This is a genomic window from Bradyrhizobium sp. AZCC 1719 (assembly GCF_036924525.1).
Taxonomy (GTDB): Bacteria; Pseudomonadota; Alphaproteobacteria; order Rhizobiales; family Xanthobacteraceae; genus Bradyrhizobium.
The window spans coordinates 57672-286218 of sequence record NZ_JAZHRU010000001.1; the positions used below are offsets into that span (position 1 = coordinate 57672).

The 228547-nt window shown below is 62.8% G+C and carries 210 protein-coding genes, 2 tRNA genes, 2 other RNA genes, 4 pseudogenes and 1 riboswitch (2 of these 219 only partly in view); of the genes and pseudogenes, 82 read left to right on the forward strand and 136 right to left on the reverse strand.

What is annotated here, in order from left to right:
* The 7 genes from V1292_RS00325 to V1292_RS00355 all read right to left on the reverse strand — a co-directional run.
* A protein-coding gene (locus V1292_RS00325; RefSeq protein WP_334369784.1) for a sugar-binding protein crosses the window boundary here: on the reverse strand, window positions 1-341 show its 5' end (the start). 592 nt of this gene lie to the left of the window's left edge; 341 of the gene's 933 nt are visible here — the first part of the coding sequence; it begins with the start codon at window positions 339-341; its stop codon lies off the left edge, out of view.
* A gap of 91 nt (window positions 342-432) precedes the next feature.
* Entirely contained in the window at window positions 433-1515 is a 1083-nt protein-coding gene (locus V1292_RS00330; RefSeq protein WP_334369785.1) for an ABC transporter permease, read from the reverse strand.
* Complete coding sequence (locus V1292_RS00335) at window positions 1515-2279, reverse strand: ATP-binding cassette domain-containing protein (protein ID WP_334369786.1); 765 nt, start codon at window positions 2277-2279, stop codon at window positions 1515-1517. Before V1292_RS00335 ends, V1292_RS00330 begins: the two co-directional genes overlap by 1 nt.
* 13 nt (window positions 2280-2292) lie before the next feature.
* Window positions 2293-3615: a xylose isomerase gene (xylA, locus tag V1292_RS00340; protein ID WP_334369787.1), complete on the reverse strand. Its 1323-nt coding sequence runs from the start codon at window positions 3613-3615 to the stop codon at window positions 2293-2295.
* Window positions 3612-5069 carry a xylulokinase gene (gene xylB / locus V1292_RS00345; RefSeq protein WP_334369788.1) on the reverse strand — a complete coding sequence of 486 codons (1458 nt, stop codon included), beginning with the start codon at window positions 5067-5069 and terminating at the stop codon, window positions 3612-3614. Before xylB ends, xylA begins: the two co-directional genes overlap by 4 nt.
* 82 nt (window positions 5070-5151) lie before the next feature.
* Window positions 5152-6189: a LacI family DNA-binding transcriptional regulator gene (locus V1292_RS00350; protein WP_334369789.1), complete on the reverse strand. Its 1038-nt coding sequence runs from the start codon at window positions 6187-6189 to the stop codon at window positions 5152-5154.
* 129 nt (window positions 6190-6318) lie between these two features.
* Entirely contained in the window at window positions 6319-6921 is a 603-nt protein-coding gene (locus tag V1292_RS00355; RefSeq protein WP_334369790.1) for a TetR/AcrR family transcriptional regulator, read from the reverse strand.
* Between the two features lie 202 nt (window positions 6922-7123).
* On the opposite strand from V1292_RS00355, the gene V1292_RS00360 reads away from it, so the two are divergent.
* Together V1292_RS00360 and V1292_RS00365 are read left to right on the forward strand one after the other, a co-directional pair.
* Complete coding sequence (locus V1292_RS00360) at window positions 7124-8365, forward strand: efflux RND transporter periplasmic adaptor subunit (RefSeq protein ID WP_334369791.1); 1242 nt, start codon at window positions 7124-7126, stop codon at window positions 8363-8365.
* Window positions 8366-8391: 26 nt separating this feature from the next.
* Window positions 8392-11580 (forward strand): efflux RND transporter permease subunit, encoded by a 3189-nt coding sequence (locus tag V1292_RS00365; RefSeq protein WP_334369792.1) that lies wholly within the window; start codon window positions 8392-8394, stop codon window positions 11578-11580.
* Between the two features lie 321 nt (window positions 11581-11901).
* Here V1292_RS00365 and V1292_RS33805 read toward each other — a convergent pair.
* A pseudogene (locus V1292_RS33805) lies at window positions 11902-12095 on the reverse strand (hypothetical protein); the annotation flags it as partial.
* Here V1292_RS33805 and V1292_RS00370 point away from each other — a divergent pair.
* Window positions 12082-12840: a LysR substrate-binding domain-containing protein gene (locus V1292_RS00370; RefSeq protein ID WP_334369793.1), complete on the forward strand. Its 759-nt coding sequence runs from the start codon at window positions 12082-12084 to the stop codon at window positions 12838-12840. The pseudogene V1292_RS33805 and the gene V1292_RS00370 overlap by 14 nt on opposite strands.
* Before the next feature lie 122 nt (window positions 12841-12962).
* Here V1292_RS00370 and V1292_RS00375 read toward each other — a convergent pair.
* The 11 genes from V1292_RS00375 to V1292_RS00425 all read right to left on the reverse strand — a co-directional run bounded on the left by V1292_RS00375 (window position 12963) and on the right by V1292_RS00425 (window position 23750).
* A tRNA-OTHER gene (locus V1292_RS00375) sits at window positions 12963-13051 on the reverse strand.
* Window positions 13052-13239: 188 nt separating this feature from the next.
* Window positions 13240-13315: transfer RNA gene (locus V1292_RS00380), tRNA-Lys, on the reverse strand.
* A gap of 179 nt (window positions 13316-13494) precedes the next feature.
* Window positions 13495-14061, reverse strand: coding sequence for a Spy/CpxP family protein refolding chaperone (locus V1292_RS00385; protein ID WP_334369794.1), 567 nt, complete (start codon window positions 14059-14061; stop codon window positions 13495-13497).
* Between the two features lie 218 nt (window positions 14062-14279).
* Entirely contained in the window at window positions 14280-15605 is a 1326-nt protein-coding gene (locus V1292_RS00390) for a TRAP transporter large permease (protein ID WP_334369795.1), read from the reverse strand.
* Window positions 15602-16177: a TRAP transporter small permease gene (locus V1292_RS00395; protein WP_334376900.1), complete on the reverse strand. Its 576-nt coding sequence runs from the start codon at window positions 16175-16177 to the stop codon at window positions 15602-15604. The genes V1292_RS00390 and V1292_RS00395 overlap by 4 nt, the downstream gene beginning before the upstream one ends.
* A 122-nt stretch (window positions 16178-16299) precedes the next feature.
* Window positions 16300-17301 (reverse strand): TRAP transporter substrate-binding protein, encoded by a 1002-nt coding sequence (locus V1292_RS00400; RefSeq protein ID WP_334369796.1) that lies wholly within the window; start codon window positions 17299-17301, stop codon window positions 16300-16302.
* Window positions 17302-17807: 506 nt separating this feature from the next.
* Window positions 17808-18761, reverse strand: coding sequence for an IS110 family transposase (locus V1292_RS00405; RefSeq protein ID WP_334369797.1), 954 nt, complete (start codon window positions 18759-18761; stop codon window positions 17808-17810).
* 1079 nt (window positions 18762-19840) lie between these two features.
* Window positions 19841-20302 (reverse strand): DUF302 domain-containing protein, encoded by a 462-nt coding sequence (locus V1292_RS00410; protein ID WP_334369798.1) that lies wholly within the window; start codon window positions 20300-20302, stop codon window positions 19841-19843.
* Window positions 20303-20381: 79 nt separating this feature from the next.
* Window positions 20382-21104 carry a cytochrome c biogenesis CcdA family protein gene (locus V1292_RS00415; protein ID WP_334369799.1) on the reverse strand — a complete coding sequence of 241 codons (723 nt, stop codon included), beginning with the start codon at window positions 21102-21104 and terminating at the stop codon, window positions 20382-20384.
* Between the two features lie 180 nt (window positions 21105-21284).
* Window positions 21285-21677 carry a thioredoxin family protein gene (locus V1292_RS00420; protein WP_334369800.1) on the reverse strand — a complete coding sequence of 131 codons (393 nt, stop codon included), beginning with the start codon at window positions 21675-21677 and terminating at the stop codon, window positions 21285-21287.
* Between the two features lie 510 nt (window positions 21678-22187).
* Window positions 22188-23750 (reverse strand): 2-isopropylmalate synthase, encoded by a 1563-nt coding sequence (locus tag V1292_RS00425; RefSeq protein ID WP_334369801.1) that lies wholly within the window; start codon window positions 23748-23750, stop codon window positions 22188-22190.
* A 427-nt stretch (window positions 23751-24177) separates the two neighbouring features.
* On the opposite strand from V1292_RS00425, the gene V1292_RS00430 reads away from it, so the two are divergent.
* Window positions 24178-25692, forward strand: a complete 1515-nt coding sequence (locus V1292_RS00430; protein WP_334369802.1) for a CYTH and CHAD domain-containing protein — start codon at window positions 24178-24180, stop codon at window positions 25690-25692.
* Window positions 25693-25931: 239 nt separating this feature from the next.
* Here V1292_RS00430 and V1292_RS00435 read toward each other — a convergent pair whose 3' ends face one another.
* Window positions 25932-26504 carry a bifunctional transcriptional activator/DNA repair enzyme AdaA gene (locus V1292_RS00435; RefSeq protein ID WP_334369803.1) on the reverse strand — a complete coding sequence of 191 codons (573 nt, stop codon included), beginning with the start codon at window positions 26502-26504 and terminating at the stop codon, window positions 25932-25934.
* A gap of 131 nt (window positions 26505-26635) precedes the next feature.
* Here V1292_RS00435 and V1292_RS00440 point away from each other — a divergent pair, with 131 nt between their 5' ends.
* The gene (locus tag V1292_RS00440) at window positions 26636-27073 is read left to right on the forward strand and encodes a nuclear transport factor 2 family protein (RefSeq protein WP_334369804.1); all 438 of its coding nucleotides are present in this window, start codon (window positions 26636-26638) and stop codon (window positions 27071-27073) included.
* A gap of 328 nt (window positions 27074-27401) precedes the next feature.
* Here V1292_RS00440 and V1292_RS00445 read toward each other — a convergent pair whose 3' ends face one another.
* From V1292_RS00445 to V1292_RS00490, 10 genes are all read right to left on the reverse strand, one after another.
* Window positions 27402-28316, reverse strand: coding sequence for a polyphosphate kinase 2 family protein (locus V1292_RS00445; protein ID WP_334369805.1), 915 nt, complete (start codon window positions 28314-28316; stop codon window positions 27402-27404).
* Entirely contained in the window at window positions 28313-29293 is a 981-nt protein-coding gene (locus V1292_RS00450; RefSeq protein ID WP_442895480.1) for a branched-chain amino acid ABC transporter permease, read from the reverse strand. Before V1292_RS00450 ends, V1292_RS00445 begins: the two co-directional genes overlap by 4 nt.
* Window positions 29290-30171, reverse strand: coding sequence for a branched-chain amino acid ABC transporter permease (locus V1292_RS00455; RefSeq protein ID WP_334369806.1), 882 nt, complete (start codon window positions 30169-30171; stop codon window positions 29290-29292). Before V1292_RS00455 ends, V1292_RS00450 begins: the two co-directional genes overlap by 4 nt.
* A 3-nt stretch (window positions 30172-30174) precedes the next feature.
* Window positions 30175-30879 (reverse strand): ABC transporter ATP-binding protein, encoded by a 705-nt coding sequence (locus tag V1292_RS00460; protein ID WP_334369807.1) that lies wholly within the window; start codon window positions 30877-30879, stop codon window positions 30175-30177.
* A 3-nt stretch (window positions 30880-30882) separates the two neighbouring features.
* Window positions 30883-31650: an ABC transporter ATP-binding protein gene (locus V1292_RS00465; protein WP_334369808.1), complete on the reverse strand. Its 768-nt coding sequence runs from the start codon at window positions 31648-31650 to the stop codon at window positions 30883-30885.
* A gap of 33 nt (window positions 31651-31683) precedes the next feature.
* Window positions 31684-32994, reverse strand: coding sequence for an ABC transporter substrate-binding protein (locus tag V1292_RS00470; RefSeq protein ID WP_334369809.1), 1311 nt, complete (start codon window positions 32992-32994; stop codon window positions 31684-31686).
* Between the two features lie 98 nt (window positions 32995-33092).
* The gene (locus V1292_RS00475; protein WP_334369810.1) at window positions 33093-33809 is read right to left on the reverse strand and encodes an NUDIX hydrolase; all 717 of its coding nucleotides are present in this window, start codon (window positions 33807-33809) and stop codon (window positions 33093-33095) included.
* Window positions 33810-33850: 41 nt separating this feature from the next.
* Window positions 33851-34879 (reverse strand): ABC transporter substrate-binding protein, encoded by a 1029-nt coding sequence (locus V1292_RS00480; RefSeq protein ID WP_334369811.1) that lies wholly within the window; start codon window positions 34877-34879, stop codon window positions 33851-33853.
* Window positions 34880-35053: 174 nt separating this feature from the next.
* A complete protein-coding gene (locus V1292_RS00485) occupies window positions 35054-35842 on the reverse strand; it encodes an ABC transporter permease (RefSeq protein WP_334369812.1) in 789 nt (262 codons plus the stop codon).
* Complete coding sequence (locus V1292_RS00490; RefSeq protein ID WP_334369813.1) at window positions 35842-36669, reverse strand: ABC transporter ATP-binding protein; 828 nt, start codon at window positions 36667-36669, stop codon at window positions 35842-35844. Before V1292_RS00490 ends, V1292_RS00485 begins: the two co-directional genes overlap by 1 nt.
* Before the next feature lie 228 nt (window positions 36670-36897).
* On the opposite strand from V1292_RS00490, the gene V1292_RS00495 reads away from it, so the two are divergent.
* From V1292_RS00495 to V1292_RS00510, 4 genes are all read left to right on the forward strand, one after another.
* The gene (locus V1292_RS00495; RefSeq protein ID WP_334369814.1) at window positions 36898-37935 is read left to right on the forward strand and encodes a hypothetical protein; all 1038 of its coding nucleotides are present in this window, start codon (window positions 36898-36900) and stop codon (window positions 37933-37935) included.
* Window positions 37936-38168: 233 nt separating this feature from the next.
* Window positions 38169-39893 (forward strand): P-loop NTPase fold protein, encoded by a 1725-nt coding sequence (locus tag V1292_RS00500; RefSeq protein ID WP_334369815.1) that lies wholly within the window; start codon window positions 38169-38171, stop codon window positions 39891-39893.
* 30 nt (window positions 39894-39923) lie between these two features.
* Window positions 39924-40712, forward strand: coding sequence for an ATP-binding cassette domain-containing protein (locus V1292_RS00505; RefSeq protein ID WP_334369816.1), 789 nt, complete (start codon window positions 39924-39926; stop codon window positions 40710-40712).
* Window positions 40709-42268, forward strand: a complete 1560-nt coding sequence (locus V1292_RS00510; protein WP_334369817.1) for a glycine betaine ABC transporter substrate-binding protein — start codon at window positions 40709-40711, stop codon at window positions 42266-42268. The genes V1292_RS00505 and V1292_RS00510 overlap by 4 nt, the downstream gene beginning before the upstream one ends.
* Before the next feature lie 167 nt (window positions 42269-42435).
* Here V1292_RS00510 and V1292_RS00515 read toward each other — a convergent pair whose 3' ends face one another.
* The 3 genes from V1292_RS00515 to V1292_RS00525 form a co-directional block, all read right to left on the reverse strand.
* The gene (locus V1292_RS00515) at window positions 42436-44166 is read right to left on the reverse strand and encodes a sulfatase-like hydrolase/transferase (RefSeq protein WP_334369818.1); all 1731 of its coding nucleotides are present in this window, start codon (window positions 44164-44166) and stop codon (window positions 42436-42438) included.
* Between the two features lie 33 nt (window positions 44167-44199).
* Window positions 44200-45909 (reverse strand): sulfatase-like hydrolase/transferase, encoded by a 1710-nt coding sequence (locus V1292_RS00520; RefSeq protein WP_334369819.1) that lies wholly within the window; start codon window positions 45907-45909, stop codon window positions 44200-44202.
* Window positions 45910-46189: 280 nt separating this feature from the next.
* Window positions 46190-46879: a TetR/AcrR family transcriptional regulator gene (locus V1292_RS00525; protein WP_334369820.1), complete on the reverse strand. Its 690-nt coding sequence runs from the start codon at window positions 46877-46879 to the stop codon at window positions 46190-46192.
* A 111-nt stretch (window positions 46880-46990) separates the two neighbouring features.
* Between V1292_RS00525 and V1292_RS00530 the strand changes: the two genes are divergently transcribed.
* A complete protein-coding gene (locus V1292_RS00530; protein WP_334369822.1) occupies window positions 46991-47611 on the forward strand; it encodes a hypothetical protein in 621 nt (206 codons plus the stop codon).
* Here V1292_RS00530 and V1292_RS00535 read toward each other — a convergent pair.
* Both V1292_RS00535 and V1292_RS00540 read right to left on the reverse strand, forming a co-directional pair.
* Complete coding sequence (locus V1292_RS00535) at window positions 47608-47847, reverse strand: hypothetical protein (RefSeq protein ID WP_334369823.1); 240 nt, start codon at window positions 47845-47847, stop codon at window positions 47608-47610. The genes V1292_RS00530 and V1292_RS00535 overlap by 4 nt on opposite strands.
* 19 nt (window positions 47848-47866) lie before the next feature.
* Window positions 47867-48718: an SDR family oxidoreductase gene (locus tag V1292_RS00540; RefSeq protein WP_334369824.1), complete on the reverse strand. Its 852-nt coding sequence runs from the start codon at window positions 48716-48718 to the stop codon at window positions 47867-47869.
* 458 nt (window positions 48719-49176) lie between these two features.
* Between V1292_RS00540 and V1292_RS00545 the strand changes: the two genes are divergently transcribed.
* On the forward strand, window positions 49177-50283 hold the full coding sequence (locus tag V1292_RS00545; RefSeq protein ID WP_334369825.1) for a DUF2336 domain-containing protein: 1107 nt from the start codon (window positions 49177-49179) through the stop codon (window positions 50281-50283).
* A 48-nt stretch (window positions 50284-50331) separates the two neighbouring features.
* Here the strand turns inward: V1292_RS00545 and V1292_RS00550 are convergent, their stop codons facing one another.
* The gene (locus V1292_RS00550) at window positions 50332-51168 is read right to left on the reverse strand and encodes a LysR family transcriptional regulator (protein WP_334369826.1); all 837 of its coding nucleotides are present in this window, start codon (window positions 51166-51168) and stop codon (window positions 50332-50334) included.
* A 101-nt stretch (window positions 51169-51269) separates the two neighbouring features.
* On the opposite strand from V1292_RS00550, the gene V1292_RS00555 reads away from it, so the two are divergent.
* Window positions 51270-51725, forward strand: coding sequence for a PaaI family thioesterase (locus V1292_RS00555; RefSeq protein ID WP_334369827.1), 456 nt, complete (start codon window positions 51270-51272; stop codon window positions 51723-51725).
* A gap of 538 nt (window positions 51726-52263) precedes the next feature.
* On the opposite strand, the gene ilvC is transcribed toward V1292_RS00555, so the two are convergent.
* The 9 genes from ilvC to miaA form a co-directional block, all read right to left on the reverse strand.
* Window positions 52264-53283: a ketol-acid reductoisomerase gene (ilvC, locus tag V1292_RS00560; protein WP_334369828.1), complete on the reverse strand. Its 1020-nt coding sequence runs from the start codon at window positions 53281-53283 to the stop codon at window positions 52264-52266.
* A gap of 146 nt (window positions 53284-53429) precedes the next feature.
* Window positions 53430-54032, reverse strand: a complete 603-nt coding sequence (locus V1292_RS00565) for a LysE family translocator (RefSeq protein WP_334369829.1) — start codon at window positions 54030-54032, stop codon at window positions 53430-53432.
* Window positions 54033-54039: 7 nt separating this feature from the next.
* The gene (locus V1292_RS00570; RefSeq protein WP_334369830.1) at window positions 54040-54930 is read right to left on the reverse strand and encodes an EamA family transporter; all 891 of its coding nucleotides are present in this window, start codon (window positions 54928-54930) and stop codon (window positions 54040-54042) included.
* Window positions 54931-54936: 6 nt separating this feature from the next.
* Window positions 54937-55632 (reverse strand): class I SAM-dependent methyltransferase, encoded by a 696-nt coding sequence (locus tag V1292_RS00575; protein ID WP_334369832.1) that lies wholly within the window; start codon window positions 55630-55632, stop codon window positions 54937-54939.
* 2 nt (window positions 55633-55634) lie between these two features.
* A complete protein-coding gene (gene ilvN, locus V1292_RS00580; protein WP_057846946.1) occupies window positions 55635-56177 on the reverse strand; it encodes an acetolactate synthase small subunit in 543 nt (180 codons plus the stop codon).
* A 25-nt stretch (window positions 56178-56202) separates the two neighbouring features.
* Window positions 56203-57189: a threonine dehydratase gene (locus tag V1292_RS00585; RefSeq protein WP_334369833.1), complete on the reverse strand. Its 987-nt coding sequence runs from the start codon at window positions 57187-57189 to the stop codon at window positions 56203-56205.
* Window positions 57190-57392: 203 nt separating this feature from the next.
* Entirely contained in the window at window positions 57393-59168 is a 1776-nt protein-coding gene (locus V1292_RS00590; protein WP_334369835.1) for an acetolactate synthase 3 large subunit, read from the reverse strand.
* A gap of 408 nt (window positions 59169-59576) precedes the next feature.
* Entirely contained in the window at window positions 59577-60206 is a 630-nt protein-coding gene (locus V1292_RS00595; RefSeq protein WP_334369836.1) for a hypothetical protein, read from the reverse strand.
* Window positions 60207-60412: 206 nt separating this feature from the next.
* Window positions 60413-61369, reverse strand: a complete 957-nt coding sequence (miaA, locus tag V1292_RS00600; RefSeq protein WP_334369837.1) for a tRNA (adenosine(37)-N6)-dimethylallyltransferase MiaA — start codon at window positions 61367-61369, stop codon at window positions 60413-60415.
* Between miaA and serB the strand changes: the two genes are divergently transcribed.
* Both serB and V1292_RS00610 read left to right on the forward strand, forming a co-directional pair.
* Window positions 61347-62252 (forward strand): phosphoserine phosphatase SerB, encoded by a 906-nt coding sequence (gene serB, locus V1292_RS00605; RefSeq protein WP_334369838.1) that lies wholly within the window; start codon window positions 61347-61349, stop codon window positions 62250-62252. The genes miaA and serB overlap by 23 nt on opposite strands.
* Window positions 62253-62257: 5 nt before the next feature.
* Window positions 62258-62494, forward strand: coding sequence for a DUF2442 domain-containing protein (locus tag V1292_RS00610; protein WP_334369839.1), 237 nt, complete (start codon window positions 62258-62260; stop codon window positions 62492-62494).
* Window positions 62495-62497: 3 nt separating this feature from the next.
* Here V1292_RS00610 and V1292_RS00615 read toward each other — a convergent pair whose 3' ends face one another.
* The 10 genes from V1292_RS00615 to V1292_RS00660 all read right to left on the reverse strand — a co-directional run bounded on the left by V1292_RS00615 (window position 62498) and on the right by V1292_RS00660 (window position 71959).
* The gene (locus V1292_RS00615; protein ID WP_334369840.1) at window positions 62498-64003 is read right to left on the reverse strand and encodes a Do family serine endopeptidase; all 1506 of its coding nucleotides are present in this window, start codon (window positions 64001-64003) and stop codon (window positions 62498-62500) included.
* Between the two features lie 281 nt (window positions 64004-64284).
* Window positions 64285-64485: a DUF2065 domain-containing protein gene (locus V1292_RS00620; RefSeq protein ID WP_028350308.1), complete on the reverse strand. Its 201-nt coding sequence runs from the start codon at window positions 64483-64485 to the stop codon at window positions 64285-64287.
* A 98-nt stretch (window positions 64486-64583) separates the two neighbouring features.
* Complete coding sequence (gene hflC, locus V1292_RS00625) at window positions 64584-65495, reverse strand: protease modulator HflC (RefSeq protein ID WP_334369841.1); 912 nt, start codon at window positions 65493-65495, stop codon at window positions 64584-64586.
* Window positions 65492-66634 carry an FtsH protease activity modulator HflK gene (gene hflK / locus V1292_RS00630; RefSeq protein ID WP_334369842.1) on the reverse strand — a complete coding sequence of 381 codons (1143 nt, stop codon included), beginning with the start codon at window positions 66632-66634 and terminating at the stop codon, window positions 65492-65494. Before hflK ends, hflC begins: the two co-directional genes overlap by 4 nt.
* A 171-nt stretch (window positions 66635-66805) precedes the next feature.
* Window positions 66806-67318: a dihydrofolate reductase gene (locus tag V1292_RS00635; RefSeq protein WP_334369843.1), complete on the reverse strand. Its 513-nt coding sequence runs from the start codon at window positions 67316-67318 to the stop codon at window positions 66806-66808.
* Entirely contained in the window at window positions 67318-67803 is a 486-nt protein-coding gene (locus V1292_RS00640; RefSeq protein ID WP_334369844.1) for a GNAT family N-acetyltransferase, read from the reverse strand. The genes V1292_RS00635 and V1292_RS00640 overlap by 1 nt, the downstream gene beginning before the upstream one ends.
* 19 nt (window positions 67804-67822) lie before the next feature.
* Window positions 67823-68617 carry a thymidylate synthase gene (locus tag V1292_RS00645; protein ID WP_334369845.1) on the reverse strand — a complete coding sequence of 265 codons (795 nt, stop codon included), beginning with the start codon at window positions 68615-68617 and terminating at the stop codon, window positions 67823-67825.
* 173 nt (window positions 68618-68790) lie between these two features.
* Entirely contained in the window at window positions 68791-69774 is a 984-nt protein-coding gene (locus V1292_RS00650) for a tripartite tricarboxylate transporter substrate binding protein BugD (protein ID WP_334369846.1), read from the reverse strand.
* 111 nt (window positions 69775-69885) lie between these two features.
* Window positions 69886-71451 carry a tripartite tricarboxylate transporter permease gene (locus V1292_RS00655; protein ID WP_334369847.1) on the reverse strand — a complete coding sequence of 522 codons (1566 nt, stop codon included), beginning with the start codon at window positions 71449-71451 and terminating at the stop codon, window positions 69886-69888.
* A 7-nt stretch (window positions 71452-71458) separates the two neighbouring features.
* On the reverse strand, window positions 71459-71959 hold the full coding sequence (locus V1292_RS00660; RefSeq protein WP_334369848.1) for a tripartite tricarboxylate transporter TctB family protein: 501 nt from the start codon (window positions 71957-71959) through the stop codon (window positions 71459-71461).
* 394 nt (window positions 71960-72353) lie between these two features.
* On the opposite strand from V1292_RS00660, the gene ssrA reads away from it, so the two are divergent.
* The 5 genes from ssrA to V1292_RS00685 all read left to right on the forward strand — a co-directional run bounded on the left by ssrA (window position 72354) and on the right by V1292_RS00685 (window position 75572).
* Window positions 72354-72711: a transfer-messenger RNA gene (ssrA, locus tag V1292_RS00665) on the forward strand.
* A 144-nt stretch (window positions 72712-72855) separates the two neighbouring features.
* On the forward strand, window positions 72856-73371 hold the full coding sequence (locus V1292_RS00670) for an SspB family protein (RefSeq protein WP_334369849.1): 516 nt from the start codon (window positions 72856-72858) through the stop codon (window positions 73369-73371).
* A 71-nt stretch (window positions 73372-73442) separates the two neighbouring features.
* Window positions 73443-74858: a class II fumarate hydratase gene (fumC, locus tag V1292_RS00675; RefSeq protein WP_334369850.1), complete on the forward strand. Its 1416-nt coding sequence runs from the start codon at window positions 73443-73445 to the stop codon at window positions 74856-74858.
* A 271-nt stretch (window positions 74859-75129) separates the two neighbouring features.
* The gene (locus V1292_RS00680; RefSeq protein WP_334369851.1) at window positions 75130-75318 is read left to right on the forward strand and encodes a DUF4169 family protein; all 189 of its coding nucleotides are present in this window, start codon (window positions 75130-75132) and stop codon (window positions 75316-75318) included.
* The gene (locus V1292_RS00685) at window positions 75315-75572 is read left to right on the forward strand and encodes a ribbon-helix-helix domain-containing protein (RefSeq protein ID WP_028350320.1); all 258 of its coding nucleotides are present in this window, start codon (window positions 75315-75317) and stop codon (window positions 75570-75572) included. The genes V1292_RS00680 and V1292_RS00685 overlap by 4 nt, the downstream gene beginning before the upstream one ends.
* Before the next feature lie 52 nt (window positions 75573-75624).
* Here V1292_RS00685 and V1292_RS00690 read toward each other — a convergent pair whose 3' ends face one another.
* Complete coding sequence (locus tag V1292_RS00690; protein ID WP_334369852.1) at window positions 75625-76203, reverse strand: tetratricopeptide repeat protein; 579 nt, start codon at window positions 76201-76203, stop codon at window positions 75625-75627.
* 291 nt (window positions 76204-76494) lie between these two features.
* On the opposite strand from V1292_RS00690, the gene V1292_RS00695 reads away from it, so the two are divergent.
* From V1292_RS00695 to acdA, 5 genes are all read left to right on the forward strand, one after another.
* Window positions 76495-78072 (forward strand): ABC-F family ATP-binding cassette domain-containing protein, encoded by a 1578-nt coding sequence (locus V1292_RS00695; protein ID WP_334369853.1) that lies wholly within the window; start codon window positions 76495-76497, stop codon window positions 78070-78072.
* A 55-nt stretch (window positions 78073-78127) separates the two neighbouring features.
* Window positions 78128-78775, forward strand: a complete 648-nt coding sequence (gene acuR, locus V1292_RS00700) for an acrylate utilization transcriptional regulator AcuR (protein WP_334369854.1) — start codon at window positions 78128-78130, stop codon at window positions 78773-78775.
* 102 nt (window positions 78776-78877) lie between these two features.
* A complete protein-coding gene (locus tag V1292_RS00705; RefSeq protein WP_334369855.1) occupies window positions 78878-79453 on the forward strand; it encodes a peroxidase-related enzyme in 576 nt (191 codons plus the stop codon).
* A gap of 69 nt (window positions 79454-79522) precedes the next feature.
* On the forward strand, window positions 79523-79816 hold the full coding sequence (locus V1292_RS00710) for a carboxymuconolactone decarboxylase family protein (RefSeq protein ID WP_442895481.1): 294 nt from the start codon (window positions 79523-79525) through the stop codon (window positions 79814-79816).
* A gap of 97 nt (window positions 79817-79913) precedes the next feature.
* Entirely contained in the window at window positions 79914-81122 is a 1209-nt protein-coding gene (acdA, locus tag V1292_RS00715; RefSeq protein WP_334369856.1) for a 3-sulfinopropanoyl-CoA desulfinase, read from the forward strand.
* 13 nt (window positions 81123-81135) lie between these two features.
* Here acdA and V1292_RS00720 read toward each other — a convergent pair whose 3' ends face one another.
* Window positions 81136-84783 carry an AsmA family protein gene (locus tag V1292_RS00720; protein WP_334369857.1) on the reverse strand — a complete coding sequence of 1216 codons (3648 nt, stop codon included), beginning with the start codon at window positions 84781-84783 and terminating at the stop codon, window positions 81136-81138.
* A 180-nt stretch (window positions 84784-84963) separates the two neighbouring features.
* Window positions 84964-86196: a cytochrome P450 gene (locus V1292_RS00725; RefSeq protein WP_334369858.1), complete on the reverse strand. Its 1233-nt coding sequence runs from the start codon at window positions 86194-86196 to the stop codon at window positions 84964-84966.
* A 108-nt stretch (window positions 86197-86304) separates the two neighbouring features.
* Between V1292_RS00725 and V1292_RS00730 the strand changes: the two genes are divergently transcribed.
* Window positions 86305-86916 carry a TetR/AcrR family transcriptional regulator gene (locus V1292_RS00730; RefSeq protein ID WP_334369859.1) on the forward strand — a complete coding sequence of 204 codons (612 nt, stop codon included), beginning with the start codon at window positions 86305-86307 and terminating at the stop codon, window positions 86914-86916.
* Between the two features lie 10 nt (window positions 86917-86926).
* Here V1292_RS00730 and V1292_RS00735 read toward each other — a convergent pair whose 3' ends face one another.
* From V1292_RS00735 to V1292_RS00760, 7 genes and pseudogenes are all read right to left on the reverse strand, one after another.
* On the reverse strand, window positions 86927-88228 hold the full coding sequence (locus tag V1292_RS00735) for an MFS transporter (RefSeq protein WP_334369860.1): 1302 nt from the start codon (window positions 88226-88228) through the stop codon (window positions 86927-86929).
* A 40-nt stretch (window positions 88229-88268) separates the two neighbouring features.
* Window positions 88269-89534, reverse strand: coding sequence for a hypothetical protein (locus V1292_RS00740; RefSeq protein WP_334369861.1), 1266 nt, complete (start codon window positions 89532-89534; stop codon window positions 88269-88271).
* Window positions 89518-89928: a hypothetical protein gene (locus V1292_RS00745; protein ID WP_334369862.1), complete on the reverse strand. Its 411-nt coding sequence runs from the start codon at window positions 89926-89928 to the stop codon at window positions 89518-89520. The genes V1292_RS00740 and V1292_RS00745 overlap by 17 nt, the downstream gene beginning before the upstream one ends.
* 73 nt (window positions 89929-90001) lie before the next feature.
* The gene (locus V1292_RS00750; protein WP_334369863.1) at window positions 90002-93109 is read right to left on the reverse strand and encodes an ATP-binding protein; all 3108 of its coding nucleotides are present in this window, start codon (window positions 93107-93109) and stop codon (window positions 90002-90004) included.
* Between the two features lie 105 nt (window positions 93110-93214).
* A pseudogene (locus tag V1292_RS33810) lies at window positions 93215-93337 on the reverse strand (double zinc ribbon domain-containing protein); the annotation flags it as partial.
* 148 nt (window positions 93338-93485) lie between these two features.
* Window positions 93486-94472: a hydroxyacid dehydrogenase gene (locus V1292_RS00755; protein WP_334369864.1), complete on the reverse strand. Its 987-nt coding sequence runs from the start codon at window positions 94470-94472 to the stop codon at window positions 93486-93488.
* Between the two features lie 103 nt (window positions 94473-94575).
* Window positions 94576-96618, reverse strand: coding sequence for an adenylate/guanylate cyclase domain-containing protein (locus tag V1292_RS00760; RefSeq protein WP_334369865.1), 2043 nt, complete (start codon window positions 96616-96618; stop codon window positions 94576-94578).
* A 196-nt stretch (window positions 96619-96814) separates the two neighbouring features.
* Here V1292_RS00760 and V1292_RS00765 point away from each other — a divergent pair, with 196 nt between their 5' ends.
* The 11 genes from V1292_RS00765 (at window position 96815) to V1292_RS00815 (ending at window position 105406) form a co-directional block, all read left to right on the forward strand.
* Window positions 96815-97546: a cytochrome c biogenesis CcdA family protein gene (locus V1292_RS00765; protein WP_334369866.1), complete on the forward strand. Its 732-nt coding sequence runs from the start codon at window positions 96815-96817 to the stop codon at window positions 97544-97546.
* A 114-nt stretch (window positions 97547-97660) separates the two neighbouring features.
* Window positions 97661-98125: a DoxX family protein gene (locus tag V1292_RS00770; RefSeq protein ID WP_334369867.1), complete on the forward strand. Its 465-nt coding sequence runs from the start codon at window positions 97661-97663 to the stop codon at window positions 98123-98125.
* Window positions 98126-98215: 90 nt separating this feature from the next.
* The gene (locus V1292_RS00775; protein ID WP_334369868.1) at window positions 98216-100000 is read left to right on the forward strand and encodes a thioredoxin domain-containing protein; all 1785 of its coding nucleotides are present in this window, start codon (window positions 98216-98218) and stop codon (window positions 99998-100000) included.
* Window positions 100001-100156: 156 nt separating this feature from the next.
* Window positions 100157-100345, forward strand: a complete 189-nt coding sequence (locus V1292_RS00780) for a type II toxin-antitoxin system HicA family toxin (protein WP_334369869.1) — start codon at window positions 100157-100159, stop codon at window positions 100343-100345.
* Window positions 100346-100350: 5 nt separating this feature from the next.
* Window positions 100351-100746: a type II toxin-antitoxin system HicB family antitoxin gene (locus tag V1292_RS00785; RefSeq protein WP_334369870.1), complete on the forward strand. Its 396-nt coding sequence runs from the start codon at window positions 100351-100353 to the stop codon at window positions 100744-100746.
* 351 nt (window positions 100747-101097) lie between these two features.
* Window positions 101098-101361 (forward strand): BufA2 family periplasmic bufferin-type metallophore, encoded by a 264-nt coding sequence (gene bufA2, locus V1292_RS00790; protein ID WP_334369871.1) that lies wholly within the window; start codon window positions 101098-101100, stop codon window positions 101359-101361.
* Window positions 101362-101558: 197 nt separating this feature from the next.
* Window positions 101559-101816 (forward strand): BufA2 family periplasmic bufferin-type metallophore, encoded by a 258-nt coding sequence (gene bufA2, locus V1292_RS00795; RefSeq protein WP_057846977.1) that lies wholly within the window; start codon window positions 101559-101561, stop codon window positions 101814-101816.
* Between the two features lie 112 nt (window positions 101817-101928).
* Window positions 101929-102834, forward strand: coding sequence for an MNIO family bufferin maturase (bufB, locus tag V1292_RS00800; RefSeq protein WP_334369872.1), 906 nt, complete (start codon window positions 101929-101931; stop codon window positions 102832-102834).
* A complete protein-coding gene (locus V1292_RS00805) occupies window positions 102831-103616 on the forward strand; it encodes a DNA-binding domain-containing protein (protein WP_334369873.1) in 786 nt (261 codons plus the stop codon). The genes bufB and V1292_RS00805 overlap by 4 nt, the downstream gene beginning before the upstream one ends.
* A 24-nt stretch (window positions 103617-103640) precedes the next feature.
* The gene (locus V1292_RS00810) at window positions 103641-104423 is read left to right on the forward strand and encodes a creatininase family protein (RefSeq protein ID WP_334369874.1); all 783 of its coding nucleotides are present in this window, start codon (window positions 103641-103643) and stop codon (window positions 104421-104423) included.
* Window positions 104420-105406 carry a hypothetical protein gene (locus tag V1292_RS00815; protein ID WP_334369875.1) on the forward strand — a complete coding sequence of 329 codons (987 nt, stop codon included), beginning with the start codon at window positions 104420-104422 and terminating at the stop codon, window positions 105404-105406. Before V1292_RS00810 ends, V1292_RS00815 begins: the two co-directional genes overlap by 4 nt.
* 66 nt (window positions 105407-105472) lie before the next feature.
* On the opposite strand, the gene V1292_RS00820 is transcribed toward V1292_RS00815, so the two are convergent.
* Together V1292_RS00820 and V1292_RS00825 are read right to left on the reverse strand one after the other, a co-directional pair.
* Window positions 105473-106171: an outer membrane protein gene (locus V1292_RS00820; protein WP_334369876.1), complete on the reverse strand. Its 699-nt coding sequence runs from the start codon at window positions 106169-106171 to the stop codon at window positions 105473-105475.
* Window positions 106172-106527: 356 nt separating this feature from the next.
* Window positions 106528-108003, reverse strand: coding sequence for an MFS transporter (locus tag V1292_RS00825; protein ID WP_334369877.1), 1476 nt, complete (start codon window positions 108001-108003; stop codon window positions 106528-106530).
* Here V1292_RS00825 and V1292_RS00830 point away from each other — a divergent pair.
* Window positions 107989-108348: a LysR family transcriptional regulator gene (locus tag V1292_RS00830; RefSeq protein ID WP_334369878.1), complete on the forward strand. Its 360-nt coding sequence runs from the start codon at window positions 107989-107991 to the stop codon at window positions 108346-108348. The two genes, V1292_RS00825 and V1292_RS00830, sit on opposite strands and share 15 nt — an antisense overlap.
* Before the next feature lie 47 nt (window positions 108349-108395).
* Window positions 108396-108935 carry a LysR substrate-binding domain-containing protein gene (locus V1292_RS00835; RefSeq protein WP_334376902.1) on the forward strand — a complete coding sequence of 180 codons (540 nt, stop codon included), beginning with the start codon at window positions 108396-108398 and terminating at the stop codon, window positions 108933-108935.
* A 46-nt stretch (window positions 108936-108981) separates the two neighbouring features.
* Here V1292_RS00835 and V1292_RS00840 read toward each other — a convergent pair whose 3' ends face one another.
* Complete coding sequence (locus V1292_RS00840; RefSeq protein ID WP_442895482.1) at window positions 108982-110376, reverse strand: FAD-binding oxidoreductase; 1395 nt, start codon at window positions 110374-110376, stop codon at window positions 108982-108984.
* Between the two features lie 106 nt (window positions 110377-110482).
* Between V1292_RS00840 and V1292_RS00845 the strand changes: the two genes are divergently transcribed.
* Window positions 110483-111007, forward strand: coding sequence for a thioesterase family protein (locus V1292_RS00845; protein ID WP_334369880.1), 525 nt, complete (start codon window positions 110483-110485; stop codon window positions 111005-111007).
* A 4-nt stretch (window positions 111008-111011) separates the two neighbouring features.
* Here the strand turns inward: V1292_RS00845 and V1292_RS00850 are convergent, their stop codons facing one another.
* Entirely contained in the window at window positions 111012-112547 is a 1536-nt protein-coding gene (locus V1292_RS00850; RefSeq protein WP_334369881.1) for a helix-turn-helix domain-containing protein, read from the reverse strand.
* Between the two features lie 158 nt (window positions 112548-112705).
* Here V1292_RS00850 and V1292_RS00855 point away from each other — a divergent pair, with 158 nt between their 5' ends.
* The gene (locus V1292_RS00855) at window positions 112706-113548 is read left to right on the forward strand and encodes a class I SAM-dependent methyltransferase (RefSeq protein WP_334369882.1); all 843 of its coding nucleotides are present in this window, start codon (window positions 112706-112708) and stop codon (window positions 113546-113548) included.
* Between the two features lie 76 nt (window positions 113549-113624).
* Here the strand turns inward: V1292_RS00855 and V1292_RS00860 are convergent, their stop codons facing one another.
* The gene (locus V1292_RS00860; RefSeq protein ID WP_028350352.1) at window positions 113625-113798 is read right to left on the reverse strand and encodes a DUF1328 domain-containing protein; all 174 of its coding nucleotides are present in this window, start codon (window positions 113796-113798) and stop codon (window positions 113625-113627) included.
* 290 nt (window positions 113799-114088) lie between these two features.
* On the opposite strand from V1292_RS00860, the gene V1292_RS00865 reads away from it, so the two are divergent.
* The 6 genes from V1292_RS00865 to V1292_RS00890 all read left to right on the forward strand — a co-directional run bounded on the left by V1292_RS00865 (window position 114089) and on the right by V1292_RS00890 (window position 120262).
* The gene (locus V1292_RS00865) at window positions 114089-116719 is read left to right on the forward strand and encodes an ATP-dependent helicase (protein WP_334369883.1); all 2631 of its coding nucleotides are present in this window, start codon (window positions 114089-114091) and stop codon (window positions 116717-116719) included.
* Between the two features lie 84 nt (window positions 116720-116803).
* Window positions 116804-116998, forward strand: coding sequence for a type II toxin-antitoxin system HicA family toxin (locus tag V1292_RS00870; protein ID WP_334369884.1), 195 nt, complete (start codon window positions 116804-116806; stop codon window positions 116996-116998).
* Window positions 116999-117006: 8 nt separating this feature from the next.
* Complete coding sequence (locus V1292_RS00875; RefSeq protein ID WP_334369885.1) at window positions 117007-117297, forward strand: type II toxin-antitoxin system HicB family antitoxin; 291 nt, start codon at window positions 117007-117009, stop codon at window positions 117295-117297.
* Window positions 117298-117423: 126 nt separating this feature from the next.
* Entirely contained in the window at window positions 117424-118356 is a 933-nt protein-coding gene (locus V1292_RS00880; protein ID WP_334369886.1) for an ABC transporter ATP-binding protein, read from the forward strand.
* On the forward strand, window positions 118353-119114 hold the full coding sequence (locus V1292_RS00885; RefSeq protein ID WP_334369887.1) for an ABC transporter permease: 762 nt from the start codon (window positions 118353-118355) through the stop codon (window positions 119112-119114). Before V1292_RS00880 ends, V1292_RS00885 begins: the two co-directional genes overlap by 4 nt.
* Window positions 119115-119467: 353 nt before the next feature.
* Window positions 119468-120262, forward strand: a complete 795-nt coding sequence (locus V1292_RS00890; protein WP_334369888.1) for a L,D-transpeptidase family protein — start codon at window positions 119468-119470, stop codon at window positions 120260-120262.
* Window positions 120263-120293: 31 nt separating this feature from the next.
* Here the strand turns inward: V1292_RS00890 and V1292_RS00895 are convergent, their stop codons facing one another.
* From V1292_RS00895 to V1292_RS00905, 3 genes are all read right to left on the reverse strand, one after another.
* Window positions 120294-120752: a DUF6691 family protein gene (locus V1292_RS00895; protein ID WP_334369889.1), complete on the reverse strand. Its 459-nt coding sequence runs from the start codon at window positions 120750-120752 to the stop codon at window positions 120294-120296.
* Window positions 120753-120755: 3 nt separating this feature from the next.
* The gene (locus tag V1292_RS00900) at window positions 120756-121181 is read right to left on the reverse strand and encodes a YeeE/YedE family protein (RefSeq protein ID WP_334369890.1); all 426 of its coding nucleotides are present in this window, start codon (window positions 121179-121181) and stop codon (window positions 120756-120758) included.
* A 63-nt stretch (window positions 121182-121244) separates the two neighbouring features.
* Complete coding sequence (locus V1292_RS00905; protein ID WP_334369891.1) at window positions 121245-123506, reverse strand: fused MFS/spermidine synthase; 2262 nt, start codon at window positions 123504-123506, stop codon at window positions 121245-121247.
* A gap of 259 nt (window positions 123507-123765) precedes the next feature.
* Here V1292_RS00905 and V1292_RS00910 point away from each other — a divergent pair, with 259 nt between their 5' ends.
* Both V1292_RS00910 and V1292_RS00915 read left to right on the forward strand, forming a co-directional pair.
* On the forward strand, window positions 123766-125367 hold the full coding sequence (locus V1292_RS00910; protein ID WP_334369892.1) for a phytoene desaturase family protein: 1602 nt from the start codon (window positions 123766-123768) through the stop codon (window positions 125365-125367).
* Between the two features lie 253 nt (window positions 125368-125620).
* Entirely contained in the window at window positions 125621-126511 is an 891-nt protein-coding gene (locus V1292_RS00915; protein WP_334369893.1) for a 50S ribosomal protein L11 methyltransferase, read from the forward strand.
* A gap of 4 nt (window positions 126512-126515) precedes the next feature.
* Here V1292_RS00915 and V1292_RS00920 read toward each other — a convergent pair whose 3' ends face one another.
* A complete protein-coding gene (locus V1292_RS00920) occupies window positions 126516-126704 on the reverse strand; it encodes a hypothetical protein (protein WP_334369894.1) in 189 nt (62 codons plus the stop codon).
* Window positions 126705-126895: 191 nt separating this feature from the next.
* Here V1292_RS00920 and V1292_RS00925 point away from each other — a divergent pair, with 191 nt between their 5' ends.
* From V1292_RS00925 to V1292_RS00935, 3 genes are all read left to right on the forward strand, one after another.
* The gene (locus tag V1292_RS00925; RefSeq protein WP_334369895.1) at window positions 126896-128731 is read left to right on the forward strand and encodes an aminopeptidase P family protein; all 1836 of its coding nucleotides are present in this window, start codon (window positions 126896-126898) and stop codon (window positions 128729-128731) included.
* A gap of 366 nt (window positions 128732-129097) precedes the next feature.
* Window positions 129098-130375 carry a multidrug effflux MFS transporter gene (locus V1292_RS00930; RefSeq protein WP_334369896.1) on the forward strand — a complete coding sequence of 426 codons (1278 nt, stop codon included), beginning with the start codon at window positions 129098-129100 and terminating at the stop codon, window positions 130373-130375.
* Window positions 130376-130614: 239 nt separating this feature from the next.
* Entirely contained in the window at window positions 130615-131214 is a 600-nt protein-coding gene (locus tag V1292_RS00935; protein WP_334369897.1) for a WG repeat-containing protein, read from the forward strand.
* 191 nt (window positions 131215-131405) lie between these two features.
* Here the strand turns inward: V1292_RS00935 and ligA are convergent, their stop codons facing one another.
* Window positions 131406-133556 carry an NAD-dependent DNA ligase LigA gene (gene ligA / locus V1292_RS00940; RefSeq protein WP_334369898.1) on the reverse strand — a complete coding sequence of 717 codons (2151 nt, stop codon included), beginning with the start codon at window positions 133554-133556 and terminating at the stop codon, window positions 131406-131408.
* Between the two features lie 125 nt (window positions 133557-133681).
* Here ligA and V1292_RS00945 point away from each other — a divergent pair, with 125 nt between their 5' ends.
* Window positions 133682-133969, forward strand: a complete 288-nt coding sequence (locus tag V1292_RS00945) for a GIY-YIG nuclease family protein (protein WP_334369899.1) — start codon at window positions 133682-133684, stop codon at window positions 133967-133969.
* Between the two features lie 87 nt (window positions 133970-134056).
* Here the strand turns inward: V1292_RS00945 and recN are convergent, their stop codons facing one another.
* The 21 genes from recN to rsmH all read right to left on the reverse strand — a co-directional run bounded on the left by recN (window position 134057) and on the right by rsmH (window position 160569).
* Complete coding sequence (gene recN, locus V1292_RS00950; RefSeq protein ID WP_334369900.1) at window positions 134057-135727, reverse strand: DNA repair protein RecN; 1671 nt, start codon at window positions 135725-135727, stop codon at window positions 134057-134059.
* 179 nt (window positions 135728-135906) lie between these two features.
* Window positions 135907-136812 (reverse strand): outer membrane protein assembly factor BamD, encoded by a 906-nt coding sequence (locus V1292_RS00955; protein ID WP_334369901.1) that lies wholly within the window; start codon window positions 136810-136812, stop codon window positions 135907-135909.
* A gap of 314 nt (window positions 136813-137126) precedes the next feature.
* Entirely contained in the window at window positions 137127-138086 is a 960-nt protein-coding gene (gene lpxC / locus V1292_RS00960) for a UDP-3-O-acyl-N-acetylglucosamine deacetylase (protein ID WP_334369902.1), read from the reverse strand.
* 352 nt (window positions 138087-138438) lie between these two features.
* Window positions 138439-140244, reverse strand: coding sequence for a cell division protein FtsZ (ftsZ, locus tag V1292_RS00965; protein ID WP_334369903.1), 1806 nt, complete (start codon window positions 140242-140244; stop codon window positions 138439-138441).
* Between the two features lie 88 nt (window positions 140245-140332).
* Entirely contained in the window at window positions 140333-141652 is a 1320-nt protein-coding gene (gene ftsA / locus V1292_RS00970) for a cell division protein FtsA (RefSeq protein ID WP_065749606.1), read from the reverse strand.
* Window positions 141649-142638 carry a cell division protein FtsQ/DivIB gene (locus V1292_RS00975; RefSeq protein WP_334369904.1) on the reverse strand — a complete coding sequence of 330 codons (990 nt, stop codon included), beginning with the start codon at window positions 142636-142638 and terminating at the stop codon, window positions 141649-141651. Before V1292_RS00975 ends, ftsA begins: the two co-directional genes overlap by 4 nt.
* A gap of 309 nt (window positions 142639-142947) precedes the next feature.
* The gene (locus V1292_RS00985) at window positions 142948-143940 is read right to left on the reverse strand and encodes a D-alanine--D-alanine ligase family protein (protein WP_334369905.1); all 993 of its coding nucleotides are present in this window, start codon (window positions 143938-143940) and stop codon (window positions 142948-142950) included.
* Between the two features lie 134 nt (window positions 143941-144074).
* On the reverse strand, window positions 144075-145001 hold the full coding sequence (gene murB / locus V1292_RS00990) for a UDP-N-acetylmuramate dehydrogenase (RefSeq protein WP_334369906.1): 927 nt from the start codon (window positions 144999-145001) through the stop codon (window positions 144075-144077).
* Window positions 145002-145323: 322 nt separating this feature from the next.
* Complete coding sequence (gene murC, locus V1292_RS00995; protein ID WP_334369907.1) at window positions 145324-146727, reverse strand: UDP-N-acetylmuramate--L-alanine ligase; 1404 nt, start codon at window positions 146725-146727, stop codon at window positions 145324-145326.
* Window positions 146728-146884: 157 nt separating this feature from the next.
* The gene (gene murG, locus V1292_RS01000) at window positions 146885-147985 is read right to left on the reverse strand and encodes an undecaprenyldiphospho-muramoylpentapeptide beta-N-acetylglucosaminyltransferase (RefSeq protein ID WP_334369908.1); all 1101 of its coding nucleotides are present in this window, start codon (window positions 147983-147985) and stop codon (window positions 146885-146887) included.
* A gap of 38 nt (window positions 147986-148023) precedes the next feature.
* Window positions 148024-149175 carry a putative lipid II flippase FtsW gene (ftsW, locus tag V1292_RS01005; RefSeq protein ID WP_334369909.1) on the reverse strand — a complete coding sequence of 384 codons (1152 nt, stop codon included), beginning with the start codon at window positions 149173-149175 and terminating at the stop codon, window positions 148024-148026.
* 229 nt (window positions 149176-149404) lie between these two features.
* Entirely contained in the window at window positions 149405-150853 is a 1449-nt protein-coding gene (locus V1292_RS01010) for a DUF5107 domain-containing protein (RefSeq protein ID WP_334369910.1), read from the reverse strand.
* A 74-nt stretch (window positions 150854-150927) separates the two neighbouring features.
* Window positions 150928-151248 (reverse strand): nucleotidyl transferase AbiEii/AbiGii toxin family protein, encoded by a 321-nt coding sequence (locus V1292_RS01015; RefSeq protein ID WP_334369911.1) that lies wholly within the window; start codon window positions 151246-151248, stop codon window positions 150928-150930.
* Window positions 151232-151558, reverse strand: a complete 327-nt coding sequence (locus V1292_RS01020; protein ID WP_334369912.1) for a hypothetical protein — start codon at window positions 151556-151558, stop codon at window positions 151232-151234. Before V1292_RS01020 ends, V1292_RS01015 begins: the two co-directional genes overlap by 17 nt.
* A 68-nt stretch (window positions 151559-151626) precedes the next feature.
* Window positions 151627-153027, reverse strand: coding sequence for a UDP-N-acetylmuramoyl-L-alanine--D-glutamate ligase (murD, locus tag V1292_RS01025; protein WP_334369913.1), 1401 nt, complete (start codon window positions 153025-153027; stop codon window positions 151627-151629).
* 109 nt (window positions 153028-153136) lie between these two features.
* On the reverse strand, window positions 153137-154243 hold the full coding sequence (gene mraY, locus V1292_RS01030; RefSeq protein ID WP_057847013.1) for a phospho-N-acetylmuramoyl-pentapeptide-transferase: 1107 nt from the start codon (window positions 154241-154243) through the stop codon (window positions 153137-153139).
* A 184-nt stretch (window positions 154244-154427) separates the two neighbouring features.
* Window positions 154428-155810, reverse strand: a complete 1383-nt coding sequence (locus V1292_RS01035) for a UDP-N-acetylmuramoyl-tripeptide--D-alanyl-D-alanine ligase (protein WP_334369914.1) — start codon at window positions 155808-155810, stop codon at window positions 154428-154430.
* Complete coding sequence (locus V1292_RS01040) at window positions 155807-157264, reverse strand: UDP-N-acetylmuramoyl-L-alanyl-D-glutamate--2,6-diaminopimelate ligase (RefSeq protein WP_334369915.1); 1458 nt, start codon at window positions 157262-157264, stop codon at window positions 155807-155809. Before V1292_RS01040 ends, V1292_RS01035 begins: the two co-directional genes overlap by 4 nt.
* Window positions 157265-157427: 163 nt before the next feature.
* A complete protein-coding gene (locus V1292_RS01045) occupies window positions 157428-159182 on the reverse strand; it encodes a peptidoglycan D,D-transpeptidase FtsI family protein (protein WP_334369916.1) in 1755 nt (584 codons plus the stop codon).
* A complete protein-coding gene (gene ftsL / locus V1292_RS01050; protein ID WP_057847016.1) occupies window positions 159179-159571 on the reverse strand; it encodes a cell division protein FtsL in 393 nt (130 codons plus the stop codon). Before ftsL ends, V1292_RS01045 begins: the two co-directional genes overlap by 4 nt.
* Before the next feature lie 2 nt (window positions 159572-159573).
* The gene (rsmH, locus tag V1292_RS01055) at window positions 159574-160569 is read right to left on the reverse strand and encodes a 16S rRNA (cytosine(1402)-N(4))-methyltransferase RsmH (protein WP_334369917.1); all 996 of its coding nucleotides are present in this window, start codon (window positions 160567-160569) and stop codon (window positions 159574-159576) included.
* A 566-nt stretch (window positions 160570-161135) separates the two neighbouring features.
* Between rsmH and V1292_RS01060 the strand changes: the two genes are divergently transcribed.
* Window positions 161136-162002 carry an N-acetylmuramoyl-L-alanine amidase gene (locus V1292_RS01060; RefSeq protein ID WP_334369918.1) on the forward strand — a complete coding sequence of 289 codons (867 nt, stop codon included), beginning with the start codon at window positions 161136-161138 and terminating at the stop codon, window positions 162000-162002.
* Between the two features lie 173 nt (window positions 162003-162175).
* Here the strand turns inward: V1292_RS01060 and V1292_RS01065 are convergent, their stop codons facing one another.
* The 3 genes from V1292_RS01065 to V1292_RS01075 form a co-directional block, all read right to left on the reverse strand.
* Window positions 162176-163429, reverse strand: a complete 1254-nt coding sequence (locus V1292_RS01065) for an RNA polymerase sigma factor (protein ID WP_334369919.1) — start codon at window positions 163427-163429, stop codon at window positions 162176-162178.
* A gap of 141 nt (window positions 163430-163570) precedes the next feature.
* Window positions 163571-163921 carry a YciI family protein gene (locus tag V1292_RS01070; RefSeq protein ID WP_334369920.1) on the reverse strand — a complete coding sequence of 117 codons (351 nt, stop codon included), beginning with the start codon at window positions 163919-163921 and terminating at the stop codon, window positions 163571-163573.
* A gap of 127 nt (window positions 163922-164048) precedes the next feature.
* Entirely contained in the window at window positions 164049-164480 is a 432-nt protein-coding gene (locus V1292_RS01075; RefSeq protein ID WP_334369921.1) for a PAS domain S-box protein, read from the reverse strand.
* Window positions 164481-164613: 133 nt separating this feature from the next.
* Between V1292_RS01075 and rnpB the strand changes: the two genes are divergently transcribed.
* Window positions 164614-165036: RNase P RNA component class A (rnpB, locus tag V1292_RS01080), an RNA gene on the forward strand.
* A gap of 182 nt (window positions 165037-165218) precedes the next feature.
* On the opposite strand, the gene V1292_RS01085 is transcribed toward rnpB, so the two are convergent.
* The 3 genes from V1292_RS01085 to V1292_RS01095 form a co-directional block, all read right to left on the reverse strand.
* A complete protein-coding gene (locus tag V1292_RS01085) occupies window positions 165219-165947 on the reverse strand; it encodes an alpha/beta fold hydrolase (protein WP_334369922.1) in 729 nt (242 codons plus the stop codon).
* A 100-nt stretch (window positions 165948-166047) separates the two neighbouring features.
* Complete coding sequence (locus V1292_RS01090) at window positions 166048-167013, reverse strand: helix-turn-helix transcriptional regulator (RefSeq protein WP_334369923.1); 966 nt, start codon at window positions 167011-167013, stop codon at window positions 166048-166050.
* A 103-nt stretch (window positions 167014-167116) separates the two neighbouring features.
* The gene (locus tag V1292_RS01095) at window positions 167117-167833 is read right to left on the reverse strand and encodes an alpha/beta fold hydrolase (protein WP_334369924.1); all 717 of its coding nucleotides are present in this window, start codon (window positions 167831-167833) and stop codon (window positions 167117-167119) included.
* Window positions 167834-168021: 188 nt separating this feature from the next.
* Between V1292_RS01095 and V1292_RS01100 the strand changes: the two genes are divergently transcribed.
* Together V1292_RS01100 and V1292_RS01105 are read left to right on the forward strand one after the other, a co-directional pair.
* Window positions 168022-168765 carry a sulfite exporter TauE/SafE family protein gene (locus V1292_RS01100; protein ID WP_334369925.1) on the forward strand — a complete coding sequence of 248 codons (744 nt, stop codon included), beginning with the start codon at window positions 168022-168024 and terminating at the stop codon, window positions 168763-168765.
* Window positions 168766-168837: 72 nt separating this feature from the next.
* Window positions 168838-169770, forward strand: coding sequence for a DMT family transporter (locus V1292_RS01105; protein ID WP_334369926.1), 933 nt, complete (start codon window positions 168838-168840; stop codon window positions 169768-169770).
* Here V1292_RS01105 and V1292_RS01110 read toward each other — a convergent pair.
* From V1292_RS01110 to V1292_RS01130, 5 genes are all read right to left on the reverse strand, one after another.
* Window positions 169752-170150, reverse strand: coding sequence for a hypothetical protein (locus V1292_RS01110; protein ID WP_334369927.1), 399 nt, complete (start codon window positions 170148-170150; stop codon window positions 169752-169754). The two genes, V1292_RS01105 and V1292_RS01110, sit on opposite strands and share 19 nt — an antisense overlap.
* A 71-nt stretch (window positions 170151-170221) precedes the next feature.
* A complete protein-coding gene (locus V1292_RS01115; protein ID WP_334369928.1) occupies window positions 170222-172024 on the reverse strand; it encodes an ABC transporter ATP-binding protein in 1803 nt (600 codons plus the stop codon).
* Window positions 172025-172569: 545 nt separating this feature from the next.
* Window positions 172570-173103 (reverse strand): REP-associated tyrosine transposase, encoded by a 534-nt coding sequence (locus V1292_RS01120; protein ID WP_334369929.1) that lies wholly within the window; start codon window positions 173101-173103, stop codon window positions 172570-172572.
* Between the two features lie 60 nt (window positions 173104-173163).
* On the reverse strand, window positions 173164-174747 hold the full coding sequence (locus V1292_RS01125; protein ID WP_334369930.1) for a DHA2 family efflux MFS transporter permease subunit: 1584 nt from the start codon (window positions 174745-174747) through the stop codon (window positions 173164-173166).
* 51 nt (window positions 174748-174798) lie between these two features.
* Window positions 174799-176100 carry an HlyD family secretion protein gene (locus tag V1292_RS01130; protein WP_334369931.1) on the reverse strand — a complete coding sequence of 434 codons (1302 nt, stop codon included), beginning with the start codon at window positions 176098-176100 and terminating at the stop codon, window positions 174799-174801.
* Between the two features lie 188 nt (window positions 176101-176288).
* Here V1292_RS01130 and V1292_RS01135 point away from each other — a divergent pair, with 188 nt between their 5' ends.
* The gene (locus tag V1292_RS01135) at window positions 176289-176930 is read left to right on the forward strand and encodes a TetR/AcrR family transcriptional regulator (protein WP_334369932.1); all 642 of its coding nucleotides are present in this window, start codon (window positions 176289-176291) and stop codon (window positions 176928-176930) included.
* A 32-nt stretch (window positions 176931-176962) separates the two neighbouring features.
* Here V1292_RS01135 and V1292_RS01140 read toward each other — a convergent pair whose 3' ends face one another.
* Window positions 176963-179206, reverse strand: a complete 2244-nt coding sequence (locus V1292_RS01140) for a TonB-dependent siderophore receptor (protein WP_334369933.1) — start codon at window positions 179204-179206, stop codon at window positions 176963-176965.
* Window positions 179207-179738: 532 nt separating this feature from the next.
* On the opposite strand from V1292_RS01140, the gene V1292_RS01145 reads away from it, so the two are divergent.
* The 5 genes from V1292_RS01145 to V1292_RS01165 all read left to right on the forward strand — a co-directional run bounded on the left by V1292_RS01145 (window position 179739) and on the right by V1292_RS01165 (window position 185007).
* Window positions 179739-180086, forward strand: a complete 348-nt coding sequence (locus V1292_RS01145; protein ID WP_334369934.1) for a YunG family protein — start codon at window positions 179739-179741, stop codon at window positions 180084-180086.
* 179 nt (window positions 180087-180265) lie between these two features.
* Window positions 180266-180616, forward strand: a complete 351-nt coding sequence (locus V1292_RS01150) for a KTSC domain-containing protein (protein ID WP_334369935.1) — start codon at window positions 180266-180268, stop codon at window positions 180614-180616.
* 82 nt (window positions 180617-180698) lie between these two features.
* The gene (locus V1292_RS01155; RefSeq protein ID WP_334369936.1) at window positions 180699-181382 is read left to right on the forward strand and encodes a TetR/AcrR family transcriptional regulator; all 684 of its coding nucleotides are present in this window, start codon (window positions 180699-180701) and stop codon (window positions 181380-181382) included.
* The gene (locus tag V1292_RS01160) at window positions 181379-184069 is read left to right on the forward strand and encodes a molybdopterin-dependent oxidoreductase (protein WP_334369937.1); all 2691 of its coding nucleotides are present in this window, start codon (window positions 181379-181381) and stop codon (window positions 184067-184069) included. Before V1292_RS01155 ends, V1292_RS01160 begins: the two co-directional genes overlap by 4 nt.
* Window positions 184066-185007, forward strand: a complete 942-nt coding sequence (locus tag V1292_RS01165; protein WP_334369938.1) for an FAD binding domain-containing protein — start codon at window positions 184066-184068, stop codon at window positions 185005-185007. The genes V1292_RS01160 and V1292_RS01165 overlap by 4 nt, the downstream gene beginning before the upstream one ends.
* A gap of 63 nt (window positions 185008-185070) precedes the next feature.
* Here V1292_RS01165 and V1292_RS01170 read toward each other — a convergent pair whose 3' ends face one another.
* Both V1292_RS01170 and V1292_RS01175 read right to left on the reverse strand, forming a co-directional pair.
* Window positions 185071-186354, reverse strand: a complete 1284-nt coding sequence (locus V1292_RS01170; protein ID WP_334369939.1) for an extensin-like domain-containing protein — start codon at window positions 186352-186354, stop codon at window positions 185071-185073.
* Between the two features lie 418 nt (window positions 186355-186772).
* Window positions 186773-187603 carry a DUF2147 domain-containing protein gene (locus tag V1292_RS01175; protein ID WP_334369940.1) on the reverse strand — a complete coding sequence of 277 codons (831 nt, stop codon included), beginning with the start codon at window positions 187601-187603 and terminating at the stop codon, window positions 186773-186775.
* A 289-nt stretch (window positions 187604-187892) separates the two neighbouring features.
* On the opposite strand from V1292_RS01175, the gene V1292_RS01180 reads away from it, so the two are divergent.
* Window positions 187893-188630, forward strand: a complete 738-nt coding sequence (locus tag V1292_RS01180) for a DUF2147 domain-containing protein (protein WP_334369941.1) — start codon at window positions 187893-187895, stop codon at window positions 188628-188630.
* 126 nt (window positions 188631-188756) lie between these two features.
* On the opposite strand, the gene V1292_RS01185 is transcribed toward V1292_RS01180, so the two are convergent.
* The 3 genes and pseudogenes from V1292_RS01185 to asd form a co-directional block, all read right to left on the reverse strand.
* On the reverse strand, window positions 188757-189470 hold the full coding sequence (locus tag V1292_RS01185; protein WP_334369942.1) for a DNA helicase: 714 nt from the start codon (window positions 189468-189470) through the stop codon (window positions 188757-188759).
* A 498-nt stretch (window positions 189471-189968) separates the two neighbouring features.
* Window positions 189969-190407: pseudogene (locus V1292_RS01190) on the reverse strand (NUDIX hydrolase); the annotation flags it as partial.
* 67 nt (window positions 190408-190474) lie between these two features.
* Window positions 190475-191344, reverse strand: a complete 870-nt coding sequence (gene asd / locus V1292_RS01195) for an archaetidylserine decarboxylase (RefSeq protein ID WP_334369943.1) — start codon at window positions 191342-191344, stop codon at window positions 190475-190477.
* 34 nt (window positions 191345-191378) lie between these two features.
* On the opposite strand from asd, the gene V1292_RS01200 reads away from it, so the two are divergent.
* A complete protein-coding gene (locus tag V1292_RS01200; RefSeq protein ID WP_334369944.1) occupies window positions 191379-193043 on the forward strand; it encodes an aminotransferase class III-fold pyridoxal phosphate-dependent enzyme in 1665 nt (554 codons plus the stop codon).
* A gap of 216 nt (window positions 193044-193259) precedes the next feature.
* Here V1292_RS01200 and V1292_RS01205 read toward each other — a convergent pair whose 3' ends face one another.
* From V1292_RS01205 to V1292_RS01215, 3 genes are all read right to left on the reverse strand, one after another.
* Window positions 193260-193877, reverse strand: coding sequence for a hypothetical protein (locus V1292_RS01205; protein WP_334369945.1), 618 nt, complete (start codon window positions 193875-193877; stop codon window positions 193260-193262).
* Window positions 193878-193998: 121 nt separating this feature from the next.
* The gene (locus V1292_RS01210) at window positions 193999-194688 is read right to left on the reverse strand and encodes a class I SAM-dependent methyltransferase (protein WP_334369946.1); all 690 of its coding nucleotides are present in this window, start codon (window positions 194686-194688) and stop codon (window positions 193999-194001) included.
* A gap of 58 nt (window positions 194689-194746) precedes the next feature.
* Window positions 194747-195802, reverse strand: a complete 1056-nt coding sequence (locus tag V1292_RS01215; RefSeq protein WP_334369947.1) for a glycosyltransferase family 4 protein — start codon at window positions 195800-195802, stop codon at window positions 194747-194749.
* A gap of 129 nt (window positions 195803-195931) precedes the next feature.
* Here V1292_RS01215 and V1292_RS01220 point away from each other — a divergent pair, with 129 nt between their 5' ends.
* The gene (locus V1292_RS01220; protein WP_334369948.1) at window positions 195932-197332 is read left to right on the forward strand and encodes a TAXI family TRAP transporter solute-binding subunit; all 1401 of its coding nucleotides are present in this window, start codon (window positions 195932-195934) and stop codon (window positions 197330-197332) included.
* Window positions 197333-197950: 618 nt separating this feature from the next.
* Here the strand turns inward: V1292_RS01220 and V1292_RS01225 are convergent.
* Complete coding sequence (locus V1292_RS01225; RefSeq protein ID WP_334369949.1) at window positions 197951-198160, reverse strand: hypothetical protein; 210 nt, start codon at window positions 198158-198160, stop codon at window positions 197951-197953.
* Between the two features lie 429 nt (window positions 198161-198589).
* Between V1292_RS01225 and V1292_RS01230 the strand changes: the two genes are divergently transcribed.
* The gene (locus V1292_RS01230; RefSeq protein WP_334369950.1) at window positions 198590-198778 is read left to right on the forward strand and encodes a hypothetical protein; all 189 of its coding nucleotides are present in this window, start codon (window positions 198590-198592) and stop codon (window positions 198776-198778) included.
* Between the two features lie 115 nt (window positions 198779-198893).
* On the opposite strand, the gene V1292_RS01235 is transcribed toward V1292_RS01230, so the two are convergent.
* Window positions 198894-199103, reverse strand: coding sequence for a hypothetical protein (locus V1292_RS01235; protein ID WP_334369951.1), 210 nt, complete (start codon window positions 199101-199103; stop codon window positions 198894-198896).
* An 81-nt stretch (window positions 199104-199184) separates the two neighbouring features.
* Complete coding sequence (locus V1292_RS01240) at window positions 199185-199466, reverse strand: hypothetical protein (RefSeq protein ID WP_334369952.1); 282 nt, start codon at window positions 199464-199466, stop codon at window positions 199185-199187.
* A gap of 416 nt (window positions 199467-199882) precedes the next feature.
* Between V1292_RS01240 and V1292_RS01245 the strand changes: the two genes are divergently transcribed.
* A complete protein-coding gene (locus tag V1292_RS01245; protein WP_334369953.1) occupies window positions 199883-200557 on the forward strand; it encodes a L,D-transpeptidase in 675 nt (224 codons plus the stop codon).
* A gap of 143 nt (window positions 200558-200700) precedes the next feature.
* Complete coding sequence (locus tag V1292_RS01250; RefSeq protein WP_334369954.1) at window positions 200701-202269, forward strand: DUF4403 family protein; 1569 nt, start codon at window positions 200701-200703, stop codon at window positions 202267-202269.
* Window positions 202270-202446: 177 nt separating this feature from the next.
* Here V1292_RS01250 and V1292_RS01255 read toward each other — a convergent pair whose 3' ends face one another.
* From V1292_RS01255 to V1292_RS01270, 4 genes are all read right to left on the reverse strand, one after another.
* The gene (locus tag V1292_RS01255) at window positions 202447-202662 is read right to left on the reverse strand and encodes a dodecin family protein (protein WP_057847045.1); all 216 of its coding nucleotides are present in this window, start codon (window positions 202660-202662) and stop codon (window positions 202447-202449) included.
* 196 nt (window positions 202663-202858) lie between these two features.
* Window positions 202859-203398, reverse strand: coding sequence for a PRC-barrel domain-containing protein (locus V1292_RS01260; protein WP_334369955.1), 540 nt, complete (start codon window positions 203396-203398; stop codon window positions 202859-202861).
* Window positions 203399-203495: 97 nt separating this feature from the next.
* On the reverse strand, window positions 203496-203873 hold the full coding sequence (locus tag V1292_RS01265; RefSeq protein ID WP_334369956.1) for a PRC-barrel domain-containing protein: 378 nt from the start codon (window positions 203871-203873) through the stop codon (window positions 203496-203498).
* A gap of 175 nt (window positions 203874-204048) precedes the next feature.
* Window positions 204049-204243 carry a hypothetical protein gene (locus V1292_RS01270; RefSeq protein ID WP_334369957.1) on the reverse strand — a complete coding sequence of 65 codons (195 nt, stop codon included), beginning with the start codon at window positions 204241-204243 and terminating at the stop codon, window positions 204049-204051.
* A 352-nt stretch (window positions 204244-204595) separates the two neighbouring features.
* Here V1292_RS01270 and V1292_RS01275 point away from each other — a divergent pair, with 352 nt between their 5' ends.
* The 9 genes from V1292_RS01275 to V1292_RS01315 all read left to right on the forward strand — a co-directional run bounded on the left by V1292_RS01275 (window position 204596) and on the right by V1292_RS01315 (window position 212035).
* Window positions 204596-205114 (forward strand): transglycosylase SLT domain-containing protein, encoded by a 519-nt coding sequence (locus V1292_RS01275; protein ID WP_442895483.1) that lies wholly within the window; start codon window positions 204596-204598, stop codon window positions 205112-205114.
* A gap of 226 nt (window positions 205115-205340) precedes the next feature.
* A riboswitch (TPP riboswitch) is annotated at window positions 205341-205470 on the forward strand.
* The gene (locus V1292_RS01280; protein WP_334369958.1) at window positions 205458-206471 is read left to right on the forward strand and encodes an FAD-dependent oxidoreductase; all 1014 of its coding nucleotides are present in this window, start codon (window positions 205458-205460) and stop codon (window positions 206469-206471) included. Its footprint overlaps the riboswitch before it by 13 nt.
* Window positions 206462-206659, forward strand: a complete 198-nt coding sequence (gene thiS, locus V1292_RS01285) for a sulfur carrier protein ThiS (RefSeq protein ID WP_028349567.1) — start codon at window positions 206462-206464, stop codon at window positions 206657-206659. Before V1292_RS01280 ends, thiS begins: the two co-directional genes overlap by 10 nt.
* 185 nt (window positions 206660-206844) lie before the next feature.
* The gene (locus tag V1292_RS01290; RefSeq protein WP_334376904.1) at window positions 206845-207627 is read left to right on the forward strand and encodes a thiazole synthase; all 783 of its coding nucleotides are present in this window, start codon (window positions 206845-206847) and stop codon (window positions 207625-207627) included.
* Window positions 207614-208240 carry a thiamine phosphate synthase gene (locus tag V1292_RS01295; protein ID WP_334369959.1) on the forward strand — a complete coding sequence of 209 codons (627 nt, stop codon included), beginning with the start codon at window positions 207614-207616 and terminating at the stop codon, window positions 208238-208240. The genes V1292_RS01290 and V1292_RS01295 overlap by 14 nt, the downstream gene beginning before the upstream one ends.
* A gap of 187 nt (window positions 208241-208427) precedes the next feature.
* Window positions 208428-210356: a phosphomethylpyrimidine synthase ThiC gene (gene thiC / locus V1292_RS01300; RefSeq protein WP_334369960.1), complete on the forward strand. Its 1929-nt coding sequence runs from the start codon at window positions 208428-208430 to the stop codon at window positions 210354-210356.
* A gap of 25 nt (window positions 210357-210381) precedes the next feature.
* Window positions 210382-210780: a hypothetical protein gene (locus tag V1292_RS01305; protein WP_334369961.1), complete on the forward strand. Its 399-nt coding sequence runs from the start codon at window positions 210382-210384 to the stop codon at window positions 210778-210780.
* Between the two features lie 105 nt (window positions 210781-210885).
* Window positions 210886-211470 (forward strand): hypothetical protein, encoded by a 585-nt coding sequence (locus tag V1292_RS01310; RefSeq protein WP_334369962.1) that lies wholly within the window; start codon window positions 210886-210888, stop codon window positions 211468-211470.
* 283 nt (window positions 211471-211753) lie between these two features.
* Entirely contained in the window at window positions 211754-212035 is a 282-nt protein-coding gene (locus V1292_RS01315; protein WP_442895484.1) for a helix-turn-helix domain-containing protein, read from the forward strand.
* A 188-nt stretch (window positions 212036-212223) separates the two neighbouring features.
* Here V1292_RS01315 and V1292_RS01320 read toward each other — a convergent pair whose 3' ends face one another.
* Window positions 212224-212448: a DUF6429 family protein gene (locus V1292_RS01320; protein ID WP_334369963.1), complete on the reverse strand. Its 225-nt coding sequence runs from the start codon at window positions 212446-212448 to the stop codon at window positions 212224-212226.
* A 1067-nt stretch (window positions 212449-213515) separates the two neighbouring features.
* Here V1292_RS01320 and V1292_RS01325 point away from each other — a divergent pair.
* Both V1292_RS01325 and V1292_RS01330 read left to right on the forward strand, forming a co-directional pair.
* On the forward strand, window positions 213516-214226 hold the full coding sequence (locus V1292_RS01325) for an SPFH domain-containing protein (protein ID WP_334369964.1): 711 nt from the start codon (window positions 213516-213518) through the stop codon (window positions 214224-214226).
* 217 nt (window positions 214227-214443) lie between these two features.
* Window positions 214444-215544 (forward strand): alkene reductase, encoded by a 1101-nt coding sequence (locus V1292_RS01330; protein ID WP_334376906.1) that lies wholly within the window; start codon window positions 214444-214446, stop codon window positions 215542-215544.
* A 99-nt stretch (window positions 215545-215643) separates the two neighbouring features.
* Here the strand turns inward: V1292_RS01330 and V1292_RS01335 are convergent, their stop codons facing one another.
* The 8 genes from V1292_RS01335 to V1292_RS01370 all read right to left on the reverse strand — a co-directional run bounded on the left by V1292_RS01335 (window position 215644) and on the right by V1292_RS01370 (window position 223896).
* Window positions 215644-217386, reverse strand: a complete 1743-nt coding sequence (locus V1292_RS01335) for an ABC transporter substrate-binding protein (protein ID WP_334376907.1) — start codon at window positions 217384-217386, stop codon at window positions 215644-215646.
* Window positions 217387-217514: 128 nt separating this feature from the next.
* Window positions 217515-217841: a DUF2160 domain-containing protein gene (locus V1292_RS01340; RefSeq protein ID WP_213287829.1), complete on the reverse strand. Its 327-nt coding sequence runs from the start codon at window positions 217839-217841 to the stop codon at window positions 217515-217517.
* Window positions 217842-217843: 2 nt separating this feature from the next.
* Complete coding sequence (locus tag V1292_RS01345; RefSeq protein WP_334369965.1) at window positions 217844-218650, reverse strand: carbohydrate ABC transporter permease; 807 nt, start codon at window positions 218648-218650, stop codon at window positions 217844-217846.
* Window positions 218650-219552: a carbohydrate ABC transporter permease gene (locus V1292_RS01350; protein ID WP_334369966.1), complete on the reverse strand. Its 903-nt coding sequence runs from the start codon at window positions 219550-219552 to the stop codon at window positions 218650-218652. Before V1292_RS01350 ends, V1292_RS01345 begins: the two co-directional genes overlap by 1 nt.
* Window positions 219552-220637, reverse strand: coding sequence for an ABC transporter ATP-binding protein (locus V1292_RS01355; protein ID WP_334369967.1), 1086 nt, complete (start codon window positions 220635-220637; stop codon window positions 219552-219554). Before V1292_RS01355 ends, V1292_RS01350 begins: the two co-directional genes overlap by 1 nt.
* A gap of 12 nt (window positions 220638-220649) precedes the next feature.
* Entirely contained in the window at window positions 220650-221786 is a 1137-nt protein-coding gene (locus V1292_RS01360) for an ABC transporter ATP-binding protein (RefSeq protein ID WP_334369968.1), read from the reverse strand.
* Complete coding sequence (gene glpD, locus V1292_RS01365) at window positions 221783-223327, reverse strand: glycerol-3-phosphate dehydrogenase (protein WP_334369969.1); 1545 nt, start codon at window positions 223325-223327, stop codon at window positions 221783-221785. Before glpD ends, V1292_RS01360 begins: the two co-directional genes overlap by 4 nt.
* Before the next feature lie 185 nt (window positions 223328-223512).
* A complete protein-coding gene (locus V1292_RS01370; RefSeq protein ID WP_334369970.1) occupies window positions 223513-223896 on the reverse strand; it encodes a RidA family protein in 384 nt (127 codons plus the stop codon).
* Between the two features lie 129 nt (window positions 223897-224025).
* Between V1292_RS01370 and V1292_RS01375 the strand changes: the two genes are divergently transcribed.
* Window positions 224026-224619 (forward strand): LysR family transcriptional regulator, encoded by a 594-nt coding sequence (locus V1292_RS01375; RefSeq protein ID WP_334369971.1) that lies wholly within the window; start codon window positions 224026-224028, stop codon window positions 224617-224619.
* Window positions 224620-224626: 7 nt separating this feature from the next.
* Here V1292_RS01375 and V1292_RS01380 read toward each other — a convergent pair whose 3' ends face one another.
* A complete protein-coding gene (locus V1292_RS01380) occupies window positions 224627-225457 on the reverse strand; it encodes a DeoR/GlpR family DNA-binding transcription regulator (RefSeq protein WP_334369972.1) in 831 nt (276 codons plus the stop codon).
* A gap of 234 nt (window positions 225458-225691) precedes the next feature.
* Between V1292_RS01380 and V1292_RS01385 the strand changes: the two genes are divergently transcribed.
* On the forward strand, window positions 225692-226135 hold the full coding sequence (locus V1292_RS01385; RefSeq protein WP_334369973.1) for a nuclear transport factor 2 family protein: 444 nt from the start codon (window positions 225692-225694) through the stop codon (window positions 226133-226135).
* Between the two features lie 24 nt (window positions 226136-226159).
* Here the strand turns inward: V1292_RS01385 and V1292_RS01390 are convergent, their stop codons facing one another.
* The gene (locus V1292_RS01390) at window positions 226160-226348 is read right to left on the reverse strand and encodes a hypothetical protein (protein ID WP_334369974.1); all 189 of its coding nucleotides are present in this window, start codon (window positions 226346-226348) and stop codon (window positions 226160-226162) included.
* Window positions 226349-226492: 144 nt separating this feature from the next.
* Between V1292_RS01390 and V1292_RS01395 the strand changes: the two are divergent.
* Window positions 226493-226792: pseudogene (locus tag V1292_RS01395) on the forward strand (glycine zipper domain-containing protein); the annotation flags it as partial.
* Between the two features lie 138 nt (window positions 226793-226930).
* On the opposite strand, the gene V1292_RS01400 reads toward V1292_RS01395, so the two are convergent.
* Both V1292_RS01400 and V1292_RS01405 read right to left on the reverse strand, forming a co-directional pair.
* Window positions 226931-227281 (reverse strand): acyl-CoA thioesterase, encoded by a 351-nt coding sequence (locus tag V1292_RS01400; RefSeq protein WP_141686447.1) that lies wholly within the window; start codon window positions 227279-227281, stop codon window positions 226931-226933.
* A 74-nt stretch (window positions 227282-227355) separates the two neighbouring features.
* Window positions 227356-228547 carry the 3' portion of a 3-hydroxyacyl-CoA dehydrogenase NAD-binding domain-containing protein gene (locus V1292_RS01405; RefSeq protein ID WP_334369975.1) on the reverse strand. It continues 905 nt past the right edge of the window, so 1192 of the gene's 2097 nt are visible here — the last part of the coding sequence; its start codon lies off the right edge, out of view; the stop codon is at window positions 227356-227358.

The following is a 228547-nucleotide window of genomic DNA, read 5'->3' on the forward strand; positions in this document are numbered from 1 at the left end:
TCCGCATCGAAGGTGATGACGGGAATGCCGGCCGCGGTCGCTGCCTCGATCGATTTCGTCATCGCTGCGACATCCGCGACCGAGATCGCAAGGCCGTCCACCTTCTGCGTGATGAAATCCTGGATGATCTGCGCCTGCGTCGCCGGTTCATGCTCGACCGGCCCCTTGTAGATGCATTGGACGTTGCCGAGCTCCTTGGCGCGCTTGAGGCAGCCGTCGCGCGCGACGTCGAAGAACGGATTGTTCATCGCCTTGGGCACGATCACGAACTTGTAGGTCTGCGCCAATGCCGGGGTGGCCATCATCGCGATGGCCATGCCGGCAAAAAGAAACTTCCTCATTGCTTCCCTCCACACATTTGTGCCTATCCATTTAAATTGATGCCCCGGAAAGCGGATAGACGATGCGTTCGTTGTCCTCCCGGAGTAACTGCTAAGTCATGCGTGAGCGGATGCGGTCGACCAGCACGGCCAGGATGATGATCACCCCGACCAGCGTCTGCTGCCAGTAAGAGCTGACCTGCGCGAGCACGAGGCCGTTGCGGATCACTTCCAGCAGCACGCAACCGACGATGGCTCCGAGCGGGCCGCCGATGCCGCCTGCAAGGTTGGCGCCGCCGATGACGGCCGCAGCGATGATGGTGAGCTCGTAGGACGTTGCCATGTTCGCAGGCGCTGACCCGAGCCAGCCGGAGACGACAATGCCTTGCAGGCCTGCGGCGAGCGCGCAGATCACATAGACTTCGATCTTCACCCGCACGACCGGAATGCCGGTCAGCTCGGCTGCCTTCTCGTTACCACCCAGCGCGAAGACGTGGCGGCCGAAGGTCGTATGGTGCAGCACGACCGCCATCACCACGGCGAGGATCACGAGATAGATGAAGGGCGCGGGTATGCCGAACAGATCGCCCGAGGTGAGCGCGTAGAAATAATCGGCGTCCGGGCCGCCTGGAAAACTGCCGCGGCCATTGGAGACGACATAGCCGAGGCCGCGCACGATCGAGAGCATGCCGAGCGTGGTGACGAAGGGTGACAGCCCGAGCACCGCGATGCAGAAGCCGTTGATAAGACCTGCGATCAGCGCGGTGCCCAGTCCGGCAAGAACGGAGACCAGCAGGATCAGCCCCGGCACGTTGGCGACCACGGTCTTGCCGTCCGCGGCAAGATGCACGAACAGCGCCGCGCCGGGCATGCCCGGCGTCGACAGGCTCGACATGACCATGGAGGTGATCATCGCAGAGAAGCACATCATCGATCCCACCGAGAGATCGATGCCGCCGGTGATGATCACGAAGGTGACGCCGAGCGTGGCGATGGCGATGAAGGAGAAGTTCTTCGCCACGTTCTGCATGTTGCCTTCGGTGAAGAAATATGGACTGGCAAAATGCATCACGACGAGCAGCACCAGCAGCGCGAGCAGAACGTAGCCGGTTTGCGAAGCGAAGATGCCACGCTGCCACCATCTGATACGACCGACATTGGTAAACGAGATCGGGGATTCCAGGGGCATAGCCATCACGCCGCCTCCTTTGCGCCCGTGATCAGGGCGGTGACTTCCTCAGGACTGGTGTCGCCGATCGGCTTGTCCGCCCGTTTCTCGCCGCGGCGCATGACCACGACGCGGTCACAGACTGCGAACACGTCGGGCATGCGGTGGGAGATCAGCATGACGGCGACACCTTGCTCTTTCAGGCGATGAATGAGGCTCAGGACCTGTTCGACCTGGCGCACCGAGATCGCGGCCGTCGGCTCGTCCATCATTACGAGCTTGGCGTTGGAAAGCCGCGTCCGCGCAATCGCAACCGCCTGGCGCTGACCACCCGACATCTGCTTGACGAGGTCATCCGGCCTCGTTTCGGAGCGCAGCTCGCCGAACAACTGCAGCGCGCGCACAGCCATCGCCTTGTGGTCGAGGAAGGCGAACGGACCGAATTTGCGCTTGAGCTCGCGGCCGAGGAAGACGTTGGCCGCCGCCGTCAGATTGTCGGCGAGCGCCAGGTCCTGATAGACGACCTCGATCCCGACCGCGCGGGCATCGATCGGGCGGTAGAAATGGACTGCATTGCCGTCGAAGCGGATCTCGCCATGGGTGGGGCGGAAGTTGCCGGCGATGATCTTCACGAGTGTCGACTTGCCGGCGCCATTGTCGCCCATCAGGCCGACGACCTCGCCGGGGAAGACCTGCATGTCGACATCGTGCAGCGCGCGGATCGCGCCGAATTCCTTGCCGATCCCTGTCAGCTCCAGGACCGGTTGCCCGTTTGCGCACGGGATTGTCATGCTCAGCCTCGCTTCAGACATACCGGTTGACCAATGATTCCAGATATTCTTGACGACCCGAGCGCGGCTGTGGATCGAAGCCGGCTACCAGCGCCCGATCGGCGAGATCGGCGAGCGAACGCTGGCCGGCGAGAATTGCGCGCCCCTCCGGCTCAGCCCATCCGGCGTAACGCTCCGCGACCGGCTTCGTCAGCGCCTCAGCATCGAGCATGTCGGCCGCGGCGAGGAACGCCCGCGCGCAGGCATCCATGGAGCCGACATGGGCGTGCATCAGGTCGTCCGGGTCTATGGATTGACGCCTGATCTTGGCGTCGAAATTGAGACCGCCGGTCGAGAAACCGCCACGGCGCAGGATTTCATGAAACACCAGCGCCAGCTCCGGCACGTTCATCGCGAACTGGTCGGTATCCCAGCCGAGCAGGTCGTCGCCGCGGTTGATGTCGAGCGAGCCGAACACGCCGAGCGCGCCGGCGAGTGCGACCTCGTGCTGGAACGAGTGACCGGCAAGGATGGCGTGGTTCTGCTCGATGTTGAGCTTGACGTCCTTCAGCAAATCGTAGCGCTGAAGGAAGCCGTAGCAGGTGGCGACGTCGAAATCATATTGATGCTTGGTCGGCTCCTTCGGCTTGGGCTCGATCAGGATCGGTCCCTTGAACCCTATTCTGTGCTTGTGCTCGACGACGAGCGAGACGAAGCGGCCGAGCTGATCGAGTTCGCGCTGAATGTCGGTGTTGAGCAGTGTCTCATAGCCTTCCCGTCCGCCCCAGAGCACATAGTTCTGACCGCCGAGCCGATGCGTTACCTCAAGCGCGGCGCGGACCTGGCCGGCGGCATAGGTGAAGATGTCCGGATCCGGATTGGTCGCCGCGCCCGCCATGTAGCGACGATGTGTGAACAGATTGGCCGTGCCCCAGAGCAGCCGCACTTTGCTCGATGCCATCTTTTGTTCGAAGAGATCGGCGATGGCGTTGAGGTTGGCAACGGACTCTGCCAGCGAGGCGCCTTCCGGCGCGGCGTCGACGTCGTGGAAGGTGAAGAAGGGCGCATCGAGCAGGCGGAACAGCTCGAACGCGACGTCGGCCTTGGCGCGCGCCATTGCCATCGCATCCGCACCATGATGCCAGGGCCTCATGAACGTCTCGCCCCCGAAAGGATCGCCGCCGGGCCAGCAGAACGAGTGCCAGTAGCAGACGGCGAAACGCAGGTGGTCCTCGAGCCGCTGCCCGTGAACGATGCGATTCTTGTTGTACCAGCGGAAGGCGAGCGGGCTTTTGGCGTCCTTGCCGCCATAGGCGATCGGCGCACTCGCCCCGAAGAATTTGGGTGACACGTTCATAGGGAGAACTCCTTCAACGCAGGATATAGTTTTCGCCACTGGTGATAGGCTTCATCATAGGCGGCTGCGGCGGACGCTCGCGGCAAGAAGCTCGCAAGTCGCCGCGGACGCGTGCAGACCTGGGCAGGGTTTTCGCCTGTGGCGGCAAGCCGGCCGAGCCGTGCCGCGCCAAGCGCTGCACCGACCTCGCCCTCCTCGACGCGGTGCACGGAAATGCCGAGCACGTCGGCGCAGATCTGCGCCCACAGCGCCGAGCGCGATCCACCACCGACGAGATCGACTTCGGTGATCGCCGAACTGGCATCGCCGAGCGCCGCAAGATTGTCGCGCGCAGCAAAGGCCACGCCTTCGAGCACAGCCTGAACGATTTGATCGCGCCCCGTCGCACCACGCAAGCCGACGAACGCGCCGCTGGCAGCAGCGTCGTTGTGCGGCGTGCGCTCGCCGTCGAGATAGGGAAGGAACTTGACCGGGCTCGGGCCGCGGACGGTCTCGCCGAGCGGCGCCAGCAACGCGGCGGCAGGCGTCGCCATGACGCCCGAAAGCCAGGCGAGCGAGGCGGCCGCCGCCAGCATCACGCCCATCTGGTGCCAGAGACCCGGAAGCGCATGGCAGAAGGCGTGCACAGCCGACGCGGGCGCCGGCGCAAAACTGTCGGTGACACGAAACACGACGCCTGAAGTTCCCAGCGACAGGAATGCATCGCCGGGTGTGATGGCGCCGAGCCCGATCGCGCTTGCGGCACAGTCTCCCGCACCGCCGGCAACCACAACATCTTTCGCCATGCCCCAGCGCTTCGAAAATTCGGGAGCGAGTACCGCGCTGATCTCGCTGCCTTCGACCAGGCGCGGCATGTGGTGAAGATCGAGCCCGGTGGCATGTAGCAGCAACGCAGACCAGCGGCGCTGACCGACATCGAGCCAGAGCGTCCCGGCGGCGTCCGACATGTCCTCGACCATCTCGCCGGTCAGGCGGTAGCGCACGTAGGCCTTCGGCAGCAGCACTTTTGCCACCCGCTCGAAAATCTCGGGCTCGTGGCGGGACACCCAGAGCAGCTTTGGCGCGGTGAAGCCTGGCATCGCGAGATTGCCGGCGACGGTGTGGAGCGAAGGACAGCGCCCCTCGAGCCTCTTGCATTCGGCAAGGGAGCGGCCGTCATTCCACAGGATGGCCGGACGCAGCGGACGCCCGTCCTCGCCGAGCAAGGTAGCGCCGTGCATCTGGCCGGAGAGACCGATGCCACGCACCAGCGCGACGTCGCGCGGATGAGCGGACGCGAGATCGTCGACGGCGCCGATCGCCGCATCAACCCAGGCGTCCGGATCCTGCTCGGACCACAGCGGTGCGGGATGCGAGAGCGCAAGCTCGCGCGCGGCTGTCGCGACGATTACGCCAGCCTCGTTCAAGAGCACCGCCTTCACACCGGACGTGCCGATGTCGATCCCGAGATACACGTCGTTGTCCTCCCTTCCGGCCCGATCGGCGATCTTTGTCGCCTTCCCAACACCGGGCCGTCTTGCAAATCAGTTCTGCAGGCTACGGGAGATTGTCCCGCATCACGATGTCGATCCGGATCTTCTCCTGCTCACTCAGGATCGGCTCGCCGCGGGCGAGCGCGAGCAGCACGCGCACGGCGGCGCGGGCCTCATGTCCCGGGTTTTGCGAAATCGCCGCATCCATCACGCCTTGCAACAAGAGCTTGCGCGTCAGCACGGTGACGTCGTGTCCGACGAACACTACTTGTTTCTCGCGGCCGGAATCGATCAGAGCCTTGGCAACGCCTTGCGTGCCGGCGCCGACATTGTAGAGGCCGACGATGTCAGGATGTCTGCCGAGCAGCCGCGACATGAGCTGTTCCGAGCGCTCGTCCTCGTCGCGCCCTTCGAGCACGGGCAGCACGTTGAGCCCAGGAAACTCCGACGCCATCACCTGATTGAAGCCGAAGATGCGCTCGGCATGGTCGCGCAGACCTTGCGAGCCGGCGACGATCGCGACCTTGCCGGATCGCGGACCAACGAGGCGGCCGACCAGCGCGCCCGCGGTGCGCCCGGCGGCGATATTGTCGATGCCAACATAATAATGACGGCGCGACGACGGCACATCGGAGACCAGTGTCACCACCTTGGCGCCGCCATCGACGAGATCGTTGATGGCGGCCCGCACGCTCGGATGATCCAGCGCGATTACCGCGACGCCGTCATACTCGCCGGCAAGAGCCTCCAGCGAGCTCGCGAGAACGGAGGCGTCGAACACGTCGGTTGCGACCAACTCGACCGCGAGGCGGCGGGCCGACAGCCAGCCCGACATCTCGCCGAGATAGGACTGGATCTGCTGCATGAACAGGTTCGGCCCCGACGGCATCACGAAGGCGAAGCGCCGGGCACGGCCACGGGCAAGCTCGGCGCCGGCCACATGCGGCTGGAAGGAGTTGCGCGCGATCGTCTCCTTGACGCGGCGGATCGTGTCGGGCCGCACGCCGGGGCGGTTGTGCAGGACGCGATCGACCGTCGCGAGGCTGACGCCAGCCTGGCGGGCGATGTCCCTGAGCGTGAGAGGGCCGTCCGGCTCCTTCATGGGGCTGAAGGCTAGCAGAGGTAATTTGAGGTACGCAACTCATTTTGAGGAATACGGCGCAGTAGAGCATGTTCAGGGCCACCGCCGTGGAGCGGGGGCTGCATCCCAGAAGGCTGAACTGCGGCACCGTCAACGTTTCGTCGACTGTTCCTCGAAAACCTTAACAGAAACGTTCGCCACTTGCCGCAGTGCTTCGCGATCGGCGCCCGATGATGCCATCACGCCCATGCCGGCGGATACCGCCGAGAGATAGCGCGCCAGCGCGGCAGCGTCGGCGGTCTGCTTCAGATCGCCCTCCTTCTTCGCCCTGACGAAGCGTTCGCGCAGCTGATCCTCGGTCAGTGCACGGCGCGCTGCGAGCTCGAAGGGAACGTTCTCCGAACCGGTGCCGCAGGCAAGGCCTCCCTGCACGAGCAGGCAACCAGGCGGATTGTCGGGATCGGTTTGGCTGTCTGCGGTGCCCATGAGCATCCGCTCCGCGACGTCGCGGGCGGTCGGCGCGCTCAAAACCCCCTCCATCCAGGCCGCACGTTTGGCCGTGTACCGGTCGAGGGCAGCCTTCAGGAGACCTTCCTTATTTCCAAATGCCGCATAGAGGCTCGGCGGGTTAATGCCCATCGCCTCGGTAAGCTGGGCAATGGTCGCGCCCTCATAGCCATGTCTCCAGAAGACTTCCATGGCCTGATCCAATGCGGCATCGGCGTCGAATTCTCTCGGGCGTCCCATGGCCATTCGCGTTACTCCCTTGAAGTCGACGCCGTTTTCCGCTCGGCTTCAACCCTCTAACCTTTTGATTTGTCGTGGTTCTTTTATTTGATTTCCAGTCTTGCGGCTTGCCGACATAAGATTTTCGTAGTGTGCAGTACATAAGTATCTTGCGGACCGTCGTCCAGCTCCATATCTGTAGCGAACACTACATTTATGGAGCGCGCAAATGCCCCCATCCACCACTACCTTCCGTTCCGGTCGATTCAGACGCGTTGTCGGCGGCGTTGCCATCATCGGCGTCCTCGCGGCGGCCGCTTCGATCGCGAGCGGCCGCTATTTTCATGCAGCCCAGGCGACCACCGGAACCGCACCCGAGCAGGCCGTCTCCGTCACGATCGCGGTGATCGAGCCGCGTCGGACCGCGCTGTGGGATGATTTCTCTGGACGCCTCGAAGCCGTCAACCGCGTCGAGCTCCGCCCACGTGTCGCTGGCGCAATCCTGTCGGCCAACTTTGCCGAGGGCGCGCTGGTGAAAGCCGGCGATATCCTGTTCAAGATTGATCCGGCGCCCTACGCCGCCGAAGTGGATAAGGCGAGCGCGCAGCTCGAGGCAGCAAAGGCGCGCGCGATCTTCACTGCGAGCGAAGTCGAGCGCGGCGCACAGCTCGTCGGCAACGCCGTCGTCACGCGGCGCGATTTCGATCAGCGCGACAACGCCAATCGCGAAGCGCTCGCCAATGTGAAGGCGGCCGAGGCGACGCTACAGACTGCAAAGCTCAATCTCGACTACACCGAAGTCCGCGCACCCGTCGATGGCCGCGTCGGCAAGATCGAGGTGACCGTCGGAAATCTCGTGGCCGCAGGGACCGCCTCCCCGGTCCTGACCTCTCTGGTCTCTGTCAACCCGATCTATGCGAGTTTCGATGCGGACGAAGAGATCGTGCTGCGGGCGCTGAATTCCATCGCAGATAGTTCGGGCAAGCGCGGCAATCTTGATCAAATACCCGTCGAGATGACCACCTCTGGCGGCACATCGGCCAAAGGCCATATCCAGTTGATCGACAACCAGGTCAATGGTCAGAGCGGCACCATACGCGTCCGCGCGGTATTCCAGAACGAGTATGGACGCCTCATTCCGGGTCAGTTCGCGCGAGTGCGGATGGGCCAGCCGCAGCAACAGACACTGGTGATGATCGACGAGCGAGCCATCGGTACCGATCAGGATAAGAAGTTCGTTATGGTGGTCAGCGATGATAACCGCGCGGTCTATCGCGGAATAACGCTCGGCGGCGCCGTCGACGGGCTCCGCATCGTGACGGGTGGCCTGAAATCCGGTGACCGCATCGTCGTGAACGGCCTACAGCGGGTACGCCCGGGCGCGCTCCTGAAGACCGAAATTGCGGAGATGGGCTCGCGCGGACCGCAGCAAGCATCGAACGCCGGCAGCCGGCAAATCGTGCAGCGCTAACGACCGTCAGCGCTTGGGGCATCGCAATGAATCTCTCAAAGTTCTTCATCGATCGGCCGATTTTTGCCGGTGTGCTTTCGATCGTGATCTTCCTGGCCGGCCTGATCTCGCTCTTTGCCATGCCGATCTCGGAGTATCCGGACGTCGTGCCGCCCTCCGTGGTGGTGCGCGCGACATACCCCGGCGCCAATCCGAAGGTGATCGCGGAAACAGTGGCAACGCCGATCGAGGAACAGATCAACGGCGTCGAGAACATGCTCTACATGAGCAGCCAGGCAACCACCGACGGGGCGATGACGCTGACAGTGACGTTCCGCCTCGGCACCGATCCTGACAAGGCGACACAGCTTGTGCAGAACCGCGTGCAGCAGGCCGAACCGCGCCTGCCGGCGGTAGTTCGCCAGCTCGGGATTATCACCAAGAAGAGCTCGCCCGACCTTACCATGGTCGTGCACCTGCTGTCGCCAAACAACCGCTACGACATGACGTATCTCCGCAACTACGCGGTGCTGAACGTCAAGGACCGCCTTGCGCGGATCGACGGCGTCGGTGATGTCCAGCTATACGGTTCCGGCGACTACTCGATGCGTGTCTGGGTCGACCCGCAGAAGGCCGCCGAGCACGGCCTGACCGCAAGCGACATCGTGAGGGCGATCCAGGCGCAGAACGTCGAGGCCGCCGCCGGCGTGGTCGGCTCCTCGCCGAGCGTCAAGGGCATCGACCTTCAGATGTCGGTCAACGCCGAAGGTCGGCTCGCGAGTGAAGAACAGTTCGGCGACATCGTGGTCAAGACCGGTTCGCGCGGCGAGGTGGTGCGGCTGCGTGACGTCGCGCGCATCGAATTAGGTGCGTCCGAATACGGCCTGCGCTCGCTGCTGGACAACAAGCAGGCCGTGGCGATCCCGATCTTCCAGGCGCCGGGCTCCAATGCGCTCCAGATCTCCGACCACGTCCGCGCCACCATGGCCGAGATCAAGAAGAACATGCCCGAGGGCGTATCCTACCAGATCGTCTACGACCCCACACAGTTCGTGCGCTCGTCGATCGAGGCGGTGATCCACACGCTGCTGGAAGCGATCGCGCTGGTGGTACTGGTGGTCATCCTGTTCCTCCAGACCTGGCGGGCTTCCATCATTCCGCTCCTGGCCGTGCCAGTGTCGATCGTCGGCACGTTTGCCGTGATGCATATGTTCGGCTTCTCCATCAATGCGCTCAGCCTGTTCGGCCTTGTGCTCGCGATCGGCATCGTCGTCGACGACGCTATCGTCGTGGTCGAGAACGTCGAGCGCAACATCGAGGCCGGGCTGTCGCCGCGAGACGCAACCTACCAGGCAATGCGGGAGGTCTCCGGCCCCATCATCGCAATCGCTCTGGTCTTGATTGCCGTATTCGTTCCCCTCGCCTTCATCTCCGGCCTCACCGGGCAATTCTACAAGCAGTTCGCGCTGACGATCGCAATTTCGACCGTGATCTCCGCGATCAACTCCCTGACGTTGTCGCCGGCATTGTCGGCGTTACTGCTCAAGGGCCACAATGAGCCCAAGGACAGGCTTACCCTCGTTCTGGAAAAAGGGCTCGGCTGGTTCTTCCGCGGCTTCAACCGCGCCTTCGCGCGCGCCTCGGAGAATTATAGCGGCAGCGTGTCCAAAGTGATCTCCCGCAAGGCGGCGGTGATGGGCGCCTATGTGCTCCTGATTGGCCTGACCGCCCTGCTCTTCCAGCAGGTGCCGAGCGGCTTCGTTCCGGGTCAGGACAAGCAGTACCTCGTCGGCTTCGCACGCCTGCCCGACGGCGCCACGCTCGACCGCACCGAAGAGGTCATCCGCAAGATGAGCGACATTGCGCTGACGCAGCCCGGCGTCGAGAGCTCGGTGGCGTTTCCCGGCCTGTCGATCTCCGGCTTCACCAACTCCTCCAACGCCGGAATCGTGTTCTCCACGTTGAAGCCGTTCGACGAGCGCAACGATCCCGCGTTGAGTGGCCCCGCGATCGCGGCCGAGCTGAACAAGAAATATGCCGGGATCCAGGAAGCCTTCATCGCCATGTTCCCGCCGCCGCCGGTCAACGGGCTCGGCACCATCGGCGGCTTCAAGCTCCAGATCGAGGACCGCGCGGGCCTCGGCTATGACGCGCTGAACGAGGCGACAAAGGCGTTCATGGCCGCGATGCAGAAGGCACCGGAAATCGCCGGCGTCTTCTCGAGCTTCCAGGTAAACGTGCCACAGTTGTTCGCCGACATTGACCGCACCAAGGCCTTGCAGCTCGGCGTGCCCGTGACAGAGGTCTTCAACACGCTGCAGATCTATCTGGGCTCGTACTACGTCAACGACTTCAACAAATTTGGCCGCACCTATTCGGTCCGTGTGCAGGCCGACGCGCCGTTCCGCGCGCGGGCCGACGACATCAGGCAATTGAAGGTGCGCTCGTCTTCCGGCGACATGATCCCGCTCTCGGCGCTCTTGAAGATTCGCCAGAGCGCCGGGCCTGAACGCGCGATCCGTTACAACGGTTTCTTGTCCTCCGACATCAACGCCGCAGCAGCGCCCGGCTATTCCTCCGGCCAGGCCCAGGAAGCGGCCACGCGCATCGCCGCCGAAGTGCTACCGCCTGGCTTCGCCTTTGAATGGACCGACCTGACCTATCAGGAGTTCATCGCCGGCAACTCCGGCATCTGGGTTTTTCCACTCGCGATCCTCCTCGTGTTCCTGGTGCTGGCTGCGCTCTATGAGAGCCTGACCCTACCCATGTCGATCATCATGATCGTGCCAATGGGGTTGCTTGCCGCGATGTTCGGCGTCTGGATGTCGAACGGCGACAATAACGTCTTCACCCAGATCGGGTTGATCGTGCTGGTGGGATTGTCTGCCAAGAACGCGATCCTTATCGTCGAGTTCGCGCGCGAACTGGAGTTCGCAGGTCGTTCGCCGATCCGGGCAGCGATCGAGGCAAGCCGCCTGCGGCTGCGTCCGATCCTGATGACCTCGATGGCATTTATCATGGGCGTCTTGCCTCTGGTGCTCTCGACCGGCGCCGGTTCGGAAATGCGCCGAGCTATGGGCGTGGCCGTCTTCTCTGGCATGATAGGCGTCACGGTGTTTGGCCTGTTCCTGACACCCGTGTTCTATGTTCTGTTGCGCACCGTCACGGGACTGAAGCCACTGACCAACCATTCCGCCAATGCAGCGCCCGGTAACGCGCCGGAGCCCGGGCGCTAACAGTGGTTGGCCGCGGCCAAACGTCGAGCGCCCGTAGGACGCGGAACGCTTGCGCGCCGCGGCCCTTCGGCGAGGGGCAGAACGAGCCGCGCAGATCGACGAATAGATCAATCTCGACGAGTACGACCCGCCTTGTGTGCTCGAGTAGGCTTGCGACTGCACCGGCGCCTTTTATTGGCGTTATGGACCAGTGAATTTCTTGCTGGTCTGAGCGCTGTTCTCAAATCGTTGAAATTTTTGGCTACCATCCATCTCATGGATAGCAGGCGTTGTTGGCAAGGCGGCCGTCGCCTGCACCTCAGTCAGCCGGCGGCAGCCTTCTCATATCGGTGCAAGTTGGGCGTGATCGGGCTCAGGAGCGGCGCCATAAGACAGCAAGTCGCCTTGCCAATGACTGCGTTTCAGGAATTGCTCCCACGTCAACACATGCGGATCGATTTTCCGGCTCCACGTCAGGTCGCGCTCGGGGCGAAGTAGCCATACTCGACGGCGTATTCGACCATGCCCACCAACTCGCTCATTCCCGCACAGCGAGGGATGACACCGACCGCCAAGGCAATCGAACTGCTCGACTCGTTGCGCCAGGCGCTCGACCAGGTTCGCGCCACCGTCGCCACGCACAGGAACTTCGATCCCGCCAAGGCCAAGCTAACCGTCGCCATCGCCTGCACAGACTATTTGCAGGCAGCGGTGATCAAGCCGCTCGTCGTGGAACTCAGAACACGGGCACCCGGGGTGCGTGTGGCGCTGCGCAATCTGGATCTGCCGCAGCTGGAGGCGCAGATGGCACGCGGTGAAGTCGACCTGGTGCTGATGACACCACAGGATGCGCCGCCCAGTCTTCGTACCAGGCATCTGTTCGACGAACGCTATGTGCTTATCGGCCGCCGCAAGCATCCGCGACTACGGAAAGGGATCACGGTCGAAGAATTTGCCAGGCTGGAGCACGTGGTCGTGTCCCTTGGTGGCGGCGGCTTCGCGACACCGGTGGATAGCGCTTTGGCTGCTCTCGGATACAAGCGCAATGCGGTGCTATCTGCCGCTTCATTCTTGTTCGTTCCCGAAATCGTGTCTAGCTCGGACTTCGTGGCTCTGGTGCCGGAAAGGCTGGTACGCGACCGTTCCGACACGCTCAAGGTGATGGACTGTCCGTTCCCCGTGGAAGGCTTCGCCGTCGGGATGGTGTGGCACGAGCGCAGTCAGGGACACAGCGGACAACGCTGGATCCGAGAGGCGATCGCCTCACTGATCAATGCTTAGGTCAGGCCAGCAGCCGAATATTTCGCGCTGTATTTCTACTCGCTCGCCATTGACGACGAACTAGGGGGCCCGATCCGGCCTGCATCGTACAATATCGTGGATCATCGCAGGATATCGCAGCTTGGCGCTCCCTAGGGGAATCGAACCCCTGTTTCAGCTTTGAGAGGGCCAAGTCTGATCCGTTTGGTGGTCATCGCAAAGCGAGTTCGGCGATGAAAGACACTTTCACCTTGTCGCCCTGCGGGCCCGGAATGATCGACCTCGCGGCGGCCTGTGTGCTCCTATCCCGATCACATTGTAAAGAACGGACTGCTCGACCGGTCGAAAAAAACACCGTTTGAAAAACCGCTTTAATTCGGCCTTCTCAAACGGTTTCTCTGGCGAAGTCCTTGCGAGGCTTGGTGGGCGCACCAGGGCTCGAACCTGGGACCCGCTGATTAAGAGTCAGCTGCTCTACCAACTGAGCTATGCGCCCGGATGTTTGAAGTCCGGCAAGCCCTCGCGAGAGGGCGTCGTTTAGCAAAGCGATCCCGGGATGTCCAGCAAGCTGGCCGGAGTTTTCCCGGGCTTTGGCCGAGAGCCGGAACGGCAAAAAGCCGCTGGATTTCAGCGGCTTTTCGCCCATGTTCGGATCGGGCGCCGATCAGGGGCGCCTCAGAGGCGCTCGGGGCCGCCCCGGTCCGGGCCGCCGTCCCGGTCATACCTGTTCCGGTCATAGTCGCGATGGCGATCGAAGTCGCGGTCCATCCGCCAGTGCTCGCGGTGCCGCCAGCCTTCCCTGCCCCGGTCCATACGGGTCAGGACGGCAAGCCGGCGTTTCTGGCTGTCATCCAGCGTCTTGTAGAGCGGGTCGGCCGCGTCCGCGATCTTCTTCATGGCGGTGGCCGTTGCCGACATGGTCTCGGCGCGCTCGCGCAGCCGCGTCACCGGATCGTCCGGCCCCTGCTGGCTGGAATCGTCCCGCATCCGCGCATTGGCGCGATCGATCCTGAGCTTGGCGAGTTCCCGGACCGCGGCCTCGATCGGCGGCCACAGCTTTTCCTGGTCGGCCGTCAATTTGAGACCGGCATGGACGGCCGCGATCCGCGCGTCGGCATACGCCGCCCGATCCTCCGGGCTCATCCGCATATGGCCGTAGCCCCAATGGCGGTGCTGGGCATAGACGGCGGTCGAGCCGGCGATGGCAAGAACCGCGACGGCGGCGATGGTGAATTTCCTCATGCGAACCTCCTTGAAAGGTTGCATGAAGATGAGCCCGCGTCAGTCGGCGTTCAACTTAAGGATTGGCAAGGGAGGCTTCCCTTACCAAGATGTAATGTGACACCGTTTGATCCACCGCAATGCGCGAAACGGATGCCTCTTCTTCGAAGCGTCATCCCTTCCGTCTTTTTGAGCATGATCTTGTCGGAAAACCGGTACCCACTTTTCCGGATCATGCTCTACAGCATCCCCAACGCACGCGGCAGCCACAACGAGAGCTCCGGTACGTAAGTGACAACGCCGAGGAAGATCAGCATGGTCAAAAGCCATGGCCACACCGCGATCGTCAGTTCGGTGATGCCCATCTTGGCGATGCCGGAGGCGACGTAGAGGTTGAGCCCGACCGGCGGATGGCACATGCCGACTTCCATGTTGACGACCATCAGGATGCCCAAATGCACCGGATGGATACCGAGCTTGACCGCCACCGGAAACAGGATCGGCGCCATGATCAGCACGATCGACGATGGCTCCATGAAGTTGCCTGCGAGCAGCAGCAGCACGTTGACGACAAGCAGGAAGATGATCCAGTTGACGCCGACCGAGGTGATCCAGTTTGCGATGTGCTGCGGAATGTTTTCGTTCGCCATCAGGAACGAGAACAGCACCGCATTGGTGATGATGTAGAGGATCATCGCGCTCATATTGGCGGAGCCGAGCAGCACCTTCGGCACGTCCTTGAGCGACATGTCGCGATAAACGAACACCGCAATCACGAAGGCATAGACCGCGCTGATCGCGGCTGCCTCCGTCGGCGTGAAAATGCCAGCATAGATGCCGCCGAGCACGATCACGATCAGCAGCAACCCCCACATGCATTTGCGGAACGCCGTGAAGCGTTCGCCCCAGCTCGCGCGCTCCAGCCGCGGATAATCGTTCCTCCAGGCGCGGTAGAAGGTGGTCATCCCAAGCAGCGTAGCCATCATCATGCCGGGAATGACGCCTGCGATGAACATCTGGCCGACAGAGGCCGACGAGACGCGCTGGCCCGCGGGATCGATCGCGATGCTGCCGCCGGTCGCCACACAATAAATCACCATCACGATGGACGGCGGGATCAGGATGCCGAGCGCGCCTGATGTCGTGATGACGCCGGCGCCAAAGCGCCTCGGGAATCCCTGCTTGACCATCGCCGGCAGCATGATCGCGCCGATCGCGATCACGGTCGCCGGCGACGAACCGGACACTGCGGCAAACAGCGCGCAAGCCATCACTCCGGCAAGCCCAAGGCCACCATACCAGTGTCCGACCATCGAGGTCGCAAAATCGATCATGCGTCTCGCGACACCGCCATGGGTCAGGAAATTTCCCGCGAGGATGAAGAACGGGATAGCCATGATCTCGAAATTGTCGATGCCGGTGAACAGCTTCAGCGCCACCGACTCGGTAGGCACGTTCGTCATCGTGTAGATGACGGTGAGCACCGTCAGACCCAGCGCGATCGAGATCGGCATGCCGGTCAGCATCAGCAGGATCAGCAGTCCGAAGATGATGAATGAGGTCATCGCGTCACCTCCGCGGCGCCCGCGCCGGGCGCCTCGACGTCGACGCCCTCGACATGGGCGTGGTCATGGTGCGGAAGATCGCCCGTGAAGAAGTAGTGATACGCGACCTGCAGGAAGCGGAAGCACATCAGGTAGGAGCCGAGTGGAATACAGAGGTAGACGAACCAGCTCGGGATCTCGAGGTCGGGCGACACCTGGTCGGTGTAGTAAAGCCCGTAGACGAAATGCGCGCCCATGGTGCCGATGACGGCCGTGAAGAAGGCCCCGCAAAGCAGTCCGAACAGCACGATCGCGTTCTTCCAGGGCGACCTGACCTGGTTGACCACGACGTCGACGCCGACATGGATGCCGGTGCGGACGCCATAGGCGGCGCCGAACTTGGCGACCCACACGAACATGTAGATGCAGAGTTCCTGCGCCCAGGACAGGTTGATCGGGAACAGGATCGGAAACAGGAAGGGAACGCCAAGCAGATAGCGATGGCAGACGGCGAGGAAGATGATGAAGGTCGCGAGCGCCATCAGCGTCGCGATCAATATCTCCTCAAGCCGATCGAGGATGCGAAGCAGTATCAATGTCCCCCCTTCAGGTCAGGCTTTTACGACGCCTCACCTTCCTTCGCGGCCGTGTGTTGCCGAGCCCCCGACATACAAGGGCTTCCGTGCCTTGGCACGGAAGCCCCGACAACATCGTCTCAGTTGGTTGCGCCCTTGGCTTCCTTCATGAACTCGTCGATCACCCCCTGGCCGACACGGCCGGCGACGTCTTTGTAGACTGACTCCATCGCCTTGCGCATGGCCGAGTCCTGCTCCGGCGTCAGCTTGATGATCTCGCTCTTGCCGGTCTTGACGATCTCGGCGAGCGCGTCGTCGTTTTCCTTCTGCGACTGGCCGTTGCCGTAGGCGGTGGCTTCCTTCATCGCCTTCTCGCACTGGGCGCGGATGTCAGCCGGCAGGCCATCCCAGAACTTCTTGTTCACGACCACGATGTAGCCGATATAGCCGTGATTGGTGTTGGTGATGTACTTCTGCACCTCGTGCATCTTCTGGGTATAGATGTTCGACCAGGTGTTCTCCTGCCCGTCGACGACGCCTGTCTGCAGCGCCTGGTAGACTTCCGAGAACGCCATCACCTGCGGGACCACGCCGAGACCACGGAACTGGGCTTCCAGAACCTTCGAGGACTGGATGCGGAATTTCAGGCCGCGATAGTCGGCCGGCGAAATGAGCTTCTTGTTGGCGCTCATCTGCTTGAAGCCGTTATCCCAGTAGGCGAGACCGGTCATGCCCTTCGGCTCGAGCAACTTGAGCAACCTGGTACCCAGCGGGCCGTCGGTGACCTTACGCACCGTGGCGAGGTCGGGCAGGATGTAGGGAAGATCGAACACCTCGAATTCCTTGACCCCGATCGGGCCAAACTTGGCGTTCGAGGGCGCCAGCATCTGCACCGCGCCGAGCTGCAGCGCCTCCAACTCTTCCTTGTCCTTGTAGAGTTGCGAGTTCGGATAGACTTCGACCTTGACCTTGCCGTTGGTGTATTTCTCCGCCAGTTCCTTGAATTTCTCCGCCGCGAGCCCCTTCGGCGTGTTGGTCGCCACCACGTGGCTGAATTTGATCACGATCGGCGACTGCGCCGCGGCCGGTCCGATCAGAGTCAACGCCGCGATCGATGCCGCAGCCAAAATCAATTTGCGCATGTATCCTCCCAGACTTTTTTGCAGAACGCGAATGAGACGTTCCGAGCTTGCATGCCAGTTGCATCAATACAGACAAGCCTGCCGAATTGCCATTGCCCGTTAGCAGGGGCCCATCGCCAGGATTTGCTGCGCTGCAAAATCGACCAGCGCCTGAGGTTAACGATCGTGCCGAACCTAAGCAGGCCGCGTCCAATAAACCTTCGCTATGCCTGGTTTCCTCGGAACGAAAGGCTTAAGGCAGCAATCCTGTAGCAACTATCAAGTTGGACGAGGATGAGCGCGCCCCGACCAACTGCAGTGTGACACCGCGCTTGACGTCGTCAAGGAGTGGCCTGGCAGCTACGGAGCGTGCTTTGAGCAATGCGCGACGGCCATCCTTGACGACGTCTGCGCGCGGCGTCACGGATTGAAGCAGGTCGGGACGAAGAAACGGCCTCTCCGGTCGAACCAAGAAACGAAGCTGGAAGGGACTGGAGAGTGGTTGCTCTGCCGAGCTCGCCGGCAACTCAATGGGCGATCGTGCGGACCTCCCATGGCGTGCCGCGGGCGACGACCGCGTTGGCGAAGATCAGCAGCTTGCGAGCGCAGGCGACGACCGCCACCTTGTGCTCCTTTCCAGCGTCGCGCAGCCGCTTGTAGAGCGCCGTCAGTTGCGGGTTCCAGCGCAGCGAGGCGATCCATGCCGCGGCGTAGAGATTATTGCGCAACCGCTCGCGGCCACCCGCGATGTGGCGATCGCCGGCGTGCTCGCCACTGTCGTCATCGTAGGGGACAAGCCCAGCCAACGCGCCGGCCTGGCCGCGGCTGAGCTGGCCGATCTCCGGCATGCGCACCACGATGGCGCTTGCGGTGCGCAACGCAATGCCATCGACGCTGAGGATCAGGTCGAGCCGCTCGGCGAGATCGGGATGCTGACGGATCGCCGCCACCAGCTGCTTGAGCCGTTGCCGGAAAAGCCCCTGGAATCGCCGGATCTCGTCGTCCCAGAGCTGCCGCAGAGCGGCATCGCGGCACGACTCGCGATGGTTCTTGAACCGGGCCATCGCGCGGACGATCTGGTCGATCTGGGTCTGTAACCCGGCCAGTTCTGCCAGACGCCGGTCGGGCGGGGCATGGATGGTCCTGACGTCGGACGTGCAGGCCGCAATCAAGGCCGCATCGATCTTGTCGTTCTTCGCCAGCCTCAGATGGAAGCGCCCATAGGCGCGCACCTGCGCGGGCTGGAACACGACGACCACGAAACGGCCCTGCCGCAGCCGCCGGACGACCGTTTGCTCGTAGCCGCCAGTGGCTTCGATACCGACCCGTTTGACCCGGTGCTGCCGCAACCAGACGAACAACTCCTCGTGCCCCTCGGCCGTATTGGCCACCTGCAGCCGTTCCGGCCTTCCATGCAGCGCCACATCGAGCTTGTGCTTGCCAGTATCGATGCCGGCGCAAACTATGCTACGCTTGCTCATCTTCTCGATCCTCCCTTGAATGCGAGCCTGATGCTCATTCAACAATGCGGGCCTCGACGAAGATGCCGACCGTGATCCGGCTACGAAGATCAGCTCACAATGCTTCGATGGGTTACGATCCAACGATCGGCGGCCCGGTCCGGGTGGCCACCCAGGCCGGGCCATTCCTTGCGGAACGCTCACACCTTAGCAGGTCATGCTGATACAAGGATGGGTGGAGCCAACGGGTCGCGCGAATGCGCGCCCGATGACAGGCTCCGCGATACCCATCAATGCCGGTTGCGAGACGATGGGTATCGCTGCGCTCCACCCATCCTACAATTCAGAATACGACTTCGCGATCTCGCGACATGAACTGCCCGAGGTTTGCATCTTCTTCTTCGCCCTTTCCAAACTGAGGGCGCAGGGAAGACCGGGTGCTTGCTGCACCCGCGGTCTCGTGTGCAATTGCGCATAGCAAAAGCGCACACGAGCATACAGGTACAGCGGGAGCATCCCGGCCTTCCCTGCGCAATGGCTTTACGGCTTACTTCGTGCTCTTCTCGGAGAACGGCTCTTTTGCCTCCGTCGCCGACGGGATAATTCCCGCCGACTTAACGCCAGCACCGCGGCGCCCGAACCACACGACTTCGCCGTACGCCTCCTGCGCGTACGTCTAGCGCGCATTCAGCGTCCATCGCATCTCACCGCACGTTCGTGACGATCGCGAGCGCCCCTCAATGGGTGAGACGGGCGGAATATGCGGCTGATTTGCCTCTCGCGTGAAGCGAAATATTTTTGATTCTTTTTGATTGCTGGGCTTGACACAATTTCTGAAAATCAGAAGTGACTTGCCTGATCGCCTCTGCCGACCTTGCAATCGCTGGATGTTCGATGCAGCAGTTCGTAGGGTGGGCGAAGCGCACGCGTGCCCACCATCACTTGCACCGAACGTTGGAATGGTGGGCACGGCGCAAGGGCGCCTTTGCCCACCCTACGGCGCTGAAAATCAAAAGTGATTTGCCCGTATTGGTCGCAGACGTGCAATTGACATTCCGCTTGCGTAGGACGCAAAGCGTTTTGCAGATCGCAGGAGCCTGCTATTTCGTCGCCTCGTCCGTGATGTCGTTCAAAACCTTCGTAAACGCCGCGTAGTTGGGCGGGGTCTCCAGTCCATGCCGCGGATAGATTGTCTTATACAGATAGTCGGCTGAATTATAAGACAGCCATACCTTGCCCTGGTCATCCTCCCAAACGAGAGCCTTCGGAGGATTGTCGATCGCCAGCAATGGCGTCTTCGCCATTACCGGCGTGCCCAGTTTTGGATTGCCGAAGATGAGCACCGTGCGCGGGCGCATATCGATCCCGAACTTCTTTCCCGCAGCGGCGTGGTCGATTTCGGTGAACACAATGAACCCTGCGCCCTCCCTTGATTTGACGGCCGCCGCAAAGCGAGAAATCGTATCGTTCACCGAGTAGTTGCTCGACTTCGTAATGATACCGTCGTTCGCGAACGCCGGCGTCACAAACAGGAGCACCAAGAGAGCGACAATGAATTTCATGTGACTTCTCCTCCTAACCGGATTTCCAACTTTCAGGTAACCGCCATGATCCTTCGAGTTCAACCTGCCGACACAACTTCTAGAACCGCGTGGTCAAATTGGTCAGCCATTCCGGAGAAAGTTCGACCAGGAAGGCTTCGAGCGCCTTGTCCGCCCCCGAGATGACGAGCATGCCGACGACGAGAAGCAAAAGGCCCAGCACAAACTTCATTCCGCTGCCCGCGGCTAACAATCGGCCACGCCAGCGCGCCATCGTTTCCCGGGAGAGCCATCCCAGCGCCAACAACGGCAGCGCCGCGCCGATGCCAAACGCAAGCATTGTCAGTGCGACCTGACCAAGATCCTTGCCCTGGGCGGCCAGCAAGGACGCTGCGCCAAGCGTCGGCCCTACGCAAGGGCTCCAGACGGCGCCCAGCAGGACCCCGATCCAAAACTGCCCGGCAACGCCGTTTGCGCGGCTCGTGACCAGCCTGCTGTCGGCCCAATTTCCGATTGGGCCCGCAGCAACCGCGATCTGCACCTGTAGTCGCGGAACGACAAGCACGATGCCGACAAGCATGATCAGCGTCGCCCCGACATAGCGCAGCCGGTCGGCATCCAATCCGATCGAATGGCCGGCCGTCGCCAGAAATAATCCGATGCCAACAAACGAGAGGCACAACCCGCCAGCAAGCGCCAAAGGTCCCTGACGGTGACTGGATGCCGCGGCCGCCAGGACGATTGGAAGTATCGGGAGTACGCAAGGTGAAAGGATCGACAGGATTCCTGCGAGAAACGCCAAAAACGTACTGCCGATCGTCATCGCCGGTATCCCATCGCTAAGCCGACTTTACCGGCACGCCCATACGTGTCCGCGCGCCCCCGGCGCGCACCAGGACACTCCCGCGACTGCGCCTCGTCGCGAGGCCAAACCCAACGGTGTGCGCGGGTCGCCAGTAGCCTTCATCCAGTGTCACTAGCCTACTCCAATAGGTCGACGAAGTTAGACGGCTTTCGCGACCGTGGCGAAGATCGAGTCCCGCTTGGTATCGCCGACCGACCGGGCCGCTTCCTTTTCGCCCTTGAAGGCAATCAGGGTCGATTGCGCGCGGACGCCAAACCGCTTGAGCAAATCCTTCTGGCTGTCGAAATCGATGACGAAATAGACGAGATCCTTGAACTTTGGATCAGCCCTTAAATCGCTCAGGATCGGCTCCTGTGCCTTGCAGGTCGGGCACCACGGCGCATGAACCGCAATCAGAATTGGCTTGCCGGCTTTCTGGGCCGCGGCGAACGCCTTGGCATCGAACGCATGCGCGTTATCGGCGAACGCCGGCGAAGCGGCGAGTGTTCCGGCGGCGAGCACGGCTCCAAGAATGAATCGGCGGGTCAGCATGGTATTCTCCTGGTTGATCGGGATGAGTTACGGTTTGGAGGCCGCAAATGTTACGCGCCTGCACGCGTAGCGGCATGTATTTCGCGGAGCTCAAGGCTGAGAGGTTCCAGGCAGCCCGGCAAGGGTTAGCGGCTTGGCGAAAGATTCTTACCTGTCGTGGCCGGACGGGCAGGTGTCAGGGCTTCGGGTCAAGAGAATGAGCCCTCGGATGCCCGGGTTCCGGTTAAGGAAAATCCGCCATATTGCCAGACTTCCAGCGCCGACGCTGGTTCGTATGCCCCGTCATTCACCGGGCAGGGTTCCCGCGGGCAATGGTCGGCTTGTGCGCCTTGCAGATCAGCGACGGTGGAAGCTCACGCAAAAAACGCGGCGCCAACGAGCCGCGTTTTGCTGGTAGGGTGGGCAAAGCGAAAGCGTGCCCACCATCAGGAAGCGTGCTCAATGATAAATGGTGGGCACGGCGCAAGCGCGCCTTTGCCCACCTACGACCGGCTACGACCCCGCGTGGCCTCAGCCTGCCACCGCCGCTGCCGGCATGTCGCGCTGGCGCTTCATGACGATCTTGTTGAGCGCGCCGAGATAGGCCTTTGCCGAGGCGACCAGCGTATCCGGATCCGCTGCACGGGCGCTCATCGAGCGCCCCTCATGGGAGAGACGCACCGTCACTTCGGCCTGCGCGTCGGTGCCTTCGGTCACGGCGTGAACCTGGTACAGCTCCAGTTTCGCTTCGTGCGGCACCAGCCGCTTGATGCAATTGAAGACGGCATCGACCGGCCCGTTGCCTTCGGCTTCCTCGATCCTGGTCTGGCCTTCGACGTCGAGCTTCATGGTGGCGCGCTGCGGGCCGTGGGTGCCGGCGATCACCGTCAGCGAGGTGAGCTTGATGCGATCGTGCGAGGCCGCCATTTCCTCGTCGACCAGCGCCTCGATGTCCTCGTCGTAGATGTCCTTCTTGCGGTCGGCCAGCGCCTTCATCCGCGCAAAGGCATCTTCGAGCTGGTTCGGGCCGAGCTTGTAACCCATCTCTTCCAGCTTGTGCACGAACGCATGACGCCCGGAATGCTTGCCCAGCACCAGCGACGACTGCTTCAGGCCGACCATCTCGGGCCGCATGATCTCGTAGGTGGAGGCGTCCTTCAGCACGCCGTCCTGGTGGATGCCGCTTTCGTGCGCGAACGCGTTACGGCCGACGATCGCCTTGTTGTACTGGACCGGGAACGAGGTCGCCGCCGAGACCAGTTTCGAGGCGCGCGTCAACTGCGTGGTGTCGATCTTGTTCCACCACGGAAACTTGTCGTTGCGCACGTTGATCGCCATCACGATCTCTTCGAGCGCAGCGTTGCCCGCCCGTTCGCCGATGCCGTTGACGGTGCATTCGACCTGCCGCGCGCCGCCGGCGATGCCGGCCAGGGAGTTCGCCACCGCCATGCCGAGGTCGTTGTGGCAGTGAACGGAGAAGATCGCCTTGTCGGAGTTCGGCACCCGCTCGATCAGCGTCTTCATGAAGTGGGTGTATTCCTCCGGCACGGTGTAGCCAACGGTGTCGGGAATGTTCACCGTGGTGGCGCCGGCCTTGATGACGGCTTCGACGATGCGGCAGAGGAAATCCATCTCGCTGCGGGTACCGTCCTCGGCCGACCATTCGACGTCGTCGATCTGGTTGCGGGCGCGGGTGACGTTGGCGATCGAGAGCTCGACCACCTGCTCCGGCGTCATATTCAGCTTGACGCGCATATGCAACGGCGAGGTCGCGATCACGGTGTGGACGCGGCCGCGCTTTGCGAACTTCACCGCTTCGGCGCAGCGGTCGATGTCCTTGGGATGCGCGCGCGACAGGCCGGCGATCACGGCGTTCTTGGAGCGGCGGGCAATCTCGCTGACCGCCTGAAAATCGCCTTCCGAGGTGATCGGGAAACCGGCCTCGATGACGTCGACACCCATGTCGTCGAGCATTTCGGCGACCTCGAGCTTTTCCTCGAACGTCATGGTCGCGCCCGGGCACTGCTCGCCATCGCGCAATGTGGTGTCGAAAATAACGACGCGGTCCTTCTCGGACTTATTCGCTGATGTCATATGCTGAATTCCTTTTGGGTCGTAGCGCCATCTCTCATGGACGCTGAAGGGTCTGGTGATCTCGCTCAAAACCCCTGAGTGCCGAGGCGCAAACGCCCAGACGGCCCTCAGGGGCCGATAAGAAGCAGAAGCCCGCCAAGAAGCAGGGTGGGCGCGGACGCAGCCGGAAGCGCAGGGGCAGCCTTGGCCGCTCCACCCCGAACCCCGTACCTTTCGCTGCGAATCAGCATTGCCAGACCCTTAAGGACGCTCAAATCTCGGCCAAAACCATTGACGGTTCGTTGCCGGGACGCCGTTCCGGGGCTGTTCTAGACGAGAATTGCCGCCCGCCGCAATGCCAAAAGAGGGTCAGAAAGGGTGACCTAACGGCCGGGCACCCGGAAGCGCTTTCCGGCGTTACCAATTTGTAGCGTCAGGTGAGCATCAAATGGGCATTGAGACTGAAATCAAATTCCAGATGCCGCAGCGCAATCTCGGGGCATCTTCCAGATTGACGGTGCGCGGCTGCAAAATCGGCAAGCGCTCGGAGAGCGATCTCGTGTCGACCTATTTCGATACGCCGAACCAGAAGCTGAAGCGGCGTGGACTTCTGCTACGGATAAGGCGAGCGAACGGCAAGCACGTTCAAACGATCAAGAAGACGTCCGACGTTCGGTTCAGCCGCGGCGAGTGGGAAACCGAAATAGGAGGTCGCAGCCCCGATCTCGGCAAGGCGGACGGCACTCCACTTCAGGAGCTTGCCTCGAAGAAGCTGCGGCGCAAGCTGAAGCCGATCTTTGAGACCTCGGTGCATCGCATCACCTTGCCGGTCCGCACCAAGCGGAGCGAATTGGAACTGGCCATTGATCGCGGCAGAATCATCGCGGCAGAGCATACAAGGCGCATCGAGGAGATCGAACTCGAATTGAAAAGCGGACCGACAACGGATCTGTTTCGCGTCGCGAAAGCTCTGGAGCGAAAGCTGGCTGCCGAGCTCTGTTTGAGAGCGAAGGCAGACCGGGGGTACGATCTCGTCAATGGCAACAGCACTCAAACTGTCTTTGCCGAGCCGATCGAGCTTGATAAGCGGATGAGCGCAATCGAGGGCTTCCGGGCCATCGCCCGCTCCGCGCTTCGTCATTTTTCCGGAAACGCCGACGCCATCCGTAACCTTGATCCGGAAGGCGTGCATCAGATGCGGGTCGGCCTGCGCCGGCTGCGTGCGGCCATCTCGCTGTTTTCGAAGGCATTGCCCGAGGCAAAGACCGAGGCGATCAAGACAGAACTCAGGTGGCTGACAAACGAACTTGCGCCCGCCCGCGAGCTCGACGTCTTCCTGGAGGAGAAGATTGGCCCTGTCGCTCGTGAAATAATATCGCAGCGGGGCGGTAAAGCCATCGCGAAGCAATTTGCCGACAAACGTGCTGAGGCGCTCGAGCAGGCCAGGAAGGCTGTCAATTCACCGCGATGCCGCGCGCTGCTCGTCGATGTGCTCGAGTGGATAGAGGCGCAGCACAGCCGCACAAACGGCGCCAACAGCGAACTTGGCGAATTTGCCGCAGAGCTCCTGGATCGGCGCATCCGGAACGCACGGAAGGACGCCGGGAAGCTGCAAGCGATGACAGCGCGTGAGCGGCACAAGTTCCGGATCAGGATGAAGAAGATCAGATACGCGGCCGAGTTCTTCGAAAGCCTTTTCCAGAGCAAACGCGAGCGAAAGATACTCGCGCGCCTATCAAAACATTCGAAGAAGATTCAGGATGCTTTGGGTTCGCTCAACGATTTCATGGCGGACCGAAAAATGGCGGCAGAGGCCGCGCTCCAGGCTCCGCCGCAAGACAGGCGCGCCCGCGCCTTTGCGTCAGGCATTATCGTTGGCCGCGAGGATGAGCAGGCAAGGCCTCTTATGAAAACGGCCGCGAAGGAAGTGCGTGCGCTTCGCCATCTTTCCGGACTTGGCTGATACTATCCTCACCGGCATTCGTAGGGTGGGCAAAGCGCAGCGTGCCCACCATTCCGCGGCGTACTCGGCACCAATGGTGGGCACGGCGCAAGTGCGCCTTTGCCCACCCTACTTCGCTGTGATGGACGCACCGGCAGGTTCCCTCCCCCTCGTGTCCGCCGAAGCCTTGGCGAAGGCGGATGCGGGGATGGAGCCCAACCAGCGTGCTCACATCACGTAGTGGCTCACGCGAAATGCTCTCACCTCGTCTTCCCACGCGACGTCGCGCGCACGCTCGATGGCGGGCGACCGTAGAGTTCGGCGAACGCGGCGTTGAAGCGGCGGACGCTGCCGAAGCCCGCGCGGAAGGCAATCTCGGTCATCGTGTCGTCGGTGGTATCGAGCAGCCGCTTGGCGCACTGGATGCGGCGGGTATTCGCGACCTGCTGCGGGCTCGCCCCGACATGGCGTTCGAACAGGCGACCGAGATGGCGCGAGGTGATCCCAAGCTTCTCCGCCAACCCAGTGACCGATCCGCGCTCCAGCGCGCCGCCATCGATCAGCTTCAGCGCGCGCGCCACGGTGGAGCGTGTCCCGTTCCACGCCGGGCAGAACGGTGCGGTCTCGGGGCGGCAGCGCAGGCATGGCCGGTATCCTGCCGCCTCGGCCGCTGCAGCCGTCGGGTAATAGGTGACGTTGTGCGTCAACGGGTGCTTCACCGGGCAGACCGGGCGGCAATAGATCCGCGTGGTCCGCACCGCCGTGAAGAAGCGGCCGTCGTAGCGCGCGTCGCGCCGCAGCCGCGCGGCGTTGCAGACCTCAAACCTCAGCATGCTCGAATTCTAGCGCGTCGCGCGGACGATGAAAGGGAGCGCGGATGATGAGGTCCGATTCCGGCCAGCGGCAACGGCCGGAGTGCCCTAGATCGGCGGCAATGGCATTCACTCTCCTCGAAAGGCAAAAAATGGATAATCCGACAGCCAAGGACGTCGTCCTCAACGCCTGGAAGACATTCTCGACGCGTGACGCCGGCCTGATCGCATCGCTCTTCACGGCGGACGCCGAATGGATCGCCCCTCGCCGCAACGCGACGGCGGTGGCGCTTGCGCATACCGATCACATGATTGGCCCCGACCAGATCGCCCGCTTCATCGCCTCCGAGATGCACCGCCTGTTCTCCGCGATCGACATCTCGTTCCGCGCTGTCCATGTCGACGGCGACACAGTGATCATTGAAGAGCGGATGCGCGCAACACTCCCTGAAGGACGGCCGTACGACAATGATTATTGCTTCGTCTTTGTCGTCGCAGGCGATCGCATCAGGCAGGTTCGCGAGTACATGGACACGCGAAAAGGCTGGCAGATGATTTTCGGGGAAACGGCGGAGCAATGTAGCGGCTAACGGCGGACCTGTAGCCCGAACTGTGAGGGACGCAGCGGCGGCAGGGTTCCCTCCCCCCTTGCGGGGGAGGGTTAGGGAGAGGGGTGCCACACGACGTGCCCTCTCAGTGTGAATTCCACAACGAGCGACCGAAGTTGAAAAGCCGATGTACTCATCGATCATCTCGCCCGGGGCTTACCCCTCTCCCCAACCCTCCCCCGCAAGGGGGAGGGAGCCTGACCAGTGTGCTCGCCTCACGCAGGCTAGGTAGAATGCAGCGAAACCTATCATCCAACCAGGCGGCGGAGGACCGTAAGGTGGGCACGGCGCAAGTGCGCCTTTGCCCACCCTACTTCGCGTTCCCCTCATTCAGCAGCGCCTCGCGCACTTTTGCGAATTCGCTGCGGTTGGCCTTGTCGACCTTTGGAAAATGCAGATCGAGTCTGTCGAGCGCGCTAACGATCGTCGAGCCGATCACCACGCGGGCGAACCATTTGTGGTCGGCGGGGACGACGATCCAGGGCGCCGCCTGCGAGGAAGTGTGGCGGATCATATCCTGGTAGGCGGCCTGGTATTTCGCCCACAGCGCGCGCTCGCCGATATCGGCCATCGAAAACTTCCAGTTCTTGGCGGGCTCTTCCAGCCGTTCGAGGAAGCGTTCGCGCTGCTCTTCCTTCGATACATTCAGGAAAAACTTCAGGATCACGGTGCCGTTGCGCGCCAGGTAGCGCTCCATCGCGGAGATGTCTTCGAAGCGCTCCTTCCAGATGTTTTTGGTTACGAGTTGCGGCGGCAACTTCTGCCTGTCGAGAATTTCCTGGTGCACCCGCACCACCAGGCATTCTTCATAATAAGAGCGGTTGAAGATGCCGATCCGGCCGCGCTCCGGCAACGCGATCATGCTGCGCCAGAGGAAATCGTGGTCGAGTTCCTTGGTCGACGGCTGCTTGAACGAAGTGACCTCGCAGCCTTGCGGGTTGACGCCCTCGAACACGCTCTTGATCGCCGAATCCTTGCCCGCTGCGTCCATGCCCTGGAAGATCAGCAGCAGCGACCAGCGGTCCTGCGCGTAGAGTTTTTCCTGGAAATCGTTCAGGCGCTTGCGGTTGGCTTCGATGATCCTGGTCGCCCTCTCCTTGTCGAGACTGCCCTTCTCGTTGGTGTTGTGCGACTTCAGGTGAAATTCGCCCGCGCCGTCGTATCGGAAGGGGGCGACATAGGGCTCCAGCTCATCGGCGAGCGGTTGTGAGGTTTTCTTGTTCATTTCGTCACGGAGGGCTTGGGTTGCGCCTTCAGTTTGTCGAGGACGCTACCAAGAATGCCCTTGGGCAGGAAGATGATGAAGATCACCAGCAAAACGCCGTAGACCAGATTGTCCCAGCCGACCGCCTTGGTGCCGAAGCCGATGCGTAGCCCTTCGGCGAGCAGGATGGTGATGATGGCGCCGATCGTCGGTCCGAGCGAGACATAGAGCCCGCCGACGATGACGGCGAACACCATCTGCAGCGACACGGCAATGCCGCTGACCGTGTCCGGCGAGATGAACATCTGGTACTGGCAGTACAGCGCGCCGGCGAGCGCGGTCATCAAGGCAGAGATCAGCGTGATCTTGAGCTTCTCGGCGGTTACGTTGACGCCGGCCGCAGCCGCCGCATCCTCGTCCTCCGAGATCGCCTCCATGGCGTAGCGGCTCATGCTGCGGTCGACCCAGCGCCAGATCAGAAGGCCCACCACCCAGACGCCGAGCGCGATCAGATACCACGTCGTCTTGTCGTCGAACTGCAGCGCCAGCAACCCCCGGCCGCTGGGCGCGCGGTCCGGCGTGTAGCCGAGCGAACCGCCGGTGTAATCACGCGTCGCGGTGATGACCTGCAGCACGATGCCGGACAGCGCCAGCGTCACCAGCACGAAATAGTGCCCGGTGATGCGGAAGCGGAAGCAGGGATAGGCGACCACCAGCGCCAGCAAGCCCGCCGCCACCATGCTGAGCGGAATGCCGATCCAGGGCGTGATGTCGAGGTGGTTCCACAACAGCGCCGTGACATAGGCGCCGACGCCCATGAAGCCGCCATGGCCAAGCGACACCAGCCCGAAGCGGCCCATGATCGACCACGAAGTGTAGGCGAACGACCAGATCAGGATCAGCACCAGGATGTGCAGATGATAGGGCTCACGATAGACGAAGGGCAGCGCGATCAGCGCAGCCAGTCCAACGGCCCAGGCGATGTAGCGGGAATTCACGAGCGCCTCGCCAAAAGGCCCGCGGGCCGGATGAACATCATGACGATGAAGAAGGCGAACGCCAGCACGTAGCCCCATTCGAGGTCGGAGTACAGGCCGCCCAGCGAAATGATCTGGGCGAACACGAACGCCGCGATGAAGCCACCGACGAAATTACCGAGCCCGCCGAGTACGCAGATCAGGAAGGTGATCGGCCCGAACGAGAGTCCGACGAAGGGGTGCACGTCGTATTGCAGCACCAGAAGACAGGCGGCGAGGCCGGCGAGTGCGCCGCCCAATGCCGAGGTGATGAGATAGATGCGCTTGGTATCGACCCCCATCAGCGACATGATCTGGCGGTCCTGCGCGACGGCGCGGATCGCCGTGCCAGTATAGGTGCGCTTCATGAAGAAGTAGATCGCCAGCATGCCGAGCAGGGCGGCGACGAAGGCGAGCAGCCGCGAATAGCTGAAATGCATGTCGCCGATCGCCAGCACCGGAAGGCGGATGCCGAGGTTGCGGAAGTCGATGCCGAAGGCGACGGTCGCAAAGCTCTGCAGGATGAACAGCACGCCCCCGGTGGCGAGCAACTGGTTGATGGGCGGCGCGGTGAGCAGCGGCGCGATGACGAGGTAATGCAGGAGCGCGCCGAGTGCTGCGACCAGCAGGATCGCGATTGGCGCTGCGACCCAATAAGGCAGGCCGAACACCTGGACCATGTAGTACATGCCGTACATGCCGATCATGACCAGCTCGGCGTAGCAGATCCAAGTGACGTCGATGACGCCGAAGATCAGATTGAGCCCGAGCGCCAACAGCGCGAGCACGCCGCCGAGCAGGATGCCGTTGACCACGGCTTCCAGCAGAAAGATGTCGAAGGTGTCGAGGAATGCCTGCATTTACTAGACCCCGAGATACGCTTGCTTGATGGTGTCGGTCGACAGCATCTCTTCCGACGTGCCGGACGCGCGGATGGTGCCGGCCTCCAGCAGGTACGCGCGATCGACCACCTTCAGCACCTGCTGCACGTTCTGCTCGACGATCAGAACCGTGAGCCCGCCCGAGCGAATTCGCTTCACCAGCTCGAACACCTGCTGCACCACGACCGGGGCGAGCCCCGCCGAGGGCTCGTCGAGCAGGAGCAATTTCGGATCCGACATCAGCGCGCGGCCGATCGCGCACATCTGCTGCTCGCCGCCCGACAGGGTGCCGGCCATCTGGCTGCGCCGCTCCTTCATGCGCGGAAACAGGTCGAACACGAATTCCAGCCGCTCGGCATATTTGGCGCGCGCGCCCGGCATGTAGGCGCCCATCTTCAGATTGTCGTCGACGGTGAGCCGCGGAAACAGCCGGCGGTTCTCCGGCACGTGCGCAATGCCAAGGTCGACGATGCGATGCGCCGGCGTCGCCACGACGTCGCGGCCTTCCATCGTGATCGAACCTTCGGTGGGGCGGATCAGGCCCGAGATCACGCGCATCAGGGTGGTCTTGCCGGCGCCGTTCGGGCCGATCACGCCGACCGCCTCGCCCGCCCTGACCTCGAGATTGATGCCGAACAATGCCTGGAAGCTGCCGTAACCCGCGTCGAGCGATCTGAGTTCGAGCATACTTTACACCCCTGCCCGCCGGCGCGCTTCCGCCGCCGCGGCCTGGCTCGAATCCGCATCCGTTCCGAGATAGACCTCGATCACGCGCGGATCGCTCGCCACCGCGCTCGGCAGGCCTTCGGAAATCTTCTCGCCGTGATCGAGCACCATCACGCGATCGACCACCCGCATCAACACGCCCATGATGTGCTCGACCCAGATGATGGTGATGCCGAGCTCGTCGCGGATCTTGCGCAGCATGTCGGCGGCCTGATCCATCTCGTGCTCGTCGAGCCCGCCGAGGCTTTCGTCGGCGAGCAGAAGTTTCGGCCCGGTGGCGAGCGCCTTGGCGAGTTCGAGTTTTTTCAGGCCGGCGGCACCTAAGCCATCGACGCCGGCGTGGCGGTTGGTCGGCAGGCCGACCATGGCCAGCGCGCGTTCGGCGGCCTCATCCGCCCTGGCGCGGCTGTGGCTGCCCTGGCCGTAATAGCCGGCGAGCGCCACATTCTCGAATATCGTGAGCCGGTGAAACGGCCGCGGGATCTGGAAGGTGCGGCCGATGCCGCCGTTGATGATGCGGTGCGGCGCCTTGCCCGCGATCTCCGTTCCGTTGAACACAATCGATCCTGCCGTCGGGATCAGCGTGCCCGACAGCATGTTGAAGATCGTGCTCTTTCCGGAGCCGTTCGGGCCGATCAGGCCGAGAATCTCGCCCTGCTCGACCCGGAACGACACGTTGTTAACAGCGGTGAAGCCGCCGAAGCGTTTCACCAATCCGTCTACCGTCAGCACTCCAGAACCTCCGTCTAGCCGTTTGCCCGGCTCTTACTGGTTGCTGAACGTGGTTCCCTTCGGCAGCGGCAGCACGGCCTCGCGCTGCGCCTGGCTCTTCGGCCACACCACGTACGACTTGTCGTCGACATACTGGATGACCACCGGGAACGAGCGCTCGTTCTGGCCGGCCATCTGGGTGCCCTCGCCGTGGAACTTGACGCCGAAGCCCAGCATGGTGCCGCCTTCGGGAATATCGGTCTCGAGGGCTGCCTTGCGCAACGCATCGGGATCGACGCCGCCATATTTCTTGATGGCGCGCGGCAGCACCTCGGTCAGGAACAGGTAGGTGTTGGACGCCGCCATGCCGACATGCGCGGAGCGAATCGCGACACCCGGCTTGGCCTTGTCGAACTCCTCGCCGACCATCTTGATGACCGGCGGCAGCTGCGGATCCATCGATTTCTGGTTGGCGAGCCAGATCGAGATCGGATCGGTGTTGAAGACGTAGTTGACGTCGCCACCGAGCCCTTCCTTCAGCTTCTCGTAGACGCCATAGCCTGCGCCGTGACCGACCAGCGCCGCGAACCTCAATCCCTGCTCGCGCGCCTGGCGGCCGAACAAGGTGATGTCGGGATTATACCCGGTGTGGAAGACTACGTCGGGCCGGGCGCGCTTCAGCTTGGTGATGAGCGCGGAAAGATCCGGCGCGGTGGCCGAATAGCCCTCCTTCAGCACGATGTTGAAGCCGGCCTTCTTGGCGCCGGTCTCGTTGCCCTTGGAGACGTCGACGCCGTAGGCGCCGTCCTCGTGGATGATCGCGACGCGCAGGTCCTTTGGCTCCTTGCCGAGCTTGGACTTTGCGTTCTGGGCGATGAAATCCATCGTCATCAGGCCGAACTGGTCGCCCGAGGCCTGCGGACGGAACACGTATTTGAAGTTCTTGTTGTCGAGCACGGCGGAAGAAATGCAGGTGGTGATCCACATGAACTTCTTGAGCTGTTCGACGCGCGCGGCCACCGGCACACATTGCGCCGACGAGTAAAAGCCGAGCAGCATATCGACCTTTTCCTGCTCGATCAGGCGGACCGCCTCGTTGATCGCCACGTCAGGCTTGCTCTGGGCGTCGGCGTAGACCGCCTCGATCTTGTAACCCTCGACGCCGGTCTTGCTGTACTGGTCGAGCATGATCTTGGCGCCGATATATTGCAGTTCGGAACCGCCGCCCGCGAGCGGGCCGGTCAGGTCGTAGATCACGCCGATCTTGATTTTCTTTTCCTGAGCCTCGGCGGAAACCGCCATCCCCAGCACCGCGATTGCGGCAGACAGCCCGACGAGAAGGCGTGCAGTCTTGCGCCCCGGCATGGAATCCTCCCTGGATTATTTTTTGTGCACTGCGTCTTTTTCTTGGTTGGCGCCTATCACATTGGTAGCGCGACCAGATGTCAAGCGCATTGCGCGCGTCACGGCCGGGAAGCGAGCTGCGCCTCGATGAATGCCGTGACAAAACGCGGCATTGCCGAATTCAAATCGCGCGCGCTGCGCACGAGGTGAATGGCCGACAGCTCCGGCTGATGCTGCGAGGCGAGGTTGCGCTCGATCCGCTCGCGCAGCGCGTCGCCCGGCATGTTGACGCGCAGGACGCGGATCATCGCGAGCGCAGGCCCGGTGTAGACGCAGTACCAATGCGGCTCGCTGTCGTATTCGCCGGGGGCAAGGCCGGTCTCTTCCTCCAGCTCGCGCGTGACGCTGCCGGATATATCGACCGCGCCGTCCCTGATATCGTCGAGGTCCGGCGTGCCTGACGGAAAATAGATCCGCCCGGCGTTGGAGGTGTGCTGGCCCATTTCGCCGAGCACGAAGGCGCCGTCGGCGCAGAGTAGCGCGGCCATGCCAAAACCGTTGAACACGGAAGCGTCGGGAAAGCCCCAGTCGCGCCAGGCCAGAAAACAGGCGAAGTCGGTTTCGAAATAGCTGGCGCTGAGACGGTCGCCGGAAAACACCGGGTTGCGCCCGAGCAGGACGCGGCCGTTCCATAGTGCAGGCTTTTCACGCTGCTTCTCGGAAAAATGCGCATCGATGGCCGCGCGCCGCGTGTCCGCGAACGGCCACGCGAATGGCTGTACGGGAACGTCAAGCGCGGTGACGCGATGAATGACCGGAGATGTTACGCCATTCATCGCTTCACATCGCTCGATTTCACGCCGATCCTATCCCTGCTTCACTTCGGATTGGCGCCTGTGGTCTTCTTGGCCTGCTCGACATATTTGTTGGTGTACGTCTTACTCACGTCGATATTGGCTTTGGCCACCTCGGGCGAGCCCTCGCTGAACACAGCGAGCACTGCGTCGGCGCCCTTCGGGTCCATCAACCCGGTTTGCGAGTACATCGGGATCGTGTTCTTCAGCGCGGCGAGATAAAGCGCCTTGTCCTTGCCGACCATTCCCTCGGGCATCTTCGCCATGATCTCTTCCGGCGAATGCGAATGGATCCAGTTGAGCGTATTGACGATCGCGTTGGTCAGCGCCTGCACTTCCTTCTCATGCGACTTGATCCAGGCCGTCGTGGTGTAGAGCGCGCCGCCCGGATACTCGCCGCCGAACACGGCCAGCGTGTCCTTTTGGGTGCGGGTGTCGGCCAGTATCTTCAAATCCGGATAGCTGCCCTGCAAAACGGTGACGGACGGATCGAGCATCACGGCGGCGTCGATCTGGCCCTGCTGCATCGCCGCCACCGCGGTGGCACCGAGGCCGACGCCGATCACCGCGGCGCTGGTCGGATCGAGGCCGTTCTTCTTCAACAGATATTTTAAGAAGAAATCGGTCGAGGAGCCCGGCGCGCTGACGCCGACCTTCTTGCCGGCCAGATCCTTGATCGATTTGATCTCATTGGTGTGCGCGGGCGACACCACAAGCACCAGGCCAGGATAGCGGTCGTAGATCACAAAGGACTGCAATTCCTGCTTCTTGGCGGCCAGGTTGACGCAATGATCGAAATAGCCCGACACCACGTCGGCGCTGCCGCCGAGCACGGCTTTCAGCGCGTCCGAACCGCCCTTGAGGTCGACCAGCTCGACGGCCACGCCCGCCTTTTCATATTCGCCGAGCTGTTTTGCCAGCACGGTCGGCAGATAGCACAGGCAGGCGCCGCCCCCGATCGCGATGGTGACCTTGCTTTGCGCTGCGGCAAATCCCGAGGTCAGTGTGAGCGCCAGCAGCGTAGCGGCCAGCCGGCCGAATAGTTTCTTCATGGGTTCCTCCATTCGTTGGGCGGCAAGATAGGGCAACGGGTGGAGCTTGAGAAGCTTGCACCGTCATTCCGGGGCGATGCGAAGCATCGAACTATGGGGCGCCCTTGCGCCCCTGAGAATTTCGAGATTCCGGGTTCGCCTCTTCGAGGCGCCCCGGAATGACATTACCGAAATCTACCCCCGCCCCTCCGCCGCCGTCGGACGCCACACCAGGAGCCGCCGTTCGGCCAGCGTCACGCCCATGTCGATCAATATGACGAAAGCCGACAGCACGAACATGCCGGCGAAGACACCGGCGACGTCGAACACGCCTTCGGCCTGCTGGATCAGGTAGCCGAGGCCGGCGGCCGAGCCCAGATATTCGCCGACGACGGCGCCGACCACCGCAAAACCCACCGACGTGTGCAGCGAGGAGAACATCCAGGACAGCGCCGAGGGCCAGTAGACGTGCCGCATCAACTGCCGCTCGTTCATGCCGAGCATGCGGCCATTGTCGAGCACGGTGTTCGAGACTTCCTTGACGCCCTGATAGACGTTGAAGAACACGATGAAGAACACCAGCGTCACGCCAAGCGCGACCTTGGACCAGATGCCGAGCCCCAGCCACAACGTGAAGATCGGCGCCAGCACCACGCGCGGCAGCGCGTTGATCATCTTCACATAGGGATCGAACACCGCGGCGACGCGCGGCTGGCGCGCGAACCAGAAGCCGACCAGCACGCCACTGATCGAGCCGATCACGAAGGCGAGAATCGATTCCCACAGCGTGATGATCAGGTGCTTCCAGATCACGCCTGACGAAAACCATTTGACGATCTGGCTGCCGACATCGATCGGGTTGGAGAAGAAGAACGGCGGCAGCAGGATTTTTCCGAACACCGGCACGGTGGTAAGGAACTGCCACACCGCCAGGGCTACGACGGCGACCAGCAATTGCAACAGGAGCAGCGTCGAGCGGGACATCAGCCTGCCTCCGCACTTTGCGTGGATTGTACGTAGCCCTTCATCACTTCGTCCTTCAACACGCTCCAAATCTCCCGGTGCAATTCGTGAAAGTCCTTTTCCATGCGGACTTCCGAAATGTCGCGCGGCCGCGGCAGCTTTACCCGCCAATCGCCGATGATGCGCGCGCTTGGCCCGGCCGACATGATCACGACGCGATCGGCAAGCGCGATCGCCTCTTCGAGATCATGGGTCACGAACAGCACCGCCTTGCGGTCGGCGTTCCATAATTCGAGCAGGAGATTGCCCATGATCTGCCTTGTCTGGGCGTCGAGCGGACCGAACGGCTCATCCATCAGCAATATTTTTGGATCACGTATCAGGACCTGCGCCAGGCCGACGCGCTTGCGCTGTCCGCCGGACAGCATGTGCGGATAGCGGTTGGCAAAGGCGCCGAGTCCGACCGACGTGAGCCAGCCCTGCGCGCGTTGCAGCGCCTGTTCGCGCGGCGCGCCCTTGATCTCGAGCCCGATCGCGACGTTGTCGAGCGCGGTCTTCCAGGGAAACAGCGCATCGGCCTGGAAGAGATAGCCGGCATCGCGGTTCAACCCGGTCAGCGGCTGGTCGAAGATTTTGACCGATCCCGCCGCCGGCTTCAAAAGTCCGGCTGCAACGTTGAGCAATGTCGATTTTCCGCAACCCGTCGGCCCGACGATGGCGACGAACTCGCCATCGGCGACGGACAGGCTGGCCTTTTCCACCGCCGTATAGACGCGGTCGCCGGCCACACGAAATGCCACCGTCGCATCGTCAAGCGCGACCGCTGCCGGCTGTGCGGTATCTGCCATGTTTCTCCCCAAGTCTTTTGGAGGGATGCCTTAGCGGTTGCGAGGGATAAGTTCAACGCGGCGTCCCCACATGGCAGTTAATCTTCGCCTTTCGCTTCAACGCAAGGTATAGTGCAACCTTTGACTGAGACCATCTGACCGATGCTTTCGGCCGCGGGGATTACTAATGGGAATGTCCGTTCTTATTTGGGAATGACATAGCGTCTATCTGCCGGACAATGAGATCAAATGGCTAAGGGTTACTCGCAGTTTTTATTTGCAACAACTGTGCTGCTTGTCACGAGTTCGATTGCTTGTGCCGCCAACGTTCAGAATTCGAACAATAAGCTTTGCGCCTTCAGCATAGAGGGGCCGATTACCAAGGGCGATTCCAATACGCTTGCTGCCGTGATCTCCAAAGCGCGCATTGATCAGTACGATGAGAGGACCAGCTCTATCTGCCTGAAATCCAACGGCGGATCTTATGTAGAGGGACTTAAAATATCCGAGATCATTTTTGATCGTGGCTTGTCGACGGTGATAGAAAGCGGCGCGGAGTGCTACTCCGCATGTGCGATCATTTTCATGTCTGGCGTTGCTCCCGGACGCGAAGTCCCAATGCGAAAGTTGAGTGTAGGAGGAGTGCTTGGATTTCATGCACCCTACGTCACCATGCCAGACGAAAAATACTCGAAAGACGACGTAGAACTGGTGGCTCAGGGCATGCGTACAGCAATCCATTCTCTCGTTCAGCTTGCATCGAAACAGACCCGCCTTCACGGCGGCGATTTCATTAAGAAGAGTTTGATTTCGCGAATACTAGAGAAGGGACCAAAGGAAGCGTTCTTTGTTAGGACCGTCTATGATGCAGCTCGATGGGACATCCTGCTTTACGACGCAATTCAATACTGGAAAAAACCCAGCAATGTCGATGCAATCAAAAACATCTGCTCTAATTTTCATTCTTCGAATATGGATGAAGAACAGGCTGCAAAAGCGACATACTCCCCCGTAGTAGAAAAGTATTCTTCCAAGTTTCACAAGGATGATGCTCGGATCTTAATCAAGGACGCCAGCACAAATGATACAGTCTGCGAACTTTACCCCAGAACTTTCAAGTCCGACGGCGCAGTAAACTTCTTCGCCTGTTCCTTTGACTATTGGTCATCCAAGAGTTTTGGAAATTGCCGGGAATACCTAACAGCACCAGCCATACTCGTTGGAAAGTTTGTCCCAGAGTTCTTAGCCTATGACCCTTCAACCTTGTTGTTGAGGCATAGAAATTAGGACTATTTAGTGTTGACGAGATGCCACTCGACGCAGTCCGCGGCCCGTAGAGATGTTTCTCCCCAAATCATTAGTGAGATGGCTTAGCGCTTGGCTATGATTAGTTCACCGCAGCAACGCATCATTTCATCTTTCGAATCTCCTCAGGGAAAGATTGAAAGTCAGGATCACGTGCCAACTCGCCCGATCACCCACGCCCATAACTGCCAGGCTTCAAACTTTAGAGGCTTCAAATGACCGAAGGAAAACCGTCTCCAACGCAGATGGTCATCAAAGAACTTGGCCGTTTCCTTGAAAGCAAAACATCCGAGGTTATTTGCATCAAAGGCCGCTGGGGCGTCGGCAAGACTTACGCATGGCGGCAGGCGCTAAAGCAAGCCGCCGCCAGCAACAAAATGGCTCTTGATACCTATTCATATGTTTCACTTTTCGGGACCACCAGCCTTGACCAACTGAAATATTCGATTTTCGAGAATCGCACTTCAGGTCACGCGATAGCGACTGGCGCCAATATGGAGACGTTTGGCCAGGGCATAGATACAGCGATAAAGGCCTTCGGCACCAAAGCTCTCGAAGCGCTTGCGGGAAAGACTGCAACCGACCTCGTGCAGTCCGGCGCATTCCTGATGGTAAGAAATCAGTTCGTCTGTATCGATGACATCGAACGCAAGGGAAAAGATCTCCGAGCAATGGATATCCTTGGCCTAGCGTCGACGCTTGTCGAACAGCGCAATTGCAAGGTCGTAATCATTCTCAATGACGAGCAACTCGATAACGAAAGCGAAAAGATTGACTTCCTCAAATATCAGGAAAAAGTCATCGACAGATCACTAGCATATTCACCCTCGCCAGAAGAGAGTATCCAGATAGCACTAGGCGACAATTCGAAATTCGGCGAAATGCTTGGCGAATTCTGCGCACGGCTCAATCTTTCTAATATCCGGGTTATCAAGAAGATCGAGAAACTCGTCTGGCAAATCTACCCCATTATCGAACACTACGACTCACAAATAGTAAAGGCGCACATCCACACGTTGGCGCTTCTCGGTTGGGCTCATTACTCTGAGCACGGGAAGCCCGGAGAGAAGGCATCAAACGAAAAGATCGTCGAGTTTATTTTCAACCGTTACGGCAAAGGACTTTACGGCCAAACACATAATCTAACTCCCGAGGAGGAGCGCGTAGAAGCACTCCTGCGAATGTACGGGTTCGGCAAGGTCGACGAGACCGACACTTTACTCAACAAAGGAATACTGAACGGCTATTTCGACGAAGATCAGATCAAGCACTTTGCCGATCTATCCACCGCGGCTCTCCAACAGAGCAAGATATACAGTCAATGGACCGCTGTATGGGATCGCTTTTACAACTCGTTTGATGACGACGAGAAGGAATTTGTGGAAGAACTGCTGGCGGCTTTTCAGGGAGCTGTCAAATACTTGTCTCTTGGCGACCTAAATCATTCGGTCAAAATCCTCAAGCGGCTCAAGTATGCTGCCGAGGCCTCCGCAATCCTTAAAATGTACATGGAGCAACGATCAGAAGAGCCGGTCTTTTTCGATCTCAAAGCAAGCGCATTTGGCGAGCAGATCGACGACCCAGATGTCAGGCAAGCTTGCAGCGAAAAATTACGAGCCAACGAGATCAAGCGCGAGTTGCACGAGATGTTGCTCGACATTTATAAGCGCAACGGTTGGAATTCCGGAGATCTGGAATACTTAGCGAATAGAAGCGTCGACGACTATTACGCAACTTTCAAAATTCCTCTTGGCAAGAACCACGGAAAAATTGTCGCTTCCGCCCTCCATTTCCGAGAGTTTGCCAATCAAGAAGAAGCGTATGTGACAATAGTTGAGAAAGCCGAAGAGGCGTTGAGGCGTATTGCGAAGGAGCATGAGTTAAACGCCATCAGGGTCGGGGGCCTACGCATCAGATGGCCGGATAATGCGAACTCCTGAACGTGGAGCTGCAACATTGGGCAAGATCGAATGTCAGCTTCGTCACTGATCACCTACAGCCATGTCGGCAAGACGTTCGACGCCGGCCGCGTGGTGGCCGTCGACGATGTCTCGCTCGACGTCGCCGAGGGCGAACTCCTCGCCATCGTCGGTGGCTCCGGCTCGGGCAAGACCACGCTGTTGCGGCTCGCCAACCGGCTGATCGAGGCTGACTCTGGGACCATCACGGTCGAAGGCGAGAATGTCCGCAACGTCGATCCGATCCTGTTGCGGCGGCGGATCGGCTATGTCTTTCAGAGCGGCGGGCTGTTTCCGCATCTGAGCGTCGCCGGCAATATCGGCATCACGCCAAAGCTGCTTGGCACGCGGCCCGCCGAGATTTCCGCGCGGGTGGATGAACTGCTCGACCTTGTCAGGCTCGACCGCACGCCATATCGCGACCGGCTGCCGCATGAACTCTCCGGCGGCCAGCGCCAGCGCGTCGGCGTGGCGCGGGCGCTCGCCGCCCGCCCGCGCATCATGCTGATGGACGAGCCGTTCGGCGCGCTCGACCCCCTAACCCGCGACGCGCTCGGCGACGATTTTCGCGAGCTGCACAGGAAACTCGGCCTGACCACGATCATGATCACCCATGACATGAGCGAAGCGATCCTGCTCGCCGACCGCATCGCGATCATGAGCGACGGGCGGCTGTTGGCGCAGGGCACGCCGGCCGAGCTTTCCAAATCCGACGACGCTTACGTCGGCGAACTCCTGCGCACACCACGGCGGCAGGCCGAGCGGCTGGGCGCATTGCTTCCTCGCGAGGGTGCGGCATGAGCATCTTCGCCGATCCACGCTGGGGCGAGGCATTGGGCCACCTGCCCGACTATCTCGGCAATCACGTCCGCGTCAGTGTCGCCGCGCTGGCGCTGGGTTTGCTCGTCAGCCTGCCGCTCGCGATTCTTTCACGCCATCGGCCGGTGATGCGCGGCGCGCTGCTCGGGCTCGCCAGCATCGTGCAGACCGTGCCGGGGCTGGCATTGCTGGCGCTGTTCTATCCGCTGCTCCTGGCGCTCGCGGCGTTGTCGCTGTCATGGTTCGGCGTCGGCTTTTCCGCGTTCGGATTTTTGCCCGCGGTGCTGGCGCTGGCGCTCTATTCGATGCTGCCGGTGCTGCGCAACACCATCACCGGCCTGCAGGGCGTCGACGCTGCAATCCTTGAAGCGGCGCAAGGCGTCGGCATGACGCCGCGGCAATCGCTGTTCACGGTGGAATTGCCGCTGGCGCTGCCGGTGATGATGGCAGGCATCCGAACTTCGGCCGTCTGGGTGATCGGCACCGCAACGCTGTCGACGCCGATCGGCCAGACCAGCCTCGGCAATTACATATTTGCAGGGCTGCAGACCCAGAACTGGGTGTTCGTGCTGTTCGGCTGCGTGGCCGCCGCGGTGCTGGCGCTCGCGGTCGATCAGTTGCTGGCGCTGATCGAAGGCGGCTTGCGCCACCGCAGCCGCCTGCGTGCGGCGCTTGGCGGCACCGGCATCGCAGCTTTGGTCGTTGCCACGCTGGTACCGACGATGATGCGCTCGCAGGCGAATTATGTCGTCGGCGCCAAGACCTTTGCCGAGCAATATGTGCTCTCCGCATTGATCGCGCAGCGCCTGAAGGCGGCTGCGCTTCCTGCAACGACCCGCGAAGGTCTCGGCTCCAACGTGATCTTCGAGGCGCTCGCGGCTGATGATATCGACGTCTACATCGACTATTCCGGCACGCTGTGGGCCAACCAGTTTCACCGCACCGACATCAAGCCGCGCCAGGAACTGGTGGCCGAACTGAAGACGATGCTGGCGCGGCAGAACATCACGCTGCTGGGCGAACTCGGTTTCGAGAATGCCTATGCGCTGGTGATGCCCCGCAAGCGCGCGGAGCAATTGGGCATCCGCACCATCGCCGACCTCGCCTCGCGCGCGGCGAACATGTCGATCGCCGGCGACTATGAATTCTTCTCGCGCCCCGAATGGGCCGCGCTACGCAGGGCCTACGGCCTGTCGTTTCGCGGCCAACGGCAGATGCAGCCGGACTTCATGTATGCGGCGGTCGCTTCCGGCGAAGTCGACGTCATCGCGGGTTACACCAGCGACGGGCTGATCGCGAAATACGACCTGGTGACGCTCGGCGATCCCAGGCACGCAATCCCGCCCTATGATGCGATCGTGCTGCTCGCGCCGAAGCGCGCCAATGACGAGGCCTTGCGCAAGGCGCTGACTCCGCTGCTCGGCAGGATCGACATCGCCACCATGCGCGAAGCAAACTTGCGCGCATCCGGCAACGATGCCGCGAGCTCGCCGGACGCGGTAGCGCAGTGGCTGTGGGAGAAGGTGGGGAAGAGGTGAGGAGTTGCGTGCCGCGGTCCATCCCCGTCATTGCGGCGAAATGGATTGCTTCGCTTCGCTCGCAATGACAGGGGTGGGCGGTCGGCACGCATCCAATGAGTTCGCGAACGGCGTCGCTGCGTAGGTGGGCACGCTGCGCTTTGCCCACCCTACCAGAATGACGGAAATCAAAGCCCCTTGATCATGCCGGCATCGATCAGAAGCCGGTTGAACCGGCGCGCCTCCGCGCCTTTCCTGCAGTCATAGAAGGCTCCCTTGCAGCGGAGCATGATGTTCTTCTGCTCTGCAAAGGTCGGATCGAGCGGGATGCCGGCGGCTTCCTGCAGCACGAGGGGGATGTACGCCGCGTCGAGCGTTTCGAGCGCCGATGACAGGTTGCGCGGCTCATAGTTGATGCCGTCGATGGCATAGTAGGTAGAGAAGTAGCGTGGATCGGCGGCCATCACCCGTTTCGCCAGCGTCGCCTGATCAATCCCGGGCTCCAGCATCTTTTGCGAGATCGCCGGCTGGTGATCGCCGAAACGCAGCACGAGGAAGGACTCGTCGGGATAGTCGCGCTTCAGCCGCTCGGTGAATTCGCGATAGTCGTTGGCCGTCATGGTCTGGCGCCGTATGTATTCATCGACCTCCGCCGTGTTGCCCGGCGGCGTCCAGCCCGGCGGGGTCAGATCGGGCCGGTAGACGTCGGTCCAGGGAAAATGGTTGGCCGTGAGGTAGACGAACATGAAGACCGGCGCCTTCTCAGGCTGCTCGCGCGCAAACACCTTTAGCGCCTGATCGAAATAGAACTTGTCGGGCTGCATGTCCTGGTTCACGCCCATATCCGCCATGTCGACGAAATGGCCGACGCCGGCTCCCTTCTGAAAGGTGCGCGCGCCAAGGAAGTTACCATAGGTCGGATAGAGCGAGAAGGTCTTGTACCCGCAGTTCCGCAGCGCCTGTGGCAGTCCACGGGTCACGCGACCCGCGGTTATCCTCGTCACGTAGAACTTGAGATCGCCGAACGACCGCGCCGACAGGCCTGTCAGCACATTGAACTCGGTGTACCAGGTCGGACCGCCGGTTGCCTCCGCCATCATGGTGCGCTGCTTGCCGTCGCTGGACTTGAAGTAGTCGGCGTATCCCGCCGGCACCTTGATGCCTGGCGCGGACGTGACGTCGAAGCTCGACTCGTCGAGCAGCATGATAATGTGCGGCCGCTTTGCGTCGGCATCGCAGGCAGCGTCAGGTGGCAGCGCCGAAAGGCCGGCGGCGTGCGCTTCCCGTGCGAGGAGAAGCGGCGCGTTTGCCGGCGGATCGGCGTCGATCCATCCCGTCGAAGCCAGTCGCGACACCGCCACCACGCCCGAGCGCGCGAGACTGGAAATGTGGTTGATGCCCTGGAACGGCTCCCACGGCTGCTCGGGCCAAGCGACCGACATCGCCGATATCGACGCAATGCTCGCGGCCAGACCGATCAACGCCAGGCGGCGCCGCACCCGGAACGGATCGAAACGCCAGACCAGCCACAACAGCGGCACGGCAACGATCCCCGCCATGATCAACTGCGTCTGCAATCGCGGAAACACCGAGAGCAGAAACGAAAACGTATCGCGATCGATGATCAGGAAGTCGAGGAACGTCAGGGTGAGTTGCAGGATGCCGAATTTGAAGCGTGACAGCTCGATCAGGATCACGATGAGGGTCACTGCAATCGCTGCGCAGACGCCAGGCCGCTGCAGCACGACCAGCAGGAAGCAGTTCACGAAAACCCACGCCAGCACCGCCAGCGTGATCGCAAACGGCCCGTATTCGCTGGTGAGCAGGACCACGAGCCCCGCCAGATGGACGGCGATAATCAGGCCAGCCGGGACAAAGAACCGGGCGCCGCGCGATTCCGCGCGGATGCTTTCGCTCATTCCCCGTTCAGCGGCGGCCGACATGTCTCGTCTCTACAGCCCTTTGATGAAACCTGCGTCGATCAATAACCGGTTGAACCTGCGCGCCTCGGCGCCATCCTTGCAGGCATAGAATACACCCTTGCAGCGGAGCATGATGTTCTTTTGCTCCTTGAACGAGGGATCGAGCGGAATGCCGGCGGCCTCCTGGATCACCAGCGGCAGATAGGGCGCGTCGATCGTGTCCATGATCGCGGAACTCTTCACCGGCTCGAAGTTGACGGCGTCGATCGCGTAGTAGGTGGTGAAGTAGCGCGGGTCGTGAGTAACGAACTTGCGGGCGACCCTGGCTTCATCCAGGCCGGGATCAAGCAGGTTCGAGGAAAACTCCGGCTGATGGTCGCCGTAGCGGACGATCAGAAATGGCTGCGCCGGGAACTTCTTTTTCAAATTGGCGACGAACGTCGCATAATCTCCGGCGCTCAGTGTCTGGCGGCGCAGATATTCGTCGACCACGGGCTCGTTGCCGGGCGCGCGCCAGGACGACAGCAGGTCCGGTCGGAATTTGGTTTCCCAGGGGAAATGGTTGGCGGCGAGATAGACGAAGGTGAACAGCGGCGTGTTGGCCGGCTGCTCGGAGATCAGATTCACGGCCTTATCGTAGAAGAAGCTGTCGGGCTCGATGCCCTTGGCGCCGAGCGCGCGTGCGTCATAAAAGTGCTGGATGCCGGTAGAGGTCTGGAAGCCACGCGCGCCCATGAAGGCGCCGTAGGCCGGATAGAGCGAGATGGTGTTGTAGCCGCAGCGGCGCAGCGCCAGCGGCAATCCGCGCTCGACCCGGCCCGAGGCGATGCGGGTGACAAAATAGGAGAAGCGGCCGAACGACCGCGACGACAGGCCGGCGAGCACGTTGTACTCGGCCATCCAGCTTGCGCCGCCGCTGCTCTCGGCCATGAACTTGCGCTCACGGCCGTCAAAGGACTTGAAATGGCTGCCATAGCCCGGCGGCACCTTGACGCCGGCAGCCTGGCGGATGTCGAAGCTCGACTCGTCATGGATCATGATGATGTGCGGGCGGCGGCCGGGCACATGGCAGGAATCGACCAGCGGCACCTTCAGCCGCTCGGCGGTCACGGCTTCCGATTCCATAAAACCGTAATTGACGAAGTCGGAAACCGCGGTCACGCCCGAGCGGGCGAATTTGGAGAGATAGCCGTCGTCGTAATAGCCGCGCCAGGCTTCATCGGGCCAGACGACGGAATAACCGGCCAGGCTTGCGAGACAGGCCAGCAGGCCGGCGGTGGCCGGCAGGCGGCGGATGCGGAACGGATCGAGCCACCACAGCGCGTACATCAGCGGCAGAATGACGAGGGATGCGCCGACCACGCTCCAGCGCAAGTTCGGAAAGATCGTGAACAGATACGCCGCAGTGTCGCGGTCGATCACCATCAGGTCGACGAAGTTCGCGGTCATCTGCACGACGTCGTGCTTGAGCCGCGACAGCAGCACCAGGAGCACGACCAGCGTCAGCGACAGCGCGGCCGACAGCGCCGGGCGCCGCAGCAGCGCGATGAAGAAGAAGTTCAGGGTGCCCCACGCCAGCGCGAAGCCCATCCGGCCGCCGAAATCGGTTTCGGTGTGCAGCAGGATCGCCAGCGCCGCCATGTGCGGTGCAGCAACGGCCGAAAGCCGCCAGAAGCCGATCGCCGCAAGGCCGGCGGCAAGGGTGGTGGCGGAGGGCCCTGGATTTGGCGCGGGCGCCATGGGAAAAACGCAACATGACCCGGCGCAATACAAAGCCTTGGCTGGCGACGACCAGGAGACGCACGACCCATCCGGAACCTGAGCCGTGTCACAAAAACGTAGTGGAATCGTCATGAACAGGCAATGAATTTGCCCTCGGGCGAACTACGTCGGGGCGAATACGGGGTTGCCGGGAGTGTTCACCGTCATTCCGGGATGGTCCGAAGGACCAGACCCGGAATCTCGAGATTCTCAGGGGCGCAAGGGCGCCCCATAGTTCGCTTCGCGCCCCGGAATGACTTCACCGACGTCGGACGATCCCCTCGATGAAAAGATCCAACACTGCCTCGGCGGTCCGTTCGGCTTCGGGGGTGGCCACGCCCCAGCGCGGAAAATGGCCGTCGATATTCATCCGGGCAAAACCATAGACCAGCGCCCGCCCGGCGATCTGTACCTGTTTGAGGTCGGCGCTGCGGAGCTGGCCCGCCGCAAAGGCTTCGGCGAGCGTTTGCTCGGTCAGCGCGATCAGTTCGGCATTGTCGCTGGAGATGGCGACCGCCCGGTCGTGATCGAACAAGCGACGGCTGGAAATGATTTCGAAATGGGTCGGGTTGCGCATCGCCCAGCGCAGGTACGCGAGCCCGAGGCAGCGAAAGCGGCCGAGCGGGTCGCCGGCCGGTGCCCCAGCAAGCGCCGCCTCGATCTCGGCACGGAATCGCCGCTGCGCCTCCTCCGCCACCGCCTGGATCAGGGCATCCCGGCTCGGAAAATGCCGGAACGGCGCCCCCGGCGAGACGCCTGCCCGGCGGGCGGCCTCCCGGACGTTGACCGCCTCCGCCCCGCCCTCGCCGACCAGTCGCAGCGCGGCGTCGATCAGGACGCGCCGGAGGTCGCCATGGTGATAGGGTTTTGGTGCGGCCGTCCGCGCAACGCGGCGGCGCGGCTTGGTGGTGGGGGATTTCGCGGCAGAAGGCTTGGCTGACGGACGCATGCCCTCTCCTACCATCACCAGGTCGTGAATGTAAGCACTGATTACACTGTTGACCTGATACGTACAGCAAATGTAACTGGTGATTACATCAGCAGCCCGGGGGAGCAAAACATGCCGACGCATCAAAAATGGTTCGAAGGCTGGCGGCTGTTCGCCCTGCTCGCGCTGACGCTGCTGGCCATGAGCATCTGGATCGCCGGCATGCGCGGCTTCGAGGTCGATGGCGTGCGCATGGTGATCCGTTTCACCGCGCGCACCTCGCTGTTACTGTTCTGCCTCGCTTTCGCAGCCGCCGCGCTGGCGCTGTTATGGCCGAACGCCTCGACGCGATGGCTGCGCCGCAACCGCCGCTATCTCGGCGTCACCTTTGCGGCCTCGCACGCCATCCACGCAGTCGCAATTGCCAGCTTCGCCGTGATGGACCCGATAGGCTATGCGGCGGCGACCTCGATTGCGTCGTATGTCTTCGGCGGCATCGGCTATGCCTTCATCGTCGCGATGGCCGCCACCTCGTTCGACCGCACGGCCGCTGCGATCGGCGCACGCGCCTGGCGCCGGCTGCATCTTGTGGGCGGCTACTACCTGCTGTTCCAGTTCATGGTGTCGTTCGGCAAGCGGATTCCCGACATGCCGCTCTACGCACTGTTCCTGATTCCACTCGTGGCGGTGTTCGCGCTGCGGATGATCGCGATGGCGCCGAAGCCGCAGAACCAGACGCTGCGGGCGGGCTAGTCGTCCTTCAGGTAAAACTTCCGTCCGAGACGGCGATGCACCGACATGACGGCGCGGTCGACGTCGCTGATCAGGCTGTCGCCGAGAACGACGTTGGGGATTTCCCAGTTCCGCCCCTCGCGGATATTGGGAAGCGGACGCACGGCGGGGACGGACGCCGTTTCGCATCCCGGTTGGCTGCGAAGCGCCGCGTCGGCGATCTGCGTCAGCTCGGCTCTGCTCTTTCCTGTCGTCACTGGTGGCCGGTGCCTTTGCTCATCCCTGCGGCGTCAGCCCGAGGCGCTTGGCGATGATCCGGTCGAGGGTGCGCTTGGGCAACACCGCCGCCATGAACTGGCGCATCGGATCCGGCGCGATGACGTAGCGCACCTTGGGATTGGGCCGCGTCAACGCCTCGAACACCTTTTCGGCGATCTGCTCGGCCGGCAATCCGTTCGCGCCGAGTTGCAGCATGAAGGCGCGGATTTTCTGCAGCGCCAGGAAATACGGCGAGTTTTTGTAGGTGGAGATATCGACCTCCTCGGCCTTGCTCCAGATCGGCGTCTTGACCGGGCCCGGCGCAATGATGATGACATCGATCCCGAACAACATCAGTTCGCGGCGCAGGCTCTCCGACAGCCCCTCGATAGCGTGCTTGGAGGCGGAATAGGCCGAAGTCAGCGGATTGCCGTTCTTGCCGGCGACCGAGGAGATCATCACGATCCGCCCCTTCGGCCCCTTCAGGGCCGGATCGGAGCCGAGCAGCGGCCCGAACGCCTGGGTCGCAATGATAGGCCCGATGAAATTGACCTCCATCTGGCGGCGGAATTCGTCCGCCGCGAGTTCGAGCACGGGACCTGCGACCGCAATGCCGGCATTGTTGACGAGGCCGGCGAGCGTTTCGCCGCCAAGGGCGGTGCGGACCTCGCGCGCCGCCGCCAGCACCGCGGCTTCATCGGTGACATCGAAGATCAGCGGCGTGAACTTCGTCCCGAACTCGCGCCTGAGGCGGTCGGCATCGGCCTGCTTGCGCACGCTGCCGAACACGCGGAAGCCGCGGTCGAGCAACAGCTTCGCACTGGCCCAGCCGATGCCGGTGGACGCGCCGGTGATGACAACAGATCTCATGACCTAAGCCCTTGTAAGAGGTTTAATGAAGTTCGTCGTGAAGGAATGCTTAAGCGCCGGCTCCGTGGGCTTCCTTCGCGGGGTGCAGCCAGCCTTGACGACGTCTTGTTCGGCAGATTGCTATTCGATTTTTCCCGGGAACGGTTTGGTGAGGATAGCAGCCGGACCGGAGTACCGGAAGCCGCGGCAGATGGCCGATCCGGTTCGACATCGGCGATTTATCGCGCGAAATCGCGGCATACGTCCCGATCGGATTGGTAAAGCAATTCAGAACGCAGAATTTGCAACGCGCGGACCCTGCTTCGACATGCGTCTGTCCGCAACAACCGCGGCCGATGCATTGCCCGATTCAGATGCAGTCGATCTGTATTCCACCGGGTCTCCGCCTTTAACGCAGGCGTAAGGCTCGACTCGTCATTGTGGGCACGAACCCTTCAACAACAGACAGGCTGCCCACAATGGTGCAACAGCCGGCGCACTCGATCATTGCCGAACTTGAAGATGCCGTCAGAGGCGGTTCATCCGCCAAGCGGGTGGAGACCCTGCGGCAGGTCACCGATCTCTTCCTCCATGACGGAGAACGCCTCAGCGACGACCAGGTCAAGGTCTTCGACGATGTGCTCTGCCTCCTGATCGCGCGCGTCGAGACGCGGGCGAAGGCCGAACTTTCCAAGCGGCTGGCACCGCTCGACTATGCCCCGTTCGAGGTCATCCAGCATCTCGCCTGGGACGACGAGATCGAGGTCGCCGGCAGCGTGCTGGCCCATTCCAGCCGGCTCGGCACTGACGTGCTGGTCGAGATCGCCAGCAGCAAGGGGCAGGATCACCTGCTCGCCATTTCCGGCCGCGCCGAACTGCCCGCCGCCGTCACCGATGTCATCGTCGACCGCGGCGAAGGCCAGGTGATCCGCAAACTCGCCAACAATGCCGGCGCCAGGTTTTCCGATCAGGGCTATTCCACCATCGTCGCCCGCGCCGGCGCCGACGACGAGTTGATCGAAATCCTCGGCCTTCGCGCCGATTTCCCGGTCAAGTTCATGGGCGACCTGTTGCGCCGCGCCAAGGAGACCGTTCGCGCGCGGCTTCTCGCCATCGCGCCGCCCGCGCTCCAGGAAGAGATCAAGCGGGTCCTGAACGAGGTCGCCCGCGAGGCGCCGCCACCGAGCCGGAGCTTCGGCGTCGCCGAGGAACTGGTGAAGCTGATGAAAGGGCTGAACGAGCTCGACGACGCGGCAGTGTACAAATTCGCGGAGTCGAACAAGTTCGACGAGGTGACGGTCGCGCTGGCGGTCCTCAACGACATGCCGATCGAGATGACCGCCAAACTGATGGAAGGGCCGCGGGCCGACCTGATCCTCATTCCCTGCCGCTCCGCACGCCTGAACTGGCCGACGGTCGAGTCCATCCTGCGTAACCGGCCGGTAAAGCCTCCGATCAGCGAGCAGACGCTGGAGATCGCGCAACGCGATTTCCGCAAGCTGTCGATGGAGACGGCCCAGCGCACCGTTCGCTTCTGGCAGTTGCACAACAAGATCGAGAAGGAACCGATCATCCGCACGCATTGAGCCTTGCCTGCGCGCCGTGGTCGCGGCGCGCGCAAGGTCCGAACCCGGTCACAGGCCATCCAGCGCGCGATCCAGCCAGCCATCGGCGCCGCCTCGGACCCATTCAAAGCCGAGCCGCCGGGGTAGATCGACGCCCTCGGGGCGAAGCATCCGCACATCGGGGTGTTCGAAACTGTCCGGCATCAGACAGAACCCAAGGCCCGCCGCCACCATCGCGAGCGCCCGCGCATCGCTGTCCGTCTGGGCGACGACCTTCGGCCGCACCTTCCAGGCATCGAGAATCCGCGACGCCGACTGCAACTGCTCGCAGTGCATGCGCACGATCAGTGGCTGGCCCGCCAATATCTCGGGCGAGACCGGCCCGCGCGGGAATGAGCGGGCCGAAACGGCCAGCGCCTGCCGATCTGCCGCCAATTCCAATTGCCGATGGCCGCGTGCGGCCGATCCGAGCGCCGTCAGGACCACATCGTAGCGGCCATTGGCAAGCCGCTGCCGCAGCTTGGCAAGCGGCGCATCTTCGGTCCGCCACGACCGCCCCGGCTCGATTGCCCGCAACCGCTCAATGCACTGCGCCACGAATGCCGGCGCAATCGTCGGCAGAATTCCAAGCCGCAGCGGCCTGCCCGACGGCCTGCCGCCGGACGCTGCCTTGAGCCGTTCGGCCTGGCGCAAAATCGATCGCGAGGTCTCCAGCACCTCTTCGCCCCGCGGCGTGAGTCTGACGCCACGCGCATGACGCTCCAGCAGTGCGAATCCCAGCTCGGCTTCGAGGGAAGCGATTGCGGCCGATAACGTCGGCTGCGTGACGAAGGCCCGGCGCGCGCCGGCGCTGAAGCTGCCCGCTTCGGCGACAGCCACGAAATACCTGATCTGCTTGAAGTCCATCCATAGAAGATATCTATGGCTCGATATCGGAGCAATCGCGATTGCCTAAGCCTGCGGCTAGACCGAGCATGGCGCCAGTCAATGCAGCCGGGAGAGGATCGATGGATCATCCGACACCGCAGATTTCCGCGCACGATGCGATCCGCGAACTGGTCGAACGGGTCACCTATGCGCCCGGCTATACCAAGGCCGTCGGCACCAGGGTCGAGCACGTAGAACCCGGCCATGTCGTGATGTCGCTCGCGAAAAGCGATGGTCTCGTGCAGGCGAACGGCTTCTTTCATGGCGGCGTCATCGCCGGGCTGGCGGACCATGCCGGCGGCGGGGCCGTCACCACCGCCATGCCGCCTGGCCGGTTCGCGGTGACCGTCAACCTCCAGGTCAGCTATCTGGCTCCGGCAAAGGGAGAGAAGCTGATCGCGCGCGCCCGCGCAATCCAGGTCGGAAGCACGATTGGCGTGGCGCATGTCGACGTGGCGTCGCTCGCTGACGGGACGGAGACGCCGTGTGCGGTGGCGATCGTGACGCTTCGCGGCGTCGACTTCCCCGCCAAATAAAAGCCACGCTGGGCTGGAGAACTGCGGCCCGTTCCGAAGATGGAAGGCATGTTGCCTTCGGGAGGCGATGCGAGGCTTGGTGATCCGGCACTTGAGGCGTCGGCATGATGAAGATCGATGCTTGGCCTGCTACTAGCGAAGATGGATCCCGTTTGATGAACGAGAATGCACATTAAGCAACCGAGTTTTGACTCGGTAAACGCTCATCTTTCCATCGCTAATGTAATTGTTGAACTGCCTCGCACCCAAGAATGTGCATTAAGCGTCAGTTCTTCGTTTTGACTCGCTGGCGCGCTTGGCGCGGCGGGCTGAAGAATGTGCTTGAGGCATCCATCCTTCAAGGAAACGGCGAGACCGCTTACGCGATCTCGCCGGACAATGACGATCAAGACTTAAGATTTGGTGTTTAAGTACCAGTCCCTCATCCTGAGGAGCGGCGTCTTCGCCGCGTCTCGAAGGATGAAGGCCCGTCCGTGGCCTCATGGTTCGAGACGGCGCTTGCGCGCCTCCTCACCATGAGGAGTTGCTTCGACCCGCCTTAGTTCTTCGTCTTGTCGACCAGCGCGCCCTTCTTGATCCACGGCATCATGTCGCGGAGCTTGGCGCCGACTTCCTCGATCGGATGCTGGGCGAGCTTGGCGCGGGTCGCCTTGAACGAGGTCTGGTTGACCTTGTTCTCCAGCATCCAGTCGCGGGCGAACTTGCCGGACTGGATGTCGGCCAGCACCTTGCGCATCTCCTTCTTGGTCTCGTCGGTGACGATGCGCGGGCCGGTGACGTATTCGCCGTACTCGGCGGTGTTGGAGATCGAATAGTTCATGTTGGCGATGCCGCCTTCATAGATCAGGTCGACGATCAGCTTCACTTCATGGAGGCACTCGAAATAGGCCATCTCCGGCGCGTAACCGGCCTCGACCAGGGTCTCGTAGCCGCCCTTGATCAGTTCGACCAGGCCGCCGCAGAGCACCACCTGCTCGCCGAACAGGTCGGTCTCGCACTCTTCCTTGAAAGTGGTCTCGATGATGCCGGCCCGGCCGCCGCCGATCGCGGAGGCGTAGCTGAGACCCAGGTCATGGGCATTGCCGGAGACGTCCTTGGCGATCGCGATCAGGCAGGGCACGCCGCCGCCGCGCTGATATTCCGAGCGCACGGTGTGGCCGGGGCCCTTCGGGGCGATCATCAGCACGTCGAGGTCGGCGCGCGGGTCGAGCAGGTTGAAATGGACGTTGAGGCCGTGCGCGAACACCAACGCCGCGCCCTTCTTCATGTTGTCGTGCAGGTGCTCGCGGTAGATGTCGCCCTGCAGCTCGTCGGGGGTCAGCATCATGACGAGGTCGGCCCATTTGGCGGCCTCGGCGACTTCCATCACCTTGAAGCCGGCAGCCTCCGCCTTCTTGGCCGAGGCCGAGCCCTTGCGGAGCGCAATCGCCACTTCCTTGACGCCGGAGTCCTTCAGGTTCAGCGCATGGGCGTGGCCCTGGCTGCCATAGCCGACGATGACGACCTTCTTGCCCTTGATCAGGTTCAGGTCGGCGTCGCGATCGTAATAAACACGCATGGTCGTTTCCTCAATCGATGGCCAAAAAGGGCCGGTTAATCAGGCATTTGGACAGGTGGGACCGCCGGTCGCCCGCGAATTTCCGGCGTTGTCTAGAGCATTTTCCCTCGAAGGGGAAACCCGTTTATGCATGGCCCGGTGCGGCATCATGCGTCCATGAAGACCGGGTAGAGCGAGGCCAGCAGCAGCACTGCCATCACGATGTTGAAGGCGCGCACCGCCCGGCGGGAGGTCAGGATCGGCCGCAGGGCGGTGCCGAACAGGGCCCAGGCCGTGCACGACAGGATGCCCAGGAGCAGGCTTAAGCCGACCTGGATCGCGATATTCCAGGGATACGCCGCGATCGCCGCATAGGCGGTGATGGTGCCGATCACCATGACCCAGCCCTTGGCGTTGACCCACTGGAACATCGCCGCGCCCCAGAACGTCATCGGGCGGCCCCGGCTGTCCTGATCCGCGGACGGCGGCTCGGACATCGCAATCGCCCAGGCCAGATAGACCAGGTAGACCACGCCGGCATACTTCAGGATGGTCTGCAGCACCGGATAGGCAATGAAGATGGTGCCGAGCCCGAGACCGACCGCCCCGACCATGAAGGCAAAGCCGACCGTGATTCCCATGATGTGCGGGATGGTCGGACGGAAGCCATAGGTGAGCCCCGACGACAGCAGCATGATGTTGTTCGGCCCCGGCGTGAAGAACATCACGGTGGCGAACATGATGAAGGCGATCAGCAGGGATTGCGACATGGGGGCCTCACGCGATCTTTGGCAGAACTTGTTTTTCTGAAGCCTTGGTAGGTTTGGACAGCAACATGACGGCAATGCCGCCGACCACGGTGACCATGCCGGCAAGCCGTAGCGGCCCGAACGTCTCACCGAACACGACGCTCGATGCAGCGGAACCGACGAACGGCACCAACAGCGCGAACGGCACCACCTGCGCCGCCGGGTAATCCCGCAGCAGCCGGCCCCACAGCCAATAGGCGATGCTGGTGGAGACGCCGCCGAGGCCAATCATGCACAACAAACCGGCGAGGGACATGTGGGTCAGCGCATGCCAGGTCGGCTGCGGGCCGTTGCTCACCAGCGTCAATGCAAACAGCGGAACTGCCGCGACCAGACACAGCCACGCGAACAGGTCGAACATCGGCACGCCCTGCGCGCGCCGCAGCAGCAGGTTGCCGGCCGCGAAGCTGAGCGGCGAGATCATCAATATCGCGAAGGCGCCGATGCTGAAATCGTAGCCGACGGTGCCGCAGATCATCAGCAGGCCTGCGGTGGCGATAGCAATGCCGATGGTCTGCCCCCCGCCCGGCCGCTCGCGAAACAACAGCGCGGCAAAGCCGATGGTGAACAGCGCCTGGCTCTGTACGATCACACTGGAAAGACCGACGGGAACGCCATAGGCGATGGCAAAAGCCTGGGCGAGAAACTGGCCGAGGAACAGCGTGAAGCTGATCGCGACCAGTACCGTCCAGGAAACCTTGGGCCGCGCCACGAACAGGCAGGGCAAGGCCGCGATGGAAAAGCGCAGCGTCGTCATCAATTCCGGCGAAAACTCGTCGAGCGCGATCCGGCTGGCGACGAAAGCAAGCCCCCAGATCACCGCTACCAGCACGGCGATGCAAACATCGGCCGGTTTCATTTTTTTCTAGCTCTGTTGATCCGGCTTTGGCTTGCGCAGGATGTAGGTGCCGTGCAGCGGCGCGTGGTAGTCGACCGATTCCAGCGTGAAGCCGATATCGGTCAGCATGCGCTCGATCACCCAACCGAAGGTCGAGTACTCGTCGCGCATATGGGTGACCACGCCTTCGCGCTGGAAATCGTGGTTCTTGATGGTGAAATCGGCCCACTGCTCGACATCGCGCTCGGTGCCGTCGGGCATGCTGACGAACACGATGTCGCGCAGGTAGAAATTCGCGCCGGGCTTCAGCGCGGCATAGATCCTTGCCAGCGCCACCGCCTTCCAGAAGTCCGGCAGATGGTGCAGCGTGAATTCGCTGACGATCAGGTCGTAGGAATTCGGCTGGTAGGCAAAGCTCAGAAGGCCTGCCGGCTGGGTGCGGATCGCAACCTTGCGGTCGCGGGCCTGGATATTGGCGAGCGCCAGCATCGCCGGCGAAATATCTATTGCGTCGACCTCGGCCCCCATCAACGCCGCTTCGCAGGCCAGTACACCGTTGCCGCAACCGATATCGGCCACGCGCCAGCCGCGCTGCACGCCGAGCATGGTGAGCGCGGCCCGTGTGCGCTCGTCGCTGTCGTCATGCCGGTCGTAGATCGAGGCGACCGCCGAATCGAGCCCGAGTCGCCGCCTTTGAGTGTAATACCAGTCACGCGCCAGCATGTTCACATCCCCTCAGGCCCGCGCCCGATCGCGGCAACGCCAGTGCGCGACACCTCGACAAGGCCGAGCGGGCGCATCAGGTCGATAAATTGACTGATCTTGGATGAATTGCCTGTGATCTCGAACACAAAACTTTCTGTCGTGGCGTCGATCACGCGTGCACGGAACGCATCCGCCAGCCGCAGCGCCTCGACCCGGCTGTCGCCGCGGCCACGCACCTTCACCATGGCGAGTTCCCGCTCGATCGAACGGCCGGTAATGGTCATGTCGACGACGCGGTAAACCGGGATCATGCGGTCGAGCTGGTGCTTGATCTGCTCGATCACCGTCGGCGTGCCCGTCGTGACGATAGTGATGCGCGAGAGATGTTTGTGGCTCTCGGTCTCGGAGACGGTGAGACTGTCGATGTTGTAACCGCGCCCCGAAAACAGGCCGATCACGCGCGCCAGCACGCCGGGCTCGTTCTGCACCAAGACCGAGAGCGTGTGCGTCTCGTTGGGATCGTGGCGCTCTTCCAGGAAGTAGGCGGATGCGGGCTGGTTCATTGTGGTCCCCTTACATATCCTCTCGTCACGCCATCGCCCGTTGGGCGGCTGTAGTGGCATCCGTGCCGATCCATTTGCGGAACAGATCAAAATCGATATTGCCGCCGGAAAGGACCAGGCCGACCCGCTTGCCGGCGAGCTTCTGCTTTTCCTGCAGCGCGGCGGCCAGCGGGGCTGCGCCGGCGCCTTCGGCGAGGTTGTGCGTGTCGGTCCAGTAGGCGCGGACGGCGGCTGCGACCTCGTCGTCCGTGACCTGAACGATGCGCGCGGCGCCCTTGCGGATGATGGCGAATGCGTCCGGATCGGGAGTGCGCGTCGCCATGCCGTCCGCCAGCGTGTTGCTGGTTTCGGTGGTCACCACCGTGCCAGCCACAAATGACAGTGCGTAGGACGGCGCTTCGGTCGACTGCACGCCGACGATTTCGGTTTTCAGCCCGAGCAGATCGCGCGCCATGATGCAGCCGGAGATGCCCGAGCCCTGCCCGATCGGCACGTAGAGAATGTCGAGGTCAGGCGCCGTCCGGAACAGTTCGAGCGCGTAGGTAGCGACGCCGAGCACCAGATCCGGATGGAACGACGGCACCATATGAAGGCCGGCGAACTGGGCACGGCGCTGGGCTTCTTCGGCGGCCGCCTGAAAATCCTCGCCATGCTCGACGAGGTCAGCGCCGAACGCGCGCATGGCGCGGTTCTTCTCGACCGAATTGCCCTTCGGCACGTAGATCACCGCCGGCACGCCGTGGCGGGAAGCCGCGAACGCGAGGCTCTGGCCGTGATTGCCGCGGGTGGCAGAAATGATCCCCGATATGTTCGGCCGCTCCCGCTTCAGCCGGTCGAGATAGATCAGCCCACCGCGCACCTTGAACGCGCCAATCGGCGTGTGGTTCTCGTGCTTGACCACGACGCGCGTACCTAGCCGTTCGCTGAGCAGCGGCCAGGCATGCGCCGGCGTCGGCGGCACCGCCTGCCCCACGATCTCGTGCGCACGTTCGAGCTCTCCGAGGTCAAACATGGGTTCTCGTCAACCTTCTCTCTTTTTGTCATCCCCGCGAAGGCGGGGATCCAGTATTCTAGAGACGCCCAGAGCTTAACGGAGACGCCGCGGCGTACTGGATCGCCCGGGCTTCTGCGTGAAGACGCGCTTCGCGCTTTCGCCGGGCGATGACAGCGGAATTTTTGTCTCGCGTCCTCATACCGAATCTTTGCCTCGCGTCCTCACACCAGCGCCTTGCCGCCGGCGAATGCCGCGGCGGTGGCTTCATCGGTTGCTTCCGCCGGCAGCAGCATTTCGTTGTGCGCCTTGCCGGACGGAATCATCGGGAAGCAGTTTTCCAGCGCGGCGACGCGGCAATCGAACAGCACCGGGCGCTTGACCTTGATCATCTCCTTGAGCGCGCCGTCGAGATCGCCAGGCTTGATCGCCTGGATGCCGACGCAGCCGAACGCATCCGCGAGCTTGACGAAATCCGGCAGCGCCTCGGAGTAAGAATGCGACAGCCGGTTGCCATGCAGGAGCTGCTGCCACTGCCGCACCATGCCCATGTACTGGTTGTTCAGGATGAAGATCTTGATCGGCAGCTCAAACTGAACCGCCGTCGACATCTCCTGCATCGTCATCTGCACCGAGGCATCGCCGGCGATGTCGATCACGAGGCTGTCGGGATGCGCGACTTGCACGCCGAGCGCAGCCGGCAGGCCATAGCCCATCGTGCCGAGTCCGCCCGACGTCATCCAGCGGTGCGGCTCCTCGAAGCCGAAGAACTGCGCCGCCCACATCTGGTGCTGACCGACCTCGGTGGTGATGTAGGTGTCGTGGCCGCGCGTCGCCTCGAACAGCTTCTGGATCGCGTATTGCGGCAGGATCACGTCATTGCTCTTCTTGTAGGCGAGCGAATTGCGTGCGCGCCATTTGGCGATCTCCTGCCACCACGCCTTGATATCCGGCTTCTTCGCTTCCGCCTTGAACACCTGCAGCAAATCGCCGAGCACGTTGCCGGCATCGCCGATGATCGGCACGTCGACGTGGATGTTCTTGTTGATCGAGGACGGATCGATATCGATATGGATCTTCTTCGAACCCGGCGAGAACGCGTCAGTCCGGCCCGTGATGCGGTCGTCGAAGCGGGCGCCGACGCACAGCATGACGTCGCAACCATGCATCGTCATGTTGGCCTCGTAGGTGCCGTGCATGCCCAGCATGCCAAGCCAGTTCTTTCCCGTCGCCGGGTAAGCGCCGAGGCCCATCAGGGTCGAGGTGATCGGAAAGCCGGTGACATCCACGAGCTCACGCAGCAGCTTCGAGGCTTCGGGTCCGGAATTGATGACGCCGCCGCCGGAATAGATCACCGGGCGCTTGGCGGCAGCCAATAGCGCCACCGCTTTTTGGATCTGTGCCGCATCGCCTTTCACCCGCGGGGTATAGGACACATGCACGTCGGACTTGCGCGGCGGATGATAGGTGCCGAGCGCAAACTGCACGTCCTTGGGCACGTCGACCACGACGGGTCCGGGACGGCCCGTGGTCGCAACGTAGAACGCCTCGTGCAGCACTTTCGCCAGATCGTTGACGTCGCGCACCAGCCAGTTGTGCTTGGTGCAGGGACGGGTGATGCCGACCGTGTCGCATTCCTGGAACGCGTCGTTGCCGATCAGATGCGTCGGCACCTGCCCTGTGATGCACACCAGCGGGATCGAATCCATCAGCGCATCCGTCAGCGGCGTCACCATGTTGGTGGCGCCTGGGCCTGACGTCACCAGCACCACGCCGGGCTTGCCGGTCGAGCGCGCATAGCCCTCGGCCGCATGACCGGCGCCCTGCTCGTGCCGCACCAGGATGTGCTCGACGTCGCTCTGCTGGAAAATTTCGTCGTAGATCGGAAGCACCGCGCCGCCGGGATAGCCGAAGATGTGCTGGACGCCGTGATCGATGAGGGCGCGCACGATCATCGCGGCGCCGGTCATCTGATTGGAGTCGTTGCTCTTGTCGGTCATGGTCTGCTCCGGATGCGCTTGTCGGCGCGGCTTCTTTCGATTGTCTGTTTTGGGAAATAAAAAAGGGCCCGAGAGGCCCCATGCACACCGCCCGAATTTGGATGGCCGCTAGCCATCCCCGGCGGTGTGCCTGGGTACGACGACGATAAGGAACTTGGTAATAATGTTACGCATTTCGCGGCTCGAACTTCCCAAAGGTTGCGCGGGTTATACCGTTCGGCCCCCGGAAGTCAAGGGACGGACGCTCTCGGCGCGATTTAGGCAGTGTAGCGGTGTTCCGGGCATTCGGCGAGGGGGAATTTTGGGCGTGCAGGCATGCGGAGAGACCATCGCATCACGTCGCCGTCATTCGGGGATTGGTCCGAGGGGCCAGACCACAGGCGCGCAATGGCACATGCTTTGAAGGGATCACGTGGCCGACTTCTCACCACCGACACAGCTCGGATATGGAGCTTTCTCTCCCGGAACGATCGGGCAGAGCTTGATCGGGCTCAGAGTCTTGAACCGATCCTGCCATTTCCCAACATCGATCTGCATGGGTATGTTCGACGGTGCAGCACGTTCGGCCCATTGAACGGTGTAGACATCGGTCTGCCCTTTGATGACCGCGATCAACGCTGTCTCGCTCGTTTTACCTGCTGTCGTGGGCGAAACACCGCACGACACCACTGCAACAGCAGCGTCGTAGCCGTTGAGTTTGTTTTCGCTCAGGAGCGTTACAGAATACGAACTTGGACACGCGACCTTGAAGCCCCCCGCCAAAGCATTGAGAAAAGCCTTCGGAGTCGCGTCCGGCTTGGTGGCGAGATCCCTTCGACCGGTGACGGAAATCATCTGAGTCCAACCGTTGATGGACTCGCCTGTCGGTACCGATTCTTGAATGTAGAAATCAGCTTTTGTCGTGACGAACGCAGGTACAAAGGCCCGCGGATAGCTCATTTTCAGCAATTGGCCGAAAATCGGAGTTATCGACGTGACCGAATACCCTTTCTCGCGGAGCTTATCGACGGTGCTAATTGCGTCCTCGCCTTCCGCCATAGCGCTGGTACTCGACGAAAGAACTGCGACAAGTCCGAGAATTCTTGCCGTATGCATTGATAGCGCCCCCTCGAGAACTGATCGCGCTGGTCGAAAAGATACAACCGAGAAATGAACGTATTATAAATCCACAACCTTAAATTCCTGGAGATGAGTCGGCTGCAGGCCAGAAGGGCCGGCTCGTCGCAGCTTCTCGCAATCCGCGCTCATAGCGCTGGAACGACGGTTGCCAACCACCCCCTCGCCGCTTCCGGCGCGACCCATTCGAACTCCGGCAATTGGTGCCGGAACCAGGTGAACTGCCGCTTGGCATAGTGGCGGGTATCGGCGCGGCCGATTTCGGCGGCCTGATCGCGGGTGATCTCGCCGCGCAAATGGCGGATCAGCGCGGGCACGCCATGGGCTTTCATCGCCGGCAGCAGCGGATCGAGTTTTCGCGCGGCGAGTGCTGCGACTTCTTCCAGTGCGCCGGCTTCCAGCATCGCGCCGAACCGCGCATCGATCCGCGCATAGAGCTGGTCGCGTTCCGGCGCGAGGAACAGCGCGGTGAAATCGCCCTGCGGCAACAGCGGCGGCAGGCCTTCGCGATGCCAGTCCGGCAACGCGCGGCCGGTCGCCTCGATCACCTCCAGCGCGCGGGCAATCCGGGTGCGGTCGCGCGGCTTCAGGCGTTCGGCGGAGACGGGGTCGCGCCGCGCCAGCTCAGCGTGAAGCGCTTCGACGCCGTCGCGTTCCAGCCGGGCGCGTATGGCTTCGCGCACCTCGGCCGGGATCGGCGGCACCGCGGAGAGACCGCGCGTCAATGCCTTGAAATAAAGGCCGGAACCGCCGACGAAGATCGGCAGGCGCTTTTCCGCGCGCGCCTCTGCGAGCACCTTTCCAGCATCCGCCACCCACGCTCCGGCCGAGAAATTGACCGACGCGTCGACATGGCCGTAGAGCCGGTGCGGCACGCGCGCTTCCTCCTCCGGCGTCGGCCGCGCCGTGATGATGCGGAGATCGCGATAGACCTGCATGGAATCGGTGTTGATGACGACGCCGCCGGTCTTTTGCGCCAATTCGAGCGCCAGGGCCGACTTGCCGCTGGCGGTCGGCCCTGCGATAAGCACGGCCTTGCTCAAATCTAGCTGATACGCCTGCATGTCCCTGGTCGCCACCCTCATCTGCAATCCAGCCAATCCCGCGCTCGACTCCACCATCGTCGACGGCGCGCTGGCCGTTCTCCCCTCGCCGGGAACGGCGCAATGGCTGTTCGACGAAGTGGCAGTCGACATTCCCTTCGACAGCCAGGTCAAGAGCCCGGACGAGATCAAGGCGATCGAAACCCGCCTGCAACAGGCGCGCGGTGACCTGCCGATCGACATTGTCGTGCAGCCTGCCGCGTTCAGGCGCAAGAAGCTTTTTCTCGCCGACATGGACTCCACCATGATCGGCCAGGAATGCATCGACGAGCTGGCTGACTTCGCCGGGCTGAAGGCGCATGTCGCAGGCATCACCGAGCGCGCGATGCGCGGCGAGATCGAATTCGAGCCCGCGCTGCGCGAGCGTGTCGCGCTCCTGAAGGACCTGCCCGTCGGCGTGGTCGATGAAGTCCTGGCAAAGCGCATCACGCCGACGCCGGGAGGCCGCGAGCTGGTTGCCACCATGCGCGCCAACGGCGCCTGGACCTGCCTGATCTCCGGCGGGTTCACGCTGTTCACCCATGCGGTCGCAGCCAAGATCGGCTTCCAGGAAAACCGCGCCAATGAGTTGAAGGTGCAGGACGGCAAATTCAGCGGCGAGGTTGCCGAGCCGATCCTCGGCCGCGCCGCCAAATTGGCTACGCTCATCGAGCTTCGCGAATCCTTCGATCTCGACGAGATCGATACGCTGGTGGCCGGCGACGGCGCCAATGACCTCGGCATGATCCAGGCGGCAGGCCTCGGCGTCGCCTATCACGCCAAGCCGGCGGTGGCCGCCGCTGCCGCCGCGCGGATCGACTACGGCGACCTCACCGCGCTGTTGTACGCGCAGGGCTACCGGCGCGAGGAGTTTGTGGGGGGATAGGCCAAATGATTGATGTCGGCGATATCAGGCCGGTCTCGGTTGCCTTCACCGCCGATGAACTCGTCGTGACCCTGGCAGACGGTCGCAAGATTGCGACGCCGCTCGCATGGTATCCACGTCTCCGCGATGCCAGTGCGGCAGCGCGCGGAAACTTCGAGCTCATGGCAATGGGCATTCACTGGCCGGAACTCGACGAAGATCTCGGTATCGCAGGGATGCTCCGCGGCCGTCCCGCGACTTGACGCCTACTGCACGCCGAGTGCCACGAACCGCAATTCGCCCTCGCCGTTCGACACCAGCAGCAGCACCGATTTCTTGCCGTCCTTCTTGAGCTGATCGACGCGCTTCTTGATGTCGGCGGCGCTGGCGACCGCTTCCTGCGCTACCTCGACGATGACGTCGCCGGCGGAGAGCCGCTTGTCGGCGGCGTCGGAGGAGCCGTCGACACCGGTGATGATGACGCCTTTCACGCTCTCCTTGATCTTGTACTTCGTCCGCAGGTCCTTGCTCAGCGCGGCAAGATCGAGGCCGAGCGCCTTTTGCGTCACCGGCTTCTCGACAGGGTCTTCCTTGGTCTTGGCGGCGGCCTGCTGCACCTTTTCAGTATCCTCGAGGCGGCCGAGCGTAACCTTGCGGGTTTCCTCGTTACCCTTGCGGATGATGACGACGTCGACTTCCTTGCCGACGGCGGTATCGGCGACGACGCGGGAGAGATCCTTCGGGTCCTTGACGTCCTTGCCGTCGAACTTGACGACGACATCGCCGGGCTCGATGCCGGCAGGCTTGGCCGGCCCCTTGTCGTCGATGCCGGCGACCAGCGCGCCGCGGGCGGGCTTGATGTTGAGGCTTTCGGCGATCTCCTCGGTGACCTGCTGGATCCGCACGCCGAGCCAGCCGCGGCGCAATTCGCCGAACTGCCGGAGCTGATCAACTACGACGGCCACCGTCTTCGACGGCACCGCGAAGCCGAGGCCGATCGAACCGCCGGTCGGCGAGATGATCAGCGTGTTGACGCCGACCACTTCGCCTTCAAGGTTGAATAGCGGCCCGCCGGAATTGCCGCGGTTGATGGAGGCATCGGTCTGGATGTAGCTGTCGTACGGCCCCTGGCTGATGTCGCGGTTGCGCGCCGACACGATGCCGGCCGTGACCGAGCCGCCGAGGCTGAACGGATTGCCGATCGCAATCACCCATTCGCCGAGCCGCAGCTTGTCGGAATCGCCGAACTTCACCGCGGTCACCGGCTTCACCGGCTTGAACTTCAAGACAGCAATGTCGGTCTTCTTGTCGACGCCGACCAGTTCGGCCTTGATCTTGGTGCCGTCGTTCATGATCAAGTTGATCTCGTCGGCATCCGCGATGACATGATTGTTGGTGACGACGACGCCGGCGGCATCGACGATGAAACCGGAGCCGAGCGAATTGGTCTTGCGCGGCGGCTGCATTTCGCCGCTCTTGTCGCCGCCCTTGGGCACGGCGCCGCGCCGGTTCTTGAAGAAGTCGTCAAAAAATTCCTCGAACGGCGAGCCCGGCGGCAATTGCGGCATCGTATCCCTGCCGCCCTTGGCCTCCACGCTCTGCGAGGTCGAAATATTGACGACGGAATCGATCACCTTCTCGGCAATGTCGGCGATACCGTCCGGCCCGCGCGCGCTGGCCGGCACTGAAGCCAGCATGCTGGCGGCACCGAGCGAGATCGCAATCCCCATCAGGCGCAGGCGACTGGTCAAGGCGGGTCTGGCACCGGTCATGTCGGCTCGTCTCCAAAGGCTCAAATTTGGGCCCACAGTGCGCCCGAATGGGTCCTAGGCGCAAGCATCTGCACCTGACATTCCTGCGAAAAACGGGCGGCTCGCGGCTCACGATTTCGTTGGCGCCAGAGCTAGTTGCGGCCGTTGATTACCGTCATTCCGGGGCGCGAAGCGAAACCCCAATGTGCGATTGCACGTTGGGGAATCTCGAGATTCCCCGGTGCGCAATTGCGCACCTGAGGACTGGTCCTTCGGACCATCCCGAAAATGACCGAGGAACCTTACCGCCGCACGAACCAGATCAGAAGCAGGCCGACGACCGCCGAGACGATGCCGACGATCCGCAGGATATTGTCGGGCGTCGCCAATGCGCTTTTCATCGCCCGGCGCATCCAGGCCGGGCTGGCTGCGAACATCAGGCCTTCGAGCACAAAGAGGATGCCAACACCGATGAGGAAGTCGGCGAACGCAATGGACCTCATCGGATGGCATCCCCCCGCTATTCAAGCGCCTTTTGCTTTTATGCCGGCGAAGCGACCCCCCGCTTCGCCGTAACCTGCGTATGGTACGGGCCGGCCGTTTAAGGCTTCGGCGCCGTGGCCGCCGCGGCCGCCGCCGGCGGATGGCCCGACGGATTGGCGAAGAAGCGGAAGAACTCGGAATCGGGCCGCAGCAGGAAACGGGTGTCGTTGGAGCGCAGCCCGGTCTCATAGGCCGACATCGAACGATAGAAGGCGAAGAAATCCGGATCCCGGCCATATGCGTCGGCGAACAGCCGGTTGCGCTCGGCGTCACCCGCGCCGCGCGTCTGCTCGGCGGTCGAGTTGGCCTCCGCAATGATGACGGTCGCCTCGCGATCGGCCTTTGAGCGGATCTCCTGCGCCTTCTGGCCGCCCTGGGCGCGGAACTCGGCCGCCTCGCGTTGCCGCTCGGTCTGCATGCGCTGATAGACCGCCTGGCTGTTGGCCTCCGGCAGGTCGGCACGGCGGATACGGACGTCCACCAACTGGATGCCGTACTGATCGGCTTCCCGGTCGAGCTGCTCGCGGATGCGCGCCATCAGGCCCTCGCGTTCGTCGCGCACCACGTTGATGAAGGGGACCTCGCCCAGCACGCGGCGCAGCGCCGCGTTCAACAGCGTGGTGAGCTGGATGTTGGCCGCCTGGATCGAGCCGATGCTCTGATAGAAGCGCAGCGGATTCTTGATCCGGTAGCGGGCGAAGGCGTCGACCACGAGCCGCTTCTGGTCGGAAGCGATCACTTCCTGGGATGGATTTTCCAGATCGAGGATGCGCTTGTCGATGCTGATGACGGTGTCGATGAACGGCGCCTTGAAATTCAGGCCCGGCTCGGACACGACGTCAACGGGCCGGCCGAGCCGGACCACGAGCGCCTGCTCGGTCTGCGACACCGTGAAGACCGAGCTGTAGCCCACGATCACCACGGCCAACAGCAGGATCAGGGTGACAATACCTGCAACCGGAGACCTCATCGCGAGCCTCCCTGCTGCTGCTGCTGACCAGCCGTCGGCGGCGGACGGCGCGGCGTCAATTCGCTGAGCGGCAGATAGGGCACGATGCTCTGTGCCGAGTTGCCACCGTCATAGACCAGTTTCTCGGATCCGCCGAGAATCCGCTCCATCGTCTCCAGATAAATTCGCTGCCGCGTCACGTCCTTGGCCTTGTTGTATTCCTCGTACACCTTCATGAAGCGCGCGCTCTGGCCGATGGCCTCGGCGACCGCCTGTTCCTTGTAGCCTTCCGCGACCTGCAGGATCTGCGCGGCACGGCCGCGGGCGTCGGGAAGGATGCGGTTGGCATAGGTCTGCGCCTCGTTCTGCTGTCGCTCGAAGTCGGCGCGCGCGGCCTGCACGTCACGGAACGCGTCGATCACCTGCGCAGGTGGGTCGACCTTCTGCATCTGCACCTGCGTGATCTGGACGCCGGAACCGTAGGTATCCAGCGTCTTCTGCATCAGTTCGTGAACGCCCTGCTCGGTCAGATTGCGGGCGCCGGTGAGGATCGGCTGGATCTGCGAACGCCCGATCACCTCGCGCATCGCGCTTTCGGCCACCGCCTTCACGGTGCCTTCGGGATTCTGGATGTTGAAGAGGAAATTGCCGACGCCGTTGGGCTTGATCCGCCACAGCACCGTGAAGTCGACGTCGACGATGTTTTCGTCGCCGGTCAACATCAGGCTTTCTTCCGGCACGTCCCGCATGGTGCGGCCGCGCCGCGCCGGATCGTCGATCAGGCTCATGCCGATCGAAATGGTGGAGACGCGCAGCGCCTTCGGCAGCAGCACGGTTTCGATCGGATAGGGCAGATGATAGTTCAGCCCGGGCTCGACGGTGCGCACATGCTTGCCGAAGCGCAAGACGACGCCGAGTTCTTCCGACTGTACGCGGAAGAATCCGGACAATCCCCAGATCACCAGCGCGCCGGCCAGCACCAGCGCGATACCCATTCCGCTGAAATGGCCGCCCGGCAGAAGCTGCTGCAGCTTGTCCTGGCCGCGCCGCAGCAGATCCTCAAGATCAGGTGGCCTCGGCCCGCCCGACTGCGGACCCGAACCCCACGGTCCCTTCGGACCCGGGCCCCATGGACCCCCACCTTGATTCTTCCACGGCATGCAAACTCTCCTCCGCGAAGGCCCGGGTCCGCCTGTTTTGGGCAGGATGCCCAGCCTCGCCTATCAGCCCGGCTTTATAGGGGACCGCTAGGTCCCTTACAACGCAAGCTTCCTGCATCAAGCAGCTATGCCTGACGCCATAATTGTCAATGTAAACATTGGTTAGCGAGGTTAACCCTGTTGGCGCCGACGAAATGTCACATAGGAGAAATCGGCGCTATCGTCCGGACCGGCCGGATTCCGCAGGCGCGCCACCTCTTCCCATGCGGTGGCATCGACTGCCGGGAAACGCGTGTCGCCGTCGGGCCGGGCATGCACCTCGGTAATCTCCAGGCGATCGGCGCTGTCCATCCATTGCGCGTAGATTTCCGAACCGCCGATCACGGCGATCTCAGTGGCGAAACGTCGCAGTGCATCGCCGGTGGCGATCGCCTTCGCGTCGCTGAACGAATGGGTAACCACCACGCCATCGGCGCGAAAACCAGCGTCGCGGGTGACGACGATATTGGTCCTTCCGGGGAGCGGCCGGCCGATCGAGATGAAGGTCTTGCGCCCCATGACGACAGGTTTGCCCGAGGTCAGCGCCTTGAAGCGCGCCATGTCGGATTTCAGCCGCCACGGAATGGCGCCCCTGGCTCCGATCACGCCGTTCTCGGCGACCGCGACGATGAGAACGATTTCCATCAGCGCTCCCCTTGCGCTAACGCGCGCAGCGCCGGACCGCCGACCCGGCACACCGTCCACTCGTCCATCAGGACCGCGCCGAGCGACTTATAGAATTCGATCGACGGCGTATTCCAGTCGAGCACCGCCCACTGCAAGCGCGACCAACCGTTCGCCACGCATTCCCTCGCGAGATGCACCAGGAGCGCCTTGCCGATTCCCTTACCGCGCAGCGCCGGGCGGACGAACAGATCTTCCAGATAGATGCCGGAGCGACCGCTGAAGGTTGAAAAATTCACGAACCAGACCGCGAAGCCGGCCGGCTCTCCGTCCCACTCGGCGATTTCGCAGAACAGGCGCGGATTGGCGCCGAACAGCGCCGCATCGATACCGGCCTCGGTCGCTTCCACTTCGTGCAGCAGCTTTTCGTATTCGGCGAGTTCGCGAACGAAGGACAGGACAAGTCCCGCTTCGCCCGGGCGCGCACGGCGGATCGTCAGCGACATCAGATGCTCACACCGCTGGTCATACAGCCACTTCGGCCTTGATGTGCGGGTGCGGATCGTAGCCTTCGAGCGCAAAATCCTCGTAGCGGAAGGCGAAGATATCCTTCACGTCAGGATTGATCTTCATGACCGGCAACGGCCGCGTCGGCCGCGTCAGTTGCAGCCGCGCCTGATCGAGGTGGTTGGAGTAGAGATGCGCGTCACCCAGCGAGTGCACGAAGTCACCGGGCTTCAGTCCGGTCACCTGCGCCACCATCATCGTCAGCAATGAATAAGACGCGATGTTGAAGGGCACGCCGAGGAACACGTCGGCCGAGCGCTGATAGAGCTGGCAGGAGAGCTTGCCGTTCGCAACATAGAACTGAAACAGGCAGTGACAGGGCGGCAGCGCCATCTTGTCGACGTCGGCCGGATTCCAGGCGGTCACGATCAGCCGCCGTGAATCCGGGTTACGCCTGATCATGTCGATGACGTTCGAAATCTGGTCGATGCTGCGCCCGTCCGGCGCCGGCCACGAGCGCCATTGCGATCCGTAGACCGGGCCGAGATCGCCGTTGGCGTCGGCCCATTCATCCCAGATCGAAACGCCGTGATCCCTGAGATATTTGATGTTGGTGTCGCCGGCCAGGAACCAGAGCAATTCATGCACGATCGCCTTCAGCGGCAGCCGCTTGGTGGTCAGCATCGGAAAACCGGCCGAGAGATTGAACCGCATCTGATGACCGAAGATCGACAGCGTGCCGGTGCCGGTGCGGTCGTGCTTCTCCGCGCCGTCGCTGAGGATACGTTCGAGCAGGTCGTGGTACTGGTTCATGGCTGGTGCTTCAGGCCTCTTCGGAACGGCGAATTTAACGGCCGGGACATCCGATCGACACGCCGATTCGGCTTCGCACCCCGATTATACCCGGAAAAATGATCGCTCTCCGAACAAACGACAAGGGGCGGAACCCGCGTTCCGCCCCTCGCCTATCCGTCTGATTACAGGGATTAATTCACCGGCTTGACCACCGGTGTCCACTTCGCGATTTCGCTCTTCACCAGCGTTCCCAGCGCCGCCGGCGTACGATCGGCGGCAGGCGGTATGACGCTGCCGAGTTCGAGCAGGCGCTTGCGCACATTCTCGTCGTCGAGCGCCTTGACGATCGCAGCGTTCAACTTGGCGACGACATCCGGGGGCGTTCCCTTCGGCGCGAAGATCGCGTTCCACGCCTGGGCCTGGAAGGCCGGCAGGCCAGCCTCGGCGGTGGTGGGAACATTGGGCAAGGACGGGTTACGCTCCGGCGTCGCCACGGCATAGGCCTTGATGGTGCCGCCGTTGATCTGCGGCACGGCATTGACGATCTGGTCGCACATGTAGTCGACCTGACCGGCCACCAGCGCGTTCATCGCCGGACCGGTGCCGTTGAAGGGAACGCCGATCGGCTTGACGCCCAGAACCGAGTTCAGCAGTTCGCATGATACGTTCGAGACCGAGCCGACGCCGGCATGCGCCGCGTTGACCTTGGACTCGTTCGCCTTGACGTAGGCGATGAATTCCTTGAGGTCCTTTGGCGCAAGATCCTTGCGCGCCAGGATCAGGATCGGCGTGCCGGCGAGCAGTCCGACCGGCTCGAAGTCCTTTTCCGGGTGATAGGCGAGCTTGGGATAGAGCGGCACAGAAGCCGCATGCGTGCCCATATGCCCCGTGATCAGCGTATAGCCGTCATTGGCGGCGCGCGCGGCGCGGGTGGTGGCGGTGGTGCCGCCGGCGCCGACCACGTTTTCGATGATGATGGTTTGACCGAGCGTCTGCGCCATATGGCCGGTGACGATGCGCGCGATGACGTCCGTCGGTCCGCCCGCCGCAAACGGCACGATCATGGTGATGTTGCGCGTCGGATAAGTCTGAGCTTGAGCCTGCGAAGAAAATAAGCCCAGCCCCGCAAGCACTGCCAGAAAACTGCTCGCAAGCGAGCGACCGTACAAATTCATTTTGATCTCCGCGATCCGTTGCAATGCCGAGCCCCCCGGCCGGCATTTTCCATGGCATAGAAAATTAGCCCGAAGTCGACCAGACTTCGGGCTGCGGCGCACCGACGCAGGTCAGTTCTCCGATTCCACAAACACCTCATCGCGCTTCTTGCGCAGCGACGGCAGCACCGCAAGGATAAGCAACGCGGCTGCAATCGCCATCAATACCGCCGACAATGGGCGCGTCAGGAAGACTGACCAGTCGCCGCGCGAAATCAGCAGTGCGCGGCGCAGGTTTTCTTCCATCAGCGGCCCGAGCACCATCCCGAGCAGCAACGGCGCCGGCTCGAAATCGTGCTTGATAAGCCAGTAGCCGACCAACCCGAACGCACCAGCGATCATGACGTCGGTTGGCGCGTTGTTCACGGAGTAGATGCCGATACAGCAGAAAACCACGATCGAAGGGAACATCAACCGGTACGGCACGCGCAACAACCGTACCCATATCCCGACCAGTGGCAGGTTGATGATCAGCAGCATCAGGTTGCCGACCCACATCGAGGCAATCATGCCCCACACCAGGTCCGGTTGTTTCTGCATCACCTGGGGACCGGGCACGATGCCGTGAATCGTCATTGCGCCGACCATCAGCGCCATCACTGCGTTCGGCGGAATACCAAGCGTCAGCAATGGAATGAACGAAGTCTGGGCTGCGGCATTGTTGGCACTCTCGGGTGCTGCGACGCCGCGGATTTCGCCATGACCGAACTTCGACGGATCTTTCGCGACCTTCTTCTCGAGCGTGTATGCCGCGAATGATGCGATCACGGCGCCGCCGCCCGGCAGAATGCCGAGAATCGATCCGAGCACGGTGCCGCGCAAGATCGCAGGGGCTGTCTCCTTGAGATCCCTCCGCGTCGGCATCAGTCCCGACACCTTCTCCTGGACCAGCTTGCGATCGGTTTCGCCGCCGGCGTCGAGATTGCGAATGATCTCTGCAAAGCCGAACAATCCCATCGCCAGCGTGGCAAAGCCAAGACCGTCAGCCAGTTCGGGAATGTTGAAGGCCATGCGAGACGCACCGGTCTCGATGTCGGATCCGACCATCGAAAGCAGCAGGCCGAGCACGATCATCGCGATCGCCTTCAGCACCGAGCCTTTCGCGAGCACGACCGCGAAGATCAGGCCGAGCACCATCAGCGAGAAGTATTCGGCAGGTCCGAACGCCAGCGCTATCCTGGTGAGCGGCGCACCCAGCAGGGCAATCAGCACGGTCGCGACGCAGCCAGCGAAGAACGATCCGATCGCGGCAATCGCGAGCGCCGGACCGGCGCGGCCTCTTTTCGCCATCTGGAAGCCGTCAAGCGCGGTGACCACCGAGCCGGCCTCACCTGGAATGTTGACCAGGATCGACGTGGTCGAGCCGCCATATTGCGCGCCGTAATAGATGCCTGCCAGCATGATCAGTGCGCCTACCGGGGGCAGGCCAAAGGTGATCGGCAGTAGCATGGCCACCGTGGCGATGGTGCCAATGCCGGGCAGCACGCCAACCAGCGTACCGACCAGTGCGCCGATCAGGCACAGCAGAATATTGACCGGGATCGGAATGGAAATTCCGCCAAGGAAGGCGGGTGTCCACTGCACGAACTGGAAAACGACGCCGAAGCCGAGTCCAAGATTTGTAAAGATATCTCCCATCGCACCCTCACCGGATCATGAAAGTCGGCAGGAGCTGCAACGGCAGTCCGAGCGCGTACGGAAACAGCAGGCTGCAAAACGTCGTCAGGCAGACGGCAACGATCAGCGTTTCCTTCCACCGGGTCTCTGGTGACCCGCATGCCGCGATCAAGAAGGCGGCCATGGCGGCAAAGATCATTCCCATGGGTCGGATCGTGAAGGCAAACGTCAAGATCGCGATCGTCACGAAAAACGGTCCCCGCCAATGGTATTTCGCAAGGTGCGGACCTTCGGTGACAACGCCGACGGCGGTAATGAGGGCGCCTAGTCCCAGCAGCAAAAATCCGAACATCCGCGGCGCGGTACCGGCGCCGAACGAAAACCCGCGCATGCCCTGCAAGTCGCTTGACGCCCAAAGAGCGAACACGGCAATCGCCATCAAGGCAATTCCGCCGACAAACTCCTGCGGGTTGCGAACCCATTTCGGCATGATGGATTTGACCGGCGCATGGCCCGGCGTAGCATTCATGGATATCTCTCCTCCCCAAGACAGGCTTCGCGCCCGTTTGCTTGGATAACCTGGATACTTGTCCCGGAAACTGCCTAGCGACTTTCGTCAGACAACGCCAGCAAAACCCAAAGCACTCCAGCGCCAACGGTAAACGGAGCGGCCAAAGCCGCCATCAGACCCATAAAGAGCATACAGATCGCAACTTTTCCGGTTGGCGCGTTGCAACACACGCGAGCGAATTGCCGATCACCTTACGAAGGGCGAACGCTGGGGATGGCGGCGAACTGCGCATAATTAGTGCAACGAACGTGACCGGCACATTTTGGAATCGTCGAATCCGTGACGAAACCGCAACTGAGCGACAGCAAACCGAAAGTTGGGGGCCATGTTCCCCTCCTGTTCAGCGCCTTTGGCCCTGTCTTTCTCCGAACCTGCACCCTATATTGGGGGTGCCGGTTCGCCGGCTATGGAAATAAATGACCGTCGCAATAAACCATTCGGACCCGGGGGCAGTACCCGGCGCCTCCACCCAAGCCCACCCTCCCCGTGGTGGGTTTCGGCGGGGGCGAACCAGGATCGACGAGGGCGTAAAGGACGAGTTTTTTCCCGGTATTGTTCCGCCGTTATCGGGCTATGCAATAGTTGCAAACGACAACTATGCTCCGGTTGCTCAGGCTGCGTAACGCAGTTTGAAAGACCGATCTAAAGTCCTAGCGGGTTAAGCTCCGCTAGGCGGGGTTCGGAGGCACCTGGCAACAGAAGCCTCCACTTAATTCTCTTCATTTCCGGCCGACGGGAGCCGTTGCTGCAAAATCGATCCGTCGCGCCTGCTGACCTGCGGCTCCCGCCGGGGTAGCATAGGGGCAAAGGGGCGAGTCGGGGGACCGGCGGCCATAAAACCTGACAGGACGACCATGGCGACCGATCACATCCGTTATGACGTGCTGGCGCGCGACGCGCTGCGCGGAGTGCTGCGCCGCGTGCTGGCTGACGCGGCCGAACACGGCCTGCCCGGCGAGCATCATTTCTTCATCACCTTCCTGTCCACCGCCGACGGCGTGAAGCTGTCGCCGCGGCTGTTGGCGCAATATCCGGAAGAGATGACGATCATCCTGCAGCATCAGTTCTGGGATCTGGTGGTGACGGAGGATCGTTTCGAGGTCGGCCTGTCGTTCGGCGGCATTCCCGAGCGGCTGGTGGTGCCCTTCGCGGCGATCAAGAGCTTCCTCGATCCGTCGGTACAGTTCGGCCTGCAATTCGAGCCGTCGGAAACGGCGGCAGAAGCGCCCGCGGCGAAGGTGCCGGCGGTTTCCGCGCCGTCCGCCCTGCCCATCGCCGCGCCGGAGCCCGCCCCGGAAATCGAGGACGAGCCGGCAAAGACGAGCGAAGGCGCTGAGGTGGTGCGACTGGATCGTTTCCGCAAGAAATAATCTAAGCGCGAGAAACTCCGCTACGCTGTAGTGTACGCGTTCCGCCCCTTCACGGCGCAACGGACATACGCATGGCTCGAGCAAAAACATCCGGAAACAAATCTACCCGTAGCGAGACCGACAGCTTCGGTCCGATCGACGTTCCCGCCGACCGCTATTGGGGCGCGCAAACCGAGCGCTCGCGGCAGAATTTCAAGATCGGCCAGGACCGCATGCCGATCGCGATCGTCCATGCGCTCGGTATCGTCAAGCTCGCCGCCGCCCAAACCAACCGGGAGCTCGGACTGCTCGATGCACGCAGAGCCAGCGCCATCATCCGCGCCGCACGCGAGGTGATCGAAGGCAAGCTCGACGATCACTTCCCGCTGGTCGTCTGGCAGACCGGCTCGGGCACCCAGACCAACATGAACCTCAACGAGGTGATCGCCAATCGCGCCAACCAGATGCTAGGCGGCGAGCTCGGCGCCAAGAAACCGGTTCATCCCAACGACCACGTCAACATGAGTCAATCGTCGAACGATTCATTCCCGACGGCGATGCACATCGCTGCCGCCGGACGCATCGCAGCCGACCTGATTCCGGCGCTCGACGAGTTGCATCGCGAACTGCGCAAGAAGGAAAAGGCGTTCGCCAAGATCGTGAAGATCGGGAGAACCCACACCCAGGACGCAACGCCATTGACACTGGGGCAGGAATTTTCGGGCTACGCCGCGCAGGTCGAGAGCGGGATCGCGCGGCTGCGAACCACGGTGAAGGAACTGTTCCCGCTCGCGCAAGGCGGCACCGCGGTTGGAACCGGTCTCAACTCGAAGCCGAAATTTGCAAAGCTGTTCGCCAGGGATGTCGCGAAAATCACAAGGCTGCCGTTCACCAGCGCGCCCAACAAGTTCGAGGCCCTGGCTTCCAACGACGCCTATGTGCTGGTGCATGGCGCGATCAATTCGGTGGCGACCGGCCTGTTCAAGATCGCCAATGATATTCGCCTGTTGGGTTCGGGCCCGCGTTCCGGTCTCGGAGAATTGATCCTGCCGGAAAACGAACCGGGCTCGTCGATCATGCCCGGCAAGGTCAACCCGACTCAGTGCGAAGCGATGACCATGGTCTGCTGTCAGGTGTTCGGCAACCAGACCGCCGTCACCGTCGCCGGCAGTCAGGGGCATTTCGAATTGAATGTTTACAAACCCGTATTGGCATATTGTATGATGCATTCCATTCAACTGCTGTCGGACGCGGCGCGCTCGTTCACCGAAAATTGCGTGGTGGGCATCCGCGCCGACGAAAAGCGAATCCGCGAATTGATGGAGCGCTCGCTGATGCTGGTCACCGCACTGGCTCCCAGGATCGGATACGACAACGCGGCGAAGGTCGCCAAGTCGGCGCACGCGCGCGGAACGACATTGAAGGAAGAGGCTGTGCGCCTCGGATTTGTAGACGCCCCCGAATTCGAACGTCTGGTGCAGCCGGACAAAATGACACACCCGGGTTGATCGCCGCATCGCCCCCCGGGAAACTACGGATGAGAGATATAAATTATGGATGATACCTGAAGAATGAGGTGGATCATCTATCGCCGTTGTGTTGACGCATGGTAGGAGCAGGAATTATTCGGTTTTTCGCAGAGCGAAATGTATTTTTTGATGCTATCAGAGCCGGTAGACGGGGATTCCGAATGACCATCAAATTTGCTTGCGCACGACGCGACGTTTTTCCGCCCCATGAATCATCATGTCCTCGAGTCGCCGGATGATGGAGGCGAGCATGGGAGACGTGATCAATCTGAAGCGATTCAAGAAGCGTACCGAACGGGAACAATCGGCAAGGCAAGCCGATGCCAACCGCGCACGCTTTGGCCGGACCAAGGCCGAACGCACGCTCGATGAACGTCGCAAGGATCGCGCCGGCGATCTTCTGGACCAGCACAAGCTCGAGGACGGAGACGCATCATGAAGTCGCCCGTCGTCAAACGCTCGATCGTCGTTGCCGGTCACAAGACCAGCGTCAGCCTCGAAGAAGCTTTCTGGAACGGGATGAAGGAAATCTCGGGCCTGCGGAACATGACGCTGTCCGAACTCGTCGGCGAGATCGACAGCAATCGCCAGCAGGGCAACCTGTCCTCGGCAATCCGTCTCTTCGTGCTCGACTATTTCCGTACCCGCGCCATGCCTGCGGCCGCGCCGGACGCGCCGCGGCCGCAGGCGTAAGCCTCGATCAGGCGAGCGCGTCGCAACGCACCCGCCCTGTTACGTCATAAGCTCAATAAACGAGTCCGGTGCCGGGCGGCTTTTCGAGCGCCGCGGCCAGCGATCGATACTCCTCACAAGCCGTACCGCAAATCGCCGCGATCCGCGTCAGATGATACGACGCCTGGTCGCGATTGCCCTGCTCGACCTGCCACAGGCCGTAGTACTGCCAGGTCAGCACGTGGTTCGGATCCGCCTTCAACGCGCGCTCGTACCAAACCTGCGACAGCCCGTAGTCGCCGAGCTTGCGATAGGAATAGCCGATCAGATTGGCGACGTCGGCGTTATCGTCACGGCCGAGCGCCTTTAGCTGCTCGATGGCACCAGCAAAGTCGTTGCGCTCATAGATCGTCGCATGCGCGGCACGGTACGCTTTCCGGAACGCATCATCGTCGGTGCTCGACTGTTTGGGTGGCTTCTTCTTCGACTTCGAGGTCGATTTGGGAGCGGATCTGGTGTCCGGCGGCGGCGGGGCGGCCGAAGGCGGGTCACCGCCGCCTCCTGCGGCATAGGCCGGAACGGATGGCGGCGATGCGATCACTGCCATTGAAAACAACGCCAGCGTAGCGAACTTGATTGCCGACTTCATCATGCAAACCTCCGGGTTTCCTGCGTGAGCCATCCATGGTCCAGCCGGAGGTAGAGACCCCGCCGCGAGGGAAGTATTCCCGCCAGGTCGCGCGCGAACCGTTTGCGCGCCTTGCCTAGCTGGACGAATGACGGCAATGCGTATCTAATTGACGGTCGTTGCAGTCCCCGCAAAAGCGGCCGACGGAACCCGGCGAAAACCGGCTGAAGAAGCGTAGAGACCCCCTGGAGAGAGAAATGGACATCGCAAAGCTGACCGCGCCTCGCGACCTCAGTCCATTTTCGGAAGCTCTCCATGCCTGCCTTTCTCGTTCTGGATTCCATCTCCCTCGCCACGCCTGACGGACGCCCGCTGTTCGACGGATTGACGCTCGCCTTAGGGCGCGAGCGCACCGGCCTTGTCGGCCGCAACGGCTGCGGCAAATCCTCATTGCTGCGCCTGATTGCGGGCGAGATCGAACCTGCCGGCGGATCGCTGCAACGCATCGGCTCGATCGGCATGCTCGCACAACTGACTGACGAACGGCTGACGACCGACGAGGCGCTTGGCGTCGCCGGCGGCCTCGCCCGCCTGCGCCGGCTCGAACGCGGCGAAGGATCGCTTGATGACGCGACGGAAGCGGATTGGACGCTGGAAGCGCGAATACAAGCGACGCTGATCGAGGCCGGACTGCCGTCGCTGCCGCTGGATCGCCCGATCGTCTCCTTGAGCGGCGGCGAGCGGACGCGGGTGGCGCTGGCGCGGCTTTTGATCGAGGCACCGGATCTGCTGCTCTTGGACGAGCCGACCAACAATCTCGATACCGACGGAAGACAGGCCGTGGCGCAGATGCTCGAACGCTGGCAGGGCGGCGTGCTCGTCGCCAGCCACGACCGCACGCTGCTCGAACGCGTCGACCGCATCGTCGAACTGACGCCGGTTGGCGTCACCCTGTTCGGCGGCGCGTGGCCGGAGTTTGCCAAGGCGCGTGAGGCGGCGCGGGCCCGCGCCGCCGATGACCTCGACCGCGCCTCGGATGCATTGCGCAATACCGAGCGCGCAGTGCAGAAGGCGCGGGAAAAGAAGGCGCGCCGCGACAAGGCCGGCCGGGCCTGGCGCGCCAAGGGCATCGAGGACAAAATGTTCATGGACCGCGAGAAGGAGCGCGCCGAGAACAGCGCCGCGCGCGAAAGCGGGCTTGCCAGCCGCCTGCTCGGCGAGCGCACCGAAGCATTGGAAACAGCCAAAGCGCAAGTCGAGATCCTGACACCGCTTTCGATCGATCTACCGCGCACCCATCTGCCCGGCGGCCGCGAACTCGTCGCCCTCAGGGACGTGGTGATGGCTTTCGGGGAGCGCCGTCTGTTCGGACCGCTGTCGTTCGAGGTTCGCGGACCCGAGCGGATCGCCATCCGCGGCGCCAACGGTTCTGGCAAGACCACCTTGTTCCGCCTGCTCACCGGTGAGTTGCCCCCCGCGAGCGGTGACATCGACCGCCTCACCGACCGTATTGCCGTGCTCGATCAGCATGTCGGCCTGCTCGATCCCGAGCTAAGCATCCTCGACAATCTGCGGCGCCTCAATCCAGAACTCTCGGCCAACGCGGCGCACGCCGCCCTGGCGCGGTTTGCGTTCCGTAACAAAGCGGCGCTGCAGATCGCGGCGACGCTGAGCGGCGGCGAGCGGCTGCGCGCGGGTTTGGCCTGCGTATTCGCGCGACCGCAGCCGCCTCTGCTCCTGCTGCTGGACGAACCGACCAACCATCTCGACCTTGTCTCGATCGAGGAGCTCGAGAGTGCACTAAAGGGATTCGACGGCGCGCTGATCGCCGTCAGCCACGACGAGGCGTTTCTGAAGGCGATCGGGATTAACCGGGAGATCGTGCTCGGTTAGGCCGTGCGGGAATACCCGCCTTGATTTTACGAGACGATTGGTCTAATAAATCGCCATGAAAGCGATTTTGCCGTCAACCGAACCTCGTCGACGTGGCCGCCCGCCCAAGGACCAAACACGGCCAAACGCGCCGCGCGCACGTCTGTTACGCACTGGCGTCGCGATCCTGACCGAGAAAGGCTTCAGTGCCGTTGGGGTTGAGGAGATCCTGGAAGCTGCAGAGATCCCAAAAGGGTCATTTTACCACTACTTCGACAGCAAGGAGGCCTTCGGTCTCGAACTGATCGACGCCTATGCCGACTATTTCGCACGCAAGTTGGACCGATGGTTCGACAACACGGATCGTGCTCCGCTCGACCGTCTCCGTGATTTCATAGCAGATGCCCGGTCGGGGATGGCGCGGTACGGCTACCGGCGCGGTTGCCTCGTCGGCAATCTCGGGCAGGAGATGGGCGTTCTGCCAGAACCATTCCGCAAGCGCCTCGCCGCCGTCTTCCGGGACTGGGAAGTGCGGACCTCCCGTTGCCTGCGGTTGGCGCAGGAGGCCGGCCAGATTCCCACAGGCATCGATTGCGAGTGTCTCGCGCAGTTTTTTTGGACCGGCTGGGAGGGCGCGGTGCTGCGCGCCAAGCTCGAACGGCGCCCCGACGCGCTCGACGTATTCGCCGAAGGATTCCTTGCGATGATCCAAGGCGAAACATGAGAAGAATGAAAATGGGAACGAAGAAGGCCCGTCCCGCGGGCGCGGTGCGGTGCCGCGTGATCGTCCCGATCTCTAACGAGTAGTAATCTGGGAACCAAAGTCATGACCCAAGCACTTGCAGTCAGTCGCTTCCCTGTTCCCGATCTCGCCGACATGCCCGATGACATCCGGAATCGCATCCTGGCCGTCCAGGAGAAGTCGGGCTTCATTCCGAATGTCTTTCTCGTGCTCGCGCACCGACCGGAGGAGTTCCGCGCATTCTTCGCCTACCACGATGCGCTGATGGAAAAGCCCGGCAACCTGACCAAAGCCGAGCGCGAGATGATCGTGGTTGCGACCAGCAACCTCAACCAGTGCCAGTACTGCGTGGTCGCGCACGGCGCGATCCTGCGGATACGTGCCAAGGACCCGCTGATCGCGGATCAGGTCGCCGTCAACTACCGCAAGGCCGACATCACCGATCGCCAGAAGGCGATGCTGGACTTCGCTGTTCGAGTCTCGACCGAGGCCCAAAAAGTGTCCGAGAGCGACTTTGCTACGCTGAAGTCGCACGGATTCACCGAGGAGGACATCTGGGACATCGCTGCGATCTCAGCCTTCTTCGGCTTGTCGAACCGACTTGCCAACGTGACAAGCATGCGTCCGAACTCCGAATTCTACTCCATGGGCCGCGGATGAGGGGAGGATCAGATGTTCTTAAATTGGAGAGATTATCTGCGCACTGGCCGTCGGGCCGGGGCAGCACTCATGGCGGCCAATCCGAAGATGGTGGCGGGCTTTCAGGCGCTGAGCGCTGGTCAGAACGGCAACGGAGTCCTCGACCCGAAGACGAAGGAGCTGATCGCCCTCGCCGTGGCAGTGACCACCCGCTGCGATAGCTGCATCGCCGTCCATGCGGAAGCAGCGCGCCGAGCGGGGGTGTCCGAGGCAGAGTTGACTGATGCAATGGGCACCGCAGTCGCGCTCAACGCCGGCGCAGCGTACAGCTATGCAATGAGGACCCTCGAGGCTTACCAGCAGTTTGGGGAAAAGGCGTCCTGAGGGGTCGAGATTATGCCAACGCAAGCATTGGCTGGTGAACAATGCTGCTCTGGTGATGCCGCCGGATACTCTAGTCCGTGCAGAATGGAAGGATGCCATGGAGCTCTCATCCCAGCAATTGGCCTTGAAAGAAAGAGCCGCCGCTCTCTCAAATGGGCTGCTTCGCAAACGCGCCGCCGAGATTGATCAATCGCGCGAGTATCCCTGGGATGTCGTAGAAGCGCTGAAAGCCGAGCGCTTCATGGGGATGACCATTCCGACAGAATACGGCGGCCAAGGTCGGAGCTTCCTCGATACGGTGTTGGTCATTGAGGAGATGGCACGCTCGTGTACGGTCTCGGCGCGTATCGTCGTTGAGGCCAATATGGGTGCGATCTCGACCGTCATGGCGTACGGTACCGACGCACAGCGCAAGCGCGCGGCCGATCTCGTGTTGGCAGGCGACAAACCGGCCATCTGCATTACAGAGCCTGACGCGGGCAGTGACGCGAGCGGAATGAAGACCCGGGCTGACAAACGCGGCAACCGCTACGTGCTTAATGGCAAGAAGCATTGGATCACCGGCGCTGGCGTGTCGCGCCTCCACCTGATCTTCGCGCGAGTATTCGATGAGGACGGTGAGGAACTGGGCGTTGGCGGCTTCCTGGCTGTGCGTGGGGAGGCCGAAGGACTGCGCGTGAGCAAGCGCGAAACGACAATGGGGCTCTGCGGCATGCCTGAGGGCGAGCTCGTGTTCGAAGATCTGGAGACTACGCCAGACATGGTGCTGCTGCCCCCGTCGGGCTTCAAGCGCGGCTTCGCCGACCTTATCAATGCCTATAACAGCCAGCGTGTCGGCGCGGGCACTGTTGCCATGGGGATTGCTGCCGGTGCGCTGGAGCACGCCGTTGAATGGGCCAAGACGCGCGAGCAGTTCGGGCGGCCGATCGGCGAGTTCCAGGGTCTGCAGTGGATGCTTGCCGATATGCAGACGCAGCTCACCGCATCCCGCCTGATGCTGCATGCGGCCGCATCGTCACGAGGTCCGGGCGGCAGCTCATTCCCCGATCCGGCCCTTGCTGCCCAGGCGAAGATCTTCGCGTCGGAAGCCGCGATCAAAATCGTCAATGATGCGCTGCAAGTGTTCGGGGCGCGCGGCTATTCGCGTGACTTCCCGCTTGAGCGCATGGCGCGTGATGTGCGCATGTTCACGATCGGCGGCGGCACGGCCCAGGTGCTGCGCACGCTCGTCGCGAGCAAGGTTCTGGGCTGGAAGCTGCCGCAGACGCGCGACGGCTACATGATGTCGAAACCCAATGTAGATTGAGACTAATGAGTTCTTAGTTAGAGCGCGGCGGCGGATTGGCGAACTGCGGCGTCAGCGCAAGCGGCGGACGCGGCCTCGGCTTGGCGGCGCCCGGCGCGGGCCTGACGTCGATCGGCGGCGGCAGCGGCGCAACCTGCGGCTGGCCTGCGACAGGCGCCGGCGGCGCGTTGACGACGGGCGGACGCGGCGCGGTCGCCTTCTTCGCCGGAGGCCGCCGTGGGTCGCGCCCCTTTGGCGCGACGACCGGCGCGCTCGGCACTGCCTCCGGAATCGGCAACTGCCCCTCCGTAGGCAGCACGATTGGCGGCGGCGACGACGGTGGCGGCTCGCCGCGCTCGATGGCATCGAGCCTTCGCGTTTCGTGATCGATCGCACGCACCGCCAGCCACGAAGACAACGGGGCAACGTCGACGCTGCGGCTCAGCGCATCGGGCGTCCCCACGGCAAGCAGTTGAATCTCCGGACGTCCGGTCGTCATCGTCAGTGAAAGGGCGGCGCGGACATCCGCCTGATCGGCGGCGATATCGTATCCGCCGGAGACGATGGCCCGCACGCCATTGCCGTCCAGCGTCGTCGCGCCGACGCGAAGCCGGCCGTCCCTGATGGTGAACGGGATTTGCGCCGAAGGCACCGCAAGCGCGCCGGCCGGAAGTGCGGATTCGACGATCTGCTTCAATCGGACGTCGTCCTTGGCCTGCCCGTTGTCATTGGCGCGGACCGCCACTTCGAAAGCGCGCGGATCGAGGCCTGAGATCCTGGCCGCCTCCAGCGTCAGCGTTCCGCTGCCGGACAGCGCGCCCGCCAGCGCCGAGGCGCTGCGGCCCTGGGTCGTCAGCGTCATCTGCATCGACGCCCGGCCGGCAGGCATCGCGAGATTGCGATAGCGCAGCGCCGCGCCGTCGACACCGGAAAGCTGGACGCTCGCGTTCAAGGCAATTCCGTGCGCGCCCGGCCTTGCATCGATCGTGGCCGTGACATCGCCACCGCCGATCTTGCCTTTGATGGCGTCGAAGGTCAGCGACTTGCCGTCACTCTTGACCACCCCGCTCACCGGCTGCAATTCGCTTCCGCCTGGAAGCAGGCCGCGCAACGCCTGAAACGCGATGCTGCCGCGCCAACCCTTCGCAATCCCGGGGCCGAGCGGCTCGGCGGCATCGTGTCCGGCGGCACCGAGCGCCAGGGCAAGGGCCGGCGTCAGCGCGAGTTGGTCGGCGCCGATCTCACCTTCGATCTCCTTTTCCTCGCCGAGCGTCACCGCCACGCGGCCGCGCAGGCGCGAACCGCCGACGCTGCTGTCGAGATCGTCGAAGGTGAGCTTGTTGCCGGTGAGCTGCACGCGCGAGGACAGGCCGATGTTCTGCGCTAGCGTATCCGCCGGTTTGAGATCGAGCAGCGGGGCGAAATCGGCGCTGCGAACCTTCAAGCCGAGAACGGCCTTTGCCTCCGGCGCCCATGGTTCGGCGGAGCCTTCCGCTTCGGCATCGAGTCCCGTTCCCGAGATCTTTGCCTTGAGCCGCAACGGCGCGCCCCATGCGCCCGTCGCGGTGCTCTCGAATTGCGCGGGGCCGTCGCCCGCCGCGATGGCGCGATCGAAGCCGAGCAAGGCAAGCAAGGTGCGACCTTGCTCCGACGACAATTTCGAATCGATCCAGACCTCGCTGCGCTGGAGCGCGGCCAGATCGATGCCCTGGATCGCCGCGACGGCAGGTCTGGCGGTGATCGTGCTGGTGCCCTTGAGCAGCGGCGAGTCGAGTTCGGCCGTGGCGCGCGCCTGGACGCGATCGGACGGCCCGGCATTTTTGGTGAGATCGAGCGCCAGTTTCAGGCGCGCCGGACCCGGGCTCGTCCCCATCGCATTGAGCCGCGCGGCCAGCGGCGGTGAAAAGGGAACGATCAGGCTGGTCAGCCGGCCGAGCGAGGCGGCGCTCGAATTGAGCGCGAACCATCCGGTCGCGTTGACGCGATCGAAATTGCCCGCGCCGTCCAGCGTCACGTTTTCAAGCTCGCCGATTTTCAACTGCTCGAGCGATATCTTCGCCGGCGAGTAAGCCAGTCTGGCGAGCAGCGGAGATAGCTCCTGGCCGGCGGAGGTGGCGCGGCCGATATCGAGCGAAAGCTTTCCCTCGTCCGGCCACTCGCCGTGCGGCCCTACAAGCGACCGCGCAAAAGCCGTGGCGGCATCGAGATCAAGGCGCGCCGCTTTCAGTTCGGCATCGATCCGGGAGCCGTGATCGGCTTGCCGGTGCGACACCACCACCCGCCCCTCTACCGTGCCGCCATCGATGTCGGCCTTCATGGTGTCGATGGCAAAGCCTTCGGGCGCCACGGTGATGTCGCCGCGCAGGCGAAGCGGCTTCTGGCTGCGATAAGCGGTGTCGCCGCGGCCCTGCAGCCAGGTCAAGAGCGCATCGGGATCGGAGGATTCGACGCTGAGCGCGGCCTTGAAGCGGTCCGGTACAGCGCTCTTCGCGCCGGCCTCGCTGAGCGAAACCCTGGTCGCGCCGGGCGCGCGGAACTCCAGCCTGTGGACGCGCCAGGACTTGGCATCGCCTTCGAGCTCGGCAGCGATGTCCTGCAATGGGCGCCCGCCGAGGATGACCTGCTCAGAGGCGAGTTCGATTTGCGCCGGGATCGGCAGATGCGGAACGACGGAGCTAAGCGCCTGCAGCGCCGGCAGCGCGCGAGCCGGCTCGATCGAATTGTCTTTGCCATTTTCCTTGGCAACGAACCTGTCGGCATCGAGCTGACGCGCCGACAGCGCCGCGCGCAACAACGGCGTCGCGCCGAAACGGATGTCGCCGCTGCCTGCAAGTTTCAGGGCGCGCTCCTCGGCGCCATAGGTCACTTCGACTTGTTCGAGCCGCGCCGCCGAATAATCGGACTTGACCTTGGCGGCGATACGCCACGGTGGATCGTTGCCCTTGCCCTTCTGGCCGGGAGGAGCGACGAGCGTTATCGCGCCTTCAAACCGCGGCGCGCGGGAATCGAAGTTCAGCAGGCCGTCGAGATCGATGGCGAGCGAACGCTGGCCCGGATCGATATTGAGATGAACGCGGGTGCCGTTGCCCTCGGGGCCCTGCCCCGACGAGACGCGAAACGGATAGCGCGTGCCCGACAGCATGAAATTGCCGTCGCCGCGGATCGAACCGGCCAGCGAACGCACGTCGCCGCTGAAAGCGATGTCGTTCAGTTCGAGCGTAGAGCGGCTGACCGCGTCATGCAGGGCGATGCGGCCGGTCAGATTGACCCGATCGATCGCCAGTGAACCCAGATTGAGCGTCCCGGTCGATGCCGGCCAGTCGATCCGTCCTCTGGAATCGAGGCCGAGATCGAGCGACATGCGGTTGATCGTCAATTCGGTGGCGCGCACCTCGCCACGCATCAGCGAGCCCAGGCTGAATTCCACGTCGAGCTTGTCGGCGCGAACCTTGCCGAGATCATTGGCGCCGCCGACCGCGACCGAGTGCAATTGCAGCGACGGCGCCGGCAATAGGCGCGCGTCGAGCTTGCCGCCGACGCGGACCGGCGCGCCGATAATTCGGCTCGCCTCAGCCTCGAATTGCGGCCGGAACTGGTTCCAGTCGATAAAGTACGGCCCGACCAGCGCGGCAATCAGCGCAATGATGAAGGCGATTGCCAGGCCGAGCAGTGTCGTCTGCACGGTGCTTCCCCTTGAACCGCCCCGGCGCTGGCCGCGCGCCATGCCGGACCCTGCCCCGGAGCTGCCCGGAATATAGAGAGAAGTATGGCGAAGTCACAGCGGCATACTGACAGGAGCCTCGCCAGGCCCCGCCCACTGAACCTGGGGCTCAAAACCGCCGCCAGGGGAGTTGTCAGAGTCTTACCAGCTTGCCGGCAGGCGCTTCAGGCCGCGCAGCACGAAGGTCGGCCGCCATTCCGCATTGACAGCGTCATCGAGCCGCAGGTCCGGTATGCGCCGAAGCAGGGTCGAGATCGCGATCTCGGCCTCGATCCGCGCCAACTGGGCCCCGAGGCAGAAGTGGATGCCGCCGCCGAACGATAGCGGCTTCACGTTGGGCCGGGTGATATCCAGCCGCTCCGGGTTATCAGGATAGACCGTCGGGTCGTGGTTGGCTGAGCCGAGCAGGCACAGCACGCTCTCGCCCTTCGGAATGCGCTTTCCGCCGAGATCGTCGATGTCCTCCAGCGCCACCCGGCCGGTCATCTGCACAGAGGAATCGTAGCGCAGGAATTCCTCGATGGCGTTGGTGATGAGCTCGGGCCTCGCCTTGAGCAGCGCGAGCTGGTCTGGATTGCGATGCAGTGCCAGCAAGCCGTTTCCGATCAGGTTGACGGTGGTCTCGTGGCCGGCGCCGAACAGCAGGATGATGTTGGCGGTCAGTTCTTCGTTGGTGAGCTTGCTGCCGTCTTCCTCGGCCTGCACCAGTTGGGTGATCAGGTCGTCGCCCGGGCTTTTGCGCCTGAGATCGAACAGTTGCTGGAAATACATCGCCGCCAGCGCGTTGCTGGCGTTGCCCTGCTTGATCTCTTCCGGCGACAGCGGCACCGGATCAAGGAGGCGTCCGCCGTCGCGTGAACCGGTATAAAACGCCTCGCGATGGTCCTCGGGGATCCCGAGCATGTCGCAGATGATGGTAACCGGCAGGCGGAACGCGAAATCCTCGATCAGGTCCATCTGCCCCTGCGGGATGATGCGGTCGAGCGTCTCGTCGACGACCTGCAGGATGCGCGGGCGCATGTCCTCGACCCGGCGCGCGGTAAAGGCCTTCACCACCAGGCCGCGCAAGCGGGTGTGGTCCGGCGGATCCTGCTGCAGCATCCAGTGGCTCATGCTGCGGAACACCGGCTCGTCCATGATCTTGGGGCCGTAGCGGCGGACGGTGCGCTCGACATAATCCTTGCCGAACCGCCGGTCGCGCATGACGAGGCTGACCTCGGCATGGCGGCTTGCGACATACATGCCGAGCGGCGTCAAATGCACGGGATCGGTGGTACGCATCCGCTGGTAATGCGGATAGGGGTTGCGAATGAATTCCGGAGCCAGCGGATTGAACAACGGCGCGCTACTGGCAGTCTGAACATGCTCGTTCATGGTGACCTCCTGCTGGCTGTGCGCCATTCAGCGCGTTTTCCCCCGGGCCGATCGGTCGAAATTCGATACATTGTTGTATTGAGTTGCATTCTCGCCTAAACTGGACAGATGTCAAGAGTGCGAACCAGACCCACAAGGGACGACACCCGCGAAAAGCTGTTCGAGGCGGCGGCGCGCGTGTTCGAGGAACAGGGGATTGGCGGCGCCAGCATCGAGGCGATTGCGGCGGCCGCCGGCTTCACGCGCGGGGCATTCTATTCGAACTTCAAGAGCAAGGACGAATTGATCATCGCCATGCTCGAAGATCACGTCGAGCAATCGATCGGGCGCATCCGCGATCTGCTCGAGCGGCATAAGAACCTCGCCGACTTCATCGACGCGCTCAAGACCATGAATAGAAGCCAGCAGGATCCGCTCGGCCGCTCGCCCCTGCTGCACATGGAAATGATCCTGTTCGTCGCACGCGCCGAAAAGCGCCGGCCTGAACTTGCCAAGCGGCTGCGCGCCCGGCGAAAGCTGGTCACCGACATCATCGAGACCACGGCCAGGAACAGCGGCAGAACGACCATTCTCAATCCGACATGGGCCGGCGCGCTGGTGCTGGCGCTGGAGGACGGCTTTCGCCTGCACCGCCTGATCGACCCGGAGACCACGCCGCCCGACAGCTTCTTTCGCGCCATCGGCGACCTGCAGCGGGCGATGGGAATTTCATCGGCATGAGACGTTGCGGCTACGCCTGGTCGTGCTTGATCGGCGCCTTGTGCATTTGTCCCGCGACCGCCCTCACCTTGCCTGGCGATGCCTGCCAGATCGCCACTGCCGACAGGATGCTGACGGCAATGCCGAGCGCAAAGGCGAGCGTATAGCTGCCTGAAAGGTCGTACAGCAGCCCGGTCGCCCATGGGCCCGCCGCGCCTCCGGCCAGCGCGGCCAGCATGATGGTGCCGAAGATGCTGCCGTATTGCTTGCCCTGAAAGATTTCCAGCACCACCGCGCCCATGATCGAGGTCAGGCCATAGCCGAGCGCGCCTTGCGTGAAAATCATGAGATAGACCAAAGGCAGTATCGGCGCGAACTTCAAGGCGATCAGCGCCGCAAAGCAGATCGCAAAGCCGGCGCAGCTTATCGCCCAGATCCATTCGCGGCCGATCCGATCGGAAAGATGCCCGAGCCAGATCTGGCCCGGTATGCCGAGCAGGCTGACGACGCCGAGCGCCCACACCGCGACGTTGGCGCTGAAGCCGATGTCGAGCAGGTATTTGGTCTGGTGCACCTGCACCGCGTACCAGACATACAGGCCACCGAAATAGCCGAGCGAAATCCACCAGAATCGCGCGGTACGCAGCGCGCGGCGCAGCGTCCAGTCGGTGGCGGCCCACACGGGATCGACGACGTTCGAGCGAGACGCGGCCGATGTCGCCGACGGCGCCGCGTCGCCATCCGGCTGTAGACCGATGTCCTCGGGCCGCTTTCGCAGCAGAAGGTTGATCGGCGCGAGCACGGCGAGCACCAGGATGCCCATCGCGGTGCAGGCGGTGCGCCAGCCGGTCTGCTCGATCATGTGCTGCACCCAAGGCAGCAGGGTCACCGAGCCGATGCCGACGCCGGCAAAGGCGAGCCCCATGGCGAGCCCGCGGCGGCGAATGAACCAGTTCGGCAGGAACAGCGATTGGCCGGAATAGCCGAGGCACACGCTGCCCGCGCCGACCAGCACTCCGATGGTGAGATAGAGATGCCAGGGCTGCGTCGTCAGCGGCGCCAGCAACAGCCCGCCGCCCATCAGCGCAACGCCGAGCTCCATCACCGCGCGCGGACCAAGGCGATCCATCATGCGGCCGATCAGCGGGCTGACGCCGCCGGAAACCACAAAGCCGAACGAAAACGCACCCGCGGTGACGCCGCGATCCCATCCGAACTCGCCGATGATCGGCGGAAAGAACAGCGAGAACGCCGTCCGCGCATTGACGCCGATCGCCATGGTGACGAACGTCACCACAACGATCAGCCAGCCGTAGAAGAAGGGAAGATGCATCACAACTTGCGAGCTCGTTACGTTTCGACAGGGAGAGAAGTCATAACCTTATGTTCGAGCGCGCCCACTGCTTCAGCGTGTCCAGGACCTCAATGTCGGGCAAATCAAATATCTCCTGACGGGAGGATATTCCGAGCGGGTCGATCTCCAGGGTTTCCTTGAACAGAAAGGCTGCCAGAAATTCCAGACCCAACTTACCGAAGCAGACGCCGGCCATGTACCGGCCGACCGAACTCGCTGGAGGGCCCAGCATCGCGGCAACGACATACGCTTCGGCCGCGCGTTGCCAATTACCCTGAAGGTAATGGACCTGACCGAGCTCAACCCAGGCCTTCGAATCGTACGGGTCTACCCGCGTCAGGTCGGAGGCCCTCGATGCTGCCAGCTCGAGATCATTCAGCCAAAGCGCTTCCTTGGTTCGGCTTTCCAACACCGCATGCAGATTCTCGCGATAAAGAATCTCCTCCGCCGCCGTCGTTGGCGCAAGGTCCCGCGCCTGGCGCTCCGCAATGTCCATTGTCCTGATCATCGCTTCCCGGTTGCCCGCAGCTTGAGGAAGGAAGCCCATTCCCCGATAAAATCTGCTTTTGAACAATTGCGCGGTAAATCCAGTCTCGCCGTCCTCTACGGCGGCAAAGGCAATCTCGAACCGCTTGCCCCAATCATCGAGTTCGGCGAGTGGCGCGCGGGCCTTGGCTTTCTGAACGAAGACCATTGCTGTTGCATTGAACCTTACGGGCGCATGGCACCGGTCATCGATCGCAATATTCTCAAAAGCGGACATGGTCCCGGAATCGTAGCTGGACGTTCGTTTCGGCAAATCGAGCATGAATTTTGCCGATGCCCGGCAGAACGCGAGTTGTGCGGCGCGAGGATCAGCATCGCTGTCACTGGCCCAATCCTCCGGAATGAGTTTGAGCAATGGCTCGTACAGGCACATCGAGTGAAGAAGCGCCGCCAGCCGGCATTTGCGCGCGGACGAAAGCTTTGGCCAAAGCTCAAGGTCCTGACAAAGCTTGCGCCACCGATCAGTACGCAGATCCTTGGCAAGATCACGAGGATCGCTGACTGCATAAGGCGCGCCGGCCTGCTCTGCGAGCTGCACGCGAAAACCGGGCGACAATGCACGTTGTGGAAGGAAGGAAGGGCTATCCGGATCGGCATAGGCTTGCCAGCCGGCGTCAATCGATCTGGCATGCGTGGGTCCGGCTTGGAGCCGGCCCAGGTCAAGGTATGGACGAAGCAGCCAGGTTGAAAAGCGAGAGCCGAGGCTCTCGCTGAGCGCCAGGTTAGCCAAATCGCGCATGCATGCCGCCGCAGGCGGCGCTCTCATAGCTGGCACTCTTCTTTTTCTTCTTTAGCCAGGCGTGATAGTCGACATTCAATTTCTCAAAGTTTGCTGCATACTCCGGCGTCTCCTTCCTGAAGTATCTGATCGCCGGCTCAAGCACCTCATACATGTGACATATCGGAGTAACTTCGTAGATCTTGTCCTTGGCTCTGACACCGCGCATCAGGACCGCGATCGACTCCCAGGTAACGATAAGGAGCCGAACCGCCGCGTGCTCTCTGCTATCTGATGGAGCGGCGGCCATGGTCTCCGCACCGCCATCGGTTTCTCGGCGCAGTACCTCCGCCGCGTGGTAATCGGAATCGCTTCGCATCCCCTGAATACCAAGCAGAAGCGAATTCTCATCCATGGGCCGCCTCCCCGTCGCCTTGTACAATTGCCAAGCGAACGAAATCTAGCCCGACATCTACAAGTTCACAAGCTCAGCCCCAGAAGCGCATTTCCATCGCGTCTGCCAGCGACCTGGAAATGCTGCGGTGGTGCTCTGCGCTGGATTTCCGATGGCCAAGATCGAACACGTTTGCGAGCCCCTTGTGGCAGTTCGCTTCCAGCGGTCGCATTCCTAATTCTTCAGCAAGCACTACACCTTGGGTAAGCCAACTCTCGGCATCGCTCAGCTTTCCTCGATACAGGTCGACCTCGCCCAGCATCCGCAACGAGTAAGCCTCGTTTGCTCGCTCCTCATGTTTGCGGGCGAGCTCGAGTGCACGCGTGGCCGCCTTCAGCGCCTCGCCCTCGCGCCCGAGCGAAAGGTAAGCCTCGCTGACATAAGCCAGACGCAGCGAATGACGGGCGACGAAACCTTTGGATTCGGCGACCTCGATGCTCTGCTCCAGAATTGGAATCCCCTCGTTCGCCCGGCCGGCTAGCGCAAGGGCATAGCCAAAATGCAGCGCAACGTAGGCAAAGCCGACGGGACTATCTGCGAACGCGCCGGCTGCCAGCGCACGTTCGAACGAACGTAGGGCGCGGCGTAAATTTCCCTGGCGCAACGCGACGACACCGAGACCGAGATGCGCGTAACCGCAACTGAAGGGATGACTCGCATTCTCGGCGATGCGAAGGGCGTCTTCGCCGACATTGAACGCTTCGGAAAATTGTCCGGTATCGGCCAAGCCCCATGCGATAAAGCTACGCGAGAACGCGGCGGGCAGGACGAACATTCCGAAACGCTGGCTGGCGAGATTGCCCTCCAGATGGAGGACGTTCCAGCCGAAACATTCGCGCGCCTTCTTGTAATCTCCCCGCGTGTGATGCGCCAATCCGAGAGGAAGATTGGTGACGACCTGAAGAGGTAAATCGGATAGCGGCTCGGCAACCGCAAGGGCGCGTTCTCCGGCCGCGATCGATTCCTTGTATCGGCCGAGCATCCAGAACTGTTCGGTCAGATAGGACTGCACCCATCCATTACGTTGTTTGTCCCCGATTCGATCCGCCAATTGCTCCGCTTCGCGCAGCCGGGCCGCAATATGGTCGCGATCTCCGAGCGGTTGCAGAACATTGCGGATGTCGAATCGGATATCGATCGCCTTCTGAATGGCCTCCTTGCTTTGCGGCAATCCGGCCAGCGCTTCGAGGGCTTGCTCGAAGAGGATTACGGCCTCAGGATAGGCTTCTCGATCTGCAGCCTTCGTTCCAGCCTGGCGCAAATACGTCACGGCCTTTTCCTGAAGCCCGCCACGTAGCGCATGATCGGCCAGGCGCTCTACATGCTCGCCGATGCGGCCGGCATAAACCTTTTCTATCGCGAGAACGACGCGCTGATGGATGTCGCGGCGCCGCTCGCTCCGCAGGCCTCCGTAGGCGACATCGTGAGTGAGAGCGTGCTTGAAGGAAAATTGAAGATCTGGAAATAACTGGGTAGGAAACACAAATTCGGCCGTCTGCAAACTGTCGAGCACTCCGCGAAGCTCGCTGTCGGGAAGACTGCTTATTTCTTTCAACAGCGAGAGCGGAACGTCGTATCCGATGACCGCAGCTTCCTGCAGCAGCCTCTTCTCGGCCTTTGCCAGCGCGTCGATACGTGCGGCGAGAACGGCCTGTACGGTGGGCGGGATTTCGTTTCCCGAAATCGGCTTGACCATCCTGTAGTTCTGTCGCGACCCCTCCAGCACCTTGCGGTCCACCAGCGTTCGAACCAGCTCTTCCACGAAGAATGGATTTCCGCCCGCGCGATCCAGAACAAAATTCTTGAGGTTTTCGAGTGCCGGGTCGGATCCCAAAAGTGAATGCAGAAGCGTGGTGAGGCTCGCACTCTCCAGAGGTTCAAGACGCAGGTTGCGGTAATTCGGCCGCCCCCTCCAATCGTCATGGAATTCCGGACGGTAGGTTACCAACAGCAGCAAGCGCGCATCGCGCGCATTGACGACGATTTCGTTCAGAAGGCCCAAGGTAAGAGAATCGTTCCAGTGCAAATCCTCGAACACGGCGACGACCGGCTGCACATGGTTTTCGCGCAACAGCAACCTGGTAATCGCCTGGTAAGTGTGCTGCCGGTGCTGGAGCGGATCCAGCGATTGGAACGGATGACCTGCATCCAAAGCGTCCAACAGATCGAGCAGCGGCGGGATTACGTCCTGCAGCGAAGGATCGAGTGCCAGGATCTTTTCTGTCACCTTCTCGCGGATCGACTTGGCGTTGTCGCGTTGACTGATCTTGAAATAATAGTGCCGGAGCAATTCGATCACCGGCAGGTACGATGCCGCATGGCCGTATGAAGCCGAGTTTGTCTCAAGAACCAGGCAGTCTTCGGTCCGGAACGAGTGAACGAACTCGTGAATCAGGCGCGATTTGCCCATGCCGGGCTCCCCGACGACTGCCACGACCTGACCATGACCGCCTCGGGCGTGATCCAGCGCCTGAGTGAGTTGTTGAATTTCCAGTTCGCGACCGACAAACGGCGTCAACCCGCGCGAGGCGGCAGCCTGCAACTTTGTCCGCTCAAAGCCCCCTTCAGTGATCTCGAAGACTTCAACTGGGTTCGCGAGACCCTTGATCGTCATTTCGCCGAGTGACTTGGCTTCGACGTATCCTTCAACGAGGCGGATAGTATCGGCAGTGGCGAGTACAGAACCCGGCATCGCCATTTGCTCCATGCGGGATGCCAGATGGGCCGTCTGTCCGACGACCGTGTAGTCCATGTAGAGATCGTTGTTGATTGAGGAGACCACAATCTCACCGGAGTTGATACCGACCCGGATCGTTATTGGCGCGCCGTAAGCACGGCGGATCTCTTCCGCATAGCGGGCAATCGTCTGCTGCATCCTGAGGGCTGCATAACATGCGCGCACGGCATGATCTTCATGCGCGAGTGGGGCTCCGAACAGCGCCATAATGCCGTCCCCCATGACCCTGTTCACCATGCCTTCATAGTGATGGACGGCTTCGAGCATGTGATCGAGAACGGGATCGAGGAGCTTCTGCGCTTCCTCGGGGTCGCGATCTGCTATTATTCTGAGAGATCCGACGATGTCGGCAAATAGCACGGTGACTTGTTTGCGTTCACCTTCAAGATCGCGTTTCGTCGTCATTATCCTGACGGCGAGATGTTTTGGAGTATAATTGTCAGGTGACAAGAAGCGGTTTACCGCTCGATGTTCTTCGTCAAGTCCAATTGGGTGTGCGCATTGGGAACAGAACTTGGCTCCTGATGACACGAAGCTACCGCAATTAGGACAGCCGCGCTCGAAAGGAGCGGCGCACTGCTCGCAGAATTTCGCTTCAGGCCGATTGTCGTGTTCGCACCTGGGGCACTTCATCAGAACCGTCAGCTAAGCGGTTAGTACGCGACGCAACCATCCTACTTCGCCGTACCGCATACAACAACCAGTAAGCGATTGCTTGCGCGTAGCGCCGGGCATCGGCTCTGCAAGCTCGCGGACGTTGAGAAGCCGCCGGGGCGCTATCTTAAGGCCTAGACGGCCGCCGCTGCCAACGCTCGGCGTTGACGGCGCCGGCCGGCACCCCGCCCGCGGTGATGGCCTCAACCTGCCGCACCGTCTCCAGCGCCTGGCTTTCGATCGCCGGCGGCGTCAGGCCGCCGATATGTGGCGTCGCGATGACGTTCGGCAGGCTCGCGAACTCCGGCGACGGCATCTGGTCGAGGGCGCGGCCGACATCCATCGCGGCGCCGGCGATGCGGTTTTCGCGCAAGGCCGCCGACAATGCGGCCTCGTCAACGAGATTGCCGCGCGACAGGTTGATGAAAAAGGCATGCCGCTGCATGCGGGCCAGCGCCGCCTGGTCGATCAGATTCTCGGTTTGCTCGTTGGCGACCGCGAGGCAGACGACGTAGTCGGAACGATCAAGCAGTTCGCCGAGCGGCACATGCCGGATCGCGGCGTCGCTCACCGTCGCAAAGGGATCGGCGACCATGACCTCCATCCCCAACACCTTGGCGATATCAGCCAGGTAACGGCCGATGCTGCCATAGCCGATGATGCCGAGGCGGCTGCCGGCCAGTTGCCGGCCCATGATGACCTCCGGCTTGCGGCCGGCATGATAGTCGGCGGTCGCACGTGAAACCCCACGCGACAGATCGACCATGAAGCCGAGCGCAAGTTCGGCAACCGATTGAATAAAGCCGGGTCCCGCCCGCGTGACCAGAACGCCGGCGGCCGAAGCGGCTTCGACATCGACGTTGCGGATGTCGACCGCGCAACGAACGAAGGCGCGCAGCTTCGGCAGCTTCAAAAATATCTCGCCCGGACCCGCGGTGAGCCGGTCGGCCACGATGATGTCGACATCGCGGGCGGCCTCGATCAGGCCGGCCGCGTCGAGCGCGTCGCTTGCTTCATGCAGTTTCACCTGCGCGACGGCCTGCAGCCCGGAAAGACTACGGTCGCCGTAGTACTGGGCGCGCGACTGCGGCGTATGGGTCAACAGCACTTTCAACGCGGAACGGCTTCCCTATCGATCGCTAGCGAATGCACCGCCAGGGCCGGCACATCTATGGCCAAACCCGTCCCCGCAGGCAAGGCGGCAAAGCCGCGTCGGGCTACTTGGTCCGCGCCACCGTCGTGCCGTCCCAATCTTCGCCGGCCGGATTTTCGAGCTGCTGCCTGCAGCGCTCAATCATCGTCGCCGACGCTGCATCGTGCTCGCGGATTTCCAGCACTTTCTCGAACGCGCCGATCGCAGCCGGGAAATCCCGCGCGCGCCAGGCGGCAAGGCCAGCCTCGTACGAAGCCACCCAGGCGGGTGCGCCGATATCGTCAGCCATGCCTAGCAATTCATAGATCTGCAAGCCGCCCGCACGGCCATAGACCGCCAGCCGGTCGAGTTCGCGAACCACGATGCTTTTTCCCGCCAGCCGGCGCGTTTCGGGGCCGATGATGATCGTGGAGCCGTACGCCTTGTTGGTGCTTTCCAGCCGGCTCGCAATGTTCACGGCATCGCCGATCACGGTGTAGTTCAGCCGCACCTCCGATCCGATATTGCCGACCAGCATGTCGCCGGAATTGATGCCGATGCGGATCCTGACCGGCTGGCCGTGGTCGTCGACGAGGTCGGCCTCTTCCACCGCGCGCCGGCACGCCAAGGCCGCCCGGCAGCAATCGACGGCATGATCGGGGTTGGGCGACGGCGCGCCCCAGAACGCCATCACGGCATCACCGATGAATTTGTCGATGGTGCCGTTCTGGTTTTGAATCTGCGCCGAGACGCAATCGAAATAGCGCGACAGCAGCGGGATGATGCGGTCGCCGAGCCGCTCGGATATGCCGGTGAAGCCGGCCAGATCGACGAACATCACGCTCATCGGCCGCACCGCGCCGCCAAGCCGCGCGCCGTTGCCGTCGCTGATCAGCCGCTTGACCAGGTCGGCTGGAATGTATTTGCGGAACGCGGCAAGCCCCTGCGCCATGTCGCCGATCGCGCCCGACAGATTTCCGATCTCGGTCAGCCGCGACGGATGCCGCTGCACCTTGTCGAGATCGAAACGCTCGACATGCCTGATCTCGTTCACCACCTTGATCAGGGGCGCTGCGATCAGGCGCTGGGCGAGCCACGCCGACAATATCCCGGCAAAAACGATCAGGACCGCAAGCCCGATCAGCAGGTTTCGGATCGTCATCTGCACCGGTCCGAGAAATTCCGATTCCGGCACCACCGTCACCAACGACCAGCCCGGAAACGAAATCGGCGTAATCACGGCCTGATAGGCCTTGCCGTCGCGCGTCACCGTCGTGTTGAACGGCTGGCCCTCGCCGGGTTCGTAGGCGCTGCCGGCATTGCGGATCGCATCGACGGCGACCGGAAACAGTGGATGATCGGTCTTCAGCGCCACCAGTTCGCTGGCGTCGGGATCGGGCGAGGCCACCACCTTGCCGTCCCGCTCGAGAATGAAGGCGCCTGCGGATTTGCCGACCGTGAGCTGCGACAGGAAATTCGAGACGCGGGTCAGCTCGATGATGATCGCAACGACGCCGGCCGATTTGTGATCGATTTCGATCGGGGCCGAAAAGGCCGCCGCCAGCCGCTCGCCGCGCGGATGCGTCGTCAGCGTCGACCAGTGTTCGTCGTTGGTCTCTTTGGCGACCCGAAACCATTCCTGCTCGGTCACGGAATAGTCGGTGTCTTCGAACCAGCTCGCCTTCAGCCGAAGATCGTCGCCGACGAATTCGTAGCGATTGATGCGCAAATTGCGGTCGGGCGTGATTTCGAGCATTTCGATGACGTTGTCGCCGAGCTTGTGCCCGGCAAAGAACGAGCCGTCCGGCCATCCAAATGCCACCCAGGAGATCGTCGGTTGCGACAGCAACTGCGAGCGGAAAACGATCTCGCGTTTTCGGGCGTCGCGCGGGTCGAACACTTTTTCGGCCAGCAGCGTTCGCACCGACAGCATCGACGACCGCGCCTCTGAAGTGACCGACTGCAGTTCGTCGCTGACCGCGGAAACGATCTGGTCGTTGATGGTGTTGGCAAGCGTCTGGCTGACCTGATGGGCGGTGCGCCACCACAAAAGGTGCACGCCGACGGCACTGACGACGATGGACGTCAGCACGAGGGCGGAAATGGCGCTGCGGATGCCGAGGCACATACGGGGGTCTCTGACGGTCTGATTACCGCAATACGGGACCATACCAGCGTCTGTTTCGCCGGCGAGGCAATTTCGGCGCCCCGGACACGGCTCTGTGACCGAAGTTAAGCCGTATTGGCGACGAAACTTATCGATTGCCTGTTCCGTACAAGCGAAGACGGCGCTATGCCTTGCGGCAGTTTTCGAAGGTCATGCGATGCACGATGTTTCCATACCGGCGGCCCTGATTGCCGGTCTTGTCAGCTTTCTGTCCCCCTGCGTGCTGCCCCTGGTGCCGCCCTATCTGATCTATCTCACCGGCGCGACCATCGAGCAGGTCGCCAATGCCGGACCGACGCAGGCATCAAAGCGCGCGGTGATGGCTTCGGCACTGATGTTCGTGCTCGGCTTTTCCACCGTCTTCGTGGCGCTTGGCGCCAGCGCCTCGCTGATCGGCGTCCTGATCCGCGCCTGGTCGGCGGAGCTCTCGATCGTGGCCGGCATCGTGATCATCATCATGGGCCTGCACTTCCTCGGCTTGACCCGGATCGGACTGTTGATGCGCGAGGGGCGGATGCCGATGCCGAAGCCGGTCGGCCTCTGGGGCGCCTATGCCATGGGGCTCGCCTTCGCCTTCGGCTGGACCCCCTGCATCGGCCCCATTCTGGCTGCGATCCTGTCGATCGCAGCCGCCGAGGCCACCGTCACCAAGGGCGCCGGTCTGCTCGCGGTCTATTCCGCCGGGCTCGGAATCCCGTTCCTGCTGGCAGCCTTCATGATCGAGCAGTTCTCCTCGCTGTTTGCGCGGATGAAGCGACACCTCGGCAAGATCGAGCATGCCATGGGCATCCTGATGGTGATCACCGGCATTGGCTTCCTGACCGGCTCCGTCACCAGCATCAGCATCTGGCTGCTGGAGACTTTTCCCGCGCTGCAAAATTTCGGCTAAGCCCCCGTAACAAGCGGGTCGGCGCCATCGAATTTCCTGTCAGGACCAGACTGCCGCCACCGCGGCCGCGACGTGACCGCAGGTCGCGGCGTCACGAAATCTCAAGGGGGTCGCATGTATTCCATCGTCAATCTGCTCATCCTGTTGCCGGCGCAGATCGCCTCGCATTTTTCCTGGGCCGGCCCGCTGATCATGCGGCTCATCGTCGGTTACACCTTCATGCTGGCCGGCTGGGGCAAGCTCAATCATCTGGCGCAGGTCACCGAAAACTTTGCCGGTTGGGGCATCCCTTTCCCGACAATCCTCACCCCCTTCGTGTCCGGCGTCGAATTCTTCGGCGGTGCCATGCTGATCCTCGGCCTGTTCACGCGAATCCCGGCCGCGATGCTGGCGGTGGTCATGGTCGTCGCCATCAAGTCGGCCAAATGGGGCGACGTCGAATCACTGGAGACGCTGCTCGGTTTTGAGGAGGCTGCCTACTTCGCCGGCTTCATGTGGCTTGCGATTGCCGGTCCCGGCGCGGCGTCACTGGACCGGTTGCTGGTGAATGCCAGCGGCCACCCCAAAGCTTCAACCTGACACTCACAATCCCGTGACATCGGCTAATGCTTGAGCCCTGATCTTGCCGCCTGCGTAGCTGGAGAAAACGCCACGCTTCCGGGAGCCACCATGAAACTCGTCCGCATTGCCGCCTTCGCACTTGCCGCGCTGGCGGCATCGCCGTCGTTTGCTGCGGACCGGCCCGAATGGAGCGACTGGAGCGACGATCTGTTCGCCCGAGCGCAGGCCGAACAGCGCTTCGTCATCCTCGATCTCGAGGCGGTGTGGTGCCACTGGTGCCACGTCATGGAGAAGACGACCTACGCCAATCCCGAGGTCAGGGAATTGCTCGCCGCGAAATATCTGCCGGTGCGAGTCGATCAGGACGCCAACCCCGATCTGTCGAGCCGCTATGGCGACTGGGGTTGGCCGGCGACCATCGTGTTCGGCCCCGACGGCACCGAGATCGCCAAGATCAGGGGCTATATCGAACCGGAGCGGATGCAGGCGCTGCTCAAGGCGATCATCGATGATCCCTCGCCGGGACCATCAGTCGCTGAAGCGTTTGAAGTCAAGCCATCGACCTCCGCCTTCCTCGACAAGGCGCAGCGCGCTGCGCTGATGAAGAACTTTGACGAAGCCTACGAGGAACAGCTCGGCGGCTGGGGCGAGAACCAGAAATACATCGACGCCGACAGCATGGACCTTGCGATCACCCGCGCCGAGTCCGGCGACGCCATCGCGACCAAGCGCGCCCGGCAAACGCTCGATGCCGCCATCGCGCTGATCGATCCGGTCTGGGGCGGCGTGTACCAATATTCCGAAGCGGGCTCCTGGACGCACGCGCATTTCGAAAAGATCATGTCGTTCCAGGCGCAATATCTCCGGCAATACAGCCAAGCCTATGCGCTGTGGAAGGATCCGAAATACCTTGCTGCCGCACGCAACATCGAACGCTATCTCGCCCAGTTTCTCAAGAGCCCGGACGGCGCGTTCTATGTCAGCCAGGATGCCGATCTCGATCACGACACCGATGGGCACACCTATTACGCGCTGTCGGACGGCGAGCGGCGCAAGCTCGGCATGCCGCGCATCGACAAGAATCTGTATGCGCGCGAAAACGGCTGGGCGATCTCGGGGCTTTCGGCCTACTACAACGTCACCAACGATCCGAAGGTGCTGGCGATCGCAGAACGCGCGGCGAAATGGGTGATCGACAACCGCGCGCTCCCCGATGGCGGGTTCCGTCATGGCGACAAGGATCGCGGCGGGCCATTCATCGGCGACACGCTGGCTATGGGCCAGGCCTTTCTCGATCTCTATGCCGCCACGGGAAATCGCGGCTGGCTCAGTTCGGCCGCGAAGGCCGGCGATTTTATCGCGACCTTTCGTGATGAGGCCGGCGGCTTCGTGACCTCGAAGACAGCGGAAGGCAAAACCGGCGTGCTCGCCAGGCCCGCCAAGCTGATCGACGATCAGGTGCAGGTCGCAAGATTCATGAACCTGCTCAACCGCTACTTCGGCAACGAGGCCTATCGCGAAGAGGCCGCGCACGCGATGCGCTATCTGGCCAGCGCTTCGGCCGGGATGATACGTCCCCTGCCCGGCGCTCTGCTCGCCGACGAAGAACTCGCGGTTGAACCCACCCACATGACAATCGTCGGACACAAGGACGACGCCCGCGCGAAAAACCTGCATGCGCTGGCCCGTGCATTGCCGGCCCGCTACAAGCGACTGGAGTGGCTCGATCTGCGCGAGGGCAAGCTGCCCAATCCCGATGTCGAATATCCCGATCTCGGCGAACCCGCGGCGTTCGCCTGCAGCAACCGTATCTGTTCGTTTCCGTCCTTCAATGCCGAGGAGTTGAGGGCCACTGTCGCGCAGATGGCGAAGCTGAAGCCAGCGCGGCGCTGAACGACCAACGCAAACCGCGGCGCAGCTTTGGCTGATCGATTGAAGGCTACGCGCGTTCTCTGGCTCGGCTGCGAAACCGCACTGCTCTAGGCGTTGACGCCAACAGAGTTCACTTCTCTGTTGACAAAAGTACGGCAGTGTGTATTAATACACACTATGAAAAGCCGGGAAATTATCTCGGCCCTTCAAAGGGATGGATGGATTCAAGTGGCTCAAAGAGGCAGCCATGTACAATTCAAACACCCCACTAAGAAGGGCCGCGTAACCGTTCCGCATCCCGAACGGGACATCCCCGTTGGGACACTAAAGAGTATCGAAAAGCAGTCAGGTCTAAAACTGAGGTAAGAGCCATGCGTAACTATATTGGTCTTATCCATAAGGACGCCGACAGCCACTTTGGCGTTTCTTTTCCGGACTTTCCCGGCGTTATTACCGCGGGGACCAGCTTGGATGACGCTCGCGCCATGGCTGAGGAGGCCCTTACCCTTCATATCGAAGGGTTGGTAGAGGACGGAGAAGCTATTCCCGAACCCTCTGCCTTGGAAGCGGTTATGTCTGATCCGAACAACCAATCGGGTGTGGCTATCCTCGTCTCTGTAAAGAACGAACAACCCAAAACTGTTCGCATCAATGTCACCCTGCCAGAAGATATTCTTGGGCAAATCGACAAATTTGCAGAAGCGCACGGCTACACAAGATCTGGTTTTCTGGCGCAGGCAGCCAAAAAACTTATGGAAGCTGCATAACCACAAAGAGCCCGGATCACTTTCCGGGCTCTTTCTTTGCTAGGCGATTGTCAAAGTATTTCGGGCGCGCCAGCTCCTATCAGGAAACGGCCAGGAACAGCGTCCATATCACGTCGCTTTGTCAAGATTTTAATGCAGAAAATTTTCTTTTGAAACTCTGTAACCAAATCGCCCGATGCCCCGTAGCTGGCATGGATGAACAGTCGGGTCACGGCGGCTTGACGTTTTCTGCAAGCCCGCCGCGATCTGATTGCCATCCGTCACATCGCTTGCGTTGTGGGGGTCCGTGATCGAAACGGTCAACGGATGCGCGCGACGTCCTGTCTGCAAACAATCATCGAGGAGATCGTCATGAAGTTGAATTCCAAGTCCGGTGCGACGCTCGCCGCAGCCGCCGCCACCCTGTTCCTCGCCGGCTCGGTGGTGTCGACGGTGTCGACGCCCGCGAACGCCGCCCAGGGCAAGTGCATGGCCGGCAACGCCTGCAAGGGCCAGAGCGCCTGTAAGGGTTCGGCCAATGCCTGCAAGGGCCAGAACGCCTGCAAGGGTCAAGGCTTCTCGGCGATCTCCGAGAAGGCTTGCGCCGCCATGGGCGCCAAGTTCGTCAAGGGCTGATCGTTCCGATCAGGTGCAACGAGGGTCCAGCGCTTGCCGGACCCTCGTTGTCTCGTCCCGGCGGCCGAAATAAAGTCGGCCCCGCGCGTAACTAAATCCAGACCCGCCGCGTAGCTATCTCCGGGTGCAGTTTGTCGGCCGCGGAACTGTCGCGGCTTGCGGGCGATGCACCCTCACACTTCCTTTGGAGGATACCAATGAAGATGACTTCGAAGTCCGGCGCCACCCTCGCCGCCGCCGCAGCCACCCTGTTCCTGGCCGGCGCCACCGTGTCGACCGTGGCCTATGCCGCCGGCGAAGGTAAGTGCGTCGGCGCCAATGCCTGCAAGGGCCAGAGCGCTTGCAAGGGTGCCAGCAATGCCTGCAAGGGCCAGAACGCCTGCAAGGGGCAGGGCTTCTCGGCCATGACCAAGGAAAAGTGCGACGCCGCCAAGGGCAAGTACATGCCGTCTTAAGTCGCGGTCCGATCGAGGCCCGGGTGTAGGCCGGGCCTCGCATCCATGCTAGGTTGACGGTGCAGTTTGGGACACGCCGCCGCACTTGCGGCGCCGTTCGAGCGGAGACGAGATGAACGTCGCAAGCAGATTGCCAGATACTTCGGCGGCTGCGCTTGCAGACCGCACGGTGACATCGGCCAAGCCGCCCTTCCTCGGCTTCGGCCTCGGCTTGCGCCACCAGCATTACGACGAAATCCTGAGCGGCAATCCGCCGATCGACTGGTTCGAGGTGATCAGCGAAAACTACATGCTGCCCGGCGGCCAGCCGCTACGCACGCTCGACCGGATATGCGAACGCTACCCCGTGGTGATGCATGGCGTGTCGATGTCGATCGCCTCCACCGCCCCGCCGAACTTCGAATATCTGCAGGCTCTGAAGGATCTCGCCCGGCGAGTCGAGCCGAAATGGGTATCGGACCATCTGTGCTGGACCGGCGTGCACGGCAAGAACCTGCATGACCTGCTGCCGATCCCCTACACCAGGGAAGCGCTCGATCACGTCGTCAGCCGCGTCCAACTGGTGCAGGATTTTCTCGGCCGCGCCATCGTGCTCGAGAATGTCTCGACCTACGTGCAGTTCAGCAATTCCGAAATGACGGAATGGGAATTCCTGTCCGAATTGTCGCGCCGCTCCGGATGCTGGCTCCTGTTCGACGTCAACAATGTCTATGTCAGCGCCTTCAACCACGGCTACGATCCCATGACTTTCCTCAATGGCATTCCGGCGGATCGCGTGGTGCAGTTTCACATGGCCGGCCACAGCCACATGGGCACCCATATCATCGACACCCACGACCATCCGGTGTGCGAGGATGTCTGGGATCTCTATGCCGCGGCGTTGAAGCGTTTTGGCCGGGTCTCGACCATGATCGAGCGCGACGACAACATCCCGCCGCTCGACGAGTTGGTGCTTGAGGTTGTCAGGACCCGTGAGATGGCCGAAAAAATCTTGCCGAGGTGCACGCAGGCGGAATGAGCGATTTTGCGCGACAGCAAGCCGAGTTTCAGCGCGGCATCCTTGATGGCGACGATACGGTGCTGGCTGAAATCCTCGACAGCCCGCGCGAGAAGCGCGAAACGCTGTTCGGCGTCTATCGCTATGCCTACGGTTCGCGGCTGGTCGAGGCAATGCGCAACGACCACGAGCTGCTGCACCTTTATCTCGGCGACGAGATGTTCGACGAGATGGGGTACGCTTATGTCAAGGCGCGTCCGTCCGCGCATCCGAACCTGCGCTGGTTCTCGCAAGGCCTGCCGGAGTTTTTGAAATCGGCGAAGCCCTACTCGGACCATCCCGTACTGTCCGATCTGGCCGCGCTGGAAAAGGCGCTCAACGACGCCTTCGACGCCGCGGAAAGCAAGGTGGTCGAACTGACCGACATGGCACGCTTTGCGCCCGAGGCATGGTCGGGCCTGAGGTTTCAGCCGCATCCCGGTGTCTTCAGGCTCGATCTTGCAACCAATGCGGCTGCGATCTGGCTCGCGCTCAAGAACGACGAAACGCCGCCGGACGCGACCGCAATGGAGCAGCCGGCGCATCTTCTGATCTGGCGTCAGGACGTCACGCCGATGTTCCGCGAGCTTTCGGCGGAAGAGGCGATGATGTGGGACGAGGCCGCGAACGGCATTCCGTTCGGCGTACTCTGCGAAATGCTCGCGACCCATGACGACCCCGACGGCGCGGCAGGCCGCGGCGCCGGCTATCTGCACGGCTGGATCACGGCGGGGCTTTTGACGGATGTTTCCGTCGGCTCATGAAGGGGGAGCGCTCGGCGAATGGGAATGGACACCGATCGCCACTTCATCGAGCGCATGCACTGGGACGAAGTCGCGCGGCGCATCGGTAGTGGCGCGGTGGCCATATTGCCAATCGGCGCCGCCGCCAAGCAGCACGGCTTCCATCTCCCGCTCAACACCGACCGCATCCAGGCCGAATGGCTCGCAGCCAGGATGGCGGAAAAGATCGACGCGCTGATCTGGCCGACGCTGACCTACGGTCATTATCCCGCTTTCGTCGAGTATGCCGGCAGCAGCAGCCTGTCGATTTCGACCTTCGAGGCGCTGGTGCGCGAGATTGCGGGGCAGATTCTCGCCGGCGGATGTCCAAAGCTGCTGGTGCTCAACACCGGGATCAGCACCCTGGCCCCGGTCGATCGCGCACTGGCGCGCCTCGACAGCGTGCGGATCAGGCATCTGTGGATCCACGAAGGCCCGCGCTATCCGCGCGTGGCGAGGCAATTGGCCGAGCAGAGCCATGGCAGTCATGCGGATGAACTGGAAACGTCGCTGATGCTGGCGCTGGCGCCGCATCTGGTCGACCTGACGCGCGCCGAAGCCAGCCCCACCCTGAACCGGGAGACGCCGGGCGCACTGACGCCGTCGGATCCGTACTCGCCAAATTACAGCCGCTCCGGGAGCTATGGCGATCCGACACGGGCGACGTCGGCCAAGGGCGAAGCCTTGCTCGCCGCCATGCTCGGCGATCTCCACGAACAGGCCGCCTCGTTCATCGCGCAACGCCCAGGTGAGGAGCGGTCGGCCGCGGTCCAGACCGTGCTGCGATGAAAGCCGCCAGCGCCTTTCGCTGGACCGTGGCCGCCGCCGTCATCATCGCGGTGCTGGCAAGCGCCGTTTCGTTCCGCGCCGATGCGCAATCGGAATATATGCGCGACCGGATGCCCTACGACGCTTTCGACCGGCTGCCCAAAACCGATATTGACGTGCCCGGCGGCATCATCCATGTCGCGCTCGCGCCGGGCGACTTCATGCTGCCCAGGGAAAAACTGCTCGACTGGATCAGGATGTCGGCTCGGGCCGTGACGACCTATTACGGGCGATTTCCCGTCAACTCGCTCCGGCTGCTCTTGGTACCCGTCGATGGTGGGCGCATTCGCGGCGGCACGACGTGGGGCTATCGCGGCGCCGCCATTCGCATTCCGCTTGGCCGCGATTCAAGCGAGGATGTGCTGCGCCGCGACTGGGTGATGGTGCACGAGATGGTGCATACCGCCCTGCCTGATGTGCCCGACCGCTACGCGTGGCTCTCGGAAGGATTGGCGGTCTATGTCGAGCCGGTCGCGCGGGTGCAGGCCGGAGATCTGAGCGCGCGCGAAATCTGGCAGGCGATGATGCGCGACATGCCGAAGGGGCTGCCGCAGGCCGGCGACCAGGGCCTCGACAACACCGGCACCTGGGGGCGGAAATATTGGGGCGGCGCGATGTTTTGCCTGCTCGCCGACATCGAAATCCGCAAAGCCACCGACAATCGTCTCGGCCTGCAGGACGCGATGCGCGGCGTGCTCGCCGCCGGCGGCAATCATGAGCAGGACTGGCCGATCGAGCGCATCCTTGCAACCGCCGACAAGGCCGTCGGCGTCGACGTGCTGACCCGCCTTCACAACCAGATGGGGCCGAAGCCGGTGGCGCCCGATCTCGCGGCGCTGTGGAGCGACCTCGGATTGAAGCGGGTTGGCGAAGATCTCGAGTTCGACGACACCGCGCCACTCGCAGCAATCCGCAAGGCAATCACCGCGCCGCCCGCACGATAAGACGCATGGAGAAGCGCGGCATGATGATCCGGCAGCCAGCGCCGCCGGACCATCCTGAGCGAAGCATCAGAACCGATAACTGGCGCCCACGCGCACAAAGTGCATCTCGTTGCGGAATTCAGCCCGGGTGCGGTCTCGGCTGGACATCGTGGCGCTGCCGTAATCGGCATAGAAATATTCACCGCGCGCGACCAGATGCTTGGTGAAAGCATACTCGATGCCCGCGCCAGCGATCAGCCCTGCCTTGACCTGCTCGTCCCAGATCGCCTGCTCCAGCGTGTCACACCCTCTCTGAACCGTATAGCGATAGCCATTGCTGATGCTGGCCACGCCGACACCGACCGCACCAAATGCCAGCAGGCGGTCGAACGCGTAGCCGGCGCGCAGGCGAGCCGAGCCGAACGCGCCGAATCTCGATAGCAACGCACTGTCGCCAAAGACGAGTTCGTCCTCTGACGAGGTGGACTTGCCCCAATCGAATTCGGCGCCAATTACAAAGCGGTTGGCGAATTGATAATTGTAGCCGCCGTAAACGCCGACGGCGAAGCCGCCCGCCTGCCCCTCCGCATGACGACAAGCACCATTTCGGCAGTAATCGGCCGCCCACGCCGCGTACGCACCGCCGCCGTAAACGCCCGCATAGAATCCGGTCCAGTTGTAGTGAGGCGAAGGCAGGTCTGGAATACGGATTTCAGCAGCCTTCGCTGCCGGACCTGCCAATAAAAAGCCACACGCGGCAACAATCCCCCAGGAAAGAAAACGCATTAACACACCTCATCACGCACGACACACGCAACACATGTTGCGGGAACAAGCTGAAGAGGGCAGTTCGGGCGCGACGATGTTTAAGTCTGGCGGCGCTGTGTTGAAACGAGGCTATGTTTGGAACCGAACTGCGACGGCCGCCACAATGTACAACTCCTGAGCGAACAACGTCGTTGCAGGCTTTCGACCGCTACCAGCGGTTTCAACATGAAGGTGGCGGGCAACGGGCGCAGCGCCAAGCCGCTTGCCAATAAGCCCGGTTGCGTGACGCGTTGATGTTCGCTTTACTCCTAAAGCGACGCGGTTGCTGCGCGGACGCGAAATGACGCGATGGCATTCTGACATTCCTGGCGCGGCTACTTTTTTGACGCGGCCGCTGGTGCGGGCAGTAGGACGAGCGCCGCGACCAGTCCCGCCGCTGATGCCATTGCCGCTGCCGAGAACAGCCAGATGTAGCTGATCGCCGATCCCTGGTTATGAAGCACCGCGCCGAGAGCTGCGATGCCGACCGCGAAGCCGGCTTGGCGCATGACGACCGTCACGGCAGATGCCAAGCCAGCAAGATCCGGCGGCACAAGCGACACGGCCGCGCCGGACAGTTGCGGGTGAGCCAAAGCGACGCCGACCCCAATCGCGACGGTCCCGCAGAAAGTCGGGATTAGCGGCGGTGCTGAACCATCCGAGAGCAGCGCGATCACAATGGTGGCATTGCCGGCTGCCAAAATCGCGAGCGCCAGGGCGAAGTAAAGCCGCCATCCCAGACGATCGACAAGCCGACCGCCCAATGGCGGCAGGAACAGCATCGGCAGCGTGGCCGTCAGCAGTGCGATGCCGGCCACTTCCGAGGACCAGTCGAAAGCGGCAGCAAAGAAGAGTGGCAAGTAGATGAGGATCGCCCAGTAGCCGATCGATACGGCGCACAGGAGGATCGCAATTCCGATCATGGCCCGTTGAACGAATATGCCTGGATCGAGGATCGGGTCGGCGCGGCTTCCCTGCTGTATGCCGAATACAGCCAGAAACACCGCACTCAGCGCGAGACCCGCTACCAAATGTGACGTCGACGTGCGGCCATGCAACAGCGCCTCGACAAGCGCGGTAAGCGCGGAGGTAAACAATACGACGCCCAGGATGTCGAGCCGCCGGGGCACCGCCTCGCGCGCTTCCGCGACCAACCGCGGTACGCCCCACGCGACCATAGCGCAGGCTGGCAGGTTGATGAGGAAAATCCAGCGCCAGCCGATCCACGATGAGACAAGTCCGCCAACCGTCGGGCCAAATGCCATGGCGAGCCCGGACATGACACCAAGCAAGGCAAACGCGTCTGTGCGCGCCCTTGCCTGCACATAGACACTGGCGATCAGCGCGAAGCCGCCAGTCACGATGAATGCGGCTCCGATCCCCTGCAGTGCACGAGCAACCAATAGCGTCGGTCCGTCCCATGCCATCCCGCACGCCAAAGACGCGAGTGCAAAGATGCCATTGCCGACGAGCATCGCCCGCCGTCGTCCATACCGATCCGCCAACGCTCCCGCAAACAACAAGCAGGCTGTGAAGGCCAAACTGTAGGCATCCATGACCCACGCATACCCAGCAACGTCGAACCCGAGTTCACGTGCGACGGTCGGCAACGCGATGGCTACCGCCGTCACATCAAAATTGGCGAGGAAGGGCGCCATCCCCAAGAGCAGGGCCGGCAACATCGATTGTGCAGACCGACCGGAGTCGCTGTCTGCAATATTTATTGGCTGTGTCATCGTGCGGCTACTCGTGTCTTGGATTGCCGCTTTTTGCCAACGCCAATTGTTCACATCGCCATGAATATCGTTCATAGTGCTGGCATGCGTGCTCTTCCCCCTTTTGATGGCCTGATTGCGTTCGACGCGGCGCTGCGCCATCGCAGCATGACGCTCGCGGCCGGTGAGCTGGGGCTCACACAGAGCGCGATCAGCCATCGACTGAAGAAACTTGAGGGCTTTGTGGGCGCGCGGTTGCTTGATCGTACAGGGGGCGGTCTGTTGCCGACCGCGGCTGGCGCTACCTTGGCCGAGGGACTCGGGCGGATGCTTGACGAAATGGCGGAGCTACGCGCCCGCTCGCGTGCATCGGTGCGGCCGCTGACACTCAAGATCGGACTAGGCTCCGCTCTTGCGAACTACTGGCTGGTGCGCGTCTGACGGCGTTTGCGTCCGCATATCCCGATATTGCGATCGAACTCTGCATCATCGAAAGCGATGTTCAAGCGCGCGCCCTCGATCTCGACGTGCAGATCCGATGGATTCCTAAAGCTGGCGCGCGCACCACGTCGACCCAGCGCTTGCTGTTCGACGAGATGGTTTTCCCGGTCGCGATCCCGTCTCTGCTGCCGCGCGGGCGGCCATTGCGGGAGCCGCATGTGCTCGGCACTTTACCAATACTGCACAAGGGCCTCGTTGGCCGGAACGACGGCGCGGAATGGTCGTGGCCGGTGTGGTTCGAACGGCTGGGCGTCACGGCTCCCGTTCAGGGCGGGCTTCGCTTCGACAATCTCGGTACAGCAATCACTGCCGCTTTGCAGGGCAGCGGCGTCGTTCTAGCCAGGTCTTTGCTTGTTCATGATGCACTCGCGGAAAAGCGGCTTTGCCGCGTCGTGTCGTCAAACTGGGATATGACGTCCAGCAAGGCGCACATCATCCGCTGGCCTGCCGCCCTGGCGAATGACAGGCGTGTCGCACTGTTTGTTGACTGGGTTGTCAAGGAAGCGACAAGAACACCCTTTCGATGAAGGTGCGTCGCCACTGACGTTCGCTCCGCGTCAATGAGCCCAGCCCCTACCCCACCGGCACGATCTTGCCGGGATTGAAAATGTTCTGCGGATCAAGCGCCTGCTTCAGCGCGCGCATGGCGTCGATCGCCTCGGGGCCGAGCTCGGCCTTGAGGTATTTCTGCTTGCCCTGCCCGATGCCGTGCTCGCCGGTGCAGGTGCCGCCCATCGACTGCGCGCGCTCGACCAGGCGATGCATGAACTCCTCGCCGCGCGCCATTTCTTCCTTGTTGTCGACGTCGCAAACCAGCGAGCAGTGAAAGTTGCCGTCGCCGACATGGCCGACAATCGGCGACAGCAGATTGAGCCGTTTCAGGTCCTCCTCGGTCTCGGTAACGCAGTCCGCAAGCCGTGAAATCGGCACGCAGACATCGGTCGCCACCACGCCCGCGCCGGGCCGCAGCGCCTTGACGGACCAATAGGCGTCATGCCGCGCCTGCCAGAGCTTGGTGCGGTCCTCGGGCTTGGTGGTCCAGGTGAAGTCGCCGCCGCCGCATTCCTTGGCGATCTCGCCGAAATTCCTGGACTGTTCGGCGACCTCGACCTCGCTGCCGTGGAATTCCAGAAGCAACAGCGGCGTCTCCGGCAGGGTCAGCTTGGAATAGGCGTTGCAGGCGCGCACCTGCTCGGCGTTGAGCAGCTCGATCCGCGCCAGCGGAATGCCGGTCTGGATGGCCAGGATCGTGGCCTGGCAGGCGCCGCGCACGGTCTCGAACGAGCAGGCAGCGGCCGCGATCGTCTCGGGAATGCCGCGCAGCTTGATGGTGAGCTCGGAGATGATGCCAAGCGTACCCTCGGCGCCGACGAACAGATGCGTCAGGTCGTAGCCGGCTGCCGACTTCTTCGCCCGCGTGCCCGTCGTGATGATCTCGCCATCGCCGCGCACCACTTTCAGCGCCAGCACGTTCTCGCGCATGGTGCCGTAGCGCACCGCATTGGTGCCGGACGCCCGCGTCGCGGTCATGCCGCCGAGCGAGGCATCGGCGCCCGGATCGATCGGAAAGAACAACCCCTGGTCGCGCAGATGCTCGTTCAGCGCCTTGCGGGTGACGCCGGGCTGGATCACGCAGTCCAGATCCTCCGCATGAACTTCAAGAATCCGGTTCATGTCGCGCAGATCGATGCAGATGCCGCCGGCCGGCGCATTGACCTGGCCTTCCAGCGAGGTGCCGGTTCCGAAAGCGATCACAGGCACACGGTGTTTGGCGCAGATCCGCACCACGTCCTGGATGTCGGCGGTTTCCTGCGCCATCACCACCGCGTCGGGCGGCTGGGTCGGCAGCCAAGTGGTGGTATGGGCGTGCTGTTCGCGCACCGACTGCGAGGTGATCAGCCGGTTGCCGAACCGCGCCGCCAGCGCCTCCACGGCGCTTGCCAAAGCCTGCGGTTCCGGCCGCTTCATACTACCCGATATCGTCGTCGCCACGTCAAGTTCCTCCCGAATTTGAGCGGACCGTGGCAAAGGATATAAATGGGGTCAAGATAGCGAAACGACAAAGGGATGGATGATGACGACCGCTGCCGCCGCCGGGGAAAAACTGAAAGATATACCGCTGCCGCCGGCCCCGTTTCTGTCCTCGGTGATGCAGATCGAGCCGCAATGGATCGACTATAACGGCCATCTCAACATGGCCTATTACAACGTGATGATGGACCGCGCCATCGACGAAATGTGGCTGCAGCTCGGGATCGGGCCGGCCTATATGAAAGAGCGCCACTGCTCGACTTTCACGGCAGAAGCTCACGTGCGCTACATCAGAGAAATTCACCTCGGCGACCCCGTTCAGATTTCAGTTTATCTGTTGGGTGCCGACGAGAAGCGATTGCACACGTTCGAGGAATTGCGCCACGCGACCGAAGGCTGGCTTTCCGCGACTTCGGAAAACATGACGCTGCATATGGACATGCAGCGTCGGAAGGTTGCGCCCTTCCCGCCCGACATCCGCGCGCGCATCCAGGCGGTGATGGATTCGCATGCCGCCGTGCCGCGGCCGGAGGGGATCGGCCGCAAGGTCGCGATGCCGCAGAAGTAGCGGCTCAGGCCGGCAGCCCAGCCTCCTGCAGCGCGCCGACGACCAGATCGCACTGGCTTGGCGGCAGGGGCGGCATGCCGCCCTGCACTTCCGCCACCGTGAGATCAGGATAATGCCGCCGCAGTGCGCTGAGGCTGCGGCGGGCCTGCGGCCCTTGCCCGGCGAGCACATAGGCCGGGCACATGGTTCGGTGCACCCAGCTTGCGGAGGGATGTTCGATCAGCGCGCGCTCCTGCCAGTTCGCTGCCTCGGCATAGCGGCCGGCATTGAAATGCGCGCAGCCGATCCCGACCATGCTGTTGAAAGCCAGCGGATCGTGGGGCGCGAGGTCGAGCGCGATCTTGAATCGTTCGATTGCCGATTGTGGGTCGCCCTTGTAGACGTCGAGCCATCCTGAACGGCTCCACGCCCAGGCCGAGCCGCCGTCGATGGCGAGCGCCTTGCGAATAACGAGATCCGCAGTATCGAACTCCTTGAGCAGCGTTAGCGCGTTGCCGAGCACGGCAAGCACGGTGGCGTCACCGCACAGCGCCCTTGCCCTGCGCGCCAGTTCGAGGCTTCGGGCGCGCTCTTCCAGCGGCGCATGCGTGAAGTGATAGACCACGCGCTGGACATGGGCCCATGCGGCGAGTGCGATGGCGAGCGGATGGTTTGGGTCCTGATCCATCGCACGCTCGAGCAATTCGAGGGCCCGGGCATTGCCATCGGCATCGAGGGAGAGAACGCCCGGCATCGCCCGTAGCGCGAGATCCTGGGCACCGAGGCAATTCGTCGGCTTGCGCAGCGCGCGATCGATTTCGGCCAGCCGCAAACATGGCTGCAGCGCCGCCGCGATCCTGGCTGCGAGATGTTCCGTCGTTGTGGTTTCGCCGCGCAGGACGCCATCGGCGCGATGCGCCCAGAGCTGGCCGCCGGTTTCGGTGTCGATCAGCCTGATCGTCAGGTACGTCTGCGTACCCGATCCCCTGATGGCACCGCCCAAATGATAGCGCGCCGCCATCGACCGCGTTGCAACTGCGATTCCGGCCCGGGTCAATGCGGTGACGAGATCGTCGGCGATGTCGGCCGCGATGGCCATATTTTCCGTTGCCGCCTCGATCGGGCCCAACGCAACCGCCGGCCGGTCCCGCGCCGGCAAGAACAGCGAGGGCATCGCACCGAGCGCGTCGGTGAGCACCTCCTGCCGCTTCAGCGTCTGCGACGGCGTTTCGCCATAGCGGCGGCGATACTCGATTGAAAACCGCCCGAAATGCGGAAAGCCGCAGCGCAGCGCCACGTCCATGATCTTGATATCAGGCGTACCCTGCAACAGCTCGCGACGGGCGCATTCGAGCCCGATCTCGCGAAGCGCGGCACGCGGGGTCTTGCCGACAAAGCTAAGGAACTGCCGCTGCAGGGTTCTGCCGGATACGCCGCCGATGGCGGCAAGCTCCGTCAGCCGCCAATTGTGGCCGACATTGCCACGCATCGCGTCCAGCGCGCGCCTGACGCCGCGCGGCAGCGGCGACGTCGCCGATGAAACGTTCTGGCCAGCAATCATCCGCAACTCCGAAGGCCCTGGTGATGGGTCCTGGGAACAGCGGAAAGGTTCACGTTCCGGATAGCCGTGTCGCGAACTGGATAGGCATCCGGTGGGCCCAGGGACTAAGCCCGCAGCACGCTGAAATCGGCAAATTCACCCGCTCAAAGGAGTAGAACATGGCTACATCTGCCGCCGCTCAAACCCTGCAAGCCGGCCAGATCGATCTTTCCGCCCTGAAAACCAAGCAACACGGCGCATGGTCTTCCGGCGACTATGCCGTCGTCGGCACCACGCTGCAGATCGTCGGCGAAGAATTGTGCGAGGCGCTCGACATCCGGGCCGGGCAGAAGGTGCTCGACGTCGCTGCCGGAAACGGCAATGCGACGCTTGCTGCGGCGCGCCGCTGGTGCGAGGTGGTTTCCACCGATTACGTGCCGAGCCTGCTCGAGCGCGGCCGGTCGCGTGCCGCAGCCGAAGGCCTGTCAGTCGAGTTCAAGGAAGCGGATGCAGAGGCTCTGGACTTCGGCGACGCGACCTTCGACGCGGTGCTCTCGACCTTCGGCGTGATGTTCACGCCGGACCAGGACCGCGCGGCATCCGAACTTTTGCGGGTCTGCAGGAGCGGCGGCAAGATCGGCCTCGCCAACTGGACACCGGAAGGCTTTATCGGACAGTTGTTCAAGACGCTCGGCAAATATTTGCCGCCGCCGGCGGGCGCGAAATCGCCCGCGCTGTGGGGCACGCAGGCGCGCATCACCGAGATGTTCGGAACGTCGGCCGCTTCTATCAAGGCCGAGAAGCGTCGCTTCATGTTCCGCTACCGCTCGCCGCTGCATTTTCTCGACGTGTTCAGGAATTACTACGGCCCGACGCTGAAAGCCTTTGCCGCACTTGATGAAACCAACCAGCGCCGCCTCGCCGACGACATCCTGACGCTGATCGCGGCGATGAACCGCGCCGAGGACGGCACCATGGTGCTGCCGAGCGAGTATCTGGAAATCGTCATCGTCAAACGCTGACGGAATCGGGAGAGCCCCTGCGGCGACGGCCCGCCTCGGCCGTCGCCGTCAATTTCTGCGCAGCCGTGCCGGCTAGCTAGACGTTACTTCGTCCGCGCACCAGTCCGACCACCGCCGAGATCAGGAACAGAATTACGGCGATAAAGAAGATCGCCTTGGCGATTTCGACCGAAGCGCCGGCGATACCGCCGAAGCCAAGAACACCTGCGATCAGCGCGATGATAAGGAACGTAACGACCCAACTCAGCATGTCACGACCTCTATTGCCCGTTGCTCCTTCGATGGCGGCGATTGAGGCGTCGCACATCGCCTGTGGGACCAATCCGGGCTGGGAATGATGGTTCCGGGCGGCAAAAGCGCGAAATTTGACGTTTCGAGCGGAACAAAATCGCCGCAAAGCCGCGAAATCAGGCTGGCAACCGCGACCGCATAAAACCTGTCAAAACGGCCGCACAGGCCCTATATGGCCCTTGATCCCTGCTATGAAGGCTCCCCTTTGCTGCCTCACGGTGCCATCGTGGGGCCAAGACGATTCGAGAAATGACCGAGCCGAGCAAACTGCCCCATCACGGCGTCCCCGAGCACCAGCCTGCGGCTGGCGGCATCGCCGCGCGTGCGCGGGCCGCCGCCGGCCCGCAATATCTCAACGGGCTCAATCCGGAGCAGCGCGAGGCGGTCGAGACGCTGGATGGCCCCGTTCTGGTGCTGGCGGGCGCCGGCACCGGCAAGACGCGCGTGCTGACCACGCGCATCGCCCATATCCTGAGCCAGGGCCGCGCGCGGCCGCATGAAATCCTCTCGGTGACTTTCACCAACAAGGCCGCGCGCGAGATGAAGCTCCGCCTCGGCCAAATGCTCGGCCAGGCCGTCGAAGGCATGCCGTGGCTTGGCACCTTCCACTCGATCGGCGGGCGCATCCTGCGTATCCACGCCGAGCTGGTACAGCTTAAATCCAATTTCACCGTGCTCGACGTCGACGATCAGGTCCGCCTGCTCAAGCAGCTCCTGCAGGCCGAGAACATCGACGACAAGCGCTGGCCGGCGCGCATGCTGGCCGGGCTGATCGACGGCTGGAAGAACCGCGGGCTGGCGCCCAGCCAGGTGCCGTCGGGGGAAGCCGCGATGTTCGGCAACGGCAAGGGCGGCAAGCTCTACGCCAGCTACCAGGAGCGGCTGAAAATCCTCAACGCCGCCGATTTCGGCGACCTGCTTCTCGAGAACATCCGGCTGTTTCGCGAAAACCCCGATGTGCTCAGGCAATACCAGAACCGCTTCAAGTTCATTCTGGTCGACGAATATCAGGACACCAATGTCGCGCAGTATCTGTGGCTGCGGCTGCTGTCGCAGGCGCCGTCGCGGCCGGGCGTGCCGCTGTCGGCGATCATTCCGGGAGATATCGATCCTCCCGTCATTCCGGGGCGCGTCGAAGACGCGAACTCCGATGTGCAATTGCACATCGAAGAATCTCGAGATGATAAGGACTCAACTCGAAATTCCGGGTCTGCGCTTTCAGCGCATCCCGGAATGACGGAGGCTGCGGCTCCCACCGTCCCCTCCTCCTCCCCACCGAAAAACATCTGCTGCGTCGGCGACGACGACCAGTCGATCTATGGCTGGCGCGGCGCGGAGGTCGACAACATCCTGCGCTTCGAGCACGATTTTCCCGGCGCAAAAGTCATCCGTCTTGAACGCAATTACCGCTCCACCGGCCACATTCTCGCCGCCGCTTCGCATCTGATCGCGCACAACGAAGGCCGGCTCGGCAAGACGCTGCGCACCGAGGATGTCGACGGCGAGAAGGTCACGGTCACAGGCTCCTGGGATTCGGAAGAGGAAGCCCGCGCCATCGGCGAGGAGATCGAGGAGTTGCAGCGCGCGGGCGAAAACCTCAACGAAGTTGCGATCCTGGTGCGGGCTTCGTTCCAGATGCGCGAGTTCGAAGATCGTTTTGTTACCCTCGGCCTGCCCTATCGCGTGATCGGCGGTCCGCGATTCTACGAGCGCGCCGAAATCCGCGATGCGCTGGCCTATCTGCGCGTGATCAATTCGCCCGCCGACGACCTTGCCTTCGAGCGCATCGTCAATGTCCCGAAGCGCGGGCTTGGCGACGCCACCGTGCAGTTGCTGCACGACCACGCCCGCAAGCGGCGCACGCCGCTGTTCGAAGCCGCGCGCGCCGTGGTCGAAACCGACGAATTGAAACCGAAGGCACGCGGAGCGCTGCGCGACCTCATCCTTCAATTCGACCGCTGGCGCGCCCAGCGCGAGGTGACCGCGCACACCGAGCTCGCCGAAATCGTGCTCGACGAGAGCGGCTATACCGAAATGTGGCAGAAGGACCGCTCGGCCGACGCCGCCGGCCGGCTCGACAATTTGAAAGAACTCGTGCGCTCGATGGAGGAATTCGAGAACCTGCAAGGGTTCCTCGAACATATCTCGCTGGTGATGGACCGCGACGGCGAGGCCAGCGACGAGGCGGTGTCGCTGATGACGTTGCATTCGGCCAAGGGGCTCGAATTCGACAACGTATTCCTGCCCGGCTGGGAGGAAGGCCTGTTTCCGAGCCAGCGCACGCTCGACGAACAAGGCCGTGCCGGCCTCGAGGAAGAGCGGCGCCTCGCCCATGTCGGGCTGACGCGCGCCCGTCGCCGCGCCAAACTCTATTTCGCCACCAACCGCCGCATTCACGGCACCTGGTCGACCACGATCCCGTCGCGCTTCCTCGACGAACTGCCGTCGGCCAATGTCGAGATCACCGAGTCCAAGGGCGGCTCCGGCTGGGGCGGCACCGGCGGCTACGGCCCCTCGCGTTTCGATAACGTTGAATCCTTCGGCTCCAGCTATACGACACCGGGCTGGCAGCGCGCGCAGGCCAATCGCAACCGCAGCCAGGGCGGCCGCAGCGGTCAGGCCCGCGGCGGGTTTGAGGAAAACCAGTCGTCATTCTCGTCCAGCGGCTTCTCGCGCAACAAGCGCGGCCCGATCGTGATCGAGGGCGAGTTGGTCGCGAAATCCACCGGCACGGTTTCGGAGTTCTCGCTCGACGACCGCGTGTTTCACCAGAAATTCGGCTACGGCCATGTGGTGAAGATCGACGGCAACAAGCTGACGATTGCGTTCGAAAAGGCCGGCGAGAAAAAAGTGGTGGATAGTTTTGTGGAGCGGGCGTGAGGCGCGAATATTTCTGCCGAGCGCTCACTTAACGCCACCGAATCGGCTCTAGCGTTCCAGGTCACATGATCTCAGGAGACATTCATGTTGACCAATAGCCGAGAAATTGTTCGGCGCCTGGAGCGGGAGGGATGGACACTTGTTCGTGTCACGGGCTCTCATCACGTGTTCAAAAACCCAATCTCGGGTGAAACACTAGTCGTTCCTCACCCCAAGAAGGACTTGGGAAAAGGTCTGGTTCGTGCCATTTATAAGGGCGCGGGGTGGAAACCCGATTGAGGTTAACTATGGCTCACTACGTCGCCATTATCGAAGATGCCGGACCGGACCGCGCCGTTGGCGTGTGGTTTCCGGACCTGCCCGGCTGCACTTCGGGGGGCGATGACGTTGACGAAGCACTGCGCAACGCGCCGGAAGCTCTGGAGCTGTATGCGGAGAGCTTCGAAGAAGACGGCAAGCCGTTGCCGCGTCCACGAACGTTGACCGAGCTAAAGTCCGATCCGGAAATCGCCGGTGATCTCAAGACCTACATGGTCGCTCTGATCGAACTGCCCGCGCGCGCACACGCTGCAGAATAGGCGCTTTTCATCGGCCCGATGGATTGCGGAATCACCGCGGGGTTCCTATCTCCCGGTTCCCATCCCTGCCCGCCTCGATCCGGCCGACGCCGCTTCGCCGCTGGCTACATTCCGTCTCACGCTGCCATGCTAGCGCCACCTCCCATCATATCCGTCTCCGATCTCTCAAAAACCTATGGCTCCGGCTTCAAGGCGCTGAAGGGCATCAATCTCGATATCAAGCGCGGCGAAATCTTCGCGCTGCTCGGGCCGAACGGCGCGGGCAAGACCACGCTGATCAGCATCATCTGCGGCATCGCCAACTTAAGCGAGGGCCGTGTCACCGTCGGCGGACATAACATCAACAGGGATTATCGCGCGGCGCGGTCGCTGATCGGCCTGGTGCCGCAGGAACTGCACACCGACTCCTTTGAAACCGTTTGGGCGACCGTCAGCTTCAGCCGCGGCCTGTTCGGCAAGCCGAAGAACCCGGCGCATATCGAAAAGGTGCTGAAGGACCTGTCGCTGTGGGACAAGAAGGATTCCAAGATCATCACGCTCTCCGGCGGCATGAAGCGCCGCGTGATGATTGCAAAAGCGCTGTCGCACGAGCCGCAGATCCTGTTCCTGGACGAGCCGACCGCGGGCGTCGACGTCGAATTGCGCAAGGGCATGTGGGACGTGGTGCGCGGCCTGCAGGCCTCCGGCGTCACCATCATCCTGACCACGCATTACATCCAGGAAGCCGAGGAGATGGCCGACCGCATCGGCGTCATCAACAAGGGCGAGATCATCCTGGTCGAGGACAAGGCCGGGCTGATGCAGAAGCTCGGCAGGAAGCAATTGACGTTGCACCTGCAGCAGAAAATTGACGCCATTCCGCCCGCCCTCGCGCCTTACAAGCTCCAATTGTCCAGCGATGGCCGGCTGCTGACCTATGACTACGATACCAAGGGCGAGCGCACCGGGATCACCAGCCTGCTGAGCGACCTCCGCAATGCCGGCATCCACATCTCCGACCTCGATACAACTCAGTCTTCGCTGGAAGACATCTTCGTCAGCCTGGTGAGGGCGCCATGAATTACCGTGCGATCCGCGCCATCTATCTGTTCGAAATGGCGCGCACCTGGCGCACGCTGCTACAGAGCATCGTCTCGCCGGTGGTTTCCACCTCGCTTTATTTCGTGGTGTTCGGCGCCGCGATCGGCTCGCGCATTACCGAGGTCGAGGGCGTCAGCTACGGCACCTTCATCGTGCCGGGTCTCGTCATGCTGTCGGTCTTGACCCAAAGCATCGCCAACGCCTCGTTCGGCATCTACTTCCCGAAATTCGTCGGCACCATCTATGAAATATTGTCCGCGCCGGTTTCCTATATCGAAATCGTGATCGGCTATGTCGGCGCGGCCGCGACCAAATCCATCATCCTCGGCCTGATCATCATGGCGACCGCCGCGCTGTTCGTGCCGCTGCACATCCAGCATCCCCTGTGGATGCTGACCTTCCTGGTGCTGACGGCGGTGACCTTCAGCCTGTTCGGCTTCATCATCGGCATCTGGGCCGACGGGTTTGAAAAGCTGCAGATGATCCCGATGCTGATCGTGACGCCGCTGACCTTCCTGGGCGGCAGCTTCTACTCGGTGAACATGCTGCCGTCGGGCTGGCGCACCATCACGCTGCTCAATCCGGTCGTATACCTGATCTCCGGCTTCCGCTGGAGCTTTTACGAGATCGCCGACGTCAGCGTGGCCTTGAGCCTCGGCATGACGCTCGGCTTCCTCGCCATCTGCATGGTGCTGGTGTGGTGGATCTTCCGGACCGGGTACCGGCTCAAGAATTGACACGCAGCGTCATTCCGGGGCGGCTCGCAGAGCCGAACTATGGTGCGCGATTGCGCACCTGAGAATCTCGAGATTCCCCGGTGCCCAATTGCGCACCTGAGGTCTGGTCCTAGCGGACCATCCCGGAATGACGGCCTCCAACTCTGTCGATGACAAGACGCGCAGCGCGTGGTTGCTCGCGAAAATGTCAGCACTTTGCCGCCGATTGCGCCGCCCTGACGCCTTGTTTGCGCCGCGGGAGGCGTTAACGATTACGGACGCAGGCCACTGGAACCAGTGCCGGTTTCCGGGCATATTGGATGCCGGGGACGGAGAGCCGGCGCTTCATCAGGGGCCTGGAGGCCAAAGGTAAAATGCGTTCCTTCCTCATTGCCGTCACCGCCCTGACGCTGTTCGCCTCGGGCACCGCCCACGCCAAGATCGCCATAACAGTCGACAAGGACAACCAGCAGATGACCGTCGCCGTCGACGGCATCGAGCGGTACCGCTGGCCGGTGTCTTCGGGTCTTCCCTCCTATGAAACACCGAGCGGCAGCTTCCGCGCCTTCCGAATGGAAGAGGACCATTACTCCAAGGAATTCGACGACGCGCCGATGCCGCATTCGATCTTTTTCACCAAGATCGGCCATGCCATCCACGGCACCGATTCCGTCAACCGTCTCGGCAGCCCGGCCTCGCATGGCTGCGTACGGCTGTCGCGCGAAAATGCCGCGAAGCTGTGGGATCTGGTGAAGCAGGAAGGCGTTCTCAACACCACGGTGACGTTGACCGGCTCATCCCAGGTGGCGCTGGCGCGCAATCCGCGTCGCGGCAATACGGCCGTCGCGCGCCGCGCGCCGCTGCCGCAATATGAACAGCAATACGACTCCGCAGCCGGCGACCCCGTCGTGATCACGCCGCAGCAGCAGCGCGTGGCGCCACAGGCGCGGGCCGATGACGGCTACATCTATCCGGCCGATGGCTCTTCCACTGGGGCGCGTTATCCGGCGCCGCCCAGCCGCCGCGTCTACGACACCCAGGCCTATCAGCAGCAGCAACAGCCGCAATATTACGATAACCGCGGCTATGCGCCGGCGCCGCAGGGCTACTACTACCAGCCGCGGCAGCAATATTATCAGCAGCGCGGGCTGTCGACCTACCAGGATTAACGAGCGAGTTCATCGCGGTCGCAGGACGTCCTCAGCCGTCCGTCGCGCTCGCAAGCTGCCGGTCGCGTTGCGCGATCAGCCGCGACTGTTGCCAAGCGTCGTGAGCAATCATCCCCGCCGCCATCGCGGCGACGAAGACGATGATTCCGGGCGACAACGTCGCCAGGCTTTCCAGCGCCGGCCCCGGGCATAACCCAACGAGGCCCCAGCCGATTCCAAACAACCCCGCGCCTGCGACCAGCGGAAGATCGATTCCCGATTTGCCCGGCCGAAAATATTGCCCGGCAAACCACGGCCGCGCACTGCGATCTGCCAGCATGAAGCCGGGTATCGACACAGCCAGCGCCGCGGCCATCACCACCGCGAGACTCGGATCCCACGCGCCGAAGATATCGAGGAAGCCGAGGACTTTGGTCGGCTGCACCATGCCCGAAATCAACAGGCCCGCGCCGAAGATCAGGCCGCACAACAAGGGAGCGATGATCCACATGGCTCAGCCTCCCAACGCATGATGGGTGATGGCGACGGTGATAACGGCCGTCACCATGAAGATGACGGTAGCGGCGATCGAGCGCGGCGACAGTCGCCCTATGCCGCAGATGCCATGGCCGGAGGTGCAGCCGCCGCCGAGCCGCGTACCGAATCCGACCAGCAGGCCCGCCGCGACAATGACAGCCCAGCTCGACGGCAGCTTTGGTTGCGCCATTCCGTAACCGATCAGGCCGGCGAGGATAGGCGCCAGAATGAGCCCGGCGACGAAAGCGATACGCCAGCCCTTGTCCTCGCCGCGCAAATTCAACAGGCCACTGAAGATGCCGCTGATCCCGGCAATCCGGCCGGTCGACAGCATCAGCAGGACGGCGGCAAGCCCGATCAGGACGCCGCCGATCGCGGCCGATACGGGGGTGAAATTGGCCATCGTCGCTCCATCGGTTCAGGGCAGACCATGATCATAGACCCACCCTGCCCGGCTGCAACTCGCCTATTCCTCGCCTTTTCTAAGCCGCCGCCATACCGCGCCCAGCACATTGGAATAATCGTCGGTCCAGACCCGCTGGTTTTCCCTGGCTTCTGTCAGCGCCCATTGTTCCGACGATGCCAGCTTCCCGACGTCAGTCTCTTCCCTCGCCGAGACAACGACCGAGGTCGAGAAGATGTATTCGCTGTCGCGCCCGGAGTCTTCGCTGTAGACCCAGCTCATCAAGTCGTTGGCGTCGGCGATGCCGACGACCACGCTCGACAGCTCCAGATGCCGGTTGGAGACGTGCATCACGACCGCCCCCTGCGGCGCCAGCTTGGACTTGTAGATTTCCATCGCCTCTTCGGTCGCCAGGTGAACCGGGATCGCATCCGACGAATAGGCGTCGACGATGATCAGGTCATAGACGCCGTCGGGCTCACGCGCGAAGGTGAGCCGCGCATCACCGATCACCGGCTGCATGTTCGGTTCGCAGACCTGAATGTACGTAAAATATTTCGGGTCGCGCGCGGTATCGACCATCGTCTGGTCGATCTCGAAGAATTTCCATTCCTCGCCGGGCTCCGAGGCGCAGGCCAGCGTGCCGGAGCCGAGCCCGATCACGGCCACGCGCAGTGGCGCGCCCTTGCGTTCCCGGATCGCCGTGATCGCCTGGCCGATGCCGCCGTCCCTGTAGTAGTAGGTGATCGGCTCCGGCTGGCCGGTGACCGGCGTGCCGTCGTCGTTCTTGAATTTCTCGGCGCCGTGGATCGTCGTGCCGTGCATCAGCACGTGATACTGGCCGTTCGGCGTCACCACGATCTTGTGGACGCCGAAGAAGCTGCGCACCGTCTCGACCCGGCCGTCGTCGGAAGGATAGGCGCGCAGCAATACCAGCGCCATCACGACGGTCGCAAAGATCTTCCAGCGGTTGGCATTGAGGGTAAGCGCCAGGAGCGCCGCCAGCACTCCGACCGCGCCGATCACCCAGACGCGATGATCTTCGAACCAGTTGAACACTTTTCCGGTCGACCAGGCCGGCGCCATCAACGCCACCGCCAGCACCGCAAGGAACGGCCAGTACCAGGCACTCCAGCGCGGCAAACGTTCGCCGCCGGTCGGCCGGCACAGCGCCGCGAGCGCCAGCAGGATCGGGTACTCCGCAACCCATGAGAAGGTGAACGGCGCGATCAGGCCGGCAAAGAGGCCGCCGACCATGCCGCCGAACGACAGCGCGACATAGAAGCCGGTGAGATATTTCGCCGCCGGGCGCGTGCGCGCAAGTTCGCCATGACAAGCCATCGCAATCACGAAAAAGCAGAACTGGTGCCCGCCGAGCGTCAGCAGCAGATTCTGTTCGCCGCCGAACGCGAGCAGCACCACGATGCCGGCGATCGCCAGCGGCTGCGCCAGCAACATCCATTTGTGCGGCAATAGCGGGCGCGACTGGAAGACGAGCACCCAGGTCAGGAGATAGAGCGACAACGGCAGCACCCACAGCAAGGGCGCTGCGGCGACGTCAGTGGAAATATGGGCCGTTACTGCTATCAGCAGCCCCGACGGCACGGCCGCGAGGAATATCCAGCGGGCGCGCAAAATCCATGACGGCGCCGGCACGTCGCTATCGTCTGGCGCCAAGTTCAGTTCTCCCGCCCTCACTGGCGAGCGCAGCAACAACACGCCGCAGGTCGCGATCAGCACGATCAAGAGGCCATAGCCGCCGGTCCAGATCAGGTTCTGCATGCGCAAGGTGAACATCGGCTCCAGCAGCACCGGATAGGACAACAGCGCCAGGAAACTGCCGACATTCGAGGAGGCGTAGAGGAAGTACGGATCGGGACCGTTGGGGTGGCCGGTGCGGACAAACCAGGCCTGCAGCAGCGGGTTGTTGGCCGCGAGCGCGAAGAACGGCAGGCCGATCGAAGCCGCAAACAGGCCGAGCAGCCAGAGCGCATAGCCTGAATTCGGCGGATCGCCCCACCCGCTCGCGATCGACAGCGGCATCGTCAGCATCGCAACCGCGAGCAGCGCGAGATGAACCGCCACGGGAATCGTGCGATTGCGCGCCTGCATCAAAAAATGCGCATAGGCATAGCCGCCAAGCAGCAGCGACTGGAAGAACACCATCGCCACCGACCAAACCGCCGGCGAGCCGCCGAGCCGCGGCAGCACCATCTTGGTGAACAGGGGTTGCACCGAAAACAGCAACAACGCACTGACGAAGATCGCAGCGGTGTAGACGGCCAGCACCAGCCGGTTTCGCGAGGCAGACGGTTCAGAAATCATGAAAGCTCCGGCTTGAACCCGGCGGGAGCCGGCGGCGAGCATTCCGGCAGGTTGTGCCAGAAGCGCAGATAGAGCATATGGCAACATGGCTAGCAAGAAACCGCAGGCTTGACGGAACGCTGATTGGGCGCGACAGCACCCTCTCGTGAACGTCATTTCGGGGCGATGCAAAGCATCGAACCCGAAATCTCGAGATTCCGGGTCTGGTGCTAACGCACCATCCCGGAATGACGATTAATCAAACCTTCTTGAAGCGGACATGAGCGAAACCGAAGTCGTCATCATCGGTGCGGGGCATAACGGCCTCACCTGCGCGGCCTATCTCGCGATGGCCGGCCTGCGCGTGAAAGTGGTCGAGCGCCGCAAGACGGTCGGCGGCGCCGCGGTGACCGAGGAATTCCATCCCGGTTTCCGCAATTCGGTGGCCGCCTATACCGTCAGCCTGCTCAATCCGCAGATCATCGCCGACCTGAAGCTCGCCGAACACGGCCTGCGCATCGTCGAGCGCCGCGCGCAGAATTTTCTGCCCGCCCCCGACGGCAGCTATCTCCTGACTGGCGAGGGCCGCACCCGGCAATCGGTGGCAAAACTCAGCGAGCGCGATGCCGTCACGATCGAGGCCTTCTCGCGCGAACTGGAAGCCATCGCCGACGTGCTGCGGCAATTCGTGCTGCGCGCGCCGCCGAATCTCGTCGAGGGTTTTGGGATCGGCGCGATCCGCGAGGCCTTCAACGCCGTCGGCACGGCCGGTATCCTGCGCAAGCTCTCACTCGAACAGCAGCGCAGCCTGCTCGACCTGTTCACGTGCTCGGCCGGCGAAATGCTGGACGAGCGTTTCGAGAGCGACCTGGTGAAGGCGCTGTTCGGCTTCGACGCCATCGTCGGCAATTATGCCAGCCCCTACGCCGCCGGCTCCGCCTATGTGATGCTGCACCACGCATTCGGCGAGGTGAACGGCAAGAAGGGCGTATGGGGCCACGCCATCGGCGGCATGGGTGCGATCACGCAAGCCATGGCGCGCGCTGCGCGCGGGCATGGCGTGGAGATCGAAACGGACGCCGGCGTGCGCGAGGTGATCGTCGGGGGCGGGCGCGCCGCAGGCGTTATCCTCGACAATGGCGAGACCATCCGCGCGAAATACGTAGTCTCCGGCGTCAATCCGAAATTGCTGTATACGCGGCTCGTGCCGTCGGGTGCATTGACGCCGGAATTCCTCGGGCGCATCGCGCGCTGGCGCAACGCATCCGGCACGTTCCGTATGAATGTCGCGCTGAACGCGCTACCTTCTTTCACCGCCCTGCCCGGCGCCGGCGACCATCTCACCGCCGGCATCATTCTCGCACCCAGCCTCGGTTACATGGATCGCGCCTGGCAGGACGCGCGAGAGCATGGCTGGAGCCGTGAGCCGGTGGTGGAAATGCTGATTCCCTCGACCCTCGACGATTCCCTCGCACCGGAGGGCCGGCATGTCGCGAGCCTGTTCTGCCAGCATGTCGCGCCGGAATTGCCGGATGGAAAGTCATGGGACGATCACCGCGAGGAGGTCGCCGACCTCATGATCGCGACGGTGGATAAATTCGCGCCGGGCTTTGCGACAAGCGTGATCGGCCGCCAGGTGCTGTCGCCGCTCGATCTCGAGCGGCAGTTCGGCCTGCTCGGCGGCGACATCTTTCATGGGGCGCTGACGCTCAACCAATTGTTCTCGGCGCGGCCGATGCTGGGCCATGCCGATTATCGCGGGCCGCTGAAGGGCCTCTACCATTGCGGCTCGGGCGCGCATCCCGGCGGCGGCGTCACCGGCGCACCCGGCCACAACGCCGCGAAGGTGATTCTGGGCGATCACCGCGCCCTGTTCGGATAGAACGCAGTGGACAATGTCGGTAAAGCCGGTGGGCAACGGCGGGAGAAGCCTGTGGATTGCTTGTTGATAACCCGCGGCAACGGCTGTGGAAGACATCGGTATGTTTCCGTCGACAACCGGTTGGCAACTTCCCCGCTCGGCTGTGGGCAGGCGGTGGAAAGATGCAACTTTTCCGAGTAGCACGACATGAAACTTGCTCGAGTTTGACGCCCATTCCCGATCGTATCCTTCACCGCTTTCGCCAGGTTCTTCAATGACTTCCCTCGCCTCCACACATCGCGTCCATTTTGCTGTCGGCGACGAGCACACAGCCAAGGGCGTCGTCGATGCCCTGACCGAAGTTTTTTTTGAAGGCCAGGCCGCAATCGCCGCGTTCGAACGGCCGGATGGCCGATGGGACGTCACGGTGCATTTTGGCGAGCCGCCCGATCAGCCGCTGGTCCGCGAACTCGTGGCCAATGCGGCCGGCGCGGAAATCGCCGTCGGCATCGCCTTCGACACGGTCGAGGCCAAGGACTGGGTCAAGGCCAGCCTCGAAGACCTGGTTCCCGTGCCCGCCGGGCGCTTTGTGGTCCACGGCCAGCATGACCGCGACAGGATCTCGCCCAACAAGCTCGGCATCGAGATCGAGGCGGCGCTGGCCTTTGGCACCGGCCATCACGGCACCACGCGCGGCTGCCTTCTGCTGCTCGACCATGTCCTGAAAGCCTGGCGCCCGCGCCGCGTGCTCGATCTCGGCACCGGCACCGGCGTGCTGGCGATTGCGGCGGCGAAAGCGCTGCACGAAAAGATACTGGCCAGCGATATCGATCCGCCCTCGGTGCAGGTCGCCCGCGACAATGCGCGGCTGAACGTATCGGGACATCTGGTGCGGGCGGTCCGCGCCACCGGCTTCTCGGCGCCGCAATTTGCGCAAGCCGCGCCGTTCGATCTGGTGCTGGCGAATATTCTGGCCAATCCGCTGCGGCAATTGGCAGGGCCGATGGCGCGGCATCTGGCGCCGTCCGCGCTGGTCATTCTCTCAGGGCTTTTGACGCATCAGGCGCCCGCCGTCATCGTCGCCTATCGCGCCCGCGGGCTGGTTCCCGTGCGGCATCTGCGCATCGAAGGCTGGAGCAGCCTCCTGCTGCGCAAGGTGAACTGAAATTCTAATCGGCCGGTCTGTGCCGGTTGCGGGCGATGACGCCCTTCTCTCTCTTCAACGACCGCTTGACGCGCGCTTCCGCGAACCGATCGAGGATCTGGACGATGACGCCACGCTGCTTCTTGTTGGCCACGGGCGCCACGGGGCCGCGACGTTCCGGCGGTGAAATCTTCTCAAACGTGAAAGCAGGCATGGTGCATCCCCTCTTCGTTGAGTTGAAACACTCCTGGAGCTCTCTCCCGATATCTTTGAGCAGAGCGGCTACACCGCAATTCGCTCCGTCCGACTAGCGCGGACGGACATATTGAAGCACAGATTATGCCAAATTGTGGCGGAGACTGCCGCATTGCGGACCACTCCACCCAACCCTAAAGTGACCAGGCGATGTTCGAAGCCCATTTTCAGACATTCGAAGAACCCGAAGGCGGCGTGGCGCTGACCGCACGGCTGGCCCGCTTCCGCGAGGAACTCGCGCGGCGGAAGCTGACGGGATTCGTGGTTCCGCGCGCCGATCAGCAACAGAACGAATACGTCCCGGCCTCCGAAGAACGGCTGGCCTGGCTGAGCGGCTTCACTGGTTCGGCGGGCATGGCGATCGTTCTGACGCGCGATGCCGCGGTCTTCGTCGATGGCCGTTATACGCTGCAGGCCGCCAAGCAGGTCGACCGCAAGGCCTGGCAAATCGAGCCGCTGGCCGATCCGCCGCCGGAGCAGTGGCTGACCAAGCACCTTGCGGCCGGCGACCGCCTCGGTTTCGACCCGTGGCTGCACACTTCGGCGGCAGCCGAGCGTCTGGCCGCCGCCTGCACCAAGGCGGGCGCGGAACTGATTGCGGTCGAAACCAACCCGCTGGATTCGATCTGGACCGAGCGCCCGGCCCCGCCGCTCGGCCGCGTCGCCACTCACGGCGTGCAGTTTTCCGGCGAGGTCGAAGCCGAAAAACTCAAGCGCATCCGGCTGGAGATTAACAAGCTCGGCGTCGAGGCGCTGGTGCTGTCGGACAGCCACGCGGTGGCCTGGACCTTCAACATCCGAGGCGCAGACGTGTCGCACACGCCGTTGCCCTTGTCTTACGCGGTGGTGCCGAAGGACGGCCGCCCCACCATCTTCATCGACCATCGCAAGCTGTCCAACCTGACGCGCGACCACCTCGAACAATCCGCCGATGTGCGGGAGCCCGACGCGCTGGTGCCTGACCTGACCGAGCTTGCGCGCAGCGGCGCCGCAATCGCCCTTGATGCCGCCACCGCCGCGGACGCGCTGAGCCGGCTGATCGCAGGTGCCGGCGGAAAACCGGTACGCGGCAACGATCCGGTGAGCCTGTTGAAGGCGGTGAAGAATATCACCGAGATCGAGGGCACGCGGACCGCGCACCAGCGCGACGCGGTGGCGCTGGCGCGCTTCCTCGCCTGGATCGACCGCGAGGCACCGTCGGGCGCGTTGACGGAGATCGATACCGTCGAGGCCCTGGAAACGTTCCGCCGCCAGACCTGCGCGCTGAAGGATGTCTCGTTTCCGACCATCGCCGGCACCGGGCCGAACGGCGCCATCGTGCATTACCGCGTCACCCGCAAGAGCAACCGGCGAATTTCGCCCGGCGATCTGCTGCTGATCGATTCCGGCGCGCAATATGAAGACGGCACCACCGACGTCACCCGCACCATCGCAATCGGCAATCCGACCGACGAAATGCGCGATCGATTCACCCGCGTGCTGCGTGGGCACATCGCGATTGCACGCGCGGTGTTTCCGGACGGCACCACCGGCGCGCAGATCGACTCCTTTGCGCGGCAATTTTTGTGGCAGGCCGGCCTCGATTTCGAGCACGGCACCGGCCACGGCGTCGGCAGCTATCTCTCGGTGCATGAAGGCCCGGCGCGCATCTCGAAACTCGGCACCACGCCCCTGAAGCGCGGCATGATCCTCTCCAACGAGCCCGGCTACTACAAGACCGACGCCTACGGCATCCGGATCGAGAACCTCGAACTCGTCATCGGCACCGATGTACCCGGCGCCGAGAAGCCGGTGAACGCGTTCGAGACGCTGACGCTGACGCCGATCGACCGCCGCCTGATCGACGTGAACATGTTGAGCGCAACCGAACTGAAATGGCTCAACGACTACCACGAGCGCGTCAACCGCGCGGTGCGCCCGCACCTCGACGACAACGCCACGAAGCTGTGGCTGGATGAGGCGACGGCGGCAATGCTACCGCTTTAATCACATCCGCAACTGTCGTCCCCCGCGAAGGCGGGGGACCCAGTACGCCGCGGCCCATCGCTTCATCACTAAAGTCTCTGGAATACTGGGTCACCCGCCGGAGCCTGTCATCGGGCGCGCATTCGCGCGACCCGTTGGCGGGTGACGACAGCGGATTTGTTGCGCGTGACGAAATTCGCCGGCGCGCCGGCTACGCGTGGGCCCCGGACACAAAAACCGCGAAAACAACCCCATGCAAAGTAGAATCCAGCGGCCCAGTCTCGTACCCGCCTCCCCAATTCAGCATGGCCGCATGCCAAAACGTCCCTGTTCGTGCTGAGCCATCTGGTTAAAAGTCCAATCCAAGCAAAACAGGATCTGAACTGAATGCACGGCGTCGTGGGAAAGCCGCCCGACGCGGCGGCGAGCGCTGTCGCGACCTCCAAGATCATGCTGCTGATGCTGGTGGCGATGACCGGCGTCGCGCCGATCTCGCTCTATATGCTGGTGCCGGCGCTTCCCGTGCTGGCGACGACGTTCGGTGGTGACATTTCCGTCGCGCAGATGACGGTGTCGCTCTACATGGTCGGCATCGCTTGCTCGCAGCTCATCATGGGGCCGCTGTCGGACAAGTTCGGACGCCGCCCGGTGCTGCTCGCAGGCCTTGCCCTGATGGTGGCGGCGAGCGTCGGCTGCTCGCTGGCGCAGACACTGCCGCAACTGATTGCCGCGCGTTTCCTGCAGGCGCTGGGTGGCGCGACCGGCATGGTGGTGAGCCGCGCCATCATCCGCGACCTCTACAGCCGCGACCGCATCAGCTCCATGATCAGCCTCGTGATTGCCGTCATGATGATGGCGCAGATGCTCAGCGCGCTGGTCGGCGGCCTCCTGGAGACCGCGTTCGGCTGGCGCGCCATCTTCTATTTCATCACGGCGGCTTCGCTCGGCGTTGCGGTCCTGATCACGCTGGCGCTGCCCGAGACGCGCGGCGAACGCAGCGAGAGCAGCAGCTTCCGCGGCGACGTCGGCAAGCTGATCCGCAACCGCGCCTTCATCGGCTATGTGCTGTGCCAGGTGCTGGCTTCCCAGATTATTTTCATGTTTGCCGGCGGCGGGCCTTACATCGTGGTGACGCAGATGGGCCGAACCACGGCCGAATATGGCGCGTGGTTCGCGACGACGGGATTTGCCTATCTGATCGGCAATGTGTTCTGCGTCCGTTTCGCGCCGCGGCATTCGCTGGAGAAGCTGATCTGGTTCGGACTCGCCGTGCAATTCGGCGGCGCCCTCTTCAACCTCGTCTTGAGCATTGCCGGGATCAACCAGGCGCCTCTCTGGCTGTTCGGCACTCAGATGATCGTGATGGTCGCGAACGCCTTCGTCATGAATAACGCCGCGGCCGGCGCTATCAGCGCGCGTCCCGAGGCCGCCGGCACCGCCTCCGGCGCGATGGGGTTTCTGCAGCAGGGTATCGGCGCGCTGGTCTCGCAATTCGGCGCCTATCTCGGCGGCCACTCCACGACCACGCTGCCGCTGACGGCCGCGATCTTCGCACTGTCGATTGCCTGCATCTCGGTGATGTTCTTCATCGTGCCGCGGCGGACGGTCGTGGTGAGCGAGGAGTTGGTAAAGAAGGCGGAGGAGGAAGACTCGGGGATGTTGTGAGACGATGTCATTCCGGGGCGATGCGTAGCATCGAACCCGGAATCTCGAGATTCCGGGTCTGGTCCTTCGGACCATCCCGGAATGACGGTGCCCAAACGATCACGTAACGCTTCAGCCGTCATTGCGAGCGAAGCGAAGCAATCCATCAACGCGGGTTAGATGGCAGTTGCTCCTTCACCAACAAATTACATTGTTTAGAATGAAGGCGGAGTGCAGTCTGCCCATGACGAGCATGAATCATGCCTGATTTTCTCAAAATTGTTACGCTCGGCGCTTTGCTTGCACTTTCGTCCAAGCCGGTGATGGCGATTGATCGTGGCACGGCCGCGCCGGTGGTCTTCGATTGCTGGGAGCCGGAGCGCACGTTCAAGCAATGTGCGGCAACCGGCCCCGACGGGCGGCCGCGTTTGAAGCGATCCTATTTGACCCGACTTCGATATGACCGCGATGGGCTGGCTTCGGTCTTGTTGATGGATAGGACTGACACACGAAAAGGCCAGTGGTTCTATGTTCGGCGTGGCGTCGCCCCGGCGCCTGTTGAGTTGATGGATAACGGCCCGGATTATTTCAAGGATGGTCTCGCGCGATCGCGGGTCGGCGGCAAGATCGGATATATCGACCGCAAGCTCAATCTCGTGATCCCGGCGATATACGACGGCGCTTATCCATTCAACGACGGAGTCGCCGTCGTCTGTACGGCTTGCACGCTGGTCTCTGAAGGTGAGAACAATGGGCGCAGTTGGTACGAGGGCGGACATTGGGGACGCATCGACCGCAAGGGACGCGTCGTTTCACGCTTCCGGCCATGGGAGAAAGGCAAGCCGCTCGAATTCGACTGAGGCTGAATGCTTGCGAAGAATTGATCGAACAGGCGGAATAAGGTGCGACGTCAGCGCCGCACTCTCCGCTGTCATCGCCCGCGCAGGCGGGCGATCCAGCACGCCGCGGCCTTTCGGCTCAATCACTGCGGTCTCTGGAATACTGGGTCACCCGCCTTCGCGGGTGACGACAAGGGAGTGCGTCTCACTCATCACTCCCCGATCAGCTTCAGCCACTCATCTTCGGTCAGCACCGGCACGCCGTGCTTCTTGGCTTCCGCGAGTTTTGAACCCGCACCCGGCCCAGCGACAACATAGTCCGTTTTCTTCGACACCGAACCGGCGGCCTTGGCGCCCAGCCGCTCGGCGGTGGCCTTGGCTTCGTCGCGTGTCATTTTCTCCAGCGATCCCGTGAACACCACGGTCTTGCCGGCGACGGCCGAATTGCTCTTGGGCTTTTCGGCGTCGATGATCTCGTTGAGCTCCTTGACCAGCCGCTCGACGATGCCGCGGTTATGGCTTTCGCCGAAATAGGCGGCGACGCTCTTGATCACGGTATCGCCGATCTGGTCGAGCGCATCCATCTCGGCGATGGTGTCCTCGTCACCCTTGGCGACCTTGAGGCAGGCATCGTGGAAGGCATCCCATGAACCGTAGCCACGCGCCAGCGCCAGCGCGGTGGTCTCGCCGACATGGCGCATGCCGAGCGCATAGATGAAGCGTTCCAGCGAAATGCGGCGGCGGTTCTCGATCGCGGCGAACAGGTTGCGCACCGAAGTTTCGCCATAGCCCTCGATCTCTTCGAGCTTCAGCTTGGCGTTACGTTTCGGCAGCGTGAAGATATCGGCGGGCTCCTGCACCCATTCGCGGTCGAAGAAGTACTGGAGCTGCTTCTCGCCGAGCCCGTCGATATCGAACGCCCGGCGCGACACGAACAGTTTCAGATGCTCGATCTTCTGGAACGGACAGGCGAACTCGCCGGTACAGCGGGCGCGCGAGCCTTCCTCGCCGGTTGCCGTCTCCTCGCGCACCACGTCGGTATGCAGCGGGCACGGGCACTTCTTCGGGAAGTGAAATTCCTTGGCGTTCTTCGGCCGCTTGTCGATGACGACATCGACCACCTGCGGGATCACATCGCCGGCGCGCTGGATCACGACGGTGTCGCCGAGCCTGATGTCACGGCCCTCGCGCAGCACTTCGCCCTTGTTGCCGATGCCCTTGATGTAGTCCTCATTGTGCAGCGTGACGTTCTGCACGATCACGCCGCCGACACCGACCGGCTCCAGCTTGCCGACCGGCGTGAACGAACCGGTGCGCCCGACCTGGATTTCGATATCGCGCAGCACCGTCATGGCCCGCTCGGCCGGGAATTTGTGCGCGACGGCCCAGCGCGGCGTGCGCGAGACGAAACCGAGCCGCTCCTGCCAATCGATACGGTCGATCTTGTAGACGACGCCGTCGATGTCGTAGTCGAGCTCACCGCGCTGCTCCTCGATCTCGTGATGGAACGCGATCAAGTGCTCGACGGAGTGGCAGAGTTTTGTCAGCGGATTGGTCTTGAAGCCGCAGCGCTCGAACCAGTGGATCATGCCGGTTTGAGTCTTTTCGGGCATCGCGCTCATCTGGCCCCAGGAATAGGCGAAGAAGCCGAGCGGGCGCGAAGCGGTGATGGAGGGGTCCTTCTGACGCAGCGAGCCTGCCGCTGAATTTCGCGGATTGGCAAAGATGGTATCGCCCGCGGCCTTCTGCCGCTCGTTCAGCGCGAGGAACGCCTTCTTGGTCATGTAGACCTCGCCGCGCACCTCGCAGATATCAGGAACGTTGCGGCCTTTCAGCTTCTGCGGCACGTCTTCGAGCGTGCGGATATTTGCGGTGACGTCCTCGCCTTCCGCGCCATCGCCGCGGGTGGCGGCGGTAACGAGTTCGCCACCCTCATAGCGCAGCGACATCGACAGCCCGTCGATCTTCGGCTCGGCGGAAAAGTTGATCTTGTCGTCGCTGAGCTTGAGGAAGCGCTCGATGCGGCCGATGAAGTCGAGCACGTCCTGCTCGGCGAAGGCGTTGTCGAGCGACAGCATCGGCACCGCATGGCGGACTTTCCTGAAGCGGCCCGATGGCGTTGCGCCGATCTTTTGCGATGGCGATTCCGCTGTAACGAGCTCGGGAAACCGCTTCTCGATCGCATTGAAGCGCTGCCGCAAGGCGTCGTATTCGGCATCGCTGATGCTGGGCGCATCTTCCTGATAGTACCGCTTGTCGTGCCCTTCGAGCTCCAACGCCAGCCGCATGTGCTCGACCTTGGCCTGCGCCTTGGTGAGATTGGCGACGTCGGTAAGAGTTTTTGTTTTGGATTTTGCTATCATGCTCGAAACTCGGGCACCGTCATTCCGGGGCGCGCGAAGCGCGAACCCGGAATCTCGAGATTCCGGGTTCGATGCTGCGCATCGCCCCGGAATGACTGGTTGCTAACAGGCAAGTTGCGACAATCATGAGCTATTATGTCTATATCATTGCAAGCAGAAGAGACGGAGCAATCTACATCGGCGTAACCAAAGACATTGTGCGCCGGATCTACGAACACCGAACGAAGGCCGTGCCCGGCTTCACGTCGAAATACAATATCACACGGCTCGTTTGGTTCGAAGTTTACGACGACCCAATCTCAGCTATTTCCCGCGAAAAAGAACTCAAGAAATGGAAGCGGAGTTGGAAGGTCCAGTTGATCGAGAAGGACAATCCGGAGTGGAATGGCTTGTATGAATCAATCTGCGTCTAGGCTTGTCATTCCGGGATGGTGCGTAAGCACCAGACCCGGAATCTCGAGATTCCGGGTTCGATGCTTCGCATCGCCCCGGAATGACGGCTAGGTGGCCGCCCTCAACAGCCGTTCCGCCGCCGCCCTCGCCTCGGCGGTGATCTCCGCCCCGGCCAGCATGCGGGCGATTTCCTCGCGGCGGTGGTCAGCGGCGAGCGCGTTGACGCGGGTGGCGACGCGCTTGCCCTTGTCGAGCGCGTCCTTGGAAATCAGCAGATGTTGGTTGGCGCGTGCCGCGACCTGCGGGGCGTGCGTCACCGCCATCACCTGGACCTGACCGGCGAGCCGCGACAACCGCGCGCCGATCGCATCCGCCACCGCGCCGCCGACGCCGGTATCGATTTCGTCGAACACCAGCGTGGGCGCCGAACCGCGATCGGACAGCACCACCTTGAGCGCCAGCAGGAACCGCGACAGCTCGCCGCCGGAGGCGACCTTCATCAACGGTCCCGGCTTTGTCCCCGGATTGGTCTGAACCCAGAACTCGACGCGGTCGATGCCCTGCGGCCCTGGTAATTTCGCATCGGTGTCGACCTGCGTCATGAATTTCGCGCGCTCGAGTTTCAGCGGCGCGAGTTCGGCGTTCACTGCCTTGTTGAGTTTTTCGGCCGACTTGCTGCGGGCTGCAGACAGCTTCGCCGCCGCTGCGCCGTAGCGCTGGTCGGCCTCGGCAGCCGCCGCTTCCAGCTTCTTCAGCCGATCCGCGCCGGCGTCGATCAGCGCGACGTCGGAGACGAATTTGGCCGCCAATGCCGCCAGCCCATCGACCGGCGTCGAATATTTGCGCGAGGCGGCGCGCAGCGCAAACAGCCGCTCCTCGATCCGCTCCAGCTCGGCCGGATCGAAATCGGCCGCAACCAGCGCGGCGCTGAGATGCTGGTCGGCCTCTTCCAGCGCGTTGATCGCAATGTCGATCGCCTTCACCGCCGGCTCGACCAGCGCAGGCGAATTGGCGGCGCGGCGCTCGAGGCGGCGCACGGCCGCCGCCAGCGCCGGCACCGGCGAGTTGTGGCCGCCGACCGCCTCCTGCGCCTCGCGCAGGTCGCTGGCGATCTTCTCGCCCTGCATCATGGTGGTGCGGCGTTCGGCGAGCGCGGTCTCCTCGCCGTCCTTCGGCTTCAGCGCCTTGAGCTCGTCGGCGGCGTGGCGCAAATAATCCGCCTCGCGCGCGGCACGTTCCATGCTGGCGCGATGCTCATCGAGTGCCTGGTTGGCGGTGCGCCGCGCCTCCCACAGCGTCTCCAGCGCGGCGACCTCTTTCTCCAGCCCGGCAAACGCGTCGAGCAACTGCCGGTGCGTCGAGGCGTCGACCAGCGCGCGCTCGTCATGCTGGCCGTGAATCTCGACCAGCGCCGCGCCGAACGCTTTCAACGTCTGCACGCTGATCGACTGGTCGTTGATGAAGGCGCGGGTGCGGCCGTCGGCGAGCTGCACGCGGCGAAGAATCATTTCGCCGGTGTCGTCGAGGCCGTTCTCGGAAAGGATCTTTGTCGCGGGATGGCCCTTGGGAACGTCGAAGGTGGCGGTCACCTGGCCCTGCTCCGCGCCATGGCGAACCAGGTCCGCATCACCGCGGCCGCCGAGCGCCAGCGCGAAGGCATCGAGCAGGATGGATTTGCCCGCGCCGGTTTCGCCGGTCAGCACCGCGAGGCCACGGGAGAATTCGATATCGAGCCGTTCGATCAGGACGATGTCACGGATCGACAGACGCGCCAGCATGCGAAGTCAATTCCTAGTGGTCCGGTTCTAACATTCGCTCCCCGCCGGGGAGCCACTTTTGCGAATGTTAGAATCAAAAGGACCACTAGCAAATATCAAGCTGGTAGTGGAGCTTTATGGATTTGACATTCGCTTCACGAAGTCGCGGCAAGTATCGAGCGAATGTCAAATCCGCTCCACTACCCGAGACCCAACTTCTTGAAGGCCCTGGAAATGTAGGACCCCTTGTTCTCGCTCGGCTCGAGACCGCCCGACTTTACAAGATTATAGGCGTCCTTGTACCAGCGGCTGTCAGGAAAATTGTGCCCAAGTACGGCTGCCGCGGTCTGCGCCTCGCCAACGATGCCGATCGCCATATAGGCCTCGGTGAGTCGCGCCAGCGCTTCCTCGACATGCCGCGTGGTCTGGTAGCGGGTGACCACGGTCTTGAAGCGGTTGATGGCGGCGGTGTAGTCGCGCCGCTCCATGTAATAACGGCCGACGTCCATTTCCTTGCCGGCGAGCTGGTCGCGCGCGCCCTCGAGCTTGGCCTTGGCGGAGTTGGCGTATTCCGAGGTCGGATATTTGCGAATCACCTCTTCCAGCGCCGCGATCGCCTTTTCGGTGCGGCCCTGGTCGCGAGAGATGTCCGGGATCTGGTCGTAATGCGAGGCCGCAATCAGATATTGCGCGTAGGCCGCATCGGGGCTGCCGGGATGCAGCGTGACGTAACGCGTCGCTGCGCCGATGCAGCTATCGTAATCGCCGGCATTGTAGAAGGAGTAGGCCGACATCAGGAGCGATTTGCGCGCCCAGTCGGAGTAAGGATGCTGGCGATCGACCTCCTCGAATTTCTTCGATGCCGCCTTCAGATCCTTGCGCTGGTTCATCAGGTACAAGCCCTCATTGTAGAGCTTGTCCGCCGGCTCCTCGTTGAAGGTGTCGTCCTTGGCGGTGAACTTGTCCCACAGCGCACCGGTGCCGCAGCCGCTCAAGGGAATGGCGAGCGCAATCAGGCCCGCCAGCCGCAACGAGCGTGCGGCGCGAGCGAGGCTGGAGCGCCCGAGTGATTTGCCTGATTCGAGCGTCATACGCTGTGCCGACATGGAATTTGTGACCTGACGCCCCGTGATGCGACTGATGAGTGAGCCCGCCCGTCCGTGAACCGCAGCCATGGACGTCATATTCCCCGTGCCCCAAATTTCTTGAGCCCAATGGTGCCCAATTCTTCAAGGCCCGTGGCGCCTTGCGCTACCGCGGGCTTCTCTAGCCGAAAAATGGTCCTCGACCAACCGAATACGCAGCCAATTCGCCCGGATTAAGGCGACGGAACGGCCACGTTACCACGGTGGTTACCACCGAAAACGCGCCCAAGCGGCGCAAAGTAGCTCAAAATTCAGAGCTTTTGCAAAGACGAAAGTCAGGAAACGTCGGGACCATAGGCCGGGGCGATCATGCCGCCCACCATGCCCGCGCCGGCCTCGACATAAGCGCGGGGACGGCGCGCCGGTTCGGCCTCGACCACCCGCCAGGCGCTGCGATCGGCCAACAGGGCGGTCAGCACGGCGTGGTTCAGCTTGTGGCCGCCACGTACCGAACGGTAGGCGCCGAGCAGCGGCAAACCAGCCAGGGTCAAATCACCGACCGCATCCAGCGCCTTGTGGCGGGCGCACTCGTCGCTGAAGCGCAGCCCTTCGGTGTTGAGCAGGCGGGTTTCGTCGAACACCACCGTATTCTCAAACGAGGCGCCACGCGCATAACCGGCGCTCCAGAGCCGCGCGACGTTGTTCATGAAGCCAAACGTCCGGGCGCGGGAAATCTCGCGGCGGAAGCTTTCGGGGCTGAGATCGATGGAATATTTCTGGCAGCCGATCATGGCGTTGTCGAAGTCGATCTCGACCTCGACGCGGAACCCGTTGCCATGCGGCCGCAACTCGCCAAAACTGTCGCCGATCGCGACCTGCACCGGCTTCAGCACCTGAATGAAGCGGCGGGAGGCCGACTGGGTGACGATGCCGGCTTGGTCGATAGCGGCAACGAAAGCCGCCGCGCTGCCGTCCATGATCGGAACTTCGGGACCATCGACTTCGATGATGGCGTTGTCGACACCCATGCCGCGCAGGGCAGCAAGGACATGTTCGGCGGTGGAAACCAGCGGGCCTTCGCGGTCGCCAAGAACGGTAGCAAGATCGGTGGCGGTGACGGAGGCGGCTACTGCGGGAACCTCGCGGTCGGCCTCATCCAGGCCGGTACGGACAAAAACAAAACCGGCATCCACGGGAGCAGGTCCAAGCGTCAGGCTGACGGGCAATCCGGAATGAACGCCAACGCCCGTTACGGTGGCTTGCGACCGAAGCGTGGTTTGGCGGCTAAATTTCATCGATAACTGCCCACTACCCGACTTAACCTAAAGACGGGAACCGCGCGCTAGCGCCGATTCGCGTTCTAGGCATCCCCAAAGTCACGGCAGACCATAGTCATTGCCCTAAGGTGCACAACTCACGCTTCTTTACGGATTGTTACCCTATCTCTGCCGCATTCGCGCCAAGGGTTAACCAAACTCCGACGCGGCCGGACGCTGTTCGAGCTTCGGTATCGGATCACGAAATGAATAATTAATGATTTAAAATCAGTTGGTTAGCCAATCCACTGAACCTCGGCACCAGGCCAAAGAGAAGGGCCCCGACTGTTCCAGCCGGGGCCCCTTGGATCACCTCGATTGTAACAAAAGCTCAGTTGGCCTGGCGTCGGAGGAAGGCCGGGATATCAAGATGGTCGTCGCCCTGTGGCGCCGGTGCAACAGGTGCCGGGCGACCATGAGCGTCCAGACCCTGCGGCGCCGAGCGTTTTGCGTACTCTGATACCGGTTCGTGATTCGCCATTTGCTGGGCCACGGTGCGCTGCGGCTTGCGTTCGGGGAGTGGCGGCAGTGGCGCCATCGACGGGCCGGAGGCACGTGCCGCGATCGGCGGCTCGGTCTCTTCGTCGCGGCGGCCGAGGCCGACATTGGCGAGCCGCTGCAGCAGCGACAGCCGCGTCTTCTGCGGGTGCTCCTCCTCAGGCTCGCCGCGGGCGTGCCGGATCTCGGCCTGGGCGGGCATCGGGAGATCCTCGAACTTCGGCATCCGCGGCGTACGGGCGGGCGGACGTTCGGCCGCCTGCGGGATGAAGGTTTCGGGCGCCGGCGCCTCTGGCTCGACGCGGGCGGCCTCCTTGTGATCCGGGAACAGCGTCGGCTTTTGCGCGATCGGGCGAACCGTGACGTCGCCATAGGAGGCTGGCTGGATCGGGGCCTGTTGCGGCGTCTCAACCGCTGCGGCAATCGCGGCAAGCGCTGCGCGCTCGACGTTGCCGCGCTGCGCCGGCGTTGCGGCAGGTGCCGGAGCCGGAGCAACCGCCTGCGGCCCAGCCGCAGGCTCGAGCTTCTGGGCGCGTTCGGCCAGGCGCGCATTGTCGGCGCGCAGGCGAGCGGTCAGTTCGGCCAGCCGGTTGTCCGGCGAAGACGGCGTGGCAGCGGCGGTGGTTGTGGTGGTGGTGGCAGCGGCGCCGGCGCCCGCGTTGCGCGCAATCTGCGACTGGTCGATGCCGGTCGCGACGACAGAGACGCGGATGATGCCGTCGAGCGATTCGTCGAAGGTGGCGCCGACGATGATGTTGGCGTCCTGATCGACTTCTTCGCGAATCCGCGTCGCAGCTTCGTCGACTTCGAACAAAGTAAGGTCCTTGCCGCCGGTGATCGAGATCAACAGGCCGCGCGCGCCCTTCATCGAAGAATCATCGATCAGCGGGTTGGCGATCGCGGCTTCGGCCGCGGTCAGCGCGCGCTTCTCGCCGGTCGCCTCGCCGGTGCCCATCATTGCCTTGCCCATCTCGCGCATCACCGCGCGGACGTCGGCGAAGTCGAGATTGATCAGGCCTTCCTTCACCATGAGATCGGTGATGCAGGCGACGCCCGAATAGAGCACCTGGTCGGCCATCGCGAAGGCGTCGGCGAAGGTGGTCTTTTCGTTGGCGACCCGGAACAGGTTCTGGTTCGGAATGATCAGCAGCGTATCGACCACCTTGTGCAGCTCGGCGATGCCGGACTCGGCGGTGCGCATGCGGCGCTGGCCTTCGAAATGGAACGGCTTTGTGACGACGCCGACGGTGAGGATGCCCATGTCGCGCGCGGTCTTGGCAATCACCGGAGCGGCGCCGGTGCCAGTGCCGCCGCCCATGCCGGCGGTGACGAACACCATGTTGGCGCCCGAGAGATGGTCGCGCAGCTCGTCGATCACTTCCTGCGCCGCCGCCGCGCCGACATCAGGCTGGGACCCCGCGCCGAGGCCCTGCGTCACCTGGGTGCCCATCTGCACGATGCGCTGGGCCTTCGACATGGTCAGCGCCTGCGCGTCGGTGTTGGCGACGACGAAATCGACCCCCTGCAACCCGGCAGTGATCATGTTGTTGACGGCATTGCCGCCAGCTCCACCGACGCCGAAGACGGTAATCCGCGGTTTCAGCTCGCTGATGTCAGGGGGGGTCAGATTGAGTGCCATGGTTGCCTCTCTTACGACGCGCGCGTTGGTTCGCCCCGGCCGGCGGCCGCGGGATTTGGTGAAAATCGTTTGGTCACAGGATCGGTCATCAGAAGCCCTCCCGAAGCCATCGTCCGACCTTGCCAAAATAGCCGTCTGTCCCTGTCTTGAGCTGCCGCGTATGCCGCGGTTCGACGTGTTCAAGATGAGCGTATTGCGGATAGACCAGGAGGCCGGTGGGAACCGCGAACGAAGCGCTCTTGGCCTCGTTGGGCAGCCGGCCGAAACCGAGCGGACGGCCGATCCGGACCGGCCGGTTGAGAATGCGCGTGGCGAGTTCGACGGTGCCGGTGAGCTGGGAAGCCCCGCCGCTCAACACAACCCGCGCCCTCGGCTCTGCCGCAAAGGGGGAATCCGCGAGCCGGTCCCGGACCATTTCAAAAATCTCCTCGGCGCGATGCCGGACGATGTTGGCAATCGTGGCGCGCGATACGATCTGCGGCGCATCGTGTTCCTCGCCCGCAGTCGGTACAGACATCAGCTCGCGCGCGTCGGACCCGCCGGTCAGCACGGTGCCATATAACGTCTTGATTCGCTCGGCATCCGCAATGCATGCGCCGACGCCGCGTGCAAGATCCATCGTGACGTGCTGGCCGCCGAGCGCAAATCCGCTCGCGTGCACGAAGCGGCCGCCGGAATAGGTCGCAATCGTGGTCGATCCGGCCCCCATTTCGACCACGGCGGCGCCGAGATCGGCCTCGTCGTCGGTCAACACGGACAGGCCTGCGACATAAGGACTCGCCGCCATGGCCTCGACATTGAGGTGGCAGCGCTCGACCACCAGCATCAGGTTGCGGGCGACGGTGGCATCCGCCGTCACGACTTGCATGTCGACGCCGAACTGCCGCGCAACCATGCCGCGGGGATCGCGGATGCCCTTGACGCCGTCCAGCGCGTAACCGACCGGGAGCGCGTGCAGCACCGTGCGGCCCTCGCCGGTGGCGTGGCGCATGCCGGTGGAGGTCACCCGGGTGACGTCATCGGCGGTAACCGCACCGCCTCTGATATCGGCGGCCGCCTCGACAAGCTGCCCCTGCAGCCGGCCACCGGAAACCGACAGCAATATTGATTCAACGCGGACCTTGGCCATGCGCTCGGCCAGCGCCACCGCCTGCCGCACCGCCTGCTCGCATTCGGCAAGATCGACCACGGCGCCCGCCTTGACGCCGCGCGACTGGATCTGGCTGTAGCCGATCAGTTCCACCGCATGGGTGCGGCCGCGCAGCGCGTCGCTCGGAGGCGACGGCTTCAGCCGCGCGATCATGCAGGCGATCTTGCTGGTGCCGACATCGAGTGAAGCCACCAGCGCCGTGCGCTTGTGGTCGACGGGACGTGTCTTCGGGGTCTGGTTGCGATCGAGGCCGGTCATGCTGAATCACCGGCCTTCTTCTTGGTCTTCTTGTCCTTGAACAGTTCTTCGCGGGCCTTGGCCGCGTCTTCCGACAATTGCACCGTCAGCCGATCCGGCAGGCGCATGTCTACGGCGACGATGTCGCGCGAGAACAGCCTGTCCTCCTTGTCGAGCTTGCTCAACATGGCAAGCGCGTTGCCGACGTCGTTCTCCGGCAGGCGAATGTCGAGGCCGTCCTTCAGCCGCAAATTCCAGCGCCGTTCGCCGACCAGGATTGCAGCCTTGGTCGCGATGCGGACCTGCGGATAGCGGTCGAGCAGCGCGAGGAAATCACGGGCCCTGACATCGGCACCCTTGCCCACCACCAACGGCAGCGTCACGAAGCGGCGCGACACATAGGGCTCCAGCACCGCGCCATCCTCGGAGATCACGGACAGCCGTCCGTCCTGCTGCCACAGCGCGAACGCGGTGCGCTCGACGAGGTCGATCTGCAGCCGGCCGGGATAAAGCTTCAGGATGGTCGCGTCTGATATCCACGGATTCGCCTTGAGCTTGTCGCGCAGGGTGGCGGCATCGAGGAACAGCAGTGAGGAGCGGCCATTGACGCCGCCGATCGCGAGCACCTCGTCTTGGCTCAACTGCTTGCGGCCGTTGATGGCAACCTCGGTGATGCGGAAACCGGCTGAATTGGCCAGCGCGTTGCGGGTATCGCTGAGCGCAACCATGAATTCGTCAACATGACCGCCCTTGACGATGCCGAGGCCGGCGCTGCCGAGCAGTATCAGAACGGTCAAGGCAATGCCGGTACGGTTCGGCAGATAGCGTTCGACCAGCAGGACCAGGCGATTCGACGGTTCGCGATCGATCACAGGCTTCGCCGGGACGCGGGCACGACGGCCCAGCCGCTCGCGCAGCAGCACGACCGCTCCAATAGCGGCTGCTTTCAGGTCAGCCTGGGGCCCCACCGATCTCAGCGACCGCGTGAGGCGTCCTGCACCATCCATTGCACGAGCCTGTCCAAGTGTTGTTCCCGCAAGCTTTTTGCGGGTCCTGGCCCAGATGACGTCTCGGCGTAGCCGGACTTAAGTGCTGACCTGAAGTCGGAACAGCGCACCCCGGCAGCCAAGCGCCACATGCGCCGCCAGCGTTAACCTTCGTTCTTCCTGGTAAACAAAGTGTAAAAACGGGGGGCTGGTGATGCGCTTTGGCCCGTCTTTTGAGTGGTTTGCCGGACAATTCTTAGGATTTTAGCAACAATTCTCGTGGCGAGGTTAGTTCCGGGTTAACGGCCTGTTAACAGGCGGCCGGGCCGGTCACGCCCATTCCCGGCTGCGGCGTTCGGCCAAGGCGATCTGATCACGCAGGAAATCCGGAAACTCGATCCCCTGGGCCTTGAGCGCCTTCGGGTAGAGTGAGGCCGCAGTCAGCCCCGGCAAGGTGTTGGTTTCGAGGTAAACCGGCCCGTTCGCGGAGACGATGAAGTCGGTCCGGGAATAGCCGCTGCAGGAGAGCGCTTTGTGCGCCCGCAGCGCCTGATCCTGCAGTTGCTTAGTGATGTCAGGAGAAAAGCGCCCCGGGCAGATCTCCTGAGTCGATTTGAGCAGATATTTGGCCGTGTAGTCGAAGGTGCCCTCCCCCGGGACAATCTCGATCGGCGGCAGCGACATCAACATGCCATCCGATTGCTCCAGCACGCCGCAGGTTGCTTCGACGCCGGCGATGAAGGGCTCGATCACATATTCTTCGGTTCTAGCGGCGTTGCGCACCGCGACCAGGTCCTGGTTGGCGTTGACGAAGATCAGGCCGTAGCTCGAACCGTCTCGCGCCGGCTTTGCGATCAGCCTGCCATATTCGGCAAACGCTGCGTCAAGGTTTTCCAGGGCGACGCCGGCCGGAGCCGCAACACCGGCAATTGCCGCAAACCGTTTCGCTGCGACCTTGTCAAAAGCGAGGTTCGACGACGCCGAGCCGGACCCGGTGAAGGGAATGCCGCGCATTTCGCACATCGCCTGCAGCTCGCCGTTCTCGGCACGGCCGCCGTGCAGCCCGAGCACCAGCACACGGTCTTCCGCGGTCGCCTTGTCGAGCGCCGCTTCCAGCGCGATGCCGCGGTTGCCCGGCTTGAATTCATCCTCGAAGGGACGCGAATGCTCGAGCAGCGCCTTTGAACTGACCTCGTGAACGGTGTCTGCCACATGCCAGAACCAGAGATCGGCTTCCGGCAACGCGCGGTGCAGCGCCTGCGCGGTCGCCACCGAAACCAGCCGCTCTTTATTGGTGCCGCCAAAGAGAATGGTCGTTCGCATCAGCCTTTACCTATCCGTCATTCGGCTATCGGTCATTCCGGGATGCTCCGAAGGAGCAGACCCGGAATCTCGAGATTCTCTGATGTGCAATAGCACATCATAGTTCGATGCTTCGCATCGCCCCGGAATGACGACTAGACCGAAATCCCGATCCGCTTGATTTCCCAGTGCAGCTCTACGCCAGAATTCGCTTTAACCCGCTCGCGCACGGTTTCGCCCAGCGTTTCAATATCATGCCCGGTGGCGTTGCCGGTGTTGATGAGGAAATTGCAGTGCATTTCCGAGACCTGCGCCCCGCCGACGCGAAGCCCGCGGCAGCCGGCGGCGTCGATCAGCTTCCACGCGCTGTTGCCGGGCGGATTCTTGAAGGTGGAGCCACCGGTCTTTTCGCGAATCGGCTGCGCGGTTTCGCGATGGCTCTGTACCTCGTTCATCCGGGCGCGAATGGCTTCGGCGTCCGTGATCTGCCCGCGGAAGCGCGCGGAGGTGAAAATGACTGAGGGGTCGACGCCGCTGTTGCGATAGACGAACTTCATGTCGGCATTGGAGAAGACATGCTTCGTACCGTCGCGGCCGATGCCGGTCGCCTCGATCAGCACGTCCCTGGTCTCGCTTCCATTGGCGCCGGCATTCATCCGCAACGCGCCGCCGATGCTGCCGGGAATGCCGAAGAAGAATTCCATGCCGCCGATGCCGGCCGCCGCCGCCGTTTCCGCCACGCGCTTGTCGAGCGCGGCTGTGCCGGCGCTCACGATATCGCCCTCGCCCTCGGCCCTGGTCTCGCCAAACGCCCGCGGCGACAGCCGGATCACCACGCCCGGCATGCCGCCGTCGCGCACGATCAGGTTGGAGCCGACGCCGACGACGTAGACTGGCAATTCCTTCGGAAGCAGCTTTAAGAAATACGCGAGATCGTCTTCATCCGCCGGCGTGAACAACACCTGCGCCGGCCCGCCGACGCGAAACCAGGTCAATTCGGCCAGCGACTGGTTAGCCAGCAGCCGCCCACGCAATTGCGGCATCGCGGCTTTCAGATCGGGCGTGATATCGGGAAAGGTCATGTCGCGCCAATCGTCTCGCGATATTTGAGACTGCATCGCGTTGCGTCTGACGCCACCGCCCGGGGCTTACCCCTCTCCCCAACCCTCCCCCGCAAGGGGGGAGGGAGCCCGAACAGCGTGCTCACCTCACACTGCGTCACAGGAAACGGTACCTTGATCTCTTTGGTTTGGGTTAGGGAGGCACCAGCGGCAGGGTTCCCTCTCCCCTTGCGGGGTCCGAGGCGAGCGAAGCTCGCTCTCGAGGTTAGGGAGAGGGGTAGCCGCACACGCCGGCCTTCGTAGCTACGCGTCCCTTCAACCTCCGCAGCGATAGTAATCATCATCACCCCAACGCCGTCAATTCGCCGGGCAGTGCGTAGGCCCATTGCGTGATGTTGCCGGCCCCTAGGCAGACGACGAGGTCGCCGGGGTTGGCGATGCCGCGGACGACTTTTGCCAGTTCCGTCGAACTCGGCAACGGGATCACTTCACGATGGCCATGCGCGCGCAGGCCGAGCACAAAATGGTCGCGGTCGATGCCTTCGATCGGCGCCTCGCCGGCCGGATAGACCTCGGCGACGATAACCGCATCGGCATCATTGAAGCAGGTGCAGAATTCCTCGAACAGCGATTGCAGGCGGGTGAAGCGATGCGGCTGCACCACGGCGATGATCTTACCGGCGTAGGAATCACGCGCGGCCTTCAACACTGCAGCGATCTCGACGGGATGATGGCCATAGTCGTCGATCACGGTAACGCCGTTCCACTCCCCTGTACGGGTGAAGCGCCGCTTGACGCCGCCGAATGCCGCGATTGCCTTGCGGATCGCTTCGTCTGAAATGCCGAGTTCGTGCGCCACCGCGATCGCCGCGGTGGCATTCGACGCGTTGTGCCGGCCCGGCATCGGCAGCACGATGTCCGTTATCTCGTGCGTGGCCTCCGTCTTGCGGTTGCGGATGGCAACCTTGAACTTCGATCCGCCGGCGATCGGCGTCAGGTCCATCAGCCGCGCATCGGCCTGCGGGTTTTCGCCGTAGGTGATGATGCGGCGATCCTCGATCCGGCCGACGATGCTCTGCACCACCGGGTGATCGCTGCACATCACCGCAAAGCCGTAGAACGGCACGTTCTCGACGAAATTGCGGAACGCGTCCTGGATCGCCTCGAAGGTCTTGAAATGATCGAGATGCTCGGGATCGACATTGGTGACGATGGCGACGTCGGTCGGCAGTTTCAAAAACGTGCCGTCGCTCTCGTCGGCTTCCACCACCATCCAGTCGCCCGCTCCCAGCCGCGCATTGGTGCCATAGGCGTTAATAATGCCGCCATTGATCACGGTCGGGTCGAGATTGCCGCCATCGAGCAGCGCCGCGACCATCGATGTCGTCGTGGTCTTGCCATGGGTGCCGGCAATGGCGACGCAGCTTTTCAGCCGCATCAGTTCGGCCAACATTTCGGCGCGACGCACTACCGGGATGCGCTGCGCGCGAGCCGCCATCAGTTCGGGATTGTCGCGCTTGATCGCGGTCGAGACCACGACCACGTCGGCGCCGTCGACATTCTCGGCCTCGTGGCCGACCGAGACCTTAACGCCCTTCTCGCGCAGCCGCGCGACATTGCCGCTTTCGGAGGCGTCCGAGCCCTGCACGGTGTAGCCGAGATTGACGAGCACTTCGGCGATGCCGCTCATGCCGATGCCGCCGATCCCGACGAAGTGAATGGGTCCGATCTCGCGCGGCAGTCTCATGGGTATGTCCTTGGCCTTCATCGCCAACGAAAGCGGGCGATCCAGTACTCCGCGAAGCCAGTATTCCTAAGAGCCAAGGCTCAAATCAGGCGCCGCGGCATACTGGATGCCCCGCTTTCGCGGGGCATGACAAGCGCTTTTTGGGCCACCGTCGACGTCAAATTCCGGCCGTTTTCATGACCAGATCGGCCAGCCGTTCCGCGGCATCGAGCCGGCCGACCTGGCGGGCGGCGGCGGCCATCGCGGTCAGCCGGGCGGGCTCGGCAGCAAAGGCAGAGATTTCGGCGGCCAGCCGGTCGGGCGTGAATTCTCCTTGCGGAATCCGCAAAGCGCCTTCCACCTTCGCCAATACGCCGGCATTGGCGAACTGGTCCTGGTCGATCGCCCCTGGCAATGGCACCAAAATCGACGGCCGGCCGATCGCGGCGAGTTCCGCCACGGTGCCGGCACCGGAGCGCGAGACCACGAGATGGCTGGACGCCAGCCGCGCCGGCAGGTCGGTAAAAAACGGCGCGAGCTCGGCCTTGATCTTGAGCCGGTCGTAGATGGCCCGTACCCGCGCCATGTCTTCCTCGCGCACCTGCTGCGTCAGGGCGATGCGGCTCCACAGCACCGGCTCGAGCCGTTCGATCGCACCCGGCACGATGTCGCTCATCACCCGCGCGCCCTGGCTGCCGCCGACCACCAGCAAGCGCAGCGGCCCGTTCGGTTCCGGAGACGCGAACGGCTGCGCGGCGGCGGCAAGGATCGCCGGGCGCATCGGCGTGCCGACCGTGGTCGTCTTTCCCGCGAGCGAGGGATCGCGATCGAGCACGCCGGGCAGCGAGGTCGCGATTGCGTTGACGCGCTTGGAGAGAAAACGGTTGGCGCGGCCGAGCACGGCGTTGGCATCATGAATGATGGCGGGCACGCCGAGCAGCCGTGCGGCGATCAAGGGCGGCAGCGTCGGATAGCCGCCGAAACCGACCACGGCCGCGGGCTTCAGCCGCCGAACCAGGTTGAGCGCTACGGCGGTTCCGTAGCCGAGCATGATAATGGTTCGCGCCAGCGACAACGGATTACGGCCGCGCACGGTCTCGCTCGGCACCACGTCGATATTGTCGCGGGTAAAGAGCCCACTATAGCGCAGCGCGCGGGCATCGGTCGCAAGCCGCACGCGCAAGCCCCGCTTGATGAGCTCAACCCCGAGCGCTTCGGCGGGAAACAAATGGCCGCCGGTGCCGCCGGCAGCCAGCAGAATGAGAGGCGTGTTGTCCATGGCTTCAAATAGCCGACGCCGCAGCGCTAGTCACGCCCTCAGGCGTAGCCCCGCGCCACGCCGGCCGCGTTCATCGATTCCACTTCGGTGCGCGGGCGCTGCCGCGTCAGCGCCAGCATCATGCCGACGCCATAAGCCAGCGAAATGATCGACGAGCCGCCATAGGAGATGAAGGGCAGCGTCATGCCCTTGGCGGGGATCAGTTGCAGATTGACCGCCATGTTGATGGCAGCCTGCATGCCGAACAGGATCGCAAGTCCCGACGCCGCAAAGCGCGAGAACATGTCCTCGCTCGCGTAGGCCCGCGTCAGCGTGCGGATCACGACGAAGGCGAACAGCCCAACCAGCGCCAGGCACAGGATGATGCCGAATTCTTCCGCCGCCACCGCGAACACGAAGTCGGTGTGGCTGTCCGGCAGACTGCGCTTGGCGATGCCTTCGCCGGGGCCGAGCCCGAACCAGCCGCCGTTCCAGAACGCTTCCATCGCCATGTCGACCTGGAAGGTGTCGCCGGAGGCCGGATTCAGGAAGCGCCTGATGCGGCCCGCGACGTGCGGAACCAGCAGATAGGCGCTGAACAACCCGGCCATCGCGACGCCAGCTAGGCCGGCCACCCAGATCATCCGCATGCCTGCGATGAAGAACAACGCGCCCCACACCATCAGGATCAGCATGGTCTGGCCGAAATCCGGCTCCATCACCAACAGCGACACCAACGTCAGCAGCAGCACCATCGCCATCGAGGTCGCCGGCATTTCCGGCCGCTTGGTCGATTCCGCAAATAGCCACGCCGCCATTACGACGAAGGCGGGCTTGGCGGATTCGGAGGCCTGGATGTTGACGCCGAGCAGCGTGATCCAGCGCCGCGATCCCTTCACCTCCGCACCGAAGACGAGCGTCGCCACGATCAAGAGAACGCTCACCACGAACACCAATAGCGCAAGACGGCGGATCTGCCTGGGCGACAGGAACGATACCCCAATCAGCACCAGCAGAGACGGCAACAGGAACAGCATGTGCCGGCTGAAGAAGTGGAACGGATCAAGCCCGATCCGCGTCGCCACCGGCGGGCTCGCCGCCAGCGACAGGATGACGCCGCCCAGCATCAGCGCCATGATCGCGCCAAGCAGCAGCTTATCCACGGTCCACCACCAGTCCGAAAACGGGGTGCGTTGGTCACGGGCGAGCATGGGCGTCCCCAAAATGGCAGAGGTAACGACCATTGGTGGCGCAGGATGGTTTATGGGGGGTTAATGAATTGCAGATGATTGAACGAAGCAGCGCACTCGTGCCCCGGATGCGGCGCAGCGCGGAGCGGTGCGCTGCCAGGCGGGGGCCCATGGAAGCGTGGGTCCCGGCCCTGCGTAGCGGCATTACATGCCGCAACGCGTCCGGGACACGATTGCGGTCGGCAAGGTTTCACTTTGTCCTTGTCTCGGCCGCGATCAGCTCTTTACCTTCCGCGGTCGCGATGGTCAGCCGCACCTGATCGCCGCTGCCGCCTGCAGGGATCGGCGCAGAAATGCGATTTCCGTTCTTCGGGTCGGCTTCCACGGCGTTGTCGAACAAAATCGTATCGCCGCGCCTTAACGTGACGCGCAGCGGCGTCGCCGGCTCGATACTGAAGAACTGAAGATTCACGCCGGACGCCACGGCCGAAAAATTGATCAGAATGTTCTCGTTCGCATGCGTCACGTTGCTCATGCCGACGGTCGGGCTGTAGGTTTCCGGTATAGACACTTCGCCGCGCGCGGGAAGCTTGGCGCGGTGGAAGAACTGGTCCGACACGCCCGCCCACAATTCGACGTACGGCCGCGCTTCGTTCGGGTCCTTGCGTGCGTCGGTTTCATTCGTGAACGACGGAAATCCCCACGTCCACATCTTCAAACCCCGCGTGACGGTATTGTCAGCGATGCGGATGATCCCCTCTTCGTTGTCGTGGTTGATCACACCCCAGAAATTCCTGCCCTGCATGTCGGGCGCCGCGTAGGCGATGCCCATCGTCGGCCAGTTCCTGAAGTAGCGCAGTTTTTCGAAACGGCTCTTGCCCGTGCCGGCGCTCTCGTCGCCATCGGACAGATTGCTCGACCAGCCGGGCGTACTGTAGGCCTGTATTGGCGCGATGATTTCGGCGCCGCCGGTCGTCTTGGGGTTCTTTGGGTCGGAGCCCGGCGCGAGTGTCGTGCACGTCCAGTACTCGTAATCGATCGCCTGGGGTTGCGAGTTTTTCAGCACCACGCGCGCATCAAGCGCAGCGCGATCGGCTTTCAGCGTGACGTAGTAAGTCGCTTCGACACCCGTCGATCCCTTGAGAAACTGCGTAGGCGCCGCCGAGTACGCAAAATCATCCTTGAGCGACATCGATACCGTCACTTCGCCGGCACTCTCCTTCACGACCTTAAAGTCCCACGGCTTCAGCCACGTCTTGCCGTGCTCGGGATCGGGAAATGTGGGGAAGATGCCGCCATACACCATCAGCCAGTCGTAATAGAAGTTGCCGGCCTTCATCCCGTAAGGCACGCCTACCTCGGTGCGATAAAGTTGTTCGTGACCAGTCGGCTTGTAGATGATGGAAAGAATGCGTCCGCCAAATTCAGGCAAGAGCGTTACCTTCAGATAACGATTCTCGAGCACGTAGGTCTTGAACGTGCGATCGACAATGGTCTTCTCGTCGAGCGACCCGCTGACGAGTCCATTCTCCGCAGATGTCGCGTACTGGACAGTGCTCCACGAAATCGTCGATTCGCTGAGAGACACGCTGTCGGATAGCTGCGAAGCCGCATCCACGGCGGAATGAAACGCGAAGGTCGCGGAAACTATTGCAAACGCAAAACCAACGCCGGTACGTGCAGGAGCATGAGTTGCCATTTACGACGCCTTCGAATGAGCAGGAGCGACCATCCAACACGCCCGCGGCAATTTCGAAGTTGTGCCATGCCGGCTCATTCAGCCGAGCGCAATCCCTTCAACATCGGCACCTCGGGCACGTCGGAAACCCGGTCTCGCGCCGCGCGGAGCAGATCCTGATCGGCTTTAGGAAGGGACGGCAAGTCACCGTCCTTGAAGAAACCGAGGGCTTTGAGAGGAAGTGCGGGATCTCGTCGATAGTTTACCGCAAACGCCCCCAACGCCTTTTCCAGCGAAACACCTGCGGAGAGCATTGCAGAAATGTCGCGATAATCCTTGGCTTCAGCGCGATCCAGAATCGCCTTCAGCTTGGTGGCAAGCAGGTCTTCGATGCGGGGTTCAAACTGATCCGGCATCGAACGACCTCACCGGAGCGGCGTCGGGTATCTGGCGGCTGGTTGCGCGCATCAAGCGGCCACGCCAAAACTCCCATGACCGCTCATCGATCCACCCCGGCTGCGCCTGAAGCATCGTTTCGGCAAGTCGATCGTGGCCAACCATCTGCTCCAACCGCCTCACCTCCTCAAAACCCGCCATGCTCATCGCCTGGGCGAGAATCCTGATATCCGAGCGGGGCTGAGGACCAACAGGCTCCCACCAAAAAAACTTCCTCTCCAGATCAGACAAAAACTCCTTAGGGAGGTCGCGGGTCAGTGAAGTTTCCATGGCAATAAGTTTAGCACGAGCCGCCAAACTAAGCCAGTCAGGCCCAAGTGGAGCCGAATGTTCGGCCCTCACACCACCGGCTTCACGCCCGGCAGCGCCGTCACCAGATCGCGAAACTTGGTGCCGCGGATTTCGAAATTGCGGTACTGGTCGAACGAGGCGCAGGCCGGCGACAACAGCACCACGGGATCGACAAGCCCGGACGCTTCGGCGTCGCGCGCCGCGTTGGCCACTGCCACATCGAGCGTCTCCGAAATCTCGTGCGGCACGCGCTCGCCCAGCGTTCCCGCAAACTCCTGCGCGGCTTCGCCGATCAGATAGGCTTTTCGGATGCGCGGAAAGTATTCCGTCAGCCCCGTGATGCCGCCCTGCTTCGGCTTGCCGCCGGCGATCCAGAAGATGTCAGTGAACGACGACAGCGCATGCGCGGCGGCGTCGGCATTGGTGCCCTTGGAGTCGTTGACGAACAGCACGTTGCCGCGGCGGCCGACCTGCTCCATGCGGTGCGCCAGCCCCGGAAAGCTGCGCAGGCCGTTTTGCAGCGTATCGGTGGAGATGCCCATCGCCAGCGCGCAGGCCGAAGCGCATGCCGCGTTCTGCGCGTTGTGCAGGCCGCGCAGCGAACCGATGCCGCCAAGCCTTGCAACCTCGTTGCGCGCGCCGCCGGAGGCCTGCACGACGGTTTCGCGCTCGACATAGACGCCGTCGGGCAGCGGGTTTTTTACGGAGATCCGCACCACGCGCTTTCCCGCCTGGTTGAGGCGATCGGCGATGTTGCGGCACCAGATGTCGTCGACGCCGACGATGGAGGTGCCCTGCGGCTGCACGCCGGCAACCAGCCGCGCCTTCACGGCGGCATAGTTTTCCAGCGTGCCGTGGCGATCGATATGGTCTTCGCTGACATTGAGGAGAATGCCGACGGAGGGATCGAGCGAGGGCGCCAGGTCGATCTGATAAGACGACATCTCGACGACGTGCACGCGTCCCATCCGCGGCGGCTCCAGCGAGAGGATCGCGGTGCCGATATTGCCGCCCATCTGGGTATCGTAGCCGGCGACCGTCATGAGATGCGCGATCAGGGCGGTCGTGGTAGACTTGCCGTTGGTGCCGGTGATGGCAACGAACGGCGCATCCGGGGCGTGACGGCGGCGCTCCCGGCAAAACAGTTCGATGTCGCCGATCACCTCAATGCCAGCCTGCCGCGCCATCAGCACGGACCAATGCGGCGCCGGATGCGTCAGCGGCGCGCCGGGGGTGAGGATCAGGGCCGAGAAATTCGACCACGACACCGTGCGTAGATCGGCCGTGGTGAAACCGGCTTGTGCGGCCTTGGCGACATTGTCGGCGCTGTCGTCGCCCGCGATCACTTCCGCGCCACCGGCCTTCAGCGCGTGGCAGCTCGCCAGGCCCGAACCGCCGAGGCCGAACACGGCGACCGTTTTGCCTGCGAAGGAGGTGACAGGGATCATGATTGGGCAGTCATTCCGGAGGCCGCGAAGCGGCAATCCGGAATCTCGAGATTCCGGGTTCGATGCTGACGCATCGCCCCGGAATGACCATTGCGGAACTGCACGATTATCACCGCAGCTTCAGCGTGGAGAGGCCGGCGAGCGCCAGCATCACCGAGATGATCCAGAACCGGATCACGATCTGCGGTTCGGTCCAGCCCTTCTGCTCGAAATGGTGATGCAGCGGCGCCATCCGGAACACGCGTTTTCCGGTCAGCTTGAACGAGGCCACCTGCACGATCACGGAGACGGCTTCCAGCACGAACAACCCGCCGATCACGGCGAGCACGATCTCGTGCTTCACCGCAACCGCCGTGGCGCCGAGCATGCCGCCGAGCGCGAGCGAACCGGTATCGCCCATGAAGATCGAGGCCGGCGGCGCGTTGAACCAGAGGAAGCCGAGGCCTGCGCCAAGCACCGCGCCGCACAGCACCGCAAGCTCGCCGGTGCCGGCGACGTAGCGGATCTGCAGATAATCGGAGAACACCGCATTGCCGGTCAGATACGAGATCATACCGAAACTGGCGGCGGCGATCATGACCGGCACGATCGCCAGCCCATCGAGACCGTCGGTCAGGTTCACCGCGTTGCCGGCGCCGACGATGACGAAGGCGCCAAAGATCACGAAGAACCAGCCGAAATTGATCACGACGTCCTTCAGGAAGGGCACCGCAAGCGACGTCGACGTCGCATCGCGGCCGAGCCGCACCAGCGCGTAGCAGGCCGCGAGCGCAATCACCGCTTCGATCAAAAGCCGCAGCTTGCCGGCAAAGCCGCTATGGCTCTGTTTGGTCACCTTCAGATAGTCGTCGTAAAATCCGACGAAGCCGAAGCCGAGCGTCACCGCGAGCACGATCCAGACATAGGGGTTGAGCGGATTGGCCCACAGCAGCGTCGCCACCACGAGGCCCGACAGTATCATCAGCCCGCCCATCGTCGGCGTGCCCTTCTTGGAGATCAGATGCGATTGCGGGCCGTCGGTGCGGATCGGCTGGCCCTTGCCCTGCCTGAGCCGCAAGTGATCGATGATCCAGGGCCCGAACAGGAAGACGAACAGCGCGCCTGTCACCATCGCCCCGCCGGTGCGGAAGGTGATGTAGCGAAACACGTTGAAGAAGCCGCGGAAGATGCCAAAACCGGGAACAGTATTGGAAAGCTCGATCAGCCAGTAAAACATTCAGGTAGGCCCTATCACGCGACTTGGTTGCGCCGCCTTTGGCGGCAAGCGCTCCGGGAACGCGTTCGTTCCGGGAACGCCTTGATAATCGTTTTCATCCTCAAACCAAGCAAATCTTGGTCATGCATGGGGTATTGACGAATCGCCTCTCGCGAAAGCAACGGGCACGCCGGGTGCGGCCAGCTTACGCCTTTGCCTGCAAGGCGGCCAGCAGCCGGGGCACAAACTTGTTCACCCAGAACATTTTTTTGCTGCCCTTGACCACCACGACGTCCCCGTCCCGCAGCAATGCGGCGATTTGTTGGGGATCAAGCGTCGCCGGGTCTTCGTGCCAGCCGAGCGCCCGCTCCGCCGGCACGAGGTCGTACAGATGGCGCATCAACGGGCCGACGCAGTAGATGCCGTCGAGGCCCGGCAGGTCCTTCGCGAGTTTTGTGTGATAGGCCGGCGCATCAGCGCCCAATTCCAGCATGTCGCCGAGAATGGCAATACGCCGGCCTGATGTCACCGGCCGCGCCTTCAGGCTGCCGAGCGCGGCCACCATGCTGGCCGGGTTACCGTTGAAACTGTCGTCGATCACGGTCACGCCGTGGGCCGTCTGCTCCACGCCGCGGCCGGTCATGATACCGACATCGCCGAGTTCCTTCGCCAGCGCCGCCGGATCGAGCCCCGCAGCGTGGATCGACGCCAGCGCGGCCAACGCGTTCTGCAGACGATGCGGCGCACCGGGCGTCAGGCCGAATTCGATCCGGCTGCCGTTCACCTGCGCGGCGACGTTCCAGCTCTCGCCCCGGGCGGTATGCCTCAATGCGTGAATATCCGAACCTTCACCGAAGCGGATCACCTTGCCGTTCCATTCCGGCGCAAGGACATCATCAGGCAATACCAGCACGCCATCTTTCGGCAAGCCCTGCGCGATGCTCACCTTCTCACGCCGGATCGCCTCCAGGCTGCCGAGCTTTTCCAGATGCACCGGCTGCACGTTCACCACCAGCGCCACCGTCGGCTTTGTCAGCTCGCTCAGCCGCGCGATCTCGCCGGTCTGGTTCATGCCCATCTCGACCACCCACACGCTCGCTTGCGGGCTGGCATTGCACAGCGTCAGCGGCACGCCCCAAAAATTGTTGAAGCTGCTTGGGCTCGCATAGGCGGCAGGATAGGCGGCGAGGAATTCCTTGGTGCTGGTCTTGCCGGCGCTGCCGGTGAGCCCGATCACCGGGCCGGCAAAGCGCGCCCGCGCCGCGCGCGCCAGCGCCCACAAGCCATCGATCAGCGTATCCTTGACGATCAACTGCGGAACGCGGACGCCGTCGATGGCGTGCGGAACGATCATCGCCACCGCACCCGCCGCCTCGGCCTGGCCGGCGAATTCCCAGCCGTCGCGGGCGCTGGCAAAACTGGAGATGAAGCCGCCGCTCGGCGTGCCGCTCAACGCCACGAACAGGCTTCCGGGCTTCACCAGCCGGCTGTCCTGCGTGACGAAATCAATCGGCGTGTCCGGATAATCGCCCGACAGCCCCAGCGCGCGCGCAATCTCGGCAATCGTCCACAATGGCGTCGCGTTCATGCCATCCTCGCTGCGAGCGCGGCCGCCACCGCCTCATGATCGCTGAACGGCAAGACCTTGTCGCCGACGATCTGGCCGGTCTCGTGACCCTTGCCGGCGATCAGCAATGCATCGCCAGGCTGCAGCGCCGCGATCCCCGCCCGGATCGCCTCCGCGCGATCGCCGATTTCAGTTGCGCCCTTCGCCGCGGCCAGAATGGCGGCGCGGATCGCAGCCGGATTTTCGCTGCGCGGATTATCGTCGGTAACGATGACCTGATCGGCATTCTTGGCCGCAATCGCGCCCATGATCGGGCGCTTGCCGGCATCGCGGTCGCCGCCGGCGCCGAAGATCACGACGAGCTTGCGCTTCGCGTAGGGGCGCAGCGCCTGCAGCGCCTTGGCCAGCGCATCCGGCTTGTGCGCGTAATCGACGAAGATCGGCGCGCCATTATGTTCGCCGACCCGCTCCAGCCGGCCCTTGGCGCCTTCGAGATGCTCGAGCGCCTCGAACACCGCGGCCGGCTCGCTGCCGGTGCCGATCGCGAGTCCTGCGGCGACCAGTGCATTCTCGATCTGGAATTCGCCAACCAGCGGCAGCTTGACCGTGTAGTTGCGCCCGCGGTGTTCGAGCGCGAGATCTTGCGCGAATCCTTCGACGGTGACGCCAACAAGGCGGATGCCTTCACCGGCACCATCGGCATTGCCGCCGACGGCGATGATCCGCAAACCCCGCGCCTGCGCCGCCTCGATCACTTGCTGCGAACAATCATGATCGGCCGAAATCACGGCCGCGCCATCAGGCGCGACAAGATCGCGGAACAGCCGCAGCTTGGCCGCGAGGTAATGCGCCTCGTCCGGATGATAATCCATGTGGTCGCGCGAGAGATTGGTGAAGCCGCCGGCGGCAATGCGGACGCCGTCGAGCCGGAACTGGTCGAGCCCGTGCGAGGAGGCTTCGAAAGCCAGATGCGTCACGCCATCGCCCGCGATCTCGTCGAGTTGCCTGTGAAGCGCGATCGGATCCGGCGTCGTCAGCGAGCCGTAGACCGTGCGCTTTTGCGACACCAGACCGATGGTGCCGATGCTGGCGGAAGCGTGGCCGAGCCGTTCCCAGATCTGGCGCGTGAACGCCGCGACCGAGGTCTTGCCGCTGGTGCCGGTCACCGCCGCAATGGTTGCGGGCTGACGGGGATAAAATCGCGCCGCCGCCAGCGCCAGCGCGCGGCGCGGATTTGGCGTGACGACGAAGGGAACGCGGGCATCCGCAGAGACACGCTCGCCGGCTACCGCAACTGCGCCCGCCTTGACCGCGGAATCAATGAAGCGCGCGCCGTCGGTTTTGGTCCCCGCGAGCGCGAAGAACAGATCACCGGGCTTCACCGCGCGGCTGTCGGCGCCAAGGCCTTTCACATCGACAGCTTCCGCGTGCGGCTCGATCGCAGCGTCATCGCTGAAGAGGTCGCGAAGTTTCATCTTGTTCCAGTCCGGCCCAGCGCAGTTTGGCGCACGTGGATCGTGATCCGATTTGGATCATGATCTATCTCTATTTTGGGAGCATGATCTCCGCGCAAACGCTTCGCGTTTGTCGCGAGGGAAAACCGGTCTCCACTTTTCCGGATCATGCTCCTCCTACGCCTTACTGGGTTGTCTTCGATGCTGCAAGAATAAGGCGGTCGGACGGCGGCAGGTCGAAGCGCGGCTCAATGCCCAGCAGAGGGCCGATGCGGGCAATCACCTTGCCGCCGGTCGGCACCGCGTTCCAGCCCGAGGTGATGAAGCCATGGGTTTCCGGCAGCGCCTTCGGCTCGTCCAGCATGACCAGCAACTGATACTGCGGATTGTCGGCCGGGATGATCGCAGTGAAGGAGTTGAGCACCTGTTTCTTGGAATAGCGGCCGTTGACCACCTTTTCCGAGGTACCGGTCTTGCCGCCGATATAGTAGCCCTTCACGTCGGCCTTCTTGGCGGTTCCGATCTCGGCGTTCAGCCGCATCAGATAGCGCATCTTCTCGGAGGTTTCGGTTCGGAGCACCTTCTTGCCGATCGCCCGCGCCTCCTCTTCCGACCGCTTGAGGAAGGTCGGGGGAATCAAAAGACCGCCATTGATGCAGGCATTGATGCCCATCACCGCCTGCAGCGGCGCAACCGCGATGCCATGGCCGAACGAAGCCGTGATGGTGTTGAGCTCGGTCCAGCGCTTCGGCACGATTGGCGAAGCGCTTTCCGGCAGCTCGGTGCGCAGCCGGTCCATCTGGCCGAGCTTTTTCAGGAATGCCTTGTGTGCTTCCACGCCTTGCGCCAGCGCGATCTTGGCCGCGCCGACGTTGGAGGAGAAGGTGAACACTTCCGACAGCGTGATCGCGCGGCCGACCGGATGGGTGTCGTGAATGGTGAACTTGCCGAACTTCAGCGTCCCGCGCCCGTCATAGAGCGTGTTGAGGTTGGCCTTGCCGGAATCCAGCGCCATCGCCAGTGTCAGCGCCTTGAAGGTCGAGCCCATTTCGAACACGCCCGTGGTCAGGCGGTTGATGCGCTCGGGGTCGTGCGCCTCTTTCGGATTGTTCGGATCGAAATCCGGCAGCGACACCAGGGCTACGATCTCGCCGGTCCTGACATTAGAGACGAGGCCGGAAGCTGCCTTGGCCTTGTACTTCTCTTTCGCCTTCAACAATTCGTCGCGCAGCGCGTGTTCGACGCGCAGGTCGATCGACAGTTCCACCGGCTTTTGCAGCCGATCGGTGGCGAAGCCGGCGCGGTGCAGGTCGGCCAGACCGTTATTGTCCAGCCATTTCTCCATCCCGGCGATGCCCGCATTGTCGATGTTGACGAGGCCGATCAGATGCGCGACCGCGGCGCCGGTCGGATAGACGCGCTTGTTCTCGCGCAGGAAGCCGATGCCGGGAATGCCGAGCTTGTGAATGTCGTGCTGCTGTTTGGGCGTGATTTCGCGCTTCAGCCAGACAAAGCCCTTGCGCGACGACAGGCGCGTGCGTGCCTCTGCCGTATCGAGGTCCGGCAGCGCCGCGGTCAAGAGTTCGATCGCCTCGTCCTTGTCGATGATGCGCCTGGGCTCGCCGAACAGGCTCGGCGCCTTGACATCGGTCGCCAGCACCTCGCCGTTGCGGTCGACGATGTCGGGCCGCGCGGTCGCAATCGCGTCCTGCGAGGCGGTACGGCGGGCGCCGTGGCTGTCGGCGCCGACGGCGAACATCACCAGACGTCCGGCCAGCACCGCATAGATTGCCGCAAACAGCAGGATCGCAAGCCCCACGCGCGCCCGCGCCTTGACGGCGCGGTCGACATTGCGCCCATAGAGCAGGCTGCGGATCAGCCGCCGCCGCCACGGTTCCGCGGGCTTTCGCGCCATCTTTGTCAGCGCCCGGCCGGTCATTGCTGATCTCCCGGTGCGGGCACGGAGCCGGTTGTGGGCGGCGCCTCGGCGGCAGCCTCGATAGTGTTGATCATCGCGCCGATCGGATCGGGCGCACCCGGCCTTGCAAAGGCCGGTGGTCGTTCCGGCAAATTCTTCAACTGGTCATATTGCGTGGCGACCAACGGCTTCAGGCTGAGATGGCGCTCGGCAAGTCCCTGCAGCCGCAGCGGCGCATCGAGCTTGGCCCATTCCGCGCGCAGCGCCGCAATCGCGTCGCGCTGCTCGCGTATCTCGGCGTTGAGCCGCAGCACGCGCTCGACGCGGGCGGTCGATTCCATCTTGATCCGGTAGACATAGGCAGCCGCGAACACCAGCACGCCGATGACGAGGAAGTGGATGATCCGCATGATCAGCCTCCCCTCATCACGTCGGCAAGGGTAGGCCACGCCGGCAGGCGGCCGGCCGGATGCGCCGGCGCCGCGGTGCGCTCGGCGGCGCGCAGTTTTGCCGAACGCGCGCGCGGATTGGCGGCAAGCTCGGCTTCACCGGGGGTGACCGGACGCTTCGTCAGAATCTGAAAGCTCGGCGCCGCCTGCGCCACTTCGGGCAAATGCCGCGAACCGCCGCCAGCCTTGCCACGCGCGTTGAGGAAATCCTTGACGATGCGGTCTTCCAGCGAATGGAACGAGACGACCGCCAACCGCCCGCCGGGTTTCAGCACGCGCTCGGCCGCAGCCAGCGCCAGATGCAGCTCGTCGAGCTCGGCGTTGACGAAGATCCGCAAGCCCTGGAACGTCCGCGTCGCCGGATGAATCTCGTTGGGCTTTGAGCGAACCACCCTGCCGACGATATCGGCCAGCGCCTGCGTGGTCGTAATTGGCGCCTCTTTCCGCGCCGCCACGATGGCACGCGCCACCGCGCGGGAATGGCGCTCTTCGCCGAAGATATAGATGATATTGGCGAGGTCGGTCTCGGAGGCCTTCGCCACCACATCGGCCGCCGTCGGGCCGTCATGCCCCATCCGCATGTCGAGCGGGCCGCCGAGCCGGAACGAGAAGCCGCGCTCGGCCTGATCGAGCTGCATCGAGGAAACGCCGACGTCCATCACGACGCCGTCCACCGCAGGCACACCTTGCGCCGCGCAGATTTCAGCAAGGTTGGAGAATCGGTCCTCGACCAGGGTCAGCCGGCCGCCGGACTGCTCGACCAGATCGAACCCACCGGCAACCGCCGACCGGTCGCGGTCGATGCCGATGACCTGTGTTCCCGGAATCTCGAGAATCGCGCGGCTGTAGCCGCCGGCGCCGAAGGTCGCGTCGACATAGATGCCGCCGTCCCTGGGATCGAGCATCTCGACCGCCTCGCGGCCGAGCACCGAGATGTGGCGCGGCGCAACCGGGGTCATGCGCCGTCCTCTGGCGTTTTCCAGTCTGTGGTACGAAAACTGGACGCGAACGGGCCCATTGCGCCTCAAATCTCTGCGCTTCGCCGGGCTTTTCCGGCCAGATGGCCGCGAACAGGCGGGATGGCCGCCTCTCGCCCGGCCCCGCGACCCCTCATTTCCCGACGGAATTTGCTGGGTTGCCATGGCATTTTCGAGCGTGAAAGAGGGCCTCGGCCGTCCCCAACCCGGTTCGGCTATTCACCACTTAGTAACGGCACTTAGCGTTAAGAAAGCGTTGATGGTCGGCCGCGGGTTTTCCGCGCTTTCTATAGCGTTTTCGAGCGAAGTGGGTACCGGTTCGCGTGAAGAAAACGCGTCAAAACAAGAATCTAGAGCTTCGGTTCTGATTGAATCAGAACCGAAGCTCTAGACACCGGAAAATGGTGATGCGCCTCGCCCACACTCGGTCAAAATACGAGAGGGAACTCGGCCGCCCGCATTGCGCGGGCACGCGGTAAATGAATAGTAAACGATATTGCCGTTTGAACACGATGTTGCCGCTCTGCCGCCCGGTTTGGGTTTAAAAAATGGCTTCTGGTTCGTTCACATCTGCTGGTATTGATTCGAGGCGTCAACGCGCCCTTCCCGTTCCCAGGGCCAACGCCGACATGAAGACCTTTACCCCGGATTCCTCGATCGCATCCGACGTCATCCCGTCGCCGAACTATGGCGACCGCAACGACGGCCGCGTCGCCGATATGATCCTGCTGCACTACACCGGCATGCCGGATGTGGAAGGCGCGATCGCCCAGCTCTGCACCCCCGGCACCGACGTTTCAGCCCATTACATCGTGCTGGAGGACGGCCGCATCGTGCAATGCGTGCCGGAAGCCAAGCGCGCCTGGCACGCCGGCGTATCCTCTTGGGCCGGCGAGGAAGACATCAATTCCTGCTCGATCGGCGTCGAGATCATCAACCGCGGCCACGACTGGGGCTATCCGGATTTCCCATCGCGCCAGATCGCCGCCGTGATCGCGCTGTGCCGCGGCATCATGCTCCGCCGCAAAATACCTGCACATCGCGTGCTCGCACATTCCGACGTCGCGCCGGCGCGCAAGAAGGACCCCGGCGAAAAATTCCCGTGGCACTTGCTGGCGAATTCCGGCGTCGGCCATTGGGTGCAGCCGGCGCCGATCGTGCGCGGCGAAACGCTCAAGCTCGGCAGCATCTCAGATGGCGTCGCCAACATGCAGGCAGCGCTCGCCAAATACGGCTACAACATCCCGACCCACGGCAAGTTCGACGGTCCGACCATGGAAGTGGTCACCGCGTTCCAGCGTCACTTCCGCCCCGCGCGCGTCGACGGCATCGCCGATCACTCGACCATGAGCACGCTGCATGCGCTATTGGCGAGCCTGCCGGCGGAGGCGATGACGACGGTGGCGGCGAGGTAACTCACCGGTACTTCCATCGTCATTGCGAGGAGCGAAGCGACGAAGCAATCCATCTCTCCAGACGTGCGGAAAGATGGATTGCTTCCGCCTTCGCGCAGAGGCGCTTCGGCGGACTTGAGCCCTGCGAAGCTTGCGTAGCAAGCGTAGAAGGGTCGCTGCGCTCGCAATGACGGCTAGAGTCCGCCCGCGCTTGCCTCCATCTCCGCTATCCTTCGCGCATACAGCCTTCGCAGCGGCTCCAACTGCGTCGCAACCGTCGCCTCCTGATACGCTTCCCGCGCTGCGTCGTGCCGCCCAAGCCTGCGCAGCAAATCAGCGCGGACGGCCGGCAGCAGCTCATAACTCTTCAGCCCACCGCGCGCCGCCAGCGCATCGACCAGATCGAGCGCCCGCGCCGGCCCATCGACCATCGACACCGCAGCGGCGTGATTGAGTTCGATCACCGGCGACGGGCTGATCCGAAGCAGCACCTCGTAGAGCCCAGCGATCTGCCGCCAGTCGGTGTCTTCGTAACTGGGCGCACGCGCATGCAGCGCGGCGATCGCCGCCTGCACCGCGTAGGATTGCGGCCGGCCCGGTATCCGCAATGCCTCTTCCACAAGCAGCAAGCCTTCCGAAATCTGTGCACGATCCCATAGCGTGCGGTCTTGCTCTTCCAGCAGCACGATGTCACCGCCTGCGGTCTCGCGGCCGGCGCGCCGCGCATCATGCAGCAGCATCAGGGCGAGCAGGCCCTTGATCTCGCCACGCCCAGGTATCAACGCATCGAGCAGCCGCGCCAGCCGAATCGCTTCGCGCGCGAGATCCGGCCGCATCAGGCCTTCCCCTGACGTGGCGGCGTATCCCTCGGTGAAGACGAGATAGACCACCGCGAGCACGCCGCGCAGCCGGGGCTCCAGTGCTTCGCGTTCCGGCACCTCATAGGGAATGCCGGCAAGACGGATTTTTTGCTTGGCCCGCAGCAGGCGTTGCGCCATCGCATCTTCGCTGGCGAGAAAGGCGCGCGCGACCTGCGCCGTCGTGAGCCCGCATACGGTGCGCAGCGTCAGCGCGACCTGTACCTCGGCGGCAAAGGAGGGGTGACAGCACGTGAAAATCAGCCGCAGCATGTCGTCGTCAAGCGCGCTGTCGGCGTCCTCGCATGGCTCGGATGCGTTGAGCAGCAGTTCGTGCGTCAGTTCCTGCTGCTTGCCGCGGAACGCGATGTTGCGTCTGATACGATCGACCGCCTTGTTGCGGCCGACATTGACCAGCCAGGCACGTGGATTGGACGGCAGGCCCGCGGCCGGCCAGCGTTCCAGCGCCACCGCGAACGCGTCCTGCAAGGCATCCTCGGCCAGATCGAAATCGCCGACGAGACGGATCAGCGTGGCCAGCGCCCGCCCCGTCTCGTCGCGGAATGTTTTTTCGATTTCGGTGGGTGTCATAAGGTGCCCAACGTCGTCATTCCGGGGCGATGCGAAGCATCGAACTCCGATGCGCAATTGCGCATCGGAGAATCTCGAGATTCTCAGGTGCGCAATTGCGCACCATAGTTCGCTTCGCGCCCCGGAATGACGGCTTCGCCGTCAGTCATAAACCATGATCGGCCTGACCTCGATCGAACCCGTCTTGGCGCCGGGAATCCGGGCGGCGATGCCAAGTGCGGTGTCGAGATCCTTGGCTTCGACCAGATAATAGCCGCCGAGCTGTTCGCGCGTCTCTGCGAACGGACCGTCCGTCGTCATGACCTTGCCGTCACGGACCCGCACGGTGGTTGCCGTCGTTGACGGCTGCAAGCCGTCGCCGGCCTTGAAATGGCCGCTCTGGATGATGGATTGGGTGAACGCCCCGTATTCCGCCGTCATTTGCTTGTGCGCCGCGGCGTCCATTTTTCCAAGCTCGGCCTCGCTCCGATAGATCATCAACAAATACTGCATCTTGAATACTCCTCTTGATCGGCTGGATCGCCGACACCCAGTCGAACGGGCCCCTCGGAAAACGACATCGCCAGAATAAATTATTTTAGGGCGGAAGCCGGGCCGCCGGAATCTGCGCAGGAAGTATTCAGGAACGACCGCCGGCCTCGGCGAGCCGCCGCTGCAATTCCCTCACCTCCTCAAACCGCTTCGTTACGTCGCGCATGACGGCCACGGTGCCCGCGACCTCCTGCGCTTCGCTTCGCAACAGGACGATGGTGAACTCGACCGAGATCCGCCGGCCGTCCTTGGTCAGGCCGGGCACCGACAACAAATCGCCGTGCCCGTAGCGGCTCGTTCCCGTCTCGATGGTATGCCTAAAGCCGGCCCAGTGCCGCGCCCGCAAATTTTCAGGGATGATCAGGTCGAGCGACCGGCCGGTGGCTTCCGCAGCCGTGAAGCCGAATATCCGCTCCGCGCCCGGATTCCAGAACGTGATGCGCCCATCGCGATCGGTCGCAATGATCGCGTCAGAAGCGCTGTGCAGCAGAGCTTCGCCAAGACCGGGAGGAATGTTCATCGCTCGCATCCAGAAATCGAACCGACCGGCATCAAATGCCGCGCTGTCGCGCATGTCAAAATCATGCTGACGGAACCGGATTAACCATCGCCATCCCTTGACGGCGCGGCCACGAGCCCCCATTCGTAATGCGTCAGTCGGCCGGACGGCCGCTTCCGCTATGGTCGAAAGGCTGCGGGGGAGGAAAGTCCGGGCTCCATCGACATGCGGTGCCGGATAACGTCCGGCGGGGGTAACCCCAGGGAAAGTGCCACAGAGAACGAACCGCCCTCCTTCGCCTTCGGGCTTCGGAGGGTAAGGGTGAAAAGGTGCGGTAAGAGCGCACCGCGTTTCCGGCAACGGAGACGGCATGGCAAACCCCACCGGGAGCAAAACCGAATAGGGACGGCAACGCGGGCTGTTCGCGAAAGCGATAACGCCGCAGGGCTATGTCAGGCTCGCCGTCCGGGTAGGTTGCTCGAGGCCATGTGCGAACATGGTCCCAGAGGAATGGCCGTCACGTATCATTCGAAAGAATGGTGCCCTACAGAACCCGGCTTACAGGCTGGCTGATATTTCTGATGAATGAGGGGTTCGGCGCAAACACGCCGGACCCCTCGCCATTTCCGGATTCGTTCAGAGGCTGTAGCCCGCATGAGCGTAGCGACATGCGGGACGGCTTTGGAGACGTGAGTGATTGGCGAGAGTGACCCCGGATATCGCTTCGCTCATCCGGGCTACACGTCATCGCAACAAATTTTAATCGCGCGCCGCCTCCGCGATCGCCTGCGCCAGCCGCGCCGGGTTGCTGAAGAACATTTCATGGCTGCCGTCGCATTCGACCAGCCGGAACAGGCCCAGCCGCTCCGACAAGCGCGGGTGCCATGGCAGGCCGTGCGGCAGGGCAATGTCCTGCCTGCAATTGACATAGGATTTGCCGATCGGCAGCTCTGCCAGTGGACGCTTCAGCGCGATCTTGTCGGTGAACGTCTTGTACGGATGCAGGTTGAGCCTGGCATAGGCCGACTTTGCCAGTTCGAGATCGGCATCGTTGATGAAGGCATCGCGCCAGATTTCGAACGGCAGCATAACAGCGTTGTTGTTGGCAGCGGCCACGGCATCGAACAGGCCGACATAGTGCGGCGGCACCATGTCGTTGAGACACTGCCCGTCCAGTGGAACGAAGGCGTTGACGTAGACGAGGCGCTTGATCCTGTCGGTCAGACGGTCGGCAACGCCCGAGATCACCATCCCGCCATAGGAGTGGCCGACCAGCCTGATGTCGCGGAGATCGTTCGCCTCGATGTAGGTGACGACGGACGAGATCGCCTGATCGAGTCCTGTTTTCTCGCGATCGTCATCATTGTTGTTGCCGGCGACTGTCGGGCAATGCACGACGTGGCCGCTCTCGCGAAGATGTCCGGCGACCGCTTCCATTTCGGCGCCGGTGTGCCACGCGCCATGAACAAGAACATAGATGTCTGACATTCCGTCTCCCCCTGATTTTCTGGAAGTCAGACATTGATGGGGACGGCTATTCCCGGATGGCCGGGTTCGGCCACCGCCATCGCCTGATTGCGCCAGGCCCTTACCGCTGCCGCCGGAACGCGCCCGGCGTCATGCCGAGATATCTCCGGCATTGGCGGATGAAGTGAGACGGATCGGAAAAACCGACCCGCAGCCCGATCCCGCCGACGCCGATGCGATCGAATCGCGGCTCGCTCAGCATCCGGCGCGCCGCCGCCATGCGGCAATCGTTGAGCAGCCCGCTGAACGTCAGGCCCGCTTTGTTGAGGCAGCGGTGCAAGGTCCGCTCCGAGACACGCAAATCCTCCGCGACGGCCACAGCCGTCAGTCCCGGCTCGGCGTAGCGCAGCCTTATGGCACAGCCGATCTGGTCCAAGAGCTTCGCGGCATCGCGCTGCTCGGCGGATGTGCACGGAATCTCGCTGCCGAACCCAAGCGCCAGCAGCGCGCCGAGCTGGTCGGTCAGAACCCGCGCCGGCAGCGGCTGGTCCGTGGCGAGCTGCGGAGTCAATTGGCAGGCAAATGCGCTGAGCACCGCGCCCCAGCCGGCGCGCCCGTCGATGCGCTGCCCAATGCGCCGCTCGGGATCTGATATCCACGATTCGACCCAGTGAATCGGCAGCTCCAGCGACAGCGTGTCCGCGCTCACCGGAAAGTTGAATTCATAGCAGCGCCGGGAATCCAGCAGCACGAGATCCATCGGCCGCATTCGCGACGCGTGACCGTTCTGCATCACCGTCCACTCGTTGTCGGTCTTGCACAGCAGGTAATAGTAGTTGGCCGTGCTGCGGGCGACGCTGGCTTTGCGGCGATAGACGTGCTGCGCCGATCCCTGCACGCGGTTGATGCCGATCGTGTCGAGTTGGCCGCGCTGAACGGAGCAGTCGAAGCCCGAGCGGACCTGCGTCGTGATATCCATTTCGAGAAAACATTCGCAGACGGCGCCGATCCAATAGTCCAGGCGCCGTTCCGGCTCGACCAGGCCGGTTGACCACGTCTCGATGACTGAAGTCGTTCTGGCCGCCATGCCCTGCCCTCCGCGATCGACGTCGACTACCGGCTCGCTAGCTTGTTGGGCGCGTGGCGGAGAGTCAATCCGCCTGCGATGTCCCGTAGATGGGGTAACGGGCCTACGCCACGATCTTCTGCAGGAGCGCCATCAACGCCTCCGGCGCGGTGACATTCGGCGAATGGCTGGCGTCGATCTCGTAATAGCTCCAGGCGGGATCGCCCTTTGTCATTTTGGCGAACGGTCCGAACGTGTCGGCGGGCGTGATCCGCGTGGCGTAGATGTAGCTGCGTGGCAAGGTCAGCGCGCCGCCCTGCAGCTTGAGCCTGGTCTCGAAACACTTGATCGGCATGTCGACGCGACGGGCGGAGAGCCATTCGACGTCCGCCGGCGACGTATCTGGCGGCGTCGGGTTTGGCGGCACGCGCCAGCCGTCACCGCTCTTCGAAAGCTCCTGCATCCGCGCCCGCCCCGCCTCGTTCAAATCGAGCAGCGACTGGCCGTCCTGCGGCACGAAGGCGTCGATATAAATGAGCTGCTTGACCTTGTCGCGCGCCAGGTCGGCGACGCCGGTCGCGACCATGCCGCCGTAGCTGTGGCCGATCAGCACGAAATCGCGCAGGTCTTCATACCTGATGACGGCAAGTACGTCTTCGATATGCGAATTGAGATCGATCCCCGGATGCGCCAGATGCGCGCGGTCGCCGAGACCGCTGTAGGTTGGCGTGATCAGGCGATGCCCGGCGGCCTGCATCAGCGGATGCATCTTCTTCCAGGCCCAACCCGCGGACCACGCGCCGTGACAGACGAGGAAGGTTTTCGAAGAGGTCGAGCTCATTGGGTCGTTCCCATGATGCTATTGTTGAAGACGTCGATTGCGATAGTACCCGCCCGCCGCGTCGTGTAAACGTGGGCGCAAAATCGCAGCATCGTCATTCCGGGATGGTCCGAAGGACCAGACCCGGAATCTCGAGATCCCGGGTTCGCATCTTCGATGCGCCCCGGGATGACGGGGGAATATTAAGAGTGGAATTAGCCACCTACGCCATCCTGCTTGCCGGCGCGCTCGCCGGCGGTTTTGTCTCCGGACTTTCCGGTTTCGGCACGGCGCTGATGGCGCTGGGGATCTGGCTTTACATCCTGCCGCCAGCCATTGCGGTGCCGCTGGTCCTGATCTGTTCGGTGAGTTCGCAGATCTCGACATTGCCGTCGATGTGGAAAGTTCTCGACTTCAAGCTGGCGTGGCCGTTCGTCGCCGGCGGTCTTGTCGGCATGCCGATCGGGGCGCTGCTGGTCGCGCGCGCCGACCCGCAAAACTTCAAGCTCAGCGTCGGCGTGATGCTGCTGGTATTTCCCACCGCACTCTATTTCATCCGCAAGCCGATGGCCTTCCGCTTCGGCGGCCGGCCGGCCGACGCAGCCATCGGATTTGCCGGCGGCATCCTCGGCGGCCTCGCCGGCCTGTCGGGCCCGCTGCCGACCTTGTGGGCCAGCATCCGCGGCTGGACCAAGGATCAGCGCCGCGGCGTTTTCCAGATCTTCAACGGCAGCGTGCTCGGGGCCGCGCTCATCCTGCAAATCGCCAGCGGCTTCGTTGAATTCGACGTGTTCTGGCTGGCGATGCTGGCGCTGCCCGGCACGCTGATCGGCGCCCGTCTTGGCATGCGGACCTACCACGCCCTCAATGACCGAAACTTCTACGACGTCGTGCTGGCTCTGCTGTTTCTTTCCGGGGTCGCATTGGTGTGGAGCAGCATTGCTCCGAGATAGGCGCGCATAGCCGCCATGTGCTCCGAGTAGATTGCTGTACGCTGACCTCCAAAGCGGCTAACCAATCGCGTCATGAGCTCCCCTGCTTCGCGCGAGCGCCTCGGCCTGTTGCTGGGCTTCATCGGCATGGCGATCTTCGGCGGCACGCTGCCGGCGACGCGGATCGCGGTTGCGGAAATTGATCCGATTGCACTGACCGCGCTGCGCACCGCGATCGCCGGGCTGTGCTCGCTGGCGCTGCTTCTCGTGTTGCGCCGTCCGCTGCCGCCCCGCGCGCTGTGGCTGCAACTGATCATTGCGATGCTTTGCGTCGCGATCCTGTTTCCGCTGTTGATGTCGATGGGCATGCAGAGGGTCGACGCCTCGCATGGCGGCGTGGTGCTGGGCGTGCTGCCGATCGCCACCGCGCTGGTCGCCGTCGCCATCACCCATGAGCGGCCGCGGCCGCTGTTCTGGATCGCTTCCGTCGCCGGCGCCGCGCTGGTGATCATGTTTGCATTGCGTCAAGGCGGCGGTGCTCTCGCAGCCGGTGACCTGTTTCTGTTCGCCTCCGTCGCCGTCGCCGCGATCGGCTACGCATTCTCCGGCCGGCTCACCTCGCAAATGCCGGGATGGGAGGTCATAAGCTGGATTCTGGTGATTGCGCTGCCGCTGTCGATCCCGGCCGCCGTGCTGACCATGCCCGCCGATATCACCCACATCGCGCTGAAACCCTGGCTCGGGCTGCTCTACGTCGCGCTGTTCTCGCAATGGATCGGGTTCTTCGCGTGGAATGCAGGACTGGCAATGGGCGGCATCGCGCGGGTTTCGCAGATCCAGTTGCTGCAACCCTTCATCACCTTTGCGCTCGCGGCGTTCTTCAACGGCGAGACCATCACGCTGCAGATCCTGCTGTTCGCTGCCGCCGTCGTGGTGACGGTCGCCATTTCGACGCGCACGCGGGCCAAACCGGCGCCCTCACCGCCGCAGCGAAATCGCGAGCCGCCTCAGCTCGCGGCGTCCTGATCGGTCAGGACTGGATTTTCCGCGATCAGTTCGGCCCTAATCTTTTCCGACTGGATAGCGCGCAGCAGAACTCTCGCCGTTTTCAGATGGTTCGCCTTTACGGACAGGCGGATGATCTGGCTGACCGAGACATCGCGCATCGCGTCGTCGGACATTTTCTTGGCGATTTCGAGCCCGCGTTTCATCGCCGCCTGATACCGCTCGCCTTCAGCGTTCCTCTGGCTTTCTGCCTTGGGACCGCGCAGCGTCGCCATCCTCTCGACGATGGCTGCGGCCGAGAGGCAGATCTCGCGAATCCTTTGCGCCGCCTCGATATCCCCCTCGGGCTGAGCGTCGATTTCCCAGACTTCCGGCGGCCGATCCTTGCGAAACCAGCGCATCGTGCGGGCCCCTCTCGATACCGGAAAACATATTCCGACATCGATCGGGTCCGCAAGAATACGCGCTTACCTCACTCCGCCGCCGAAATGCGGCTGAACTCGGTGGCCTGCAGCTCGAACAGCCCGCGATAGATGCCGCCGGGGCGCGCCGTCAGCGCCGCATGCGTGCCCTGCTCGACGATCTCGCCGCGGTCGAACACCAGGATACGGTCGAGGCTGCGCACCGTCGACAGCCGGTGCGCGATCACGATCGAGGTCCGGCCTTTCATCAGCCGCTCCATCGCCTGCTGGATCAGGCCCTCTGACTCCGAATCAAGGCTCGAGGTTGCCTCGTCCAGGATCAGCACCGGCGCGTCCGCCAGGAACGCGCGTGCCAGCGCGACACGCTGCCGTTCGCCGCCCGACAGCTTGACGCCGCGCTCGCCGACCAGCGTGCCGTAGCCCTTCGGCAGCCGCAGGATGAAGTCATGCGCGTTGGCAAGCCGCGCCGCCTGCTCGATCGCAGCCATGCTGGCTCCCGGCCGGCCATAAGCGATGTTCTCGGCCAGCGTGCGGTGAAACAGGATCGGCTCCTGCTGCACGATCGCGATCTGGCTGCGCAGCGATTGCTGCGTGGCTTTCGCGACATCCTGACCGTCGATCAGGATTTTTCCGCCGCCGATATCGTAGAGCCGTTGCACCAGCTTGACGAAAGTGGTCTTGCCGGAGCCGGAGCGGCCGACCAGGCCGACCCGTTCGCCGGCGCGGAGCTCGACCGACAGTCCGTCATACAGCGGCGCGCGGTGGCCGCCGTAATGGAACGTCACGTCGTCGAACACGATGCGGCCGCCCTGGATGTCGATCGGCTTTGCATCCGGCGCATCGGCAATGCCGATCGGCTCGTCGTGAATCGCGACCAACTCCTCCATGTCGTTCACCGAACGCTGCAGGTTGTTGATGTGCATGCCGACGTCACGCAGGTACGCGTGAATAATGTAGTAGCTGGTCAGCACATAGGTGACGTCGCCCGGCGTGGCGCGGCCGGCGATCCACAACAGGATCGCCCCGCCGATCACGGAGCCGCGAAAGCACAACAGCACCGCAAGTTGCGCCGTCGAGGTGTAATTATAGCGGTACCACGTCCGACGCACGCGCGTGCGCCAGCGTCCGACGACGCCGGCCAGCCGCGCATCCTCGCGCGCTTCCGCGCCGAATGATTTCACCACCGCATTGCAGGTCAAGGCATCGGCCAGCGTGCCGCCAACCTTGGTGTCCCAGGCGTTGGAGACGCGCGCGACGGGTGCGATGTAGTTCACCGAGAACGCCATCGTCATCGAGACATAGATCACGGTGCCGACCGCGATGACCGCACCTAACACCGGCCAGTGCAGCCCGAGCAGGATCATCGAGCCGACCAGCACCAATAGCGACGGCAGCAGCGCCATCAAGATGGTGTCGTTGAGCAGGTCGAGCGCCCACATGCCGCGCGTGATCTTGCGCACGGTGGAGCCGGCAAAGCTGTTCGCGTGCCAGTCGGTCGAGAAGCGCTGCACGCGCGCGAAAGCGTCGCGCGACACGTCGGACATGGTCGTGAGCGTGAACGGCACGATCGCCTGCAGGCCGGTGAGGCGCAGGATCATCGACATGAGGCCGAGCGCGACGATCCCGCCGAAGGCGACAAACGCGGCATGGCGCGCCGCCGGATCTGCGGTGCCCCGCGTCAACGCGTCGACCAGATGGCCGGAGAAGATCGGCATGAACAGGTCGGCCGCGGTCGCGCCGAGCAGGCCGCCGGCGACGACGATCGCGCGGCCGGGCTGTCGCAGCCAATGGCGGAACACGAACGGGATCACCACGCGTATCGCCGCGGGACGTTTGTCTGTTTGAACGGTCATGGCGTCATCCGGCTGCGCGAAAGGCGCATGCCGGCTCCATCTGGGTTTGACGCGCGGGCAGCCTCGGGCCGAACGCATGCGTCGTTGAAAACTGTCGTTAAGTCGTTGGGAAGTTTGGAAAGATCGGGCGTCAGGCCCGATCAGGGCCGGCGGAGATCGCGCTCAGCGACGCGTCCTAAAAACCAGCACAAGCATCGGACGCGAGGGCGCGATCTGCGAATACATCGAAATCATGCAAATCTCCCCGGTTCGAGCGACAATGCGCAGCTTATAAATGCATCGCGGGTAGTTTGCAACATGACAAGGGCGTGAACGGCGTTGTTGCGCCGCTTCTAATGCGCATCGCCGCCAAGCACCGCTGCAGAAGGCTTTTTCAGATACGTAGCCCGGATGAGCGAAGCGACATCCGGGACCACTTCATCCGATCATCGCGCTATCAAAAGCATTCCCGCATGTCGCTGCGCTCATGCGGGCTACAATGGCCGTGTCGGGCAAGCCCCGTAGCCCGGATGAGCGCAGCGACATCCGGTGGCCGTTCTATCCAATCACTCGCGCTCTCCAAAACCGTCCCTGCTTTGATCAGCGTCTCCCGCCCAATCATCAGGTAATATCCCGGCTCTCACAAAACGATGAAACGACGAATACGGCCAATCGCGCACGCGCTGCACAAGACCATGCTTGACCGGATTGTAATGAATGTAATCAACATGCCGCGCAAAGTCGTTCTCATCGCGGATCGTGTGTTCCCAGAATCGTCTTTGCCAAAGCGCCAAATCACCGTTCGGCCGGCGCCTCAACTGAGGCGAAGTATCGATGAAAGCGCTGCTGAAATGCCCCTTTATACGCCGCCAGCGTCCGGAAAAATCCGAATCGCCAGATGGCAATGTGAGGATCGCGTGCAGATGGTCGGGGAGGATCACGACCGCGTCGATGACGAATGGGCGCTCCTGACGAGCCACGCGTAGCGCGTCGCGCAAGAGATCGACGCGCTCTACAAGGACCTTGGAGCATCGATCTGCTAGCGTGACCGTGAAGAAGAACGTTCCGCCAGGGACGAAATTGCGTCGATAGTTGACCATGTTCGACTAACGCCATCCTCTACATCCCGCATGTCGCTGCGCTCATGCGGGCTACGTATGCTAATGCGCATCGCCGCCGAGCGCCGCTGCAGAAGGCTTTTTCAGAACCATCACCAGCAGGCTCAGGGCGAAATAGAACACGGTCAGCATGAAGAAGGCGTCGCCATAGCCCATCACGACGGCCTGACGGTGCACGATCTGCGACAATTGCTTCATCGCCATCAGCGCGGAATCGCCCATGCCCTGCAGGCGCTGGGTGAACATGTTGAGCGTCTCGACCGCGGTGGCGTTGCCCCAGGTGACACGGTCGTGGAGCCGCGAGATGTGCAGGTCGGTGCGCTCGTTCAGCACCTGGTTGATGACGGCGAGGCCTACCGCACCGCCGAGATTGCGCGTCAGGTTGAACAGACCCGAGGCGTTCTTCACGCGCTCCGGAGCCAGCGTGCCGAGCGCGATTGTGTTGGTCGGCACTATCACCAGCATCAAGCCGGCTCCGCGCAAAATCTGCGGCAGCAGCAATTCGTAGAAATCATACTCTTTCGTCATCCAGGTCATCTGGTACGAGCCGAGCGCGAACAGCACCAGACCGGTCGCGATCAGGTAGCGCACGTCGTATTTCGCCATCAGCCGCCCCACGATCGGGGCGGTGAGAAACATGGCGATACCAGACACGAACATGGTCTCACCGATCATCATCGGGCTGTAGCCACGCACTTCGGCGAGGTAACGCGGATACATGTAGGTGAGCCCGTAAAGGCCGATGCCGACGCAGAACGAGATCAGGCAGCAGAGGCTGAAATTGCGGTCGGTAAAGGTCAGGAGGTCGACGATTGGCTCTCGCACGCTGAACACGCGCCAGAAGAAGGCGATCGCCGAGATCGCACAGATCGCGGCGCAGACCGCGACCGAGGTGTCTTCCAGCCATTGCGACTGCGGCCCCTCTTCCAGCACATATTCGAGCGTGCCGAGGAAGCCGGCCATGAACAATAGGCCCCACCAGTCGAAATGCTCGAGCAGCGCGAAATTCGGCTTGTCGAAATCGCACAGCGCCCACACGCCGATGGTGATGCCGATGCCGGGAACGATGTTGATGAAGAACAGCCAGTGCCACGACATCGTGTCTGTAATGAATCCGCCGACCGTCGGCCCGATCGTCGGCGCCAGTGTCGCGACCAGGCCGATGATCGGCGCGACGATATGGATTTTCGAACGCGGAAACACCGTATAGGCGGATGCGAACACGGTCGGGATCATGCCCGCGCCCAAAAATCCCTGGATCGCGCGCCACACGATCATCTGCTCGATGGTCGAGGCAAAGCCGCAGAACAAGCTTGCGACGGTGAAGCCGGAGGCGGAAATCGCAAACAGCAAACGTGTGCCGAACGCGCGCGACAGAAAGCCGGATAGCGGGATCGCGATCACCTCGGCGATCAGGTACGAGGTCTGCACCCACGACACTTCGCTGGAACTGGCGGAAAGGCCGGCCTGAATCTGCTGTAGCGACGCCGAGACGACCTGGATGTCCAGGATCGACATGAACATCCCGAACACCATGATGAGAAACGCAAACAGCCGCCGCGGCGGGATGCGCTCGTCGGCCGCTTCATTCATCAGCGAAGGCGATGCGGTGGTGGCGTCGGCCATGGTCAGCTCGGCACAGGGGCCGGGCTTTCGCCCGGAGGGCTTCAAGAAGAATTACTGCGGTTGAACCATCCCGGGCGCGTCGAGGTCGGCTTCGCTGTCCGCGTCGGCGGCGCCCTCGCGGGTGTCGACGGTCACATAGACGGACATGCCGGCGCGCAGCAGGTTCTGCTTCGCAACGTCCTTCGGCACGCGAATGCGAACCGGCAGCCGCTGCACGATCTTGGTGAAGTTGCCGGTGGCGTTGTCCGGCGGCAGCAGCGTGAACACCGATCCTGCCGCGGGTGAAATGCTGTCGATGACGCCGGCGAATTTGCGATGGCCGTACGCATCCACCGATATTTTTACGGGCTGACCGGGACGGATGCGCTTGAGCTGGGTTTCCTTGTAATTGGCGTCGATGAAGACGTCGTTGAGCGGCACCACATTGGCGAGCCGCTGCCCGGCCTGGATGAAATCGCCGGCGTTGACGAGGCGATTGGAGAAGGTGCCGTCGACGGGAGCGCGCACCGAGGTGAAGGCAAGGTCGCGCTCCGCCTTGGCAAGCTGGGTCTGCAACTCCACGAGCTGCGCGCGGGCCTCGGCCTGTTGCGCCTTCGTCACCTCGACATTGTCGCGCGCGGCGTCATGGGCGGCCTGCGCCGACTTCACCGCGGCAAGGCTCTGGTCGCGGCCGGCTTCGGAAACCTCGAACGCGGCGCGCGAGGCAAAGCCCTTGGTGCTCAGCGTCTGCTGGCGATCGAAGTCGAGGCCAGCGCGTTTCATCGCCGCTTCCGCGGAAGCGAGCTGCGCCCTGGTCTGCTCGACGGCGCTTTCCAGCGCCGTGACCTGACGGCCGATACGGTCGATGGTCGCCTGCTGGGTCGCGATCTTGCTGCGCGCGGCTTCCACCGCGATGCGGTAGTCGCCGTCGTCGATCCTGAAAATCACGTCGCCGGCGCGAACGAGCGAATTGTCGCGCGGCAGGATAGCCGCGACATGGCCCGATACCCGGGCGCCGAGCGTGGTGTTGTTGGCGCGAACGTAGGCATCGTCGGTCGAAACATAGAAGCGGCCGACGAGAACGAAGTAGACCCCGTAAGCGGCGGCCGCGAGCACGAGCAAGCCGAGCACGCCGATCATGATGAACTTGCGCTTGCCCGGTTTCGCCGTCGCCGAGGCATCGACGGACGCCGCGGCCGGCTTTTCAATTGCGGGGGCGCCGGGCGGCTCCGCGGGACGACGCCTGGTTTCTTCCGCTACGTGGGTCCGCAACTGATCGGCGAACTGAGGTCCGGCCTCAGGCGCGGCTTCATCCTGCTCCCCGTCCGGCTCGGCGCGAACGACGCGTGCCGCCTGGTCTCTCGCTGCGGCCATCAACGGGCCTCCCCATTCCAAAATGTCGCGATGCATGAGGCCACGGAAACCGGCCGCACTGGCGCCTTTAACTCAAAATATCATTGACCGAACGGTTCGGTCAAGTTAGATTACTGATATCGACCATAAAGCGAAAATAGGCTTCCCGCTATATCCGGGGTTGAATACTCGCGCGAGAAGATAAACCAATGGTTGCACCCACAGCAAACAGGATTCATCCCTTAGGCGAGGAGGACAGTTCGAAGCGCCGCCAGATTTTGGACGGCGCGCGCAAGGTGTTCATGGATCTGGGTTTTGATGGGGCCAGCATGAACGAAATTGCGCGGTCAGCCGGCGTCTCCAAGGGCACGCTTTACGTTTACTTCGCCGACAAGAGCCGGCTGTTCGAGGCCATTGTCGAGGACGACGCGCTCGAAAAAAGCAAGATCGCGTACAATCTCGATCCGAAACGCGATGTCGAGACCACGCTGCGCGAATTCGGCCGAACCTATATCGGCTCGATCTGCCGGCCGGGCGGCGGTTCGTCGATCCGCACGGTAATGGCAATCGCCGAGCGGATGCCGGAGGTCGGACGCCAATTTTACGGGAACGTGCTGGCAAAGACGATCAACCGCCTCGCCGAGTATCTGCAGGCGCATGTCCGGTCGAACGATCTTGCGATCGACGACTGCGCCCTCGCCGCCGCGCAGTTCCTGCAGATGTGCCAAGCGACGCTGTTCCTGCCGTTCGTGTTTCAGGCCGAGCCGGCGCCGTCGGCAGAGCGCATCGCGCGCGTGGTCGACAGCGCAACGCGGATGTTCCTGCAGACCTATCGGGCGAAGCCGGCGTAAGACCGGCCTGCGCTTTTTTGATGATGCCCTCGCTAGAATCTGTACGTCGCGCTCCCCAGCACGGTGCGGCCGATGCCGAAGAAGCAGTCGCCACGCGACCAGCAGGTGGTGACATGACGCTTGTCGGCGATGTTGCTGGCGTTGACCTGAAACCGCCAAGGGCCAGTCTCGTAGCGGATCATGGCGTCGAACAGCGTGTAATCAGGCGTGCGGATGGCGTCGGTGCCGTCCCAGGACTCGCCGATATAGCGCACGCCGCCGCCGACGGTGACGCCTTGCAGGCCGAGCGCGGTGAGACGGTACTTCGCCCATAGCGAGGCCTGATGGTCGGGCACGGTTTCGACACGCTTGCCGGCATTGTCGCCGCTTTCCACCCGAGCATCGAGGTAGGAATAGGCACCGATCAGATCGAGGTCCGGTGTCACGCGGCTGATCACCTCGAGCTCGGCGCCGCGAATGCGCACCTGCCCGGTCTGGACCGAGAGCAGAGCGCCGTCGGGGCTGCTCGCCAGCCGGTTCTTCTCGGTGGTGTCGAAGATCGCACCGTTGATCGCCGTGCCGGGCATTGGATTGTACTTGAAGCCCAGCTCCACCATTTCGCCCTGCTGTGCTTTGCAGGTGCCACCGACACAGATGCCGGAGCCGAAGATCGGAGTGAAAGATTGCGCATAGGTGACATAGGGCGTCAGGCCGAACGGCAATTCGTACATCAGTCCCGCGCGGCCAGTGGTCGCCCTGGTGTCTTCCGCCGGCGCCCCTTGCACGTTGTTGGTGACAAAATCCTGGCGCAGGCCGACGACCGCCAGCCACGGCCCGAGCCGCATCTGGTCCTGCGCGTAGAGCCCAAGCTGGCTCTGCCGCAGGTCCGGTTCCGGCGATAACGGCGGCGCAGCGACGCCGTTATAAACCGGCGCATAGAGATCGAACCGCGTCAGATCGAGGTAGGTGCCAGACAACGCGCTTTCCTGAAGGCTGCGATAGTCGACGCCGAACAGCGCTTTGTGCGTGATCGGGCCGGTCGCGAACTTCAATTCGGCGTTGCTGTCCGAGGTAAAACTGTTCTTGCTGGTTTCCCGTCCCGAGACGAACCGTGCCACGGTGCGCCGCTGAGGATCCCCCAGAAATGGATCTGGATTTGAATAGATGTCCGGATAGATGAACCGGTAGATGCCCTCGATATGGGCGTAACGCATGTTCTGCCGGATCTTCAGGCCGTCGCTGAAGCTGTGCTCGAACAGGCTCGAGACCGCGCCGGTTTCGGTCTGGTAGCGATCATAGCTGGGCTCGCTGGTAAATCGCCGCACTGGAATAAGCCCGTTGGGGCCGGGGAATAGTGTGCCCTCATGCGGCAGGAACGCAGTGGAGATACCACTCATATCCTTTTGGTAGGTGCCGAGCACGGTCCAACTGGTGTTGTTGGTCGGCCGCCACGTCAGCGACGGCGCCAGCACGATGCGGTCATCCTTGACGTAGTCGGTTTGCGTATTGCTGTCGCGGAATACGCCGATGAAGCGATACAGCCACTCCCCGTCCTTGGTGAGTTTACCTGTGCTATCGAGCTGCACCTGCTTGCGGTTGAAACTGCCATATTGCACGCCGATCTCGTTGAAGGCCTCCGCCTGCGGACGCTTCGAAATCAGGTTCAGCAGGCCTGCCGTCGAGGTGTCGCCATACAGCACCGATGACGGCCCGCGCAGCACCTCGATGCGCTCCAGCGTGTAGGGATCGGGCCGCCATTCGTTGAACTGGAACGTGTTCACCACGCGGGTGCCATCGAGATAAATGTTTGGATCCTGGCCGCGAAAGCGCGGATAGTCGCCGCGTGAATCCGGGCCAAAGGCGTCGGCGAACACGCCGGGTACGTAGCGCAGCGTTTCCTGCACGGTGAGCGCGCCCTGGTCGGTGACGCGGTCGGCGGTCACCACCGTGATCGATTGCGGCGTTTCGCGCAGCGGCGTGTCGGTCTTGGTGCCGGTGCCGCTTTGCCCGGCGAGATAACCTCGTACCGGTCCGGTGCCCGTTTCCGCGCGCGCGCCAGCGGCAGCATCAGGCGCCGTCCGTCCGCGCTGGGCCGTGCGACGGCTCGCCGCTGACGCGGCTTGCCGTCTCGGTACGGGACGCGAGCGCGCGGCCGGCGGACGTGAGGGCTGGTCGACCACGACGGCCGGCAATTCTCGCGCGGACGATTGCGCTTCCGCCGGCGTCACATCGATCATCGCGGCGAGCATCGGCAGCGCGGCGCCGAGCCATCCCGCGGTCTTCAAGCATGCAGTCATTTCCAGTCCTCATCGATTCGCGCGGGACCAGTAACAAGCATGACCATGGTGATGAAGTGCGCGAAGGATGAAACAGCGAACCAATCACGGGTTTAGAATTAGTATTCCTCCAAGAAACTGGATTGCGCCGATCGGCGGTTGTGAGGAATTGGCAATACGCGGCTTTGCGCGAGTACGCGGATGCATCGTTGTTGTAGCCACTGTGGCGCAGCAGCAGCTCGCAGGGAGCCAAGGAAGTGGGGAACAAAATGATGCCATCGCACGTAATGGTTGCGTTTCGCAACGACATCAACGAAAATGCCTTGGCTTAGGAACCAAAGTTCCGCTGGATAGTTTATCTCCGCTCGGAGGCAGGGATGATGTCCGTCAAGAGCGCACTTTTTTGGATGACCGGCGTTCCGCTGTCGATCATTCTGCTGCTCGCACTCTTCCTGCATCCCGGCTGACGCGTTCGTTAGCCGGTCGTCGCTCGCGCCATGAAGCGTGACGCGCGACTCGGCAGGAGCACCATCACCGCACGCACGGGGTATTGATGACGACGGGTTGCTCATCCCTGACCGGCCTCTATCACAAGCTGCGCAGCGCCTGGTCGGCGGAGACGAGCAGCCAGTGGCGGTCCGACAATCCCGCGGCGGGTCAATGCTCGGTGACGGCGCTGGTGATCCAGGACGAACTCGGAGGCGAGATCCTGAAAACGCAGGTCAACGGCGCCTGGCATTTCTACAATCAGGTCAACGGGCGGCGCGTCGATTTCACGATGAGCCAGTTCGACAGCCCAATCGGGTATGATGACCTGCCAAGCAACAGGCAGGAGGCGCTCGATGACACGTCCATGAAGCAATACGAATTGCTTCTCGGACGGATACAATCAGGTTGTTGACCTCTCGAAATCTGTCGCTCATGCCCCGGACGCGGGGCACCGCGAAGCGGTGCGCCGCAGAGCCGGGGCCCACTATCTACCGCGCGATCGCGACAATGGGTCCCGGTTCTGCGACGCAGCGCTGCGCGCTGCATCGCGCCCGGGACACGTGCGACCACGGTGAAGGATGTTGACGCCAAATGACCCGCATCGCCTTCATTCTCGTTTTGCTCTTCACCGCGCCCTGGGAAGCAGCCGAGATTGTTGAGGTGAAAGATCGAGGCCCCGTCGACCTCGCGCGGTTCACCTGCCGGGACATCACCCGCAGCAGCATCATTAGCCGGGTATGTTACGACAGCGAAACCCGGCGCATGCTGCTCCAGCGCCACGCGGTCTACCAGCAATATTGCGACGTGCCGAAAGCCGCGTACGATGCGCTCCTGAACGCGCCATCGATGGGCCAGTACTTCCACGCAACCGTTGAGACGGCCGGCCGCGAAGGCAACCGGCCTTACGACTGCCGGCCCGGCAAGGCGCCGTCATATCAGTGACGTCCCGCCTGCCCATTGTGGCCATCGTGTCCCTCGCGCCTCCGTGATTTGACAATTCATCTATTTTTGTCAAAATCGTAAAATGGGTCCGCGCACGCGCATTCTGGATGCCGCGATGCTGGTATTCCGCCGGCACGGTTTTCGACGCTCGTCGATCGAGCAGGCGGCGGAGGCCGCCGGACTGACGCGGCAGGCGCTCTACCATCATTTCAAATCCAAGGAAGCGCTGTTTCGCGCCGTCATCGAACGGCTGCATGAGGAAGCGCTCGCCGCTGAAATCGCCGCGGCCGGCGCCGCCGAGAAGCAAGGCGGCAGCCTCGCCGATATTCTCGTCGCATCGGTCTCCGCCAAGCTCGGGCAATTGGCCGCTTCGCTCGATGGCTCGCCGCATGTCGAGGAGCTGTTCTCCGAACATCTCCTGCAGGCGCGCGACCTCTATCAGAAATATGCCGCCGCCTATGCGGATCAGCTCGACGCGACGATCACACGCGTTTGCCGCAAGCAGAGCCTCGTTCTCAACGCCGGCATGACGCCGCGCGATCTTGCGCGATGCGTGGAGATGGCGGTCAACGGCACCAAATCCGCCTACCCCGCGATGCAGCCGACTGACGCCTTCCTGAAGGATCTGGAAATCATGCTGCGCACGCTGATCGCCGGGGCCGTCGGCCCGGCGAAGCAGCCGCGCGGGGCCAAACCGAAGCCGGCCAAGAAAGCCGACAAGAAACCCGACAAGAAATCCGCCCGCAAACCTGGAGATCGCAGATGAGCACCATGACGATCAACGGCAAGCTCGCTCCCCTCCCCGACGATCCCGATGCGCTGCTGGTCGACGTCGTGCGCGACGAACTCGACCTCACCGGCACCAAGCTTGTGTGCGGGGCCGGCGTCTGCGGCGCTTGCACAGTGCTGGTCGACGGCGAGCCTGCCGTGAGTTGCCTGATGCCGGCGCGCACCGCCGCGGACAGAAACGTGACTACGGTCGAAGGCATCGGCGCGGAAAAACTTCACCCGGTGCAGAAGGCCTTCATGGCGCACGACGCCCTGCAATGCGGCTTCTGCACGCCGGGCTTCATCGTCGAGGCAGCGGCGTTTCATGATTCCTGGCGTGCGGCCAAGGCAACGGCGGTGCCCTCGCGCGAGGAAATCGGCGCGGCGCTGTCGGGGCATCTCTGCCGCTGCGGCGCCTATGACGGAATCTTCCGCGCCGTGGCGGATGCCTGCGCCGGCCGCTTCGACGGCGAGGAGTTCGTTCCGCCGCGCATGGAAGCGCGCGACAAGGTGACGGGATCGGCGAAGTATACCGTCGACATCCATCATGACGGCCAGCTCGAAGGCGTGATCCTGCGCTCGCCGTTCGCGCATGCGCGCATCGGTGAGCTCGATCTCACCGCCGCGCGCGCCATGCCGGGTGTGAGCGCAGCGATCTCGCTGCTCGGCGACGACCGCATCGTCCGCTTTGTCGGTGAGCCTATCGCCGCCGTCGCCGCCAGGGATCGCAAGACGGCGCTGGCCGCCATCACCGCAATCAAGGTCGTAGGCGAACGCCTGCCGTCGGTAATCGGGCTCGATGAAGCGCGCGGGGCCGATGCGCCCGTCGTGTTCGAAAAATCCACGCGCAAGAAGGCCGGTAACGTCTCCGAAGGAGCCGGAGCGCCCGCCTCCTGGAAAGGTAACATCCGCGGCCCCTCGGCGGCGTTCTCCAAGAAGCCGAAGAAGGTGCGAAGCTGGATCGACAGCGCGCGCTCCGCGAACAATCCGCTGCTGGTGGAGGGCACCTTCCGCACCGGCACGCAACAGCATGCCTGCCTCGAGCCGCATGCGGCGGTCGCGCGTTTCGACGGCGATCGGCTCACCGTGCATGTCTCGACGCAAGCCGTGTTTCACCTGATGGAGCTGATCGCCAAGCGCTACAAGCTCGCCCACGACAAGGTGCGCGTGATTGCCGACCATGTCGGTGGCGGCTTTGGCTCGAAGGCTGCGCTTGGCGTGGAAACGACCACCGCGATCGAGCTGGCGCGCGAGGCCAAGGCGCCGGTGCGCGTCGCCTACGATCGGCACGAGGAGCTTTCGGTTACCGGCTATCGGCCGGCGGCGGAAATGAAGGTCGCGCTGCTGCCGTCCGACCAGGGCGAATTGAAAGCGCTTTCGTTCACCGCTTATGCCGATACAGGAGCTGCGACCAATTCAACCATCGCGGCACTTGCCCGCCTGATCTATCCCGCAGAAGGCAAGGAACTGGCCGATTTCGATGTCATCAGCAATTTGCCGGCTGGTGCCCCCTTCCGCGGCCCCGGCGGGCCGCCGATGGCGTTTGCGCTGGAGCAGGCGGTCGACGAAGCGGCGGTGCGCATGAACATCGACGCGATCGCGCTTCGCAAACGCTGGGATCCCGATCCTAACCGCCAGCGGCTCTACGATTGGGCTTCGAGCCTCGAGGTCTGGCGCAACCGCAAACCGGTCGCTGCGCAAAGCGGCCGTTATCGCCGCGGCGTCGGCGTCGCCACCGGCTACTGGCTATACTTGTGGCAGCCCGGCTCCAAGGTCGAGGTGGCCGTGAAGGGCGGACGCCTGATCGCCAGCACCGCGACGCAGGATATCGGCACCGGCACCCGCACCGTGATCGCCAATACGCTCGCACGCGAGTTTGGACTGGAGCCGCACGAAGTCGAAGTCCGGATCGGCGATTCCAAACTGCCGGAAGGGCCGGGCTCCGGCGGCAGCCGGGTGACGGCTTCGGTGATCCCGCCGATGCTGCTCGCCATCGAGCAGTTGAAAGCCGCGATCCAGCAAAGCGCAAAACGGCGACCCGTCCCCGGCTCCAATGCGCCGTGGCGCGAAATGCTCGCAGCCTCGCCCGACCTCGCCGCTTCCGGTGTGCGGCCGGAGGACTCCAGGCAGATGGCGCCGGGCATCCAGTCGCCGCTCAAGCAAGCCGGCTTCATGGGTTGGATCTTCGGCTGGATGATGCGGCGCTTCTCCAACCTTGCGATCGGCGCCGGTGTGCCGAGTTCGGTGCAGGTCGTCGAAGTCGAGGTCGATACCTGGCTCGGCCATGTCAGCGTCGTCAAGGTTCACACCGGCATTGCGGTCGGCAAGGTGGTGGCGCCCGCGCTGGCGCACAGCCAAGCTGCTGGCGCGGTCATCCAGGGCGTCGGCTACGCGCTCTATGAAACACGAGAGGTCGATTCCCGCACCGGCGATGTGCTCAGCGGCGGCATGGAAGATTATCGCATTCCCGGAATCGCCGACACGCCTGTCATCGAGGTGCATTTCGACCAGGGCGGATTCGATCACGTGCTCGGCGGCAGTGTCGGCATCGGCGAGGTCGCAACCGTGCCGACCTCGCCCGCGGTCGCCAACGCCATTCACCACGCGACCGGGGTTCGGCTGACCGAACTGCCGATCCGCCCCGACCGTCTCGTCGCCGCGCTCAAAGGGAGGGCCGCCGCATGACACCGACAGCCATGACCGCCACGCAAGCCGGCGAATTCCGCGCCGCCGGCACCGACCTCTCCGAGCGGCGCCGCAGCGGCGTCTCGACGGGGCCGTTGATCGATATTTCAGCCGCGCCCGACATGATCGGGATGCATTGGGGCGCCGACGGAAGTTTGCGCCTCGGTGCCTTCACCACCATTGCCGCCATCGCGGCCGATGCACGCGTCGCCGCGGCGTATCCGGGCATAGCCGCATCCGCGCAAGGATTGGCGACGCCGCAGGTCCGTCACTTCGCCACCCTCGGCGGCAATCTCGCGCAACGTTCGCGCTGCTGGTATTTTCGAAATCCGCACATCGCCTGTCTCAGGAAGGGCGGACCGGATTGTCCCGCGCGGTCCGGCAATCATCTCTACCACGTCGCGTTCGACCTCGGCCCCTGCGTGGCGCCGCATCCCTCGACGATGGCCGCGGCGCTGCTTGCCCATGATGCGAAAGTGATGACCGACCAACGGAGTTCGCTGACGATCGGCGACCTCCTCGGCGACGGCTCCAACGGTACCGCCGACAACGCACTGCAGCCGGGCGAGATGATCACGAGCGTCGAGCTCCCCTCATCGCTGCAAGGCGAGCGCGCGCTCTACAAGCGCGCCATCAGCCGCACCCATGCCGAATGGCCGCTGGTCGAAGTCTGCGCCCGCGCCGTGGTGAAGGACGGCGCATTCCAGTTCATCCGCCTGGCCGCCGGCGGCATCGCCCCGGTGCCGCTGCGGCTTGCGGCTGCGGAAGCCGTGTTGCAAGGCAACGCGGCCAGTGCAGCGAATATCGCTAGCGCCGCCGAGCAGGCGACGGCAGGCGCCAAGCCGTTGCCGATGACGGGCTACAAGCTCGATCTGCTGAAGGGCGTGGTGCGGGATTTGTTGGAGAAGATTGCAAGAGTGAGCGTGAAGATCTCGTAGCATGGATAGAGCGAAGTATTGCTTCGCTCTATCCATCCTACGCGTTGGGCAGTTCGCTCAACGCTAATGATGATGATCCTCGAACTCGTCTTCCTCGTTGACCTTGCTGTTGCCCTTGAACCAGCGCGACCAGGGCTTTTTGCTGCCGAGCGACCCCGTCGAATAGGGATCGCGTGACGCGTAAGGGTTACGCTGGGCGCGCGCGGCGACCTGCTCGCCCGATGCCGCGGCGGGCTGACAGATGGTGCGGCGCGAGGGACGGCGCATCAGGTCGACGTGAATGTGATCCTCGTGGTGGGAGTTGGAGCCCGGCGCCAGCACGGTGTTGAACTGCTGGCAGGCGGCCGCGTGCACATCTCGCAGAAAGCCCTGCTCTTCCGGCACGCCGCGCCAGCCGCCCTTGACCGTGATGCGCCTGCCGTCGGCGAGCGTGAAGGCTGCGATGTCGAGCGCGTTGCCGAACGCGTGCTCGGAAATATGGGCATGCGGATTGCCGTTCATGCCGCGGCAGGAATAGGCGGAGATCTGCTTGATCTCGACGACGCGCATGCCGAACCAGCGCATCGCCGCCGGCTGCACGGAATCGGTCAGCCAGCGGTCGAGCGCGGAGACGATCGGACACGCCAGCGTCGCCGCCGGCTTCATCGAGACCTGTCCGAAGGCGCTGACGGAATTGCCTTGCGCGGGACCGAGCCGCGGCGCAGCCGGCGATGGCGAATTGGACGGCGGCGGATACGGCGCAGAAGACGGCGCGGTGTAACGGTCACGCGGTGGATAGGATGGTGGCGCCGCATAACCGCCGCCGTGCGGCGTCGGCACGCCTTCGGGCGGCAGATCGATGTCCTCCTGTTGCGAGGCGACACCCGGCGCGGACAGCGAGATCGGGCCGTTCGACGGCGCGGCATAGTTCGGCTGGCGCGGCGCCGGATTCGGATAGTTTCCTGAATGGCTCCCAGGATAGTTTCCAGAATAGCTCCCAGAAGAGTTCCCAGAATAGCTTCCTTGGGGCGGAGCCGGCGCCGGGGCGCGCGCGATCGGCCAGCGCGGCTGATTGCCGACATTGGCGGGCGGCCGCAGGCTTTCGTCGGCAAAGCCGAAAGAGGCGGTGTTTTCGCCGAGCGCCGCCACTTTCAGCGGATATTCCGCGCCGCACACGCCGGGACCGGAGATCGGATCGATCCGGACCAGCTCCGGGCTCTCCTTGACCGCGCCGGACTTCAGACATGCGACTTCGGCCTCGGTACGCCACGGTTCGCGCTCGGCGGACTGAAAAAATCCGCGGCCACAACCCGCTAGCGAGACGAGGACGAAGGAGCCGACGAGATACAAACGAACTCCGCGCGTCATCCCGCGCACGTTCAACCAATTTATTTAAAGACTCTTCAACATGTTGATTTAACGATTTTTTTACCACGTTGCCGGGGCTGCCGACCGTGCAGATTCCGTGGATGGACAGCGGCGCTGACTTTTTGGGCCGGGAACGCTTTGCTAACCTTAAGTGTTAGGTGCGGGCAGACGTGAACCCAGGGAGCCTTCCCAATGGATTTCGTAAGTCCTCTCGTCAGCAGACTTGGCGTTGTAACCGCGTATGTTGCAATTGCTTTCGTCGGCGCGATTGTGCTTGGCGTGTTCTAGACTACCCGTCCAGACAATGGACCCGAACGCCCGGTGACCAAGTCACCGGGCGTTTTCGTGCACATAGCGTTTTCGAGCGAAGTGGATTCCGGTTCGCGTGAAGAAAACGCGTCAAAACAAAATAAGCCATTCATGAGCGCGGCTCGGACATCATCGCCAGGCTATCGGCTCGGCGCATGATGCGGCTCCAATTGTTACCGGAGCAGTAGAAGCGGAGAAGCGCGCAGGCCTCGACGCGAAGCGTATCGACCCCCTTCATCGACATCGTGCCGTAATACGTCTCGCCGCTGTCCTGGCTGTAGACGCCGCCGGTCCATTGCCTTTCCGTCTTCGGCTTCATGTTGATCAGAATCGCCTCACCCTCCTCGTTCGACGATGAATTGAGCACATAGCCGCACAGCGCGCCGCCGCATTTTCCGATCCGCACCCTTCCCTTGCCTTCCGTCTGCCAGTCGCCGATCGGCGAATCCGATGGCCCTTCCTCGGCCTGACGCGAGACGCGTTCAACCTGTGGCGCAGGCTGGACAGTTTCGGCCGGTTTCGCAGGCGGTGGCGGCGGCAACGGAATCGAGGCCTGCTGAGCCGGTGGGGGCGCAGGCGGCGGAGTTGGCGGAGACGGTGGCGGCGCGACGATTTCCGTCGTCGATGCGGCCGGGGTGTAGACGGCCGGCGGTGGCGCGGCGACGACGGTCTTGGGCGGGGCTGCTGGCGGCGCAGGTGGCGAAACCGTCTGTGGTGCAGGCTTCGCCGGCACGGCCCCATCGCGATCATCGTCATGTCGGTCGCGTTTGTGGCGCCAGTTGAGGCTTCTGGAGACCGACATCGAGGCACAGGACGTCGAACGGCAATGCCTGGAGGATTCGATGTGCACCCGATGGCTGCCGATCTTGAATGAAATCGCGCCGGCATGGGCGGAAGAACCAAACAGCATCAGCACGGCGAGAAAACAAAGCTGTTTCATCGAAGCCTCCCGCGGGTGATCGCGGAAAATTAGTCGCGGGGAACTTCGGCTGGATGTGATTTGAATCACCGAGCCGCTTCGGCGCTGCCTGGAGCGTTTTCAAGCGAAGCGGACACCGGTTCGCGTCAAGAAAACGCGTCAAAACAAGAATCTAGAGCCCGGTTCTGATTCAATCAGAACCGAAGAGGCTCTAGCGCTTCGTGATCTGCATCACAGAGCGCGTCCCCGCGCCCGCGTAGGGTCTGCCCACGTTCACCGCCACCACGCACAAGCCGCTCAGGAGGCTCTCATGAAGAAGCTGTACATCCTCGCCGCATTGTTGATCGCCACCACCTCGGCGCATGCGGGCGGCATTACCCTCCAGATCAACGGCGAGCGCATTCGTGTCGAATCGCCGCGCAACTGCAACGCCATTTCCTGCATCAAGATCACCGCGCCCGGCTATAACGGCACGCTCGGCAATATCGACCTCAAAGGGCTGGGCTCGAAGAGCAAGGACGACGATGAGGTGGTCGCGACCGCGCCGGCCAAACCCGCGACGTCAGCTCCTGCATCCGCCCAGGCCGCCGCGCCGCAGCCTGCAGCTCCCGCGGCACCAACTGCAACGCCTGCGCCCGCTCAAACCACCGTCGCGGCCGCAACGCCGGCGCAAACCGAAGCACCGCCCGCTCCGCCGCCGCCCGCCCCGGCCGCCGCCGCGCCCGCGCCTGCACCGCAACCGGCTGCGGCCGCAGCGCCCGCTGCCGACTCGCCGATCGGTGTCTGGGCGACGGAAGAGAACAAGGGCAACGTGCGCATCGAGCAATGCGGCGCCAATCTGTGCGGCTATTCCGTCAACACCGGCGAAAGGATCCTGATCAACATGAAGCCCCAGGGCAGCAAGTGGACCGGCCGGATTCATGATCCCGACAGCGGCCGCAACTACGACTCGACGATCGCGCTGAAGGGCGCCAGCTCACTGCGCGTCCAGGGTTGCGCCTTCGGCGGCATGTTCTGCGGCGGCCAGACCTGGAAGCGCGTGAGCTGAAGATTTGTCACCCGAGTTCTACCCGAGACCTATTCTCCCGAGACTTATTCTCCCCAGACTTATTCTCCCGAGACTTGGGCCCCGTGAGATTTCACGGGGCCTCTTTCATGCATCACGGCGTCGCGTCTAGCTTGCCGCCCGGAACCGAACCTCACCATTGTTCAGGAAACATGTCTTGGTGAAGAGGCTCAGATCCAGCGGATTGGGCAATCTGACATCTTCCAGATCGGGGCATGGTTTCTTCAACGGATCGTACGAGCGATCGATCTGCGAGATAAAGACGAAGATCAGCCCTCGATCGCGTGCGAACGACTGCAGCGCCCGAACCTGAACCATCAACTCCGGATTCTCACGCTTCTGGTCGAGCAGTTGCAGATAGTCCACGACCACCAGGGTGCCGCGAGGCGCGGCGGCCAGCCGCTCGATGATGTAATCTGAACTCATGTCGTCGGAGCTATCGAATTCAAACAGACCGGCGAAATCCTCCCGCGCCACGCCGATGGCGCGGAAACGATCCAGAATATCCTTTTCCGTATACTCCAGCGTGAAGAACACGCCTCGACTGCCGGACTTCATGGCTTGCACGGCGAGTTCGAGGCTCATCAGGGTTTTGCCCTGCCCCGGGCGCGCGCCCATCAGCACCAGGTCGCCAGGAGCCAGTCGCGCAAACAGTTTTTCAGCGGGCGCGGTTGCAGTCATTTTGGCCGCGAGCAAACTCCAGGCGCTGAAGCCTTCTCGCCTCGCAATGCGGTCGAGCGCCTCGTGCAGCGGGATGTTTTCGGCACGGGATAGAAGTTTGGCCTTACGCTTCAAGTGATAAAGGGGCGCAGATAGCTTCATCGAAAGAACCTCCTATTGCGAGCAATTTCACAACCCCTCCTTATGCTTTGCGTGCTCGAACAGTTGGTTCGATGATCGAAATGGCCCCGCATGAATGATGCTTTCCCGACGGAGGGAGGAGGCGTGGACCGCGCCAGAATCAGATTATAGCCAATCCCTGCTGAAGGGACATTGCCCACCTTGGGTGACGGTACGAAAAATAGTGGAAACGATTCGACCGGCAGCGATGTGGGAATCGCGCTCCCGCGACGAAACACTTTTCCCGCAACAACGAAAAAATCCCGAAACCGAAGCGCCATACGCGCCGTGCCCCGGACGCGGTGCACCACAAAGTGGTGCGCCGCAGAGCCAGGGCCATTACCTGCCGCGCGAGTGTGGGTCCCGGCTCTGCGATGCATCGCTGGCGCGCTGCTTCGCGCCCGGGACACGGGGCTAGCGAAATAGTCGAAGCAGGTTTTGAAGAAAGCCGACGCGCTCGGCCTTGTGCTCTCGCGACACCGGCTGCAACGCCATCCCTTCCACGCCGTTTGCCGCCGCCAACGCGATCGGCCCGACATGTTCCAGAAACGCGCGCTCATAGCCACGCGACAGCCGCGCGACGGCTGCGTCAAGCGGCAGCCAGTCGACCGTCTTGACGTCGGGCATGAGTTTGCGGGTCGGCGCATCGCCCGCCTCCATGCGCCAGTAATGCACCACCTTGGCGCCGCCGCGGGATTCATAGGCTAACGTGCCCAGAAATTCGTGCACGGCAACGTCGTGCCCGGTTTCTTCCATCACCTCGCGTTCGGCAGCAGCGCGCGGCGTCTCGCCGTCGTCGAGCTTGCCCTTCGGCAAGACCCATTCATTGCGCTTACGCAGGGCGCACCACGGCGATCAACGGCGGCTCCGTCTGCCGCAACACGATTCCTCCTGCCGCCATGACAGGCGCTCTCGCCATCTATCTCTTCCCGCGTCGTCGCAATGCGATCGCGAGCATATAGAGGCAATAGCCCGGAGAATCGAGATTAAACCTGCGGCTTTCGCAACAGTCGTTCGCCGGCGCGGATGCGCCCGCCCTCCGCGACGTTGTCGCAAAATTCGAAGTTCTCCGGCGCCAGCACGATGATGGTCGAGCCGTGCTCGAACCAGCCGAGCTCGTCGCCCTTGCGCACCTTCGCATCGCAGGGAAACACCGTCGGTCCCCTGCTCTGCGCATTGAGCGTACGATCCAGGAAATGCAGCCGGATGCTGGCGACCAGAATGGCCGCGACCGGCACCAGCGTCAGCGCCTCGCCGGACGGCAGGCGTGCCTGCAGTACCGCCCGCTCGTTCTTGCAGAACAGACGCTCGACCCGCTTCAGCGCAATCGGATTGACGTTCCAGACGTCGCCATGGATGAAGGTCACCTTCTCGATCCGGCAATCATACGGCGCATGAAAGCGGTGATACATGCTGGACGTCAGCCTGAGCGTCAGGAAGCGGCCGTTGCGATGGCTCTCCACCAGCGCGGGATCGCCGAGCAAATCCAGCAGCGAATACGGCGCGCCCTTGATCTGGAACAGCTCGGTATCGGCGATCTTGCCGAAGGCGCCGATGATGCCGTCGGAAGGACTGGCCACCAGGTGCGGATCGGGATCCGCCGGCCGCAGCCCCGGGCGCAGCTCGCGCGTAAAGCAATCGTGCAAGCTCTTGAATTCGGTCTTTCTCGCTTCCGACAAATCGAGATCGGAAAACAGCCGCCAGCAGCCAATCGAAGAATCGCGCACGAGCGGATTCTCGATCTTGCTGAACCAGCCCATGAAGCGCGTCAGCGCGGCGCGCGGGATGCGGTTGGTCAGGAGGAAGTTGAGGTCCTCCTGCTGGGTGAAGCGGGCGATCAGGCGCCGGACTGTCATCAATCTGTCAGCAGGATTGGCTAGCGCTTCAGGCATGGATTCGTCCCTTCCGATTCTTTCCCTGTCCGCCGCTGCGGTCGCTAGCGCCGCGGCAGTGTTCCCCAAATTGCAGGCACGGCTGGCGCTGTCGCGCGCAAAACACCGCTCGCTGACCGGGCATTCCAAAATGTCCAAGATGGTCGCGCGGCTGGTGCCGCATTACGAATTCGACATCGACGATTTCTTCGCTTCCGACGGCGCGCCCAGCGATGTCGCCATGCAGCGGCAGGACGCCTTCTTCCGGCTCGCCTGCCTCTACGAGGAGCGCTACGCCAAGGGCCGGCAGATGACGGCCGAGGCTGCGGCGCACATCTCCGATCTGCAGTTTACGGAAACCTATCGCGTGCCGTTCCAGTACAGCCGGCTGGTGCGCGAAAATCTCGGCACCGGCGCCTTCATGCAGTCTTCCGCCGGCGTCACCGTTACCGATGTCGACGGCAACATCTTCTACGACCTGACCGGCTCCTACGGCGTCAACATTTTCGGCAACGATTTTTACAAGGAGTGCATCACGGAAGCCGAAAAGCGCGCCCGCGCGCTGGGCCCCGTGCTCGGCCCCTATCACCCCGTCATCACCGACAACGTCCGCCGGCTGTGTGAGATTTCCGGCCTCGACGAAGTCTCGTTCCACATGTCCGGCACCGAAGCCGTCATGCAGGCGGTGCGGCTGGCGCGCTATCACACCAAGCGCACGCATCTCGTTCGTTTCGCCGGCGCCTATCACGGCTGGTGGGGCGACGTGCAGCCCGGCGTCGGCAATCCGGTTTCGCCGCACGAGACGTATACGCTCGCCGATATGTCGGAGCGCACGCTGCATGTGCTGCGCACGCGCAGGGACATTGCCTGTGTGCTGGTCAATCCCTTGCAGGCGTTGCATCCGAACGCCAACGCGCCCGGCGATTCCGCCCTCGTCGACAGTTCGCGAAAAGGCGCGTTCGATCGCGCGGCCTACACCGACTGGCTGAAGAAATTGCGCGAGGTCTGCACCGAGCGCGGCATCGTGCTGATCTTCGACGAGGTCTTCGTCGGCTTCCGCCTCGCCGCCGGCGGTGCGCAGGAATATTTCGGCGTCCGCGCCGACATGGTCACCTACGGCAAGAGCCTCGCCGGCGGCTTGCCGGTCGGCGTGGTCTGCGGCGCTAAGGAGTTGATGCGACGCTTCCGCGACGATCGCCCCGCCGACGTCTGCTTTGCCCGCGGCACCTTCAATTCGCATCCCTACGTGATGACGGCTATGGACGAGTTCCTGTCGAGGCTCGCCAGCCCGAACTTCAATGCCGTCTACCAGGGGCTCGACGAGACCTGGAACGGCCGCGCCAAAGCGTTGAACGAGCGGCTGGCCGCGCAGGATCTGCCGGTCCGCGTCAGCAACATCTCCTCGATCTGGACGGTGCAATATACCGAGCCGTCGCGCTACAACTGGATGCTGCAATACTACCTGCGCGCCGAAGGGCTGGCGCTGAGCTGGGTCGGCACCGGCCGGCTGATCTTCAGCCTCAACTACACGGATGCGGATTTCGCTGAGGTGGTCGACCGGTTTGTCGCGGCCAGCGAGAAGATGAAGCGCGACGGCTGGTGGTGGCATGACGGCTCGCTGACCAACAAGAATATCAAGCGGCGGATTCTGCGGGAGATGCTTGCCAAGCGGTTTGGGCGCTGAGGCGAACATCTTTCTTCGGCGCACGACTCCCGCCTTTCCGTATTGCGACATCGTCATTCCGGGATGGTCCGAAGGACCAGACCCGGAATCTCGAGATTCTCAGGTGCGCAAGTGCGCACCATAGTTCGATGCTTCGCATCGCCCCGGAATGACGGGATGGGAAGACGTTCATGCCCGGGACAAGCCCGGGCATGACGCTTTCAGTAGCGGCAACGCTCACGCGTGCTTGACGTGCTTCTCCAGACCCGGATCGATCAGCTCGCCCTTCATGAGGGCCAGCGGCGCCTTGTAGTACAGCTTCAGGTCGCTGAAGGGGTCGGTGAGAATCTTGGTCATCCAGACCAAACCGGTCTCGACGTCGCGGATGAAGAACAGGTGCACGGTGCGGAACAACAGCCCGCCGATGCCGACCGCAAGCCAGATCTTGGCGACCTGCCGCATGAAGTCCGCCGACGACGTCCAGGGCGTGAACAGGCCGAACAAGGTCGGGTCGAGATACAAGACCAGCGGCGACAGCGCCCAGATCGTCATCAGCACGACCTTGCGCTGCAGATTGTAGCCAACCTTGATCTCTTCCTTGTGTTCGTGGGTCGCCTGGTTGACGTGGTCATAGCCGCGCGGTTCGAAGAAGAAGTGACCGGCCTGCCGCGTCGTCATCGAGACCAGCCAGCCGACCAGCGCCGACACGACGGGATCGACGAACAGCATCGCATAAGCGAACAGGAAGCTCGCCGCGCTGACGAAGTGCAGCGACTGGTTGATGCGGCTGTGGTGATAGTAGCGATGGTCGTCCCAGCGCTGGGTACGCAGTTCCTGCAGAAAGTTCTTGATCATGTTCTCCCCCAAATTCCGATGGGATCGGGTCTACTGAGATTCGATGTCCGGCATGTGACATCATGATAATGACATGTGACAGTTCGCGGTGGCGCGATGGCGCAACGGCGATCAGGGCGCGTCAGGCAGCCGCGGCGACGTCGACTTTCCGAAACCGCACCAGCGAGAAATGGCCGAGCGGCGGCACCAGGCGGCGCTCCGCCAGCTCCATGCCGCGCGCGCCCGCCAGCCATTGCGCATAGCGCGACCAGGCGAATTCGGCGGTGCGGAAGCCGAGCGGACGCACCACCGGCTGCAGTCGCCGCTCGATGAAGCGGCGCATGCCGGCATCGGCGCTGACGCGGGTGAGGATGATGAGTTCGCCGCCCGGCCGCAGCACGCGGGCGAATTCGTCCAGCGCCTTTTCGGGGTTCGGCACCGCGGTGACGACATACTGCGCCATCACCACGTCGAAGCAATCGTCGGGGAATTCGAGATTTTCGGCATCCATCACCGCGAGGCCTTCGACGTTCTTGAGGCCGAGTTCATCGACGCGCTTCTTCGCCTTCTGCAGCATCGCTTCCGAAATGTCGGTGCCGAAGATGCGCAGGTGCGGCGCATATAGCGGCAGCGAAATGCCGGTGCCGACGCCGACCTCGAGCACCCGGCCACCGATCTTGTTGGTGGCGGCAATCGCCGCCCTGCGACCCTTGCTGAATACGCCGCCGAATACGAGGTCATAGACCGGCGCCCAGCGATCGTAGGCCTGCTCGACCGTTTCGCGGTCGAAATCGAGCGGCCTCGTGCCGTCAAGCTTGATGATGTCTGCCATGGTTGGTTTGCCTTTCGTCTCACGCATATGACTTGTGTTGATGATCGAACTTTTCGGGTCAGCCCTGCACGGCGCCCCTCACAGGCGCCCGGCGCACCGGCCGCAACACGCGACTCGGCTGCAGCGCGGTCAGATTGCCGAGGAACTGCCGCGCGCTGTTTTCCCAGGAGCGCGCCAGCGCAAAGTTCCGACAGGCCTCGCGCGACATCGTCAGCGCGCGCAGGCACGCGCTGCGAAGGTCGGTGTCGATTGCGCCGATCGGATGATCGGCAATAACGTCCTTCGGGCCGGTGACCGGGAATGCCGCGACCGGCGTGCCGCACGCCAAGGCCTCGAGCTGCACGACGCCGAACGTGTCGGTAAGGCTCGGAAACACGAAGACGTCGGCGGCGGCGAGATGCGCGGTCAACTCCGCGCCCTTCTTCTCGCCGAGGAAAATTGCGTCAGGGTATTTTTGCGCGAGCTGCGCCTTCTGCGGTCCGTCGCCGACGACCACTTTCGATCCCGACAGGTCGAGTGACAGGAACGCATCGAGGTTCTTTTCCACCGCGACGCGGCCCATCGTCATGAAGATCGGCCGCGGCAGATCGAGCGCCGCTGGATTGTGCGGGTTGAACAATTCGGTGTCGACGCCGCGCGTCCAGAAGCCGAGTTTCCGAAAGCCCCGCGCGGAAAGTTCCTGCCGCAGCGAGTCGGTGGCGACCATGACCGTGGAAGACGCGGCATGAAAGTGCCTCAGCACTGCATAGCCGACGGCAGCCGGGAGTCCGGTGCGGACGGCGATATATTCGGGAAAGCGCGTCGTATAGGACGTGGTGAACGAAAGCTTGCGGCGGCGGCAATAGGCGCGCACCATCCAGCCGATCGGCCCCTCGGTTGCGATGTGGATGGCGTCGGGCGCCGCCTCTTCGATCCGTCGCGCGATCTCGCGCCGGTTCGGCAGTGCGACTCGCAAGCCAGGATAGGTCGGAACGCCGAGGGAAGGAAATCCGTCCGGGGTCAGGAAGCTGATATCGGCGTCGAGCGCAGAGGCGCTGCGCGCCAGCGACGTCAGCGTGCGGACGACACCGTTCACCTGCGGATGCCATGCATCGGTCGCAATCAATATCTTCATGTCCGGACCCGAGATTAATGATTCTCAAATCCGACGTTCAGCCATGGATATTTCAAGCGTATGACGTCATCGATATGTAAGGATGTTTTTAAGTCCCCTCCACGCATTTTCGTGTAACGTGACAGCGAGATGACAGACAACAACGACAATCCTGCGCGATCCCGCCGCCGGCGGAAGCGGAAGAGCTATGCGCTTCTGATCCTTGCCGCCGGCCTGCTCGCGTTCGGCGTCGCCGCGGGCACGCTGTATTACGTGCTGCGGCCGACGACGCTGCGGATTGCAGTCGGCCCGGCCGGCAGCGATGACCAGAAGCTGGTCCAGTTGATGGCACAGACATTTGCGCGCGAGGGCAGTTCGGTACGGCTGGCGCCGATCACGACGGAAGGGGCGGTGGAAAGCATAGCCCTGTTCACGGACGGCAAGGCCGATCTTGCGGTGGCGCGCGGCGACCTGAACCTGCCGACCAACGCCGAGTCGGTTGCCATCCTGCGCAAGAACGTCGTCGTGCTGTGGGCGCCTTCCGGCCTTCCTGCCAAGGGCTCGAAGAAGCAACCCACGCCCAAGATCAAGAGTCTCGATGAACTGGCCGGCCACCGCGTCGGCGTGATCGGGCGCACGCAGGCCAATGTCGCGCTGTTGCGCGGGATCCTGAAAGAGTCCGGCATCAATCCCGACAAGGTCACGATCAGCCAGTTCGCCACCAATCAGATCGGCGAAATGGCGAAAGATCAGTCGGTCGATGCCTTCATGGCGGTCGGCCCGCTCAAGAGCAAGATCACCGTGGACGCGATCGCTGCAACCGCGACTGCCCGCGGTGAGCCGAAATTCCTGCCGATCGAGGTTTCCGATGCGATCGCCAAGAAAAATCCGATCTACGAATCCGAGGAAATTCCTGCCAGCATCTTCGGCGCTTCACCGCAGCGGCCGGAAGACAAGGTCGATACGGTGGCCGTCAACCACCTGATCATCGCACCGAAGTCATTGTCGGATACGGCGGTCGCCGCCTTCGCCCGCCAGCTCTTCACCAACCGCCAGCAGCTCGCGCGTGAATTGCCGACCGCCTCGCAGATCGAGAAGCCCGATACCGAAAAGGACGCAGCGCTGCCGGCGCATGCAGGCGCAGCCGCCTATATCGACGGCAACGAGCGAACGTTCCTCGAAAAATACACCGACTACATCTGGTTCGCGATCCTGATCCTGTCGGGCCTGGGTTCTGCCGGCGCATGGTTCAGGCATTACTGGAACAGCGACGAGCGCGAAGTGTATGTCGGCCATCGCGATGAACTGCTCGACCTGATTTCCAGGGTACGCAAGGCAGAAACGGCGGAAGAGCTGGCGGAGATGCAGAACACAGCCGACGGCATATTGCGTCACGCGCTGGATTGCTATGACGACGGCGCCGTCGAGGACGGCGACCTGTCGGTGATCGGTTTAGCGCTCGAGCAATTCCATCACGCAGTCGCCGACCGCCGCGTCGTGCTCAACGCCGGCGAGGCCGGCATGCCGCGAATGCGAGCCGGCCAGGCTTGATTGGTTAGGTGGCCTTCTCCCCCTTCGATTAGATTTGCCGGCGCCGGACGTAATGCAGCCGACGACCTAACATTTGTCAGGTCCGCCTTCTGTTCCCCGTGCCACCGTCACGGAAAATTAAGACACGCAGGAGGACAATGAAGGATTATCAGACCCATTTGGAGAAGCTCGCGTAAAGACGCCGCCGATGTGCGCTCGTCCAGGACTTGGCTACCGACAAAGCGAAGCGCGAAATGTTCGACCGGCTTGCGCGGCATCTGGATCAACTAGCCGACGAGGTTGAGCGGGCCATGAATGCTCGAAAGACCGGCTAAAGGTAGTGGTGCGAGTATGCGGGCAAAGACGCTACTCGTTCTACTGGTTGTCACGGCGCTAGGGGCTTACATTGTAGGCCGCCACAGCAGTCCCGTGAACGACGCGGCAGGCGCGCAGCCGCAGCCTCCCGTGGCCAAGCCCGTTGCCTTAGCGGGCCCTGTATCGCCTCCTTTGCCACGACCGAGACCCCAAGCGCCCCTAACAATCCGTTCCACACCATCAAGGCCCTAGCCAGGCAAAGCCAGGCGCCGCTTATTGATCAGCATCACGCGCATGTACGTGATGATGTGCTCCTCGTCATACTCAGTGAGGGCTGGTCCAGCGAGCGCCTGAACCTACGTGTCGCTGAGAACCATTCGGATGCCTGAAGAAGGCATCAAGGCTCACAGGTTCGCCGCTGTCTTGCCAAAGCAGCTTTTGACCGAGGCTAGCCGCCACCGCGATGCGGTGGTGCCCGCCGACCAACGTGCCGTCATGCGTTGCCTTGGCGATGATCTCACCGGTCTCGTTCACGATGTTTCTCATAGTCGAATAGCCCTGTCAGGATCGACTTCTGCATCCAGCGATCAACTCGCGGCTTTCATGTCTGTTCCTATGCCCGCAATGGTGCGCAGCCGGTCCAGCCTTGTGCCGAGCGGCCGCGCATTGCAAAGCACGTCATGCGCCCATGGCAGAGGACTATAACCTCGTCCATCACCAATTCCCGACCAATCCAACTCGCAGCGCTTATTGATCCGGTTGAAGTCATCGCCGCGGAAGCTGATCGCCTCCTATTGGGACGATCTGAGCATGAGGGCGAGAGCACCCAACTCGCCTTGGCCTCAGCGGGTGAGGGCACTACCGGAACAGGGACGAGCGCGAGCTCTATGTCGGGCATCGCGACGAGCTCTCGATCTGATCTCGAAGGTCCGCCAGGCCGAGACGGCGGAAGAGCTGGCTGAGATGCAGCGTACGGCCGACCGCTTGTTGCGCGAGCCGCTCGATTGCTACGACGACGGCGCCATCGAGGAAGGCGACCTCTCGGTGATCCGGCTCGCGCTCGAACAATTCCATCATGCCGTCGCCGACCGCCGGGCCGTGATCGGCACCGGCTCAACCGACATCCCGCCGATGCAGGCCCGTCAGACCTGATTGATCCGGCTGCTTTCTCCAAATTTTCACGGCGGCGCCCGCCCGGCGCAATGCCGGCCGGGTCCGGGCACATGGAGCATGGACTATCCCGGCGGATTGAAGGGCCTCACGCAGGTCACAGTCTCAAGCTTTTGAGCAAGCCGTTCCAAGCCTTGCTTTGGTTGCTGACATCACCCCTCAGCTTCGCTTGCTCAAGCGTAACGAGATCACCGCAGCACTCGCAGGCAAATGGCGTTTCGTCGCGAAGCCATGGCATCACTTTCTTGTATCCATGCCCGGAACCGGCACGGGGAGGATTGACGTCAGCATCGTCGTAAATCGCCATGATCAAACTCCTGGGACTACTGAACCGCATGTCCGAGAGAAGTGGCGCCCTGCCCAGTCACAGAACCGCTTCAGCCCGTACCTATAGCTCTGGATCGCCAAAAAGGGCGCAGTAAGGGCAGTACCGGTCAGCGGCTTTGCCGAGTTGGCGTCCAAACTCTTTCCGAAGAGCTTCACCCTCCCACGTCGTGCCATCGCTCTTGACGAGCTTTCTGGCACGCGCAAGGGCATGGCTCTCCGCCGCGTCGTCACCGATGCGGATCGTCAGATCCAAGTGAAAAGGGCAGACTGCTATGGCATGGGTCGTTTCCAGCGCGTAGTGCACGGCTGAACCCAGATCATCCGCGTGGTTGGTTACGGACATGTGAGCCTCCTGCTCGGACAAGGCGGGCTCGGAGTGCCTAGGAGCCCGAGCCCATAGCCTCAACAGCCGGCGGGTTGTTCGGCTACAGCGCTTGTTTAGCGCGGTAGGCAAACGCGTCCTTGATGTAGCGCAAAGGAACTTGGCTCTTGGCGAGCTGCAACCATACGGTATTTCGGCAGGACACTCTGTCCGGGCGAGTGCGGTCTCGCCGGCAGCGCCTGGGCGCGCCGTGCTACTTCTTTGAGTGGCATTGCCTCCCGCCGCACCACCAGCTTCCGTCAACGAAACCTTAACGAAACAATTCCCTAACGCCACGAAACCATTTTGGCGATTTCGTGCAAATGTCCTGAAACGGTTCATCTGTAGAGGTGTCCCCAACGACGCGCCGAACTGGTGCGACAAACAGGGGGACGACCATGTCCAATTCATCGATACTGAGCCGCTTCGCGGCCGCCGCCTTTGGCGCGCTGGCGATTGGCGCCACCGCATTTTCCGCACCCGCCACTGCGGCCCCGCTGCCGCTGTTTCCGTTTTTCCTGCCGCAGATCGAAGCGGCTCCGCCGCCGGTTGCCGCTGCGCCTGAGGAAGAAGAACGCTTCGAGCTGCCGGCCCGCCTGCGCCGCCAGGTCGTGAACTACTACACCCGCGAGGCGCCGGGCACGATCATCATCGATACCCCGAACACCTATCTCTACCTCGTGCTCGGCAACGGCCAGGCGCTGCGCTACGGCATCGGCATCGGCCGCGACGGCTTCACCTGGTCCGGCACCCAGACGATCACCCGCAAGGCCGAATGGCCGGCCTGGACCCCGCCCCCGCAAATGATCGCCCGCCAGCCCTATTTGCCGCGCCACATGACCGGCGGCCCGGGTAATCCGCTCGGCGCCCGCGCGATGTATCTCGGCGGCACCATCTATCGCATCCACGGCACCAACGCGCCGGAGACGATCGGCACCCGTGTTTCCTCAGGTTGCCTCCGCCTCACCAACGAAGACGTCATTGATCTGTATTCCCGGGTCAGCGTCGGAACCAAGGTGATCGTGCTGCCGATGACGGATCGCCGCGCCGATCTCGGCCGGACCATCCGCTGAGGCATTAGCTTTTCTTAATGCGAGGCCCTGGCGTTCGCCGGGGTCGTTTTGCGTTGACCTAGGGTCGCGGCAATGTGCAGTGGCGTCCCCCTCGCCACCCCTGTAAAACGTTGTGGGGCGATTCATTGGGGTCCGGGGGCACGATGCGTCTGCCGATGCGGGTCAAGACCATTGCGATCGCGCTTGCGGTCCTCGTCATGTCGTTTGTGGTCAGCCTGAAGGTGATGGACTTCGTCACGCCTCGCGCCACGAACAGCGCGCCGGCGCTCGCCGAATTGCCGCCGCTGCCGCCGGCCGCGCGCGCATCCACGGTGATGGCGCCGATTGCGGTTGCGCTGTCGGCGATCCGCGATGCCACCGATCGCGGCGCGCCGCGCAATTTCGCCGGCAAGGCCGACAATCCGATTTCGCAGATCCTGCAGAACGCCGACATCGGCTGGACTGCCTCGCGCGGGCCGATCGTAGCTACCGGCGCGCAGGACGTGCTGTCGCTGGCAACGCCGTTGACGGGCACACTGAACGTAACCGGCTCGCTGTCGGGCAAGGCGACGGGTGCGGTCGGCGAAGCGCTCGGAAGCCTGCTCGGCGGCAACGTCGCCAAGCAGATCGGCAGCGTGAACATCAAGAACCTCAACGCCAGCGCCGAGATCAAGGGCAACGTCGTCATATCAGCGCGACCACAGATCGCGGCGAACTGGCGCATCGAGCCTAATCTCGCAGCGCAGGTCAATCTCGGCGACACCAGCCTCAGCGTGGCCGGCGCGCGCGTCAACGTGCCCGCGCAGGTGAAGCCGTTGATCGACCAGAACGTCGCCGAGCAAATCGCGCTGGTGCAGGCGCGCATGCGCAACGATCCGACCTTCGAACGGAACGCGCGGGTGCAGTGGGCCAAGGCCTGCCGCTCGATTCCGCTGCAGGGCACGACAGCCGGTTCGACGATGCCGGCGCTGTGGCTGGAATTGCGCCCCACCCGGGCGGTCGCCGCGCAGCCGCGAGTCGATGTTTCGAACCTGACGCTGACGCTCGGCATCGAGGCGGAAACCAGGATCACACCGAGCGAAACCAAGCCGTCCTGCCCGTTCCCCGCTACGATCGCCATGGTGCCACCGATGCCGGGACGGGTCGCGATCGGCGTGCCCATCGACATGCCGTTCACCGAGATCAACAAGATCGTGGAGGCGCAGTTCGCCGGGAAGACTTTTCCTGAAGATGGTTCGGGCGCGGTCGACGTCACCGTCAAGCGCGCCACCGTGGCCGCTTCCGGCAACCGCCTGCTGATCTCACTTCTGGTCAGCGCCAGGGAAAAGAAGAGCTTCTTGGGCCTCGGCGGCGAGGCCAATGTGCATATCTGGGGCAAGCCGGTGCTCGATCAGGGCGAGCAGACGCTGCGGCTGACCGACATCGAACTCGCCGTCGAGTCGGAGGCTGCCTTCGGGCTGTTGGGCGCCGCGGCGCGCGCAGCCGTCCCGCATCTGCAGAAGACGCTGGCGGACAAGGCTGTCATCGACCTCAAGCCGTTCGCCGGCAACGCGCAGAAGAAGATTGCAGCAGCGATCGCCGATCTTCAGAAGAACGAGGACGGCCTGCGGGTCTCGGCCGAGATCAGCAAGCTGCGGCTCGCCGACATCGCCTTCGATTCCAAAACGCTGCGCGTGATCGCAGAAGCGGAAGGCGCGATCAACGTCTACGTCAGCGCGCTGCCGGCGCTGTGATATCTCGTTAAACCCTCATGGTGAGGAGGCGCGTTAGCGCCGTCTCGAACCACGAGGCCCCGCTGGTGCCATTCATCCTTCGAGACGCGCGCGCTGCGCGCTCCTCAGGATGAGGTCTGACACAGGTATGGTGGGCACGGCGCGTGCGCGCCTTTGCCCACCCTACGAAACTGCCGACTACGAACCCTCGAACTTGAATGAGACTTTCAGCTTGGCGCGGTAGGCTTCCACCTTGCCTTGTGCATCAAGCTGCAAGTCAAGCTGGACCACTTCGGCAACACGAAGATCCCGCAGGGTTTCTCCGGCGCGGCTGACCGCGCCAGCGGCGGCCTTCTCCCAGGATTCGCTGCTGGTGCCGATCAGCTCGATGACCTTGTAGACGCTGTCCGCCATGTCGTCCTCCCGTTGACGCAGGATCATGCAAGACAGGAGGCAGATGCTCCTGCCGCGATACAACCTATCATCGAGAAATACGCACAGATAGGATGCGCTGCACCATTGCGCGAACGGGCATTTTCAAAATCAAATGGCCGAACGGCGTGATGCCGTCCGGCCATTTTGAGGGAGCCTGGTGTTTAAGACCGCGGCCTCATTCTGTCGAGTACTTGAACTCCGGCATCGCCTTGAGCTGATCCTTCGTCGCGCTGAACACGGCGTGATCCGGATACCACGGATTCTTCTTCGGCGCGGCAGGCGCCGTCGCAGCACCCGTCGTGCCCGTGCCTCCGCCTGCGCCTGTCCGTGCGCCACCTGAAGCGGGCGCGCCCGCGGTGCCGGTGTAGGCAACCGGCTCATCAACGAACTTCACCTTGTCGATGGGCACCGCAACCAGATGCTCGCCGACGCCGAGGAAGCCGCCGACACCGATCACGGCTGCTTTGATATCGCCGCTCTTGTCGGTCAGGAGATCATTGATCGAGCCGAGGCTTTCGTTGCTATCGTTGTACACGTTCAGGCCGACCAGCTTCGAAGCCCGCCACGTACCCTTGAACGACGAGGTATCGGTTGCAGCCGCAGGCGCTGCGGTCTTGGCGCTGTCAGTCGTTGCCGAAGGACTTTGCTGCGCAAACGCTACACTCGCCAGCAACGCGGACGCCGCGAGGCCGGCAACGGCAGTTTTCGTTAACATATCCGTTCTCCTCAGTTCAGAAACGCTCTGAGGAAAACCCGGCACTTCAACAAGTGTTCCACGCGTTTTCGCATGAAACAGGCCGTGCGACACGGCATCACAAGGCGCCCCAGTAGGGCGGCATGCGGTAGTAGCGATGCAGCTCGGCTTCCTTTGCGCGATCGCCCCAGTCGAAATCCTTGTCCGCACGGAATGACGGCGCGCGCCTCAACTCTTCATCGTCGATGTCGAGTTCATAGGCTTCGAACTTCGTGTTGTAGCGAAGCCGTCCCCAGGGCAACGGCAGCAGATTGGCTCCGATGCCCAAAAACCCGCCGAAACTCAGGATTGCATAAGATACTTTACCAGTGACCTTGTCGATCATCAGCCGTTCGATGTGGCCGATCATGTCGCCGTTCGGCCGGCGCACCGCGGTCCCCTCGACGCGGTCGCTCGCGATCAACTGATGCGGCTTGGCCATGACATCGCTTGCCATTGGACCCTCCACACGTGGATGAAGGAATCAACGTGGCAGCGCCCGGCTGGTTCCGCCCTGTGGCAACCAGCCTGCCCTATTCGGAATTTACGAAATGCGCCGACGTGGCCGCTCCGCCGCACGCGATATGGCGGCGGCGCCGGCAATGATGCTGCAGCGTCGAAGCCCGTGCGTGTCAGGCCGCGAGCGCGTCGGGGTCGGCTTCCTCGTAGATTGCGATCGCCTCGAAGCGATAGTCGCAGGCGCGGCAGAACCAGAGGAAGGATGTGCGGCCCGGACTGCTCTCCACCCAATCCGGTCTCGGGATCGGCTTGCCGCACTGGGCGCAAGGATTTCCGCGAGGCAGATAGCTGGAGTCGAGTCGAGACATGGCGCATCTCCCTGGACTTCGGACGTCCAAATGACGTCTCGCTTTTTAGAATGTCATTGAATGAGACAGGTTTGCTGTCGGAATGAATTGGTTTGTCGCGGCGTCTTCTTTACACCTTGACTGCGTCTTTTGCACGACATTCCTTGCGCGTCCGCATGACGCAGATTCGCGTCGACAGGTGCGATGCATCGCACGCGCAACGTATGCGTCACGCTGGACGTGTTCGTTAAGGCGTGCATCGGCCGCAGACATCTCGCCGCGATGTCGTCCGTTTTCTGCCACATCTTGGCCCGTCGGTGGAACTAATCGAAAGCGCCACTCTCTCACGTGCCCACCCGCCAAGATCATTTTTATGAAAAGTTTTCCGAAATTCGCCTGGCTCGCCGCCGCGGCCGTGCTGCTGCTTTCGCCCGACGCAATGGCGCAGAGCCGCGCGCAATATCAAAGCATGGTCGCCGCCCACGCCGCCGCCAACAACGTGCCGGAAGCGCTGGTGCACCGGGTGATCGTGCGCGAGAGCAAGTATCATGCGAACCTGGTCGGGCGCGGCGGCACCATCGGGTTGATGCAGATCAAGCTGCCGACTGCGCGCGGCCTCGGCTACACTGGCGACGCCGCGGGCCTGCGCGATCCCGACACCAATCTCGCCTGGGGCATCAAATATCTCGCCGGCGCCTATCGCGCCGCCGGCGGCGATCACGGCCGCGCCGTCCGCTATTATGCGAGCGGCTATTATTACGCCGCCAAGCGCCAGCGGCAGGAAAAGCCGCTGCAGATCGCGCCCGTGCTGGCGAGCGGTGCGACGCCGAAAATCGTCGCCGCGCCGGTCGGAACGCCGGCTGACGCGAACGCGCTGCAGGCGGCAAAATAGCTAAATCCAAATAGCTAAATCCCGTGTCCCGGGCGCGGTGCAGCGCTGTCCCGGCGATGCGAAGCATCGTCCGGTGCGCTGCTCCGCAGAACCGGGACCCAATGCCAACCGTGGACCCCGGCTCAGCAGCGCACCGCTAAAGGGCGCTGCGCTGCGTCCGGGGCACGGCAGCATTGCAAGTTCCTGCAAAGCCGCGTTGACACCTCCGCCCAACCGCCTACATTAGCCCTGTTCCGAGGGGTGCTCCGACGAGGAGCTGAGATACCGCAAGCTTGGGCAGTTCAGCCTGGGACCGCGGTGACCCTTTGAACCTGATCCGGGTCATGCCGGCGAAGGGACAGGGATGTACCAGAAGTCAGATCCGCGGGGGGATTCCCCCGTTTCCATCATCGGCGCGGGCATTGCCGGCGCTTGGCAGGCGCTATTGTTCGCACAGGCCGGCCACGCCGTCACTCTGTACGAGCGCAGTGACGCCGATATGACGCTCTCCACCAGCCACTGGGCCGGCGGCATGCTGGCGCCCTATTGCGAGGCCGAGACGTCCGAGCCCGTGATCGGCCGGCTCGGATTCCGCTCGCTCGATTTGTGGCGCGAGCTCTTTCCCAACACCCCGTTCAACGGATCGCTGGTGGTGGCGCATCCGCGCGACCGCGCCGATTTCGAGCGTTTTGCCAAACTCACCACCGGCCATGCCAGGCTCGATGCAAGCGGCGTCGGCCACCTAGAACCCTCGCTGGACGGCCGTTTTCGCGACGGCCTGTTCTATGCCGAGGAGGGCCATGTCGAGCCGCGCAAAGTGCTGCCCGAGCTACATGCGCGAATCGAAGCCGCCGGCGGCACGATCAAGTTCGATTGCGATATCAATGCGGAAGATCTCGACGGCATCGTGATCGACTGCCGCGGGCTCTCCGCGCGCGACGAGCAGCCGGAATTGCGCGGCGTCAAGGGCGAGATGATCATCATCGAGACGAGCGAAGTCGAGCTGTCGCGCCCGGTGCGGCTGATCCATCCGCGCTGGCCGCTCTACGTGATCCCGCGCGGCGACAGCAAATTCATGCTGGGCGCGACCTCGATCGAGGCCGAGGACACCGGCGTCAGCGTGCGCTCGGCGCTGGAGCTGCTCGGCGCCGCCTATGCCGTGCATCCGGCCTTTGCCGAAGCGCGCATCGTCGAATTCGGCTCGGGCTTGCGTCCCGCCTTCCCCGACAACCTGCCGCGGATCACGGTTCGCAAGAACAAGATCGCAGTCAACGGCCTTTACCGCCACGGTTTTCTTGTGGCGCCGGCGCTGGCCGAGCTGACGCTCGCCTACGTACAGCGCGGCCAGATCGACAATGAGGTGATGCGATGCGTGTGACCATCAACGGCGAACAGCGCGAGATCGCTTCGGAGCGCGTCGACGCGCTGCTCTCCGAGCTCGAATACGAGGGCACGCATTTCGCGATCGCCGTGAATTACGACGTGCTGCCGAAAAGCCGCTGGGCGGAGACCGCACTGAAAGCCGGCGACGAGATCGAGATCATCACCCCACGGCAGGGAGGGTGATGATGAACGCACGCACTCTCCACCCGTCGTCCCCTGCGAAGCGTGCCTCGCACTCAACTGTCATCGCCCGGCTTGACCGGGCGACCCAGTACGCCGCGGCTTCTTGGTTCGATCGCAGATTTCCCGGCGTACTGGATCCCCGCCTTCGCGGGGATGACAGGATCATTTGAGGAAACACCGTGACCATGCTGAACTTCTACGGCAAAACCTTCTCCTCCCGCCTGCTGATCGGCACGGCGCTCTATCCCTCGCCGGCGATCATGCAGGAGGCGATCCGCGCCTCCGGCGCCAACATCGTCACGGTGTCGCTGCGGCGCGAGGCCGCCGGCGGCAAGACGGGCGATGCGTTCTGGTCGCTGATCCGCGAGCTCGATGTTACCGTGCTGCCGAACACCGCCGGCTGCCGCAGCGTGCGCGAGGCGGTGACCACCGCAAAGCTCGCGCGCGAATTGTTCGGCACGCCCTGGATCAAGCTCGAAGTGATCGCCGACAACGACACGCTGCAGCCCGACGTGGTCGGCCTCGTCGAAGCCGCCGGAATCCTGATCAAGGACGGCTTTGAGGTGTTCCCCTATTGCACCGAGGATCTTTCGGTGGCGATGCGGCTGGTCGAAACGGGGTGCAAGGTCGTGATGCCCTGGGCCGCGCCGATCGGCAGCGCGAAGGGGATTACGAACCGCGATGCGCTAAAACTGATGCGCGAGCGCCTGCCCGATATCACGCTGGTGGTCGATGCCGGCATCGGCGCTCCGTCGCATGCTGCCCACGCCCTCGAACTCGGCTACGACGCCGTGCTGCTCAACACCGCGGTAGCAAAAGCTGCCGATCCCGTCGCGATGGCGAAGGCGTTTCGATCAGGCGTCGAAGCCGGCCGCACCGCCTATGAAGCCGGCCTGATGGAAGCCCGCGACTTCGCCTCGCCCTCCACCCCTGTGATCGGGACACCGTTCTGGCATGCCGTATCCTGATCGCCACGCGTATCCTGATCGCTTTTACCCCGTGGTCGACAGCGTCGCCTGGGTGGCGCGGCTGGCGCTGCTCGGCGCCGGCACCATCCAGTTGCGCGCCAAGAATCTCGACGACGCCGGGGCGCTGCAGATCGTGACCGACGCGCTGGAGGTCATCAAGGGCACCGACGCCAAACTCGTGGTCAACGATTACTGGCGCGCGGCGATCGTCGCCGGCGCAAAGCACCTGCATCTCGGCCAGGAAGATCTGGTCGACGCCGACCTCAACGAAATCCGCAAAGCAGGGCTGACGCTCGGCATCTCCACCCATGACGACGAGGAGTTGGCGACCGCGCTTGCCGCCAAACCGGATTACATCGCGCTCGGTCCGATTTTCCCGACCACGCTGAAATCGATGCGTTTTGCGCCGCAGGGCATTCCAAAGATCACCGAATGGAAAAAGCGCATCGGCGACATCCCGCTGGTTGCGATCGGCGGCATCAAGTTCGAGCAGTCAGCCGAAATCTACGCCGCCGGTGCTGACTCGATCGCCGTCGTCAGCGACGTCACCCAGAACGCCGACCCGGATGCAAGGGTGCGGCAGTGGCTGGGCGACAGTGCGGAGGCTGCGTGATGCAACCTACTCTAAGGCTTCTGCCAATCATTCCGCTGTCATCGCCCGGCTCGACCGGGCGATCCAGTACGCCGCGGCCTCTCCCTATTTCATCACCGCCTCTGGAATACTGGATCCCCGCCTTCGCGGGGATGACGGCGGTAATTGTCTCTCGCGCAGCGACGCCAACTAAAATCAGGAGGATTCCATGAACATTCGCTCCAACCCCGACACCACGCTCCCCGCCGTCACCACCGGGCCCCTGCCCTCGTCGCGAAAAATCTTTTCTACGCCGGACGCCGCGCCCGACCTGCGCGTGCCCTTGCGCGAGATCATCCTCTCCGAAGCCGCGGGTGAACCGAACCTCCCGGTCTACGACACCTCCGGCCCCTACACTGATCCGTCCGTGACCATCGACGTCAACGCCGGTCTCCCCCGCAACCGCCTCGCCTGGGTCAAGGAGCGCGGCGGCGTCGAGGAATATGAGGGCCGCGAGATCAAGCCGGAAGACAACGGCAATGTCGGCGCCTCGCACGCCGCCAAGGCCTTCACGGCGCACCACAAGCCGATTCGCGGCCTCGACGGCCACAAGATCACCCAGCTCGAATTCGCCCGCGCCGGCATCATCACCAAGGAGATGATCTACGTCGCCGAGCGCGAAAACCTCGGCCGCAAAAAGCAGCTCGAGCGCGCGGAAGCAGCACTCGCGGACGGCGAAAGTTTTGGCGCCGCGGTGCCCGCCTTCATCACACCGGAGTTCGTGCGCTCCGAGATCGCGCGCGGCCGGGCCATTATCCCATCCAACATCAACCATGCCGAGCTTGAGCCGATGATTATCGGCCGCAACTTCCTGACCAAGATCAACGCCAATATCGGCAACTCCGCCGTCACCTCCTCGGTGGAGGAGGAAGTCGACAAGATGGTGTGGGCGATCCGCTGGGGTGCCGACACCGTGATGGACCTCTCCACGGGCCGCAACATCCACACGACGCGGGAGTGGATCTTGCGCAACTCGCCGGTGCCGATCGGCACGGTGCCGATCTATCAGGCGCTGGAGAAGTGCGAAGGCGATCCCGTCAAGCTGACCTGGGAGCTTTACAAGGATACGCTGATCGAGCAGTGCGAACAGGGCGTCGACTATTTCACCATCCACGCCGGCGTCCGCCTGCCCTACATCCATCTCACCGCCAACCGCGTCACCGGCATCGTGTCGCGCGGCGGCTCGATCATGGCGAAGTGGTGCCTGGCGCATCACAAGGAGAGCTTCCTTTACACCCACTTCGACGAGATCTGCGACCTCATGCGCAAGTATGACGTTTCGTTCTCGCTCGGCGACGGCCTGCGCCCCGGCTCGATCGCGGATGCCAACGACCGCGCACAATTCGCGGAGCTGGAGACGCTCGGCGAACTGACGAAGATCGCGTGGGACAAGGGCTGCCAGGTGATGATCGAGGGCCCCGGCCACGTGCCGATGCACAAGATCAAGATCAACATGGACAAGCAGCTCAAGGAATGCGGCGAAGCCCCGTTCTATACGCTTGGGCCGCTGACGACAGACATCGCGCCGGGCTACGACCACATCACCTCAGGCATTGGCGCCGCCATGATCGGCTGGTTCGGCTGCGCCATGCTCTGCTACGTCACGCCGAAGGAGCATCTGGGTCTCCCGGATCGCAACGACGTCAAGACCGGCGTCATCACCTACAAGATCGCCGCCCACGCCTCTGACCTCGCCAAGGGCCACCCGGCCGCCCAGCTCCGCGACGACGCGCTCTCCCGCGCCCGTTTCGACTTCCGCTGGACCGACCAGTTCAACCTCGGCCTCGACCCTGATACGGCAAAGAGCTTCCACGACGAGACGCTGCCAAAGGAAGCCCACAAGGTCGCCCACTTCTGCTCGATGTGCGGGCCGAAGTTCTGCTCGATGAAGATCACGCAGGATGTTCGTGATTATGCGGCGACGCTGAACGATCCGGCGAGCGTGGGGATGTCGGTGAGTGGGACGATTGAGGATGGCATGCCCTCCGAAGCCTTGGCGAAGGAGGGGATGGCGAAGATGAGCGCCAAGTTCAAGGAGATGGGGAGCGATCTCTATCTGGATGCGGAGAAGGTGAAGGAGAGCAATCGGGTGTTGTGAGGGCTGCGCACTCATCCTGAAAGCAATGACCGACAGTCTGACCGGTGTCTGGGACGGCACCTTTGTTCAGCGGCACGTTGGAATGGTCACGTTTCTGGCGACGCTCATCGAATCCGGTGGCGCGCTCGCAGGAAATGTGACCGAGCCGTGCTCGGTGCCCGGCTGCCCGATCAGCACCCACAACGCGTCGATTGCGGGCCATCGATCCGGCAGCGCCGTGTCCTTCATCAAGCGTTACGACCCGCCCGGCCACGGCTACAACGCCGTCTCCTATAAAGGCACGGTCAATGCCGAGGCGACGGAAATTGATGGGCGCTGGAGAGTGCCGGGGACGGCGGACTCCGGGACGTTTCTGATGGTTCGCTCAAGCAAGCCTGCAGAAGCGGTGGCAGCCGAACAACGGGCCAAGGAGCCGGCGCGGTAGCGGGCTGCAACCGTAGCCCGAATGAGCGTAGCGACATCCGGGGAAGCCGCCCGCATATCGTGCTACAAAGTTTCACGAACAGTCTCGGCTCGCGAGCAACGCTTCATGCCCTTCGAAGTCTTACCAGGTCTGCCGCCATATGGTCCGATGGCCATCGTTTTCACCAGGAACGGCGCGCGCGAACATCGCGAAGGGCTGGTGGTGCGCTTCTATCCCAGAGCATCTGAACCGTGGGTGGGTAACTTCATCGGAGGCGAGACCGCCTGCAATGTTGTTCTTGATCACCCCGATGAAAACTACGTCATTGTCGTTGCGCAAGGTGAAGTTTGTTTCGTCGATCCGGAGAACCGTGCCATCATCGATCGCATGGCAGGGGATATCGAACAAGTTATTTCGATTCCATCACTCGGGTCCGTCGTATTCCAGTGTTCGACGGATTTCTTCGCGATAAAATCCGGCAACGCTGGATGGCAAAGCCCGCGCATTTCCTGGGACGGTTTTCGCAATATCGAAGTGCGCGGAACGGAGCTTCTGGGCGAAGCGTACAGTCCAGTCAGCGACGCCTGGATGCCTTTCAGACTCGACCTTTTGACGGGACACTGCGCTGACGGGATATACGAGAAAGAAATGAGCCGCGCAGTGCCTGTGTCACGCGGCGGGAAAGCAAAGAGTGATCCATCGCTCGATTGACAAGCGTAGCCCGGATGAGTGGAGCGACATCCAGGTTAAAATCGCCCCGCATATCGCTGCGCTCATGCGGGCTACTGTTTACCAGGTTGAATATACGGGCTCACCCAATCATCTGCCTGCTGTTCAACATGTACCTCTAGGTGTAGACGGCGCCGTCAAAGCTTTTCCGTGCCTGTTAACCTTCCGTTAACCATTCACGCCCACCCTTCCCTGCGGCAGGGGGAGTGTGATTCCTGATGTTTCTGCTCCGCGTTCCGGAGCAGGCGTCGATCGGGAGGTGTTGATGCCCCGGGAGTATTATGACGTGTACCTTGGCACGGATTGCGTTCCCGTGCCCGAAACTCCTCTTTCGGATTCTCATACCCTCTCACCCCACGAGATCGTGCCGATGCTGATCGGCTCCACCGTCGAGGCGATCGAGCGCGAACTCGTGCTGCAGACGCTGGCGCGCTGCCACGGCAATCGCACCCACGCCGCGCGCGTGCTCGGACTTTCGGTGCGCACGATGCGCAACAAGATCCGGCAGTATGCGACTGATGGCGCCGATGTGCCCGCGCACAGCTAGAGCGCGTAGGGTGGGCAAAGCGATAGCGTGCCCACCGTCATGAGCACGGTGCCCGTTGGTGAGCACGGCGCTTTGCGCTTTTTACCTACCCTCCCGTCGTGGCATCGCTCCGCAATGACGGAGAGATTGGGCGGATCGGGCGCGAGAAGGGATGGGGTTTCGCTGCGCTCTACCTATCCCACCCTCACCTACTCCTCGAACATCTCCTTGAACAGCCGCTCCGCCCGCTCCAGCCCCTCGTCCGTGAAAACCACCGACTTCACCTTGCCGACGGGATCGAGGATCATCCCCTTTTCGTGCAGGCGGCCGAGCACGTCCCAATCCATGCCCTTCCATGCCCGGTAGCCGTCATGCAGCGTTATATAGAGCAGAGCCAATGCCGCGTCGTCGATCTTGTCCTTGTTGATGGCCATCGTGAACCTCTCATCGCGCGATGTTCGCGCCATCGTATTCAAGAGCCCGCGAGACGCAATGCGGCGCCGTCCGATGCTGGCGCGTAGCACGGGCGAGGGGCTTGTCCGCTGTAGAATGTAGGGTGGGCAAAGCGATAGCGTGCCCACCATCATGAGCGCGGCGTAAGTTGGTGGGCACAGCGCTTCGCGCCTTTGCCCACCCTACAAGCCGCGGACTGATTTGCTTGCTGCGCAAGCGCGATTTCGTGCTGCGGCCTGCGACCAATTGGCACGACAGGCAAATCAATTCTGATTTTCAGAAATCATGTCAAGCCCGGGAATCAAAAATATTCCGCTTAACGTGCAGGGCAAATCAGTCGCATAACTCCGCGCGTCTCACCCATTGAGGGGCGCTCGCGATCGTCACGAACGTGCGGTGAGATGCGGTGGACGCTGAATGCGCAAGACGTACGCGCAGGATCCGCCTTCGCTAAAGCTTCGGCGGACCGGTACCAAACCCGGCGAAGCCTCTTGGCGAAGACGGGAGCGTACGGCGAAGTCGTGTGGTTCTGGCGCCGCGGTGCTGGCGTTAAGTTGGCGGGAAGTGTCCCGCCGATGACGGAGGCAAGAAAGCCGTTCTCCGGGGAGAGCACGAAGTAAGCCGTAAAGCCATTGCGCAGGGAAGGCCGGGATGCTCCCGCTGTACCTGTATGCTCGTGTGCGTGTTCTTTATGCGCACCTGCACACGAGACCGCGGGTGCAGCCAGCACCCGGTCTTCCCTGCGCCCTCTATTTGAGAGGGCGGGAAGTTGAGAGCAAACCTCGGGCGCAATGCGTCGCGAGAGTGCCGACGCACACTCAATTGTCGTCACCCGCGAAGGCGGGTGACCCAGTATTCCAGAGACGTCAACGATTGAACCGATAAGCCGCGGCGTACTGGGTCGCCCGGTCGAGCCGGGCGATGACAGCGGAGGCTTCAGGGACGACGGGAAAAGACCAACAATTCGGCGTCATGATGCGCCGATCGGAAATCCAAATGTCAGGGAAGAGCTGCGCTTTTTCGTTTAATCGTTCTACTTCAGATAGCAATGACTTATTTTCGACGAAGAGCCAAGAGAAGAACGGATATCGCGGTATCCGCCAACGAGATAAAAACACGGCAGGGAAGGATAAAAGTGGGTGAACTTCTGGGCTCTATCGTTTTTTCTTTGATTGTAATCGTTTTAATTGCCGGCGCATGGACCTGGATTTCGGCGCTGTTCAGGAAAGGGGTCATGGTGCTGCTCGGCTTCGATCGGGTCTGCGTGCAGCAGTTCGAAACCGTGCTGCTCTACCGGAACGGGCGTTTTGAAAAGGCCCTGATGCCCGGCCGGCACCGGATCCGCGCCGGCAGCCGCCAACTGGCGCGGATCGACTTGCGCCCCGAAGTATTTCGGTTCACGCAAGGCGCGGTGTCCGCCGACCGCTTTGCGGTCAACCTCGTCTATGTCGTCCGGACGAAAATCGTCGATCCCAGGGCCGCTTTCGAAAGCACCCAGAACTACCGCGACGAGATCTTCATCCGCCTGCAATCGGTCGCGAAAGCGGTGTGCAGCCGAAAACCCCGCCTGGAAATTCAGATGGACCACCAGAGCTTTGGCAATAGCGCCCAGAAGGCCGCCAGCCAGGTGCTTCGCTCGATCGGTTGCGAATGCCTGACGTTCGAGCTGCTGCAGGTGGACTCCACCGGACCCGTCGCGGAGCTTGACAACCGGCGCATGGGATTTGCCACGCACCACAGCATGATGAAGGAAGCCTGAACCAATGTGATCCGGCACCCGTAGAAAGGTTGCCTATGCTGCGCCGATGCCGATTTCGAAGCAATTATCCTACGCCCGCGCGCAAACGCTGCTGCTCGACAGCGGCGCGGCCGGTACCGCGCGCAGCTCGTCTGCGCAGGCTGAATGGCTCTGGCATTGCGAAACTGCCCGCAATGCCCAACTCTTCTTTATCATCATCGATCCGGACATATCCGAAATGAGCCAGACCAGACTGTTCGAGCCCTTCAAGCTTGGCCCGATTGCGCTACCCAACCGCCTCGTGATGGCGCCGCTGACCCGCAACCGCGCGGTACCGCCCGGCATGGTGCCGAGCCCGCTGGCGGTCGACTATTACGGCCAGCGCGCTTCTGCCGGATTGCTCATCACCGAAGCGAGCCAGGTTTCGCAGCAGGGCCAGGGCTATCAGGATACGCCCGGCATCTATTCGAAGGAGCAGATCGAAGGCTGGCGCAAGGTCACCGACCGCGTGCATGAAAAAGGCGGGCGCATCTTCATCCAGATCTGGCATGTCGGCCGCATCTCGCACACCACGCTGCAGCCGGGCGGCGGCAAGCCGGTCGCGCCGTCGGCGATCCGAGCCAAGGGCAAGACCTTTGTGGGCGGCACCTTCACTGAAATCTCCGAACCGCGCGCGCTGGAGCTGTCGGAAATTCCAGGGATCATCGACGACTTCAAGCGCGGCACCGAGAACGCGCTGGCCGCCGGTTTTGACGGCGTCGAGATCCACGGCGCCAACGGCTACCTGCTCGACCAATTCGCCAAGGACGGCACCAACAAGCGCACGGATGCTTACGGCGGAGGAATCGAGAACCGCGCAAAGCTGATGCTGGAAGTGTCGCAGGCGGTGGCTGCGATCGCAGGCCCCGAAAGAACCGGCATCCGCATCTCGCCGGTGACGCCGGCCAACGATGTGTCCGATAGCAATCCGCAGCCGCTGTTCGATCATATCACGGATGGGCTCAACGCGCTGAAGTTGAGCTACATCCACGTCATCGAAGGCGCCACCGGCGGTCCGCGCGATATCGCGCCATTCGATTACGCGTCCTTACGCAAGCGCTTCAGCGGAGTCTATGTCGCCAATAACGGCTACGACTTCGACCTCGCGACGAAAGTGCTCGAAGCCGACGCCGCCGACCTGATCGCGTTCGGAAAACCGTTCATCTCAAATCCCGACCTGGTCGAGCGGTTGAAGCAGGGCGCGCCGCTGAATGAGTGGGACAAGGCGACGTTCTACGGCGGCGGGGCCAAGGGATATACGGATTACCCGACGCTGGCGGCGGCGCAAGCGGCGGAATGAGGCACTGTGCGCCCCCTCTCCCCACAAGCGGGGCGAGGTAAGAAAAAAGGCCGGGATTGCTCCCGGCCTTTCGTCTGCATCACTCGTAACGCGCGAAGCTTACTTCGCCTCCGCCCGCTTCGGCGGAGTGGCCGGCCACGACTTGATCAGCGCGTCGTAGTCGACGGTTTCGCCCTTCGGCTTCTCGTTCGCCAGCTTGCGCGCCGGCGCGATGGTCTTGTCCTTCTCGGCCTTGGCGAACCAGAACTCGGCGGTCTCCTTCTTGTTCAGCTTCGGCCCACACTCTTTCTGCACGCCACTCTTCTCGAGACGCTCGAGCACCGAGTCCTGCGCTGCGGCCAGCGCATCCATCGCAGCTTGCGGCGTCTTTGCACCGGACGACGCATCGCCGATGTTCTGCCACCACAATTGCGCGAGCTTCGGATAGTCGGGCACGTTGTTGCCGGTCGGGGTCCACTGCACGCGCGCGGGCGAGCGGTAGAACTCGATCAGGCCGCCGAGCTTCGGCGCACGCTCGGTGAACGACTTGTCCCAGATGTCGGATTCACGCACGAACGTGAGGCCGACATGGCTCTTCTTCAGGCTCACCGTCTTGGAGTTGATGAACTGCAGATAGAGCCAGGCCGCCTTGCGGCGATCGGGCGGGGTCGACTTCAGCAGCGTCGCGGAGCCGGCGTCCTGGTAGCCGAGCTTCATGCCCTCTTTCCAGTACGAGCCGTGCGGCGACGGCGCCATGCGCCATTTCGGCGTGCCGTCGGCGTTCACGACCGCAATACCCGGCTTCACCATGTCGGCGGTAAAGGCGGTGTACCAGAAGATCTGCTGGGCGATGTTGCCCTGCGCCGGCACCGGGCCTGCTTCGGAGAAGGTCATGCCTTGCGCCTGGGGCGGAGCATACTTCTTCATCCAGTCGAGGTATTTGGTGATCGAATAGACCGCCGCCGGGCCGTTGGTGTCGCCGCCGCGCTCAACCGACGAGCCGACCGGACGGCAGCCTTCCATGCGGATGCCCCATTCGTCGACCGGCTTTCCGTTCGGGATGCCCTTGTCGCCGTTGCCGGCCATCGACAGCCAGGCGTCGGTGAAACGCCAGCCGAGCGAGGGATCCTTCTTGCCATAGTCCATGTGGCCATAGACCTTGACGCCGTTGATCTCCTTGATGTCGTTGGTGAAGAACTCGGCGATGTCTTCATAGGCCGACCAGTTCACGGGAACGCCGAGCTCGTAGCCATACTTGGCCTTGAACTTGGCCTTGTATTCCGGATTGGAGAACCAGTCGTAACGGAACCAATAGAGGTTCGCGAACTGCTGGTCGGGCAACTGATAGAGCTTGCCGTCCGGGCCCGTAGTGAAGGATTTGCCGATGAAGTCGTTGACGTCGAGTTGCGGGTTGGTGACGTCCTTGCCCTCGCCGGTCATGTAGTCCGACAGGATCACGGTCTGGCCGTAGCGGACGTGGGTGCCGATCAGGTCCGAATCGTTGATCCAGCCGTCATAGACGTTCTTGCCGGACTGCATCTGGGTCTGCAGCTTTTCGACGACGTCGCCTTCCTGGATCAGGTCGTGCTTGACCTTGATCCCGGTGATCTCGGTGAAGGCTTTCGCCAGCGTCCGCGCCTCATATTCGTGCGTCGTGATGGTTTCCGACACGACGTTGATTTCCATTCCCTTGAAGGGCGCGGCGGCCTTTTCGAACCACTGCAGCTCTTTCAACTGGTCGGCCTTCGACAGTGTCGAGGGCTGGAACTCGCTGTCGATCCACCTTTGATTGACGGCGTCGTCCGCACGAACAGGTGCGGCAATGGTCACGGATGCGGCGATCAGCGCAGCCGCGCTGGTCATCGTCAGAAAGCTCTCCTTGGTCAAGGGACCGTTTCTTCCTCTCAAGCGTCGCATGTTGGATCCTCCGTTGCAGCGACAAACACATATTCAGGCCCGGGTTGATCCCGGATCTGTCTTTTTCCGCCGTTTCAGACCGTGCGAAAGACCGCAACGGCCGAGACGAGCGAAATCAGGGTTGCGAGCCACAGGCTCGAAATCTCAACGCCCTCCCCGATCGGCAGCGTCAGAAGCGGATCGGTGCCGACAAAGGCGATCCACAACAAATGGATGACGGCGGCAAGCACCAGCGAAATGAACAGCCGGTCGCCGCGCGTGGTCGGAATGCGCAGGATGCCGACGCGCTCGGCTTCGGGATAAGCGATCCCAAGCCATGTCATCACGCCGAGCGTCAGCGCCAGCATCACGAAGAAGATCGCGGTCGGCAGCGTCCAGGCCATCCATGCGATGTTTTCCATGGCTACACCCTGCCCAGCGCAAAACCGCGCGCGATGTAGTTGCGGACGAACCAGATCACCAAGGCACCGGGGATGATGGTGAGCACGCCGGCGGCGGCCAGTAGCCCCCAATCCATGCCCGCGGCAGAGACCGTGCGGGTCATGATCGCGGAGATCGGCTTGGCGTTGACCGATGTCAAGGTACGCGCCAGCAGCAATTCGACCCAGGAGAACATGAAGCAGAAGAACGCGGCGACGCCGATGCCGCTCGCGATCAGCGGCACCAGGATCTTGACGAAGAAGCGCGGGAACGAATAGCCGTCGAGGAATGCGGTCTCGTCGATCTCGCGCGGCACGCCCGAGACGAAGCCTTCGAGAATCCAGACCGCGAGCGGCACATTGAAGATGCAGTGCGCCAGCGCGACCGCCCATGGCGTATCGAACAGGTTGATCGCCGAGTAGAGATTGAAGAACGGCAGCGCGAACACCGCGGCCGGCGCCATGCGGTTCGACAACAGCCAGAAGAACAGATGCTTGTCGCCGAGAAAGCGATAGCGCGAGAAGCCGTAGGCAGCCGGCAGCGCCACCGCGATCGAGATTACCGTGTTGATGATCACGTATGTCAGAGAGTTGATGTAGCCGGAATACCAGCTCTCATCGGTGAAGATGCGCCTGTAGTTTTCCAGCGTCGGCTGGTGCGGCCAAAGCGTCATCGTGGTGACGATCTCGGCATTGGTCTTGAAGCTCATGTTGACGAGCCAGTAGATCGGCAACAGCAGGAAAATCAGAAACAGCGAGATGATGAGGCGGCGACCGGGAATCGAGTGCATCACGCGGCTCCCTTCTTCTCGGGACGCTCGGCCCCGGCATTGGTCATGACGGTGTAGAACACCCAGCACACGATCAGGATGATCAAATTGTAGACGAGCGAGAGAGCGGCAGCCTTGCCGAGGTCGAATTGCCCGAGCGCGATCTTGACCAGTTCGATCGAAACGAAGGTGGTCGAGTTGCCCGGACCGCCGCCGGTCACGACGAACGGCTCGGTGTAGATCATAAAGCTATCCATGAAGCGCAGCAGCACGGCGATCAGCAGCACGCGGTTCATCTTCGGCAATTGGATCGCCTTGAACACCGCCCAGCGTGAGGCGCCGTCGATCTGTGCCGCCTGGTAATACGCGTCCGGGATCGACTTCAGCCCCGCATAGCACAGCAGGGCGACGAGGCTGGTCCAGTGCCACACGTCCATGACGATGACGGTCGCCCAGGCATCGAACTCGTTGGAGACGTAATTGTAGTCGAAGCCGAGGCTGTTGAGCGTATAGCCGAGCAGGCCGATATCGGGCCGTCCGAAAATCTGCCAGATCGTGCCGACCACGTTCCACGGAATCAGCAGCGGCAAAGCGAGGATCACAAGACATACGGCGACGGTCCATCCCTCGCGCGGCATCGACAGCGCCACCACGATGCCGAGCGGCACCTCGATCGCCAGGATGATGGCCGAGAACAACAGATTGCGGCCGAGCGAGGCCAGGAAGCGTCCGCCGAGATCGGTCGAGGGATCGAGCAACTCCTTGAACCAGCCAACACCATTCCAGAAGAACTGGTTGTTACCGAACGTGTCCTGCATCGAATAGTTCACGACCGTCATCAACGGCAGAATCGCGGAGAACGCGACCACCGCGAATACCGGCAGCACCAGAAACCAGGCTTTTTGGTTGACGATCTTGTCCATCAGGCAACCCCCTCGACCAGACGGCTGTCGGCATAGACGTGAACATGAGCGGGATCGAACACCAGCCCGACCATGTTGTCGGGCACGGAGAATCCGGGCGGCACGCGCGCGGCAAACTTGGCGTCGCCGATGCGAACGCGGGCGAAGCGGGCGCGACCGAGATCGTCGATCCGTTCGATCGTGGCCGATAGCAGGCCGGACGCGGGAGCGGCGATATTGACGAATTCCGGCCGCACGCCGATTTCGATCTTCGCACCCGCCGGCAGCACGCCGTAGTTTCGATGCAGGCCGATGATGTGGCCGTCGATGCGTGCCTCGTGCCCGCTCACGGCAGCCGGCACGATGTTCATGCCGGGTGAGCCGATGAAGTAACCCACGAATGTATGCGCGGGCTTGTCGAACAGTTCGGCCGGCGTGCCGCTCTGCACGACGCGGCCGTCATGCATGACGACGACCGTGTCGGCAAAGGTCAGCGCCTCGGTCTGGTCGTGGGTGACGTAGATCATCGTGAGATCGAGCTCGCGATGCAGCGCCTTCAGCTTTGAGCGCAACTGCCACTTCAATTCAGGGTCGATCACCGTCAGCGGCTCATCGAACAGCACCGCGGCAACGTCGGAACGGACCAGGCCGCGGCCGAGCGAAATCTTCTGCTTGGCGTCCGCGGTCAGGCGCGTGGCCTTGCGGTCGAGATGGAACGTCAGATCGAGGAGATCGGCGATCTGCCTCACCCGCGCCTCGACCTCGGCCTTCGGCACGCCGCGGTTCTGCAGCGGGAATGCGAGGTTCTGCCCGACCGTCATGGTGTCGTAGATCACCGGAAACTGGAACACCTGCGCGATATTGCGCTTCTGGGTTGACAGCGGTGTGATATCGGCACCGTCGAACAGGATTTTTCCGCGCGAGGGCGTGACGATGCCGGAGATCAGATTGAGCAGCGTGGTCTTGCCGCAGCCGGAGGGGCCAAGCAGCGCGTACGCCCCGCCCTGCCGCCAGGTCATCGTCACCGGCTTCAATGCAAAGGATTCGGGCGCAGCGTCATTGCCGCCGTAGGAATGCGCGAGATCGACGAGGTCAATGCGTGCCATATCGCATCTCCCTCACATGCTCTTATTTGTTGAAGCGTTGGCAAGCGAACCGCCACGCATTTCGCTTGAAAACGCGATGGCTGGCGCTGCGACCAGGCGATCGGCGGCATCGAACACGAAGACATTGTCGGGATCGAGCACGGCATTGAGCGTCTGGCCGGGCTCATATTCATGCACGCCCGGCAGCACCGCAACCCAGTTGGAAGCGTCGCGGTTGAGATGCACGAAGCTTTCCGAGCCGGTGATCTCGGTCACGGTGACGGTAGCGTGAAACGCGTGGCGGCCGGCGATGCCGTTGGCCACTTCGAGCTGGTGGGCGCGGAAGCCGACGCGGTAGGGGCCGTCGGAAAGCTGCGCATAGAGCCCGATGGCCGGCGCCTGGATGCCGCCGGCATATGCGACCTGCCCGTTCCTCTTCTCCATATCGACGATGTTGAGCGGCGGATCTGAGAATACCTGCGCGACGCGCAGCGTATCGGGACGGCGATAAACTTGCGATGTATTGCCGGCCTGAAGCACCTGGCCTTCCCACATGCACACCGTGTTGCCGCCGAGCAGCAGCGCCTCCGAGGGCTCAGTGGTGGCATAGACGAAGATCGCACCCGACGCCTCGAAGATACGCGGCAGTTCGGTGCGCAGCTCCTCGCGGAGCTTGTAATCGAGATTGGCGAGTGGCTCATCGAGCAGCACGAGGTCGGCGCCCTTGACCAGCGCACGCGCGATCGCGGTGCGCTGCTGCTGGCCGCCGGAAAGCTGCAGCGGCGTGCGCTTCAGATAGGGCTCGAGCCGCAAGAGTTTCGCGGCCTCCTGCACGCGCCGGTCAATCTCCTCGCGGGGCCTGCCCTGCACCCGCAAGGGCGAGGCGATGTTCTCGTACACCGTCAGCGAGGGATAATTGATGAACTGCTGATAGACCATCGCAACCGAGCGCTGCCGCACATCGGCGCCAGTGACGTCGTTGCCGTCCACCAGCACGCGACCGGTTGACGGCTTGTCGAGACCGGCGAGCAGCCGCATGATCGAGGTCTTGCCCGACAACGTCGGCCCGAGCAGCACGCTCAGCGTGCCGCGCTCGAGCGTCAGCGAGACATCGCGAATGGTCGCCATGCCATCCACGGTTCGCGTGACATGTTCGAGCGTGACGCTCATGTCCGCCCTCCCGCTTCGCGCAAGGCACGTTCACCGGAGGCGCTGTTGGCCTTGATCCATTCGTCAAGCACGGCGATTTCATCGGCCGACAGTCGCAAGCCGAGTTTAGACCTTCGCCACACCACGTCTTCGGCGCTGCAAGCCCACTCGGTCGAAATCAGGTACCGGACCTCGCTTTCGGTCAAGGTAGCGCCAAACGCCTGGCCTAGATCGGCCAATGATTTCGCATTGCCGAGCAATTTTGTCGCACGCGTGCCATAGGCATGCGCGAGCCGGTTGGCATGCGCCGGGTTAAGGAACGGATACTTCCGCATCAGTTCCGCCGTCAGCGCAGCGACCGCCGAAACATCCATGTCGCCGCCGGGCAGCGGCGCTTTGCCGGTCCAGCCTTCTTTCGCTTTGTCGCTGCGCAAGTGGGGCGCGAGCCGCTCCAGCGCCTCTTCGGCGAGGCGCCGATAGGTCGTGATCTTACCACCATAGATCGATAGCAGCGGCGCACCGCCGGGCGTATCGAGTTCGAACACATAATCGCGGGTCGCGGCCTTGGCCTCGCTGGCGCCGTCATCATAGAGCGGGCGGACGCCGGAATAAGTCCACACGACGTCGGTGGGCAGCACCGGCTTTTTCAGGTACTCGCTGGCGGAGGCGCAGAGATATTGAATCTCCTCAGGACTGGCTTTCACCTTGGCCGGGTCACCGTCGTAGTCGCGATCGGTGGTGCCGATCAGCGTAAAGTCGTCCTGGTAGGGGATGACGAAGATGATGCGGCCGTCGGCATTCTGGAAGATGTAGGCGCGGTCGTGCTCATAGAGCTTGCGCACCACGATGTGGGAGCCCTGCACCAGCCGCACCTTTGCGCGCGCGTTGACACCCGAGCCCGCCGACAGCACCTGCTCGACCCACGGGCCGCCGGCATTGACCAGCGCGCGCGCCTGGATGGTAGTGCGCTCGCCGCTGATGGCTTTCTCGACGGTGACGTGCCAGATGCCGTCCACCTGCCGTATCTCGACCGCGCGCGAACGGGTGTGAATTTCGGCGCCGCGATCGGCAGCATCCCGCGCCGTTAGCACCACCAGGCGTGCGTCATCGACGAAGCAGTCGGAATATTCGAAGCCTTTTCTGTAGCGGTTGGCGATCAAGGGTTTGCCCACCTCGTCATGGACGAGATCGACCGAGCGCGTCGGCGGCAGAAGATGACGGCCGCCGATGTGGTCGTACAGGAACAACCCTAACCTGAGCAGCCAGGCCGGCCGCAAGCCAGCGTGGTGCGGCAAAACGAAACGCAAAGGTCTGATAATGTGAGGCGCGATCTGCCAAAGGATTTCGCGCTCGATCAGCGCCTCGCGGACCAGGCGGAACTCGTAATATTCGAGATAGCGCAGCCCGCCGTGCACGAGTTTAGTCGACCATGACGACGTTCCACTCGCCAAGTCATTCATTTCACAAAGGAAAACGGAATTGCCCCGGCCCGCCGCGTCGCGCGCGATGCCGCAGCCGTTGATGCCGCCTCCGATAATGGCGAGGTCGAATATCCGATCCAACGAAACGCTTCCCCGGCGATCGCCTCTTCGCTTCGGCGATTTTGCTTTCGGATCGGAGTTAATCACAAAGAAAAACGAAAGCAAGTCGAAAGCGGGGAACCGGGTCTCCTCCTTGAGGGTAAGTTGAGACTTGGCCGCACAGGTCCGCGCCACGGGCAGACCTCGCGCATTGGTCTCGGTATCAGTCAGCCCGCAGCCACGGCCTCGACTTCGAGAAGCCACGCCTCGTCGAAGATTCCAGCGATAACCACCGTCAGCGCTGTTTCCCGTCCACCAAGTACCTCGTTTCGCACGGAGCGATTGAGAATGGCGTAGCGCCGGTCGGCAAGGTAGGTACGGTGCATGACCAGATTGTCGAGGGTCATGCCGGCTGCCTTGAGCTGAGCCTCGACGTTTCGCCAGGCGAGCCTGCACTGCGCTTCAAAGCCCTCAGGCACATTGCCATCGATGCCGAGCGGGATCTGGCCACTTACAAAAAGCAGACGGGTGTGACCGCTAACCTCCAGCGCCTGGCTGTAGCCAGTCGTCGGCACGGTTACTGTTTCGGCATTGATGCGTCGGATGTGCATTAGGTTTCTCCTGTCCTCGAAACATCACCTCGTGCACTGCTGCACTCGGCACGCACAAACCATTTTTCCTGGACAGTTGAGTCAGATTTTCTAATCTGCGCGCGCCTAACGCCTATGGATGGAATCCTGGTGAGCTACAGACTGCCTCCGCTCAACGGACTGCGAGCCTTCGAGGCTGCCGGTCGTCATCTCAGCTTCAAACTGGCTGCGCAGGAGCTTTCGGTAACGCCGGGCGCTGTCAGCCAGCAGATCAAGCATCTGGAACAGATCCTGGGAGTTCCGCTGTTTCAGCGCATGCCGCGCGGCCTCACCCTCACCGGCCATGGCGAGGCCATGCTGCCCACCATCAGCGATGCCTTCGAGCGCATGTCAGCGGCTGCGGATGCTGTCGCGCGCACATTGCCGACAAAGGCGTTGCGGCTTGGTGTCTCTCCGAACTTGACGGACGACCCGCACGGCCTGTTGGCGAAACTTGCGAACGCAGGTCAGGCGCCGGACTATGTTCTGATAACCTCGACCGATGATGTCGCTAACCTGTTGAGTGGCGCGCTGGATGCGATTCTGCGTCCCGGACCGGGCCCATACCCGGGAATGCATGCGGAGGTGCTGAACCTGCACCAGGCATTCTCACCCCATGCGCAGGCCTTTCTTGTCGTTTGGCCTGGCCTCGCCAAGTGTCGGGAGTTCCTGAAAACGAGATCGCTGCTCGGCTCGCTCGGATAATCGCGCGCTACTTCAGCCGCACAACGGTCGAAGCCGGCTCGCCGCTGGAATCGTCGATATCCATCGCCGGCTTCTCCATCGCCTGGACCACCTCGATGCCGCGGTGGCTGCAGATACTGGCAAGACCCGCCGGCAACGGCGCGTCAGTCACAAAGGTCTGGATCTGGCTGAGATGGGCGATGCGCACCGGCGCGCTGCGGCGTAGTTTTGTGGAGTCCGCGACCAGCATGACGCTGCGGGCGTTGGCGATGATCGCTTGCGCGGCCTGCACTTCGCGATAGTCGAAGTCCAAGAGCGCGCCCTCCTCGTCGATCGCGGAAGCCCCGATGATGGCGTAGTCGACCTTGAACTGGCCGATCAGGCTGATCGCGGTCGAGCCGATCACCGCGCCATCAGCGCGACGCACCGCGCCGCCCGCCACGATCACCTCGATGCGCGGATGCCGATACAAGAGCATCGCGACGTTGAGGTTGTTGGTGATCACCAGCAAATCCTCATGCGAGGTCAGCGCGCTCGCGACTTCTTCCGTCGTGGTGCCGATGTTGATGAACAGCGAGCAGCCGTTCGGAATCCGCGATGCAGCGGCCACGCCGATCGCCCGCTTTTCCTCTGCCGCCACGAAGCGCCGCGCCTCATAGGCGAGGTTCTCCACGCCGGAAGCGATAATGGCGCCGCCATGGATGCGCGTCAGCGAGCGCTGGTCGCAGAGGTCGTTGAGGTCTTTTCGGATAGTCTGCGCCGAAACCTCGAACCGCTTGGCGAGGTCTTCCACCATCACCCGGCCAAAGGCGCGGGCGATGTTGAGGATTTCGGTCTGGCGATGGGATAATCCGGCCACGGCTGGCACCCTTACAATATAGACTCGGGGCACAAAGTTGCCGTTATGGTGCGGCTGATTGGGGCCGCGGTCAACGAGGGAGATCGGCCGCAAAGGCGTTTGGCAGGGCGAAACCACGAATCCTGGTTAAGGCGACCGCGCCGAAGCCAGCGAGCCGCGTCATGCGCGGCCGCTCGACAAAGCAATTTGTGGCTGCAACACTGTGATCACAACCAGAAACGAATGGAGGAAACCATGAAGATCGATCGCCGTCAGCTCGCCTTGCCTGTACTCGCACTGGGTCTCATGAGCGTGGTTCCCGCTTTTGCCGGCGCGGACGAGGATGCCATCGCGAAGAACGTCGAAGCCTTCCGTGCAGCGCAGGCGGCCGGAAATGCCGAGGGGATCGCCCCGCTCTGCGCGGAAGAACTCAGCTACAGCCACTCCAGCGGAGCTGTCGACGACAAGGCGGCGCTGCTGGCGGGCGTCAAGAATGCGAAATACAAATGGACCTCGCTTGAATACAAGAACCCCACCATCCGCGTCGTCGGCCCGGCGGCCATCGTGCGCTTCAACTTCGTCGGCGAGCAGGAGTTCACCGACGGCAAGAAGACGCCGCAGAACCTGCACATCCTGATGAACTGGCAGAAACAGGGCTCGGACTGGAAGCTGCTGTCGCGGTCGGCCACCAAGCTCTGATCGCCGGCAGACCGGCGCTGGCGGTTACGCCGCCAGCGTCATCTCGCTGACGAGACGGTAGGCCGCACGCTCGGCCTCGCGCGCGTTGCGAAATATCTGTCCTTCCAACTGGTTGAAACGGTGCGAGGCGGCGAAGAACTGATAGCCGCCGGGAGCGCGCACGATAATCCCTGCCGGCTGCGAGCCGACTTCGATGATGTAGGTGTCCGACATGGCCCAGCCTCAGATTTATTCCGGGCCTACAACGGGTTGCGCGGGCAATTGTTCCTGCTTCCGCCGTTGCGCCGCAAGGCCAACCTATGCCAAAGCTGGTCGCGGAACACGCTGGCGAATCGTTCAAATGGCTGGAGAACTGACATGATGCCGAAATTCGCGCTCTCGATGCTGGTCGCCCTTGCGGCTTGCGCACCGCTCCAGGAGGCGGCGGCGCAGGAAAGCACGCTGGGCGGCGCGCTGTTCGGCGGCGCGGCGGGCGCCATTGTCGGCGGCGCGCTCGGCGGCGGCCGCGGTGCGGCGGTTGGCGCCATCGTCGGGGCGACGACGGGTGCTGCGATCGGCGCCCAGGGCGAGCCGCGGCCCGGCGGCTATCGCTGGTATCAGGGCGGCTGCTACGTGGAGCAGCCTGACGGCTGGGTCGCAGTTTCGCCGCGTTACTGCGGCGTCCAGGCCCAATACGCCCCGCCGCCGCCCCGGTACTATGATGACACGCCGCGCTGCATGCGCTCGCAGACCTATGATCCGCGCCGCGGCACCTTCATCGGCCGTGACGGCTACGAGCGTCCCTGCCCGTAATCGCTAGGTCTTGATCACGCCGTCCGGACTGACCGGCTGCGGACGGCCGTTGTCGTCGATCGAGACGTAGGTGAAGTTGCCGTCGGTCACCAGGATCTGTTGCAACTCCTTGCGGCGCACGACCCAGGCTTCGAGATGCACCGTGATCGAGGTGCGCCCGACCCGCACCAGATTGGCGTAGACTGAAACGAGGTCGCCGACATAGACGGCCTTGCGGAAATTCATCGCCTCGATCGCGACCGTCACTGTGCGCGATTTCGCGATCTTGGAAGCGAACACGCCGCCGCCAATATCCATCTGGCTCAAGAGCCAGCCGCCGAAGATGTCGCCATTGGCGTTGGTGTCGGCCGGCATCGCCAGCGTGCGAATGCAGAGATCACCGCGGGTCTCAGTCTCGGTCGAGACCGGCACGTGCAGACGGGGTTCATTCACTTGAAGTTCTCCCAACCGGCATCCGGCGTAAATCTTCCGCCGAATTTTTCCGTAAGCGCCCGCAGCGTCGAGACCACGTTCTCAATCCCTCGGGTTCGTGCATAGTTCAGGGGACCGCCGCGGAACGGCGCATAGCCGGTGCCGAAGATGACGGCGCCGTCGACAACGTCGGCATCGTCGACGATGCCTTCGCGCAAGCAGGCGACACAGACATTCGACATCGGCAGGATCAGCCTGTCGATCATTTCCGCCGAGGGTTCCGATGTCGCGGGCAGGCCGGATGAGGTATCGGCCTTGCCGCCCTTCCAGGTGTAAAAGCCTTTGCCCGACTTACGGCCGAGTTCGCCTCTGGCAACCTTCTCACGCAGCCAGGCTGGCGTCGGCGGAAGCGCGTCACCGAACTTCGAGCGCAGCATGTCGCCGACGTCCAGACAGATATCGAGGCCAACCTGGTCGGCGAGTTCGATCGGCCCCATCGGCATGCCAAACTTTTTCGCGGCGGCGTCGATCACCGTCTTATCGATCTTCTCATCCAGCATCAGCATCGCTTCCAGCATGTAGGGAGTCAGCGCGCGGTTGACGAGGAAGCCGGGCGACGATTTTACGGGCAGCGGCAGGCGGTCGATGGCGCCGACGAAGGCGAGCGCTTCCCTCAAGAGTTGCGCGTCGGTGCCGTCATGGCTGACGACCTCGACGAGCTGCAGCCGCGACACCGGGTTGAAGAAGTGCAGCCCCAGCAGCCGCTCGGGCTTTTGCAGCGTGGTGCGCAGGTCCTGCAGCGGAATGCTCGACGTGTTGGTGGCAAGAATCGCGCCGGGCTTCATCTTCGGTTCGAGGTCGGCATAGACCTTCTGCTTCAGCTCCAGCTTTTCCGGCACCGCCTCGATGATGAGATCGGCGTTGCGGACGCCCTCGGCCTGCATGTCCGGCATCAGCCGGTCCAGCGCATCGCGCACGGCAGTCCGCTTGCGCAGGATTTTGCCGTAGAGATCGGCGGCGCGCTTGATCGCGCCTGCGATCGGCTCCGGCTTCATGTCGGCGAGCGTCACCTGCAAATCCTGTCCGGCGCACCAGGCGGCGATGTCGCCACCCATGGCGCCGGCGCCGATGACGTGAACATGCTCGATCCTGTTGCCGCTGCCGGCGAGCTTCTTCATCTGCTCGCGCAGGAAGAACACGCGGATCAGG

Bases quoted from the DNA above. Each gene is read 5' to 3' on its own strand.
- V1292_RS00330 (WP_334369785.1), bottom strand. From the start codon at position 1,515: ATGGCTATGCCCCTGGAATCCCCGATCTCGTTTACCAATGTCGGTCGT.
- V1292_RS00335 (WP_334369786.1), bottom strand. From the start codon at position 2,279: ATGACAATCCCGTGCGCAAACGGGCAACCGGTCCTGGAGCTGACAGGG.
- xylA (WP_334369787.1), bottom strand. From the start codon at position 3,615: ATGAACGTGTCACCCAAATTCTTCGGGGCGAGTGCGCCGATCGCCTAT.
- V1292_RS00350 (WP_334369789.1), bottom strand. From the start codon at position 6,189: ATGAAGGAGCCGGACGGCCCTCTCACGCTCAGGGACATCGCCCGCCAG.
- V1292_RS00355 (WP_334369790.1), bottom strand. From the start codon at position 6,921: ATGGCCATGGGACGCCCGAGAGAATTCGACGCCGATGCCGCATTGGAT.
- V1292_RS00360 (WP_334369791.1), top strand. From the start codon at position 7,124: ATGCCCCCATCCACCACTACCTTCCGTTCCGGTCGATTCAGACGCGTT.
- V1292_RS00365 (WP_334369792.1), top strand. From the start codon at position 8,392: ATGAATCTCTCAAAGTTCTTCATCGATCGGCCGATTTTTGCCGGTGTG.
- V1292_RS00370 (WP_334369793.1), top strand. From the start codon at position 12,082: ATGCCCACCAACTCGCTCATTCCCGCACAGCGAGGGATGACACCGACC.
- V1292_RS00385 (WP_334369794.1), bottom strand. From the start codon at position 14,061: ATGAGGAAATTCACCATCGCCGCCGTCGCGGTTCTTGCCATCGCCGGC.
- V1292_RS00390 (WP_334369795.1), bottom strand. From the start codon at position 15,605: ATGACCTCATTCATCATCTTCGGACTGCTGATCCTGCTGATGCTGACC.
- V1292_RS00400 (WP_334369796.1), bottom strand. From the start codon at position 17,301: ATGCGCAAATTGATTTTGGCTGCGGCATCGATCGCGGCGTTGACTCTG.
- V1292_RS00405 (WP_334369797.1), bottom strand. From the start codon at position 18,761: ATGAGCAAGCGTAGCATAGTTTGCGCCGGCATCGATACTGGCAAGCAC.
- V1292_RS00410 (WP_334369798.1), bottom strand. From the start codon at position 20,302: ATGAAATTCATTGTCGCTCTCTTGGTGCTCCTGTTTGTGACGCCGGCG.
- V1292_RS00415 (WP_334369799.1), bottom strand. From the start codon at position 21,104: ATGACGATCGGCAGTACGTTTTTGGCGTTTCTCGCAGGAATCCTGTCG.
- V1292_RS00420 (WP_334369800.1), bottom strand. From the start codon at position 21,677: ATGCTGACCCGCCGATTCATTCTTGGAGCCGTGCTCGCCGCCGGAACA.
- V1292_RS00425 (WP_334369801.1), bottom strand. From the start codon at position 23,750: ATGACATCAGCGAATAAGTCCGAGAAGGACCGCGTCGTTATTTTCGAC.
- V1292_RS00430 (WP_334369802.1), top strand. From the start codon at position 24,178: ATGGGCATTGAGACTGAAATCAAATTCCAGATGCCGCAGCGCAATCTC.
- V1292_RS00435 (WP_334369803.1), bottom strand. From the start codon at position 26,504: ATGCTGAGGTTTGAGGTCTGCAACGCCGCGCGGCTGCGGCGCGACGCG.
- V1292_RS00440 (WP_334369804.1), top strand. From the start codon at position 26,636: ATGGATAATCCGACAGCCAAGGACGTCGTCCTCAACGCCTGGAAGACA.
- V1292_RS00445 (WP_334369805.1), bottom strand. From the start codon at position 28,316: ATGAACAAGAAAACCTCACAACCGCTCGCCGATGAGCTGGAGCCCTAT.
- V1292_RS00455 (WP_334369806.1), bottom strand. From the start codon at position 30,171: ATGCAGGCATTCCTCGACACCTTCGACATCTTTCTGCTGGAAGCCGTG.
- V1292_RS00460 (WP_334369807.1), bottom strand. From the start codon at position 30,879: ATGCTCGAACTCAGATCGCTCGACGCGGGTTACGGCAGCTTCCAGGCA.
- V1292_RS00470 (WP_334369809.1), bottom strand. From the start codon at position 32,994: ATGCCGGGGCGCAAGACTGCACGCCTTCTCGTCGGGCTGTCTGCCGCA.
- V1292_RS00475 (WP_334369810.1), bottom strand. From the start codon at position 33,809: ATGAATGGCGTAACATCTCCGGTCATTCATCGCGTCACCGCGCTTGAC.
- V1292_RS00480 (WP_334369811.1), bottom strand. From the start codon at position 34,879: ATGAAGAAACTATTCGGCCGGCTGGCCGCTACGCTGCTGGCGCTCACA.
- V1292_RS00485 (WP_334369812.1), bottom strand. From the start codon at position 35,842: ATGTCCCGCTCGACGCTGCTCCTGTTGCAATTGCTGGTCGCCGTCGTA.
- V1292_RS00490 (WP_334369813.1), bottom strand. From the start codon at position 36,669: ATGGCAGATACCGCACAGCCGGCAGCGGTCGCGCTTGACGATGCGACG.
- V1292_RS00495 (WP_334369814.1), top strand. From the start codon at position 36,898: ATGGCTAAGGGTTACTCGCAGTTTTTATTTGCAACAACTGTGCTGCTT.
- V1292_RS00500 (WP_334369815.1), top strand. From the start codon at position 38,169: ATGACCGAAGGAAAACCGTCTCCAACGCAGATGGTCATCAAAGAACTT.
- V1292_RS00505 (WP_334369816.1), top strand. From the start codon at position 39,924: ATGTCAGCTTCGTCACTGATCACCTACAGCCATGTCGGCAAGACGTTC.
- V1292_RS00510 (WP_334369817.1), top strand. From the start codon at position 40,709: ATGAGCATCTTCGCCGATCCACGCTGGGGCGAGGCATTGGGCCACCTG.
- V1292_RS00515 (WP_334369818.1), bottom strand. From the start codon at position 44,166: ATGAGCGAAAGCATCCGCGCGGAATCGCGCGGCGCCCGGTTCTTTGTC.
- V1292_RS00520 (WP_334369819.1), bottom strand. From the start codon at position 45,909: ATGGCGCCCGCGCCAAATCCAGGGCCCTCCGCCACCACCCTTGCCGCC.
- V1292_RS00525 (WP_334369820.1), bottom strand. From the start codon at position 46,879: ATGCGTCCGTCAGCCAAGCCTTCTGCCGCGAAATCCCCCACCACCAAG.
- V1292_RS00530 (WP_334369822.1), top strand. From the start codon at position 46,991: ATGCCGACGCATCAAAAATGGTTCGAAGGCTGGCGGCTGTTCGCCCTG.
- V1292_RS00540 (WP_334369824.1), bottom strand. From the start codon at position 48,718: ATGAGATCTGTTGTCATCACCGGCGCGTCCACCGGCATCGGCTGGGCC.
- V1292_RS00545 (WP_334369825.1), top strand. From the start codon at position 49,177: ATGGTGCAACAGCCGGCGCACTCGATCATTGCCGAACTTGAAGATGCC.
- V1292_RS00550 (WP_334369826.1), bottom strand. From the start codon at position 51,168: ATGGACTTCAAGCAGATCAGGTATTTCGTGGCTGTCGCCGAAGCGGGC.
- V1292_RS00555 (WP_334369827.1), top strand. From the start codon at position 51,270: ATGGATCATCCGACACCGCAGATTTCCGCGCACGATGCGATCCGCGAA.
- ilvC (WP_334369828.1), bottom strand. From the start codon at position 53,283: ATGCGTGTTTATTACGATCGCGACGCCGACCTGAACCTGATCAAGGGC.
- V1292_RS00565 (WP_334369829.1), bottom strand. From the start codon at position 54,032: ATGTCGCAATCCCTGCTGATCGCCTTCATCATGTTCGCCACCGTGATG.
- V1292_RS00570 (WP_334369830.1), bottom strand. From the start codon at position 54,930: ATGAAACCGGCCGATGTTTGCATCGCCGTGCTGGTAGCGGTGATCTGG.
- V1292_RS00575 (WP_334369832.1), bottom strand. From the start codon at position 55,632: ATGCTGGCGCGTGACTGGTATTACACTCAAAGGCGGCGACTCGGGCTC.
- ilvN (WP_057846946.1), bottom strand. From the start codon at position 56,177: ATGAACCAGCCCGCATCCGCCTACTTCCTGGAAGAGCGCCACGATCCC.
- V1292_RS00585 (WP_334369833.1), bottom strand. From the start codon at position 57,189: ATGTTTGACCTCGGAGAGCTCGAACGTGCGCACGAGATCGTGGGGCAG.
- V1292_RS00590 (WP_334369835.1), bottom strand. From the start codon at position 59,168: ATGACCGACAAGAGCAACGACTCCAATCAGATGACCGGCGCCGCGATG.
- V1292_RS00595 (WP_334369836.1), bottom strand. From the start codon at position 60,206: ATGGCGGAAGGCGAGGACGCAATTAGCACCGTCGATAAGCTCCGCGAG.
- serB (WP_334369838.1), top strand. From the start codon at position 61,347: ATGTCCCTGGTCGCCACCCTCATCTGCAATCCAGCCAATCCCGCGCTC.
- miaA (WP_334369837.1), bottom strand. From the start codon at position 61,369: ATGAGGGTGGCGACCAGGGACATGCAGGCGTATCAGCTAGATTTGAGC.
- V1292_RS00610 (WP_334369839.1), top strand. From the start codon at position 62,258: ATGATTGATGTCGGCGATATCAGGCCGGTCTCGGTTGCCTTCACCGCC.
- V1292_RS00615 (WP_334369840.1), bottom strand. From the start codon at position 64,003: ATGACCGGTGCCAGACCCGCCTTGACCAGTCGCCTGCGCCTGATGGGG.
- V1292_RS00620 (WP_028350308.1), bottom strand. From the start codon at position 64,485: ATGAGGTCCATTGCGTTCGCCGACTTCCTCATCGGTGTTGGCATCCTC.
- hflC (WP_334369841.1), bottom strand. From the start codon at position 65,495: ATGAGGTCTCCGGTTGCAGGTATTGTCACCCTGATCCTGCTGTTGGCC.
- hflK (WP_334369842.1), bottom strand. From the start codon at position 66,634: ATGCCGTGGAAGAATCAAGGTGGGGGTCCATGGGGCCCGGGTCCGAAG.
- V1292_RS00635 (WP_334369843.1), bottom strand. From the start codon at position 67,318: ATGGAAATCGTTCTCATCGTCGCGGTCGCCGAGAACGGCGTGATCGGA.
- V1292_RS00640 (WP_334369844.1), bottom strand. From the start codon at position 67,803: ATGTCGCTGACGATCCGCCGTGCGCGCCCGGGCGAAGCGGGACTTGTC.
- V1292_RS00645 (WP_334369845.1), bottom strand. From the start codon at position 68,617: ATGAACCAGTACCACGACCTGCTCGAACGTATCCTCAGCGACGGCGCG.
- V1292_RS00650 (WP_334369846.1), bottom strand. From the start codon at position 69,774: ATGAATTTGTACGGTCGCTCGCTTGCGAGCAGTTTTCTGGCAGTGCTT.
- V1292_RS00655 (WP_334369847.1), bottom strand. From the start codon at position 71,451: ATGGGAGATATCTTTACAAATCTTGGACTCGGCTTCGGCGTCGTTTTC.
- V1292_RS00660 (WP_334369848.1), bottom strand. From the start codon at position 71,959: ATGAATGCTACGCCGGGCCATGCGCCGGTCAAATCCATCATGCCGAAA.
- V1292_RS00670 (WP_334369849.1), top strand. From the start codon at position 72,856: ATGGCGACCGATCACATCCGTTATGACGTGCTGGCGCGCGACGCGCTG.
- fumC (WP_334369850.1), top strand. From the start codon at position 73,443: ATGGCTCGAGCAAAAACATCCGGAAACAAATCTACCCGTAGCGAGACC.
- V1292_RS00680 (WP_334369851.1), top strand. From the start codon at position 75,130: ATGGGAGACGTGATCAATCTGAAGCGATTCAAGAAGCGTACCGAACGG.
- V1292_RS00685 (WP_028350320.1), top strand. From the start codon at position 75,315: ATGAAGTCGCCCGTCGTCAAACGCTCGATCGTCGTTGCCGGTCACAAG.
- V1292_RS00690 (WP_334369852.1), bottom strand. From the start codon at position 76,203: ATGATGAAGTCGGCAATCAAGTTCGCTACGCTGGCGTTGTTTTCAATG.
- V1292_RS00695 (WP_334369853.1), top strand. From the start codon at position 76,495: ATGCCTGCCTTTCTCGTTCTGGATTCCATCTCCCTCGCCACGCCTGAC.
- acuR (WP_334369854.1), top strand. From the start codon at position 78,128: ATGAAAGCGATTTTGCCGTCAACCGAACCTCGTCGACGTGGCCGCCCG.
- V1292_RS00705 (WP_334369855.1), top strand. From the start codon at position 78,878: ATGACCCAAGCACTTGCAGTCAGTCGCTTCCCTGTTCCCGATCTCGCC.
- V1292_RS00710 (WP_442895481.1), top strand. From the start codon at position 79,523: ATGGCGGCCAATCCGAAGATGGTGGCGGGCTTTCAGGCGCTGAGCGCT.
- acdA (WP_334369856.1), top strand. From the start codon at position 79,914: ATGGAGCTCTCATCCCAGCAATTGGCCTTGAAAGAAAGAGCCGCCGCT.
- V1292_RS00725 (WP_334369858.1), bottom strand. From the start codon at position 86,196: ATGAACGAGCATGTTCAGACTGCCAGTAGCGCGCCGTTGTTCAATCCG.
- V1292_RS00730 (WP_334369859.1), top strand. From the start codon at position 86,305: ATGTCAAGAGTGCGAACCAGACCCACAAGGGACGACACCCGCGAAAAG.
- V1292_RS00735 (WP_334369860.1), bottom strand. From the start codon at position 88,228: ATGCATCTTCCCTTCTTCTACGGCTGGCTGATCGTTGTGGTGACGTTC.
- V1292_RS00740 (WP_334369861.1), bottom strand. From the start codon at position 89,534: ATGCGCGATTTGGCTAACCTGGCGCTCAGCGAGAGCCTCGGCTCTCGC.
- V1292_RS00745 (WP_334369862.1), bottom strand. From the start codon at position 89,928: ATGGATGAGAATTCGCTTCTGCTTGGTATTCAGGGGATGCGAAGCGAT.
- V1292_RS00750 (WP_334369863.1), bottom strand. From the start codon at position 93,109: ATGACGACGAAACGCGATCTTGAAGGTGAACGCAAACAAGTCACCGTG.
- V1292_RS00760 (WP_334369865.1), bottom strand. From the start codon at position 96,618: ATGTGCCTCGGCATCCGCAGCGCCATTTCCGCCCTCGTGCTGACGTCC.
- V1292_RS00765 (WP_334369866.1), top strand. From the start codon at position 96,815: ATGCACGATGTTTCCATACCGGCGGCCCTGATTGCCGGTCTTGTCAGC.
- V1292_RS00770 (WP_334369867.1), top strand. From the start codon at position 97,661: ATGTATTCCATCGTCAATCTGCTCATCCTGTTGCCGGCGCAGATCGCC.
- V1292_RS00775 (WP_334369868.1), top strand. From the start codon at position 98,216: ATGAAACTCGTCCGCATTGCCGCCTTCGCACTTGCCGCGCTGGCGGCA.
- V1292_RS00780 (WP_334369869.1), top strand. From the start codon at position 100,157: ATGAAAAGCCGGGAAATTATCTCGGCCCTTCAAAGGGATGGATGGATT.
- V1292_RS00785 (WP_334369870.1), top strand. From the start codon at position 100,351: ATGCGTAACTATATTGGTCTTATCCATAAGGACGCCGACAGCCACTTT.
- bufA2 (WP_334369871.1), top strand. From the start codon at position 101,098: ATGAAGTTGAATTCCAAGTCCGGTGCGACGCTCGCCGCAGCCGCCGCC.
- bufA2 (WP_057846977.1), top strand. From the start codon at position 101,559: ATGAAGATGACTTCGAAGTCCGGCGCCACCCTCGCCGCCGCCGCAGCC.
- bufB (WP_334369872.1), top strand. From the start codon at position 101,929: ATGAACGTCGCAAGCAGATTGCCAGATACTTCGGCGGCTGCGCTTGCA.
- V1292_RS00805 (WP_334369873.1), top strand. From the start codon at position 102,831: ATGAGCGATTTTGCGCGACAGCAAGCCGAGTTTCAGCGCGGCATCCTT.
- V1292_RS00810 (WP_334369874.1), top strand. From the start codon at position 103,641: ATGGACACCGATCGCCACTTCATCGAGCGCATGCACTGGGACGAAGTC.
- V1292_RS00815 (WP_334369875.1), top strand. From the start codon at position 104,420: ATGAAAGCCGCCAGCGCCTTTCGCTGGACCGTGGCCGCCGCCGTCATC.
- V1292_RS00820 (WP_334369876.1), bottom strand. From the start codon at position 106,171: ATGCGTTTTCTTTCCTGGGGGATTGTTGCCGCGTGTGGCTTTTTATTG.
- V1292_RS00830 (WP_334369878.1), top strand. From the start codon at position 107,989: ATGAATATCGTTCATAGTGCTGGCATGCGTGCTCTTCCCCCTTTTGAT.
- V1292_RS00825 (WP_334369877.1), bottom strand. From the start codon at position 108,003: ATGAACGATATTCATGGCGATGTGAACAATTGGCGTTGGCAAAAAGCG.
- V1292_RS00840 (WP_442895482.1), bottom strand. From the start codon at position 110,376: ATGAAGCGGCCGGAACCGCAGGCTTTGGCAAGCGCCGTGGAGGCGCTG.
- V1292_RS00845 (WP_334369880.1), top strand. From the start codon at position 110,483: ATGACGACCGCTGCCGCCGCCGGGGAAAAACTGAAAGATATACCGCTG.
- V1292_RS00850 (WP_334369881.1), bottom strand. From the start codon at position 112,547: ATGATTGCTGGCCAGAACGTTTCATCGGCGACGTCGCCGCTGCCGCGC.
- V1292_RS00855 (WP_334369882.1), top strand. From the start codon at position 112,706: ATGGCTACATCTGCCGCCGCTCAAACCCTGCAAGCCGGCCAGATCGAT.
- V1292_RS00860 (WP_028350352.1), bottom strand. From the start codon at position 113,798: ATGCTGAGTTGGGTCGTTACGTTCCTTATCATCGCGCTGATCGCAGGT.
- V1292_RS00865 (WP_334369883.1), top strand. From the start codon at position 114,089: ATGACCGAGCCGAGCAAACTGCCCCATCACGGCGTCCCCGAGCACCAG.
- V1292_RS00870 (WP_334369884.1), top strand. From the start codon at position 116,804: ATGTTGACCAATAGCCGAGAAATTGTTCGGCGCCTGGAGCGGGAGGGA.
- V1292_RS00875 (WP_334369885.1), top strand. From the start codon at position 117,007: ATGGCTCACTACGTCGCCATTATCGAAGATGCCGGACCGGACCGCGCC.
- V1292_RS00880 (WP_334369886.1), top strand. From the start codon at position 117,424: ATGCTAGCGCCACCTCCCATCATATCCGTCTCCGATCTCTCAAAAACC.
- V1292_RS00885 (WP_334369887.1), top strand. From the start codon at position 118,353: ATGAATTACCGTGCGATCCGCGCCATCTATCTGTTCGAAATGGCGCGC.
- V1292_RS00890 (WP_334369888.1), top strand. From the start codon at position 119,468: ATGCGTTCCTTCCTCATTGCCGTCACCGCCCTGACGCTGTTCGCCTCG.
- V1292_RS00895 (WP_334369889.1), bottom strand. From the start codon at position 120,752: ATGTGGATCATCGCTCCCTTGTTGTGCGGCCTGATCTTCGGCGCGGGC.
- V1292_RS00900 (WP_334369890.1), bottom strand. From the start codon at position 121,181: ATGGCCAATTTCACCCCCGTATCGGCCGCGATCGGCGGCGTCCTGATC.
- V1292_RS00905 (WP_334369891.1), bottom strand. From the start codon at position 123,506: ATGATTTCTGAACCGTCTGCCTCGCGAAACCGGCTGGTGCTGGCCGTC.
- V1292_RS00910 (WP_334369892.1), top strand. From the start codon at position 123,766: ATGAGCGAAACCGAAGTCGTCATCATCGGTGCGGGGCATAACGGCCTC.
- V1292_RS00915 (WP_334369893.1), top strand. From the start codon at position 125,621: ATGACTTCCCTCGCCTCCACACATCGCGTCCATTTTGCTGTCGGCGAC.
- V1292_RS00920 (WP_334369894.1), bottom strand. From the start codon at position 126,704: ATGCCTGCTTTCACGTTTGAGAAGATTTCACCGCCGGAACGTCGCGGC.
- V1292_RS00925 (WP_334369895.1), top strand. From the start codon at position 126,896: ATGTTCGAAGCCCATTTTCAGACATTCGAAGAACCCGAAGGCGGCGTG.
- V1292_RS00930 (WP_334369896.1), top strand. From the start codon at position 129,098: ATGCACGGCGTCGTGGGAAAGCCGCCCGACGCGGCGGCGAGCGCTGTC.
- V1292_RS00935 (WP_334369897.1), top strand. From the start codon at position 130,615: ATGCCTGATTTTCTCAAAATTGTTACGCTCGGCGCTTTGCTTGCACTT.
- ligA (WP_334369898.1), bottom strand. From the start codon at position 133,556: ATGATAGCAAAATCCAAAACAAAAACTCTTACCGACGTCGCCAATCTC.
- V1292_RS00945 (WP_334369899.1), top strand. From the start codon at position 133,682: ATGAGCTATTATGTCTATATCATTGCAAGCAGAAGAGACGGAGCAATC.
- recN (WP_334369900.1), bottom strand. From the start codon at position 135,727: ATGCTGGCGCGTCTGTCGATCCGTGACATCGTCCTGATCGAACGGCTC.
- V1292_RS00955 (WP_334369901.1), bottom strand. From the start codon at position 136,812: ATGTCGGCACAGCGTATGACGCTCGAATCAGGCAAATCACTCGGGCGC.
- lpxC (WP_334369902.1), bottom strand. From the start codon at position 138,086: ATGAAATTTAGCCGCCAAACCACGCTTCGGTCGCAAGCCACCGTAACG.
- ftsZ (WP_334369903.1), bottom strand. From the start codon at position 140,244: ATGGCACTCAATCTGACCCCCCCTGACATCAGCGAGCTGAAACCGCGG.
- ftsA (WP_065749606.1), bottom strand. From the start codon at position 141,652: ATGACCGGCCTCGATCGCAACCAGACCCCGAAGACACGTCCCGTCGAC.
- V1292_RS00975 (WP_334369904.1), bottom strand. From the start codon at position 142,638: ATGGATGGTGCAGGACGCCTCACGCGGTCGCTGAGATCGGTGGGGCCC.
- V1292_RS00985 (WP_334369905.1), bottom strand. From the start codon at position 143,940: ATGCGAACGACCATTCTCTTTGGCGGCACCAATAAAGAGCGGCTGGTT.
- murB (WP_334369906.1), bottom strand. From the start codon at position 145,001: ATGACCTTTCCCGATATCACGCCCGATCTGAAAGCCGCGATGCCGCAA.
- murC (WP_334369907.1), bottom strand. From the start codon at position 146,727: ATGAGACTGCCGCGCGAGATCGGACCCATTCACTTCGTCGGGATCGGC.
- murG (WP_334369908.1), bottom strand. From the start codon at position 147,985: ATGGACAACACGCCTCTCATTCTGCTGGCTGCCGGCGGCACCGGCGGC.
- ftsW (WP_334369909.1), bottom strand. From the start codon at position 149,175: ATGCTCGCCCGTGACCAACGCACCCCGTTTTCGGACTGGTGGTGGACC.
- V1292_RS01010 (WP_334369910.1), bottom strand. From the start codon at position 150,853: ATGGCAACTCATGCTCCTGCACGTACCGGCGTTGGTTTTGCGTTTGCA.
- V1292_RS01015 (WP_334369911.1), bottom strand. From the start codon at position 151,248: ATGCCGGATCAGTTTGAACCCCGCATCGAAGACCTGCTTGCCACCAAG.
- V1292_RS01020 (WP_334369912.1), bottom strand. From the start codon at position 151,558: ATGGAAACTTCACTGACCCGCGACCTCCCTAAGGAGTTTTTGTCTGAT.
- murD (WP_334369913.1), bottom strand. From the start codon at position 153,027: ATGATCCCTGTCACCTCCTTCGCAGGCAAAACGGTCGCCGTGTTCGGC.
- mraY (WP_057847013.1), bottom strand. From the start codon at position 154,243: ATGTTTTACTGGCTGATCGAGCTTTCCAATACTGTTCCCGGTTTTGGC.
- V1292_RS01035 (WP_334369914.1), bottom strand. From the start codon at position 155,810: ATGAACGCGACGCCATTGTGGACGATTGCCGAGATTGCGCGCGCGCTG.
- V1292_RS01040 (WP_334369915.1), bottom strand. From the start codon at position 157,264: ATGAAACTTCGCGACCTCTTCAGCGATGACGCTGCGATCGAGCCGCAC.
- V1292_RS01045 (WP_334369916.1), bottom strand. From the start codon at position 159,182: ATGACCGGCCGGGCGCTGACAAAGATGGCGCGAAAGCCCGCGGAACCG.
- ftsL (WP_057847016.1), bottom strand. From the start codon at position 159,571: ATGCGGATCATCCACTTCCTCGTCATCGGCGTGCTGGTGTTCGCGGCT.
- rsmH (WP_334369917.1), bottom strand. From the start codon at position 160,569: ATGACCCCGGTTGCGCCGCGCCACATCTCGGTGCTCGGCCGCGAGGCG.
- V1292_RS01060 (WP_334369918.1), top strand. From the start codon at position 161,136: ATGGCTTCTGGTTCGTTCACATCTGCTGGTATTGATTCGAGGCGTCAA.
- V1292_RS01065 (WP_334369919.1), bottom strand. From the start codon at position 163,429: ATGACACCCACCGAAATCGAAAAAACATTCCGCGACGAGACGGGGCGG.
- V1292_RS01070 (WP_334369920.1), bottom strand. From the start codon at position 163,921: ATGCAGTATTTGTTGATGATCTATCGGAGCGAGGCCGAGCTTGGAAAA.
- V1292_RS01075 (WP_334369921.1), bottom strand. From the start codon at position 164,480: ATGAACATTCCTCCCGGTCTTGGCGAAGCTCTGCTGCACAGCGCTTCT.
- V1292_RS01085 (WP_334369922.1), bottom strand. From the start codon at position 165,947: ATGTCAGACATCTATGTTCTTGTTCATGGCGCGTGGCACACCGGCGCC.
- V1292_RS01090 (WP_334369923.1), bottom strand. From the start codon at position 167,013: ATGGCGGCCAGAACGACTTCAGTCATCGAGACGTGGTCAACCGGCCTG.
- V1292_RS01095 (WP_334369924.1), bottom strand. From the start codon at position 167,833: ATGAGCTCGACCTCTTCGAAAACCTTCCTCGTCTGTCACGGCGCGTGG.
- V1292_RS01105 (WP_334369926.1), top strand. From the start codon at position 168,838: ATGAGCTCCCCTGCTTCGCGCGAGCGCCTCGGCCTGTTGCTGGGCTTC.
- V1292_RS01110 (WP_334369927.1), bottom strand. From the start codon at position 170,150: ATGCGCTGGTTTCGCAAGGATCGGCCGCCGGAAGTCTGGGAAATCGAC.
- V1292_RS01115 (WP_334369928.1), bottom strand. From the start codon at position 172,024: ATGACCGTTCAAACAGACAAACGTCCCGCGGCGATACGCGTGGTGATC.
- V1292_RS01120 (WP_334369929.1), bottom strand. From the start codon at position 173,103: ATGGTCAACTATCGACGCAATTTCGTCCCTGGCGGAACGTTCTTCTTC.
- V1292_RS01125 (WP_334369930.1), bottom strand. From the start codon at position 174,747: ATGGCCGACGCCACCACCGCATCGCCTTCGCTGATGAATGAAGCGGCC.
- V1292_RS01130 (WP_334369931.1), bottom strand. From the start codon at position 176,100: ATGGCCGCAGCGAGAGACCAGGCGGCACGCGTCGTTCGCGCCGAGCCG.
- V1292_RS01135 (WP_334369932.1), top strand. From the start codon at position 176,289: ATGGTTGCACCCACAGCAAACAGGATTCATCCCTTAGGCGAGGAGGAC.
- V1292_RS01140 (WP_334369933.1), bottom strand. From the start codon at position 179,206: ATGACTGCATGCTTGAAGACCGCGGGATGGCTCGGCGCCGCGCTGCCG.
- V1292_RS01145 (WP_334369934.1), top strand. From the start codon at position 179,739: ATGACGACGGGTTGCTCATCCCTGACCGGCCTCTATCACAAGCTGCGC.
- V1292_RS01150 (WP_334369935.1), top strand. From the start codon at position 180,266: ATGACCCGCATCGCCTTCATTCTCGTTTTGCTCTTCACCGCGCCCTGG.
- V1292_RS01155 (WP_334369936.1), top strand. From the start codon at position 180,699: ATGGGTCCGCGCACGCGCATTCTGGATGCCGCGATGCTGGTATTCCGC.
- V1292_RS01160 (WP_334369937.1), top strand. From the start codon at position 181,379: ATGAGCACCATGACGATCAACGGCAAGCTCGCTCCCCTCCCCGACGAT.
- V1292_RS01165 (WP_334369938.1), top strand. From the start codon at position 184,066: ATGACACCGACAGCCATGACCGCCACGCAAGCCGGCGAATTCCGCGCC.
- V1292_RS01170 (WP_334369939.1), bottom strand. From the start codon at position 186,354: ATGACGCGCGGAGTTCGTTTGTATCTCGTCGGCTCCTTCGTCCTCGTC.
- V1292_RS01175 (WP_334369940.1), bottom strand. From the start codon at position 187,603: ATGAAACAGCTTTGTTTTCTCGCCGTGCTGATGCTGTTTGGTTCTTCC.
- V1292_RS01180 (WP_334369941.1), top strand. From the start codon at position 187,893: ATGAAGAAGCTGTACATCCTCGCCGCATTGTTGATCGCCACCACCTCG.
- V1292_RS01185 (WP_334369942.1), bottom strand. From the start codon at position 189,470: ATGAAGCTATCTGCGCCCCTTTATCACTTGAAGCGTAAGGCCAAACTT.
- asd (WP_334369943.1), bottom strand. From the start codon at position 191,344: ATGACAGTCCGGCGCCTGATCGCCCGCTTCACCCAGCAGGAGGACCTC.
- V1292_RS01200 (WP_334369944.1), top strand. From the start codon at position 191,379: ATGGATTCGTCCCTTCCGATTCTTTCCCTGTCCGCCGCTGCGGTCGCT.
- V1292_RS01205 (WP_334369945.1), bottom strand. From the start codon at position 193,877: ATGATCAAGAACTTTCTGCAGGAACTGCGTACCCAGCGCTGGGACGAC.
- V1292_RS01210 (WP_334369946.1), bottom strand. From the start codon at position 194,688: ATGGCAGACATCATCAAGCTTGACGGCACGAGGCCGCTCGATTTCGAC.
- V1292_RS01215 (WP_334369947.1), bottom strand. From the start codon at position 195,802: ATGAAGATATTGATTGCGACCGATGCATGGCATCCGCAGGTGAACGGT.
- V1292_RS01220 (WP_334369948.1), top strand. From the start codon at position 195,932: ATGACAGACAACAACGACAATCCTGCGCGATCCCGCCGCCGGCGGAAG.
- V1292_RS01230 (WP_334369950.1), top strand. From the start codon at position 198,590: ATGCAGCGTACGGCCGACCGCTTGTTGCGCGAGCCGCTCGATTGCTAC.
- V1292_RS01235 (WP_334369951.1), bottom strand. From the start codon at position 199,103: ATGGCGATTTACGACGATGCTGACGTCAATCCTCCCCGTGCCGGTTCC.
- V1292_RS01240 (WP_334369952.1), bottom strand. From the start codon at position 199,466: ATGTCCGTAACCAACCACGCGGATGATCTGGGTTCAGCCGTGCACTAC.
- V1292_RS01245 (WP_334369953.1), top strand. From the start codon at position 199,883: ATGTCCAATTCATCGATACTGAGCCGCTTCGCGGCCGCCGCCTTTGGC.
- V1292_RS01250 (WP_334369954.1), top strand. From the start codon at position 200,701: ATGCGTCTGCCGATGCGGGTCAAGACCATTGCGATCGCGCTTGCGGTC.
- V1292_RS01255 (WP_057847045.1), bottom strand. From the start codon at position 202,662: ATGGCGGACAGCGTCTACAAGGTCATCGAGCTGATCGGCACCAGCAGC.
- V1292_RS01260 (WP_334369955.1), bottom strand. From the start codon at position 203,398: ATGTTAACGAAAACTGCCGTTGCCGGCCTCGCGGCGTCCGCGTTGCTG.
- V1292_RS01265 (WP_334369956.1), bottom strand. From the start codon at position 203,873: ATGGCAAGCGATGTCATGGCCAAGCCGCATCAGTTGATCGCGAGCGAC.
- V1292_RS01270 (WP_334369957.1), bottom strand. From the start codon at position 204,243: ATGTCTCGACTCGACTCCAGCTATCTGCCTCGCGGAAATCCTTGCGCC.
- V1292_RS01275 (WP_442895483.1), top strand. From the start codon at position 204,596: ATGAAAAGTTTTCCGAAATTCGCCTGGCTCGCCGCCGCGGCCGTGCTG.
- V1292_RS01280 (WP_334369958.1), top strand. From the start codon at position 205,458: ATGTACCAGAAGTCAGATCCGCGGGGGGATTCCCCCGTTTCCATCATC.
- thiS (WP_028349567.1), top strand. From the start codon at position 206,462: ATGCGTGTGACCATCAACGGCGAACAGCGCGAGATCGCTTCGGAGCGC.
- V1292_RS01290 (WP_334376904.1), top strand. From the start codon at position 206,845: ATGCTGAACTTCTACGGCAAAACCTTCTCCTCCCGCCTGCTGATCGGC.
- V1292_RS01295 (WP_334369959.1), top strand. From the start codon at position 207,614: ATGCCGTATCCTGATCGCCACGCGTATCCTGATCGCTTTTACCCCGTG.
- thiC (WP_334369960.1), top strand. From the start codon at position 208,428: ATGAACATTCGCTCCAACCCCGACACCACGCTCCCCGCCGTCACCACC.
- V1292_RS01305 (WP_334369961.1), top strand. From the start codon at position 210,382: ATGACCGACAGTCTGACCGGTGTCTGGGACGGCACCTTTGTTCAGCGG.
- V1292_RS01310 (WP_334369962.1), top strand. From the start codon at position 210,886: ATGCCCTTCGAAGTCTTACCAGGTCTGCCGCCATATGGTCCGATGGCC.
- V1292_RS01315 (WP_442895484.1), top strand. From the start codon at position 211,754: ATGCCCCGGGAGTATTATGACGTGTACCTTGGCACGGATTGCGTTCCC.
- V1292_RS01320 (WP_334369963.1), bottom strand. From the start codon at position 212,448: ATGGCCATCAACAAGGACAAGATCGACGACGCGGCATTGGCTCTGCTC.
- V1292_RS01325 (WP_334369964.1), top strand. From the start codon at position 213,516: ATGACTTATTTTCGACGAAGAGCCAAGAGAAGAACGGATATCGCGGTA.
- V1292_RS01330 (WP_334376906.1), top strand. From the start codon at position 214,444: ATGAGCCAGACCAGACTGTTCGAGCCCTTCAAGCTTGGCCCGATTGCG.
- V1292_RS01335 (WP_334376907.1), bottom strand. From the start codon at position 217,386: ATGACCAGCGCGGCTGCGCTGATCGCCGCATCCGTGACCATTGCCGCA.
- V1292_RS01340 (WP_213287829.1), bottom strand. From the start codon at position 217,841: ATGGAAAACATCGCATGGATGGCCTGGACGCTGCCGACCGCGATCTTC.
- V1292_RS01345 (WP_334369965.1), bottom strand. From the start codon at position 218,650: ATGCACTCGATTCCCGGTCGCCGCCTCATCATCTCGCTGTTTCTGATT.
- V1292_RS01350 (WP_334369966.1), bottom strand. From the start codon at position 219,552: ATGGACAAGATCGTCAACCAAAAAGCCTGGTTTCTGGTGCTGCCGGTA.
- V1292_RS01355 (WP_334369967.1), bottom strand. From the start codon at position 220,637: ATGGCACGCATTGACCTCGTCGATCTCGCGCATTCCTACGGCGGCAAT.
- V1292_RS01360 (WP_334369968.1), bottom strand. From the start codon at position 221,786: ATGAGCGTCACGCTCGAACATGTCACGCGAACCGTGGATGGCATGGCG.
- V1292_RS01370 (WP_334369970.1), bottom strand. From the start codon at position 223,896: ATGCACATCCGACGCATCAATGCCGAAACAGTAACCGTGCCGACGACT.
- V1292_RS01385 (WP_334369973.1), top strand. From the start codon at position 225,692: ATGAAGATCGATCGCCGTCAGCTCGCCTTGCCTGTACTCGCACTGGGT.
- V1292_RS01390 (WP_334369974.1), bottom strand. From the start codon at position 226,348: ATGTCGGACACCTACATCATCGAAGTCGGCTCGCAGCCGGCAGGGATT.
- V1292_RS01400 (WP_141686447.1), bottom strand. From the start codon at position 227,281: ATGCCGGCCGACACCAACGCCAATGGCGACATCTTCGGCGGCTGGCTC.